This window comes from Pyxidicoccus sp. M6 (assembly GCF_055568925.1).
In genome coordinates, this window is record NZ_CM145714.1 from 9,024,043 (window position 1) to 9,252,565 (window position 228,523).

The following is a 228,523-nucleotide window of genomic DNA, read 5'->3' on the forward strand; positions in this document are numbered from 1 at the left end:
GCGAGGGCGTGCCCTGGGCGGAGATGAATCCGGAGCAGCAGGCGGAGCTGCTGGAGCAGGCCTTCCGTAAGGGATGCTTCGAGACGCCCCCGAAGCCCTTCCTCGTCAACGGGGTGGATTACTCTGCGCAGCTCGCGGCCATTCGGCAGAACGTCCGCGCGGGCTGCGGGGCGCCGTAGTCCTCTCTGGGCGGACGTATCTTCGCCGCTCTCGCCTCAGCAGCACGGCCCCATCTTTGGGTCAGGGCATTGCTACAGCGTCGGCAGCGCCTGCATCTCGTACGGTGCGTCGTTCAACGCCAAGCGCTCCGGCGTCCAGACGCCCGTACTCGAATCGAGGTGCAGGCGCCCTGCGCGTCGAAGCAACAGCACGCTCTCGCCTCCAAAGAGGAGCACTGCATCGCCCGGCACTCGGCGAAGCACGGCCAGCACTCCGCGCAGCAGGGCGGTCACCGCGTAATGCCGCTGGTCCGCGTCCACCCAGAACTGGAGCTCTACCGAGGGCGAGAACCCGAGTTCCTCTTTCATCATCTCCTGGCTTTCGTGGGTAACACGACGGGCAGCGAGAAGAAGCCCAGGTCCTTCAACTAATACCCCTCGCTCGTGTGCGGCACCGGAAGGCCGTGTCAGAACGAGCGCGTCACGGACGACGGAGAGCACCTCGTCGGGCGTCAGCGCAGTGGCGATGCGGAAGTTGTAGTCCAGTGACATGTGCACGCTCCCCAGCTACGGCCAGAAGGGGACGATACTGCCTTCTCGTGTGACGACCAGCACCTCCCTCAGATTCGCCATCGGCCAGTCACGGAACTGACGAAGCAATGCAGAGAGGTCGACTCCGCTGTCCCGGAGATTGAGCACAATCCGGTCCGCCTGCATGGACTTCGCTGGTGGGTCGACCTTCGTGTCCTTGATGACGGTCCAGATGCTCCGTGGATTCGAAGTCTTCGGAGCGTAGTTGTCGAAGATGCGCCCTTCGACGCGGAAGTCCGGCTTGCGCGTGGTGCCCGAAACCTGGGGCCGCTGTTCCACCTTGAAACCAGCCTTCGCGAGCAAGTCGGCGGACTCATTCTCTCGCATCAGTGAGCGGACAGTCTCCTGGTCGTCATTGGGAGAAATTCGCGGACGATGGCCGCTGGGGCTCGCAGCCGGGTTGGGAGGCTGCGACGGTACAGTCGGGCCCTCTGTCCGACTCTGTGGCGTGGTCCCGTTGCTCGCGGAGCTGCCCCCACCAGCGGACTGAGATGCGGACATCGCCACCGCACCAGGCGCGAGCGCAATGGTGAGTGTCCCCTCCGCTGAGATGGCCACGGTTCCCACCTGGCCCACGGCTGCCAGCCGGAAGCCGCCCTGCTGCGCTGCCACCTGCGCGGCCTGGGTGTAGCCCGGCAGCGTCGGTGCCTTGGAGGCCAGTCCCAGCGTGCTGCCAATCGCAGCGGTGGTCAGCATGACGAAGACGCGCGCGGTGTTGACGCCCAGCACCTCGCCGTACCGCTCGCCCGCGGCGCTCACTTCGTCGAAGGTGGTGGCCACCTTCACCTCGTTCGTCAGGCGAATCCATCCCCGGACGAGGCCCACCACCGTGTCCACGCCCAGCCATGCAACGAGGCTGGCCGTCAGGATTGCGGCCGCCCCCTTGGAAATCGGCTCCGGCAACAGCCATAGCGCCAAGTATACCGCCATGGAGGTGACGATGGCGGACTGCACCGCCGCCGGGTCCGCCATGCCCTCGAGCGCCTCGGCCGTCTCGTCCCAGACGGAGTCCAGGGCGATGGACAGGCCCAGGGTGCGCCGCCCCTCCTCGTCCAGCGAGGCGCGTCCTCCGAGCAGGTGCAGGCAGTCGCCGGGCGTGCGCTTCCTCTTGCACCAGCCGCCGTACGCCTTCGCCAGCTCAGCGTCGGCGTTTGAAACCGGAGTGTGGCCCCGCCACTGCGGCGTATCTTCCTCCTCCGCCGACACCAGCCTGAGCCGCCCTCGGGCTGGCTCCTGTGTGCCGTCCCACGCGGTGCTCGTCAGGGCGCGGCGGGCGAAGAGGCGTGGCGAGGAGGCGGGCCGCACGTCCTGAGCCAGCTTCTCCACCGCATCCTCGAAATCGTCGTCATCCACCTCCACGGGCTCCGCGGAACGTGGGATGAACGTGAGAGGCGCGCCCCGGCCGGTTTCAAGACGCACCACCCGGCCGGAGCCACCGCACCCGACGGCAAGGCAGGTGGCCAGCCACAGCATTCCCCAACGCAGCAGACTCGACACGCGTCCCCTCCGGCTTGTCCAATCGAAGCCAGCATCTCGCGAAGCATGCGTATCCATCACATCCGGAAAGCCCACTGGAGTCGATAACGCCGCAGGTCTTCTTGTGGGTACCTGCAGGAGTCGCTCCTATGGAGAGCAGCGCCATACTCGGTGTCGCTCGTTCCGGAGACACCTCGTGCAGTAGAGGAGCTTCGTGCCCCACGACACCAGGAAGACGCGCAGGTCCTCGCCGGAGGCTGCCGCGTCTACCGCTGCGCCACCTGCAACACGTGGCTCGCCAGCGCCCGCAGACCATCGCCCACCAGGACGCGCACCCCGAGCACGAGGTGCAGGGCTTCACTGTGCCGCCCGCCTGAGTGGCGCGCCCCTTTTCCTGCGTGGAGGTGTCCACGTGCGGAGAACCCGTCCCCCAGCCCAGATGCCGGAGCACCTTCGCCGGAAGCGCGTCCGCGAGGACTACGCGCTCGCGCTGCGCCGACTCCAAGGCGTACCCGATGAGCAGCCCCAGCCGCCGCGCCAGCTCGCAGCCGATGGGCGCTGCAGGTGCGGTGGTGCTCTGCTGTTGGTGGGCGGCCGGCGCATCTACGCGGACGGCACGCACGACGATTGAGCCTCAGGAGGTCCCCGGGTCTGAGGTGCGGTGGCAGTCCGGGCGGCTCCGGGTGGTGCAGTTCGGCGCTGAACCACCCCGCATGGAGGTGTTCAACGGGGCCGAGGGTGAGGAGCGCGCGTGGTACGAGCCTGCCCTCCCCTGGACCGCCGAGCCCGAGGTGAGCGCCCTCGTCCAGGAACTCGTCTCCGCCCTGGCGCGAGGGGGCGACCGCACGTAGCAGCCGACTTCCGCAGACGCTGCCGTTCCGCAAGGCCCTAGGATGTCAGTCGTCGTCGCGGGGGCGCCGGGCCAGATCCCACGCGGCCTCGATGATGAGCGCGAGCGGGCTGCGCTGGGTTCCATCCGGCGTCTCCGTGTGGTCCGTTGCAACGAACCGCCCAGTGACGGGGTCGTACGCGATGGGGACGTCGGCAGTGGCCACCTGCTGGGGACTCACGTTCCTATGCATGGAGACCTTGCCACCGTCGTACGAGATGAAGACGCGCAAGAGCGACCCGCTGCCATGCACCTGCATCTGGACCGTCTTCCATGCCTCCTCGACATCACCCGCAACCCCTGGCGTGGTCTCACGCTTCAACTGGATGGGGTTGTGTGCTGCTGGGCTCAAGTCGACCAAGTCATCCATTAGCCGGCGCGCAGCCTTGTCGACCAGCCTCATATCGGGCTTCAGTTCCCACATGAACGTGGTCAGGAGATTCGATGCTTCCGTAGCGTCGTACTTCTCGGGCTTCGTTTCGGACATGTTCAGCTCCGTTGTCTGGGATTGAGTGCCGCGACATGGCACTCACGGCCGCGCTCACCGCGCAGCCGCATCCACGCGTACGACCCGCGAGGGATGCGGTCAAAATCTTGGCGTTGCTACACGAAGTGCCGGCCGCGCTCACGCAAGCATTTGTCATCTCTCGAATGCGCAGCTCGGCCGCGAGGGCAGAAACAAGGCGGCCCGCCTCGGAGCCTCTCCGGAACGGGCCGTATCGCCGCAGGTGCCGCTCAGCGCACCGAGGACACGGGCCCCGGCACGGTGCAGCGCTCCGTGTACCGGCTGGTGAGGCCGTCCTCCGCGTAGGAAGCGCCAACGGTGAGCGCGCCCAGCAGCACGGAGGTGAGCCCAGGGCGAGCAGCGTGCCTCACAAGCTAAACGTCCACCTCGCGCCCGCGGCGGCCATGCGCTCGCGTTGGTTGGCCTCGGCGAAGGCGAAGAGCCCCAGGCTGCTGCGCAGCCGCGCCCCACCCTCCAGGCGCGCGTAGGCGTCGGAGAGCGAGGACACGCCAGCCTGGGCCTCCACGTAGCGGGTCCTCACCGGCACGTCGGATAGCGCTCGGGAGAGCCCTGCGGCGAAGGCTACCCGCGGGGCATCTGAGGGTCCGCCGTCACCGGGCCAACGCTGCGGTGCTGCCGATGCCACCCAGTGAGAGCGCCGCGCCCTTCCGCGTTTCTGCTCACCGTCCGCGCACGTCGAAGCAGAACACGAAGGCGCCGGACGACGGATTGATCACCGTGTTGCTCGCGTCGAACGCGCGGACTTCAAACGAGCTGGCCCCCGTTGCGCGAAAGCACACACTCGGGTTTGCCGTCTCCGACGGCGAGCCGATGAAGTTCCCCACGAGGGTGTAATTGTCGTCGAGCATGGGCGCCGCGAACGTCACCTTCACCACGTTGCCCGCGATGATTTGCGCGCTCGCCACGTTGAACCCGCCGAGCACCGTCACGGCGCCGGATTGCACCTGAACGCGTCCATGCACGCGCGTGACGCTGGACGGCGCCAGCGTGGCAGTCGTGAACGCGGTGGTGCTCGCGGGGTTGAAGCCGGTGAGGGTGATGTTCTCCCCCACCGACAGGGCGCCCAAGAGCTGCCCATTCTGCGCGGACACGTCGCCAGTGAGACTCACATATCCTGTCACGCTGACGTTCCCGCCGAAGCTCCCCGCCCCCGTCGTGGTGACGCTGCCGCAGGACACCGCCCCGCCGTTCATGCTGACGGCTCCGAAGGTCTCGAGCCCCCCACCGATGGACACCGCACCGGTCACGTTCAAGTCACCTTCCACGTCGATGGACTCTTGAACGCTCAGCGTCTCATCCACCGTCACCGCGCCGCTGATGACCTGGTTCCCGTTGAGCGTGTTGTCCCCCTCCAGACGTGCGTACGTGGCCTGAAGCGCGGCGTGAAGCTGCCCGTTGTTCGCCTTGTTGAGCGTGAGCCCGGCCGCCGTGATGGGCGCGACGACTTCCTCCTGGACGGCGTTCAGCCAGCTCGACGCGAGAATGGTTCCCTGTTCAGACTCCGCCGGGTCGACGTCGGCGAACATTCCGCTCACGTTTCCTGCGCTGTCGATTCGATGCATGGCACTCCTCAGAGGTAGTTGAACCGGACGACGGTGTGCGCCGGGGCCACCCGGCGGATGATGCGCTCCAGCTCCGCGTGGCTGAGCGCCGGCCCCGTCGGTGCCGCTATGCTCATCCGCCAGACATGCGCCCACCGCTCGCCATTCAGCGGCTGGCCCGCCCGCCCGCGACCAGCTCGGAAAACCGTCAGTCCATACGCGTCGCTGACCGTGGCACCAGAGTAGCCACACGCCGCGGCGAGCTGGACGTAATACGCGGGCGTCTGGCCCCCCTGCTTCACCAGCTTCTGGGTGATGGCCAGCCGGCGCTGCTCGACGGTGGACGGAATCGCCAGGATGTCCGGGTCGGGCAGGCCGAGCACGCGCCCCCAGTCCTCGAGCGTCTCCGTCGCGGTGCGCGGGTCGCTCTCCTCGATGAGCTGGCCGGCGCGGTCCTCCACGCGCTGGAGCTCGTCGGCGATGGCCTGGCACACGCGCGACAGCCAGCTCCCCGGTGTGAAGTTCCAGAGCCGCCCCGGGGGGAACAGCTTCTTCAGCATCCGGGTGTACTTGCTCTCCGGCGGAGCGGACTCGTCTTCCTCCGCTCCGAGGGCAAAGGGGAACGCGTAGGGGAAGCCCATGGCTCAGCTCTCGTTCTTCACGACCGGGGCCGCGCCGGGCCGCGAGCCGTCGAGCGCGTCACCCGCGCGAAACCCGGAGCGGAGCCCGCCCGACTGCGCGGCGTTCTCACACGTGCAGGGGTTGCCGGTGCAGGTGTTGCCCGTGCGCGCCGCTCCCGTGCGGAACAGCCCAATCCGGCCGCTCGAACACCCAGGCATGCGGCGCCCCGGCGCGTGCTCCGTGCTCGGCTCCTGCGTCGTCTGGTTCGTTTTCGTGTCGCTCATGTTTTTGTTACTCCGCTGCGTGTGCGCCGGGCTCAGTCGACCCGGCAGTGAAGGAAGGAATCGCCCCCGGCAGTGACAGCCATCTCGTGAGCGCGAGCGATGGCCGCTCCGGTCAGCCGCTCGATGGAGGCGCCAGGGTGCGCGGCCTGCAGCTTCGCCACGTGCGCCGGGAAGGCAGCGGCGAAAGCGTCGCGCTGCTCCGGGGTCAGAGGCTTGAGGCCCATCGCCTTGCGGAAGGAAACGGCTTCCCGAGCGGCCAGCTTCCCAAGTGCACGGGACGCAGCGCGAGCAGAGCGCCGCTCTACTCGTGAGGAATTGATATGCGTTTGTCTCATGAGCAAGACACTACGCGCGTTCTGATTTCTGTCTACCCTGCCAGATGGAGCACGTACGGCGCGGTCCAGGCGAGATGAGCGCGGCCGGGACTTCACCAACGGTTGCGGCGGACCGCGCGCCAGAATCGCTCGCCGCGAGCGGGAAGCGCTCCAGCACTTCGGCACTCACACGGGACGGTGCTTCGCCGCGCAGTTCGAGACTTCAGTCCTGGAAAACGATGAGGTGCGGCGCGGTCGGGCGGGGCATGGACGGACACCACGTGGCGAGCGCCAGCGCGAACACCTCGCGCACGTCCTCGACTTCGCCCGCGTGGAGCTCCGGCAGGTGCGCCAGCTTGTCGCGCAGCTTGAGCAGCGCGGCGGACAGTTCCACTTCATCCCCCGCGCAGAGCAGCGGGTCGGAGAGATAGAGGGGCGTCCCGTTCAGGTCGAACGTCCGGTCCTCCTCCGGGGTCGGCCAGCGGCCCAGCGACGCGGGAGGGGCCCGGGGCGGGAGCGCGGCCGGCAAAGGAAGCGGGAGCGCGGGGACGCGATCCTTCCTCGCCTGCGCCGCCGCGTTGCTGATGACGGCTTTCGGCGCGCGGGACAGGTCCGTGTTCGCCTCCCACTCGCGGTCGGCCATCTCGGGGTCAGCGATGAACGGTTGCCCGCGCTCGTTCCGGCCGACGCTGTCCTTCAGGCGCCCGGCCTTCACCGCGTAGGAGACGGCCGCCGTCGAGACGCCCCGGCGCGTCGCGTAGTCGGTCAACGTCAACCGGACGCGGGGCGGGCCGGAAGGCTCGGCGGGGGGAGTGGTGGTGTGGCGTTCGTTCATCCCTCCGCACGTAGCACGCGTTAAGTCAAGCTCAAACGCTGCCACTTAACGCCCTGCTCTCGGGACGGCAATGGGCCCCCGCGCGGTGGGTGCCAGGGGCCGCGCGCAAGGCGCCCTTCCCTCCCTCGGTGTGGCCGGGGTCCCGTTCGTTGAACGGCGGGCCGCTGGCGGCCGTCTGGCGGGCGGTCCGGACATAGCCGGCGCCGTCACCTGGGGATGACGTTAAGACCTGATTTTCGTTGGAGCTGCACGGTTCCTGCGCTCTTCGCACCCTCAACAGGGCAGCCCCTTAGGAAGAACCTAAGGGTAGGAGGGTGTGCCTCTGTGTATGACAACAGCCAGGTGCAGAGGATACAGAGGATGCAGAGGATGCAGAGGATGCCCCGCCCCCTTCCTACGCAAGTCACGTGTTATTCGCAGACACGGTCACGGGAAAGAAATGTGACTTCTCCATGAGCGAATGAAACATCCTCTTCATCCTATGCATCCTCTGCAGGGTGCCGGGAGTCCATCCGCTCCCGTCTCCGGCACGCTTCGCTACCCCCACGCGCCGCTTTCCGCCTGCTTCTGCACGGTCCACATCGCATAGCCCGAGCGGTCCTTCCCGCTGGGCTGCAGGCGCATACGCTGGACGACGGCCCCCTTCCACTTGCGCAGGAAGTAGCCGAGCGACCGGGAGTTGATTTCCCTCTCCCCTCCCAGGGCAACGGACAGGGCTTCCCTGAGCGCGGGATGCTTCACCAGCTCAATCCCGCTCGCTACTTCGGTCGCCGTTTTCGGCTCCGCGCCATAGGTCTCGCGCCACACGCTCAGCAACGCCGCGAGAGAGGCGCTTTCGGGCTCCGCCTCGTTCACGTCGTCCGTCGTCGCGCACGGGTCCGGCATTCCCAGCCAGAGCAACGGCTCGCGGACCATCCGAGACCACTTCGCATAGGAGCCGAGTGGTTTGGCGAGCTGGGGCGGGTTCGCCAGCGCGAACGCCTTCAGGATGGTGAGCGCGGCCGGCGCCAGGGCGTGGCGGGTCGCGCGGATGTGATCGCTCAGGTTCGGGATTCGGAACGTCCGGGTCTCGGGGCGCTCTTGCTGCGGGTCGATGGTGCAGACGATGACGCGGCGGCTGATGTCACCCACGAGCGCGAGGTTGTTCCCGTTGATGACCCAGAGCACGCGCGCATCCAGCACGAGCCGTTCCGTGGCGCCGAGCCGCCTGTCGGCGTACTTCGTTGTCGTGAGCGCGTTGCACAGCTCGGGGCTGCGCAGGGGCCGGTCCACGTTGTCAACCATGATGACGCGGTCGCCAGCCACGAGGCAGGCGGCAATCATCTTCCGGAACTCGTCATCCTGCTTCGCGTAGTTCGCGTGCGGCGGGGGCGTGCCGTGCCAGATCGCGCCCACCGAATCCCCTAACAGGGACTTTCCAGAGCCGCGACGGGGGGCGTCGTACGCGACGGCGGGCGCGGTGTCGATCAGGTGCCGGATGCCCGCGGTGAGGATGGCTGCGATGTGCGCGGCCTCGGACGCGGTCGCGTGCGCCGGGTCCTTATCGCGGCGCACCCACGGGAACTCGGCGAACGGAGCGCGGAGCACGGCCAGAGCGCGGGCGGCGTCATCCATCGTCGGGCGTTCCGGCACCGCGTCGAACGTCGTGGAGGTGGTGAGCAGCAGTCCCGTGCCCGCGTGATAGCCGGGCTTGTCGAGGACGTTCATGTCGGCGTCCAGCGTCGGGGCGCCAATCAACCCGGTGAGCGGGCGCACGTGCTTCCAGCCCGTCGCGGCTACCACTCCGCGCGCGTACTGCGAGGGATAGTCGGTGGTGACGTGCCCCCCGGTGCGACCATCCCGCCGGACCCACGTCTGCCGCGCGAGCACGTTCAACACGTGGTCCGGCGTCATCTGGATGAGCATGAGCGAATCCGGGTCACGCTCCACGAGCTCCCCGTCCTTCACGGCGGCGTCCCGTACCTTCCCCACCATGGCCAACGCTCCGTTGCGCTGGAACACGGCCGGGTCCGCGCCGAGCACTTCGTCCGCGTCGTTGAGCGCGCGTGCGCGCCCGCCGCCGTAGATGATGCGCGCGTCGTCGGGTAGGTCATCGTTGGCGGGCTCCGCGCACGCCTTCGGCAGCGCGAGCGCACGGACTCCAAGCCCCGTCGCTGCCTTCAGCTCGGCTTCGACGATGGCGCGCTTCGCAGGGTCATCCCACTTGAGCAGCCGCACGCGCTCGACCAGCTCAACGGGGTTCCGCGAGCCTTCCATCTGCCACTCGGCAATCATCTTCCGCGCGGCTTCGAGCGCGTCGAGCGTGCGCCGGCAGCCATACTCCGCTTTGCCGTACTTCCGGCCCTTGCCCAACGCCTGGGCGCGCAGCTCGTCAGCGCCCCACGGGGGAGTGCAGGTTCGGTTCCACTCCTCCAGAAGCAGCCACGCTTCGTCATCGGTGAGGGCGTAGTCATGCGTGAGGATGAATCCCGCGCGCACGGTGTGGAGCCCGCCGCCCTGGCCGTCGATGGCGGGGCCGTGCTTCGCGAGCGCCGCAGCGGCCTCGTCCAGCACCGCCCGCGACGCGGCCGGGAAGAAGCCGCGCATTTCCTCGGACGGTGCGGCCGTGTTCCACGCCCCGCCCCTTCGCAGGCGCGCGAGCAGCCAGGCCGGCGCGGGGGCCGGGGGCGTCTCCCAGGGCTCGCGACCCGCGACCCACCGGTATTGCCCCTTGGCCGAGCGCGACGGCGCGACGACGATTTGCCCGCCGTCCCCACGGATGTCGAGACCCTTACCCACGCGTGAAGCGCTGTTCGTCACCGGGAAGTCCGGCAGGCTGAACAGGTAGTGGGCGCCGCCGGAGCCCGTCACGGCTTGCGTGGTGGCCGGCAGCGGTCCGTGCTGCTCCAGGAGCTCGGCCAGCGCGTCGTCGCCGCCGTGCGCGGGGTCGACGTCCAGCACGAAGAAGCCGGACGCCTCGCCCGTGGCCACGCCGACATTGGCGTCCGGCCACTGCGCCCACCAGTCCTGAATGACGTCGACGTCGTCGGTGGCCTCCGAGACCCAGTCCGTCAGACGCGGGTGCTTGCCGGCGGAGGTGCAGGCGGCGCCCTTGGAGCACGTGCACGCGCCGTTGCGCACGGAGTGCAGCGGGACGACGGCCCATCTGCCGAACGGAAACCTTTGCGCGTAGACCCGCGCAACCTTCCCAAGCGTGGAGAGAGTTGCAGCAGTGGCAGGAGATGCATTAATCTGCGATTGCATTCGTTCACCTACAACCAGCGTAACCGTTCACCGACCGATGCTCGACTGGTAGGCCTGCTGAGCATCGGACGGTGGGCAGGCGGGCGCTCGACGGTGGCCGCTCGCGCGTGAGACACCGTGGTGCGTGGCGGCGGTGGACCCCAAGGACGCGCGTATCGCGGAACTGGAAGCGCAAGTGGCCGCGCGCGATGAGGTCATCGCCCGGCTGATGGCGAAGGTGGAGGCGCTGACGGCGCGCGTGGCGGAGCTGGAGGCACGGCTCAACCAGAACTCCAACAACTCCTCAAGACCGCCCTCCTCGGACGCACCTGGCACCCCGCGCCAGCCCAAGAAGCCCACGGGCCGGCGTCCCGGTGGACAGCCCGGCCACAAGAAGCACGAGCGCGCACTGCTGGGGCCCGAGGACGTGCAGCACGTCGTGGAGTTGATGCCCAGCCAGTGCCGGGGCTGCAAGGGCCGGCTGCACGGACGCGACAGCGTGCCCCGGCGTCATCAGGTAGTAGAGGTGCCAGTCCTGTCGGCCATTGTTACCGAGTACCGCTGCCATGCACTGGCGTGCTCGGACTGCGGGCTGGTGACGCGTGCCGAGGTGCCCGCGCACGCGCGCAGCGTCTTCGGTGACAGGCTTGCCGCGCTCGCCTCGCTGCTGGTGGGCAAGTATCGCCTCTCCAAGCGACTGGTGAAGGATGCTCTGTCGGACATGCTGGGCGTCGAGCTGTCGGTGGGCAGCGTCAGCAACCTGGAGGGCGAGATGGCCGACGCGCTCGCCTCACCGACGGCCGAGGCCCTCGCCTACGTGCAGTCCTCGGAGGCGGCCAACGCTGACGAGACGGGGTTCGCAGAAGGGCGTGAGAGCGGCCGGGCCCGCCGCGCCTGGCTATGGGTAGTGGCCACTGCGCTGGTGGTGGTGTTTCACATCGCCAGGAACCGCAGCGGCAAGGTCGCCCTCCAACTGCTCGGCGAGGACTTCGCGGGCTTCCTCACCACCGACAGGTGGAGCGCCTACGAGTGGGTGGACGCGGGGCTGCGGCAACTGTGCTGGGCCCACCTCACACGCGACTTCCAGGGCTTCATCGACAGAGGAGGAAGGGGCGGACGGATTGGCCGCGAGCTCATGCGCGAGCGCAACCGCTTCTTCAAGTGGTACCACCGCGTGCGCGACGGCACCCTGGCGCGCGAGGACTTCGAGAAGCGCATGCGCGGCGTGGAACGCAGAGTCGGCCGGCTGCTGCGCAAGGCGGTGCTGCGGGCAGAGAAGAAGACCGCCGGCATGGCCCGGGAAATCCTCCGGTGGGAGAAGTGCCTCTGGACGTTTGTCGATGTGCCGGGCCTCGAGCCCACCAACAATTTTGGCGAGCGCTGCATCCGGCACGCCGTCATGTACAGGAAGACGTCCTTCGGCACGCAGAGCGAGGCGGGCAGCCGCTTCGTCGAACGCATCTTCACCGCCACCACCACCCTCAAGCTACAGGGCCGTGACGTGCTCGCCTTCCTCACCGATACCCTCGCCGCGCACCGCCGCGGCCTGGGCGGGCCTTCGCTCCTACCCGCCACGCCTGCACATCAGCTCACGCTCTCCGCCTGAGCCGGTGAACGGTTACCAACCAGCAAGTGCATGAGGGCGTCGGTCCTGTCGGGGGCCGGCGCCCTTGGTGTTTTCAGCGGCGCTATCGCCAGGCTTTAGCGACGGCGTCCAAATCAGCAGCGAATCCGCGCCGCGCTGCACGGCGCTCGGCGAGCAGCGCGTCGACGTCCGCTGTCAGTCCCCGGGCTCGTCGGGGCTGTGCTGCTGGCTGCTCCGCAGGGGCCGGAGGCGCGAGTGCGGCCTCGACGGACTCCAGGGTGATGACGGTCCGCTTGCCGTAGCACGGGCCTCGCTGCAGGGTGCCAGCGGCGAGGAGCTGGAACACCCGGCGCCGCGAGCAGCGGAGCCGCTCGGCGACTTCGTCGACGGTGAGAAGGTCGCTCATAGCTTGAGGTCCCTGATGGAGCCGCCCGTGCAACGCGCCCTTGACGGAGCCGGCGCGGCCGTAGTCGCTGCCTCACCGTTCCTGGCCAGCTCGACGAGTTGCTCGCGCGGGATGTATTTCCGACCGGCTACGGTGACGGGGCGGAGCGCACCGCGCGCGACGAGCCCGGGAAGAGTGCTGTTCCGGCCGATGCCAAGCAGCTTCGCGGCCTCGCGGAACGAGCAAAGGAGGGGGGCGTCGCTCACGGCTGGCCCCTACCTGAATCGGGATTCGGGTTGCGCCGGGCGTCCAGGGCGAGCCGGACGAGCGCAACCGTACCGGGGTAGACGCCAAGCCCGCCGAGCGCGCGGGCGAATGCGCTCCGACTCAGCCCCACCCGCTCCCGGGCTTTGGTCTCACCCAGCGAACTCACCAAGTCGGTGAGACCACGCCTGACGTCTTCTGGGAGGGGGGCGGACCCTCGGGCCCGCTCGCGCGTACCGGTCGTTGAATGTTCCATGCGACAGAAGGTCGCATGGCTTTGGTCAACAGGCTCCCCCGCCAAATACTCGCTTTTAGCGGGGCTTGTTCAGCGATCGAGGGTTAGGAGCATCTCCTCTACCTCTGTCTGCGCTGCCTTCATTTTCGAGAGCCGCTCCTCATACCAACGTCGCGCCTGAGACGCCGAGCAGCGGCGGCCACCCTGGGTCGCCCATTTGCTGACGATCTCGAACACGGTTGGGACACCGCGGCTGTTCGATGCTATCGGCCCCTCCTTGGCGCGCACAGCATGGAAGACAGCCCACGCGACCATGTCCTTGAACGCTTCCAATTCCAAGCGGGCGTGCATGTCTCCCGCGTGTTCGGGCGGACGCCTGCGCCCTAGTGACACCCGGAGGAGCTCGCCGGCACGCGCGGGCTCTTCGCTGACCGCTTCGAGCCGCGCAGCAAGCCAAGTGCGGAGAGTCTCTGGAAGGGGTTGATTGTCGCGCATGCACCTCGCAGCCCAACTGACCAGTCGCCGCGCGGCATCAGTATTCCCCTCTTCCGCCAAGCGGATCATCAGAGCGGCGTTCTTCTCGCCGATAGCGGACCAGCGAGCCGGAGCGGAGTTGCGCCATTGAGGCGGCATCTCCTCTTTGCGGTTCGTGCTCATGCTGCACCTCCAGCCTTCCGCGTCAGCTCAGCCGGCTTGAGGTCGCCCGCCAGCGTCGGCACCTTCGCCGGCACCGCATGCGTCGCGTAGAAGCGTTTCGTCGTGGCCTGTGACTTGTGACCCAAGAACGCCGCCACGGCTGCCGGGTCCGCGCCCGCGTTGATGGCCCACGTCGCCACACTATGGCGCATGTAGCCGGGATTGAACGTCGCTCCCACGGCGCGAAGCGCGGTCCGGAACCGGAAGTAATCCAACTCCTCGCACCCGCGCAGACGGGCCGCTGCGTCCGCCACGGCGTCGCCCACCTGTGTTCGGAGCGGTGCGCCGCCTTTCGTCTGAGGGCACGCCAGCACACGGGCGCCATTCAGCGGGTGGCGCTCAACGGCGCCCCCGCGCGCGAAGCGTTGGAGCTCCGTGAAGTGCCAGCCCGTCCCGCCGAGAACCTCGAGCGCGTCCCGTGGCCACCCCGTGAGGGCCGCGAGGGCTCGCTCGTACTCGTCCAGCCCTATCGCTTTGACCTTCGTCTCCTGCTTCGGACGGGCCTGCGGCACCTTGATTTGGCCATAGGTGGGGTCCTCCTCCGTGCGGATGGCATGGCGCTCCGTCCGGAGCCACGCGTAGAACGCCTTCAGCGTGGCGATGAGCTGTTTCCGCCCCGTTGCCCCTTGGAGTTCCGCGAGCACGCGCGCCGTCTTCACCGTGCGCAGGTCCACACCCGCGAGCCGCTCTTGCCACCACGCGAGCGCTCGTTTCTGGTCCCTCACCCACCGCGGCGTGTTGCGCTTCGTGTCCCGGCTCCAGAGCAGGAACGCTTCCCCCAATTCCAGGTTGAGCACGAGCGCACCGCGCGGGGCTTCGCCTTCGGGCTTGTACCCTTCGGGATTCGCCTGGAACCGCGCCAGGTGCTCGTGTGCGGCCCGGCTCGACTTGGCACGCGTGCTGACCTCATAGAGCTTCCCGCGCACCCGCTTGTAGATGACGTAGACGCCAGCGGCCGTGATGTAGCCGCCGTCCCAACGGCGCGACCTATCGGATGGCACTAGGCACGCTCCCGTGGCCTTGAGTGGTCAGTAGGGAGACAGTAGGGGAAGTGGCCGTTTCTGCCAATCCTACCCTCTGAAAAGCAGGCGCTTTTAAGTCCGCTGCGTCTGCCAGTTCCGCCACTCGTGCGCTGATGGACCGCCCGACACCCTACAGGGCCTGTCCCTCTCCCGGCAAAGGTCCCGAGCACCGGCCCGCCCTCCCCCGTGCCAGGACTGCCTGCGACCAGGCTCCACGGCTCCCAGGGGCTTGAGAAGGGCCCCCGCTCCGTGTGGGAGGGCGCGCTCCCGAGCCCCTGAGGGATGCGCCAACCCCCGAAAGGCGTTGATGATTTCAGGCCCTCCGGCTCGTGCCGCCCTCGCGGTGGGGCTCCCGGGGCCCATCTCTCCACTGTTCGACGGCCCGGATGCGCTCCACCGTCGCATCCCGTCTTCCCCTGTTATAAAGCGCCCCCCATGCTTGAGACCGTCACCAAGGGCTTCCGCGCCGCCAAGAACCGCCTCGCCGGCAAGAGCGAGCTGACTCCGGAGCTGGTGGACGAGTCGCTCCGCGACATCCGCGTGTCCCTCCTCGAGGCCGACGTGGCCTTCGACGTGGTGAAGAAGTTCGTCGCCCGCGTCCGCGAGAAGGTCGTGGGTGAAACGGTGCAGACGACCATCACCGACAAGTCGGGCCAGAAGCGCAAGGTCAGCGCGATGGACCACTTCATCAAGATCTGCCACGACGAGCTGGAGTCCCTCATGGGACCGGTGGACACCAGCCTCGCGCTCAAGCCCAAGGGCCAGCTGTCGGGCATCATGATGGTGGGCCTGCAGGGCTCCGGTAAGACGACGACCACCGGCAAGCTCGCCAACCGGCTCCTCAAGGAGGGCCGCAAGCCCCTGCTCGTCGCCGCGGACATCTACCGTCCCGCCGCCGTGGACCAGCTCAAGGTGCTCGGTGAGCGCCTCAAGGTGCCCGTCTACCACGAGCCCGGCCTCCAGCCCCCCGAGCTGGCGAAGCGTGGCTACGCCGCCGCCCGCGAGCAGAAGTGCGACGTGGTGCTCATCGACACCGCCGGCCGCCTCGCCATCGACGAGGCGCTGATGACCGAGCTGGAGTCCATCAAGTCCAACGTCCACCCGGACACCATCCTCCTGGTGTGCGACGCGATGATTGGCCAGGACTCGGTGCGCACCGCCGCCGAGTTCGACCGGCGCCTCGGCCTGGACGGCTTCATCCTCACCAAGCTGGACGGTGACGCGCGTGGTGGCGCGGCGCTCTCCATCAAGGAAGTCACGGGCAAGCCCATCAAGTTCCTCGGCATGGGCGAGTCGATGGACAAGCTGGAGGAGTTCCGTCCGGACGGCCTCGCGGGCCGCATCCTCGGGTTCGGCGACATCGTCGGCCTGATGAAGGACTTCGAGCAGGTCGTCGACGAGAAGAAGGCCGAGGAGGATGCGAAGAAGCTCCTGTCCGGCCAGTTCTCGATGAAGGACTTCGTCGAGCAGATCCGCATGGTCCGCCGCATGGGCCCGCTGAAGGACCTGCTGGAGAAGTTCCCCCTCTTCGGCGACCTCACCGAGCACCTCAATCCGGACGAGAAGGAGCTCACGAAAATCGAGGCGATGTACGACTCGATGACGGCGAAGGAGCGCCTGCGGCCGGACATCATCAACAACAGCCGCATCGGCCGCATCGCCAAGGGCAGCGGTCGCAAGGTGGAAGAGGTCCGCGAGCTGCTCCAGAAGTTCGGGATGATGCAGCAGGTGATGGGGACGATTGGTCAGAACCCGGGCCTGCTGGGCCGCATCCCTGGATTCAAGCAGCTGGGGCAGTTGTCGCAGATGAAGAACATGGACCTCTCCAGCATGTTCGGCGGCGATCCGAAGATGATGGAGAAGATGATGGGCGGAGGCATGCCGGGCATGGGCATGCCGCTGCAGATGCCTCAGGTGGCTCCGGGCTACACGCCGCCCATGGGCCAGGCCGCCATGGCCAAGGCCCGCCTGATGGGCTACGCCCCGCCCTCCGCCAGCGCGAAGTCCGAGGACCGCGACGCCATCAAGGAGCGCCGCAAGAAGGAGAAGGAGAACAAGAAGAAGAGCCGCAAGAAGCGGTAGAGACGGCTGGATTCACGGCCGCTGTGGCTCGCACGCCCACCGTCCCGGTGTGACTCCCGGGGCTGTGGGCGTTCGTGTTTCTGGGGCCTGTGCGTCTGGTGGGGCGGACTCCCGTCCGGGGGTTGGGACACGGTGGGGCTGGATTGCAGGGCCGGGGCTGTGCAAGAGGGGCCGGAGATCGCGAGGGCTGTGGGCCGTGCGGGCCCTGTGCTCCTGGAAGTCAGGGCTTGGAATGCCTCTTGCGATGCGTGCCGGTATGCCCAGACCTCATCTCTTTGTTCCGTTAGCCCTGCTGTTCCTGGCGTCGGCTTGTATCGACGTGCCTGAAGTCGTCGATCCTCCTCCTACTGACGCAGGCTCAGAACCCCTGCCCGATGCGGGCCAGACCGCGGATGCGGGTCAGACCGCGGATGCGGGGCCGACACCGGTTCCCAGCTTCACCTTCACCGTCACTCCGTTCCAGGACTCGGCGTTCCAGGGTGATACCAAGGACTTCCAGGTGGACATCGTCCGCACTGGCGGGTTCGCGGAAAGCGTGAGTCTCAGTCTCGTGGATGCACCGGCTGGCATCTCCGCCTCGTCCGTGACGATTCCTTCAGGCTTCACAACGGCGAATCTCAAGGTGGCCATCTCGACCAGCGCCGAGCCTGGCAGCAGGTCACTGACGGTGCGCGCAGTCGCCGGGAGCCTGACCCGGGATGCCTCCTTCAGTCTGACCATCACAAAGCTGGGAGACCTCCTGGTTCGTTGGGCGTCTCCCTCTGACGCGACGACCTACGCGAATGCGAATCTCTCACTCGAGGCTGTCGTGGAGGGTGGAACGGCCGAGAGTGTGGAGATCAGGGAGGGAACGGTGGTCCTGGCCCGGTTGACCACACCACCCTTCAAGCACTCGTGGAACACAACGGAGGTTCCCGAGGGAGAGCACCACATCACCGCATATGCGATTCGCGGCGCTCAGGGGTTCGCATCCTTCGAGCGCACGGTGATTGTCGACCGAACGGCCCCCAGGACCGAAACACGGACGCCAGTCCAGGCAGAGTCCAACGTGAGCGCGCGGACGGCCATCGAAGTGACGTTCAGCGAACCGCTGAAGGCGTCCACCGTGACGCCGGCCAACGTCACGCTTACGGCCAATGGAAGCACGGTGGTCGCCCAGTCCGCGTCCCTCTCCGAGGATGGCCGCATGCTGACCCTCACGCCGTCAGCACCGCTGCCGGTGCCCAGCACCATGACCGTGAACCTGGGAACTGCAGAGCAGCCCGTCACGGACCTTGCCGGCAACCCCTTGGTCCTCTCCGCTCCCTGGACCTTCACAGTCCCCGTTTGGAAGGAACTGGGCGGAGCCATCTCCGCCTATTCGGGTGCAACTCCTGCTGAGAACGTGGTGATGAAGCTCGGCCTGGATGGAAAGCCTGTCATCGCATGGTCCGAGTCCAATGGCACGACCAAGAACATTCATGTGTCCAGGTGGAATGGATACATCTGGACCTCAATCGGTTCAGCCCTGAGCGCGTTGGCCTCGGATGGAACGAATGCAGAATTCCCAGACCTCTTGATTACTCCATCGAAGGAGATTGTTGTGTCCTGGATCGAGTATACAAATATGGGACCGGCCAGGAACGTTTACGTCCGGAAATGGAATGGCAGCAACTGGTCACCGCTACCTGAAGTGCCATTGCAGTCTTCGGGTTCAGAAACCTGGCACAGCATGTCCAAGCTTGCCATGACTCAGGATGGGACCATCCACCTCTACACGAACTATTTCAACGGCGCAGGAACGGAAATCAAGGCCTTCAGCCTGCACCCTCAAGCTTCTGTTTGGAGTTCAGTCGTCGTTTCCCTGCCGTCGAGTCAGTTCAACTCGGGACTTACCTCGGTGGCAAGCCAAGGCGACAACCTCTACGTGACATATAATGCACACTTTGACTCAATTGGCGTCCGAGCCGTTGGCGTGCTCAAGAACAACCGCGATCAAATCGGAAGCCCGTTGGTTGTAAATGCCGAGGGCTGTTCATACTGCAACGCATCTATCGCAGTCAGTGGCTCGGGTGCGCCACTCGTCGCATGGAGCGAGGACCCGGCTTCTGACTCATCTCAGGCAAAGATCCACTTCACTCAGTGGCTGGGGGCATCATGGCAGGCTGCCCAACATGCAAGCGCAGGACTGACACACAATAGCAGCCCATCACTTGGGCTTGGTGAAGATGGGCGGCCCATATTGGCCTGGAGCGGCTTTCTTTCACCCGAGCAAGTCATTCTTGTCTATCGACTCACTGGCACCGGTTGGGAGCCCATTGGGACACCGCTCAATGCTCGGTCCGGAGCCAGCAGTCCTGGGAGCAGGCCCTCTCTTGCTCTTGATCGGGAAAACCGTCCGATAGTTGCTTGGACAGAAAACGATGGCGTAACAACAAGCGTTTTCGTTCAACAGTTCAACAGGTGAGTCCTCGCACGAGCGTTTGACGATGACTCAAGTGCTCGTGCCCAAAGCCCGAAGAATTGACGTCTATGGCTTCTTGGGAACCACCAACCCCTGGCTGAGGCGCTTTAGCACCCGCTGCTTCTGACGTCGCTTGTAAGCCTCGTGGGCGTTCTCGCCCATCTCGTTGAGGCGCGCAGTCTCCTCGTCGACGATCTGGAACTCCACCAGGGAGATGACGATGCGGCCCTTGCGTGGACGCGTGTCCTGCTCCGGCGGGGGCAGGTACGCGTCCATACGCACCGGGATGTCCACCACGAAGTTGAGCGCCCGGTAGGTGTTGCCTGAGAATGCGTTGCCGTTGCGGTCCTCCCGGTCCTCGTAGTTGCGGTCCAGGTGGAGTTGGGGGATGTGCGCCTCGAAGTGGGGGTTCTCCGCGAGCACCGCCTTGAACGGCAGCAGCGTGTTCTCCGTCTGGCCCGGCACAACGAGGTGGAAGGGAAAGAGCCGCTGCGTGAGGAAGTAGAGCACCGGCAACAGATCCTCGTGCTTCCTCGTCACCACTCGGAAGCGCGTGCGGTCATAGACCTGAGCAGCCACCGTCTCCTTCTTCGCCAGCAACTTGGTGACGAGCGAGTCCCGCGTCTTGATGGAGTGCGCGAACTCCACCACTGGCAGGCCCTTCTCCTGCATCTCTTGAGCAACGTTCAGCACCTTCTCCGTCACCAACTCGGCCAGCTCCGCCTCGGACACGGCCAAGCGGAAGAGCAAGTCCCTCCCCTCGATGTGCTGGATGACGTGCATCACCTTCAGCACCACACAGGCAATGCGGCGGTGGCGCGGTGAGCCCTTCGCGCCCGAAGCGAAAAGGAACAGGTCGTGAACCTCCTCGGGCTGCGCCACCGCGTCCGCGACGCGGTAGTTGAACGTCTTGCGCAGGTACTCCACCGCTTCCGCGAGCACGCCCCGGGCCCAGGCCTCGTCGTAGGGCCGGGAGACATCGAGCTGGTAGAGGCGCAGGAATCGGTCCACCTCGTCCCGTGTCTGGAAGTGCATCCGCCGCCAGTCGATGACCGAGCCACCGCGGAGGATAAGGCGGATGCGCTCCAGCTCACGCAGGCCCATCTCCTTCACCGTGAGGAGGGGCATGTCGGGGAGCACGGGGGTGAGCGAGGGGGGCTTCACATTGGGCTTCCTAGCCGAGCCGCCGCACTGGGAAAAGCCCCCGAAAAGCACGAAAGCCCTTCCCCCGAAGGGAAAGGGCCGTCGTTACAACCCGTCAAGCGGTCGGCTACTCGTTCGCAACCGCGCGGTTATTCTCGTACCGCACCTGGCTGACGACGCGGCCGTCCTCAGCCAGCTCCTTCACCACGCCGTTCTTCTTGCCGTCGCGGTACTCCTCGATGAGGCGGGGCTTGCCGCTGGGGAAGTACATCACCCGCTGGCCATCCCACCCACCGGCCTTGAACTCCGCCGTGCTCCACTTGGTGCCGGCTTCATCGTAGAACGCCCAGGTTCCCACCTTGAGGCCATTCTCGAACTGCCCCTGGGTCTTGAGCTTCCCATTGGGGTGGTACTCGACATACGCGCCGTGCGCGATTTGGGATTCGGCCTTGGTGTTCGCCTTGACGCAGGTGAGGCCCTCCGCCTTTGTACCGGCCTGCGTCGTACCCGCAGGGCAGTTCAGCTTCGCAGCGGTGTCGCCCGCCATCGCCGAGGGAGCAGCAAGGGCCAGCCCCAGGGTCAGCATTCGAATCAGCTTGGTAGACAGCATGGACTCTCCTTTTCGAGACGCCGGGTTTCCCGCGCGCACCGCAAAAGACGCAGGGGTTCAGATGATATTCACCCTCTCGTCCCGGGCGCCTGGAGGCGGCATGCGCGGCGCCAGGGCCGGGTACGCGCGGACTCCCACAACAAGAGAGCCCCGCCCATATTGCCGGGGCGGGGCTCGGTCCCTCATCTGCTCTTGCTAGTAGTTGGACTGCAGGCAGGCGAAGTTGCCACCCTTGAAGTAGTAGCCAGCGGAGTTGGTCGTGCTGGTGGCCGCAACGCACAGGTTGACGATAATCACTGCATTGTCACGGTTGGTGCCCGACACGACGTAGTTGCCCGACGAGCTGCTGATGCTCGCGTTCAGCTTGCCGCCGGTCGTCTGGACGTAGAAGAACTGGCTCACCTCTGCGGAGGTCTGGGGGAACGGCGTGTTGGAGTACGCAGAGACCCGGATGCGCAGGCGCTTGGGATTGCTGGCACCAGTGCAGAAGGCGGTGTCGGTCTGGGCGCTCACGAACTCGATCTTGTAGATGATGGGGCCCGTCGTGCCGAGATCGGACTTGGTGGGGAAATTGGTGTAGTTCTCGCACGTCGGCGTCGGGGGCGCGGAGCAGACGCTGCTGGAGCAGATCTGGCCGTAGGAGCAGGTGGAGAGGCCCTCACCGGAGCAGGTGTCGCCAGTGGTGTCACCCTCCTCGCACTGACCGGAGCCGGTGTTGCAGACGCGGTCGCCGGTGCAGTCAGAGTCCGCCGTGCACTTGGTCACGCAGACGTTGTCCAGGTCGGAGCAGACCTTGTCGGTGCTGGTGGCGTCCGAGCCGCCGTTGCAGAGCTGGTCCGTGGAGCACTGGCAGATCTTCGTGTTGGCCTCGGAGCTCGTGCCGCCCAGCGGCGCGCACGTCTTCGCCGACTCGGGGCAGTCCGTGCTCGCCTCACACGTCGTCACACACACGCCAGCAGTCGGGTGACAGATCTCGGTGCCCGCACAGTCATCGTTGCTGGTGCAGGTGGTCGAGCCCTCATCGTCGTCACCGCAACCAGCCATGAAACCGCCCATCGCGCTCAGCGCCGTGAGCACCAGCATCATCTTGCGAAGCTGCATGTTGAGCCTTCCTCCTAGTGGGAACGTCGCTCGGGGCCTCCGGCCACTGACTCCAGGCCCCAATCGTCCGTAGAAGCGGGCAGGCTTTAGTCCTGCCTGTCCGGACGTGTCAACGAGTGTCGACCGCCGTCTCGACGCCCTCCCACTGAGGAAATTCAGCGCTCACAAAAGCGGACAGTTCCAAACGAAAACGGGCGTGACGCACACGTCACGCCCGTCTCGCACACCACCTTCCCTTCACCTCAGAAAGTGAACGGGAAGTCGATGGGCGCGCCCTGCGTCTTGTGCCGCGGGAAGGTCCAGCTCTTGATGAGCCCGGAGATGCAGGTCGCCATGTACGTCGACTTGTACTCATCCGTGCGGCACGAGACGGCCGTCGTCTTGCCACTCGTCTGGATGGTCCACCGCATCACCAGCTTGCCGCTCAGGCTCGGGTCCTTCTTCTTCTGCTCGTTCACGCACTTGAGGATGGCGGGCTTGTTGGCCAGCACCACCGACATGATGTCTGACTGCTGCAGCCGGTCCGGAGTGGCGCCACCCGGCTCGGGCGGAACGTACGTGGTGGGCCGAGCCTCGGCCTGAGGCTTCGACTCCGCCTTCGGCTTCTTCGTGCCGAACAGCTCGTCGAAGTCGTCGCCCTCCGCTTCGCTCGAAGAAGACGAGGAGGCGCGCTCCACGCGCGCGGGCTTCTCCTCGGCATCATCACGGCGCGCGGACGAGGAGGAAGGCTTGCGAGGCGTCGAGCCACGCTCCACCTTCGCCACCGCGTTGTCCGGCACCTTCGCCGTCTCGGCCGGAGCCGCCGCGGGCGGAGGCGTGGGAGCCGCCGCCGCCACCGCCGGAGTCCCCGTCGCGGGAGGCGTCGCCGCGGGCGCCGGAGTCGCAGTGCCAGCCGCGGGCGCCGCCGCCACCGCGCCAGTCGCGGCCGGAGCCGTCCCTGGAGCCGCAGTGGGGCTCGCGGGAGCCGCGGCCGGAGCCGTCGCGGGTGCCGTCTGCGCCATGCCGGTCGGAGGCGGAGGCATGGGCGGCAGGTTGTTGTTCGCCTGCACCGGCGCGGTCGGCTGGGCCGCCGACGCCTGCGCGCCCGGAGGCGTCTCGGCGCGGCTGTTGCCATTGTTCATCAAGAACACCACCGCGCCGCCCGCCACGAAGAGCAGGCCCGCGGCGGCGCCCACCAGGAGCCCCATCTTGCTCTTGCCCCCGCCCTGCGCGACGCCCGGAGGCGGGTACGCCGGCGGATAGCCCGGCTGCGGATACGGCGCCTGCATGGGCTGCTGCGGATACGGCGCGGGCTGCGCGTAGTGCGGCGGCATGGGCTGCTGCGGATACGGCGCAGGCTGCGGCTGCCCGTACGGCATGGGCGCGGCGACGGGCATCTGCGGGCCCATGGCCACGTCGGCCCCGCGCAGCGACGGCGAGGACACCGGCTCGGGCGGAGGAATGGGCACGTCCAGCAGCCGCGACTGCGACACGGGCTCCTTGCCCAGCGCCGGCGCGGGCGTCGGCGGCGGCTTGGCGAGCGCGTCGTTCTCCTCCTTCACCAGCGACGCCAGCACGCTGGCCGCGGACGGCTTCCAGCCCACCGGCTCCTCGGAAGCGGCGGCCAGCACGCCATCGGAGCGCGACGCCTTGCCCGCGGCGAAGGCGGACTGCACCGGCCCCGAGGAAACCGTGGGCGTGGTGCCGGACACCGGCTCGGGCGCGACGATGACGGGCTTGGACGGACGCGGCGCCAGCACCGAGGCCAGTTCCGCCGTCTCCGACAGCGGAATCCAGTCGCTGAAGCCAGAACGCCAGCAGAGGCTGTCCGGCCCGACTTCACCGCGGTCCCACAGGTCCTTCACCTTCTCCACGGTGAACGGGCCGACCTGCTTCTCGTCGATGGCCACGTACCACTCGTGCGCCGCGGCGTTGGACTTCGCGTCCTCCTTCGCGGGCTCGGCCTCGGCCTCGGCCAGCTTGCGCACGTTCTCCGCGGTGGCGTCACGCGCCGCGGCCTCACCGGCCGCCTCACCCGCGGGAATCTTGTGCGTGCCGGAGCTGAGCACCTGGTCGAAGACGGCGCCAATCTCGTCCTCTTCCCAGTCCGTGAAGAGGCCGCCCTCGGGCGGCGTGCCGAGCGACGCGGGCATGGTGGCAGCGGACGACTCCGCCTCCTTGCCGTTGCCGCTCGCACTCAAGGATGACGCAGGCGCGGACTCAGTCGCCGAGTCCTTCGCGGCCGGTGCGCCCGCGGGGCGCACGGTGATGGTGTGGCCGCACTTCTTGCAACGAACCTTGACCCCCTTGGGGCCCACCTTGTCGTCGCTAATCATGTACTGCGCGCGGCAGCTGTCGCAGACGAAACGCATCTTTTCCGTAAGCCTCGGAAATGACGGGAGAAATCCCGCCTGAATCGTAGAAGTGCCCACCGGAGGGGTCAAGGATCGGCACCACGCCCGCCCGGCTGCTAATCAACGCGTGAACCCTCTTCCGGGTTCTGTCGCTACTTGCGCACCTGTACCTCCACGTGGGTGCCCACGGCGACACGCAGCTCGTGCAGGTCCTCGGAAGTGGCGAACACCAGCAACTCCCGCAGCTTGGTGCGCACGGGCACGCGGAAGGCCGAGCCCGTCTCGCCCTGCACCATACGGCGCACCGGCTCCATCTCCCCGGCGGCGAAGAGGCCCGCGCGCGCGGCTGTCAGCTCCGCGCCCTCGAGGTACTGACGCACCGCCTGCGGGGTGGCCGTGGGCAGCCAGGCACGCGCCGCCTTGGCCAGCGCCGCGCGGTCCGGCTCGCTGAGGCTCTTCTCCAGCAGCCGCCGCTCCGGGTCCACCAGGTGCTGCGCCTCGGCGATGCGCACGTTGCCCACCACGAGGCTCAGCGCCGCCTGGAGGATGGCCTCCAGCCGCTCCACCGCCACGCGCTGGCTGAAGGCCAGCTCCGGACGGGCGAGCGCCAGCGTGCGGCCCAGGAGGTAGTACACCTCCTTCTGGCCCTGCTCCGCGAAGTACTTGCCACCCACGCGCACGCTGGCCGGGTGCGTCTGGAGCAGCTCCGTGTTGATGAGCGGCTCGGGGGCCGGCTCGTTGGAGCGCTTGGCCATGCGCTCGCGCGTGGCCACGAGGAAGGGCGAGTACAGCTCCACCGCGTCCATGCCCAGCATGCGCGCCACGTAGCGGTAGTGGTGCACGTGGTACTCCTGCGCGCTGGCCACGTCGATACGGTGCTTCTTCGGCACCAGCTGGTACTGCTGGAAGGGCACCGCGTACAGGTGGCCCGTCTTCGCGAAGAGCAGCCCCATCAGCTCGGCGAGCGGGCCGCGGGCCTTCGGGTGGAAGAGGTGGTTGTGCCAGAGCTGGTCGTTCAGCGGCCGCGGCTCCAGCGCCTCCTTCTTCTTCGCGTAGGGCCCCAGCTTGGTGAGGATTTCCTGCTCGTCCTCCCCCGCCTCGCCCAACAGGCCCGCGACGGCCTGGGCCGCCAGCCACGCGCCGTCATAATCCTTGCGCATCGCGGACAGGCGCACGAGCTGGCCGCACACCTTGCGCGGGTCCGTGGTGTTGGGCAGCGCGCGGCGGAGCGCGGCGATGGCCTCGTCCTCGCGGCCCGGCAACTGCCCGGCGACTTCCGCGAAGGTCTCCTGCACCGTCGCGTCGTCCGGCAGGCCCTTGGCGGCCACGCCGTACGCGGCCACCGCGCCCTCCGGGTGCTTGAGCACCTGGAGGTACAAATCACCGAGCGCGCGCCACAACGCCATGCGCGCCACGTGCGTCTCCGGCGTCTTGGGCAGCCGGCCCAGCATCTTCGTGTAGTTCTCCTCCAGCGGCTTCCACTGGCGCGCCGCGCCCAGCATCGCCTCCAGCGCGCTGAAGGCCTCCACGAAGCGCGGGTCCAGATCGAGTGCCGCGTTGAAGGCCTGCGTGGCGCCCTCGACGTCCTTCAGGTCATCCCGGCGCAGCTCGCCGAGCGCGAACCACACGCGCTTGGCCTTGTGCGGCTCCATGGCCAGCGAGGGCAGCGACAGCATCCGCGCCAGCACGTCCGCGGCCTTCTGTCCCTGGCGCGTCTCGCGCAGGAGCACGTAGAGCTGGTCCATCACCTCCGGCACGTCCGGCTCCGCCTTCAGCGACGTGGTGAAGGCGTCGATGGCCATGTACGGGTCGTGCAGCTCGTCCCGGGCGATGCGGCCCAGCTCCAGCGCCACCTTCGCCCGGGCCTCGCCCTCCAGCACGCCCACGAGCTGCTGGCGCAGCTCGGCGGACTTCTCGTACTGGCCCGCCTTGTCCATCAGCGCCACCAGCGCGCGCAGCGTCGGCTCGTGGCCCGGGTCGATGGCCAGCGCCTTCTCGAAGTGGTTCTGGGCGCGGTCCACCTGGCCGAGCGCGGCGTGGATGTCGCCAATCTGCCAGTAGACCTCCACCACCTCGAGGTCGGTCAGCTCCTCGCGATGATGGATGAGGATGGTCTGGAAGACCTTGAGCGCGCCCTCGTAGCGGCGCGTCTGCACGAGCAGGTTGCCGTAGCCCTCCAGCGCGGGCAGGTAGGTGGCGTCCAGCTCGTAGGCCTTCTCGTAGCAGCCCAGCGCCTTGTCGCGGCGGCCCAGCTTCTCCGCCACGTAGCCCAGGCGGTAGAGCTGGCGGCAGAGGTCCGCGGCGCTGACGGCGTCCTTCTCCGTCATCGCCTTCTCCGCCATCTTCCGCGTGACGATGTCCAGCATCCGCTCGGCGGACGCCCAGTCCTCGTGGGCGATGTAGATGTCGGCCAGCGGGCGCGCGGCCTCGAGGCTGTCGGGGATGTGCTTGAGGGCCTCCTGCCAGTAGCGGGTGGCCGTGTCGCGGTCCTCGCGCGTCTCCGCGTGGTAGCGCGCGAGGTCCAGCAGGGCGCGGCCCTTGGCGGCCGGCTCCTCCGTCTGCTCCGCCTCCTGACGCAGCGTCTGCTCGTAGCCGCTGTAGTCCTTCTCCTGCTCCTGGATGCCCTTGAGGGCGCGGATGCTGGGCAGGTGGCCCGCGTCAATCGCGAGGGCCTGCTGGTAGGCACTCCGTGCGCTGCCGGAGTCCATCAGCATGTCCTCATTGATTTTGCCGAGCCGGTAGTACAGCTCCACCGCGTCCGGCGTCTGGCCGGCGAGCTCGGCCTCCTTCGACAGCATCTCGAGCGCGAAGGGCCAGTTGCCGCTGCGCTCGTACAGGTTGCCGAGCGCGTGCAGCGCCGGCCGGCACGCGGGGTCCGCCGCGAGCGCCGCGTGGTAGCTGTTCACCGCGCGGTCCAGCGCCTTGAGCTGCTGGTACTGGACGTTGCCGATGTCCACGTAGAGCTCGGCCTGCTCCTGCGGGCTCGTGGCCAGCGCGAGCTGCCGCTCGTACGCGACGATGAGGTCCTCCCAGCGGCCCTGCGTGCGGCGCAGACGGATGAGCGTCTTGATGGCCTGCACGTTCTGCGGGTCGATGGAGAGCACGCCCTCCACGCAGACGTCCGCGTTGGCCGGGTTCTGGTACTTGTCCTCCCAGATGGTGGCGCTGCGGAAGAGGACGCGGACCTTCTCGCGCCAGTCCTCGCTCAGCTCCAGCATCCGCTCGTAGATGGCGAGCAGGTCCGCCGGCTGGTCCAGCTTCGTGTGCAGCCGCTCCAGCGCCTCCAGCGCCGTGCGGTTGACCGGGTCGAACTCCAGCGCCTGCCGGTACGCCGACACCGAGGCCTCGTCGTCGCCGATGTCGCGCTCGTAGACGCCGGCCACCTCCACCTGGATGCGGGCCCGCTCCTCCACCGTGTCGGCCAGGTCGCGTGCACGCAGCAGCGTGGACGCCACGTCCGGCCACGCACGGCCGCGCCGGTACAGCGCGGTGAGCACGCCCAGCGTCTCGGCGTCCGGCTCCAAATCCAACGCGCGCAAGAGGGCGCTCGCGGCCTCGGTCGGGTCCTCCAGCTTCTCGTCCCAGACGCGGGCAATCTCCTTGAGGATGCCCTTGCGCTGCTCAATCGAGCCCGCGGCCTCCAGCTTCTGCTCCAGCGCGACGACGTACTCCTTGTCGCGCCCGCGCCGCTGGAAGACGGCGGCCAGGCCGTCCAGCGCGGTGGCGTTGGTCGGGTCGAACTCGAGAATCTTCCGGAACGCCTTCTCCGCGGCCTGCGGGTCATCCAGCCGCGTGTCATGGACGCGCGCGAGCGTGGCGTAGAGGCGCTCGGCCAGCGCACCGCGAGGCAGCTCGTCGGCCACCTCCTCGTAGACGGCGGCCAGCTCCTCGTGGCTGCCCGTCTCGTCCGCGAGCCGCTCGACTTCCTCCCGCAGCGTGTCGTCCGACGCGTCCAACTGGAGCGCGCGGCACAGCGCGAGGAAGGCCACGTCCTTCTGACCCAGCCGCTCCTCCTGCACCTTCGCCAGCTCGCGCAGCGAGGCCAGCTTCTCCTCGTCGGTGACGAGGTGGGGCATGTAGCGGTCCATCACCGTGGCGTACGCGCGCCAGTCGTTGTGCGTCCGGTACAGCCCGCGCACGCGCTCGTAGGCGGTGCGGTTGGCCGGGTCCAGCTCGAGGACTTTTTCGAGCGCTCCCGCGGCCTGCTCCGGCTTGCCGCCCTGCCCTTCCCACAGGTCCGCCACCGCGAAGTGCGTGGCCACCGCCTGCTCGCGCTCCTCGGCCGCCAGGTGCACCTGCACCTTCAGCTCCAGCGCGCGCACCGCGTCGTTCCACGCGCGCATGGACACGAAGAGCGTGTACACGCGCTCCAGGTCCTGCACCTGGTGCGGCTCCACCTCCAGCGCGCGGCGGGCGGCGTCCAGCGCCTCCTCGCGGCGGCCCATGCCGGCGAGCACTTCCGCCAGCCGCAGGCGCAGCGCCTTCACGCCCTCGCTGCTCTCCTGGAGCGGCACGAGCCGGCGCAGCACGCCCACCAGCTCCTCGCGCTGGCCCGTCTCGTCATACAGCTCGCGCAGCGTATCCAGGACGCCGCGGTGACGCGGGTCGCGGTCCAACGCGGCCTTGAAGTACGGCACCGCGGCTTCCGGCTGCTTCAGCAGGCGGTACACCACGCGGCCGAGACGCTCGTTGAGGCGCACCACCTCGCGCGGGTCCAGCGTGACGGCGAGCCGGCCCTCCAACAGCTCGCGCAAGTCTTGAGGACGGTCCGCGCGCTCGTACAGCGACTCCAGCGCGGCGAAGGCCTGCTCGTTGCGCGAGTTCTTCGCCAGCAGCTCGCGGTACAGGTCGATGGAGCGGCCCAGGTCCGACAGCCCGTCGGCGGACACCTGCGCCATCTTCCCGAGCACCCGGTCCCGCTCAGCGCCCGTCACCTTCTCCGACTGGAGCTTGAGGATGGCGTAGAGCTTCTCCGACGCACCGGCGCTCTCGTAGATGCCCTCCAGCAGGCGCGCCGTCGCGAGGTGCGCCGGCTCCAGCTTGAGGATGGCCTCGTACGCGCCGGCCGCGCGGTCCGGGCTGTCCAGCCGCTCCTGATAGAGCTGGCCGAGGCGGAAGAGGTAGCCCACCTTGTCCGCCGTCTCGGTGGCGCCCGTCACCAGCGCCTCGAGGATGCCGGCCAGCTCCGGCCACGCCTCCAGGTGGAGGTACAGCCGGTCCAACGCCACCAGCGCCTTGTCCTGCACCGCCGGGTGCAGCGTGCGCGCGCGCTCGTAGTAGGAGACGGCCCGGTCCGAGTCGCGCAGCTTCGTCTCCAGCAACTGGCCCAGCTTGAGGCACACCTGCGCGGCGTCCACGGCCTCGGCCACGCGCGGCAGGGCTTCCTCGTACGCCGACACCAGCTCGTCGTAGCTGTCGGAGGCGTCGGTGGCGTTCTCGAGCCGGCGGCGCACCTCGCCGTCGTTGGGGTCCTCCTTGAAGGCGCGGAAGAGGGCCAGGAAGGCCAGCTCCGACTCGCCCTGCGACTCGCGCAGCGTGGCCAGCTCGCCCAGCAGCGCCTTGCGCTCGGAGGCGTCGGTGGACACGCCCACGCGCGTCTCGATGACCTGCGCCAGGCGCGTCACGTCACCGCTGGCGCGCAGGGCGCGCAGCAGCGTCTCCACCGCGAGCAGGTTCTGCGGCTCGCGGTTGACGAGCGCCTCCATGCGGCCCACCGCGCCCGGGTGGTTGGGCTGCACGGCCAGCACCTCGCCGTACAGCGCCAGCGCGCCCGTCTTGTCCATCAGCCGCGACTCGCGCACGGTGGCCAGCCGGAACTTCAGCTCCAGCCCGGCCTCGGGCGGCAGCAGGGCGATGCGCCTGGCGAGCGCGTCGGCCAGCTCGGGCCAGCGCTCCTGCTTCTGGGTGAGCGCCTCCATGCGCTCCAGCGTCGCCATGTCGTCCGGCCTGAGCTCCAGCAGGCGGCGGAAGGTGGCCAGCGCGCTCAGCGAGTCCTTGAGCTGCTCCTCCTGCAGCGTGCCAATCTGGAAGAGCACCGCCGCGCGGCGCACCGGGTCCTCCGCCACGGCGAGCTGCCGGCGCAGCACCTCCAACAGCTCCTGCGGCTTGCCCTGCGAGGCCACCAGGCGCACCGTCGCGTCCAGTGCCTCGATGTCCGTGGGGCGCAGCTCCTGCACGCGCTTCCACGCCGTCAGCGCCTCGGCCTGCTCGCCCAGGTCCGTCTGGATGCGGGCCAGCGCGCGGTACAGCTCGGCGCGGGAGGCGTCCGCGGCCTTCGGCGCCACCTCGGACAGCACCGCGGACAGCTCCTCGGGCGCCTCGGCCTTGTCCACCAGGGACACGCACAGCTCGAGCGAGCGCAGGTCGTCCGGCAGCTCGCGCAGCGCGCGCGTCGCCGACACGAAGCCCATCTCCGGGTTCTCCAGCGGGCCCGCGTAGATTTCCGCGATGCGGCGCAGCAGCGCGGCGCGCTCCTGCGGCACGGCCTCCGCCGAGGCACGCGACTCCAGCATCTCCACCTGCTTCAGGTGGTTGCCCACCGAGGCGAAGATGGGCTCCAGCGCGCTGGCCGCGGCCCCTCGCAGCGGGCTGTCCGAGCGCGCCATCTCCTCCAGCGCGCCCACCGCGCCCGCGTGTCCGGCGCGATGCGCCAGCACGGACTGGTACAGCTCCAGCGCGCCGCGCGGGTCGTCCAGGCGCGACACCTTGAGGCGGCCCAAGCGCACGCGGAGGTCCGACGCCTCTTCCTGTGCACCGCGCGCGTCCGCGAGTTGGATTTCGCGCTCGATGTGCTGCGCCAGCTCCGGCCAGCGCTCCATGTCCGTGAGCACGCGGCCCAGCAGCTTCAGCGCGTTGCCGTTCTCCGGGCGCAGCACGAGGATTTCGCGGTACGCCTGCGCCGCCAGCGACTTGTCCGCCAGCGTCTCCTCCGCGAGGTGGGCCAGCTCGAAGAGCAGGTTCACCTGCGAGGACGGGTTGGGCTCCGCCGCCACCTGCCGGCGCATGGTGAGCGCCAGCTCGCGGTGCGCGCCGGTGCGGCGGTGCACGCGGGCGATGGACTCCAGCACGGCCTTGTTCGTCGGATCTCGCCGGCTCACCTCCTCCAGCGCGCGGACCGCGAGGTCGTAGCGCTTGAGGCGGTTGTCGTAGATGCCCGCGAGCCGACGCCACAAGTCACCGGCCAGCGGCTCCTGCGTGTCGCGCTCGAGCTGGTCCTCGTACGCGCCGGCCACCTCCTCGAAGGAGCCGGAGTCGGCCGCGAGGCGCTCCAGCTCGTCGCGAACGGAGGCCTCCTGGGGGAACTCGTTGAAGGTGCGCAGGCGCGCGACGAAGGCGAGCGACGTCTGGCCCAGCGCCTCGCGCAGGGTGGCAATCTCCTGCAGGTGCTCCAGCCGCCGCTCCGGCGCCACGCCGGGCAGCAGCACCTCCAGCACCTCCACCAGCTTCCGCGTGTCGTTGAGGCTGCGGTAGACGGGCTCCAGCAGGCGCGCGGCTTCCACGCGCGGGCCGTCGTGCGCCATCAGCCGCTCCAGGCCGGCCACCACCTGGCCGTCCCCGGGCGCCAGCTCCAGCAGCCGGCGGTACACCGGCAGCGACTCGGCCGGGCCCACTTCCTTCTCGAGCAACTGCGCGCGCTTCAGCAGCCAGCTCCGGCGCGCGTTGTCGTCCGCAGCGCCGTCCGCGAGCTGGTCCAGCACGTCCGCCTGCTCCGCGAAGCGCCGCGTCTTCGCGTACAGCTTCTCCAACGCGAGCAGCCCTTCGGACACCTTCCGCAGCGCCAATGCCGACCGGTACGTTTCAATCGCCTTCGCATCCTCGCCCGCGTTGGCGTAGGCCTCGCCGGCCTTGAGCAGCAGGCCCACGCGCTCCTCTGGGACGGTGGAGAGCTGCGCCTGGCGCGCATACACCTCGGAGAGGCTCTTGGCGTTCTGCCCCTTCTCATACAGGCGCGAGAGCGCCTCCAGCGCTTGCCGGTCCTGCGGCGCGTCCGCCAGCAGGTTCTTCCACAGGCGCGCGGCCTCTTCCGGCTGGTCCAGCGACTCGCGCAGCTCCGCGGCCCGGCGCAGCATCTCCAGCGCCGCCGGGTCTCCGGAGGTCAGCTCCAGCGCCGCCGTCTCGTAGATTTCCGCCAGCACCTCGTGCGAGTTCGTCTCGCGGGCCAGCCGCTCCAGGTCCGGCCGCACGCCATCGCGGTCCAACCCCTGCGCGAAGGACTTCACCGCGGACATGAAGGCCAGCGAGGGCTGGTGCATGTCGCGCTCGTAGATGCGGCGAATCTCCCCGGCGAGGAGAATCTTCTCCACCGTAAGCGCGGACTCCATCCTCGACTCGCGCAGCGCCACGCGGCGGGCGTGGTCACCCACTTGCGACAGCACGGGGTCCAGCACCTCCAGCGCCGCGCCGCTCGCGGGCACGGCGGCCTTCACCCACGCCTCCAGCGCGGCGCGCGCGCCCGGGTGGCCCGGGTCCTCCGCGAGGATGCGCTTGTAGAGGCCCAGCGCGGCGTTGGCGTCATCCAGCACGGTGCGCTTCAGCTCCGCGAGCCGGAAGGACACCTCGCGCCCCTGCGGGCTCTGCCCCTCCTGGTTGCGGCGCAGCGCGAGCACCCAGGCCAGGTCATCACTCCGCTCGCTCTCGGTGTAGAGCCGGTCCAGCACGGCCGCGGCCTCGCGGTTCGCCGGGTCCCTCTCCGCGATGGCGCGCCACGCGGCGGCGGCGCTCTCCTTGTCGGTGAGCTTCGTCTCGTGCAGCAGCGCGGCCTCGCGCAGGAAGACGAGCTGCTCGGCGGGCTCCGCCGTCACGGCGGCCAGCTTCTCCAGCACCTCCGCCAGCGCGGCCCACTCCTCGCCCGCGCGGTGCAGCCGCTGCAGGGCGCGCAGGCTGTCGAGGTTGCCCGGCTCCAGCGCCAGCAGCGAGCGCAGCGCCTTCACCGCGCCAGCCTTGTCGTCCAGCTTCTTCTCCTGGACCTCCGCCAGCTCGCGCAGCACCGCCACGCGGGCCGGGCCGACATCGCCCTCCTCCGCGAGCTCGCCCAGAATCTCCGCGTAGCTGTCCAGCGAGTCCGCGTCCTCCGCAGCCTGCCGCGCGGTGGAGCGCAGGCCCGCGTCACCCGGGGCGAGCCGCAGCGCGCGCGCCAGGGCCGCGAAGGCCAGCTCCGGCTGCCGCAGATGCGACAAGTGCACCTGGGCCGCGTGCCGCAGCGCCTGCACGCGCGCGGCGTCGTCCTTCGCCACCTCGGCCAGCACGTCCAGCGTGGCCACCAGCTTGCGGTGCTCCTTGGTGCGCTCGAAGGCGGGCACCAGCACGCGCGCCGCCGCCTCGCGCGCGGGGCCCGAGGCGAGCATGGCCTCCAGCGCGGCCAACGCATCCGGGTCCGAGGGGCGCTGGGTGAGGATGTCCGCGTAGCTCTGCACCGCCTCCGCGCTGCCGTCCTGCGAGCCCTGGAGGAGCTGCGCGCGGCGCAGCTTCAGGCGAGCCACCTTGTCCGCCTCACCGGCCGACTCGGCCAGCGCAATCAGCCGCGCCAGCGTGTCGCCCAGCTCGCGCGTGCGGCCGGCCTTCTCGTACAGCTCCGCGAGGCGCGGCAGGTACCGCCCCTCCTCCGCGCCGTGCGACATCGCGGCCTGGAGCGCCTCGGCGGCCTGCGCCGGACGGCCCAGCTCCGTGTTGAGGTCCACGAGCTGGAGCAGCAACTGCAACTTCTCCGGCCCGCGCGCGCCCTGGATGCGCTTGCGCAAGAGGCCTTCCGCGTCCGCCGCCCGGCCCGCGCGCCCGTACAGCTTCACCAGCCGCTGCAGCACCGCGTTGGACTCCGGCGCGCGGCCCACCGCCGCCTCCAGCGCCGCAATCGCCTCGGCGGCCAGGCCGCCCTCCTCCGTCAGCGTCGCGGCCTCGGTGAGCAGCGACACCGCGAGCTGCAAGTCATCCGACTCGGAGGCCAGCGTGCGCAGCACCCGGCCCAGTTCGGCGTGGGCGGACAAATCCCTCGCGAGGCGCAGGGCCTCCGCGCGGCCGCTCTCGTCCTTCGGGTCCTCGCGCAGCGCGCGCACCCGCACATCGAAGGCGGCGCGGCTGTCGGCGAGCTGCTTCTCGTGGATGCTGGCCAGCAGCGCGAAGAGGCGCTTGCGCGAGCCGGCTTCCGTCGTGGCCTCCAACTGCTGCTGGAGCGCCGCCACCTGTCGCTGGTGGTCACCCTGGCGCCCGTAGTGCGCCGCCAGCGCCTGGGTGATTTCCGCCGTGCGCACGCCCGCCGTCGCGAGCCGCTCCAGGCCGCCCACCACCACGCCGGTGGAGACGTTCTCCGAGAGCAGGCCGAGGAACAGGTCGGCCGCGTCCTCCTGCCGGCCCAGCCGCTCCGCGTACAGCTTGGCCTGGCGGGCCGTCCACTCGTTGCGCTCGAGCTGCGTCTCCGCGAGCCCCGCCAGCCGGCCGGCCAGCGCCGCCGCCTCGTCGAACTTCGACAGCGCCACGCACAGCGCCTGGAGCCGCTGCGCCGCCGCCGCGTCCTCCGGGGCGAGCTGCGTCAACTGGCGCACCAGAGGCTCCAGCTCCTCGGGCGCGGCGCCGGCCGCCTCGCGGCGGGACACCTCCGCCTCCAGCTTCGCCTTCGGGTCGTCCGCGAGCGCCGCGGCCGACTGCAGCGACTTCACCGCCTCCGCCGCCGCCGCGTCACCGGGCACGCGCGCCAGCACCTCGCGCCACGCGGCCTCCGCGCGCGCCGGGTCCGCCAGCGGCCCCTGGAGGAGCTGCGCCAGCTGACGCCAGAGCTGCGCCGCGACTTCCGCCACCGGAGCCGCCTGCGCCGCGCGCTGCAGCGCCAGGGCCAGCGCGGGCTGCGCCTGCGCCTTCTCCGCGTGCTCCACCACCGAGCCGAGCAGCAACGGCCGGCCCGGGTCCAGCTCCAGTGCCCGCGCCAGCACCTCGAAGGCGCCGCGCGCGTCGTCCTTCTCCTCGAACATCAGCGCGAGCGCCTCGCAGAAGGCCACCCGCTCCGCGCGCGGACGCGGCGCCAGCAGCGCCAGGTCCAGCAGCGGCACCACCGCCTCCAGCTCGTCGTCCTCGGCCAGCAGCCGCGCCAGCTGGAAGGCCGCCAGGGCCTGCGTGCCGTCCAGCTTCAGCGCCGCCTCCAGGTGCGTGCGCGCCGCCGCGGCGTCCTTGAGCTGCGTCAGGCACAGCTCCGCCAGCCGCAGCCGCATGGCCGCCTGCGCCGCCTTGTCCTTCACCGTGGCGAGGTAGCGCTCCATCACCGCGACGGCATCCGGGGCGCGGCCCTTCTCCAGCAGCAGCTCCGCGGTGAGGCTCGCCGCGTCCGCGCGCGACGGGTCCGCCGCCACGGCCTTCTCGAAGGCGCCGAGCGCCCCGTCGCCGTCGTTCAGCCTGCCCAGCCGCAGCGTGCCCACGCGCAGCCACAGGTCCACCTGCGCGGTGCGGTCCTTCACCTCGCCGGCCATGGCTTCAATCTGCGCAATCGCCGGGGCGAAGTCGCCGCCGGAGCGCTCGGCCAGCTTCTCAATCAGCGCCAGGCCTTCCGGCATGCCCGGCCACAGGAGGAAGCACCGGTCCAACGCCTCCTTCACCTTGCCGGCCGCGCCCGGGTCGTACCAGGCGAACAGCTTCGCCACGAGCAGCGACAGCCGGGCCGCGCTCTTCCTGTCGCGCTCCTCCAGCGACATGCTGCGCAGCATCCGCACGCGGTCGCGCCACGTCTGCTCGAAGCGCTGCAGCGCGCGCGACGCCTTCTCCACGCGCGCGTTCTGCGGCTCCAGCGCCCGCGCCACCTCCACCACCTTCTGCGCCAGCGCGTGCTCGGTGGGGTCGTCCACCAGCCGCTCCGCGAGCGCCGCGTACTCCTCGGCCATGCCCGCGTCGCCCAGCGCCTCGCGCTCGCGCTCCAGCGCCTCGAAGGCCGGCTGGAAGAGCTGCTCCGAGAGGAGCAACTGGCGCACGCGCCGGAAGACGGCGCGGTCCGGCTTCGCGCGCGCCGCCCGCTGCAGGCACAGCACGGCCCTGTCGCGCCGGAAGAGCTTCTGCTCGTAGAGGTCCGCCGCCTTGAGGTAGTGGCCCGAGCCCTCCTCGCCCTGCGTGGCGGCGCCCAGCCGCTCCAGCACGTCCGCCAGCGAGGCCGCGTCCTGCCGCGACTCGTGCAGCCGCTTCAGGCCGCGCAGCGCGGGCAGCGGGTCCTTCGCGACGAGCAGCGCGCGCTTGAAGAGCTCCTCCGCGCGGGGCGCGTTGCGCTGCCGCTCGTGAGCCAGATCCGCCGCGCGGCACAGGAGGCGCACCGCCTCGTCGGCGGGCACGTCCCGAGCGCGCCCCTCGTAGAGGCGGATCAGCTCTTCTACGCGGCCAGCCTTCTCCAGGGAGGCTTCGGCTTCGACGAAGGTCCGGTCATCGGACACACGCAGCGTGGGACGCGGGGGCGTGGGCTGTTGCATGGGGCAGGCGGGCCTTGGGTATGGAATTGGAACGCAGCGGGGGCGCCAGGGACCGGAACTCTACCGGTCGCCAGCGCCCCCGAGCAATCATGCAAAACCCGCCAAGCGGCGGGATTTATTGGCTTTCTTGCTACCCAGCCGAGGGAGCGGACGGAGGCGTCTCACCGCCGCCCTCGCCACCCTCTCCACCTTCCGCGTCGGCGGAGGGTTCCGGAGCCACCGCCGGCGCTTCCGGAAGGGCCTTGGCCCGCTCCACACCGGCGGTGTCATTCAGCTGGGTGAACAGCGCAATGGCCTTGTCACGCTGCTGCAGCTCCTCGGCGAGCTGGGCGGCGCGAGCGAGGTTGCCGAGCTTCTCGTGCAGCGGAAGCGCCTTGTCCTTGCGGCCGGCGCCCTCCCAGGCCTCGGCCGCCGCGGCGACTTCGCCGAGCAGCTCCAGCCACCGGGCGCGGCCCGCCGGCTTCTGCTCCGCCTCGGCGCGAGCCAGCTCCTTCTGGGCCAGCTCCTTCGCCTCGTCGTCCAGCTTCAGGCGCTGCATGAAGTGGAAGGCCTTGGGCGGAGGCAGCGGGCTGAGCACCTCCACCGCCTCGCGGCGCTGGCCCACGGCGGCCAGCAGCGTGGCGGCGCCGAGCCTGTCGCCGCGCTCCACCAGGCTCTTCACCTCGAGCCCGCGGATGCGGTTGGCGCTGGCCATGTCCCGGGAGCGCTCGTACGACTTGCGCGCCAGGGTGAGCTTGCCGGCGCGCTCGTAGGCGAGGGCCGCCTGGTCGAACTGGCGGGCGCGCTCGTACAGCCGGGCCACGTTCTCGAAGTCGCCCTTGCCCACGTAGTGCTCCATGAGGAGCTCGTAGGCGCCGGCCTTCTCCAGCGTGGGAGCGAGCTGATCCGGCGGCAGCGTGCCCACCAGCCGGCGGGCGATGTCGTTGTTGCCGGCGGCCAGGGCGTTGCGCAGGGCGCTCTTGAGGTCCCCGCCCGCCTCGAACAGGCGCGCGGCCTCGGCGAACGAGTTGTTGCGCTCGTGCAGGCGGCCCGCGTCGCGCGTGCGACCCATGGCCTCCAACTGCTTCACCTGCTCCGACCAGTCGCCCGTCAGCTCGGGCAGCGGGCGCTCGCCCCGCTCGGGACGGGGGCCCCGCTCGGGACGCTCGCCGCGGGGCGGACGCTCCGGACGCGGGCCGCGCTCGGGACGCTCACCGCGCTCGCCACGGGCCCCACGCTCGGGACGCTCGCCGCGCTCACGACGCTCGCCCCGCTCGGGACGGGGGCCGCGCTCACGGCGCTCCTCGGACCGGGGCGCCGGCGCGGGCTCCTCGGCCTCCGGGCCCGGCTGGCGGCCGCTGGCGGTGAAGGCCGCTTCTGCCCGCTCGGCGTCACCCGCCGCGCGCCAGACCTGGCCCACCAGGAACATCACGTCCGTCCAGGCGTCGAACTTCTCCTTGGCCGTGTCCACCGCGGGGGCCGCCGGAGCCGCGCCCTCGGCCGGAGCCGCCTCGCCCTCGGCGGGGGCTGCCCCCTCGGCCGGAGCCTCGGCGGGCGCAGCGGCCTCGGCCGGTGCCGCCTCGGCGGGCGCGGCGCCCTCGGCCGCGGCAGTCGGCGCCTCAGGGGCGGGCGGCTTCGGCTGACGCTGCACGCGCAGCATCGTGGTGATGAGACGGCCCTTCGTGTTGAGGTCCAGGTCCTCGAGGGACTTCAGGCGCATGGGCCTCAGCGAGCGGACGATGGCCTGCAGGGGCCCCTTCTCCGCCGTGAAGTCCGTCTTGGAAAGCGCCTTCTCCAGGACGCTCAGCTCGGCGATGACGCGCTGACCGGGGCCAACGGGGCCCTCATCACGGTCCCTGCGGCCACGGCCTTCGCCGCGACCACGGCCGCCATCCCTGCCGCCAGGGCCACCGGGGCCGCCACGGCCACCGAAGCCACCACCAAAACCACCGCCTCCCGGGCCTTCACGGCGCGGGCCCTGGCCCGGCGCACCCCCGTCACGACCACGCCCGCCGGGGCGCGGCCCACCGCTTCCATTCTCCTGAGGCACGTCTATCTCCCGCTAGCTCCCGCTAGAACGCGTAGCGAATGTTCGGCGCCACCGCGAACCCGAAGGAGCCTCCGCTAACGAGATAGTTCCCCGTTACCTCGAGCCCCACGGAAAAGTGGCGCAGCCTTGTGTAGTACTCCACTCCGGGCCCGGCAAACACAAGAATGTCGGAATCGGGGAGCAGACGCTTCGGCGCGAACATCGCGAGGCCTCCGCCGGCGCGGAGGTAGAACCACGTGCGCTTCGTCTCCTGGCTGTCCGCCAGGCCCACCAGGCGCACGCGCAGGGCCGCGCCGGGGACAATCGTGGAGAAGTCACCGGACACCGCGCCGCCCGAGTTGCCGACGTACTCGGCGCTCGTCCGGATGCTGGAGCCCATGACGAACACGCCCAGGGACAGCCGCTCGCCAATGTCCGCGCCGACTTCCACCTGCGCCATGGGGCCCGAGGAGAAGGGCCGGGGCGTGCCCTCGGGGGCGGGCGGGTTGGTGAGGAACAGCGGACCTCCCATCACCGCGAAGTACAGGCCCCGCTCGATTTCATTGAAGGTGACGGCGGGGCGGTCCCCGGTGTTGGCGGGGGTGGGTTGCTGGGCGCTCGCGGCCAGGGGGAGGAGGAACGAAGCGCACAGGGCAAGGGGGGCGAGGGCTTTCATGCGGTCCTGACGTTAGCGCGGCTCCCGTGGGGGATGGGAGCCGATGGAAACAGCGCGGGCGGCCCTGACTGGAGGTCCGCCCGCGCGACAGGGAGGCAGCCCGGCGTTACTCGCCGGCCTGCTTGAAGATGAACGGATAGGTGACGACCACCACGCCGCCACCCTTCGGCTCGGGGAACTTCCAGGTGCGTACGCGGCCCGCCACGCACGTCTCCAGCTCCGCGTTGCCCGCGGTGGACTGCGCCACCGAGGACGACGCCACCGAGCCCGTGGCGGTGATGACGAACTTCACGGACACCTTGCCTCCCAGCTTCGGGAAGCGGTTGAGCAGGCTCTCGTAGCAGTAGCGAATCTGCCCGCGGTTCATCTGGATGACCTTGCGGATGAGCTCCTTGTCCAGCGAGCCCATGACCTCCGGGTCCGACGAGGTGATGCCCACGTCCACGCTCTGCTTGCCGCCCAGCACGCCCACGCCGCTGCCGTACGAGCCGGTGCCGCCGCCGCGGCCCTTGGTGCCGATGCCGCCGATGCCGACGGTGTCACCCGTGCCGCCGCCACCGCCGCCGGAGCCGCGCAGGCCCAGGCCGCCGAAGCCGCCCGAGTCACCCGCCTTGGCGCCGAACATGTTGCCCATGGCGCTCTTCAGGTCGCCGCCGAGGCCGTTCTTGCCGAAGACGGTGGAGATGCCGCCCTTGCCGGAGCCGAAAATCTTGGCCGTCAGCGCGCGGGCCTCGTCCTTCTTGTTCGGGTCGCCCTTGGGCGCGGTGCGGTTGTTCGTCTTGGCCGCGTCCTTCTTGCCCATCTGCCCTTCGTCGCCGCGGCTCTTGGCGGCCATCTCGCCGCTCTTCTTCGCCTCCTTCTGCTGGTTGAGGCGCTCGAGGAACTTGTTCTTCTGGACCTCGGGGGGCTTGATGATGAGCTTGGCGATGCGGGCGTTGTCCGAGGCCAGCTCGTCCGCGAACTCGTCGTCCTCGCCAGTGCGGTTCATGGCGGTGATGACGAACGCGGTGGCCGCGAAGAACATCACCAGGAAGATGTTGAGCGCCGTGTAGTCCAGCGACTCGCCGAGCGGCGCCACCACGCGCTTGGGCACCGGCTGGAAGGCGGCCTCCATCGTCACGCCGCCCAGGTCCACCCAGAGGAAGTCTTCCGCGTCGAGCGTCAGCGCGTACGCCTCACCCTCGTGCGTGGCCTTGCCGGACTCGATGACCTCCTTGAGGTCCATCGTGTTGCCCTTGCGGGTCAGCTCGCCCTTCATCTTGCCGGAGAAGCGCACGGTGAAGGACTGGCCGTCGGAGCGCAGCACCTCGAACTTGGGCGCGCCGAGCTTCGTGTCGCCCATGATGAAGTTCACGTCCGCGGCGCTGCCCACGGTGAACGAGCGCTTCAGCCCCGGGGCGATGAAGAACTCGCCCACGCGCTGGTCGCCCCAGGCGAAGCGCAGTCCCACGCCCATGGGGCCGTTGGACTTCGACTTGCGCACGGTGCGCACCACGCGCGGCGCGGGCTCGGCGGCGGGAGCCGCGGCCTCCACCGGCGCGGGCTCGGCGGCCGGAGCCACCGCGTTCTGCTGCGTGGCGGCGAAGGACGCATCCAGCGCGCCCGAGGCGGCGGGAGCCACGGCGCCGGCGGCCTGCGCCAGGCCCACCGCGGGCGCCGGCGTGGCGGCAACGACGGGGTTCTTCTCCGTCGTCTCGTCCACGCCGGCCACGGCCACGGCCAGGTTGGCGGCGGCCACGGCGGCCGGGTTCTCCAGGCGGATGGTGGTGCCACCCACGCGGATCTCGTCACCAAAGGCGAGCTGCCCCTTGTTGACGCGCTTGCCGTTGACGTACGTGCCCTCGACGCTGCCCATGTCGATGATGGACATGGTGCCGTCGGCGGCGACCTCGATGACGGAGTGGATTCGGCTGACCTTCTCGTCCTCCAGGCACAGGTGCGCGGAAGAGAGACGGCCAATCTTGATGATGTCGCGCTCGTAGTCCTTGGAGGCGACCAACGAATCGCCCTTGAAGACCTTGAGTGTCAGGGGGACGGCCATGAGGGCTCCTACAAAAGGTGGGTGTTGGCTCCAGACAACGCGCGCTCCGACAGGTTCCCGCCGGAGCGTTTGACGTCGCCTACAGCTCCCCCACGGACTGCATCACCTTGTCCTCGAAGTCCTCGCGGATGCGGATGAGGTTCGAGTGCTTCACCTTGCCGCGCGTGTCGATGTACTCGCCGTCCGGCTTCGTGAGGTCGCCTTCGATGGTGTCGTCCTCGAAGTCGATACTGGTGGTCTTGGAGTAGCGCACATTGCCCTCCCCGCCCCCACTCCCTCCGCCCTGGGCCTTGTTGCCCTCGTCCTGGGCGAAGGCCGGGGCCACCGCGAGGACCGCGCACAGCATCAGTGCCTTCCGCATCACTGCCTCCACGAGGGCCCTCGACGGGCCCGTCCTACGGTGCGTCCCCCTTTAAAGGGGACGCTCAAGGTTCGCATCTTCCCCCGAGGCCCCGCCACAGCGAAGGCACCCGGGGACGTCGCACGTTTCACAGCAGGTCGTCTTCGGGCTCCGAAGGATCCGCCGTGCCTGCATTCTTCTTTTCGGTGGCCCCACCGGCCGGGGCAGCCGGGGTCTTGGCCGGAGTCTCGGGCGCCTGCGTGGCGGCGCCACCCGCGGGCGTGGCCTGCGGGGCGTTGCCGGTGCCGGAAGCCGGCGTCACGGCGCCGGGCTGCGGAGCCGGGGCGGCCTGCTTCTCCGCGGCCTGCATCTGGGCCTGCTGCTTCTTCTGCAGCTCCTCCATCTGCTTGGCCTGCTCCTCGGCGTGCTTCGCCTCGCGCTTGGCGTTGACGATGGCTTCCGCCTCGCGCAGCAGCCCGAAGACGGGCGCCTCCGCGGAGAGGGCCACGTCGCCGCCGGCCGTGGCGATGTACTGCTTGTACAGCTCCACGGCGCGCTCGGGCGCGTCCTTCACCTTGTGGAGGATGATGGCGCGGTTGAGGCTCACGGCCGCCAGCTGAGGGTCCAGCTTCTCCGCCTCGTCGTACTCCTGCATGGCCTTGTCGAACTGGCCCTGGCCCTTGTAGGCGATGCCGAGGTTGAGGTGCGCGGTGGCGTTCTTCCCGTCCGCCTGGAGGATGCGGCGCAGGTGCTCCTCGGCGCCGGGGTAGTCCTCCGACTCCAGCGCGAGCTGCGCCAGCGCCACGTGCGAGGGCACGTAGTCGTCACGCACCTCCAGCGCCTTCTGGAAGGACATTCGCGCCTCGTCGTGCTTCCCCTCCTTCTGGAGGATGAGGCCCACGGCGTGGTGCAGCTCCGGGTCCGTCGCGTCCAGCTTCACGCCGCGCAGCGCCACCAGCTTCGCCATGGCGAGCTGCTTGCGGTCCAGATAGCTGCGAATCATCACCTTCAGCGCGGTGGTGGAGGCCGGGTCTCTCATCAGCGCGGCGCGGGACAGCTCCATCGCCTTGTCGTGGTCTCCCTGCTGCCGGTAGATCTCCGCGAGCCGGGCGCGCGACTGGGCATCATCGGGGTAGCGCTGCAGCACCTCCTGGTAGAGGGCCACCGCACCGGCCACGTTGCCCGAGTTCTGCTCCATGATGGCCAGGTTCTCCGAGGCCTGGCGCAGCGAGGGCTTCTTCGACAGGGCCTGCTTGTACTGAGCGCGGGCCTCGTCGTTCTTCCCCTGGCGCTCGGCGATGACGCCGAGGTTGTAGTGGGCCTCCGCGAGGTTGACGTCGGACTCCAGCGCCAGCTTGAACTTGCGCTCGAGCGACGGGTAGTCGAAGGCCTTCGCCTTCTTCTGGGAGTCGAACGCCTTCACGGCGTCCTCGAAGCGGGCCTTGGCCGTGTTGGAGATGGGCGCGGCCTCCGGCTCCTTGCCCGTCGTCTGCGACGTGGAGGGGTTCTTCACCGGCGTGGGGCCGGTGGCCTTGGAGGCCGTGCAGCCGACGGCCACGAGCGATGTAGCGACCAGAAGGGAGAACAGGCGCATGGTGTGAGTCTGGGTCCGGTTCATTAGAGGAAGTCCTCCGGCTCCTCGTCGGCGCCGCCCTGCTTGGCGGGCGCGGCACCGTCCTTGGCGGCGGCGGGCTTGGCGTCCACCTGGGTCTCGGTCTGCGAGCGCAGCTGCTGGGTGAGGTCCGCGAGGTCCTCGTTCAGCTCCGCCGCCTTCGCCTTCTGGTCCTCCGCGGCGGCCTTGGGAGCCGGCGGCGGCACGTCCTGGATGGAGGCCAGCAAATCACCACCGATGATCTGCGACCTGCCCTTCAGCGCCACCTTCTCCTCCGGCATGTCCGGGAAGCGGTCCGGCGCGTAGACGGTGCGCAGCATCTTCAGGCTCTCCGCGGAGCAGTCGTTGTAGACGTCCAGCTCGCGGCTCTTGCTCACCGTGGCGGCGAAGGCCTCCGTGGCCTTGTCCTTCAGCGGCTGGGCCTGGTTGGCGAACTCGTCGCGCAGGGCCTGCTGCGCCTCCTCGTCCAGGCCGCGCGGCATGGGCGCGTTGATGACGCGGTCGGCGAAGTGGTCATACGCGAGGCCGATGCGGTTGAGGGCGCAGATGGCGGACTCGGGCGCGCCCAGGGCCACCGTCTGCACGTACTTCTTCTCCACCACCTGCAGCGCCTTGCTCTTGTCCTGGATGCTGGCGCGGAAGCGGTCCGGCGAGGGCGGCGCACCCCAGTACAGCTTCAGCCGCTTGTACTCCTGCCAGTCCAGGTCCACGGAGAGGAACTGCGCCTGGGCGGCGCTGGCCAGCGCCGGCTTCTCCAGCGACGTCTGCACGCGGCGGGGGAGCTGGTCGAAGTGCTCGAAGACGCGCTTGTACATGCGCGCCACGTCGCGCGACTTCCCCATCTTCTTGTAGAGGTCGATGATGCGCGCCTCGGCCGTGAGGAACTTGCTGGCCGAGCGCATGTTGTCGCGCTCGTACTCCTCCAGCATCTTGATGGCGCGCATGCCGCCGCCCGCCTTGCCCGTCAGGTCGATGATGGACAGGCGGATGTCATCCGCGTCCTTCGCCCGGGGCCACAGCTCCAGGTAGTGCTCGCGGTTCTTCAGCGCCGCCTTCATCTGGCCCAGGCCCTCGCGGTAGGTGGCCGCGTTGAAGAGCGCCACCTGCGCCTTGGACTCCTCCCACTTCTGCGGGACGGCGGGCTTCTCGTCGGCGCCCTTCTTGCCGCGCGCCTTGCCGGCGCCCTTCTCCGCGATGTTGCGCTCGTAGCCGCGCACGTAGGCCTCGTAGGTGCCGGCGGCCTCCTCGAAGTCACCGATGGCCTCCTGCGCCTCCGCGTTGGCGTAGATGGAGTCCGGCACGTACTTGGACCGCGGGTACTGCGCGAAGAGGCGCTTGCGGACCTCGATGGTCTTATCGAGCTGCTTCGCCTTGTAGTAGTCGACGGACGCGTTGTAGAGCGCGAGGTCGGCAAGCTCCGTCTGCGGGAAGTCCTTCACGAAGGCGAGGTACGCCTCGGCCGCCTTCTGGAACTCCTTCTTCTCCTCCAGCTGGCTGACGAGCTTGAACGAGGACTGCTCGATGAGCTTGGCCAGGTCGTCGCGGAACTTGCCCACCGCGAGCTTGTCGTTGGCGTAGAAGCGCCGCGCCCACTCGTTCACCTTCGCGTAGTCCTGCAGCAGGTTGTACGAGTCGAGGATGAGGTTGGCCGCGAACTCCGCCGCGCGGTCGCCGTTCTCGAACTTGTACTCGGGGTAGCCGAGCGCAATCTCGCTGAAGCGCAGCACCGCCTCGTCGAAGTGGTTGTGGCGGTAGTAGATGTTGGCCGCCTTGAAGGCGATCTCCACCCGCTTGTCACCCTTGGGCACGTACTTGAGGTAGCGCTCGCACGCGTCGAGCAGCGCCTTCTTCAGCGGGGGGATGGTGATCTTCTTGGTGATGTCCGTGCCCGCCGCCGCGCTCTTGTCCTCACCGCGCGACTCGGCGGCCTTCACCACCTCGTCGTAGGCGAGCACCGCGTTGTAGGCGGCGTTCTGCAGGAACTTGCCCGGCTTGCCCGGCTTCGGCTTGCCCTTGTCGTCCTTGGCCTCCAGCACCTTCGCGTCCTGGAGGACGACGAGCGTGTAGTTGGCCGCGGCCTTCTCGTAGTTCTGCAGGTTGTCGTTGAGGAGCTCGGCCCAGAAGAAGCGCAGGTCATACGCCTTGGGGTTCTCCGGGAAGAGCGTGAGGTAGTCGCTGTACACGGCGTCCGCGTACTTGAACGTCTCCTCGTTGCGCGTCTTCTTGCCCTCGTTGTGCCAGGTGACGGCGAGGTTGGACAGCGTGCGCTCGGACAGCTCCTTCGCCTCGGCGAGCAGCTTCTTGTCCTTGTCGTCCTTGATGACGCCGGAGGACTCGACCTCCTTCATGATCTTCACGAGCCGGCGCACCTGGGCCACGGTGCGCTCCTTGTTGCCCATGCGCAGGATGCAGTCGACGATCTTCCCCTGGAAGCCCGGCGCCTCGGGCGACAGCGGCTTCTCCTTGATGAGGGAGTTGAACGTAATCGCCGCCTCGCGGTCCTTGCCGTCGCCGTAGTACAGGTTGGCGAGCTGCTTCATCATCGTGAAGCGGTCATCCGGGTTGGAGGCCACCTTGCCGAACTCGGCGCGGGCCTGGGCCACGTCACCCTGGTGCGAGTACGCGCGGACGTAGTCGCCGCGCGCCTCGCGCACCAGCGAGCTCTTGCCGCTCTTGCCGCCGTCCTTCTCCACCGCGGCGGCGCCGGCCAGCTCGCCGTAGAGCACCACCGTCTTGAACTTGTCCTTGGCGCCCTCGTAGTCACCCATGTTGAAGTAGCACCAGCCCTGCTTGTAGAGGGCGAAGGCGTACACCTGACTCTCGGGGAACTCGGCGGCCTTCTTGTAGGCCACCAGCGCCTTCTCCAGCTCCGGGCGCTTGCCCTTGGAGTTGTTGAAGTAGTACTCGCCGAACGCGAAGTACGCGTCGGGGATGTACTTGGACTGCGGGTGCTTCTCCACCAGCCGCTTGAAGGCGACGAGCGCCTTGCGCTCCTGGCCGTCCTCCATGAGGTACTGGCCGAGGAAGAAGAGCACCTCGTCGGTGCGCTCGAACTTCGGGTACTCCTGGACGATCTTCGTGTACTGCTCGACGGCGAGCTTGCCGTACTCCTTCTGCTTCGCGACGAACTCCGCCTTCTCCGCCTTGGCGCGCTGCTGGCCCATGGCGTCGTTGCGGTTCATCGCCTGGATGAGCTCGTCGTCCTTCCGGTTGGCCTCGAAGAAGTAGAACTTCGACTCCTCCCAGTAGAACTCACCGAGCCGGAACAGGAGGCTGGGGACCTCCCTCGGATCCGGCGAGAGGGAGATGATCTTCTTCAGCGACTGGATCTGCTCGCGGCGCTTGGAGGCCACCTGCAGCTCCACGCCCAGCCGGAACTGGTCGTACTGGAGCGCGGGGGCGACCTCCTGCTTGTTTTTTTCACGGGTGATGTCACCGGCGAGGGACTTGTCCACCGTGGTGGCGGACTTCCGGCCGAGATCGGCATCGCGCGTGGCTTTCTTTTCCTGTGCAGCAGACGTCGTGGCCAGGAGCACGAGGCAGACGAGGAGCGAACGGCGCATGGTCTTCCTAGTGAGGGGGGACCGGCGTCCCCGGTAGCTTGCCTGCTCGGCAAGTATCCGGGAATCTTCGGGAATTTCCATTCGGGGGTCGCAACTATGCGCGGTTTTCCCGTAGCGGGTCAACCCTGACTGGCCGGCTGCTTCACGAGCGGAAAGCACGCCGGAAAACTTCCAGAAGCGCTGTGAAAAGGGCGGCTTCGGAGTTGCCTTGTCGGACCCAGCAGGTATGGGAGGGCGGTCGGCCGGCTGCTCGGCTGCCCTGTCCTGGAGTGCGTGTCGGATCATGAGTCTGCTCCCCGAGAGCGCCAGCTTCGAAGAACTGGTGCAGGACTACTTCCTCGCGGTGCGCGGTGCGGGGTTGATGCTGTCCGCACTGGACACGGAGCTTTTGACGACCTGGGCCCAGGAGGGCGTTCCCTTCGAAGTGGTGGCGCGGGGCATTGCCCGCTCGGCGGAGAAGGCGATGTGGGACGCGCGGCCCGGAGAGCCGGTGCTGCGCTCGCTGCGCGCGTGCCGGAGGCAGGTGGACGCGGAGATCAAGAAGTACCGCGCCCTGGCGGCGGGCGCAGGTGCCCCGGAGTCGCAGGCGCGGAAGAAAAAGGCCCGCACGTGGGAGGAGACGCGACACGCGCGGCTGTGCGCGGCCCTGGACGACCTGGCGGGGCGGGAAGAGGCCCTGGCGCCCCGGGTGCGGCGCCTCCTCGTCACGGTGCTGGCGCACGTGCCTTGCGAGCCCGCGGCCATGGACGCGCAGGAGGCGCTGTCCTTCCTGCTGCTGCTGCGCGCCCTGCCCTTTTCGGATCGGCTCGCGGTGTGGCGCGAGGCGACGGAGGTGGGACTGGAGCAGCAGGTGATGTCGGCGCGCGCGCGGCGGGTCTCCCGGCGTTTCCGGGTGCTGGTGGCGGTGCGGCGGCGACTGGGCGTGAAGGAAGTGTGAAGCCAGCGCCCGACTGAACGTCGGTTCAGTTGGCGGGCGGGCGCGGGAAGGGTCTGTTAGGGCCATGCGCGACATGGGTGCGAAGGCGATGGGCGAGGCGTGCGGAGTGTGCGGCGGGCGGACCTGGGTGCTCGAGCGGCGCGGAGACGTGGCCCAGGCGCGCGTGTGCGTGTGCTCGGAGAGCTGCTCCGTGTGCGACGGGCGCGGGCACGTGCTGGTGGAGCGCGAGGCCGAGTTCAGCCAGAAGATGGGCCCCCGGCGTTATGAAGTCATGGAGCCGTGCATCTGCACGCGGCGGCGGCGGCGCGTGGCGCTCTTCAACGACGTGGGGCTGCCCGGCGTCGTGTCCCACGCGAGCTTCGACAACTACCGCGCCTTCAACGAGGCGCAGGACCGCGGCCGCGGCGTGGCCATGCACTTCGCCCACGACTACCGCAAGGGTGGCACGAACTCGAAGGGCGACCCGGCGAAGGGCTTCATCCTCAGCGGCCCGGTGGGCACGGGGAAGACGCACCTCATGGCGGCCACGCTGGCGCACCTGGTGCTGGAGGTGGGCATCCGCGCCCGCTACGTGGAGATTTCCCTGCTGTACGCCACCATCCGGCGCGGCTTCCAGGAGGGCAAGAGCGGCGGCGAAATCATCGGCCCGCTGTCGGACGTGGAGGTGCTGGCCATCGACGAGCTGGGCAAGGGACGCGGCAGCCCGTTCGAGATGGAGACGCTCGATGAGCTGATTGCCCGCCGCTACAACGCGGGCCGCACCACGCTGTTCGCGACGAACTACTCGCTGGAGCCGGAGCGCAAGGCCCTGCGCGCACCGGCGGCTCCTCCGGGCTACCGGACGACGGAGGACTCGCGCAACACCGTGCGCGAGGCGGAATTGCTGCGCGAGCGCGTGGGCGAGCGCATCTACAGCCGCCTCTGCGAGATGTGCACCTTCGTGGAGCTGCCTCGCGACACGCCGGACCGGCGCCGCACACGGCAGGAGATGGACGCGCCCATGCACCACGCGCCGGGCGGCCTGCGCAGCGCGGGGCGCTGAGGTCGCACGCGCAATGAATGACATCATCCTCGTCCTCGTCACCGCACCCTCCACCGACAAGGCCGCCGAGCTGGCGCGCACGCTGGTGGAGGAGGAGCTCGCCGCGTGCGGCAACATCGTCCCTGGCGTGCGCTCCATCTACCGCTGGGAGGGCAAGGTCCACGACGAGGGTGAGGTGCTGCTCATCCTCAAGACGCGGGACGTCCTCTTCGAGGCGCTGCGCGCCCGTGTCGTCACGCTGCACCCGTACGAGGTGCCCGAGGTGCTCCGGCTCGACATCACCGACGGCCACGGCCCCTACCTGGCCTGGGTGCGGGACAACGCGCGCTTCACTCCGTGAGCCGTCCCGGCCGCGTCTACGGCGTCGACTCCGACACGGGTCCGGCGGCGACGTGTGGCGCCGCACGCGCCCCCTTGGCGAACACCGGCAGCGTCACGCGGAACGTGCTGCCCTTCCCCACCTCGCTCTCGACGGTGATTTCTCCGCCGTGTGACGCGACGATGCCCTGGCACACCGCGAGCCCCAGCCCCGTGCCCATGCCCACGGGCCGCGTGGTGAAGAACGGGTCGAAGATGCGGTCGAGGTTCTCCGGCGGAATCCCACAGCCGGTGTCCGATACCTCCACCAGCACGCGCTCCGCGCCCAGCGCCCTCGCGCTCACGCGGATGGTGTGGTGCCGCGCGCCGCCCGGCTCGATGGCGTGCGCCGCGTTGAGCAGCAGGTTCAGTATCACCTGACACAACCGCGCCCCGTTGCCGAGCACCGCGGGCGCGTGGTCCACCTCCAGCACCAGCCGCGCGCGCTGGCGGATGAGGTGGATGGCCATCTTCTCCGCGCTGCGCACCACCGCGCCCAGGTCCACCGGCCCGCTCTCCAGGCTGTCCGGCCGGGCGAGGTCCCTCAGCTCGCGGACGATGAGGCGCACCCGCTCCGCGCCCTCTCGCGCCTCGGACAGCGCCAGCCTCAACTCCCTGCGCTGCCGCTCCGCGCAGCCCTCCATCCGGAGCAACTCCTCCTGCCCCCACTCCAGGTTGCTGATGATGAAGGCCAGCGGGTTGTTGATTTCGTGCCCGATGCCGGCCGCGAGCTGCCCCACCGACGCCAGCCGGTCCGCGAACAGCAACTGCGTCTGCGTGGACTGGAGCTGTTGAAGGCTCTCCGTCAGCCGCGTGTTCGTCTGCTCCAACTCCGCCGTGCGCTCGCGCACCGTGGCTTCCAGCAGGGCGTTGTAGCGGCGCGTCTCGCGCTCGGAGGCCTCGGCCTCCTCTCGGGCCCGGCGCTGCCGCTCCGCGATGAGCTCCCTCACCTGCCGCGCCATGCGGTTGAAGGAGCGCGCCAGCAGGCCGTACTCGTCCTCGCGCGACTCGGGGAGGAGCTGCTCGAAGTCGCCCCGGCCCACCCGCTCCGCGCTCGCGACGAAGTCCTTCAGCGTGCGCCGCAGCGGCACGAGCATCGTCAGCGCCAGCCCGCCCACGAAGAGCATGGAGACCAGCGGAAGGACGATGCCCAGCACCTCACCGGCCCGGAAGGCCTGGCCCGTCTCCCGGAGGATGTCCGCCTTCTCGTTGGCCTCGCCCTCCAGCGCGCTCGACAGCAGCGGCTCCACGTCGTGGGTGAACGTGCGGCGCGCGTCGTCGAGGAAGCGCACGCTCTCCTCCGGCTTCACCTCATGCGCGAGCGTGGCCAGGTCCACCATCCAACGGCGCACCACCTGACGCACATGTTCGAGCAGCGCGTCCTCGGTGTCGGACGGCATGCCTCCCGCCGCTTCCTCCTCCTCCGCCAGCGAGCGCATCCGCTGGAAGGCCTCGTCCACCCGCCGCAGCGCCGCGTCCCTGGCTTCGTCCGGGGACCGCCGCGTCTCGATGGTGTCCAGCAGCGACTGCACGTAGAGCGCCGAGTCCAGGCGCAGCTCGCCCAGAATCATCACCTGCGCATCCGCGGCGAGCGCCCGGTCCTGCGCGCGCCGGCCCTGGGTGGAGCTCCGCACGAGCACAACGCCCATCAGCCCCACGAGACCGACGGCGGCGACAGCGAATAGCAGGAACTTGGCGCGGATCGTCATGAGCGGTCTCCGTCAACTCCTTTCGGGTCAACGCCACACCGAAGGCCGTCGGGCGCCCTCCAGCAGACCACTTCTGATGACTTGATAACAATATGGGGAGACCCGAGGACAAGGCCGGACCTCAAAGGGGTCCGCCCCCAGTCCAGAAAGACCCGGGAACGGACTGGAGGTCGTGCATCACCAGCATGTCCGGGAAGTGCGCTCCAACCCGCGAGTCGCACGGGACGCGCTGCTCACCGAGTCGAAGGTGACGCAGGACGTCCGGTGTCCATCAAGGCCGGCCATGAGCCGCGCGCCCGGCTGGCTGCGCGCCCGCTTCGACGTCCCGCGGGCGTTGCCAACGCACCGCCGTCAGCGTCTCTCGCACTGCGTCACCGCGCCCTGCCGGCTGAGTGCTGTCTTCAAACTCTCGCGAGCGTTGTCAACGCACCGCTGTCAGTGCCGCTCGCATTGCGCCACGGCGCGCAGCAGCCCGTTGCCGGAGTCCGCCACGTAGAGTCGGCCGTCCGGCCCCACCGCCAGGCCCGCCGGGAGGACGAAGCTCGCGTGCTCGCCCGGTCCGTCGGCGTTGCCGTAGCGTCCGCTGCCCGCCATCGTCGTCACCTGCTTCGGCGAGCCGTCGTCATCGAAGAGGATGCGCCGCACGCGGTAGTTGCCCGGGTCCGACACCGCGACGGAGCCATCCGGCAGCACCGCGATGCCCAGGTACGGGAGGAACTGCGCCGTGTCCGGCTTGCCATCGCGGAAGCCCGGCGTGGTGCCCGCCACCACCGACGTCACGCCGTTGCGGATGCGCACCACGCGCGCCATGCCCGTCTCCACCACGTAGAGCGTTGCGCCATCCGCTGACACCGCCACCGCGGACGGCCGGTACATCCAGTCCCCCTGCAGCGTCGTCACCGGGTTGCCGAGCGCCACCAGGTCGATGCGGCGAATCACGCCATTGTTCAGGTCCGCCACCAGCAGCCCGGTACCGTCCGGAGTGAGTGCCAGCCCCGCCGGCTGGTTGAAGGCCGCGCCCCTCGCGGGCCCGTCCTGCATGCCCGGCGTCGTGCCGGCGAAGACCTCGGCCTTGCCTCCGTCCGCGGGGATGCGGCGGATGACGTGCGCGTCCGTGTCCGCGACGTAGATGTTGCCCGCCGCATCCGCCGCGATGCCCATGGGCCCGTCCAGCCCCGTGAGCACCGTACGCACCGTGCCGTCCGGCGCCACGCGCTTCACCGCGTTGCCGAGTCCGTCGGCCACGGCCCACCCGCCATCCGGCAGCGCCGCCACCGCCACCGGTGCGCCGAGCGCGTCCGCGGCCACCGGCGCTCCCGGACGGGGCCGCTTGCCGGACGGGCCCGCAACCGTCTCGACGTGGGGCGAGAAGGGCCCCTGCGCCGGGGTGACGTTCTTCCGCTGGAACTCCACCAGCCCCTCCGGCACCGGCCGGCCCAGTGCCGTGTAGAGCACGTTGGCGAAGATGCGCGCGGCGCGCGGGTCCGCCATGTCCTCGGCGGCCAGCGTGCGCACGAAGTCGATGCCACCCGCGGAGAAGACGTACGCGGGCCCCTGCTTGCGCACCACCATGTGGCCGAACCCGAAGGCCCGCTGGAGCGACAGCGCCGGAGACTCCGCCAGCACGTCCACGCCCCGAGGCGTGGCGCCGTTGTCCGCGAGCTGGTCCAGCTCGTAGCCGTTGGCCATCCACAGCGTGTCACCCGCCTTCAGCCCCGTGCCCTCCAGCGCCCAGTGGTTGGGCGCGGTGATGACAGCGGGGAAGCCGAACTGGTGCCAGCGGCTGGAGAACTGCACGCCGAACAGCGCGTTCTCCGGACGGCCCACCGGCCCGTCGCGGAACTTCACCGTGCGCCGCGAGTCCTTGAACGGGTCATCCTCGTGGCCCTTGTAGCAGGTGACGATGCGGCGCGGCCGCCCGTCCGCCGCGGGCTCCAGGCGCACCTGCCAGTACGCGTTGTTCGCGCCCAGGTTGATGACCGAGCGCCCCTCCGCCAGTGCACGGTCCGCGTGGTCCCTGTCCTTCGCGGACCAGTACTCGTCGTGCCCGGAGATGACGAACGCCTTCGCCCCGGCCAGGAAGTCGTAGCTGGCGTCCAGGTCCTCGTCGGTGAAGTAGCCCACGTCCAGTCCCTGCGCCTCCAGCCACTGCACGAGGCTGATGTCGTCCGTCAGCAGGTGCCCGGTGCCCTGTCCCCGGTGGTACGGCCTGTCGTAGGACGAGCGGAAGGCGCGGCCGACGCCGTGCGGCTTCATCACCTGGTACTTGTCGTCATAGAGGCTGGTGCCGCCCCACGTGTTGTAGGCGGCCCACGTCGCGGTGGGCATCAGCACCGCCACCTCCGCGCGCGGATTGGCGTCGCGCACGAAGAAGGGCACGTAGCGCTGGTAGCGGTCCTCGCGCACCAGCTTCACCACGTACACGCCTCGCACCCAGTCCGCGCCGATGGGAATCTCCAGCGACGGCGCCCACGTGCACGCAATGACGCCCGTGTCCGGGTCCGTGGGGCACTCCGCCTGCTTCACGCCCTTCAGCGGACCGCCGCGCGCCACCTCTCGGCCACCCGCGCCGCCGTAGTGGCCCAGCCGGTACACGAACCAGCGGTAGCTCTTCGCCACGGACAGGGACACCGCGACGCGCAGCGTGTCGCCCTGCTTCACCGTCGCTTCGAGCGCGTAGCCCTCGATTTCGTTCGAGTTGGCGACCCTGTCGCCGACGTCGCGGTTGATGCGCCACGCCGTCGTCCCGGGGCGCTGGTTCTCCTTGCGCACCGCTTCCTCGTCTCGCGGCGGCGGCTCCGGCTGCGGGCCGGCGTCCGTCTCTTCCGGTCCACCGTCGGGGCCGTCAACACCACCATCCGTGCCAGCGTCGACGATGCCGGGGTGGAAGCCGCCATCGCCTCCATCGTGGCCGTCCTCCAGGGGCGGCTCGTCGTGGCGGTCGCCCATGTCCGGGCGCTCGGGTGCGGGCTGCTCATGACAGCCGCCCCAGGCGCACAGCAGGGCCAGTCCACACGCCACCATCCACCACCGGGTTCCCCGTGCCATCCCGTCCTCCACCCCACGGTGTTCAGGACACGAGGGTAGGCACGAACCCACCGATGGGAAGCGGGGGGCCCATACCGGGGGCGGGAAGAGCAACACTCCACCCCCGGCACACCCCATGTGGGCAACAGGCTACCCGCCGAGGAGCTCCCGGTGCACCCGGGCCGTCAGCGGCTTCAGGTGGTTCTTGTCCACCAGCAACGTGAGCTGCAGCGGCGAGGTGTGGACGGCGTACACCCGCGCCCCCAGCTCCTCCGCAGCCGTCAGCGCCCGGCGCAGCGGCACCCAGTCCGCGTTCAGCCCCACGCCCACGGCGGTGACGGTGCCCAAATCCTCCCGCCAGGACACCGCCTCGCCGAAGCGCGTGGTCAAATCCTTGCGCAGCGCATCCACCCCGTGGATGTCCGCCAGCGGCACGGCGATGGCCGTGTGCTTCGCCCCCTGCGCCGGCCCGTCGAAGCCGAGCGTCCGGCCGCGCACCCCGCGCGCGTCGAGGAACTCCAGCAGCTCCGCCAGCCGCACCTGTTCGGAGGCGGACAGCACCGCCATCTCTGGCTCGGCGGTGACGCCCTTCACCCGGTTGTCGGCGGGGCCGGCCAGCTCCTGCACCACCGTGCCCGTGCCCTGCCCGTGGGCCGTGCGGGCCAGAATCGCGATGCCGCGCGACTTGGCCCACTCCACCGCCTGCGCGTTGAGCACCTTGGCGCCCGCGCTCGCCAGCTCCTGCATCTCGTCGTAGCTCAGCGACTCCAGCTTGCGCGCGTCCGGCACCACGCGCGGGTCCGCGCTGAAGATGCCGTCCACGTCCGAGTAGATTTCACACGCCTCCGCGTCCAGCGCGGCCGCCAGCGCCACCGCCGTCGTGTCCGAGCCGCCGCGCCCCAGCGTCGTCACTTCCTTCTTGTGGGACACGCCCTGGTAACCCGCGACGATGACCACCCTGCCCCGCGCCAGCTCGTCGTGGATGCGGTACGGCCGCACCTCGACGATGCGGGCCTGCGCGTGCGCGTCGGTGGTGATGATGCCGCTCTGACTGCCGGTGAAGCTGATGGCCGGCACCCCCATCTCCTGGAGGGCCATGGACAACAGCGCCATGGAGATGCGCTCCCCACACGTCAGCAGCATGTCCAGCTCGCGCCGGGGCGGGTCCTCGGACACGCTCTTGGCCAGGGACAGCAACTCGTCCGTGGTGTCGCCCATGGCGCTCACCACCACCACCACCTGATAGCCCGCGTCGCGCTTCTCCCGCACGCGCCCCGCCACCTTGCGAATCTTCTCCACGTCGGCGACCGAGGAGCCGCCGTACTTCTGAACCACGATTGGCATAAACGCCTCACTACCCCTGTTCGGCGTGTCCGGAAAACCGCACCGGAGGCCCCTGATGCAGGAGTCCGGCCAGCAGGGCAAGCCCACTCGCCGGGTATGGGGGCTCGCCTTGACACGGGGAAGTCGGCTTTTATATTCGCGCGCCTTTTTCCGAGACCGTCAGGCGAACACGCTCAACGGCCGGCGGCCCTGGGCTTGTCGCTTCTTCACGGGAGCCTTCCCATGCCGATGATCGAGGTACAGCACCTCACCAAGCGCTACCGCGACCGGGTTGCCGTGGAGGACCTCACCTTCAGTGTCGAAGAGGGTGAGATTCTCGGCTTCCTCGGGCCCAACGGCGCGGGCAAGTCCACCACCATGAAGATTCTCACCGGCTTCCTGCCGCCCTCGGCGGGCACGGCGCGGGTGGGAGGCTTCGACGTCTTCGAGCAGCCGCTGGAGGTGAAGCGGCGCATCGGCTACCTGCCGGAGACTCCGCCGCTCTACCCGGAGATGACGGTGCGCGGGTACCTCAAGTTCGTGGCGTCCCTGAAGGGGCTGCCCGGGCGCGGCATCAAGGCGGAAGTGGAGCGGGTGGCCGGCCTCACCGGCGTGACGCACGTCCTGGACCGCGTCATCCAGAACCTCTCCAAGGGCTACAAGCAGCGCGTCGGCATCGCCCAGGCGCTGCTCGGCTCGCCGCCGGTGCTCATCCTCGACGAGCCCACCGAGGGCCTGGACCCCGCGCAGCGCGCCGAGGTCCGCGCCCTCATCAAGGGGCTGGCCGGCAAGCACACCGTCATCCTCTCCACGCACATCCTCCCGGAGGTGACGATGACCTGCGAGAAGGTCCTCATCATCAACCAGGGGAAGATTGTCGCCTACGACGAGATCCGCAAGCTGGCCAGCCTCCACGGCCCCGCGGACAGCACGTCGCTGGAAGAGGTCTTCATCAAGCTGACCGCCGCCTGAGCCGGCGCCCCTTCCTCATAGGAAACCATCCATGCGAACCGCCCTGGCGATTGCCCGCAAGGAGCTGTCCATCTACTTCACCACCCCGTGGGCCTACGTGGTCTTCACGGCGATGGTGGCGCTGTCGTCGTTCTTCTTCGTGAACCTGCTGCAGACCTTCAAGCAGGCGCAGGACATGGCGCGGCTGGCGGGCTGGGAGGCGATGGGCCCGGACGCCGCCGTGTACCGCAACCTCACCGACGGCGTGGTGGTGCAGCTGTGGGGCACCATCCTCATCATCACCCTCTTCGTGGCGCCCTTCCTCTCCATGCGGCTGTTCGCCGAGGAGAAGCGCAACAAGACCTTCGAATTGCTGATGACGGCGCCGGTGCGGCCCATCGAAATCGTGGTGGGCAAGTACCTCGGCGGGCTGGGCGTCATCTCCGCCACGCTGGGGCTCACCATCGTCTTCCCGCTGCTCCTGGCCGCCTTCGGCAAGGCCGAGTCCGGCACCGCGCTGGAGTGGTCCACGGTGCTGCTGGGCTACGGCGGGCTGCTGGTGTGGGGCGCGACGTGCATGGCGGTGGGGCTGTTCATCTCCGCGCTGACGGAGAGCCAGATGCTGGCGGCCCTCCTCACGTTCGTGGTGCTCCTGCCGTGGATGCTCCTGTCCGGCGTGGCGCAGGCGACGGAGGAGCCGCTGCGCTCGGTGCTGAACTACCTGTCCTTCGACTCGCAGCTCCAGAACATGCTCAAGGGGGTGATGGACGTGCAATCACTGGTGTTCTTCGCCTCGGTCATCGTCTTCTCTCTGCTGCTCACCCACCGCACGGTGGAAGCGCAGCGCTGGGCCTGAACCGTCATGAAAGCGTCCAACATCGGAAAGGTGCTGGGAGCCTTCGGACTCCTGCTGTTCCTGTCGACTCCCGTCACGCTGTTCATCACCTCGGGCAGCCTCTGGGCCAGCGCGGTGAAGGCGGGCCTCGGCGTGTTGCTGCTCGGCGCGTACTTCGCCACCAACTTCAAGCAGTTCGGCCAGTTCGCCTCGCGCCGCTCCAGCTTCTTCTTCGCCACCACCGTGCTCACCGCGCTGGTGGTGCTGGGCGGCCTGGTGGCGGTGAACTACATCGCCCACAAGAAGAACCAGCGCTGGGATTTGACGAAGGAGAAGATCTACACGCTGGCGCCGCAGACGACGTCGGCCCTGGCCTCGCTGCCGGACAAGGTGCGCGCCATCGGCTTCATCCCGCCCACGCACCCGTACTACGGCCGGCTGGATGAGCTCTTCCAGCGCTACCGCGACCAGGCGCCAGAGAAGTTCGAGTACTCGTTCAAGGACCCGAACCGCAACCCGGACCTGGCCGCGAAGTACCAGCTCAAGGCGGGCCAGACGACGGTGGTGCTGGTGCGCGGCGAGGGCGCGAGCGAGTCGCACACCACGCTCAACGCCGTGTCCGAGCAGGACCTGACCAACGCCCTCGTGAAGCTGTCCGCGGTGGGGACGCAGAAGGTCTACTTCGTCACCGGCCACGGCGAGTGGCCGTTGGAGAAGGAGCTGGCGCCGCCCACGGACCCGGGCGGGAGCCTGTCCGAGCTGGTGCGGCAACTGAAGCAGGAGGGCTACACGCCGGAGGCGCTCAACCTCGTGGGCAAGACGGAGGTGCCGAAGGACGCCTCGGTGCTCGTCATCGCGGGGGCGCGCACGCCGTACACGAAGCCGGAGGTGGAGGTGCTCCAGAAGTACCTCGCCTCGGGCGGGCGGATGCTCTACTTCGCGGACGCGGGGCTGGAGGACGACCTGGACTCGCTGCTGGCCGAGTACGGCGTGCAGGTGGATGACGGCATCGCCGCGGACGCGCAGTTCAACAGCGGCAACCCGTACGTGATTCTGTCGCTGTTCTACGGCGAACACGACATCGTCAAGCCGCTGAAGTCGCGCGGGCTGAACATCGAGTTCCCCACCGCGCGCAGCCTCACCACGCTGCGCTTCGGACTCGTCCCCGGCGTGAAGGTGGACCCGGTGGTGCTCACCTCGCAGTACGGCTGGGTGGAGACGAAGCCGGATGAAAACGCAGTGCCGTCCGACGGCGAGAAGACGGGCCAGCTCACGCTGGTGGCGGCCGCCACGCGCGACACGAGTGACGCGCAGGACAAGCGCTTCGACGAGGCGCGGCTGGTGGTGGTGGGTGACTCGGAAATCCTCCTGGACCCGAACTGGGGGCACGAGCCCAACCGCAACCTGGTGATGAACGCGCTGGGCTGGGCGTCCAACCAGGTGCAACGCATCACCATCCGCCCGCCGGACCGCGCGGTGTCCACGATAGAGCTGGACGCGGCGTCGATGGACGGCCTCCGCCTGGTCTCCACGGACCTGCTGCCCCTGTCCCTGCTGGGCATGGGGCTGGCCATCTGGCTCTCGAGGCGCAACAAGTGAGCCCGGCACAGAAGAACCTGGTGACGCTGCTGGCCTTCACCGTCGTGGCGGGCGGCCTGGGGTTCTACGCGTGGTACGGCGTGAAGGAGCCCGAGGAACGCGAGGCCGAGCGCAAGCAGGTGTCGGAGCAGCTCTTCGCCGCGAACGAGCCCGGCGCGAAGGGTGAGGACGGCGGCGCTACGCCTCCGCCCGTCTTCACGAAGCTCACGGTGAAGTCCAGCGGCGGCACCACGGAGCTGGTGCGCGAGCAGAACGGCACGTGGCGCGTCACCGCCCCCGTGTCCACCGGCGCGGAGGCCGCGGCGGTGGAGGCGCTGACGAGCACGCTGAGCTCGTCACGGCTCACCACCACCGTGGAGGAGTCACCCACCGACGCGGACCTGGAGAAGTACGGGCTGAAGACGCCCGTCTTCTCGGTGACGGCCACGGGGTACGTGGGAGACGCGAAGAACGAGCGCACGGTGACGCTGTACGGCGGCATCGAGAACACCTTCGACGGCTCCGTCTACGTGCGCCGCGAGGGGGACCCGAAGGTGTACGCCGCGCCAGGCTCGGTGCGCTGGTCGCTGGACAAGGACACCTTCGCGCTGCGCTCGAAGGAGTTCCTCGGGCCTTTGGAAGAACCCTCGTTCCAGGGCATCGAGGTGAAGGCGAAGTCGAACGCGTACCTGCTGACGCGCGACGCGGGTGGGACGGGGTGGCGGCTGGTGAAGCCGGTGTCGGTGTCCGCGGACGAGGTGAAGGTTGCGGACCTGCTGACGGCGCTGAAGGAGCAGCGGGCGCTGTCCTTCCCGGTGGACTCGGCGGAGACGCGCCGGAAGCTGGGACTGGAGACGCCGGTGGTGGACGCGCGCTTCACGCCGGCAACCGGCGAGCCGGTGCGCCTGCGGCTGTCACAGGTGACGGAGGACGGGGCGACGAAGGTCTACGCGCTGCGCGAGCAGGGACCGCGGGCGCTGCTGGGCGAGGTGCCGGAGAACGCGCTGTCCATCCTGGACGTGGGCGTGCCTGACTTGAAGGACAAGCGCGTGCTGGCCTTCAAGCGTGAGGACGTGAAGCGGATGGTGTTCCATCCGGGCGGCGGCGCGGAGCCGATTACCGTGGTGAGCGTGGCGGGCGCGGACGGCGGCGCCGGAGTGTGGGAGGTGGAGTCGCCGAAGAAGGGCAAGGCGAAGCACTTCCGGGTGCTGTCGGTGCTGGGCGCGCTGGACATGTTCAAGGCCTCGGGCTTCGGCGAGGCGAAGCCGAAGAACTGGGCGAAGTACGGCATCACCGACGCGTCGCGAGGCGTGGTGCTCCAGGGCTCGGACGGGAAGGAGCTGGCGCGCCTGTGGCTGGGCAACGAGGTGAAGGACAAGGCCGGCACGGTGTATGCGCGCGGCTCCGGGCCCGAGGTGCTGGAGGTGTCAGCAACCTACGTGGAGCTGCCCAACAAGCTGGAGGACGTGCTGGAGGCGCCACCCTCCCCCGCTGCCGTGGACGGCGGGCCCGACGCCACCGCGACGCCCACGCCCTGAGCGTCGCTACGGGAGCGCGTGAGGCCACACGCGCTCCGCCGCTCACATCCGCTCGGGCTCGATGATGCCGGCGAACGGCTCCCAGCTGTCTTCCATGGTGGCGTAGTTGTCGGTCAATTCCTCGCCCTCGGCGATGTCCCGGAGGGCCAGGGTGTACTGGCGCGTGGGGTCATTGCCGCAGTTCGGCTGGGGCGAGTGGTTCATGAACCGCGCATGGTCACCGCACAACACCAGCGTGCCCCGGTCGCTGTACGCGTAGCGGGACAGGAAGGCCTTCATCATCGGCGGCATCGACTTCACGTCCTCGGGCGTGAAGCGCTGGTCCACAGGCGGGTCGAAGCCCCAGATGACCGTACCCTTCGCAATGGGAGCGCCCGCGAACAGACCGATGCCGTGGATGCCTGATTGAGCGATGTACGTCTTCACACGCAGCATGGGGATGTGTGCCCTCGGCGCGCGGGACTCCGATGCCCCTGCATCGTCCGGTCCGCGTCTCCGTCCGCAAAGCTATCCATGCAGGCCTCACGGATGAAGGGCAATTCAGCAGCACCGTCTCCGAGGCGTGGGTGGCCGGATACCTCGTCAGCGAGTCCTTTCATTAACCAACGGTGGAGTCATGCAACGTCAGAGGGGCTTCGGGCGCGTCAGTGCAGCGTCCTGCCCTCGGGCGAGTCGGTGAAGCGGCCGTAGTCTTCGTCCACCTGGTCCGCGTAGGCGCAGGCGAAGTCGGCGATGGCCTCGTCGAAGCAGGTGCCGCCGCCCAGGTAGCCGGCGATGGCGGCGGCGTCTCCCGTGCGCGCGTGGGCGCGGGCCAGCGTGGCGCCGCAGGACTCCGCGTATTCGAGAAGCACGTCCGGCTCCATCTTCTCCACGTCCAGTGAGCCCTTCATGTCGCGAAGCTGCCGGACGTAGAAGGCGCCCATCCCCTCCACCTCCGTCCACCCGAGGAACAGGTCCGACACGGCCTGCATCCGCTTCTGCCCCACCACCACACGCTCGCCGTGGCTGTGGAAGCCGCTCGGCCCGAGGTGCGGCTCCAGCACGGAGGCCTGTGCCTCCTTCACCTGGAGCACCAGTGGGTCATCGGCGCCATTGCCCTCGCAGAACACCACGTAGGCCTGGAGCCCCACGCTGCCCACGCCCACCACCTTGAAGCCCCACTCGCGCTGCCGGTACCGCAGGCAGAGGTCCCGCATGGCGCCGTCCAGCGAGGACAGGTAGCCCACTGCCAGCCGCTTCATCCGCCGTCGCAGCTCCGTCGCGGAGATGCCCATCTTCACCGTGGCCAGCGGGAAGAGCAGCGGCGGCTGGAAGGCGAGGTGCCGCTGGCCGTCACGCTCCTCGGTGAGCTTCTCCACCGCGTGCGCGCTGGTGTGGCGGAGGGCCTTCTCCACGGCCTGCTGAGCGAGCCCGTCCGGACTGGCGCAGTCGCGGATGAGCTGCTTCGCGTCCACGCCCTGGGACCAGACCTCCAAGAGTCCCTGCGGCGCCAGCTCCCGCATCATCCGCCGGTAGGCCTTCACCGCGTGCCGGGCCGCCTTGCGTCCGCAGCCGAGCCCGTTGCGCCGCGACGCCACCACACAGCTCGCCGCCAGTCGCTTCACGTCCCACTCGAAGGGGCCGGGCAGCGTCTCGTCGAAGTCGTTGAGGTCGAAGATGAGGCGCCGCTCCGGCGTGCCGAAGAGGCCGAAGTTGGCCAGGTGCGCGTCCCCGCAGAGCTGGCTGCGCAGGCCGCTCACCGGAGTGCGGGACAGGTCTCTCGCCATGACGAAGGGCGTGCCCCGGAGGAACGCGAAGCTCGACTCCGCCATGCGCTCGTGGCGCACGGGCACGAGCCACGGCAGTCGCGTTGCGTCCGAGCGGCGGAGCTGCTCCAGCGGGTCTCTTCCCCGAAAGGGCTTCCACGTCGCGTGCGCGCTCCGGGGACAGCGCTTGCGCAGGGCACGCCCCGCGGCCATGCGCTCGTCGACGCTCCGGAAGTCGCCCCGGGACAGCAGCGAGGGCCTTCGGCCACGGGGGCCGCGGCGGACCTGCTGCTGCTCGGCGGATACCAGGGGGACCTTCGCGTCCCCCAGCTCTGCGGATGGGTCGTCCTCCATGGCGCGCGTTCCCCTTCGAGGAAGGTGGGCTCGGTGCAGGAGAACAGGAAGCTCCCGGCCTGGGGAGCGCTGCCTGCCTGCCCGCTCCGCGCGGCGCTTACTGTGTGGAGGGCGGCAGTTGCGGCGGAGGCGGCACCTCGCGGATGTGCGCCCGCGCGGAGCGCTTCTCCATGACACCGAGCGCGACATCCATCGTCTTGCCGGCCACGCGGTTCACCAGGCGGAACATCCCGTACGAGGTGGACAGGGCCAGGTCATGCAGCTCCTGGAGGCGGCGCACGGGGGCATCCAGCGGACGAATCCTGCGCAGCATCCGGAAGGGCACCGCCGCCATGCGCCGGTGGACGCCCTCGACGGCCGTGGCGCCCTTGTCCACCACGTCCTGCACCCGGAACTTCAGCCCACGCCAGCGCTTCATCATGGGGATGCCTCTTCGAACCGGGACTGGAACAGCGCAGCACCTCGTGGAGCCACCCTGACACAGCACAATATGAATCACAATTCATGTTGCGGCAGCCATCCGCGTGACGTCCTAAGCTGCGCGCTGGATGACCTTTCGAACCTGCGCGTTGTGGGCCGTCGTGCTGACCACCGCCTGTGCGACGTCGCGCCCCGCCGTCCCACCTGTTGCGAAGCAGGTCCCCCACTCCGTCACCGTGCACGGTGACACGCGCCAGGACGAGTACGCCTGGCTGCGGAACCGGAGCGACCCGGACGTGCTCGCGTACCTCGAAGCCGAGACGGCCTACGCGAAGTCCTTCATGCGCTCCGAGGCTCGCCTCCAGGAGCGCATCTACCAGGAGCTCCTCGGACGGATTCAGCAGACGGACGCCAGCGTGCCGTACCGCAAGGGAGGCCACGTCTACTACTCGCGCACCGAGGAGGGCCGGCCCTACGCCATCCACTGCCGCAAGCGCGTGGAGCCCGAGGGGCCCGAGGAGGTGCTGCTCGACTTGAACGCGCTTGCCGAGGGGCACCGCTTCTTGCGCCTCAAGGCCTTCGCGGTGAGCGACGACGGTAACCTGCTGGCGTACTCCGTCGACACGTCCGGCGCGCGTGACTACACGCTGTTCCTCAAGGACCTGCGCACCGGCGCGCTGCTGCCCGAGCGTCGCGAGCACGTCGACGACGTGGCCTGGGCCGCCGACAACCGCACCCTCCTCTACGTCACCGAGGACGCGGCGAAGCGCAGCCATCGCGTCTGGCGTCACGAGCTCGGCGCGACGCAGGACACGCTCGTCTACGAGGACGCGGATGAGCGCTTCAACGTGTACGTGTGGCGCTCGCGTTCCGGCGAGTACCTCTTCATCAAGAGCCGCAGCCGCGACACCGGCGAGGTGCGGGTGCTACCAGCCGATGCGCCTCGCTCGGAGCCTCGCGTCATCCTTCCCCGCGAGGAGGGCCACCAGTACAGCGTGGACCACGGGGGCGGGCTCTTCTACATCCGCACCAACTCCGGGGCGCCGCACTTCCGCCTCGTCGCCACGCCAGTGGACGCCACCGGGCGTGAGCACTGGATGGCGCTGTTGCCACATCGCGAGTCGGTGATGCTCGAAGACGTGCAGCTCTTCGCCCGCCACCTCGTCATGACCGAGCGCGAAGGGGGCCTGCAGGTCTTCACGGTGATGGACCTCACCACGGGCCAGCGCCACCGCATCACCTTCCCCGAGGACGTCTACGAGGTGGACCTGGACCGCAACGAGCAATGGGACACGCCCCGGCTGCGCTTCCGCTACGAGTCCCCCGTCACGCCCGCCTCCACCTTCGACTACGACATGACGACGCGCGAGCGGGTGCTGCTCCGGCAGCAGCGGGTGCCCGGCTACGAGCCCTCGCGCTACACGACGGAGCGGCTGTTCGTGACGGCGGCGGACGGAGCGCGCATCCCCGTCAGCCTCGTCTACCGCAAGGACCTGCGCAAAGACGGCAGCGCGCCCATGTACCTCAAGGGCTACGGCGCGTATGGCAGCACGCCGTCCCTGGGGTTCTTCTCCAATGACGTGTCCATGCTGGAGCGCGGCATCGTCGTGGCCACGGCCCACGTGCGCGGCGGTGGCGACCTGGGCGAGACGTGGCACGACGCGGGCCGGCGGCACCGGAAGATGAACACCTTCACGGACTTCATCTCCGTGGCCGAGGCGCTCATCGCGCAGGGGTACACGTCGAAGGAGCGGCTGGCCATCTGGGGTGGCAGCGCGGGCGGGTTGCTGGTGGGCACCGTGCTGAACCAGCGCCCGGATTTGTTCCGCGTGGCCCTGCTGCACTTCCCGTTCGTGGACGTGCTGAACACGATGCTCGACCCGTCCCTGGCCCTCACCGTCCCCGAGTACGAGGAGTGGGGCAACCCGACGAAGCCGGAGGACTACGCGGTCATCAAGCAGTACTGCCCCTATACGAATGTGAAGGCACAGCCCTACCCGGCCGTGTTGGTGATGGCGGCGCTCAATGACAGCCAGGTGATGTACTGGCAGCCGGCGAAGTGGGTGGCACGGCTGCGGTCGATGAAGACGGACACCCGCCCCCTGCTCCTGCACATGGACCTGGACGCAGGGCACTCCGGCCCTTCGGACCGCTACGCCTTCCTGCGCGAGGTGGCCTTCACCTTCGCGTTCGTCTTCACCGAGCTGGGACTGGAGCAGTGACGAGCTTCAGGAGATTGTCCGTCTTCTCCAACTCCACGCGCCGGAGGAACGGGTCCACGGCAACGGAGTCGGGCCGCTCCTTCACGACGACCGACACCTCGGTGTGCGCGCCGGTGAAGCGGTGCTTCGCCGCGTACAGCGCTTCATCCGAGGCCCGGGAGTACACGGCGACATCCAATTCCTCGTCCAGCTCCAGCGGGACGTCCTCGCCACCGCGCCGGGCCTTCTTGTCCGCGGCAATCCTGGCCGTGACGCGATAGCGGCCGTCCGCCAGCGGCTCGTACGTCGCGGACTCCACCTTCAGGTCATAGAGCACGACCTCCGTCATCCACTGGTCGATGAGCGCGTGGTGTGCCTCGAACGCTTCCGCGTGGAGCGCGGCCACGAGGTCTCGCGCCGTCGGCTGCGGGTTCGGGTACGCGCGCTCCTTCACGAGCCTTCTCAGCGCACGGTTCACCGCCGCCTCGCCCATCAGGTCCGACAGGGCATTCATCACCACCGCGCCCTTGCCGTAATACAGATACGACTGGTCCTTCACTCCGGTGAGCGGCGGCTCCACGGTGGCCTCGGAAGCCCGTCCGCGCAGGTAGCGGTCCAGGTCGAAGGCCAGCACCCGGCGCACATGTGGCTCGCCGTATGTGGCCTTCAGCACGAGCTGCTCGGAGTACTTCGCCAGCGACTCGGTGATGGTCGACGCGCCCGGTTGGCTCGCGGCGTCCACCTGGTGCCCCCACCACTGGTGGGCCACCTCGTGCGCGATGCGCCGCGTGACGAGGTCCACGCCCTCCGTGTCGCGCAGGTCCGACAGGAAGCCCCGGTGCTCCGGGTAGTAGATGGTGTTCGACAGCGCGAGCGCACCGAAGCCCCACGAGGACGGCACCTCCACGATGCGGAGCTGCGCGTGCGGATACGGACCAAACTGCTCGCCGAAGACATCCAGCGAGCGCGTCGCGGCGGCTGTGATGCGCGCCACATTGTACGCATGCGCGGGGTGGTAATAGACCTCCACGTCGACGCCCCGGTGCTTCACCTTCTCCACCGCGTAGCGGGCGGACACGAAGGCGAACCAGTTCAGCATCGGGCGGTCCATGACGTAGTGGAAGTAGCGGCGACCGCCGTCCCGCCACTCGCGACGCAGCACACCGGGCGCCACCGCGAGCTGGTCCTCCGACGTGGACAGCGTCGTGTCCAGCGTGGTCCACGCGCGCTGTCCGCTTCCTCCTTCGAGCCCCAGTTCATCCTCGGGGTCGGCTTCGACGGCGGGCACTTCGGGAAGGCCCCGCTTGCGCCGCTCGCGCTCGTCCTTGAGCTCGTAGCCCTTGCGGTAGCCGATGGTGGGAAACGCCTCGAAGTTCGAGATGAACGAGCCGTTCTCCACGATGGAGGCCTCGGGCTCCAGGGTCTCGATGCCCCGCCGCGCCACGTCGAGCGCGAAGGTCAGCTCGGCCCGCGCACCGGGGACCAGCGGGCGCTCCAGCTTGAACTCATACATGCCGAAGCGCGCGTCGTGGCTGAGCAGCTTCGCATCCGCCAGCGTCAGCGAGGCCACGCTCACGTCGCGCTGCACGGAGACCCAGACCGTCTGCACGGGCTCCGAGGTGCGGTTCTCCAACTGATACGTGCCGGCCACCTGGTAGCGCCGCTCTCGTGGGAAGAGGTCGACATTGCACTTCACGGCGACGACGCCAGGCTGGGGCAGCGTCTCGTAGCGCTGATAGGCCTTCTCGTAGTCCGCCTTCCAGTCGGCGAGCTGTGAGCGCGTCTCGTAGCGGTTGAGCACGTTGGTGCCGTGGAAGATGAAACCGCCCGTCACCACGAACACGCCGAGGCACGCCACTGCCGCCACGGTGCCGCGCCGGCCCCACACGCGAGGCAGGGCCGCGAGGCGCTCTCGAAGCGGAGGACTCACGCCGCGCCTCCACAGGCCGCAGGTGACGAGCCCCACCAGGCCGGCGAACGCGCTCCAGTACAGCATGAACGCGGAAAAGGACGCGGCGGCCGCGCCGAAGCCATCCATGTCCGAGTAGCGCACCGGAGGCCCGCTCGCGTAGCGCAGCAGGCCGTGCTCCAGTCCCACGCGCCCACCCTGACGCAGGGCCAGGGCCACGAGCAGCGCCAGGAACATGCCGACGTAGCGGTTGGGGCTCAGCGTCTGGAGCCACAGCACCACCACCGCGAACAGCAGCAACGGCAGCCCCGTGAAGTACAGCACGGAGAGGTACAGCCCCGGCTCCAGGTGCGTGTAGCCACGCGAGAGCTGGAACAGCATGGAGACGCCCACACCGGTGATGGCCAGCACGCTCAGCAACACGGCCAGCACCACCAGCTTGGACAGGTAGAACACCGCGCTGCTCGTGGGCGTCGCGTCGAGGAGCGCGCTCATGCGGACGACACGCTCACGCCAGACCAACTCCGCGCCGAAGTAGACGACGGTGAGGGTGCCGATGAGGGCCAGCACGTCGCGGAGGTTCGGAAGCACCAGTCCCGTCGTGGGGAACAACTGCGTGCCGTACTCCGCGCGAGTGGTTCCCGCGACGACCTCCATGCCCACCACGAAGAGCCACAGCGCGAGCAGCGACAGGAAGGCTCCGCTCTTCAGCACGTACCGCGACTCCAGCCCCACCGCGGACTTCAAAGCAGCCCACGCGCTGACCTGGCCATCCACGGGCCGGTACGCGGAGGTAACGGAGGCGACTTCCTCCGAGACGTTCCTCCCCGTCTTCGACCCCGACGCCACACGGAAGGCAAACACCTTGTAGACGAGCCCCAGCACGCCGGCCGAGACACCCAGCCACAGCACGCGGTTGAGCAGGAACGGCCCTTCCAGCACGAGCAACTGGGTGTTGCGCTCGGCCTCCGTCCAGTACCGCGTCTGCGCGAAGAACGCCGACAGTCCGAACGGGTCCAGCAGCGCGGCCCGAGCCAGGGCCTCGGGCGTCTGCGGCGCGGCCCCCGCCATCAACGGCGAGTCCCCCAGCAGCGAGCCCACGAAATACAGCGCATAGAGGAAGACGGCCCCGATGTAGCTGGCCAGCGCGCTGCGCGTGAGCACAGAGATGGCGAACAGCAGCGACGCCGCGAACAACAGGTTGGGCAGCACCATCACCGCCAGCGCCCACACGTACCCCAGCACCTCCGTGTCCCCCACCCGCTCCGGGTCCACGGTGAGAATGTGTGGCGCCACCATCAATCCCAGCGCCGTCACCGTGAACACCGTGAGCGCCGCGAGCAGCGCACCGGTGAATCTCGCGGACAGGTACGTGAGCTTGCCGACGGACGTCGCGAAGACGAGCTCCTCCATCTTGTGCTCGCTGTCGCGCAGGGCCGCATTCGCACAGAAGAGGCCGAGCACGAAGATGGAGAACAGCGACAGCAGCCCCATGGACTGCATGACGGAGTACGGCGAGTTGATGTGGACGTTGTCCGGTCCGTAGCCCGTACCGACGAAGACGCAGGCCAGCCCCAGGAAGGCGGCGATGGCCACGAAGAAGCCGACCTGGCGCGTCTGGTAGCGCCACTCGAAGCGAAGCACCTCGCCGAGCATGTCGTCTCCTCAGGCCACGGCGCGCCCGGACAGGGCGGAGAAGTAGACGTCTTCCAAATCCGGCGGCACCGACTCGAACCCCGGTCCCGGCGACGCCTCCGCCAGCACGCGCAGCACGGTCCGCCCACCGGAGAGCTGATTGGAGAGCACGTTCAGCGACGCGCGAAAGCCGGCGACCTCGTGCTTCTCCACCGTCCTCCGCCACACGCGGCCCTTCAGTTCCGCGACGAGCGTCTCGGGCGCCCCCTCCCGCAGCACCCGGCCTCCGGACAGGATGGCCATGCGGGGACAGAGCTGGCGCACGTCCTCGACGATGTGCGTGGACAGCAGCACCACGACGTTCTCCCCTACCTCGCTCAGCAGGTTGTGGAACCGGTTGCGCTCCTCCGGGTCCAGCCCGGCGGTGGGCTCGTCGACGATGAGCATGCGCGGGTTGCCCAGCAGCGCCTGCGCGATTCCGAAGCGCTGCCGCATGCCTCCGGAGAATCCGCTGACGGCCTTCTTGCGGTGCGCGTACAGGTTCGTCTGCTGCAGCAGCGCATCCACCTGCTCGCGCCGCGCGCGGCGGTCCGTCAGGCCCTTGAGCACGCCCAGGTGGTCCAGCAGCTCGGAGGCTGACACGCCGGGGTACACGCCGAAGTCCTGCGGCAAATAGCCCAGGCGCCGACGGTGGCCCTGCGGGTCCGCGAGCACATCCGCCTCGTCGAAGGTGAGCTGCCCCGCGTCCGGCGTCTGGAGCGTAGCGAGGATGCGCATGAGCGTGGACTTCCCCGCGCCATTCGGCCCGAGGAGCCCGAAGAGGCCTCGCTCAATCGTCAGGTCGATGCCCTGGAGGGCACGCACGCCATTCGGATAGGTCTTCGAGACGGCCGAGATGCGCAGCATGGGGGACTCTACGTCCGCCTCCTCCCCCCATTGCATCCGTGGCTACACTTCCAGCAGCACGTACCGCTGGTCCGGCGTGTGCTTCGCCAGGAGAGGCATCGCCACGTTGTAGACAGGGATGCCGCTCTTCGTCTTCCCGGTGCGCGTGCCGTGGTGCGCGTGTCCGTGGAAGACGGCCTCGGCACCGTAGTGGTCAATCGGCATCGACAGGCGGCTCGTCCCGAGGAACGGGCGGATTTCGATGTTCTCCCCGTCCAACGTCTCCGGCACCGGGGAGTAGTGCATGATGACCACCTTCTTCTCCGTATCGAGGTGGCTCAGCGCGGCCTCCAGCTTGAGCGACTCGTGCACCGCCTCCTGCACGAAGGACTTCGTCTGCCCTTCACCGAAGGCCTGCAACGTCGCGTTGCCGAAGCCGCCGCCGAAGCCCTTCACGCCCGCCACGCCCAGCACCTTCTCGAAGATGAAGTGGTCCCCGTCGAGCAGGTGCACACCGGCCTTGGCCAGCTCGGTGCAGAGTTCCTTGGCCTGGTTGTGCTCGTAGTCGTGGTTGCCCAGCACCGCCGCGCAGGGCACTCGCAGCGCGGACAATTCCTCCGCGAGCACCTTCCCCTCTTCAATCATCCCCCTGTCCGTGAGGTCCCCACACAGCACGAGCAGGTCCGCCGTGGCGTTCACCTGTTTGACGAGCTGTCGGAAGCGTCCGTGTTGGTCCTCGCGGCAGTGAAGGTCACCGACTGCCGCCAACCGAATTTTCGAGCTCGGATCGCGCGCCACGCTCGTCTCCCTGCTGTCGTTCGTTCTCGTCCCAGACCCGCCCGTCGCGGAAGCCCCAGTGGTGGATGTCCACGTGGTAGTTCACCCGCGAGATGAGGTTCCCGCGGCACAGCTTGTCCTCCCAGCATCCCTCGCGGATGGTGTGCAGCGTGCGGCTCATCAGCTCCGCCATCACCCAGTCGGGGACGAGGTCTCGCTCGGACGGATAGGCGAACCGGAACATCATCAGGTGGCTGAGCAGCACCTCCCAGTACCGGTCGAAGCGGCGCATCAGCCGCTCCCAGTCCATGTCACGTCCCGCCTTCAGGATGAGGTGATTCACATCCGAGCCGTCATACCGCTCGCGCTCGTTCACGAAGGCCTTGGACCAGATCATCTCCTCCGCGGGAGCCACCAGACACTGGTGCCCGAAGATGGAGCAGGACCTGGCGTAGGTGAACCACTCGTCATCCACCACCGCCACGCCGTTGCCGGACGAGAAGATGAAGTCGACGAAGTACTCGCCTTTGTAGGCCTTGTAGATCCACACCTCGTCCGCGCGCTCGGTGCGCCAGCCGTCCTTCTCCAGCACCTCGAGCGCCTTGAGCGCGTCGCGCTTGCGCGGGAAGAGGTCCAAATCCTTCGTGTCGCGGTAGATGCCGGTGTACGTCGCGTATGCGTACGCACCGCCCACGACGAAGGGCACCCCCGCGTCGACCAGGAGGCCAATCGCCCGGGCTCGCGCATTGATTTCATCCGGAGCGCGGTCTCTCTCGGCCAGCGAGGCGTCCGTGCCCATCTCCCCGGGATGGTTGGGGTGTCTCTGTTCCATGCGCGAAAGGTAGGGACGGCGGAATTCCGCCGTGCGAAGGCCGGGTGAAAATGCCTGGGGAGCGGACAGCCAACCGCCAACCTGTTGAATTTCCGAACCTTTTCAGGGCCAGACGGGCGCCTTTTCTGTTTTCCGGCGGGGCTGTGTCCATTGGGGCGAACTCGCTGCTGAACGGCCCTCCAGGGGCCGCCCGAAAGGACGAAGAACCATGCTTCGCAAGAGCCTGCTGTGCGCCGCCCTCCTGTTCGCCGGCTGTGACTCCTCCTCGGACAAGAACGACGCGGACTCGTTCCGTGAGGGCCTGCCCTCCAAGGAGATGGTGGAGGTGAAGTCGCCGCAGAAGAGCGGCCAGGGTCTGAGCTCGGCGTTCTACGGGCAGGGGCAGACGGCGGAGTACTTCCAGCTCACCGTGGGCGCGGCGGCGACCATCAATGGCGGCACGCTCTGGGTGCTGGACCTCATCTCGCACATCGTCGCGAACACGCCGTCCTCCATCGAGGGCGACGTGGCGGTGTGGGGCCCGTATACGGAGTCGCTCAGCGCCGTCACCTGGAAGCTGACCGTCACGCGCACGGGTGAGGACTCGTACTCGTGGGTGCTGGAGGGCAAGGCGAAGACGGCGGCCGACTCGACCTACGTGGCGGTGCTGTCCGGCTCGCACACGGCCGCGGTGGATGGGAATGGCGAGCGCGTGAAGGGCTTCGGCTCCGGCGAGTTCCTCATCGACTGGGAGAAGAACCGCACGCTGCCCGGCACCAACCAGAACGAGATGGGCACGGCGGACATCCAGTACTCGCGCACGTCCGCGACGGCGGTGGCGTCGGTGGAGGCGGAGTTCCAGCAGATTCGCGATAATGATACCAGCGCGCGCGTGGACGCGAGCTACAGCTTCAAGCAGGCCGCGGGCGCGGGCGGTGAGCTGGACTTCGTCATCAAGAAGGACATCGACACCAACCCGCAGCGCTCGGCGAAGGAGACCCTGGCCATCAAGAGCCGCTGGGAGTCCACCGGGGCCGGCCGCTCGGACATCAAGCTGTCGGGCGGCGACCTGTCCGGTGACGTCATCAAGGAGGCCACGCTGAGCGAGTGCTGGGACAGCAACTTCATCAGCGTCTACTTCCTCTTCAGCGTCACCCCCGCCTTCGGGTACGGCAACGTGAGCGCGTGCGGCAACTTCAGCACCGCTGTGTACTCCACGCTGTGAGGCGGGTCGCGGTAGGCTGCGCCGCGTGACGGGAACGAGCCAGCCGGTCCTCAAGGTGATTCCAGGTGGCCAACACCAGGACCGGCGTGCCCTCATGCGCGAGCTGTATTCGAAGTATGGCGGCAGCGTGCTGGGCCGCTGCCGCTATCTGCTGAAGGACGCGACGAAGGCGGAGGACGCGATGCACGACGTCTTCGCCCGCGCCCTCACCCACGGCGACGACTTCCGGGCGGAGGCGTCGCCGCTGACGTGGTTGATGAAGATTGCGACCAACCACTGCCTCAACCAGCTCCGCTCGGAGCGGGCGAGCTGGAGACAGTGGTTCGAGCGGGACGCGGCGGCGCGTCCCGAGGGGCACGGCGGCGCGGGCGAGCTGGAGACGCGGGATTTGATACGCCGGTTGCTGTCGAAGGTGGACCTGGAGACGCAGGCGGCGGTGGTGCACTACCACGTGGACGGGATGACGCTGGAAGAGGTGGCGGCGGCGCTGGGGCGCTCGGTGCCCACCATCCGCAAGAGGCTGGAGCGCTTCGCCGAGCTGGGCGGAGAGGAGCTGAAGGTTCGATGAGCGCGCACGAGTCGGAGTGGACATTGCGCCGCCTGAGCGCCGGGGAATTGGCCGCCGCCGAGGCCACCCGAGTCCGCGCCCACGCGGCCGCCTGCGCGACTTGCGGCGCCACGCTGCGCGGACTCGAGAACGAGCAGGCCCGCTTCGAGGCGGAAGTCCCCTTCGAGCGCTTCGAGGCCGGCGTGGAGCGCGCGGAGCAGCGGCAGCGGCGCGGTGAGTCCTTCCGCACGCCGCCCCGCCGCTGGGTGGCCACGACGATGGCCATGGCCGCCTCGGTGCTGGTGGTGCTCCTGGCCCGGCCCCTGCTGAGCGGCGGTTCCGAGCACGGGCGCAACAACATCAAGGGCGGCGGCGCGGTGGCGGAGCTGCGCATCGGCGGCGGCACGGGCCCGCAGCGAGAGGCGCGCATGGATGCGCCCGAGGCGCTGGATGAAGGCGAGCGGGTGCGGCTGGGCTACGAGGCCCGCGAGCACCGCTATGTCGCGGCGCTGTCGGTGGACGCCATCGGCGAGGTGACGCCGCTGCATCCCGAGTCGGGCGAGAGCCTGCCGGTGGAGCCCGGCCCGGACATGCACTGGCTGCCGGACAGTTGGGAGCTGACGGGCTCCGGCGCCGAGCGCGTGGTGCTGGTGCTGACGGACACGCCGCTCCAGATGGATGCGCTGGTGGACGCGGCGCGGCGGGCCTTCGAGGCGGCGAACGGCGACGTGGAGCACATGAAGCCGCTCGACGTGCCGGGTGAACAGGCGACCTGGGTGCTGCTCAAGCCATGAGTCCCCTCCCCTCTCCCATCCGAGCGCTGGCTGTCGCGCTGGCCCTCGTGGCCACGGCCGCGCACGCGGACGCGCTGCGCCGCTTCGCGCTGGTGGCCGGCAACGACGAGGGCGGCGACGACACGCGCCCCCTGCGCTTCGCCCGCGACGATGCGCGGAAGATGTACGCGCTGCTGCAGCGCCTGGGCGGCGTGGCGCCCGGCGACGCGAAGCTGCTGCTCGACGAGGACTCGCGCGACTTCCTCTCCGCGCTGACGGACCTCGAAGCACGCGCGCGCGCGGCCCGCGCCCGCGGAGAGCGCACTGCGCTGATGGTCTACTACTCGGGCCATGCGAAGGACGGCGCGCTGCGGCTGGGTGACTCGCGGCTGGCCTATGAGGACCTGAAGCGCCGGCTCGCGGATGCGCCCGTGGACATCCGCATCGCCATCCTGGACTCGTGCCGCTCCGGCGCGCTGACGCGCACCAAGGGCGCGCGACGGGCACCGGCCTTCGAGATTGAATCCGGCGCGGCGCGTGATGCTCGCGGCCTCGTCATCCTCACGTCGAGCTCGGCGGACGAGGACTCGCAGGAGTCGGACGCGCTGGGCGGCAGCTACTTCTCGCACCACCTGGCCAGCGGCCTGCTGGGTGACGCGGACCGCAGCGGCGACGGGCGGGTGACGCTGTTCGAGGCGTACTCGCATGCGTACGCGCGCACGGTGGCGGACACGGCGGCCAGCAGCGCGGGCCCGCAGCACCCCACGTTCAGCTACGACCTCGCGGGCAATGGCGACCTGGTGCTGACGGATTTGCGCGCCAGCGGCGAGGGGCTGCTGGTGCCGGGCGGCGCGCCCGCGGGCACGTACTACTTCGTGGACCCGGGCGGCATGGTGGTGGCGGAGCTGGACAAGACGGCGGACGTGGAGCGCCGCGTGGCGCTGGCGCCGGGCACGTATCGCGTGAAGCGCCGTCTGCCGGACCGGCTGCGCATCGGCGAGGTGGAGGTGTCGCGCGGGCGGGCGGCGGTGCTGGAGGAGACACGGCTTCGCGACGCGCCCTTCTCCGACGACCCGGTGAAGGGCGAGGCGCGCGACGGTGGCGCGTGGTGGACGGTGGGCCTGTCGGGCGGCGTGCAGTCCTTCTTCGACGCGCCCACGCGCGACTCGCTGTTCCTGTCCGTGGGCCTGCTGGGCGCGGAGGCGCAGCTCCACGACTACTTCCGGCGCGACTGGGTGTGGGGCGTGGACGTGGCGGTGGGCGGGAAGCAGGCGGTGCTGGCGCTGCCCACGCTGTCGGGGCCGGCCTACCGCTACTCGGTGACGAGCCTGGGCACGACGCTCACCGCCGAGTGGCCCCATGGCCGAATCGCCCCCTTCGTGGGCGGACGACTCGCGTACCTGATGCTGCGCCGCGACTTCGAGGACGAGGGCTTCCCGGACCAGAAGTACGCCATGTTCTCCCCGGGCATCGTGGGCGGCCTGCGCTGGCGTCCGCTGCCGCGCCTGCACGTCAGCGGACAGGCCCGACTCCACTATCTCCAATACACCGTCGATGAGCAGCGCTCGCTGGGATACTGGGAGCTGGGCGCGTTCCTCGCCTATCAGCCATGAAGGGGCACGCGATGCGACACCTGGCGATGGCCTGTCTGTGTTTGGCGGCGGCCGCGTGTGGCGGCGACTTCTCCAACGATGACCTCGAGTTCCTCAACGCGCTGCCGCAGCGCGAGGACCTGGCCGCGAAGCTGCCCGCGAGCAGTGAAGGCCGCTCGGCGGGTGGACTGACGACGCGCAAGGACGGGCTCCTCGTCAACCTGGGCGAGGTGTCCGAACTCGCCACGGACACGGACGACACGGGACTCAACTTCAACACCGCGGTGGATGGACTGCTGACGCTGCTGGAGAACATCCGCTCCACGTCGCCCACCACGCGCGAGCCGGACCGGCGCGTGTGGGGCCCCTTCCGCGACAAGGAGCACCCGGGCTTCGACGTGCGCTTCGTCATGGAGCGTGCGGAGCTGCGCTTCGACTACCGGCTGGAGTACCGCCGCACCGGCCAGGGCGATGCCGGCTGGTGGGTCTTCCTGTCGGGCGCCTTCGAGGCGGACGCGGGCATCCGCAAGGGCGTGGGTGAGATTCACCTGGACGTGAAGCGGGCCGTGGCGGAGCCGGGCTTCACCACGGACCTGGTCGTGCTGGACCGGCTGGACATCGACTACCAGACGAAGGCCCTGCCCACCTGGGTGGAGATGGTCTTCACACCCGTGGGCGGGCTGGTGAGTCCCACGCGCTACACCTACCGCGAGGCCGAGGGCCGGCTGGGGGAGATGAAGTTCCGGCTGCCCGCCACGGACCTGGTCCTCGGAGGCAAGCTGGAGGACGTGGAATTGACCACGCGCTGGGCGCCCGACGGCCGGGGCATGGGCGTGCTGCTGGTGCTCGACGGCGACATCAAGGGCGCGAAGTACACCGAGTGCTGGAATGCGCTGGGCCGCGTCACCTTCATCGCGAAGAGCTGGGACTTCTTCAACCCGACGCTCGGAGACCGGGCCACCTGCCCTGACTTCTCGGCGCTGGACGAGTAGGCCGTCGCGAGCGTGCCCGGCCGCATGCTGGCCGGGTGTGTCACGCAGCGGACGGGCGGCCGCGGCATGTCGTCGGGCTGGCAGCCCGTCAGGCGGGGGTGAACACGAAACCCATTGCCTGAGACATGAGCCGGTATAGTGCGCGCCCATGAGTGACGGGCAGAAGAACGAAGCACGCGCGCAGCGTCCGGGGACACTGAAGAGCCTGGCGATGGCCATGGCCTCCTGGCGCACGGCCGCGGTGACGCTGCTCTCGTTCTCCTCGGGTCTGCCCCTGGGCCTCGTCTGGATTGCGATTCCCGACTGGCTGCGCAGCGCCGGCGTGGACATCCGCGTGGTGGGCCTCGTCACGCTGGCGCAGGCGCCCTGGTCCTTCAAGTTCCTCTGGTCGCCGCTGATGGACCGCTACGTGCCGCCCTTCTGGGGCCGGCGGCGGGGCTGGATGGCGGTGGCGCAGGTGGCGCTGTTCGCCACCACGCTGGCGATGGCGGGCGTGGCCAATCACCCCGAAGCAGCGTGGGTGGTGGGGGCGCTGGCCCTGGCGGTGGCGTTCTCCGCGGCCACGCAGGACATCGCCATCGACGCGTACTCGGTGGAGGTGCTGCGCAAGGAGGAGCAGGGCATCGCGGTGGGCGCGAAGGTGGCGCTGTACCGGGCCGCCATGTTCATCGCCGGCTCGGCGGCCATCACCCTGGCCGGGCGCATCTCCTGGAGCATCGTCGTCATCGGGCTGGCGCTGCTCTATCTGCCGATTCTCATCATCACCCGCTTCGCCCCGGAGCCCGAGGAGCGCCTCCCGCCGCCGCGCTCGCTCAAGGAGGCCGCCTGGTACCCCTTCGTGGGCTTCCTGCAGCGGCACCGCGCGCTGGAAATCCTGGCGTTCGTCTTCGCGTACAAGCTGGCGGACAACCTGGGCAGCTCGCTGATGCGGCCCTTCCTGGTGGACATGGGCTACAGCGCCACGGACCGCGGCGTGGCGCTGGGCACCCTCGGTTTGTTCGGAACCATCGCCGGCACGCTGATTGGCGGCGCGTGGACGACGGTGCTGGGGCTGGGCCGGGCGCTGTGGCTGTTCGGCGTCGTGCAGATTGTCTCCAACGTGGGCTACGTCCTCGTGGCACGCGCCGGGGCGCCGAATGAAGTGCTCATGTATTCGGCCATCGGCTTCGAGCAGGTGACGCAGGGCCTGGGCACGGGCGCCTTCTCCGTGCTGCTCATGCGGCTGACGCAGAAGCGCTTCTCCGCCACGCAGTTCGCGCTGCTCTCCAGCCTCTTCTCCATTCCGCGCGTGTTGGCGGGCCCCATCAGCGGCTTCGCCGTCCATGCCATGGGCTGGGAGAACTTCTTCTGGCTCACCATGGTGGCGGGCATCCCCGGCCTGCTGCTGCTCGCGCGCTTCGTGCCGCCGGGCGTGAAGGACCCCAACTTCGACGTGGAGGCCCAGGTCCGTCCGGCCACCCGGGCCCTGAGCCGGGGCGCGCTCACGACGGCTGCCGTGCTGTCGGGCGTGGTGGGCATCGTGCTGGGCGGGCTGACGACGGCGCTGCTCGGCGCGATGCAGGCGGTGCGGACGAACCCGGCGGGTGGTTTCGACTTCGGCGCGGCGTTGACCGCGATGTTCCAGCCCGCGTCCGTCGGAGACTGGGTGACGCTGGCCGGCATCATCATCTTCGGGGTGATGGTGGGCCTGCTCACCACGGCCACGCTCGCCGCGCGCTCCGGGGCCTTCTACCTCCCGGAGGAGGAGGCTCCGCCCTCCCCCACGGGTGCGGCCGAAGCGCGCTGACTGCTCGCGAGTCCACAGTGGGTGTCGCGTGACACGGCCCTGAAGGCCCGCGTCACGGTGTACCGGCGTACAGGTTTCACAACATGGGGGATCCATCCGGCGCGCGCCCTGCCTATCGTGGCGCGCCTATGGCCCACCCTCTCGCTGGCAAGCCCCCACCGGTAGAGCTCCTCATCGACCCCGAGAAGCTGCGCGCCCAGTACTACTCCGAGCGCCCGGACGTGAATGTCCCGGAGCAGCGCGTCGCCTTCGGTACCTCCGGACACCGCGGCTCCTCCGCGCGCCGCAGCTTCAACGAGGCCCACATCGTCGCGGTGACGCAGGCCGTCTGCGAGTACCGCAAGCAGCAGGGCATCGACGGGCCGTTGTTCCTGGGCATGGACACGCACGCCCTCTCCGACCCGGCGCAGCGCACCGCGCTGGAGGTGCTCGCCGCCAACGGCGTGCAGGTGCGCTTCAGCGACATCGCCACGCCCACGCCCGTCATCTCCCACGCCATCCTCACCCACAACAAGGGCCGCACCTCCGGGCTCTCGGACGGCATCGTCATCACCCCGTCCCACAACCCGCCCGAGGACGGCGGCATCAAGTACAACCCGCCCAACGGCGGCCCCGCGGACACCAACGTCACCGCGGGCGTCGAGCGCCGCGCCAATGAGTTGCTCGGCAGTGGCAACGCGGGCGTGCAGCGCATCCCCTACGAGCGGGCGCGCACCTCGCCCACGGTGAAGCCGTATGACTTCATCACGCCTTACGTGGAGGACCTGGGCAGCGTGGTGGACATGGAGGCGCTGCGCGGCGCGAAGCTGAAGATTGGCGCGGACCCGCTCGGTGGCTCCAACGTGGCGTACTGGGAGCCCATCGCCACGCGGTACGGGTTGAATCTGCACGTGGTCAATCCCACGGTGGACCCGACGTTCCGCTTCATGCCGCTGGACCATGACGGGAAGATCCGCATGGACTGCTCGTCGCCGTACGCCATGGCGAACCTGGTGCGGCTGAAGGACCAGTACGACATCGCCTTCGGCAATGACGCGGACTCGGACCGGCACGGCATCGTCACGCGCAGCATGGGGTTGATGAATCCCAATCACTACCTCGCGGTAGCCATCGCATACCTCTTCCGCAGCCGGCCCGGCTGGAAGCCCGGGACGGCCGTGGGCAAGACGTTGGTGAGCAGTGCCCTCATCGATCGCGTGGCGGCGAGCCTCGGCCTCCGCGTCGTCGAGGTGCCGGTGGGCTTCAAGTGGTTCGTGGACGGACTGGTGGACGGCTCGCTCGGCTTCGGCGGCGAGGAGAGCGCCGGCGCGTCCTTCCTCCGCCGCGACGGCACGGTGTGGACCACGGACAAGGACGGCATCATCATGGACCTGCTGTCCGTGGAGATTCTCGCCGCCACCGGCAAGGACCCGGGCCAGCACTACCAGGAACAGGCCGCGAGGTTCGGCGCGCCGCGCTACACGCGCATCGACCAGCCGGCCACGCCCGCGCAGAAGGCGGCGCTGAAGAAGCTGTCGCCAGAGTCGGTGAAGGCCTCCACGCTCGCGGGCGAGCCCATCACCCAGCGCCTCACCCGTGCGCCCGGAAACAACGCGGACATCGGCGGCCTCAAGGTCGTGACGGAGAACGGCTGGTTCGCCGCGCGGCCCTCCGGCACCGAGGACGTGTACAAGATCTACGCGGAGAGCTTCCGCGACGAGGCGCACCTCCAGTCCATCGTCCAGGAGGCGCGCGCCATCGTCAACGCGGCCTTCGCGGGCAAGTAGCCGCGCGGGGTACCAGACCGGAGGAGTCACCGCCCCGCATGGACACCGTGAAGCCTGCCCTGATGTACCTGCTCGCCCTGCTGATGGTGGCGGCGGGGCTGAACCACTTCCGCGACCCGCGCTTCTACCTGCGCATGATGCCGCCGTACCTCCCGTGGCATGGGCCGCTCGTGTTCTGGAGTGGCGTCGCGGAGGCGCTGCTGGGCGTGGGCCTCGTGGTGCCGCAGACGCGCCAGCTCGCGGCGTGGGGGCTCATCGCGCTCTTCGTGGCCGTGTTCCCCGCCAACCTCTACATGGCGATGAACCCGGAGAAGTTCCGGAAGGTACCGCCCGCGCTGCTCTGGCTGCGCATCCCCCTCCAGGGCGTGCTCATCCTCTGGGCGTGGTGGTACACCTGAGGCGCACCCGCCTCAGCCGCGCGCAATCATCACCGTGCGGGCCACCAGGTCGACGGTGGCCAGGATGACGGCGCGCTTGGGCTGGATGCGCTGCTCCTCGAACTTGAGCCGGAAGGCCAGCGTGCCGGGCCTCTGCCCATCCTGGAAGTCGAGCTGGAACAGCAGCCGCCCGGGGAACTGCGCCACGCGGGTGGCGTTGGCCAGGTTCACGTAGCGCCCCGGCAGGAGCTGCGCGTCGTCCGGGCTGATGACGCACAGCTGCGGCGCCGCGCCGGGGTTGAAGGTCACCTTCGAGCCGAGCCGCAGGTCGAGCACCGCCGTCCGCGTGCCCTGCACCGTGAGGAGCTTGCTGCTGATGATGTCGGGCTCCGCCGCCAGCGCGCTGCCCGTGCGGCAGGTGATCTTCGCCTCCTCCAGGTCGTCGTCGAACGGCACGAGGCCTCTCGCCTCCTCGCGCGCCTCCGTCTCCCCGCCCGACTCCTGGCCCATGAATTCGTCGTGATGGCTGCTCATCGTCGTGTGTCCCTTCTCGTGTCACGCGCCCCGCGCCTCGCGGAGCGTGTCTGTGTTTCGAAAGGGACTACGGGGCATGTCCGGAGGTGGATGGGCAGGCGCGCGAAGCGGAAGGAAGGCCCGGCACGCCCGGTCCGGACACCGGGCGGCGTGAGAGGCGGCCCGCGTCCGCCCTACCTCGGGCCCCGAGAGGCGCTGATCAGCGCGGGGGGCGCCTGTCCGCCCGGCGGCCCTGCCGGTGCGTCCTTCCTTGACTCGACGGGTGGTGCTCTTTAGGTTCCATCGCTTCCTGTAGCTTCAAGCCCCACCGAATTCGAAGGACGTTCCATGGCTCGCGTAACCGTCGAAGACTGCCTTCCCCTCGTCGACAACCGCTTCGCTCTGGTGCTGCTCGCCGCCAAGCGCGCGCGTCAGCTCATGGCGGGCGCCCGCCCCATCATCGAGACGTCCAAGAACAAGCCCCCCGTGCTCTCCCTGCGCGAGGTGGCCACCGGCCGCGTGAAGTTCGACCGGGACGTGCGCGAGGCGCTGTCCGGCAAGTACGCCGCCAACGCCGAGAAGCCCTGAGCCTCCCGGGCATCCCGTAGTCTTCAGCCGCCCTCCTTCTCCGGTGTCCTGACCGGAGCGGGGGCGGCCTCCGGGAGCAGGCCCTGCGAGCGCAGCCACCGCATCGCGCGCGACGCCACGGCCTTCTCCCCCTTGTAGCCGAGCATCGGCACCAACTGTGCCACCGGCACCCAGCGCACCTCGTCCACCTCCACGCGCGGCCCCGGCAGCGGCCCCAGCGCACCCGCCTGGTAGCGGAAGAGGAAGAAGTGGACGCGCTTGAAGATGCGCTGCCCGCGGAACTGGTAGACGTAGCGAATCTCGCCCAGCGGCGCGAGCAGCGTCGCGGTGAGCCCCGTCTCCTCGTGCACCTCGCGGCTCGCCGTCTGCTCCGGAGTCTCCCCCGGGTCCACGTGCCCCTTGGGCAGCGCCCACAAGGGTCGCCCGTGGGGACGAATGACGGCCACCTCCCAGGTGCCGGCACTCTCCCGGATGACGACCCCTCCTGCGGACGCCTCGCGTGGCATACCCACCCACCCTACCCGAAGCGGGCGGGCGGGTGCTCAACCACCGTGCGCGAAATGGCGCAGCTTGGCCTCCGCCCCCAGCCGGTAGGCGTAGCGCAGGTCCCCCAGCAGCCTGTCCAGCCGGCGCCCGGTGACGTGCCCCATCAGCCGGTTGCAGAAGCGCCGGGACAGCCGGTTGGCCTCCTCGTAGCGCCATCGCTCCTGGGGTGACAGGCGCTCCCGGTAGGAGACGCGCTCGAAGAGGCGCTCGAGCAGCTCCTCCGCCCAGGCGCCCACGCCCTCGCCCCACCGGTGCAGCAGGCAGATGGCGAACTTGTCCACCTCCGCCTGCGCCTCCAGCTCCAGCAGCGACACCGTCCGTCCGTGGGCGGCGGTGTGCGCCATGTAGAGGAAGTGGCTGACGCCCTCGGCCACCTGGCAGTAGCCGTCCAAATCCCCGTCCAGCATGTGGCCCAGCGGGCCGGACGCGTAGGGCTTCAGCCTGTCCAGCAGCGCGGGGGACAGGTACAGGGCCAGCTCCAGCGAGTCCCCGTCCTCGTGGACCAGGAGCTCCTCCTCGGTCCGCCCCGTGCCGCCCAGCTGCACCGCGGCCTCGGTGTCCACGACGAAGACCTCCGCCCGGGCCTCGCAGGTGAAGCCGTAGATGGCCTCCAGGTGGTCCTGCACGTGACCAATCATGCCGCCTCCCGAAGTCCGCGCTAATTGGGAAGGCCCTTGGGAGACGGCACCATGCCGGCGTCCACCAGCACCCGCTCCAGCTTGTCGCTACCGGTGCGCGACCAGGACTCGTAGACCTTCAGCGCCCCCGAGGGGCCGGCCTTCACCATGCCGCGCGCGGCAATCTCCTCCAGCACCTCCACCAGGGCGCGGAACTTGTCGCGCAGCTCGCGGTACACCTGCGCCGCCGGGGACAATTCCGCCACCTGGCCGTACGCCGTGCCACCCATCTGGATGTAGTAGTCCGGGCCCACCACGCCGGACTGCAGCGAGCCGGAGAAGAAGCCCGCCGTGTACAGCGAGACGTCCCCCAGCCGCCGCAGCGTGCGGATGCGCTCGTTGCGCTCCTGTTGCAGCGCCTGGTGGTAGAGCAGCGCCAGCGGCTCGTGGTCCTTCCGGCCTTCCTCGTCCCGGGTGAACAGCTTGTCGCTGAGCGCGAACTCCGAGAGCAGGTTCACCAGGTAGAACTCCGTTACCTCGGCGATTACGACCCGCTGCCGCCCGATGACCTCGTCCAGGAGCGACTTGAAGAACTCCTTCAGCGACAGGGACGCCACCAGTTCACTCATTGACACCTCCCGTCAGTCCGGAGCGGTTTCCAGCCCCGGGGACACCTGGAAAGGTACCAACGGGCTCCCACGCTGGCAAAAGCGACCTTCAATGATTCCGGGCACTTGCGCTGGCACTCGCCCCCTGCGAGTGCTAATCCGGGGCCAATCCGTGTGCGCCCGGCCGGACTCCCGGCGCGGAGGCCCGGAATGGGAAAAGCCCAGGAATGACGCGAAGTTGGCAACGCATCGGACGCCGGTCCGGCATCGCTTGACGGGTCGAAGTCCCTGGTTATTATCCGCCGCGCCTAGGCGTTAGCACTCGCGAGGTGCGAGTGCTAAATGCCGCGGGTCGTCACGACCCTTTTTCAACCCCCAAGCGGCGTCCCGGCCGGGAAGGTTCCGTAGGACGGGCGCCACCCAAAGGAGCAGATCATGAAGATTCGTCCCCTGCAGGATCGGCTCATCGTGAAGCGCGTCGCCGAGGAGACCAAGACCAAGGGCGGTCTCTTCATCCCCGACACGGCGAAGGAGAAGCCCCTCGAGGGCAAGGTCGTTGCCGTGGGCAATGGCAAGGTGCTCGAGGACGGCAAGGTCCGCGCCATGGACATCAAGGCCGGCGACACCATCCTGTTCAGCAAGTACGCGGGCACGGAGATCAAGCTCGACGGCGAGGAGCACCTCATCCTTCGTGAGGAGGATGTGCTCGGCGTGATCGAGAAGTAGTCCGTCTCCCTTCCCACCCCATCCAAGGAATCACAGATATGGCGAAGGACATTCTGTTCGACGTGCGCGCCCGCGAGGCCATCCTCCGTGGCGTGAACATCCTGGCCGACGCGGTGAAGGTCACCCTCGGTCCCAAGGGCCGCAACGTCGTCATCGAGAAGAGCTTTGGCTCGCCCACCATCACCAAGGACGGTGTGACGGTCGCCAAGGAAATCGAGCTGGAGAACAAGTTCGAGAACATGGGCGCGCAGATGGTCAAGGAGGTTGCCTCCAAGACGTCTGACGTCGCCGGTGACGGCACCACCACGGCCACCGTGCTGGCGCAGGCCATCTTCCGCGAGGGCGCGAAGCTGGTCGCCGCGGGCCACAACCCGATGGAGATCAAGCGCGGCATCGACAAGGCCGTGGGCATCATCGTCGGCGAGCTGAAGAAGCTGGCGAAGCCCACCAAGGGTCAGAAGGAAGTGGCCCAGGTCGGCACCATCTCCGCCAACGGCGACTCCACCATCGGCCAGATCATCGCGGACGCGATGGAGAAGGTCGGCAAGGAGGGCGTCATCACGGTGGAGGAGGCCAAGGGCCTCGAGACGACGCTGGACGTGGTCGAGGGCATGCAGTTCGACCGCGGCTACCTGTCTCCGTACTTCGTGACGGACCCGGAGCGCATGGAGGCCGTCCTCAACGACGCCCTCATCCTCATCCACGAGAAGAAGATCTCGTCGATGAAGGACCTGCTGCCCATCCTGGAGCAGGTGGCTCGCGCCGGTAAGCCGCTGCTCATCATCGCCGAGGAGGTCGAGGGCGAGGCCCTGGCCACCCTGGTGGTGAACAAGATCCGCGGCGTGCTGAACGTCTGCGCGGTGAAGGCGCCGGGCTTCGGTGACCGCCGCAAGGCCATGCTCGAGGACATCGCCACCCTGACGGGCGGCAAGATGATCGCCGAGGACCTGGGCATCAAGCTGGACACGCTGTCGCTCCAGGACCTGGGCCGCGCCAAGCGCATCACGGTGGACAAGGACAACACCACCGTCGTCGACGGCGCCGGCAGCCAGCAGGAGATCGAGGCGCGCGTGAAGCAGATCCGCGCCACCATCGAGAACACCACCAGCGACTACGACCGCGAGAAGCTGCAGGAGCGGCTGGCGAAGCTGGTGGGCGGCGTGGCCGTCATCAACGTCGGCGCGGCCACCGAGACGGAGATGAAGGAGAAGAAGGCCCGCGTGGAGGACGCGCTCAACGCGACCCGCGCGGCCGTCGAGGAGGGCGTGGTGCCCGGCGGCGGCGTGGCCTTCATCCGCTGCCTCAAGGCGCTGGACGGCGTGGAGTTCACGGTCGGCGAGAAGTTCGGCGTGGACATCATCCGCCGCTCGCTCGAGGAGCCCCTGCGCCAGATCGTCGGCAACGGCGGCCTGGAGGGCAGCGTGGTGGTGAACAAGGTCAAGGAGGGCACGGGTCCGTTCGGCTTCAACGCCGCCACCGGCGCCTACGAGGACCTGCTCGCCGCGGGCGTCATCGACCCGGCCAAGGTGAGCCGCACCGCGCTGCAGAACGCGGCGTCCGTGGCGTCCCTGATGCTCACCACCGAGGCCATGGTGGCGGACCGCCCGAAGGAGGAGAAGGAGGCCCCCGCCGGCGGTGGCATGGGCGGCATGGGCGGTATGGGCGGCATGGGCATGTAGTCGCCCCCCACCCCGGCTCCCATGCCGGGGTGACGGCCTGACGTCGGCCTCCGGTTCCTTTCAGGAGCCGGGGGCCGTTGTCTTTTGCGGGCAAGGTGGCGGCGAGCCACCGAGGCCCTTAATTTGGTGGGACGTGAGGAGGAGCTGCCTGTGAAGCCCGTGAAGATCTACACGACGACCTACTGCGGGTACTGCGTCCGCGCGAAGGACCTGCTCAAGCGCAAGGGCGTGGACTACGAGGAGGTGGACGTCACCGGAAATGACACCATGCGCTCGAAGCTGGTGGAGATGAGCGGCGGCCAGCGCACCGTGCCCCAGGTTTTCATCGGCGACACGCACGTGGGTGGCTACTCGGACCTGTCCCGGCTGGACTCCGAGGGCAAGCTGGACCCGATGCTGGCCTGAGCCGGCGGCCAGGCAGGCGGGCGCCCCGCTCCGGCTGCCCCCGGCCCCGTGCATAGCTTCCCTCCCGTGGCACACCACCCTTTCGCGGGAGGCGGCAATGGCAGGCCAGGAAGCGCAGACGGGCACCCGTGACGAGCACTACAACCTCATCAGCGCCCTGTATCACCTGTTGAAGGGCGCTTCGAACGCGGAGCAGTACATCGCCGACGCCGAGGAGTCGGGCGACCAGGAGCTCGCCCAGTTCTTCCGCGACTGGCAGGACGAGCAGCGCAATCTGGCGGAGCGGGCCAAGAACCTGCTCGGCGGCAGGATTGTGGGTGGCGCGAAGGCCGGCACCGGCCGCAAGCGCGGCGCGAGCGCGGGCGGCAAGAGCGTCCCCACCCGCTCGCTGAAGACGCAGAGCAACGCGAGCGTCAACTCCGGCGGCAACGCGAAGGACGACATCGTGGACGAGGAGTCCAAGGAGTCCTTCCCGGCGAGCGACTCGCCCGCGCGCTACTGAGCGCGGCGCGTCACGCGGCTCCATGCACGTGGAGCCGCGCTGGTTTCTGGCCTCCACGCGCACGTTCGTCTTGGATGGCGGGCCGTGAAGCGCTCCGGCCCGTCCCTCCTCGCGTGCGGCGCCCTGCTGCTGGTGGCCCTGACGGCCCTGGCGTGCCGGGGCCCGTCCACCCAGGTGAAGCGCTCCGTCCCCGAGGACCTCCGCGCGTCCGCCGTGGTGGTGTACCCCTGCGTCTTCCGCTGGGAGACGCCCCCGTGGCGCGCGGTAGAGCTCTCACAGCGCCTGGTGGACGTGGCGCTCGCCGAGGCCGGCGACAGCGCCCTCTTCTTCGGCCCCACGGAGGTGCGCGTGTACCAGCCCGAGGCCGACGACGCCTGGGCGGCCAGCGACGCGGTGGCGGTGCTGGCCCCGTACCGCGTGCGCCCGGAAGCGGCGCTGGTGCTGCGGCCCCGCGCCGAGCGGCGCGTCCAGAGCGGGCAACGTGAGCTGGTGGACAGTCGTGGCCACACGGTGGGACGCGGCACGCAGGAAGCCATGCTCTACCTGGGCACGGTGGAGGTGCTCCACCCCGCCACCCGGCAGGTGGTGCTGGAGGTGTCCGGCGAGGCCCCGGCGGACCCCTTCGCGGAAGTCACCGACGACGGCGCGGACCCGACCCCGGAGCTGACGGTGCTCATGGAATCCCTCACCCGCGAGGCATTGAAGGCCCTCTCCGGCGCGCTGAAGCCGCCGCACGCGCCCGCGCCGCCCCTGGCCACCTCCGTGGCCTGGCTGTCCTGGGAGACGCTGCCCCTGGAGACGGAGGGCGCCACCCGGGACATCCTCGACGCGGAGGTGCTGCGCCAGCAGCGGCTGCGCTTCGCCAACCCGCGCCTGGCCCCCGCGGAGCTGGACGCGCTGGCCCGCCTTCCCGGAGGCCTCTACGTGCGCGAGGCCCCGCCGGGCTCGAAGCTGTCCCCGGGCGACGAGGTGCTGTCCATTGGCGGCCGCCCCGCCCCACCCCAGGCCCTCGCCCGGACGCGGCTGGGCCCCCTGCCAGTCGAGGCTCGCGTGAGGCAACCCTCCGGGAGGATTGTTTCACTATCGCTGCCCTGATGCCCTCGGACGTGACTCAGTAGGGGCGGAGGTGCGAGTCGTGCTTGCCCCCCTGGTCCCCTCCACCTAAAGAGGACCCATGATGGAACCCAGGCCCGAGACCACCCAGACCGCCCAGACGGACCAGGAAGGCCGTACCACCCGCATCCCCATCCACGAGTGGACGGTGGAGGTGGTCGGCGGCCCGGACAAAGGCAAGAAGGTGACCACCCAGGACGGACTCGTGCGCGTGGGCTCGGACCCCGCCAGCGACCTGGTGCTTACCGACGCCACGGTGAGCCGCCGCCACCTGGAAATCGAGCGCACCGCGCGCGGCCTGCTCTTGCGCGACGCCGGCAGCCGCAACGGCACCTTCCTCGACGGGCGCCAGGTGCTGCAGGCCTACCTGTCCAGCGGGGACAAGCTGGAGCTGGGCAAGACGAAGCTCGCCGTGAAGCTGGCCCCCCGCCCCACCGAGGTGGAGGTGGCCGGCGCCGAGTCCTTCGGCGCGCTGGTGGGCGCCTCGGAGAAGATGCGCTGGGTCTTCACGGAGCTGCGCCGCGTGGCCCGCGAGGACATGAGCCTGCTCATCGAGGGTGAGACGGGCACCGGCAAGGAGCTGGCGGCACGCGCGGTGCATCAGCACTCGGCGCGGCGGCATGGCCCCTTCAAGGTCGTGGACTGCAACCTCATCTCCGAGGAGAAGGCCGAGCGCGAGCTCTTCGGCGGCCTGCGCGCGGGCGACAACGAGGACCGCGAGGCGCGCGGCGTCTTCGAGGCGGCCCGCGGCGGCACCCTCTTCCTGGACGAGGTGGGCGAGCTGCCCCTCCAGGTCCAGGGCAAGCTGTTGCGCGTGCTGGAGACGCGCGAGGTGCCCTCGCTGGACGGCCAGCCGGTGGCGGTGGACGTGCGCGTCATCGCCTCCACGCACCGCAACCTGGAGGAGGACGTGCGCCAGGGCCGCTTCCGCGCGGACCTCTACTTCCGCCTCGCGGTGGCGCGCGTGCGCCTGCCGCCCCTGCGCACCCGCCGGGAGGACCTGCCCGTGCTGGCCCAGGCCCTCTCGCAGTCGCTGCGCTCCAGCGTGACGCTCACCCCGCAGACGCTGGCCCTCTTCGAGGGCTACGACTGGCCGGGCAACGTGCGCGAATTGCGCAACGTGCTCGAGCGTGGCGCCCTCATGGAAGAGACGGGCAACACCAGCTGGCTGGACTTCCTCGCGCAGCCCTCGCGCCGCACGGAGGGCCAGACTCCGGTCACCAACGTGGCCGAGCTCGTCACCAACATGGCGTACCACGAGGCCAAGGACCGCGTGCTCGCGGACTTCGAGCGCTTGTACTTCGCCGAGGTGATGCGCACGGTGGGCTTCGACATGAAGGCCGCCGAGCAGCGCACCGGCCTGTCGATGCAGAGCCTCTACCGACTCTTGAAGAAGAACGGGCTTCGTCTCAAGGACCTCAAGAACGCCGAGGGCCTGGAGAAGTAGATGCCCGGACGCAGTCCCACCCCCAGGGAGAACAACCGCATGTTGCGTCGTCTTGCCGTAGCCTCCTTCGCACTCACCGCCGCCTGTGCCGGCCAGCAGAAGACCGATGCTGCCGCTGGTGGCAAGTCCGTGCCCACCGAGGAGCGGGTCCGCATCACCAACCAGCCTCCGTTCGACCTGATTTCGTGCTTCCCGCGCGAAGTGAAGATGCCGGAGCAGAACAGCCAGGGCGTCGTGCTCGGCGCGCTGCTGGCCGTCCGCCCGCAGGTGCTGGAGTGCCTGGTGGACCCCAAGAACCGGGGCCCCGCGGAGGCGACGAAGGTGTCGGTGAAGACCACCGTCACGGACCAGGGCGCCACGCACGCGGTGACGGGGGAGAACCTCACCCCCGAGGGCACCGCCTGTATCCAGAAGGTGCTGGACACCCAGGTGCAACCCGCGGCGCTGGCCAAGGGCGCGCAGCCCGTGGAGGCCACGATTCCCTTCGAGCACACCGCCACCGGCCTGAACTCCGTGAAGTTCGGCATCAACGAGGGCTCGGACTTCACCGGCTCCGTGCGCCTGGCGCAGCCCTCCTGGTGTGACTGCTACGCCAACTTCAAGGACAAGGTGCCCCCGGCGCTGACGGCCAAGGTGAAGCTGCTGAAGACGCAGCAGACGCCGGCCGAGGTGACGTTCGAGGCCTCCGGCAGCACCGAGGGCGACCAGCTCGCCGCGTGCCTCCAGCCGAAGATTGCCGCGCTGCCGGCGAAGCTGTCCTCGGACGAGCTCGGCTTCAGCTACCGCTTCGTCCACTTCAACTCCGCGGCCCCCGAGGCGGCCGCGGCCACCCTGCCCCCGGAGCTGCGCTTCCTCCAGCTGGACCTGGTGCGCACGCAGCGCGCCGCGGACCAGGCCATCGCCGACGGCGCCCGCACCCCCGCCGCCCAGGCCTTCGCCGAGGTGGTGGACCGCTACCAGAAGACGAAGAACTACAAGCTCTTCGACGAGCTGGAGAGCAAGTGCAACGCCCTGGTGGCCGCGGACACCCGCGTCACCGAGGCCCTCACGGGCCGCCAGGCCACGGAGCAGGCCGCGCTCTCCATCGCCCAGGAGATGAAGGTGAAGGACGCCGAGGGCTGGACGGAGGCCGAGGCCGCCACCCAGAAGAACCTGGACGAGACGGTCAAGGAGCTCGCCGAGGCGCAGAAGATTGCCACCCAGGACAAGAACGCCTGCCCGAAGAAGACCTACAAGAAGTAGGCACGGGCGGTAGCTGAAAGCACGAAGGCGCGGGACCCGAAGATGGGGCCCGCGCCTTCTGTGTTTCAGGGGGCCCGGGAAGCAGGGCCCCTCATGCGGGACTTCAGGCCGCGGTCACCTTGTCGTCGTTGGCCGCGCCGGCCTCGCGGATGCGGACGCTGACGAGCTTGGAGATGCCCGGCTCCTCCATGGTGACGCCGTAGAGGGTGTTGGAGACCTCCATGGTGCGCTTGTTGTGGGTGATGAGGATGAACTGCGACTGCTTGCTCATCTCCTTCACCATGTCGTTGTAGCGGCCCACGTTGCCCTCATCCAGCGGCGCGTCGACCTCGTCCAGGAGGCAGAAGGGCGTGGGCTTGATGAGGAAGATGCCGAAGATGAGGCCCACGGCGGTGAGGGCCTTCTCGCCACCGGACAGCAGGTTGACGCTCTGAAGCTTCTTGCCCGGCGGCTGGGCGACGATTTCCACGCCCGGCTCCGCGTTGGGGCCCTCGCTGGTGAGCACGAGGCTGGCCCGGCCGCCGCCGAACAGGCGCGGGAAGATGGCCTGGAACTTCTCGTTCACCACGTCGAACGTCTGCTTGAAGCGCTCGCGGCTCGCCGCGTCGATGCGCTGGATGGCCTCCTTGAGCTGCTCGATGGAGGCCTGCAGGTCCTTCTTCTGCGCGGCGAGGAAGTCGTAGCGCTTGGTCAGCTCCGCGTGCTCGTCGATGGCGGTGAGGTTGATTTCCCCCATCTTCTCCACCTGCGCGCGCAAATCCTTCAGCTCGGCCTCCGTCTCCGGGGTGAGCGGCGCCAGCATGTGGTAGCGGTGCAGCTCCGTCGCCAGCTCCACCTGGTGGCGCTCGCGGATGCCCGCCGCGAGGTGCTCCAGCTCCAGGGCAATCTCGCGCTCGCGCAGCGAAATCTGGGACAGGCCCTGCATCAGCTCGTCCACCCGGCTGCGCAGCTCGCGGAACTCCGTGTCCTGCTCGCGCACCTCGGCGGACGCCACGGTGTGCGCGGCGCGGCGGGACTCCAGCTTCTCCGCGGCCGCCTTGTGCTCCTCGACGCGCTGGGAGAGGCCGCCCTCGGTGTCGGTGATGCGGCGCTCCAGCTCCTCCGTGCGCGCGCCGCCCTCAATCACCGTGGCCTGGAGGCGGGTGACACGCGCCTCCATGTCCTTGCGCTGGGTGACGAGGCTGTCCAGCTCCTTGCGCGCGGACTCGCCACGCTCGCTGCCGGCGGCCACCTTGATGCGCAGGCCCGTCAGCTCGCCGTTGGCCGTCTCCGCCCGCAGGCGCAGGGACTCCTGCTCCGCCGCGAGCTGCTTCACGCGCTCCTCGCGGCCCTCGCGGTCCGCCTGGCCGTGCGCCACCTCGCCGCGGCTCGTCTCCTCCTCGTGGGCCAGCGCGCTGTGGCTCTGCGCGAGCTGCGCATCCTCGGACTCCAGCGCCCGCACCCGCTCGCGCACCCGGGCCAGGTCTTCGCCCGCCTTGTGCAGGTCCTTCTCCTGGCTGGCGAGATTCACTTCCTCGGCGTGCTGATTCTTGGCCAGCCCCTTGAGGACGCTCTCCGCGTGCCCCATCTGCTTCTGGAGCGTGTAGTGCCGGGTGAGGATTTCGTTGTAGCGCTCCTCCACCCGGGCCACCTCGGCGGCCAGCTCGGCGATTTCGCGCTTCTTCTGGAGCGCGCCCACCGCCGCGCCCTCGCGCTCACCACCGACGATGGTGCCGTCCGGACGGAACACCTCGCCGTCCTGCGTGACGAGCGTGCACGTGGGGCCATTGGCCTCCGCGTACGCCCGCGCCGCGGGGATGTCCTGGACGATGACCACATCGCCCAGCAGGAGCTGCACGAGCGGCCGCAGCGCCTCCTCGCACGTCACCTCGCGCGCCGCGTGGGCCAGCACGCCCGGGCGGCTGAAGTCCGGCTCCTGCATGAGCGGCAGCGCGTCCAGCGCGGGCACCGGCAGGAAGCTGCCCCGGCCCTCCGCGTGGCCCTTGAGGTACTCCACCAGCTCCACGCCCTTGTCGCGGCTCTCGACGATGACGTGCTGGAGGCGCTCGCCCAGGGCCGCCTCCACCGCGCGCTCGTAGCGGGCGTTGACGTTGAGCACGTCGGCCACGAGGCCGAAGATGCCCTGCTCGCGGGCCACCGTGCCGGCGCGCATCATGACGGCGCGCACGCCCCGGTCGAAGCCGTCGTAGTTCTTCTGGATGTCCTCCAGGGACGACAGGCGGCTGCGCTTGTCGCTCAGCTCCTCGCGCAGGGCGATGACCTGGATTTCGTTCTCCGTGAAGTCCGCGCGGGTGCGGCTGAGGGACTCCTCCTCCTGGCCCTTGCGCTCGGCCAGCTCCGCCGCGAGGTGCCGGGTGTCCTCCACCCGCTTCGCCACGTCGCCGCGCACCGCTTCCAGCTGCGACTCCTGCTCGCGCAGGGACTGCAGCTCACCCTGGAGCTTCGCCCGGCGGGCCTCCAAGTCGGTGCGCTGGCGGGCGAGGTTGACGAGGTTGCTCTCGTGGTTGGCCAGGCGCCCGGCCACCGCGACGAGGCCCGCGCGCTCCTGCTCGAGGCGCAGCGCCACCTCCGTCTGGAGCTGGGACACGCGGCGCAGCTCCTCCTGCGCCACCTGCATGGCGACTTCGTCTTCCTTCCACGAGCCGGCGATGCCGGACAGCTCCGCCTCGCGCGCGGCCATGGCCTCGGCCATCTCCGCCTGGCGCGCCAGCAAGCCCTCCAGCTCCACCTTCGCGGAGGCCACGCGGGCGCGCGTCTCCTCGAGGTCGCGCTTCGCGTAGGACAGCTCCTGCGTGTCGCGCTGCACGCTGCTCTCCATCGCGTGCACGTCCACGGCGAGCGTCTGCAGGGCGGCGGCCTCGGCGTCCAGCTCGGCGCGGCGCTTCGTAATCGCCTCTTCCAGGTTCTTCACCCGGTCCAGGCTGTCGCGCTCCTCGGTGCCCAGGTTCTCCAGGCGCGACTTGAGGACCTGCTTCTCCGCCAGCAGCTCCAGGTGGCGGTGGCTGGCGGCGTGCAGGTCGATGTCCCGCATGCGCGCCTTGAGCTTCTTGTACTTCTCCGCCTTCTTCGCCTGACGCGACAGCACGTCGAGCCGCTTCTCCAGCTCGTTGGTGATGTCCGTGACGCGCAGGAGGTTGGCGTCGGTCGCCTCCATCTTGCGCTCGGCGGCCTTGCGGCGGGCCTTGTACTTGGTGACGCCCGCGGCCTCCTCCAGCAGGTGGCGCCGGTCCTCCGGCTTGCTGGAGACGATGAGGCCCACGCGGCCCTGCTCGATGATGGAGTAGGCCTTGGTGCCCACGCCGGTGCCGAGGAACAGCTCGGTGATGTCCAGCAGGCGGCACTGCGTCTTGTTGATGAGGTACTCGGAGTCGCCGTTGCGGAACAGGCGCCGCGTGACTGTCACCTCGGAGTAGCCCTGGTACTGCGGGGAGAGCTGGTCCGTGTCGTCCACGAGGAAGGTGAGCGACACCTCCGCCATGGACAGGGGCGGCTTGTTCTCCGAGCCGTTGAAGATGACGTCCTCCATGCCGCGGCCACGGAGGTTCTTCGCGCTCTGCTCACCCATCACCCAGCGGATGGCATCCACGACGTTGGATTTTCCGCACCCGTTGGGACCGACGATGCCGGTGACGCCTTCATCGAACGTGAAGACGCTCCGCTCCATGAAGGATTTGAAACCGGTGATGTCCAACCGCTTGATTCGCATGCCAGCGGGCTCCTGGGGGACGCGCGGAGTACGGGGGAGAAAGCGAGCGCGAGGCCGAAAAATCGGCCCCGGAACGATCGGCAGGAGTACCAGTCGCCCCCCGGCCGATCAAGCGTGACCATGCCTCAGGTGGCCATACGTTCGGCTGCTTGCCCTTCAACAAGGCGACTTCAGCGCACGCATGGATGTCCTGTGGGGTTGCAAAGTGGGAGCCCCACCCTACCTTCCAATTGATTTTTCTGGAGGATGCCTACGTTCCAGCCCTTTCTTGCCGTGTCGCTCCTCTTGGGAGCGTCCCCTACGCCGGACGTAGCACCCCGGTCTGACACTCCGGCGGTTGCCTCTCCGGCTGCCTGTCCCAACCCGTACTTCCCGCTGGAGGACGGCCTCAAGCTGACCTACCGGGCAGGCAAGTCCTCGGAGATGGTGCTCTCCACGAGGGACGTGACGCCGGTGCCGGAGGGCCTCAAGGGCACCGTCGCGGTGAAATTGAAGAACCGTGAGGGTCAGACGGAGGCCACGTGTACGCCCGAGGGCATCCGCACCGGCCTGGGCGGCCTGGAGGGGACGTTACTCTCCGCGTCGGGCATGGACGTGCAGGTGGTGAACGCCGAGGGCGTCGCCGTGCCCTCTCCGGCCACGATGGTGCCGGGCGGTACGTGGAAGAACAGCCTCTCCGTGAAGCTCCAGCCGCCGGCAAGCAAGACGGGCGGCATCCGTCCCACCATCGCCACCACGTTCGACAAGGAGGCCACGGTGGTGGGCGAGGAGGAAGTCACGGTCGCCGCCGGGACGTTCAAGGCGCTCAAGGTGAAGAACATCACCACGGCGCGCTCCAGCCGGCCCGGTGCCCAGGGACGCTCCATGGAGAGCTTCATCTGGTTCGCGCCCGGCGTGGGCATCATCAAGCTGGAGACGGCCGGCAGCACGGACCTGGAATTGCTCAAGGTGGAGCGCCCGGAGCCGCCCAAGGCCGCAACCAACAAGGCGAAGACGATGAAGAAGGCCGTGGCGGCGAAGAAGGACCCGAAGCCGGAGTAGCTACGCCGACTCGCCCGAGGACGACGGCGGCGTCTCTCCGGAAGGCGGCGCCGCGGGCTCCGAGGACGGCACGGCCGGGGTCTCCGACGACGGGCGCGGCGCCGTGGCGGCCTTGGACTGGGGCTCCACCACCACCCGCACCACGCGCGGCCCGTCGACCTCCTCCACGAGGATGCGCCACATGTCGAGCTTGAGCGAGTCCCCCTTCTCCGGGACGCGCCCCAGCCGCGCCATCAGGTAGCCGGCAATCGTCGTCACCTCGCCCTGCTCGTCCTCGTCGAGGTCGAAGTTGACGTCCAGCCGCTCCTCCAAATCATCGAGCTGCGTGGTGCCCGGCAGCTCGAAGCGGCCGCCCGGCAGCGAGCGCACCTCCTCCACGCGGCGGCCCAGCTCCGCCACGTCGCCCACCACTTCGGCCACCACGTCCGCAATCGTCACGAGGCCGGACGTGCCGCCGTGCTCGTCCACCACCAGCGCCGTCTGACGGCGGCGGCGGCGGAACTCGGCCAGCAACTGCTCCAGCGTCGCGTTCTCCGGGATGAAGAGCACCGGCCGCTGCACCTGCGCCAGGCTGCGCAGCTCTCCGCGCGACAGCAGGAAGAAGAGGTCCTTCGCGTTGACCAGGCCCTCCACCTCGTCGAGGTTGCCGCGGCACACCGGCAGCCACGTGTGGCCCGCCGCGCGCGCGTCGGCGATGCACTTGTCCAGCGGCTCCTCCACGTCGAGGAACTTCACCTGGTTGCGCGGCACCATCACCTGCCGCGCCGTCTTCTGCGCCATCTCCAGCGCGCGCTCCAGGAGCTCCGCGCGCGCCGTCGTAATCGCCCCCGCCTGCGCCGAGCTGTGCAGGATGACGCGCAGCTCATCCTCGCTGTGCGCGTCGTGCGACTCCTCCCCCACCGAGTGCAGGCCGAACAGGCGCAGCACCCATGCGGCCAGCCCGTTGAGCAGGACGATGGCCGGGTAGAAGAGGAAGTAGAACGCCCGCATCGGCAGCGCGACGGCGAGCGTCGTGGCCTCGGCGCGCTGAATCGCCAGGCTCTTGGGCGCCAGCTCTCCGACGACGATGTGCAGGAAGGTGATGATGCTGAAGCCGATGACCACCGCCGCGGTGTGGGCCACCGTCGGCGCGGCGCTGTCCGGCACCAGCTTCTCCAACAGCGGCTCCAGCAGCTTCGCGAAGGCCGGCTCACCCAGCCAGCCCAGCCCCAGCGACGCCAACGTGATTCCGAACTGCGTCGCGGAGAGGTACGCGTCCAGGTGCCCCACCATCTTCAGGGCGGTGGCAGCGCCGGGCTGGCCCTCGTCCACCAGCGCCTGCAGGCGCGTGGCGCGAATCTTCACGATGGCGAACTCGGTCGCCACGAAGAAGCCGTTGGCGAAGACCAGGAGGATCGCCAGCCCGAGGAACACCCATTCCATTCCCATGGCCGTGGCTCAGAACAGGGCTTCGAAGTCGGGGTCGCCCTTGAGGGAGTCGAACATGGGGTCCGTGGACAGCCACCCCATGACCTTGGGCCGATCCGCCGTGAGCGACTTCTGGAGATACAGCACGGCGTCCTTCGGCCGACCCCACAGCGCGAACAGCGCGGCCAGGTTGTAGTTGAGCAGCAGGTCCTCGGGGTTCAGCGCCCGGGCCCGCTCATAGGCGCGCTCCGCTTCCGCGTAGAAGCCCTTCTGCGCGTAGCAGATGCCCAAATCGAGCTGCGCCTCGAAGTTGTCCGGCTCCAGCCGCACCACTTCCTTCAGCTGCGTAATCGCGGAGCGGTAGTCGCCCTCATCCATCATCAGCGCGGCCAGCTCATGACGCGGGAAGGCATCCTGAGGGTCCAGCTCGATGGCCGTCTGGAGCTCGCGCATCGCCTCCTCCACCCGGCCCTGGTCCGCGTAGGTGAGGCCGAGGTTGAGGTGCGCGTCCGGGTACTCCGGATCCAACTCGATGGCCTCCTTGTATTCCTCGACGGCCATCTCCCCCGCGTGGGTGGAGAGGAAGCAGGCCAGGTTGTAGTGCGCCGTGGCGCTGTCCGGCTCCAGCTTGAGGGCGGTGAGGTACTCGGTGAGGGCCTCGCGGAAGAGCTTCTTCTCCGCGTAGACGGTGGCGAGGTTGTCGTGCGCGTGGGCCGAGCTGGGGTCCAGGTCGATGGCCTTCTTGAACTCCTTGATGGCCTCGTCGAGCCACCCCCGGTCCGCCAGCTCGATTCCGCGAGTGTTGTGCTCGTCGGAGAGCGCGATGTTGTCCTTTTCCCGGGCCATGAGCGCGCGGGCAATCTACGCGCCGCACAATCACGGGTGCAAGGTAGAGTTTCCCCCCGCCCATGCGCCACGCCGCCCTCCTGCTACTCCTGTTCGCCGCCTGTCATCCGCGCCCCGTTCCCCCTCCCGAGTCGCCTCCCGCGCCGGGGCCCGCCCAGCCCGCTCCGTCGGACGCGGGCGTCGTCACGCTCCCCACCCCGCAGGGCACGCTCGCCGGGGCACCGGATGCCGGCCCGCCTGTCCAGCCGCTGACGCTGGTGGTGGGCGGCGACGTGACGCTGGGCCACAACCACCAGACGTACTTCGACGACCAGCTTGCCAAGGGCCGCACGCGCGAGGAGATGCTCGCGTACGGCTTCAAGGAGGTGAAGCCGCTGGGCGACGCGGCCGACATCTTCGCCGTCAACCTGGAGTGCCCCTTCACCGAGGGCGGAGAGAAGCTGCCCAAGAACTTCAACTTCCGCGCGCGGCCGGAGTTGGTGGGCGCGCTGCTCGCGGGCGGCGTGGACGTGGTGAGCCTCGCCAACAACCACATGATGGACTTCGGCGCGCAGGGGCTGGTGGACACGCTGGTGACGCTGGAGACGGCGCGCATCCCCTACTTCGGCGCGGGCCGAAACCTCGCCGAGGCGCGCAGGCCCGCCATCCTCACCGTGGGCGGCCTGCGCGTGGCCTTCCTCGGCTACTTCTTCCTCGGCGAGCGCAACATCGAGCCCCCGCAGGTCTACGCGACGGAGACTACTCCGGGCGTCGCCGGGCACTTCTCCGACGTGGACGTCATGGAGCGCATGCTCCGCGAGGACATCCTCGCCGCGAAGCAGCAGGCGGACATCGTCCTGCCCTTCTTCCACTGGGGCCGCGAGGGCACCTACTCGCCGGAGCCGTACCAGGTGCGCCTGGCCCACGCGGCCATTGATGCCGGAGCCAGCGGCGTGCTCGGCAGCCACCCGCACGTGCTCCAGTCCATGGAGCTGTTCCAGGGCGCGCCCGTCGTCTACTCGCTGGGCAACTTCGTCTTCGGTGGGAACTGGAACCCGCGCGACAAGCGCAGCGCGCTGTGGAAGGCCCGCTTCGGGCCCGGCGGTTACCTCTCCAGCGAGGTGCTGCCCCTGCGCTCCGACCGCTACCCGGAGCTCCCCTTCCAGCCCGTGCCCGTGACGGGCGCCGAGGCGGAGGATGTCATGCGACTGCTGGCCAACTCGTCCGGCGCCGTGGAGCACATGCTGCCCGAGTTGGAGCCGTGGGCCCGACCGCCCCCCTCCCCCGAGGCACAGGGGAGGGAGTAACCGGCCAACTACACCTTGTTGTTGCGCTGGCCCTTCTTGGCGCGGGCGCGGCGGCGCTTGAGCTGGGACTTCCGCCCCTTGGCGCGGTTGGCGAGCTTCTTCTTGGAACGATTTCCCTTCTGGGCGGGCATGTGGAAGGACTCCGTGTAGGTGATGTGAGACCGACCGCCTGATGGCGGTGAAGGCGGCCCTTCTTTCATGCGACCGCCCGAGCAGCCAAGGATTTTCTTGACTCCGCCCACCCTTGCCAGAGGGCGGACAAAGGGGCAATACCCCCCGGAACGACGATGATTGACAAACTCGAAGACGTCGAGCGCCGGTTCGAGCGCCTCACCGCCGACCTGTCGAACCCCGACGTACTCGCCGACTCGGCGAGGCTCCAGAAGGTCTCCAAGGAACGCGCCAGCCTCGAGAAGCTGGTGGACACCTTCCGCAGCTACCGCAAGGTGCTGGCCGACCTGAACGAGGTCGAAGCCTGGCTGGGCAGCAGTGACGCGGACGAGAAGGCCTATGCCCGCGAGGCCCTGCCCGGCCTCAAGGAGCAGCGCGAGGAGCTGGAGGCCCAGCTCAAGGTTCTCCTGCTGCCCAAGGACCCCAACGACGAGAAGAACGTCATCCTCGAGATTCGCGCCGGCGCGGGCGGAGACGAGGCGGCCCTCTTCGCGGAGGAGGTCATGCAGATGTACCTCCGCTATGCCGACAAGAAGGGTTGGAAGGCGGACATCCTCGACATGAGCCCGGGCAACGCGGGCGGCGTGAAGGACGCCACGGTGACGCTGTCCGGTGACGCCGTCTTCAGCCACATGAAGTACGAGTCCGGCGTGCACCGCGTGCAGCGCGTGCCGGCCACCGAGACTCAAGGCCGCATCCACACCTCCACGATTACGGTCTCCGTGATGCCGGAGGCCGAGGACGTGGACATCCAAATCAACCCGGCCGACATCGAGATGCAGGTGATGCGCTCGACGGGCTCGGGCGGCCAGAGCGTCAACACCACGGACTCCGCGGTGCGCCTCATCCACCACCCGACGGGCATCGTGGTGAAGTGCCAGCAGGAGAAGAGCCAGCTGAAGAACCGCAACATGGCGCTGCGCATGCTGCGGGCGAAGCTCTACGAAATCGAGCAGGAGCGCATCCGCAACGAGCGCGACTCCACGCGGCGCGCCCAGGTGGGCTCCGGCGACCGCAGCGAGAAGATTCGCACGTACAACTTCCCGCAGGACCGGCTGACGGACCACCGCATCGGCCTCACCGTGCACAACCTGCCGGGCATCATGGCGGGCGGCATCGAGGACGTGATGACGGCCTGCCGCACCCACTACCAGGCCGAAGCGCTCAAGGCCCAGACGGGCGGCGGCCCGAAGCCCCCCACTGCCGAAGCATGACCAGCGAGACCTGGACCATCCGCAAGGTCCTCACCTGGACGACGCAGCACTTCGAGAAGCGACAGGTGGACAGCCCCCGGCTCACCGCCGAGGTGCTCCTGTCGCACGTCCTGAAGATGGGCCGCGTGCGCCTCTACGTGGACCTGGACCGGCCCCTCTCCAAGGAGGAGCTGGGCACCTTCCGCGGGCTGATTGAGCGGCGCCTGAATGGTGAGCCCACGCAGTACCTCACCGGCGTGCGCGAGTTCTACAACCGCACCTTCAAGGTGGACGCGCGCGTACTCATTCCACGCCCGGAGACGGAGCTGCTCGTGGAGGCGGCGCTGCGCATGCTGCCCAGGGACGCGCCGTCGCGGGCCCTGGACGTGTGCACGGGCTCGGGCTGCATCGCCATCAGCCTCGCGGCCGAGCGCCCGCAGGCCACGGTGGTGGCCACCGACCTGTCCCCGGACGCGTGCGCGCTGGCGAGGGAGAACGCGGAAGGCCTCAAGGTCGCGGACCGGGTGACGGTGCTGCAGGGGGACCTCTTCTCCCCGCTGCCGCCGGACACGCGCTTCCGGGTGGTGGTCTCCAACCCGCCCTACATCGACACCGCCGAAATCGCCACGCTGTCCCCCGAGGTGCGGCGCGAGCCGAAGCTGGCGCTGGACGGCGGGCCGGACGGGCTCGTCATCCTCCGCAAGGTGGTGACGGGTGCGCGACGGTGGCTGGAGCCTGGCGGGCTCCTTGCAATGGAGATTGGCGAGACACAGGGCCCCGCCGTCCTGGAGCTCCTCAAGGCCGCGGGTTACGTGGACGCGCGCGTGGAGAAGGACCTGGAGCGGCGGGAGCGCATGGCTTTTGGGACACAGCCCGTGGCTGACGGGCCACAGGGCTGAAGACGCAGGGAACCATGGACAAGATTGTGATGAAGGGTGGCCCGGAGCTGCACGGTGAGGTGCAGGCCTCGGGCGCGAAGAACGCGGCGCTGCCCATCCTCGCCTCCGCGCTGCTGGCGGATGGTACCTCCACCTACCGGAACGTGCCGGACCTCGCGGACGTCAGCACCATGCTCAAGGTGCTCAACACCATGGGCTGCGACGCCGAGCGGCTCACCGCCCGCAAGAAGGACGTCTGCCAGGTGGGCGTCAACGGCCACATCCACCCGGAGGCCCCGTACGATTTGGTGAAGACGATGCGCGCCAGCGTGCTGGTGCTGGGCCCCCTGGTGGCTCGCTTCGGCCGCGCTCGCGTGTCCATGCCCGGCGGGTGCGCCATCGGCGCGCGGCCCATCGACCAGCACCTCAAGGGGCTCAAGGCCCTGGGCGCGGACATCCACCTGACGGAAGGCTACGTGGAGGCCCGCGCGAAGCAGCTCAAGGGCGGCACGGTCAACTTCGACGTCATCACCGTCACCGGCACGGAGAACGTGCTGATGGCCGCGGTGCTCGCCAAGGGCCGCACCATCATGGAGAACTGCGCCCGCGAGCCCGAGATTGAAGAGCTGGCCCGCGTGCTCAACAAGATGGGCGCGCGAATCGAAGGCGCCGGGACGTCCGTCATCACCGTCGACGGCGTGGACGGCCTCAAGCCGGTGGAGCACGCCATCCTCCCGGACCGGATTGAAGCGGGCACCCTGCTCGTCGCGGCGGCCATCTCCGGCGGCAACGTGCTGGTGAAGCACGCGGTGCCCGAGCACCTGGAGGCCGTGGTGGACAAGCTGCGCGAGGCGGGCTGCACCATTACCGCCGAGGGCGGTGGCCTGCGCTGCAAGGCGCCCCGCACGCTCAACGCGGTGAACATCACCACCACCGAGCACCCGGGCTTCCCCACCGACATGCAGGCCCAGCTCATGGCGCTGATGTCCGTCAGCCACGGGACGTCTGTCATCAGTGAAAACATCTTCGAGAACCGCTTCATGCACGTGCCCGAGCTGCACCGGCTGGGGGCGGACATCACCATCCAGGGGCACACGGCGGTGGTGAAGGGTGTGAAGGGGCTGAGCGGGGCGCCGGTCATGGCCACCGACTTGCGGGCGAGCGCGTCGCTCATCCTCGCGGGCCTGCGGGCGGAGGGGCGCACGGAGGTCAGCCGCGTGTACCACCTGGACCGCGGCTACGAGCGCCTGGAGCGCAAGCTGCGGAGCCTGGGCGCGGACATCCGCCGGGTGAAGGCGAAGGCGTAAAGGACTGAGGGGAGGGGCGAAGAGACGGCGCGTTGCCAACAGAAGCGGCAACGTGGGTTGCATCCGAATTTTCGCACGACCTATCATTCTCCGAACCACTGGGGAGCATCCCTCCCCCACTGCAGGAGAATGAACCGCCCCATGGATTGCCCCAGCTGCAACGTCGAGATGGCAGATCTCGAGGGGGATGACTTGACGTTGCGAAAGTGTGGAGAGTGCGGCGGCCTCTGGATCGACGTCGCGGACCTGAACCGGGTCCTCCTCCACAACAACCTCCCCGGGCTGGAGAGCCAGGGCGGCAAGGTAGACGCGGAGGCGTTGACGGGCCAATGCCCCGAGTGTCAGGTGGACCTCGTCCGGGTGGACGGCGGCGACCGCCAGCACCCACTCCACTACGACACGTGTGAGTCCTGCGGTGGCATCTTCCTGGAGTCGGAGTTCCAGGACGCCACCGACGTGAAGGTCGCGGTGGAGGAAATCATCGCCTTCTTCCGCCACTTCAGCGCGAAGAAGAAGCTGGCGGCCCTGTAGGCCCCTGGCTGCTCCCCGGGGCCCCTGGCCGGGTGGCGCTCGGCGCCGCCCTGGCCGGCCTCAGGGCCTGCCGCGAAACTCGCGGCCCCATTCCTCCGCCACGGGCCCCTCCACCTCGAGGGAGGCCTCCGGCATCCGTACGCCCTCGTCGCCGCCCTTCTGGAGGCGTGCGGTCACCTTCCCGCGCTTCGGCACGTCCAGGGACAGTCGGGTTCCGGACAGCGTGTACGTACCCGTGACGGAGGTGGGCCCGCCGCCCTCCAGGGGCTCGCGGGTGTAGCGGAAGGTGCCGTCCATGTAGAAGGACAGGAAGCTCTCGGGGGCGCCCTCCAGGCCGCCGAACCAGGTGCCCAGCAGCGGCGCCAGGCGCGCGTCGTACTTCAGGCGCGGGGCCAGCCAGGTGCCGTTGAGGGCCTTGCCGCCCGAGTAGAAGACGAGGTCGGTGACGCAGACGGGGGCCGCGTCGTCGGCGCCGGGGAAGCGGTCCACCACCTCGAGGATGAAGCGCGCGCCGCTCAGGGGCTGGCTCAGCGCCACCTTCTGGAGGCCGCGCTTGTCCTCCACCTTGAGGCTGCGGGCGGCGTCCACGCTGGTGAGGGTGAGCTTCTTCGCGCGGGCGCGGGCCTTGAATGCGGCCCGGTCCGTGCCGTCTCCCGTGTAGATGTGGACCTCGTCCACGGTGACGGCGTCCTTGAAGCCGATGGTGATGGGAGCCGGGGACTCACCGGAGGAGCACCACGCGGTGGTGTCCCGGCCGTCGAGCAGGTTCAGGGGGCCGTAGCGCTCGGGCTGGGCCTTGCGCTCCATCCAGTCGGAGGTCTCCACGTAGCCGGGGGGGACGGTGGAGGCGGCGGAAGCGCTGGCGGCCGCGAGCAGTAGGGCGAGGAGGGGGCTTCGCATGGGGTGCATCTTTGATCGCCGGCCGAGGGGCCTCCAATCGCGGATGAAAGCAGCGGCGCGGATGTTGGGGCGCTTGACACCGGGTCGCCGCGAGGAAGGATGACGGCCCGTTTGCCGAGGAGAACGTGATGCGACGTTGGGGGTGGGGCTGTGTGCTGGCGGCGATGCTGGTCGCCTGCAAGGAGGACAAGACACCGGCGGTCCAGGACGCGGGCCCGGTGGAGACGGGGCCCTCCGCCCTCACGGAGAAGGAGCCGAATGAGCGGCCGGACCAGGCGCTCGCGGTGACTCGTGACAGCACGGTGACGGCGGAGCTCACCGCGCAGCCGAACAAGGCGGACGAGGACTGGTACCGGCTGGCGCCCCCGGCCCCGCGAATTGCCGACGTCACCGTGTCCGGGCTGCCCGGCGGCGACATCACCCTGGAGGTGTATGACAGGGACAGGAACCGGCTGGCCGCCATCAACAGCGAGGGCGAGGGCAAGCCGGAGCGCTTCCCCAACCTCTACGTGGAGGGCGAGCGCTGGGTGCGCGTGGTGCCCGCGCGCAAGGGCGTGGGCGGCGCGTACACCCTCGACGTGCGCATGCGCGCCCCCAACGACGGCGAGGAGCGCGAGCCCAATGACCGCGCCGTGGACGCGGCCCCGCTGCCGCTGGGCCAGGCGGTGACGGCCTATCTCGGCCACGCCGGGGACGAGGACTGGTACCGCATCGAATTGCCCGAGCCCGCCGCGCCCGGAGGTACCGCGCCTGGTGGCGCCACCCCGGGCTCCGAGGGCACCGCGCCCACCGGCACGGAGGGCGCCCCCGCCCAGGGCACCGGCAGCGCCACGCCGCCTCCGGGTGGCGAAGCCGCCGCCCCACAGCAGGGCACCGCGCAGGAAGGCGCCCCACCCTCCTCCGCGCCCGAGGGCACCTTCGCCGGGGGCGAGCCGCCTCCGCCGGCCCCCGCCCCCGCGGAGGGTCAGGGCACGCCGGGCGAAATCGGCGGTGCGGCGGCGGCTCAGGCCGTGACGCAGGCCCAGGACGCCGGCACTGCGCCGGCGGTGCCGCCCGAGCCTCCGTCGGTGGCGTTGAAGATTGAACTGTCCGGAGTGGAGGGCGTGCGGCCGGAGCTCTCCGTGCTGTCGGCCGCGGAGGCGCCGCTGTTCTCCCTGCGCGGCAAGGACGGCGAGCCGCTGTCCCTGCGCAACATCGGCGTGCGAGCCACGGACCGCGTCGTCTACGTGGTGGTGAAGGGGGGATGGACGGGCACGGGCAAGGACGCCCGCCGCACCTTCAGCGCCACCGCGCCGTACACGCTCACCGTGTCGCAGGAGGAGGCCGGGGCCAATGCGGAGCTGGAGCCCAACGACGAGCTCTACAAGGCCACGCCGCTGACGGCGGGCGGCTACCGCGAGGGCTTCCTGTCGCCCAAGGGGGACATCGACAACTTCGTGCTCAAGACGGCCGAGCCGGTGCTGGCCAAGGTGGAGCTGTCCGGCGTGGAGCGGCTGGACCTGGTGCTCTTCATGGTGGAGCCGCCGCAGGGCGACACCGAGAAGGAGACGGTGCTCCTGCGCGTCAACGACGGCGAAATCAAGGAGCCCGAGCGCCTCAACAACGTGGCGTGCAACGGCAGCTGCTACTTCCGCGTGGAGGGCGCGTCGCGCAAGGTGGACGGCAAGTGGGTGAAGGACTTCGAGAACGCGGAGCAGCCCTACCGCATCTCCATCACCACGGTGCCGGACAACGGCGGCGAGGAGCGCGAGCCCAACAACACCTCGGACCGGGGCCAGGAGCTCACCCTGGGCAAGGCCGTGCGCGGCACGGTGTTCCCGGTGAAGGACACGGACTTCTACCGGCTGGACTTGTCGGACCGGCCGGTGCGCACGTCCATCAAGGCCACGCTGCTGGGCATCCTCAAGGTGGACGTGGGGCTGTACCTGCACCGCGTGCAGCCGGATGGGAAGCTGACGCTCGTGCAGACGGCTGACCGTGCCAAGGGCGACCAGCCGGAGGTCATCCGCTACAGCGCGGAGCCCGGCGTCTACGTCCTCGAGGTGCGCGACGCGAAGAACCGCGAGGCCAACTTCCAGGACGCCTATCAGCTCACTGTCGAAGAGGGGGAGTAGCCCGACACTTCCCGTTGACAAGGCAAGGAGAGCCCCCTACTTTGGTTCTCGCTTCGCCCTGCGGTGGTAGCTCAGTTGGTAGAGCACGAGCTTCCCAAGCTCGGGGTCGAGGGTTCGAATCCCTTCCGCCGCTCACTCATAAAGGCCGGTAGTTCTTGAGGAAACTCGGGACTACCGGCCTTCGTGTTTTCGGGCCTCGGGCCGCCTTGCAGCACGGGTGCAGCAAACGGAGCGAAGCTGGTCCTGCCGCTCCCCTCCCCGGCTCGCGCCTGCGGCACCTCCGGCGGCTGCTGCTGGGGGACAGGAGCGAAGGACAGCTTGTTGATTTCCTGGCGCAGATAGGCCGGGTCCATGTGGGCGTAGCGCCGCATGGTGAGGTTCGGGTCCGAGTGCCGCAGGACGCTCGCCACGGCCGCCGAGCTTGCCCCGGACTGGATGAGCAACGAGGCGCAGGTGCCGCGCAGGTCGTGGAAGCGCAGTCGGCGCGGCTTCGGCTTCGTCCAGAGGCGCATGGCGCAGCGGGGGCAGCGCTTCGCCTCGGCCTCGTCCGCCTCCTCCTGGAAGCCACACCCCTTGCGGCGGCAGATGAGCTTCCAGCCACTGACGATGCCGGCCCGGCCTAGAGCGCCGAACAGGTTAGGTCACGCCGCGCGCTGGTAGCGCGCGGCGACCTCAAGGTTTTGGACAACCGCGAGTCGCCTGAGGTCAAAGAGGTTGCGGCGCGTGCCTCGGTAACGAGCCTTCGGGCCCTGGCGGTTGGCGAGATGTGCCAGGCGATGCTCGACGCCGACACGTTCCCGGAGTTCTGCGCGGCCCGCGCGCGACTGCAGACGTGAGCGAAGGCGCTTCTGAAGCCGCTCGTCGTCGCCCATCGTGACGCTGCGACCCTTGCCGGATGCGGCCTGGGTACAACTTGAGCGCAGCTCGCACGGCCCGCAGGCTTCCGGGTCAAATTGCACGACGGCGCCGGGCTCGAAGGGCTCCACCTCGCCAGCAGGGCATTGGATTGTGCCGTCGCGGATGTTCACTTTGAAGTCGCGCTTGCCGAAGAGTCCGGCCTTCGCGCTGGCTCCTCGCCACGGCCGGCAGACGACGTCGCCGCCGCTCTCCAGCACGTCTTCGGTCATTGAGCTGTTGAGGTACGCCCTGTCGATGAGGAGGACGTCGGGGAAGAGCTCCTGGTGGGCCATGTCTTCCTGCAGTGCGCCCGTCGCCTCCTCTTCGGGTCGGTTGGCCGGCGTCACGGCGCAGGCCACCACCAGCTCGGTGTCGAGGTCGGTGCCGACGTGCTGCTTGTAGCCATTGAAGCGTTTGCTCTTGCGCCCGTGACGCATGTCCGGGTCTTCGATGGAGATGCGCCTGTCGGCCGCCACGCCTTGTCGAATCTGCACGCCGCCCTCGGGGCGCGGCTCGAGGTCCTGTTCGCGCACCTGCGCGAGCGCTTCGATGTAGCGAGTCAGCGGAGCCGCGACGCACGACTTCGACTGCTTCGCCACCCAGGCCATGAGGCGGTCGAGCTGTCGGCAGAGTCGATTGAGTGCGTCGACCTTCGCGTCGGGCGCGCTCCAGTCGGTGTCGAGGCCGGCCTTGATGCTGCTGGCCATCAGCAACGGCGCATCGGCCTGCTGACACACCTCCTCGACGTCGGTGCCGAGCGCGAGCGCCATGCTCTCGGCCACCTTGCGGCCTGCGTGGCCGAGAAGGTTGATGGTGTCCTCAACCCGCCCGGCCCCTTCCAGAGGGCGGCTGTCGACCCCCACTCGCAGCGTCTTCGGCGTCTTCTTCGGGTCGAAGCCCTTCGCCCGCTTCGCCACCTCGACGGTGCGCTCCAGCAGTCGGCGGTCCATCTCGGTCGCGATGAGGCGCTCCCTGAATTGCTGCAGCCCGCCCTGGGAGAAGGCTGGCTCGTCCTCTTCCGCGCCGAGTCGGTCCAACACCATCCGCCACCGGCTGTCAGTGCCCGACAGGCACACGGCTTCAGCATCCGAGGCCTGTGTGTAGGCCTGCACCAGCAGCGCCATGCACATCATCGCGGGCGGCTGCGGCTCTTGTCCCTGGCCCGTCTGTCGGTACATCGCTTCGAGCTCGTCCTGAAAGGCTTCGTCGAACAACTCGTGCCGATGCTCGCGCAGGAAGACAAAGAGCTTCCTGCTCTTCCCCGCCAGCTTCAGCAGGCGCTGCTCCCGTGCGCTCTGCTCCACAGCCGGCTTCCAGCGCTCCATGAGCCACCTCCGTGAGGTGGCGACCTGAGCACGCGGCGACAGCCCGCGTCGATCCCCTGCCGCTTGCCTGCTCCCTCGCCGTAACCTGATCGGCGCTCTAGAGCTAGGCACTCTGGCCACTGCGATTCAGGGCGCACGCATGCTGGCGGACCTCCATGCGCGGCGCGATCTCCCGGATGCGGAGATGGAGCGGAACGCCCCTGCCTGCATTGTGTCCGTGCTTGCCCTGGCTACGGAGCGCCTCGGGCAACTGCGGCGCGTGGTGCGCAACGAGGAGGACCCAGCCAACTTGTGGACCCCGCACAACGGGGTGGAGGCCCCAGAGACGCTCGGCGAGTTCCCCGGGGATATCGTCCTGTTCTCCTGGGGTTCCCACCGGCTTCCCCTGGTCATGTGGGGGGACCGTGGAATGGAGGCCCAAGAGACCCCGGAGAAGCGCGCGCGCAAGGGGCGCAAGGGCACGAGCAAGCGGGCGCGCAGCCCCGCTCCCGAGTCCTCCGAGGCCTCCCAGGGTGAGAGCCCGAGGGACTCCGCGCCGTCTGCTCCTGCGTCCTAAATCTAGGGGCAGCGGCACCGCTGACGCGGGGACCGCTGGGCGCGGATGCTCCAGCGGTCTCTGCTCCAGGGGCTTGAAACGACGCGAGCCGACCAGCCTTCAGGAAGCGCCGTGCTGAGCCGACTGGACCACAGCGAGAGCGCTTTAGCTCTACGGCAACAGCGTCTTGATGGTCTCGCAGTTCATCAGGGCGCGCCGCATGTAGCGGTGGTGAGAGTGCGCAGTGATCTTGGGCGTGAACTCTTTGCATGTCGCGTCATCGGAGGTGACAACGCGCGTCTGGGTGTACGTCCAATCCTCTTCCTTGGGGTCGTATGTGAGGACGAGCGTCAGAACAATGCCGCACAGCCCCCCCGGCCCGGAGACGCTCACCCACTTGTTCTTCGATTCCCGCTTGAACACGCGCTCAAACCGCGTGTGGGTGACCGAGCAGGCGTTTCGCGGCTCAAGGAGCAGATCACGCATCGCCGAGACAACGCAGTCGGAGGTACTGCACTCGCACACCCTCGTGAACGAGGCCCGCTCGCGCTCAAGGTAGGCTAGCTTGGACGGCTCTGTGGTGACGGTCTGCACCTCATCGAGATACGCAAGCGCGCTGCGGCACGACGCATGTGCCTTCTTGACACCCTCATCTCCAGTATAGCGCTTGCGAAGTTCGGCCTCCCCTTCGGCGATCTCCTGGGGCGTTGGGGACGCCGCCTTTGTCACCAGCATGTGGGAGAAGACGCAGTCGACCTCACGAAGTGAGTTCCGTGCTGCGGCAGTAGGTCGACACTCCATCGACATCGTGTCGACCGAGTCTGGTGAATAGAGCAGTGCCGACATGTACGCGAGTTCAGTCTTCCCGCCCTCACTGGGCGGATGCGTGGCCTCAGCAGCACCAGTTACCATCAGGACTAGGAACGGGAGAGAACGCATCCCTCCATCCTCCCCAACACCGGGGCACGGGTCCACTGAGCGGGGGGTTCAGAGGGACTGCAATGCCTGAGGCCCATTGCCCCAATCTCCGTGGCCCACCTAGCCTCGGTGGTCATGCGCCCCGTTCTCCTCCTGCTTTTCCTTCCGGCTGCCGCTGTTCACGCTGACCCGAGCGCGACAACACCACAGGCGCACAGGTTCCTGATGTCAGCGCCCGACAAGGAAGGCGATGACGGAACAAAGATGGTCGACAGCACATCGGTTACGTGCGTGCCCGAGCAGAGCGACCGGGCGCCCACTGAAGTGCTTACATGCCACTTCCGGCAACTGCGCGTAATACGGTTTCGTGAGAAGAAGACCGCTCCCGGGTCGTGCACTGTTGCCGAGTCGGAGTGGACAGTCACGTTCCACAAGGTTGGTGCGCACCGCTGGCGGGGATTGTGGGAACCCGCTGGGACATGTGCGGTCGCACGCGTCCACACTCTTGAGCACGATGCCGAGAAGAGAGTGTGGACATACTCACGCGAGTCGATTGTTGGGGTTTCTGACCGAGCGATGTGCGGGGCGGGTGGTACTGAGTACACCGGCACGTCGTACAACACGGCCTTGGACGGAGCGCACGTTACGTTTCCCGCCAAGGACATCGGCTGCGCGCGGATCGTGGGGATTAGCCCCACCCCTTTCAAGGTGTTGGGAGCATACCGCTCCCTGGGGCATGTCGGGCTCCACGCGAGCCCGCGCCCGCGGTTCTCTGCGTCCCACGAGCAGGCTTTTCGTGTCTTGGTTTCGTGAAAGACGCCTCGTCCCATGAAATCACGTTGCGACAGACAGCGCCCGGACAGTCTTTTCGCCTTGGCGCCGCTCGTCAGAGTCGCGACTGTCTCCCGTCAGGCTTTCAGGTCTTCTCGTCTCCGCGCAGCACCCGCGCCGTCGAGACATGCCGGTCTACTTCTCGCCTCGACGCGTACCCCTTCTTCTCCTTCTTCTTCGGCCCTCGGGGATGCTTGCGCAACTTCGAGGGCTTGACGTGGCTGGCCAGCCTCAGCAACTCCTTGCTCAACTCTTCATCCGTCTGAGACTCGAATCCGCGCCAGAGTGGCTCTGGAATGGCTATCATCATCCCGCCATAGGTGGCCTTCACTTCGTCCGCCACGTAATAGCTGGACACCTCCGCCGCCTTCAACCGGTGTTCGGTCTCCACTGCCGCCAGCATCACCGCCAGCACGTTGTACGCCATCACCGCCATGCCGAAGGCCAGCAGCGCCGCTCGCGGGTAGCCCAGCGTCTTCACCTCGCTCTTCAACACAGACTCCAGCCGGCCGAACATCCCTTCGATGCTCCAGCGCCGCCGGTAGAGCCCCGCCACCTCCTTGGCCCCCATGCGCTCCGGGGGCACGTTCGTCAGCACGCGAATGCGGGTTTCGCCGTCCGCGGTCGGCGCCTCCAACTGCAACTCAATCCGTCGCAGCCGCAGGCGCCGCCCCTGCTCATCCTCAATCTCGACGGCCTGCTCGAAGACGACTCCCGTTTCGACGCGTCCCACCTTCCTCACCGGCCCCACCTCCGTCGGCGAGGGCGAAACGCCATGCTCGCGGATGACGAAGGCGGCGTGCTTGTCCTCCACGGCGAAGAGTATCCGCCGCGTCGAGAAGTTCCGGTCCGCCAACCACAACTCCCCCGCCTGCACTCGCTCCAGCACCGGCCCCATCAACGCCCGCTCCTGCGCGTGCGCATCCTCCGCTGGCACCATGTCCACCACCAGGTCCCACTCCGGCGCGTACACCACCAGCGCCTGGCCCGGAAGCGCCGCGCCTCGAAAGCCCCGCAGCGGCTTGAGCCTCTTCTGGCTGGCTGCCAGATGGTTCCCATCCAGCACTCGCACCCGGTAGCCCGAGGCCCAGGACGGCTGCTGCAGCTTCAGCTGCTCCAGCACCGGCAGTAGCCGCTCCCCGCTGCATTGCACCAACTCCCGTACCACCCGCGGCTCGGCGTGGTGCACCTTCTCGTACAGCGCCTGCATCGACACCTTCAGTCCCTCGCTGGACTGGGCCGCCGCATGGAGCGACGGCCGCAGGCCCAGGGCCACCAGCGCCATCAGGTCCACCTCGGTGGAGAAGAGCAGCTCACGCGTGTACTGCCGCTGGCGGTGCTGCTCGAACAGGCTGTCGAGCCACTCGGCACTCAGCGCCCGCTGCATGAGCAGTCGCGCCATGACGGGCAATGGGCTGTGCTGCACGAAGCGCTCGAAGACGGCGTCCAGGGCCATGACTCTTCCTCCGGCCATACCTCCCTGGAAGGTGCTCTCGACGCTCCCTTCAAGCGCCGTTGCCCGAAGCAACCGCTACCTCTGCCGCCACCCCTCCCGCCAGGGGAGCCCCTCCATCACCTTGAAAGGGGTGGGGATTAGCCCCTGAGCGCCCCCACCGCTGCGGGCCAGCGCGGGGGCTCGCGCTAAGAGACACGGCACGCAACCGGTTCCGGTTCCCGCCATAGGGCCGGGAACCGGGAACCACCGGGTCAGCCCTGGCCCCGGGCGAGGAAGGCGTCCACGTCCGCTGGCCGGACGCGGATGGCGTTGCTCACCCGGACGTGGGGCAGCTCGCCCCGCTCGCACAGCCGGTAGACGGTGGCGGTGCAGATGGCCAACCGCTCTGCCACCTCACGCACGGTGAGCAGGCGCTCCGCCCCGCTCGGCAGCGCGCGGAGCCGCGCAGGAGCCGGACCTTGCAGCAAGGATGCAGCAAACTCCTTGCGATTCCCTGCTACTGGCTGGGATGGTTGGACGGACCCCGGCCGCGAATCCCCAACGGTTCTGAGGGCTTGTGAATGACTGATAACGCCTGGACGGGTCGAGGCCGCGCTTCCCAAGCTCGGGGTCGAGGGTTCGAATCCCTTCCGCCGCTCACTCATAAAGGCCGGTAGTTCTTGAGGAAACTCGGGACTACCGGCCTTCGTGTTTCCGGGCCTCGGGACGTCTTGCGGCAAGGATGCGGCAAACGGCGCGAAGCCGGTCCCGCCTCTCCCCTCCCCGGCTCGCGCTTGCAGCACCTCCGGCCCCGGCGGAAGGAGTCTGCTCCTTCTTCCAGGGCCTCGCCGTCTCCGCGTGCTGGCGTGTGGCCTGAAACGACGAAGCGGGACGCCCGGAGCCCCGAGCGTCCCGCCTCTTCACGCGGCTTCAGCCGGTGTGACGGGGACTACCCGCCAATCGCGCCGTTGATGAGCGGCGCGACAATCTGCATGCCCGGGTCCTCATCGTTGTACCCGTTGGCGGGCTCGTAGATGCGGACGCGCTGGTTGTCGTTGATCCACCGCGAGAGGAACTTGTCCATGCCGACGAACTCGCTGTAGCACTTGTACGTCTGGCCCCACGGGAACTCGAGGTACTCCCACCAGTGCCGCTTCTTCTCCATCTGCTGGCAGGCGTGCGAGCCGATGAAGGTGATGATGGTGCTGCAGTGGCTGGAGTTGATGGCGCGGTTGTGGGGGATGAAGTAGCTGAAGTTGTTGTAGAGATTCAGCTCCTGCACCAGCCGGTCCTGGTCCTGCTTCCAGTATCCGAGGACGGACTCCTTGTCATTGGGCGTCTGGAAGCGGTCATAGGAGAAGCGCGAGTAATTGTAGTCCCGCGTGTAGCCCGTGTACGCGAGTTGGTCGTTGGGGAACTCCTGCGCCACCATCTTGTTGATGCTGCCGAAGTCATTCATGTTGAACGAGGCCGGCAGCAGGCCGAACACGGAGTCCAGGTTCCACGACGAGCGAATCTTGTCGTGCAGCGGGCGCGAGCGGTACGAGAGGTCCGGCGCCATGAAGATGGGGCCCGAGTCGTTGAGCATGTAGCCGCGCGCGGGATTGATGGCCTTGCGCAGAAAGTAGAAGGCGGCCGACGTCGCGGTGCCGCCCGCGCTGTAGCCCGTCATCAGGAGCTTCTGGACGTTGGGGAACTGCGTCTTCGTCCAGTTCGCCACCGTCGTCGTGTTGATGTAGCCGTTGTGGTACCAGGTCAGCGGCGGGTTCTGCCCCGTCGGGTCCGCGTACGTCTTCACGTTGTTGCCGATGTGCACGTCACCGGTGCAGTACGGCAGGTAGACGATGTTCCAGTTCTTGGTGACCAGGTCCGTGCGGCTGCGCAGCGGCAGGCCCGGGTCGGCGCCGTTGACGATGGGCGACACGTACTTCGCGGTGAACTGGGTGATGTAGTCGTCGCTGATGCCGTTGGGGTTGGCCGCGCCCAGCACGCCCGCGCGCCCGCTGCACGTCTCGAAGTCCCAACACGCGCCGCCACCTTCGAGCAGGAACAGCAGGTTGGGCGAGTTGGTGCGGTGGACGAAGAATTTGTACTGCGAGCCGTTGCCACACTTCGTCCCGGGCAGCTCCACCTTCTGCCAGTTGTAGTTGTTACCTCCGTCCACGAGCATGCTGACGATGGTGGAGACGATGACCTCAGCGCGGGCCATGCCAGGCACCAGCGCGACGGCCATGAGGCTGGCCAGGAGTAGGCGCTTCATTCATGAACCTCCGGTTTTTGTGGGAATTCCATTCTATACAATGGAATTGCAACTGTGCCAGGGCCTCTTGCGTGTGGCATGTTTCATCCGCGACGGCAGCTGTGATGCGTTGCGGAGAAGCAGCCGGGGTGAGTCATTGCGCGGTGCGTTGTCCGGCCGGGTAGCCTTGTGCGCGCGGCGCGCGGTATTCGGGTCGGAATGGTCGTGAATGCTCGGTGGACGGGGCTCCCGTGGCTGGTGGCGGCGGGTGTCCTCGTGGGGCTCTTCGTCGTGGTGCTCGTGCTCCTGAGTCGCCCGGAGCCCCCCGGCCCCCCGGAGGTGGCGGCGCCGGCTTCCGTCGCGGCCCCCACCGCCCCCGAGCTGTTGATGGTCACCAGGAAGCGCGGAAATCTGGACCGGGCCGGCAGCAGCCCTCAGCGTGCGCGGAGGGTGCGCCCCTCCATGGGCAGCGTGGGAGACGCCCATGACAACGCGATGTGCGCGAGCTTCTTCGCCACGCTCGAATGCGAGCTGCTCGACCGTCGCAGTCTTCGCTCGCAGGCTGAGGGGCGGATGGCCGTCTTCGAATTCATCGAGGGCTGGTACAACCCGCACCGCCGCCACTCCGCCCTCGACCACGAGTCGCCCACCAACTCCGAAAAGAAGTACCGGGCTGCTGCCTGACGGTGAAAGCCCGATGCTCAAACGTCAGATGTACGGTCGAGCCAACTTCGACTTGCTGCGTCGCCGGAGGCTCAAACACATCCACCGCGAATGTCCTGCGCAGCAGCCCGGCCCAATCCAGTCGCTGCCTCCGCTCCTTCTTCCGTTCCGCCTTCGCCGCTGCCTCTGGCGGAGGGCTCGCCTCTTCCAGCTTCAGCCCTGCCCCCACTTGAGGGAACCTCGTGGAGAGGTTCTTCCATGGCCTCAAGCGCTTCCGCCGCCTCGCGACGCGATATGAAAAGACGGCTCGTAACTACCTCGCCCTCAGCCACATCGCCTGCACGCGGATGTGGCTCAACTAGGGACACCCCTAGAGCGCCGATCAGGTTACGGCGAGGGAGCAGGCAAGCGGCAGGGGATCGACGCGGGCTGTCGCCGCGTGCTCAGGTCGCCACCTCACGGAGGTGGCTCATGGAGCGCTGGAAGCCGGCTGTGGAGCAGAGCGCACGGGAGCAGCGCCTGCTGAAGCTGGCGGGGAAGAGCAGGAAGCTCTTTGTCTTCCTGCGCGAGCATCGGCACGAGTTGTTCGACGAAGCCTTTCAGGACGAGCTCGAAGCGATGTACCGACAGACGGGCCAGGGACAAGAGCCGCAGCCGCCCGCGATGATGTGCATGGCGCTGCTGGTGCAGGCCTACACACAGGCCTCGGATGCTGAAGCCGTGTGCCTGTCGGGCACTGACAGCCGGTGGCGGATGGTGTTGGACCGACTCGGCGCGGAAGAGGACGAGCCAGCCTTCTCCCAGGGCGGGCTGCAGCAATTCAGGGAGCGCCTCATCGCGACCGAGATGGACCGCCGACTGTTGGAGCGCACCGTCGAGGTGGCGAAGCGGGCGAAGGGCTTCGACCCGAAGAAGACGCCGAAGACGCTGCGAGTGGGGGTCGACAGCCGCCCTCTGGAAGGGGCCGGGCGGGTTGAGGACACCATCAACCTTCTCGGCCACGCAGGCCGCAAGGTGGCCGAGAGCATGGCGCTCGCGCTCGGCACCGACGTCGAGGAGGTGTGTCAGCAGGCCGATGCGCCGTTGCTGATGGCCAGCAGCATCAAGGCCGGCCTCGACACCGACTGGAGCGCGCCCGACGCGAAGGTCGACGCACTCAATCGACTCTGCCGACAGCTCGACCGCCTCATGGCCTGGGTGGCGAAGCAGTCGAAGTCGTGCGTCGCGGCTCCGCTGACTCGCTACATCGAAGCGCTCGCGCAGGTGCGCGAACAGGACCTCGAGCCGCGCCCCGAGGGCGGCGTGCAGATTCGACAAGGCGTGGCGGCCGACAGGCGCATCTCCATCGAAGACCCGGACATGCGTCACGGGCGCAAGAGCAAACGCTTCAATGGCTACAAGCAGCACGTCGGCACCGACCTCGACACCGAGCTGGTGGTGGCCTGCGCCGTGACGCCGGCCAACCGACCCGAAGAGGAGGCGACGGGCGCACTGCAGGAAGACATGGCCCACCAGGAGCTCTTCCCCGACGTCCTCCTCATCGACAGGGCGTACCTCAACAGCTCAATGACCGAAGACGTGCTGGAGAGCGGCGGCGACGTCGTCTGCCGGCCGTGGCGAGGAGCCAGCGCGAAGGCCGGACTCTTCGGCAAGCGCGACTTCAAAGTGAACATCCGCGACGGCACAATCCAATGCCCTGCTGGCGAGGTGGAGCCCTTCGAGCCCGGCGCCGTCGTGCAATTTGACCCGGAAGCCTGCGGGCCGTGCGAGCTGCGCTCAAGTTGTACCCAGGCCGCATCCGGCAAGGGTCGCAGCGTCACGATGGGCGACGACGAGCGGCTTCAGAAGCGCCTTCGCTCACGTCTGCAGTCGCGCGCGGGCCGCGCAGAACTCCGGGAACGTGTCGGCGTCGAGCATCGCCTGGCACATCTCGCCAACCGCCAGGGCCCGAAGGCTCGTTACCGAGGCACGCGCCGCAACCTCTTTGACCTCAGGCGACTCGCGGTTGTCCAAAACCTTGAGGTCGCCGCGCGCTACCAGCGCGCGGCGTGACCTAACCTGTTCGGCGCTCTAGTTCCGTCGTAGCTCGAAGGTGGAGGTGACGAAGCCAGCGTCGGTCTGGACGTAGGACAGGTTCGCCCCGTTCTTCGTGACGAAGAAGTCGAAGTGCGAAGTGCCCCCGAGGTTGTCGGTGAGCGTCGCGGTGCCGCTACAGTCGGGCGCGAGGGTGTAGGTGCCAGAGTAGACGATGCGCGTTATCACACCATCGGTACTGACGGTCGCCGAACCGGTAAAGGTCCCGTCCCCGTTGAAGAGATCATGACCGGCCTGGGCGAAGGGGACCCGATCAGACCCGCTCACGATGTACCCATCGTTCGCATAGATGTAGCTGCCCGTCAGGATGCTCGGCTTGCATTGGGAATTCGTCGAAGTCTCCGCCGGGAGAGTCTCGCCAAATGCCTCGTGCGCAAGGCCCAGGAGACCGGCCGTGAGGACACTTCCCACAACGTACCATTGGAATCGCTTCATGCTCCCCTCCATTATTTCGGGCCATCACGGCCTGATTGCCCACTGCAGGACGGAGAGTGGCACGGCCCGGGTTTTCTCAAATCGGACCAGGGTAGGTCTCGCCCGTGCAGTAATGGATTGCCGAGTACTGGCCCCTCCCCGGCCATTGGCACACATCGGCCGTATCGTGGGAGCTCCTTCAAGACATCTCGGGTGCCCACGGAACCGCGGTCGTGCTCAAGCACGTCTCGGGGTAGCCGCGGACGAAGGACATCCCCACGCTCCCGTCTTCGCTCCACCCCTGAATCAGTCAAGCAACCCCTTGTCCAAGATGCAGCGTCCCCTTGTCTGAGGGGTAGGCGCTACAACTTCTGGGCAAGGGCCCTTCAATGACAGGAAAGGTATACCCCTCCAGACCCTCATCCTCATCTGCCTCTGCCCATGAACGAGCCAGGCCGAAAAACGGAAGTGTCTGGTTCACCCCCAAAGTCCATCGACGATGCGATCGCGCGCGGGCGGGCGGCGATCTTGCGCACGCAGAAGGCGAACGGCGCGTGGGACGGTGCGTGCGAGCTCGGCCCGTCGTGCACGGCGCAGGCGTTGATCGCGCTCGCCTACATGCAGCAGCTCTCCTCGGAAGACGCCGCCGAAGGAGCACGCTGGCTGAAGAACCAACAACGCAAGGACGGCTCCTTCGGCGGGTGGCCGTACGCGACGCGCGGCGATCTCGGCGCCACCGCCTGCGCATGGGCCGCGCTGCAGCTCTCGAGCGGTCCAAAAGCGCAGGCCGCCGCCGCGCAGGCCCGCACGTACATCGACGCGCACGGCGGCTTCGATGCGGTGGTGGAGCTCGCGAGCTCGGGCGACGTGTCCGCATTCTACCTGGCGATGGCCGACCGCCTCGATGCGAAGCGTCTGCCTCAGCCCCCGCTCGTGTGGGTGCTCTCGCGGCACACCGTCGACTTCGCCTTCAGCAAGCTCACCTACAGCGTGGTTCTCGGCGCGATGAGCATGGCGATCCTGTCGCGGCGGCTCCGTGGCGAGTGGGACGTGCTCACGCGCCTCTCCTGTCCGCGCGCGTCCTCGATCATCAAGACCTTTCAGAACGACAACGGCAGCTTCAACGGCGTGACGATCTTCACCGCGCTCTTCGGCGCCACCTTGCACGCGACCGGTCGCTCCGAGGATCGGGACGGGGCCGCGCGCGCCGCGGCGTTCCTCCTGAGCCGCCGCATCCGCGACGCGAGCGGCATGCACTTCGATATCTTCCCGAGCGATGTCTGGACCACCGCCTATCACGCGCGCGTGCTGACCGAGGCCGGGGTGCCGCGTGATGCGCCGGAGCTCCAGCGCGCGGTCGAGTACCTCTTGGCGACGCAGGCGCGTGTGCCGCAACCGCGGTGGAACAACCGCAAGTCCGGCGCGGTGCGCACCGGTGGCTGGGCGTTCGAAGACGGCAACCCGATCATGCCGGATCCGGACGACACCGCGGTGGTGCTCTCCGCGCTCGGTCGCATCGTCGAGGGTCTTCCACCGGCGCTCGTCGCAAGAGTGCGCACCGCGATCGCCGACGGCCGGCGGTGGATGCTGGACATGCAGAACCCGGACGGCGGATGGGGCAGCTTCGCGTGGGGGCTTCCGAGCAAGGCGCCGGGCCCGGCGATGCAGCAGCCGTTCTCGCTTCCGCCGATCACGAAGCCGCGCGAGCTCATCGACGCCTTCCTGCATCCACCGGTGGTGCTCGGCGACCCTTCGACCGAAATTCTCAGCGCGCGCGTGCTCGATGCGCTGCTGTCGACGGGCGACGCGCCGAGCGCGCCAGCCGTGCAGAAGGCCATCGGCTTTCTGCGCGAGCAGCAGTGCGACTTCGGGCCGTGGTGGGGCCGCTGGGCGGTGAACTTCCTCGCCGGCTCGTCGTACGTGCTCTCGGCGCTGACGAAGGCAGGCCACCAGCCGAGCGATGCGTTCTTGAAGCGCGCGATAGATTGGACGCTCGCGCACCAGAACGAGGACGGCGGCTTTGGTGAGAGCGTGCTCAGCTACGCCGATCCGAAGCTCGCTGGCATTGGCCCGAGCACCGCGCCGTTGACCGGGCTCGTGCTGCTCGGATTGATCGACGCGGGCTTGCGCGACTCCGCGGCGGTGCAGAAGGCGATCTCCTACTTGCTCGCGCGGCAACGGCCCGATGGCACCTGGCCGAATGGCACCTACCTGGCCACCGCGCTCCCGCCGAACGCGTTCTATGCTTACGCGCCCGCAGCGAACTACCTGCCGCTCCAAGCGCTCGCTCACTACGCGCACCTGGACGACGCGCTGGCGCATTCGGTGAGGCCGTCGCGCTGGACCGACGCCGTGCTCGATCCGATGCGGCAGAAGACCGATCCGCTCGCCGACGAGTTGGTCGCGGAGATCTACGCCGCCGACGCCGAACGCTCGGTCACGAATCTCCTCGCGCAGCTCTTCCGCAACGACGCGCCGATCCCCGAGGGCATGTCGCCGGAGCTCCGCGATTACTTCGAGAGCACCGCGGCGCTGCCATCGTGGGCGGACGCGAAGAAGATCGCCAAGGCGCAGCAGCTCTTCGCCAACCATCCCGTGCAGATCACGATGGGCCTCTTCTGCTCCTCGCTCCCGCAGGCCTATGCGGCGGCGGACGGCGCAGCGGTGTTGATGCAGACGCAGGCGATGCAGCGCAACACCCGGCAGCGGGTCTTCGAGACGGCGCAGTTCGTCTTCGACGTGGTCGACGAAGGCGCGTTCTCGCCGGCCGGCAAAGGCATCCGCGCGGCGCAGCGAGTGCGGCTCATGCATGCGGCGATCCGACACTTGATCCTCAGCCGCAAGGACGTGCCGTGGAACTCCGCGGTGCGCGGCAAGCCGATCAACCAAGAAGACATGGCCGGCACGCTGATGACGTTCTCGGCGCTGACCTTCGACGCGCTTCGCCGCTACGGGATTGACGCGAGCGACGCGGACGGGGAAGCGTGGATCCACGCCTGGACCGTGGTCGGCCACTTCATGGGCATCGATCCGTCACTGATGCCCACGTCGCTCGCGGATGCCAAGGCACTCATGGAGGCGATCCGCGACCGGCAGTGGGCGCCATCACCCGAGGGCCGCGCGCTCACCGAAGCGTTGCTCGAGATGATGAACCAGTTCTTCGCCTTCGATCTCACCGCGCTCAGAGGCATCATGCCCACGCAGATCCGCTTCCTCGCCGGCGATCACTGCGCGAACCTGCTCAACGTGCCGCAGAGCAACCTGACCGACCTTCTCGAGCTGTCGACAGATCTGATGCGCGAGCTGGACGTGACGAACCACGACGCGACGGTGGCGAAGCTCCTCGGCAAATTCGCGGACGACGCCATGAAGCGCATCGTGCTCGCCGAGCGGGAGGGGAAGCAGGCCTCGTTCCGGCTGCCGTCGTCGCTGAAACAGTCGGTGGTACCGGGGACCTGAGCGACGGCGCGGCCCCCCGTGATTTCACGCGCCAGCGTCCGCGCGGACAAACGGGGGGCTCACCTCATGCGTCGATGCCGCGCGCGGCCCTCCGCCGGCGCACCGTCCACCCCAGCGCCAGCAGCACCCACAGCGGACCTGTGACACCGGTGGCCCCCGTGGAGCAGCCACCGCCGGAGTCGTCGTCCGCGGTGTTGCCCACGGCGGTGACGTTCGTGGGCCCTTCGGTGATGGACAGCAGGCCCGGCGCCAGGTCCTGGAGCAGCGAGGTGCCCACGACGGTGCCGTCGGTGCGCCACAGCTCCCCCCGACCTCCGGAGCGAGGAGACGACCGTCAGAAACCGGCCGCCGCGCTGACCTGCTCCGGTGTGCCCTCCAGCGCGCCGCAGTCCACGGGGAGCAGCAGGTAGGCGCGGTTGCTCGACTTCAGCCGCGTCGGGAGATCCTTGACGGTGAGCCAGGTGGTGCTGGGCAGCTCGAAGGGTGTCCCGCCCGCGTAGCGCTCCTTCAGCACGGGAGGCTGCTGCTCGGCAGAGCCCTTCTGCTCATACAGGGTCTTCGAGACATCGAAGCGTGCGAAGCATTGCTGGTCATTGACTGGCAGCACCATCTCCTTGAAGCCGTTGCTCAGGGAGACCTGGTGCTTGAAGTTCTGGCCCGAGACCGTGTCCTTGATGTCCACCAGGTGCGCGCCCTGCGGCACCTCGAAGGTGAGATGGTCCTCGGTGGTATTCGTGGGCGCCAGGAGCTGGCCATCCACGCTCACCTCGAGACTGGAGCCCTCCGGCGCGACCAGATGGAGACTGGGCTTCCCGAAGAAGTGTTTGGCTCCGGCGTAGACGCTGCCCACTGCAATGGCTCCCCCCACAAGAATGAGACGGATATTCGTGGCCATGATTCCCCCCCCAACGCCTCCGGAGCGAGGCGGATGAGCGCAGCATCCCATAAACGACGTGCGACAGGAAAGGCAAGCTCCGCCTGACGCTGCTGGAGCTGCTCGGCGCGGCGGGAGGCGAGTTGGAGGCCGGGGACGTCGACGCGTAGCTGCTGGCGGTGAGTGAGCGCGGTGCTTGCGCTCACCCCGGACGGCCCGCTCAGGCCGCGATGCTCACGCGAGGCTCAAGGTGTTTGCTCGGCGAGCACCTCACTGTCCCGGACCCAGGTGCCACGAACCGAGACATAGGTCGTTCGCCTCCCACATCCCTTGACGCCGACCTTCGAACCCTCCGTGCCGAGGCCGTCGTTTCGATTGAGAACGATCGTCTCGACCTTCTCTTCAGGACAGCCGAGGTCGAATGACGCCGTCTTGAGGCCATCCCTCTGCCAACGGCCTTCGACGGTGACGCACCCGGCAAACACAAACAACGCGGCAACGGCAATGATTCTCGACATCGGACACATTTCCTTTCTTCGAACAGGCTCACTGGATGGATTGAAGAAGCGCTCGAGCCACTCCGTCATGGAGCCCCATCCCCCAAAGACGTAGTTATCACACGCCCGGCGTCCAGGTAACCCGGTTGCAGTTGATCGCCATGGCCGTACTGCGAGCCGGCGCTGCGTTCCTGCTCGAAGAGCGGGTCACCCTGATGCTTCGCCACCCGCGGCGGCGGTGAAGCACGCGCGTTCCCCGGTGGCTCTCCGGGCTCCCCACGTCAGTCCGGTGTGGATGGCCGTCGTCCACCTGCCGGATGGCGTTGGAGCCCGACTACCTCGCGAGTAGTCTCCTCGTACGCGGTGCGGACCGCCTCACGAGGTAACTCATGGAGTCTGAAGTCCTCAATCCGGCAAGCCTTCCCCCCGGGACGCGAATCGGCCCGTGGCGTCTGCTGGAGCAGCGTGGCCGGGGCACCTACGGCGTCGTCTACCGCGCCGTGCACTCCGAGCCACACGCCTCGGACGCCGTGGCCCTCAAGCTGGCCATGCACCGAAAGGATGCGCGCTTCGCGCGTGAGGCCGAGCTGCTCTTCCGCATCCGCCACCCCGCCGTCCCCCGCCTGCTGGACCAGGGCCTCTGGCAGCCCCGCGAGGGAGTCGCCTATGCATGGCTCGTCATGGACTGGGTCGAGGGCGTGCCCCTTTATGACTGGGCCGTGGCCCAGCGCCCGTCGTCACGGAAGGTGCTTCAGCTTCTGGCCCGGCTCGCCCGAGCCCTGGAGGCCACGCATTCGGCAGGAGGCGTCCACCGCGATGTGAAGGGCGAAAACGTGCTCGTCGGGCGCGAAGACGGCCAGCCCTTCCTCATGGACTTCGGCGCCGGCCACCACCTGGGAGCCGCTACGCTGACGTCGCACCTCTTTCCTCCCGGTACCCCGTCCTACCGCGCGCCCGAGGCGTGGCACTTCGTGCTTGGCGCCCCAAAGCCCCCGGATGTCGCCTATCCCCCGGGGCCCGCGGATGACCTCTTCGCCCTGGGCGTCACGGCCTATCGGCTCGTCACCGGGAAGTACCCACCCTCACCGCACCCGAGGGGTGAAGAGGTCTGTCTTTGGAAGCCCGAGGAGCTGGAGCACTGGACGGCGCGAGTCAGAAACCCCCGCTGCACTCCGGAATTGAGCGCGCTGGTGTCTCGGATGCTCTCACTCCAGCCCGAGGCGCGAGGAAGCGCGTGGGAGGTGGCCGAAGCGCTGGAGCAGGCGGCACGCAGCGCGGGACGTGAGGCGGATGTGCCTCTCTTCACCGGAGAAGAGCCGCGGCCCGCGGGACTCTTTCCCCTCCCCCAGCGCGTCAAGGTACGGCCTCCTCCTCGCCCCAGCAGATGGCCCTGGTTCGCGGCCGCCGGCCTCGGAGGCGCACTGGCACTGAGCGCCGGAGGGCTGTCGAGCGTGAGTCGCTCCGAGGAGCCCGCAACGCCTCAACTCGCGGAACAGGAAGAGTCGAGGGATGGCGGTACCGTGGCCGTCGGGGACACCGCGCTGACGGCGCGGGTGGCGCCCGAGCGAGCTGCCTCCGTGTGGCAACCCATCGCGGTAGACCAGCCACCGAAACCCTTCCCAGGGCAGCGGCGCCCGGATGGCAACGGCCGCTGTCCCAGCAAGGTGCAGGTCGCCATCAACGGCGGTTGTTGGACGAAGCTGCCCGTGGACCTGAAGGACTGTGATGAATGGGACGGCGTTGAATACAAGGGCGCGTGCTACCAACCCGCCATGACTCGGCAACGCCCTGCCACCTCGGGCCCCGCGGAGCGAGACGGCGGTCCATAGCCATTCGCTCCAGAGCCCGACTCGTGCGCACGGGGCGAAGAGGAGGCATGGCTGTCCTCCCAGGAGGAGATGGCAGAGGGTCACGTGCCGATGGGGGCGTGTTTCCAGACGGCAGAGCCGACTCGCACTGGAAGGGCCCGGAGGATTTCGCGCAAGGCTTCGAGCTCGCTCGTGACGCGCTTGCACACATAGGCCTGCAGTGACGCGGGAACCGACGGGGTTTCTCCCCAAAGGAGGGCGATGATGGCGAAGTGGTCGCCTTTCCTCCGCTTGCAGTCGACCGCATGGGCGATTTCCTGGCCAATATACCCCTCGTCGGTGAACTCGGGAGTTACGAAGAACACCGCCGCGCAAGAGGACTCGATGCCCTCGATGATTGATGGGCTGAGCTCTGCACCCGCGGGCATCGCGTCGTCGTCCAGCCATGCAGCAAAGCCCAGTTCATCGAGCGCCGTCTTGAATTGTCGCACATGGGGTTTGTTGACGCTCTTGTGACTCAAGAAGATGCGTGGAGGTTGGGCATTCATGTTCAGCTTTGCTTCGAGTCCTGCCAGGTAGTCGTCATTGGACTGGGCGAAGTGGTGACCGCTCTTCGCATAATTGGCGGTGCTCTCCTTCAGGGCCAGACGGGCTTCCTTCCACAGCCTGGCGGCCTGCTGCCGGTCTGCATTGAAGAGGTGGTCGCCCTGGGCATCGAGCAGGGCTGCCTGGACGTACTGAAAGAATGCCTTGCAGGGGTCACAGTCGTGAGCATCCAGCGCGCGGTGGGCCTTTTCGGCGATGGTTTGCGCTTCCGTGGCATCGGGAAGCAGCCCGTCCTTGAAGAGGGACGTCCATTCCCGCGCCCACTCAATCTGGGTATTGACCCGCCGATGGTCCACATTGCGGGCGACACGAACTGCCTCCGTGTAGAGGCTCCGGGCCTGTTCGATGTGAGGCTGTCGCTGTTCGGGCGGTGCGTTCCTGGCATTTGCGAGTTGGAGCTGGGCCCGAATCGCAGCGAACCTGGAGCGGAGCTCGATGAGCTGATTCGATTCGAGCTCTTCAGGTGAACAGCTACCGAGCGCCAGTTCGATGGGCCGTTGGAGGGCTCTCGCGCCTTCCAGGTCCTTTCGCTCCAGAAGGGCCGACATCCAGTTACAACTGAGGACGACCTCGGCGCGTCGATTGCCCAGGCGTTGCGCGAGCTCGATTGCCGTCTTCCGGTGCGCGTCATTCTGCGCATGCGTAAACCGGGGATTGTTGAACGTCAGACGGGCAACTTCGTTGGCTGCCTGGAGTGCGACGAAATCCAGGGGGACGTCCGCGTCCCGAAGTCGCATGTACCGCTCGATGGCTGCATCGGTGGAGATGCTCCTTCGTGAGAGCTCGAGCTGAATGCGGACATACTCCGCCGCTCGCACCCCACCCTCAACTTCGAGTCGTGGAAGGCGGGCCTCGACGAGCGCATGACGCTCGGCGTTGTCATAGGGCGTCGCTTCCGCGAGGAGGCTCAGCAGTTCGCCCTGGAGGCCGCCGGTCCGCGGCTCCCGGGTGGGCTTCTCGTCCATGGATGGCTCCCTACGTCCATCCTACGCCGCCGCCGCACGCCGAGCAGGACGCAGAGCCCCCTCGGTGCGATGGGGCCCCTTCTCCTTTCCGAGCCCCGCCTCCCCCTGCCCGTGGCGCTCGCCTGCTCGTGGGGCTTGATCCGCGCTCCACTCTCCGATATTGAAATTGATAGTGAGTATCAAAATCATCTTCGCTCGAATCATCGAGTAGGACGGAGGAACGAGACGTGGCGCGAGAACTGGGACCGAGGGGAAGGATGTGCCGGCGGCTGGGCATTCCGCTGTCGCGAATCAGCGGGAAGGACCCGGACAAGGACCCGGTGCTGAGGAGGCCCTATCCCCCGGGGCAGCACGGCGCCACCGCGCGCATGGGCAACAGCGACTTCTCGCGGCGTCTTCGGGAGAAGCAGAAGCTGAAGCTGTACTACGGGCTGTTGGAGAAGCAGTGCCGGCGCGCGTTCCAGGAGGCGCGCCGCTCGCCGGGCAACACGGGCACGGTGCTGCTGCAGTTGCTGGAGAGCCGGCTGGACTCGCTGGTGCTGCGCGCGGGGCTGGCCACGAGCATCCGCCAGGCGCGGCAGTTCGTGCGCCATGGCTACCTCCAGGTCGATGGCACCCGCACGGACATCCCCAGCTTCTCCGTGAGGCCGGGCAGCGAGGTGCGCTTCCATGCCTCGCACCTGAAGCTCACCGTCGTGCGTGAGTCCTACGAGCGCATGAAGGGCCGCACCGTGCCTCCCTATGTCCAGGTGCTCGGAGAGGGCGAGGGCATGAAGTACGTGCGCCTGCCGGAGCGCGAGGAAATCCCCGTCGACGTGAACGAGCCGTTCATCGTCGAGTTCTACGCGCAGCGTGGCTAGCGTATCGGGGATGTCCAGACGAGGCCGACCCCATCGCCAGACGTCCCCCGGTCGTCAGGAATTGCCTCCGGAGACAGACCTGCCGCACTACAAGGGGCTCCTCCTCCTGTTCGCGAGCCTCTGTATCGGCCCGTCAGTCTTTGGCTACGTCCTGGATGCGATGGACTCCAGCGGCGTGGGGCTCGACCTCCGGCACAGAGCGCTGCTCGTGGGGAGCCTGGTTCTCGCGGGCTGGGGGCTCGCCCGTCTGCGGGATTCGCTCCGGAAACGCGAGCTCGCGCGGAAGCACCTGCGCGAGCCCTGGCTCTGGGATCGTGACTGGCGGCTCGAGACCGAAGCCGCCGCCTATCGAACGCACGCATTGCTGGGGGCGTGCCTGCTGTTCGTTCCCGCCGCGCTCGTCGCCGTGAGCTTCATGGCCGCGGGGGTCGCGTCGGCTTTCGACACGCGCCGAGGGGGCACGAGGTTCCTGTTCCTGGCCTTCGCGCTCGGCGCCGGCGGGGTCGCCCTGCACTGGCTCTGGAAGACCCTCGGCAAGCCGACCCTGCGGCGCTGGAGGGGCCGGCGTCATTTCGGCGTGGTGCGTCTGAGGCTCCCCCAGGTCCCCCTGGTCCTGGGCACGACCGAGCGGCTCGAGGTCGTCTTTCCCCGAGACGTGTCCGAGATGTCCGCCATGTCGGTCACCCTCGAGCGCATCCGCGCGAAGACGAAGACCCGGGGTAGCGGCAAGAACGCGAGGGCCGTCACGCGGAGAACCCTCGAGTACGACCACACCCGGCGGCTCGACGTGCGACGCCTGGGACCCGAACATCCCCTGGAGCTTGTCCTCTCCCTCCCCGCCCACGGCGCGGAGGCGTCCACCTGGAAGCAGGGCAAGACCGAGGTCTATTGGGAGCTGCACCTCGAGGGAGCATCCCTCGGGAACGAGCTGGACCTCCGGTTTCCCCTGCCGGTGTATCTCGTGCCGGAGGGCGAAGAGCCTGTCGAGGAACCGCGGGTGTTCTCCCAGGTGCGCTGAGACGCGGAGCGCCCGCTCGATTTCGAACCCGCGCCGCCCAGAAGAGGTGCGCGTCACGCCCGCAAGTGCTTTTCCGGTTAAACTAGGAAATCACACTCGTGGAAAGGATTGGCGCATGCACCTCTCGCGACGCGACCTGCTGAAGCTCGGAGCCCTGGGAGCCATGACTGGCAGCGGCTCCTCCCTCCTCGGTACAGGACTGGCGCATGCAGCCGAGGCGCCGCCACCCGTGGGCACGCTCAACGAGCTCAAGTACCGGCTCGCGGTGCCGGAAATCTTCGAGGCGCTGCCCACCGCGCCCTCGCACTCCCAGGCGCTCGTCATTGGCACGGGCTTCGGCGCGGCCGTGGCGGCACTGCGGCTCGGACAGGCGGGAGTGCAGGTCACCATGCTGGAGCGTGGCTCGCGCTGGCCGCGTGATTCGTGGCGGCAGATCTTCTCCTCCGATTCGCTGCTCGACGGGCGGGCCCTGTGGTTCAGGACGAACTTCACGGGACCCGACGGCATCACCCGGCTGCTCGACTCCTTCGGTGGAGTGCTCGACGTCACCGACTACGAGCACATCAAGGTCTGGCGCGGAGCCGCCGTCGGCGGTGGCTCGGTCGTCTTCACCGGAGCCATGGTGCAGCCCGAGCAGCGCTTCTTCGACCAGGTCTTCCAGGGCGTCGTGAGCTACGAGGAGATGGACCAGCGCTACTACCCGCTCGCGCGCCAGATGCTCGCCGTCTCGCCCATGCCGCAGGACGTGTACCAGAGCGCGCCCTTCGGGCACTCCCGCGTCTGGGACGACCACGTCACCCAGGCGGGCTACACGCCACAGCGTATCGACTCCATCTTCCAGTGGGACATCGTCCGGCGCGAGCTGACGCTGGGAGCGCGCGCCTCCGCCATCATCGGAGAGAGCAACTTCGGCAACGCGAACGGCGCCAAGTACGACCTCGGGCAGAACTATCTCCCCCAGGCCGAGGCCACCGGCAAGGTGAGCATCCACCCCGGCCACAAGGTGACAGCCATTGGCCGCGAGCCGGACGGCCGCTACTGGGTGCAGGTCGACGTCGTCGCACCGAACGGCACCGTCCTCCGCAAGCGCACCCTGACGGCCGACAGCCTCTTCCTGGGCGCGGGCTCCATCGGCACCAGTGAGCTGCTCGTCGCGGCCCGCGCCACCGGCGCACTGCCGAACCTGAACGAGCACATCGGCGCCGGCTGGGGCACCAACGGGGACGCGGCCGTGGCGCGCGCGTTCTCCGGCCTCCAGGGCTTCAACCAGGGCGCGCCGTGCGCCTCGCGCATCATCGACGAGGGCGGCATGCCGGTGACGTTCGAGAGCTGGTACGTGCCCCACCTGCCCGCCAATCCGGGGTTCATCGCCACGCTCGGCATGGCCCTCGACTCCCACCGCGCGAGCTTCCGCTACGACAGCAACCGCCGGAAGGTCGTGCTCGACTGGCCGAGCGATGGCAATGACGACGTCGTGGCCGCGCTCCGCGTCGTCAACAACCGCATCGCCGACGCCACCTGCACCCAGGTCGGCGTCCCGCTCATCGCCCCTGACGTCAACGCCACCTTCACGGCCCACCCGCTCGGCGGCGCGGTGCTCGGCAAGGCCACGGACCTCTACGGGCGCGTGAAGGGCTATGACCGCCTCTACGTCGTCGATGGCGCGGCGATTCCCGGCAGCACCGCCACCGTGAACCCGTCGCTGACCATCACCGCGCTGGCGGAGCGCTCCATCGCCGAAATCATCCGCGCCGGAGGCTAGCCGCGGCGAGGGCCCCGAGGCCTCGCACGCCGACGGCTCCACGCCGGGATGGAGCCCCGGAGGCGCGGCTCACGGGCCGTGAGGTGCTGGCCCTGCCCGCCATTCCTCCGCCCGCTGCGCCGTCGGAATCGTGAAGAAGAAGGTGCTCCCCCGGGCCGGCAGGCTCTCGACCCAGATGCGGCCGCGGTGGGCCTCGATGACGCCCTTGACGATGGGGAGGCCCAGGCCGGCGCCGCGCCGCTCCGCCTTCCGGGACTGCCAGAAGCGCTCGAACAGGTGCGGCAGGTCCTCCTCGGCAATCCCACTGCCCGTATCGGTCACCCGGAAGAGCACCTCGCCCTCTTCCGGTGCCGCCCCGACGGTGATGCGGCCGCCGGGCTTCGTGAACTTGAACGCGTTGCCAATCAGGTTCTCGAAGACCTGGAGGAGCCGGTCCCGGTCGGCCCAGAGCTCGGGGAGGTCCGGCGCGGCCTCGAGCCTGAGCTCGATGGAGGCAGACGTGGCGAGCGGCTTCTGGGCCTCGACGGCATCCGAGACGACCTGGTGTGCGGAGACGCGCGCCGGTTCTACGGACAGCCGGCCCGCCTCCATGCGCGTCACGTCGAGGAGGTCCTGGATGAGGCGATTCATCCGGGTCGCGGCGCGCTCAATCACCTCGGCGGGCTTCCGGGCGCTCCGCTCCGGCTCCGCTTCACGGCCCCGGAGAAGGCTCGCTTGCAGGAGGATGCTGTTGAGCGGGTTGCGGAGGTCATGCGCCACGATTCCCAGGACATCGTCCCGTGCCTGCGTGGCCCGACGGGCTTCGCGATAGAGCCGCGCGTTCTCCAGGGACAGCGCCACCCGCCGGGCGAGCTCTTCCGCGAGCCGGACATCGGAGGGGCCGTACACCCGGGATGCCGTCGAGGACACGAAGGCGAGTGCCCCCAGGAGCCTCTCATGTAACAGGAGCGGCACCGCCACCATGGAGTGGATCTCCGCGGCACGAAGGGCCCGCGCGTGCTCCTCGCTTTGCGCAAGCGATGCGACCTCCTCCGCCGACGGGCGTTGCAGGAGGAAGGGTTGTTTCGTCTCCAGGACCGGCCGCATCAGGTGCGGGCGGCTCCGGTCGAGCGGAATCCGCGTGAGCACCTCGCACAGCCAGGCCCTGGACGGCTCCCGGCATGCAACCTCGAGCCGCCGGACCTCCTGGTCGTCCTCGACGACGTCCACGATGCAGAGGTCCGCTACGTCCCGCACCGCGAGCGCGACGATTCGCGACAGCGTCTCCCTGGCGTCGAGCGTGGTGGTCAGCACCAGCCCGACTTCGGCCAGGAACCGCTGCTCGCTCTCGGTCTGCTTCTGGTCCGTGATGTCGCGAAGCGCCACCGTGAGAATCGTCTTCCCACCGACGTCCAGCTTCGAAATCGCCGCGTCCGCGGGGAACTCCTCTCCATTCTTGCGCAGGCCGAAAATCATCGAGCCGCGCTCGCCCATCATGCGAGCGACGGTCCTCCCCGCCGCGAACCTGGCCACGTGCTGACGGTGGAGGGCTCGCAGTCGCTCGGGAATCAGGATGTCGAGGGGTGCCCCGAGCGCCTCCGCCTGGGAGTAACCGAAGATACGCTCGGCCCCCTCGTTGAACAGGGTGATGCGCTGGTCCTCGTCGATGGTGATGATTGCGTCCGCGGAGATGGAGAGGATTCCGGAGGACTTCGCCTCGGCCATCCGCAGCCGGTCCTCCAGCCGCTTCCGCTCGGTGATGTCTTCAATCTGCGCGACATAGTGGAGGGGCGCGCCGTCCCGGCCCCGGAGGACGGAGCAACTGAGCATGACGTCGACGGCCGTCCCGTCCTTGCGGATGTATCGCTTCCCGAGCTGGTAGCGCGGAATCTCGCCGCGAGTGAGCTGTCCCAGGAGCGTGAGGTCTGAATTCAGGTCCTCGGGATGAGTGATTGCCTGGAAGGACAGTCCCCTCAGCTCGTCCTGCGTGTAGCCGACGATTTCGCAGAGCACGCGATTGACGCGGGTAAAGCGGCCGTCGAGCGCGACCAGGGCCATCCCGATGGGCGCCTCGTCGATGGTGAGACTGAACCGTTCCTCGGACTCCCGAAGCGCCCGCTGTGCCTCCTTGATCGCCGAGATGTCGGTGACCAGGACGAAGAAGCCGCGGACGGCACCCTCGACGACGTCTGGAATATAGTTTGCCAGACTGTGGCGCGAGGGCCCCCCGGCCGGGTTGGGGATGTCACGCTCGAACTCCTGCGGCTCGCCGCGCAACGCGCCTTCGATGTACGGCAGATTGAGCTTGTACAGCGGCCCCAACAGCTCGCTGATGTGCTTGCCGATCAGCGTCTCGGGTGAAACACCAAACCACCGTTTGTAGGCCTGGTTGGCGAACCGGCAACGCAGCGTGGAATCCCAGTAGGCCAGCATCGCGGGGAGCTTGTCGACGAGCTTTCGGAGCAGCTCGCCTTCCAAGGGCACGGCACTGGGGCTCTCGCTCTGCACAGACACCTCCACCCCGCTTTGTCCACAGGATACGCGTCACCGGCGAGTGGGGCGAGGGCCCCGCCCCCCTCCGTAGGGTGCGGCGAAGCTCGCGAACATCCGGTTGTGGACAGGACGCTGGCGTTTATTCCCGCGCCGCGCGCGTCCAGCGGCCCCTTTCTGTAGCCCCTCACGTCACGGAGCAGGCCCGCGTTGTAGCGGCGCGTGTCACAGGACCTGACGCTCCGCGGACCCATGAGAGGAGCGTCTCCCATGGCATGAGCATCGCAATGGCGGCGGGCCGCCATCGCCTGAAGCGGCGCATGGCAGTTCCCTACCATCTCAGAGAGTGTGTCTTGAACGGTCGAAACCTGGCTCTTGCCGTCATCCCCTCCATTGCCCTGTTCCTCGGTGCCCTGGCGCCCACGTCCGCGGAGGCGGCGTGCAGCTGTAGCGTCAGTTGCAACAACGGCTCGAGCTGCAAGGCGAGCAGCGCCGAGGGAAACAGCTGCAGCTGTTCCTGCAACTGGTTCTCGGGGAACGCGCGGTGCAGGGGCGACAGTGTGATTGGCATCACCAAGCAGCAGATGAAGGAGATCCTGCGCTGGGACAAGGCCATCGCCATGTCCGAGCGGGTTGGGGGCGAGCTGGGGGGCACGCCCACGGCCCGGGTGATTCAGGGCGCCATCTTCAACGCCTCGGCGGCGATGGAGAAGGACGAGCAGGCCTTCGAGGAGGCGGTGGACGCGCTCGACGAGGCGGTCCTCACCCTCAGCGCGGAGGACCAGCAGAAGGTCAAGGAGATCGCCCTCAGCCTCGCCGGCGAGTGAGGAGGTGGCCCGGGTGCGGGTCGAAGTACGGAGGGTTGTTGCGCGGCATCGGGTGGCTGCACGCCGCGCCCTTCAGCTTGCGGACCAGCACCGGGGCTCCCTTCTGAAGGGAGGAGGCAGGGCGGCGGTGACAGCCGCCCTGCCCGGGATGCGCTAATGGTATGACGCGTTGAGGAGGACGCTGGCGCTATTGCCGGTGAAGTTCGCGGTGACGATGTCGCGCTTGCCGTCGCCGTTGAGGTCCGCCACCGCGGCAACCTGCACGAACCTGCCCAGCGAGTTTGTCACTGCCGACTGGAACGTACCGTCGCCGTTGCCGAGCAGCACGGAATCGTCGGATCCCACGGGGCACCCGCAGGCAGGCAGCCGCCGCCCTGGCAGACGGGATCGTCAATGCCCACATAGTCGCCGTCGTGCTACGAGTGGTCGCTGGAGCACGCCGCTACGCTGATCAGCGAGTCAGTTCTTTGCTCACTCGCCGTGAAACAATCTGCAGCGCCAGTCGGCAGGCTATCCATTGCCAATTCATGGCTGCGGTCGGATTCCTGTCGATTCGGCACAATGGCTGCATTTCTTGCATAGCGAATTTCGCGCATGTGTTGGCGCAAACCCATCACATCCGACGTGGGTCGGACGCGCTCCGGCGGCGACAAATGATTTATAAATGAAACAAATGGAGCGGTGGGCTCAACGCGCTCTGGGGGAGCGCTTCGTCGTCGGCCCCGCGGGCCCGCGCGAGGCCGCGAGGGTCTCCGAGGGGCTCTCTTTGAAGAGCTTCTTGTACTCGACGCTGAATCGCCCTCCAGACACGAAGCCGAGCGACGCCACGACGTCGGCGACGGTCGTCCCCGGCGCGCCCGCGAGCAGCGTTTGTCGCGCAATCTCGAAGCGACGGCGGCGGAGGAACGCACCCGGCGGCATCCCCCGAGCCGCGATGAATGCAGCGCGAAGCGAGCGCTCCGGCACCCCGGCGGCAGCCACGATATCGGCCAGGGAGATGGGCTCACCTGCGTGCGCCTCGATGAACTCCTCCGCGCGACGTACGGAAGCAGGCGCCACGCGGTGCGGGGGAGCCATGAGGAGACCCGATGCGCTGTGGCGCGTGCCCGTGAGGAGCGCTGTCAGGAGCGCGTCCCGCAGCGAGGCCACGAGGAACGACGAGATGGAAGGCAGCTCCAGGAGCTCCGCGAACAACTTCAGGATCGGACCGACCCCGGCGGCTGACGTGAGCTCCAACGCGACGTCGAAGACGAGCGGCCCGCGGAGCTCGCGGCTCGTGAGCGCCGCGAAATGGGACTCGAGTGTGGTGCGCTCGATTGCCACGGAGCGCCCCTGGTAGCCCGGAGGGCACTCCAGCGTGACGAGACGCTCCGGCGAGAACACCGCGCCACGCCGCTCGGGCTCCAGCTCGTAGGGCTCGTTCGCGTGGCGCCCGTGGGCCTTGCCGCGCAATGCGCTCGAGATGATGTAGCGCTCGAGGATCTGAGGAATCGTGCACCGGCCGCCGGTAGGCCAGGTCCCGTGGACGATACGCATCGCCCCGCAGGTGATGACCTTCAGCTCGCACGAGAAGGCAAGTCCCCGTGAAGGCTCCAGCTCCGACTCAGAGTAGAGGCCACTGAATACGGCGCGCGCCTCCTCCAGATCCGCCATGCGGTAGAAGCGGCGCTCAGGGACCAGCCACACGTCCGTCGTGCGTCTGCGCCCCGGAGACGAAGCCGCTCGTTTGTTCGGCGGCTCCGATGCAGGTGGTCTCAGCATATTCATCCAGGACCGCCCTCATCCACCGCTCATCGCCGCCGGCCATGACTCACCCACCCCGCCGGCCTTGCGGAAACCACTACGAACTTTTGAGTGACTGGACCAGGCTCGATAAATGTATTTCTTCACGCTCAAGAGAGCGCGTTCACAATACGTTTCGATCCTGACGTCTCCCAGTAAAATATGACTAAGTGGAATTACTGAGTAGCGGTGGGTCTCAGGCGCGCAACAATCGCTGTCAATCGAGGTCGAGAGGCGAGCCGCTCCCCCACCCGGGCCGCCCCACTGAAGCTGAGCGCTCAGTCGTCGAGCGCGCCCGCGAGGACCCAGGAGCGCACCCGCACGAGGAGGCCCGGGTGCTGGTCGAAGTACGTCGGGTTGTTGCGCGGCATCCGGTTGCTGCACGCCGTGCCTTCCAGCTTGCGGACCAGCACCGAGTCGCCGGGCTTGCCCGCGCTCACCCGCGTGAGGGTGTTGCACTCGGCCACATTCGCGCGGGCGCCCACCAGGCTGCTGTAACTGCGGGTCGTCAGGTTGAGGCCGCCGCTCCTGGGGTGGCAGCGCGTACAGCCCGCGTCGCGCCACACGGGCTGGATGTCGGCGTCGTAGCGCGGCACCGTCACGCGAACAGCCACACTGCGGACCACGGGAGCACTCCGCCCATCCGTGACGCTGACCTTCAGGGTGAAGGAGGTCTGCATCCCGATGGCCGGCGAATACCACTGGACGCTGCCGCCGGTGCGCGAGCCCACCCACGTGCCCTTCGCCGCGGGCGCATGCTGCGCCCACGCATAGGTGAGTGTGTCGCCGTCCGGGTCGCTCGCGGCGATGGAGAAGGTGCCGGTGGTGCCCGCCAGCAGTGTGTCCGGTCCGTCGATTGTCGCGGCCACGGTGGGAGGCCGGTTCCCCGCCCGCGCGGTGAGTCCCGTGAGGCAGACACCGAGAAACACGAGCGATGCGAGATGCCTCTGCGACCGAGGGAGCATGACGCCGTCCTTGGGAGGGAGCGTTGGACGCTGGCCGTTATCCGTTACTGCGATACGCTATCCCGAAACCTCGCGGGTGGGGCCGGCCTCCTCCTTCTCAAACCATCCATGCGACTCCCCTTCCCCATGCGCACAGCACTCCTCTGTCTCCTCTCGCTCACCGCCTGCGTGCCCAGCGCCCCCCAGATCGTTGTGTCGCCGGCACGGGAGCCCGTGGCGGCACCGCCCCTCACCGCGAACCGCCTGGGGCCGGATGAAAACCGGCGGCCCGGGGACGAAGCAGCACTGAAGGAGCGCGCGGAGTTCCTCTGCCGGCACCATCAGGTCGACGCCCCGGCGCTGTCGCGCCTGCCGGAAGGTACTCGCCCCCAAACGTTGATTCGCGAGGCGGACCTCTTCCACGTCCGGGACTTCCCCAACGTGGTGACGCGCACGCCGCTGGACCAGCCCGCCGTCTTCGCCGAGGTGGCGAACCAGATCCGCTGCGAGGTGGAGTCGATTGAGGTCCGCTCCTGCACGGCGGCCGTCACCCTCTCGCAGACCCGGCCCCGCTGGGAGGACCCGGCCTTTCCCATCACGGCCCTGAGCGAGTCCGAGTCCCTGGACTCGCGGCGGGCCATCCTGCGGCACTGGATGGAGCCGTCGTCAGCACCGGTGACGAAGACGTACCGGTGGGTTTTCTCGCGGACGTCGGCGGACGACTGGCGCGCGGACTTCGAGCTCCCGGAGCGGGCACGCGGCTTCGGCGATCCCTTCTTCGGACCGGACGTGCCGAAGACGCTCCCTGCCATCCGGCAGTTCGCGCGGGAGGAGATGACAGGCCCTTATCGGCTGTGCAGCGGCACGCCGGGTTACACCGAGGAGGCCCTGGCCGCGCGCGTCCAGGGCGAGATGTTCACCAAGTGCGTCCTGACCCGTGAGGGCTCGGTGAAGAGCTGCCGCGTCCTGAAGTCGCTCCCGCACATGGAGGAGGCGCTGTTGAGGTTCCTCTACAGCACTCGCTTCAAGCCCGTCACGGTCCACGGCGAACCCATCGACGTGGACTATTCGTTCACCACCAACTTCATGCTCCCCCGGAACATGCTCCCCCAGTAGCCGCGGGGTCGGCATGACGTGAAGCCTCCGCCGCCACGTGTTGCTCCACTCGCGGACCTCGAACCGTGACGTGGCCGACCACCGCGCAACACACGTTGCGGCAGCCCTGGAGGCCGGTGCGCCGCCCGTCAGGGTCTGGGGGCCTTCGTCCGGGGTGAGGACTTCCGGGCGCGCGCCGCCGGGGCGGCGGCGTCCGTGCCCGAGGTGAGGGTCCTGAGCTCATCGAGCGCGATGCGGATGTGTCGCGAGAGGTCCTGCGCCTCGGGGTCTTCGACCCAGCGCATGAATGCGACCTTGAAGATCGCGATGCCCGCTTCGGCGGTCAGGCTCGCCGCGGGCTCGGTGACGCCGCGTCCCCGCAGGGTCTCCGCGAGGGACGACGCGAGGGTGGCGAGCTTGATGAGCTCGCGCTCCCGCAGCTCCGCGTGGGCGGCGATGAGCGCCTGGCGCTCCCGGGCATGCTCCCGGCGCTCCTGGAGCATGGAGGCCGCGGCGTCGAGCGCGGCGGCGACCACGTCGAGCGGCGCGGACGGCTCGGGCGCGTCCGCGATGGCGGACACCATGAGCTTCCGCAGGTTCTCCGCCCCCCAGAACAGGACCTCTCGCTTGTCGGCGAAGTAGCGGAAGAACGTCCGCTCGGTGAGCCCCGCGCGCGCGGCGATCTCCTCCACCGTCGTCCGGTCGTAGCCACGCTCCTGGAACAGAGCCATCGCGGCTTCTTCGAGCCGTCCTCGTGCATTGGGTTCCCAGCGGCCCATGGGCGCCAGCCTACCTGATTGCAGTCACTGACATCACATGTTAGGACTGATGTCAGCTTCTGACATGAGGAGGTTTCCATGCGCGTATTCGTCACGGGTGCATCCGGCTTCATTGGTTCGGCGGTGGTCCCTGAGCTCCTGGGGGCGGGGCATCAGGTGGTAGGGCTTGCCCGCTCGGACGCCTCGGCCCGGGCCCTGGAGGCCGCGGGGGCCGAGGTGCATCGGGGGGCGCTGGACGACCTCGACAGCCTGCGGGCCGGCGCGGCGAAGGCGGACGGGGTCATCCACCTGGCGTTCATCCACGACTTCTCGCAGTACGAGGCCGCGACACGCACCGACACGCGCGCCATCGAGACCCTGGGCGCGACGCTCGAAGGCTCGCATCGGCCCCTGGTCATCGCCTCGGGGCTGTTGGGGCTCGTGCAGGGGCGCACCGCCGTGGAGACCGACCCGCCCTCTCGCTCGCCGCGCGGCCTTTCGGAAGAGGTGATGCTCGCGCTGGCCGCGCGTGGCGTGCGCACGTCCATCGTGCGGCTCCCGCCGTCGGTGCACGGCAGGGGTGACCATGGCTTCGTGCCGAGCCTCATCGGCTTCGCGCGCGAGAAGGGCGTCGCCGCCTACGTCGGGGACGGAGCGAATCGTTGGCCCGCCGTGCACCGGCTCGACGCGGCCCGCCTCTTCCGGCTCGCGCTCGAGCGCGGCTCCGCGGGCTCGCGGTTCCATGCCGTCGCGGACGAGGGCGTGCCCACGCGGGACATCGCCCAGGTCATCGGCCGGAGACTGGGCCTTCCGGTCGTCTCGAAATCACCGGACGAGGCAGGCGAATACCTCGGCTTCCTGGCGCGACTCTTCGCGCTCGATGCGTCCGCGTCGGGAGCGCACACGCGAGAGCAGCTTGGCTGGACGCCCGTCGAGCCCGGGCTCATCGCCGATCTCGACAGCGACCACTACTTCAGCAGGCCGTAGGGCTTCCACTCGAGGGTCTTCAGTTCGAACCCGGCCTTCCTCCTCTCGGCGAGCCACTCCTCGAGGGCCTGTTGCGCGGAGGCCTCGTCGTCGAAGCGCTGCATGCCACCTTCTCGTGTCACGAGCGTCGTGCCCCGGATGATGGCCGAGGTGTATTCGGGCTTGCCGCCATATCTGGCGAGCTCTCGCTCGAGGGGGCCGCGGCCTGGAATCGTGGTCGTCACGCGGAGGAAGTCCCCCTCATAACGGGCCGCGAGGCGTTGCACCTCACGCGCGGCGGCCTCGGGACTGTCGAAGCCGAAGCGCAGCGTCGTCTTGGTTCCATTGTTGGTGCCCGCGTGCACCTGCACGAGGGCATCAAAGCGTTCAATCTCCAGGAACAGGTCGCCCCGCTTGCGCCAGAAGGTGACGCGCTCCGAGGCCTTCGTGGCCTCGAGGGCCGGCATGGGGGCCTGCCCGAGGAATTTCTCCCCGTCGTAGATGAAGTGGAAGTAACCGAGACGCACCAGCCACACCTCGCCGGTCTTCCGCTGCGCATAGGCGACGTGCGCTCGGACCGCCTGCGCTGGCGCACGCGCGAGGATGCTCTCGACGTCGATGCCCTCGAGCTCCTCGTCCGTGGGCTCGCTCGGCTCGCGATGCTGTCGCGGTTGCGGCGTCTCGGTGAACACGGGCTCATTCCGAGCGAGCCGCTTGAAAATCTGCGGGTGCTCGACCTCGCCGAGGTCGACATCGTAGAGCCCGGGAGCGAGAAAGACGGAGGCCCGGGACGCCCGCTCTTCCCCGGAGCAGCCAATCTTGAAGTGATGCTCCGTGCGCATTTCGCCGAAGCACGCGACATCGTGGTTGTCCTCGTCGAGCCAGCGCGTCGTGAGGTTCCCAGCGACCACGAGGCTGCCGTCGTTGTAGACGCCGTGAATCACGTCGCGCACCGCGAGGTCGCCGAGGACCAGGAGGTTTCCCTCGGTCCGCAGTCCACGTGCGGTGCAGTTGCCGACGACGACGACCGTCGACTCCTCTGTGTTTTCGAGGACCCCGTCGACCTCGAGATTGCCCAGGACGATGAGGGGACAGCTGACCTCCAGCGAGCCGGAGACCCGCGCGTTACCCGTGACGACGGTCGTGTCGGACACTGACGAATCGAGCACTTCATCTCCGGGAGAGAGAAGCGCGCGCATCACCACGGCCGCCAGGCCGATGTCGGTGAGAGGCCCGGGGCATAGCGCCTCCGCGATTTCCGTGGGGGAGCGCGACTCGCCGTCCTTGAACGCCGGGGCCACCGACGAGACGTCGGGTTCGCCGTGATAGGAGAGCGCTTCGAGGACCGCGCCCTCGATTGCGGCAAGCGTGGCTTGGGCCTGGGAGAGGAAGGCGCTTCGGTCAAGTTCCATGGGGTGGGTCATCGCGGTTCAATGAGGGATGTACAGAGCCCGCCGTGGAAACGGGCTCCAATCTCAAGTGACGCACATGGCCGCTCCGGCTTGCATATGAGAGGGGCACTACCCGCGGTGGCGGTGAAGCATGCGCTTTCACCTGTGGCGCTCCGGACGCTTCAGTCAGTCCGGTGTGGAGGGCTGTTGTCCACCTGCCGGATGACGTTGGAGTCCGACTACCTCGCGAGTAGTCTCCCAGAGCGCGGTGCGCACTGCCTCACGAGGTAGCTCATGGAGCCTGAAGTCCTCAATCCGGCAAGCCTTCCCCCCGGGACGCGAATCGGCCCGTGGCGTCTGCTGGAGCAGCGCGGCCGGGGTTCCTACGGCGTCGTCTACCGCGCCGTGCATGCCGAGTCGCAGGCCTCGGACGCCGTCGCCCTCAAGCTGGCCATGCACCGAAAGGATGCGCGCTTCGCGCGTGAGGCCGAGCTGCTCTTCCGCATCCGCCACCCCGCCGTCCCCCGCCTGCTCGACCAGGGCCTCTGGCAGCCCCGTGAGGGCGTCTCCTACGCATGGCTCGTCATGGAGTGGGTCGACGGAGTGCCACTCTATGAGTGGGCCCAGGCCCAGCGCCCGTCTTCACGGCAGGTGCTTCAGCTTCTGGCCCGGCTCGCCCGAGCCCTGGACGCCACGCATTCAGCAGGAGGCGTCCACCGCGATGTGAAGGGCGAAAACGTGCTCGTCGGGCGCGAAGACGGCCAGCCCTTCCTCATGGACTTCGGCTCCGGCCACTACCTGGGTGCCTCCACGCTGACCTCGCAGCACTTTCCTCCCGGCACCCCGTCCTACCGCGCTCCCGAGGCGTGGAGCTTCGTCCTCCGCTCGAAAAAGCCCCCTGACGTCCCATATCCCCCGGGGCCCGCGGATGACCTCTTCGCCCTGGGCGTCACGGCCTACCGGCTCGTCACCGAGAAGTACCCACCCTCGCCGCACCCGAGGGGTGAGGAGGTCTGGCTTTGGAAGCCCGAGGAGCTGGAGCACTGGACGGCGCGAGTCTGCAACCGCCGCTGCACTCCGGAATTGAGCGCGCTGGTGTCTCGGATGCTCTCACTCCAGCCCGAGGCGCGAGGAAGCGCGTGGGAGGTGGCCGAAGCGCTGGAGCAGGCGGCACGCAGCGCGGGACGTGAGGCGGATGTGCCTCTCTTCACGGGCGACGAGCCGAGGCCCGCGGGCCTCTTTCCCCTTCCCCAGCGCGTCAAGGTGCAACCTCCTCCTCGCCCGCGCAGGTGGCCCTGGGTCGCCGCAGCAGGCCTCGGAGGTGCGCTGGCGCTGAGCGCCGGGGGGCTGTTGAGCGCCAGTCGCTCCGAGGAGCCCGCGACGCCTCAACTCGCGGAGCAGGAAGAGTCGAGGGATGGCGGCACCGTGGCCCTGGGGGACTCCGCGCTGACGGCGCGGGTGGCGCCCGAGCGAGCCCCCTCCGGGTGGTCACCCATCTCGGTGGACGTGCCACCGAAGCCCCTCCCAGGACAGCGGCGCCCGGACGGCAACGGTCGCTGTCCCGGCAAGGTGCAGGTCGCGATCAACGGTGGTTGCTGGACGAAGCTGCCCGTGGACCTGAAGGACTGCGATGGTGAGGATGGCTTTGAATACAGGGGCGCGTGCTACACCCCCGCCATGGCTCGGCCGCGCCCTGCCACATCTGGCGCCGCGGATCGAGACGGCGGTCCATAACCATCTGCTCCAGAGCGCGGAAGAGCGGACTCTTGATGGCAAAGCGGCCCGGTATCACGGTGAAGCTTCCGAGCTGCCGGGGCGCGTCCGCTTGCGCTGGGGCGCAGCCGCGACTCGCGCCTCGGGCTCCAGCAGCCCCGGCTTCATGTCGACCCTGAGCAGTTCGACCCGGAACTTGGAACGATTGAGCATGCGGATGTGCTTCAGGAGCATGATCTTGCTGAAGACCGGCAGCGCATCCAACAGCTCCTCCTGCCGCTCGGTGCCCACCGCATAGACGAACGTCAGCTCGTCGATGTCGGAATCCGTCATCCCCTTGCCTGGCCAGCGTTCAAGCACCTGCTGCTGGAAGGCCTTCTTGTATTTGGGGAACTGCCGGAAGAGCTCCGCGGAAACCGTAGCCTGCGAGAACAGGTGGCTGAGCGTGGCTGATGCAGTGAGCCGCTTGACGCAAAACAGCTTTCGAGACGCCCGGTGGAAGAGGTCCGCGACCTCCACACGGCTGGCCCCGTATCCTGGCCCGAAGCTATACAGATTCTTGTCCAGCAAGAGGAAGTTCGGGTCGTTCGTGTACTGCTCGTTGTACTGTCCTTCGTGGTAGCTGAGTTGGTTCTTCGTGTTGTGCGTCTGCCGCCAAGACTGGAGAACAGGACTCTTGCACTCGACGATCTGCGCCTTCAGGTCCTGATGAACGCGGGCCAGGTAGTCGTCGTTGATGTGGTACCACTTGCGGTTGCAGAGGACGAACGTCGTGTCGTCGAGCTTCGTCTCGAAGGTGAGATAGGCAAACAGCGGCTCGACATCTGTTTGGATTCCATGGTCCGTGAAGCCGGCGATCTTGATGCTCTTGAGGTCCTCGGGCGTGATGACTTTCTTGCCCATGTATTCGTAGATGACCTGGAGCGTCACTTCGTTGACCTCTCTCGACTCCCCAAAGCCGCTGATGCGGAAGTAATCACAGGCCGCGTATTCAATCTGGTCCGGATAGGCCACGGAGAGCTTGGCGCCAGAGACGCGCTGGTTGATTGCCTCGACGAGCCTTGCCGTCAGCTTCGCCGTCCTCGCAGCGCTCTTCTCGAGCTTGACATGGTCGATGAAGCTGAAGTGTTGCTTGTACTTGTCGGATCGGAAGGCTTCGTAGATCTTCCGGCACGTCTCCGGCAGCGCTTCAAAGTCCACCTTGCTGGTGAGGTGCAGGCTGTCCGAGCCACTCATCCTCGTCCCCAGGTTTTCGTCCGCACAGGCTCCCGAGACGACGTGGAGAATCTCCGCGTCGAACTCGAAGTCGAAATCGGCGAGCTTCGTCTCCAGATTCGAGGCCTCGCGCTTCTGGAGCGTTTGGACTCCAATCTTCTTGGAGTCGACCAGCTTCAGCCGCTCCGGATGAATGCCGTTGAGCGTGGTGAGCAGCCCGAACTGGGGCTCGATGACGTCCTTGTTGAGAAGGTGGTGACCGTGCCCGGTGCAGACAGCGAAAATCCTGTAGCCGTCCGGCATCTTGAGCTTGAGCAGGATGACGGCGGAGTTGACGGTGTTCCTGAGGTTGCTGACCTCGTCAGGGTCCACGTGGGGCTTGATGAAGGGCAGCCACTTGGGTTCGTTGGGCCGGCCCTTCGCCAGCAGGATGTCGTACTCGAAGGGGGGCTTTCTCTTGTTCTTGGGCGTGATGGATTTGTGGTTGCCGCGCCCCGTGGGATGGCGGGTGCAGTCCTTGAAGTCCTGGATGTCTCTCTTGAACAGGCTGATATTGAGTTTCATGGCGAGCGCATGACACCGGCGAGTGTCGGCGCTGAGCCCGGTGGCAGAAGAATGAAAGGGCGCCAACGGCGGGCAGACTTTCATTCCGGGTGTCACGTCTGAAATACCACCGCGGAGGTAGGCCACGGCGGAGCCAGGGAGTTCCTGCCCGGCTCCTGCTCACGCTACCGTCGATTCAGCGAGCCCACGCGTTCGTCAACCCGTCGAATCCCTCGACGTCCTCGACCAGACTGCCGGCCTTCGTGCTTCCGGGCTCAGGAAGCCCGGAGCGCGGGCGCGCTGAAGTCCTCGGCTCCGGTCGCGTCCTGCTGCCACGGGCAGGCCGACAGCGGGAGCACCACGGTGAAGACGGAGCCCTGACCCATGCGGCTCTCCACGCGAATCTCCCCGCCCATGGCGTGCGCGAGCTGCTGGGCGATGTAGAGCCCCAGGCCCAGGCCGCCGTAGTGCCGCTCCGGCATCGCGCGCTCGAACTTGCCGAAGATGCGGCCCAGGTTCTCCGGGGCGATGCCGATGCCCTCGTCCCGCACGAGCAGCCACGCCTGGTTCCCCACCGCCCTTGCCGTCAATGAAACGGGGTGGCCCGCGCCGTACTTCAGCGCATTGGTCAGCAGATTCGTGACGATCTGCTCCAGCCGCTGCCGGTCCCACGAGCCCACCACGCCCGCGGGCACGTCCAAGAGGAGCGGGCACTTCATCCTCGCGGCCTCCTGCTCGAAGCGGCCCGCGACCTCGCCGAGCAACCGCGAGACCTCCACCTTCTCCGGCGCGAGTGACAACCGGCCCTCCGTCAGCCAGGCGACATCCAGCAGCTCGTTCACCAGCACGGCCAGCTTGCGCACCTGCTGCTCGGCGCCTTCCACGGCGCGCACCACGTGCGGGCTCGGCATGTGCCCTTCCGGGCTTCGCTCGGCCTCGCGTTTGATTCCCTGGAGCTCGAGGTGCAGCCGGTGGAGCTGCTGGCGGAGGCCGCCCACCGTCGCGCCCGCCGCCCGGAGTGCCTCGGGCGCGCTCTGGTCCGGCAGGCAGGAGTTCGGAGCGGGGTTCCGGAGCGCGGCGGAGAGAACGTTCATGGGGATTCTGGGCCGTGGGTGGAGTGGGCAGGCGCCGTGGGGCCTCGGCTCACCACAACCGAGCGGCAGCCGCTGAACATGCCCCTGGCTGTCCCCTGGCTCCTGGAAGCAGGCGGGCCGCCAGGGCCATGGCCGCCTCTCCTCACGCGGGACGAAGGGCCCCGGACGAGCAAACAGGCCCTTGACTGAACGTGCTTTCAGGCTCACTTTGAGCGGGTGAAGGCGCGCCCCATCGACAATCCGCCCAACCCGTGGGCGAGCACCGCGGTGGAGTACCTGGACGAGATTCCGCCCTCGAAGCTGGAGGTGTTCGAGGACCACAGCCGGCAGGTGGTGTCCCGCAACGACAGCCCGGACGTCTGCTTCACCTGGAGCGTCAACCCGTACCGGGGCTGCCTCCACGCGTGCGCGTACTGCTACGCGCGGCCCACGCATCAGTACCTCGACATGGGCGCGGGCACGGACTTCGAGACGAAGCTGGTGGTGAAGCCGCGCGCTCCGGAGCTCTTGCGAGAGGCCTTCGACAAGCCGTCGTGGAAGGGCGAGACGGTGGTCTTCAGCGGCGTCACCGACTGCTACCAGCCGCTGGAGGCGTCCATGCGGCTGACGCGCGGGTGCCTCGAGGTCTGCGCCGAGTACCGCAACCCGGTGGGCATCATCACCAAGGGCGTGCTCATCGAGCGCGACATCGACGTGCTCCAGCGGCTCGCGCGGGACGCGCGGCTGTGGGTGAGCATCAGCCTGCCCTTCCACAACGCGGAGCTGGCGCGTGCCATGGAGCCGTACGCGGCGTCACCCAGCCGGCGGCTGCTCGCGATTCGGCGGCTCACCGAGGCCGGCATCGACGTGGCGGTGTCCGTGTCCCCCATCATCCCGGGGCTCAACGACGAGGACATCCACCGGGTGCTGGCCGCGGCGCGCGAGGCCGGCGCCACCCGCGCGCACCACACGCTGGTGCGCCTGCCCGGCCCGGTGCAGCAGGTGTTCGAGGAGCGCCTGCGCGCGAAGCTGCCGCTGCGCGCCGAGCGCGTGCTGCACCGCATCCGCGAGACGCGCGGCGGGGAGCTCACCGACTCGCGCTTCAAGAGCCGCATGCGCGGCGAGGGGCTCTACGCGGAGACCATCCACCGCCTCTTCCACACGGCGGCGAGGAAGGCCGGCATCCGCACCTCCTCCGTCACCGAGCCCGACGCCCCGGACACCTTCCGGCGCCCGGAGCGCAGGCCGCCGCCCACGCCCCAGCTCAGCCTGTTCTGAGCGGACGGAGCACGAACCCGCGACTCCGAGCTTGGGAAACCCGGGGCCCTACTTTCGTATGGCCTGGACGATGCTGATGAGGATGACGGAGCCCACCGTCGCCACGATGAGCGAGTAGAGGTTGAGGCCCGTCACCCCCCGTCCGCCAATCAGGTTGAACAGCCAGCCGCCAATCATCGAGCCCACGATGCCGGTGGCGATGTTCGCGAACATCCCCATGCGGGCATTGGTGCCCTTGATGATGCTGGCCAGCCAGCCCGCGATACCGCCCAGCACCAGCCACGTGCAGATACTGATACCCATGACGTCCTCCTTGCCCACCGGTTGCTATCAGAACCCGCCACCGCCGTGCAGCCGGACCTGCCCTTCCCTACGCATGAAGCGCCCGGGAATTGCACAGGCCCACACGTAGGGCCCCGAAACACCGACGCCCCGTGCCTCACCAGGAGGGACACGGGGCGCCGGAGCCGCGGCCCGAAAAGGCGCTCAGTCCTTGCCGAGCATCCCCTTCTTCAGGCCGTCGTCCACGGGGTTCTTCCCCACGAAGACGGAGAAGAGCGCGTCCGCGAAGTCCTTGCCCTCCACGGTGATTTGCTGACCGCCCTTGGCGCTCTGCACCCGGGTGCCCTGGCCGGGCACGTAGGTGAGGATGATTTCATCCCCCTTCTTCACGTCGGTGAGGGCCGCGGTGAAGGTGTCCAGCTTGGGCTGCAGCTCCGCCATCTTCGAGCCGGCGTTCTTCTTGAAGCCGTCGGCCATGGCCTCGGAGATGGTCTTCTTGTCGAGGTCCCTCAGCATGTACATGCGCACGCGCCTCAGCTCGTCGGCGTTGATGATCTTCGCGCCGTCATCCGACGTGTTCTCCACGTACAGCCCCGCGGTGTAGACCTTGAAGACGAACTTGGTGCGGACGCCCACCCCGTTGAGCTTCAGCTCCTTGCCCTCCACCGTGGCCGTCTCCGGGTACTTCACCCCCTGGACCTCCTTGGCGAACGCGGGAGCGGCGAGCAGCAGGGTCAACGCGACGGCAGTCAACGTGGCTTTCATGAGACCTCCGGGTAGGGAATCCGTTCGGTTGGACGCAGCCTAGCCGCGCGTCTTCACGAAGTGGTCCATGAAGGTGGCCAGCGTGCGCACATTGTCCACCGTCACGGCATTGTACGTGGAGACGCGGATGCCGCCCGCGGTGCGGTGCCCCTTCAGGCCAACCATTCCGGCCTTCTTCGCCTCGGCGACGAAGGCGGCGTCGAGCTCCTCGGTGGGCAGGTGGAAGACGACGTTCATCACCGAACGGGACTCGCGCTCCACCGGCGGGCGGTAGAACCCGGCGTTGCGGTCGATGGCGCCATAGAGAATGGCCGCCTTCTCGCGGTTCCACTTCTCCAACTGAGTCAGGCCGCCCACGTCCTTCACCCACGCCAGCACGTTGCGCACCAGGTAGATGGCCAGGGTGGGAGGCGTGTTGTAGAGCGAGTTGTTCTCCGCGTGGATGCTGTAGCGGAAGAACTTGGGGATGTCCTTGCGCCCCCTGGCGATGAAGGCCTTGTCCGCCACCACCAGCGTCACGCCGGAGGGGCCCAGGTTCTTCTGCGCGCCCGCGTAGATGAGGCCGAAGCGGCTCACGTCCATGGGCTTCCAGATGAAGTCCGAGCTCATGTCCGCGACGAGCGGCACCTGGCCCACGTCCGGGAAGGTGTGCCACTGGGTGCCGTAGATGGTGTTGTTGCTGGTGATGTGGACGTAGGCCGCCTTCGGGTCCAGCTTCAGCTCGTCCTGGCGGGGCACTCGCGTGTAGTGCTTGTCGGGCTGGACGGTGGTGGCGGCGATGCGGGGCTTGCCGTAGTACTTCGCCTCGTCGAAGGCCTTCTCGCTCCACACCCCCGTCATCAGGTAGTCCGCGCTGGTGTCCGGGGTGAGGAAGTTCATCGGCACCTGGGCGAACTGCTGCGACGCGCCACCGGTGAGGAAGAGGACCTGGTGGGTGGCGGGAATGCCGAGCAACTCCGTGAGCAGGGCGATGGCCTCGTTGTGGACGGCCTCGTATTCCTTGCCCCGGTGGCTGTGCTCCATGATGGACATGCCGGAGCCCTGGAACTCGAGCAGCTCGTCCCGGGCGCGCTCCAGCGCGGGGAGGGGCAGTCCAGCAGGTCCGGGGTTGAAGTTGATGACGCGCATGGCAGTGTCCTTTTGAAGATGAACGGCCGTGGCGGCATTCTTCTCCCTGGAGGCCCCCTGGGGGCCAGCACGAAGGTGCCCGTCCGCCCGCTCCCCGGTGCGTGCGGCGGCTTTTTCCAGGGTAGGTGCGTGGCCGACGGATGATTCAGCGGGTCTGGAGGTCAGGTGGGTTCCTCGGAGGGGTTGACGGAATGGGTGCTGCGGGCGTCGCGAGGGGATGCGTCCGCCTACAGTGAGCTGTACCGGCGCTCGCGCCCCATGGTGGCGAGGCTGGTGGCGGGGTTCGCCCCGTTGGACCCGGATGAGGTGGAGGACGTCATCCAGGAAACCTTCGTCCGGGCCTTCCGGGCGCTGCCGCGCTTGAAGGAGGTGGGGGCCTTCGAGGCATGGCTCTTGTCCATTGCCCGAAACCGCGCGCGAACGCGGCTGGAGCGTAAGTCCAGCACGCGGCGGCTGGAGGACGATGTCGCGGACCCGGAGCCGGAGTCGGTTCCGCATATTCCTGAGGCGCTCCAGTTGGAGCGCGACATCGAGGTGGTGCGGCGGCTCATCGCGGAGCTGCCGGAGGGCGAGGAGAAGCGGACGGTGCAGCTCTTCTACATTGAAGGAGAGCTGTCCGCGCGTGAGATTGCCGAGAAGCTCGGCGTGGGAAAGAGCGCGGTGACGATGCGGCTGGAGCGGTTCCGCTCCCGCATCAAGCGCGAGTTGCTCCGGCGGGTGCTCGCCGGTCGGTGGGAGTGAGACGTGATGAGACACCTGAATGCCGACGCGCTGAGCGCCCTGGAACGCCGGGAGCCGGAGGCCGTCGCGTACTTCCGCGAGCACCTGGCCAACGCCTGTGACACCTGTGAGGAGTTCCTCGCCACGCACTCCAGCCCGGACGTGCTCGACGGGCGGGTGGACGCGCTGCTCCTGGGCATGGGCCCCACGGCGACGGAGGAGGCCCCGCTGGACGAGGTGGGCTTCGCGCGCGTGCGCCGCGGCCTGCGTCAGGGCCGGCCGGACGCCCGCCGCTGGGGAGTCATCGCGGGCGCCATCGCCGCCAGCGTCCTCGCGGTGGTGCTGGTGCCCCGCCTGCGCGCGCCCACGCCCATTGAGGACACCGGCCCGGCGTCGGACGGCATCAAGGGTCCGGGCGGCAACATCGCGCTGGAGCTGGCCGTGGTGGCGCGCGCCGCGGACGGCGGACTGAGGCGGTTGGACCCGGAGTCTCCGGTGGAGGAGGCGGACGTGCTGCTGCTCCGCTACCACGCCACCGAGGCCGGCACCGCCCTGCTCTTCCAGCAGCGGGACGGCCAGGAGCCCGAGCTGCTCGGCCGCTTCCCGCTCGAGGCGGGGACGCATGACCTGGAGGGGCCGCAGGGGCTGGCCGGCGTGAGCCTGGAGGGCGAGTCCGGCCCGGTGACGCTCTGGCTGGTGGGGGCGGCGGGAAATCAAGAGCCGGCGGCCGACGCGGTGCGGGATGTGTTGGTGAGTGGAAGCCCTGCCTGGGAACAGAACAGGCTCGCCGTGACTCGGTTCGACGTCAGCGTGGGAAGCAGTCAGAATCCCCGCTGACACATGACTGTGAAGCACCTCCTTCCCATCCTGCTGGCGGGCCTCGCCGCGTGTGCTGGCTCCACTTCCATGGAGAAGGGCGGCGTCGTGCCGCTGCGGCTGGATGAGGAAGCGCTGTCCAGTGCCTACACCCCCCGGCGCATGGCGCTGCTGGTAGGCATCTCCGAGTTCGACGACCCGCACTGGCGGGGCCTGCGCTACACGACGAAGGACGCCTCGGACCTGGCGGACGCGCTGAGAGACCCGGCGCGCGGCCGGTTCGACCAGGTGCGCGTGCTCACCCGCCCGGAGGAGACGACGCGCGCCTCCATCCTCGCGGCGCTGCGCCAACTGCGGAAGGAGGCACACCGCCCCGACGACGTCGTGGTGGTCTACTTCTCCGCGCACGGCACGCTGGCACGCGACAACCAGGGCGAGCTGCGCCGCTACCTCGTGACGCGCGACGCGTCCTACCGCGCCATTCCGCAGACGGCGCTGTCCATGGACGCACTGAAGGCGGAGTTCGACTCGCTGGCCAGCCGGCGCCGGTTGCTGGTGCTGGCCACCTGCCACAGCGGCAGCGGCAAGTCGCTGCTGCCCAAGGAGCTGGAGGCGGAGCTCGCCGGCATCAAGTCCGGCTTCTACGCGCGGCCGTTGGAGGAGTCGTCGCGCGCCTCGCTGGTGTTCGCCGCCTGCGACTGGGGCGAGACGGCGCGCGAGGACGAGGGGCTGCGCAACGACATCTACACCCACTTCCTCATCGACGGCCTGGGCGGCTCCGCGGACCGCAACGTGGACGGCGCCGTCACCGCCACCGAGGCGCATGACTACGCGCGCCGCCGCACCTTCGCCTTCACGGAGGGACGCCAGCGCCCGTCGGCGGAAATCCTGGAAGTGGGCGCGGACCCCGTCGTCCTGTCCGGCAGCATCTCCCGGGCGGGGCGGCCGGAGCTGTTCTCCTACAACCCGCGCCTGGACGGCTTCACCCTCAAGGTGGACGGGGAGACCCGCACGGACCTTCCCGGCGGCGCGGCGGTGGTGCCGGGCAAGCGCACGGTGGAGCTGACCAAGGGCGACTCGGTGCTGGTGCGGCGCGAGGTGCAGGTCAACGCCGGTGAGCGCCTCCCACTGGAGCGCCTGCTGTCGGAGGCCTTCCCGCAGCGCTCGCTGTCGCTGCTGGGCGGCATGTTCACCTTCGCGGATGCTCGCAGCCGCAACGAGTTGCTGCCCCGGGCGCCGGAAGTCGCGCTGTCGCTGCGGCTGGAGGACAAGCCGCTCCAGGACTGGGCGCTGCTCTTCGACGTGGCCTTCAGCACCGGGAAGCAGAAGCTGCAGGTGGCACCGGGCAGCGAGGTGCCCTTCGGCTACACCACCTTCACCGGCGGCGTCGCCCTGCCCTACCTGTGGCGCTGGGAGCGGGTGACGCTGTTCGCCGGCCCGCGTGTGGCCGCTCTGTACCTGGGGCGGTCTTTCGACGTGGAGGCCTTCGCGGGGAGCCAGAGTTTCTTCACGGCGAGCCCCGGCGTGGTGGGTGGCGTGGTGTGGCGGGTCGGTGAGCGGCTGGAGCTGATGTCGCAGGCCCAGCTCATGCTGACGTACGTGGTGGTGGATGGGCAGGGACAGGCCGTGGGCTTCACCGGCGGATGGGCCGGCGCGGGGTATCGGTTCTGATGCGCTCGACTTTCCACATCGCGATGGCCACGGTGCTCGCCCTGACGACGGGCGCGTGCGGCAACATCCGGAACGACCCGTTCCGCGTGGGCACCGTGCGCGGCCAGCTCACGGAGTTCGACGCCACCGTGGCGCTGGTGACCCTGGTGGGCCAGCCCGGTGTGCGCAGCGATGTGGATGAAGAGGGGCGCTTCGAGCTCAAGGGCGTTCCGGCGGGTCCGGCGGAGTTGTTCATCGTCGCCACGGCGGAGAAGGCCATCCGCGTCGGTGTCACGGTGCAGGGCGGCCAGTCGATTGAAGTGAAGGGCGTGGCGCCCAACGCCGCGGGCTTCCTCGACATGAAGGTGAAGGCCTCGCAGGGCGAGCGCGTGACGGGCGCGCAGGTGTCCGTGGTGGGCACGCCCTTCCAGCGGCTGACCCTGGACAACTCGGGGCAGCTGCGGGTGGGGCCGCTTCCGGACGGGTGCTACGACGTGACGGTCTCCGCCACGGGCTTCCCGCTGGCGCAGGCCCGAGGGTGCGTGGGGCCCGGGGAGAAGAAGGAGCTCAAAATCACGCTCGAGGCGGACCCGGAGTACGTCAACCGCGGCTGCGCGGTGACGGGCTGCGCGGACGGCCTGGTGTGCGCGCCCACCAACAACAAGTGCGTGGAGTGCTACGAGGACTCGCAGTGTGGCGCGGGCCTCTCCTGCAAGGGCTTCCGCTGCGAGGGCGCGGGCCCGCAGTGCGCCGTGTGCGACGGGGACTGGAAGTGCCAGGCGGGCACGAGCTGCCAGGACCTGCCCGAGGGCGGCGCGGCGTGCGTGGCGATGTGCGGCGAGGGTGTCGGCTCCACGGACGGCTGTGAGGCGGGCTTCACGTGCCAGGCCGGCCGGTGCCTGCCGGACGCGGCGCGCTTCGAGGGCTGCCATGCGCTGCTGGGGCTGAACACGCCCTGCGGCAGCGACGGCGCATGCCGGGAGCTGGGGCTGACGGACGGGCTCTGTGTGGACGGGGCATGCACCGTCCCCTGCACGTCGAACCGCGAGTGCCCGGGCTCGCTGCAGTGCCTGGACTCCGTTTCCGGCCGTGTCTGCCGGCCGAAGCACTGAACCGTGAATCCGCTGCCCCATCTCCGCGCCCGGCTGGTCCTGGCCCTCGTCGCCGCCGGCCTCTGGGCCTGCGACACGACGCCGGGCCCATCGCAGCCCGCGCCCAACGCCGCTCCCGTGCTGCGCATCCTCCGTCCGGAGGGGACGACGGCGGCGCTGCGCGTGGGCCAGCGCGTGGAGCTCGAGGCGGCCGTCGAGGACGCGGAGGACGGCGAGACGCTGGGCGAGGGCGTGCTGTGGGTGTCCTCTCGCCAGGGGCAGCTCGCCCGGGGCCGCAGCGCCACCGCCACCTTCCGCGTAGAAGGTGACACGACGCTGACGGCCACGGTGGTGGACTCGGGCGGCCAGGTGACGAGCGCGTCGCTGCACCTGAGCGTGCTGGGCCCGGGCGCCCCCGTCGCCACGGTGGTTCGCCCCGCGGCCGGCGGTGCCTTCAACCTGGGCGAGCCCCTCGACCTGGAATGCGAGGCCGTCACCATCGGTGGCGACAAGCTGACGGGCGGCGCGGTGCAGTGGACGTCCGCGCTGACGGGCCCGCTGCCCCAGGGAGAGACGGCGCGGACGACGCTGCGGGTGGCGGGCGAGGACACCCTCACCTGCACCGCGACGGACCCGGCCACCGGCGCCAGCACCTCCGCCACGGTGCGCGTCACGGTGCGCGCCACGCGGGCGCCCTCGGTGCTCATCACCCGCCCGGAGCAGGAATTGGTTTTCGTGAAGACGGGCGAGCCCGTGCCCTTCGCGTCCACCCTCCTCTTCCGCGCCACGGCGCAGGACTTCAACGCGGACAGTGGCGCGGGCAACCTGGACGGCGCCATCCGGTGGGGGCTGGAGCCGGGCGGCGTGGAGCTCGGCACGGGCGCCTCCGTGGAGCACACCTTCACCGAGCCCGGCGACTACACCGTGACGGCGCGCGTGGTGGATGGCCTGGGCAACACGGCGACGGACAGCGTCCGCATCAGGCTGGTCACCAACCTGCCCCCGTGGTGTGAAATCGAGGCACCGCTGGACAGCGCGCGCCTGCTGCGGGGTGCCACCAGCCTGCTGCACGGCCACTGCACGGACCCGGAGACGGGCGTGGCGCTGACGCCCACCTGGGCCTCCAGCACGTCCTCCACCCCGCTGGGCACCGGTGAAACCGTGGAGGCCGTCCTCACCGTGTCGGGCACGCAGACGCTCTCCCTGTGCGCGGTGGACCCGGAGGACGAGACGCTGCGGGGCTGCGCGGAGCAGCAGGTGCGCGTCATCGTCAACTCGGCGCCCACGGGCTGCACCATCCAGGCGCCGCGTCCGGCCGCCGTGGTGAATGCCGGGCGGCCGCTGACGCTGACGGGCTCGGCCACGGACGTGGAGGACCCGCAGGGCGATTTGCGCTTCGAGTGGACGTCTTCTCGCGACGGCGCGCTGGGAAGCGGCGCGAGCACCACCAGCAGCCGCCTGATGACGCCCGGCGAGCACGTGCTGACGCTCACCGTGACGGACCCCTGGGGCCTGGCCTGCAACGCCACCGTCACCGTGACGGTGAATGGGGCGCCGAAGGTGAGCGTGGATACCCTGCGCCAGGGCGCGACGAATTGCCTCGAGGAGCCGTGCCGCGAGGGCCAGTCGATTGTCGCCACCGGCGCCATCAAGGACGTGGAGTCGCCGGGCGCGCTCGCGAGGCTGGCGTGGCTGGACAGCCAGGGCAACAACGTGGAGATGGGCGCCGGCAACAACCCCATCGCCACCCTCACCGCGCCCGCCATGGGGCGGCACACGGTGGTGCTGCTCGCCGAGAATCGCGACGGCGCGGTGGGCCGGGCCGCGGCCTCCTTCACGGTGCTTCCCACCGGGCGCCCCCGACTGATGGACGTGGTGGCGGGCGACTCCGCCGTGGCGCTGGCGCTCTCCGGTGACTCGCTGCGCTTCGTGGACGGAGAGGCGTCCTCGGTGTTCAGCACGCAGCCTCCCGTGGGAACGCTGGGCGTGAGCGCGCCGGCCCGGGCGCTGTTCTCCCTGCGTGCCACGAGCGGCGAGGTGCTCTTCGTGGGCACGCACGGCGGCGGCGTGCACCGCTGCGTCGAGGGCACCTGCACGCGCTTCACGGGCGGGCCCCTGAGCGCCGGGGAGGACCAGGTGACGGCGGTGGCCGCGCTGGAGGCTCCGGACCTGCTGCTGCTGGGCACCCCGTGCGGCCTCGTGCTGACGCGCGCGAGCAACCCCTCCCTGGGCGGACGCGCCGGCACCGTCGTCGGACAGCGGCTGCTGGAGGGTCGCGAGGTGCGGCAGGTGGCCGTGGCGCCCATGTCCACGCCCTCGCGCGTGAAGGTCTGGGCGGCGACGTCCACGGGCCTGGCCGAGCTGACGGTGCAGGTGGGTGAAGGCTTCGAACCGGCGCTGGCCGAAGTCACGGTGGCGCTCCACGTGCCGCCCGAGGTACCGGACACGGACGTGCTGTCCCTGGCGGTGGGCCCGGAGGGACAGGTCTTCGCGGGCACGCGCCGGGGCTTCAGCGCGCTGGGCAGCCCCGGCCCCGCGCTCCGCGCCACGCCGTGGTCCCTGGCGGACGAGCAGGTGTCCGCGCTCCTCTTCGAGCGGCGCACCACGAGCAGCGGCTCACGCGACGTGGTGTGGGCCGGCACGAAGGGCGGGCTGGTGCGCTACGACGTGGCGTCGGACATCGTCACGCTGTTCGGCACCAACGAGGGCCTGCCGGACGCGGACGTGCGCGCGCTGCTCATGACGCCCGAGGGCGTCCGCTACATCGCCACCGCGAAGGGCGTGGCGAGCTACTCGGCACCGTAGAAGGCCGCCTCCGGCCCCTTGCGTCGGGCTTTCGGTGCGCCCGGAGCCTCCGCGCAAAATATGCATTTAAAATACATCTTCAAAGCGGGGCCGCGCGTCCACCGGGCCTGAGCCCCCGTGAAGCGGCGCAACTCCCAGTCAGTAGAAACGCGGCACCGCTGAAGGTGGCGGCGCCGAATCCAGGGCCCTTCTTCACCGGGCCTCCCTGTGCCGATGCCAAGGCGGGGAGATGGCATCCACGCGGAACGCGAATACAGCGCCGCCGCCTCGCCAAGAGCCCCTGTCCCCTTCCCACGTGCGAGGACGCCACGCTCGCGCAAGAAGCCGCGCGGAGGTCCTCTCCGGGCGCAGCACTTACGCCGCTGCGGCCGCGGGCCCGCAGGCCTTCCGAGCGAAGGGCCGCCACGCGTGAGGTGGCACGTGGTTCGCAGCCACTCCCGCCAATCCCACCCGGCAGGGCGCTCCCCGCCTCACGCCCCGTCCCCTTGCGTCCGCGCAAAGGAGTTGCACATGCACACCCGTCCCCTCTGGTGCATCGCCGCCTGCCTGCTGGTAGGCGGGGCCGTGGGGTGTACGCAGGCCGATGGCGCTCCTGGCGCCACGCCCCGCGCCGCCTCACAGTCCGCCACGGCCCGCTTGCCGGCGGACACGGGCGGCTCGGCGCAAGGCGACCTGGGCCCGCCGCAAGGCCCCCCGGTGCAGGCCGAGCTCACCTTCGCCCCCTCGGTTCCCGCTCCGCCGCGTCGGACGACTCCCGCGCGCGTCGTCGTGTCGTTGGAGGTCCTGGAGAAGGTGATGCGGATGTCGGACGGCGTCGACTACACCTTCTGGACGTTCGGCGGACAGGTACCGGGCCGCTTCATCCGCGTGCGCCAGGGCGACACGGTGGAGTTCCACCTGCGGAATCACCCCAGCAGCAAGATGCCGCACAACATCGACCTGCATGCCGTCACCGGCCCCGGCGGTGGGGCGACGAGCAGCTTCACCGCGCCGGGACATGAATCCCAGTTCACCTTCAAGGCGCTCAACCAGGGGCTCTACATCTACCACTGCGCCACGGCTCCGGTGGGCATGCACATCGCCAATGGCATGTACGGCCTCATCTTCGTGGAGCCGCCCGAGGGGCTTCCGCCGGTGGACCGCGAGTTCTACGTGGTGCAGGGCGACTTCTACACGGTGGGCAAGTACCGCGAGAAGGGCGTGCAGCCCTTCGACATGCAGAAGGCCATCGAGGAGAACGCGACCTACGTCCTCTTCAACGGCTCCGAGGGCGCGCTGGTGGGCGACAACGCGCTGAAGGCCCGGGTGGGAGAACGCGTGCGCATCTTCTTCGGCAACGGCGGCCCCAACCTCGTGAGCAGCTTCCACGTCATCGGCGAGGTGTTCGACCGCGTCTACACGGAGGGCGGCACGCGCTACCAGGAGAACGTCCAGACGACGCTGGTGCCCGCGGGCGGCTCGGCCATCGTCGAGTTCACGCTCGAGGCGCCCGGCACCTACGTGCTGGTGGACCACTCCATCTTCCGCGCGTTCAACAAGGGCGCGCTGGGAATGCTCAAGGTGGAGGGGCCGGAGCGCAAGGACGTCTACTCCGGCAAGGAGGTGGACTCGGTGTACCTCGCGGACAAGGCGGAGCCGTCGACCGCCGTCGAGGAGGTCACCCAGAAGCGCAGCCAGGGGAAGGTGTCCCTGGAGGAGCAGGTCGCGGCCGGAAAGAACCTCTTCGCGGGCACCTGCTCCGTCTGTCACCAGAACGAGGGCCAGGGACTGGCCAACGTCTTCCCGCCACTGGCCCAGTCGGACTTCCTGATGGCGGACAAGCGCCGCTCCATCGGCATCGTCCTCAACGGGCTGAGCGGCCCGGTGCAGGTCAAAGGCGCTACCTTCAACTCGGTGATGCCGCCCATGAGCCAGCTCAACGACGACGAGGTGGCCGACATCCTCACCTACGTCCGCAACGCGTGGGGGAACCGGGGCGACGCCGTCACGGCGGCGGAGGTGGCGGAGGTTCGCGCCACGACGCAGCGTCCCGCCGGAGCGGCGCATTGAGCCGGGGCAGGCGCGCGAGCGTGCTCGTGGCGGGGCTGCTGGGGCTCACCAGCCTCTCCGCCCACGCCGTACCCGCGCCTCGCGGCATGGTGAAGGTCGGCCCCGGAACGCTGCGTCCCGTCTATGTCCCCAGCCCCGCTGAGCAACGGGTACCGGTGGCGGCCTTCTGGCTGGACCGGGTGCCGGTGACGAACGGGCAGTTCCTCGCCTTCGTGCGCGCGGCCCCCGCCTGGCAACGCGGGGCAGTCCCCCGGCTCTTCGCGGACGAGGGCTACCTGCGCCACTGGGCGGGAGCGCTGCGGCTCGGGCCGGACGCCCCTCCGGACGCCCCGGTGGTGAGCGTGAGCTGGTTCGCCGCGCGGGCCTACTGCGAGGCGCGGGGGGCCCGGCTGCCCACGGAGGTGGAATGGGAGCTCGCCGCCGCGGCGAGCAGCACCGAGGTGGATGCACGAGACACGGAAGCCTTCCGTGAGCAGTTGCTGCGCTGGTACTCACGGCCCACGCCTCGCGTGCTTCCCCCCGTCGGCCAGACGGACGCCAATGTCTGGGGCGTGAGGGATTTGCACGGGCTCGTCTGGGAGTGGGTGCTGGACTTCGGCAACACGCTCGTCAGCGAGGACAGTCGGGAGGGCACGCCCCAGGGCAACTCCCGCTTCTGCGGCGCCGGGGCACTCTCCTCCGGGGAGAAGGGCGACTACGCGAGCTTCATGCGGCTCGCGTTCCGAGGCTCTCTGCAGGCGCGCTACACGACAGGCAACCTCGGGTTCCGCTGTGCGAGGGACCTGACGGAGGGAGCACCATGAGAAGACACATCCTCGCGGCCCTGATGACGCTCGCCACCGGAAGCGCAGCGGCGCCTCCGCCCCAGCAGCCGGGAGCCACCGCCGCCGGGCCCGTCACGGACCGCGCGCTGCCCGACTTGTCGCTGTACCTGCTGCCGACGGACTTCACGGACCAGGATGGCCAGGCCGCGCGACTGAAGGACTTCAGGGGGCAGCCGGTGCTGCTCAGCATGTTCTACGGCACCTGCCCCCTGGCCTGCCCGCTGCTCTTCGCGCGCCTCAAGCGGATCGAGGCCGCGATGGCGCCCGAGACGCGGGCGCGCGTCCGCATCGTGCTCGTCAGCCTGGACCCCGCGCATGACACCCCGGAGGCCATGAAGCGACTGGCCCGGACGCACGGGGTGGACTCGCGACGGTGGCGCCTGCTGCGCACGGACGACGCGGGCGTGCGGGACGTGGCCGCGGTGCTGGGCATCCGCTACCGCACCGTCCCTGGAGGGGGCATGAATCACGAGTCCGTCATCACCCTGCTCGACGCGGAGGGAGTCGTCGACACGCGGCTGTCCGGGCCCGACGTGCCGCTGGACGGACTTCAGGAAAGGCTCACCGCGCTCACCGGCGCCAGCACCAGCCCGTCGCGGGAGTAGCGCTCCACCGCGCCGCGCAGCTCCGCCTCGGGCATGCCGGTGGCCGCGGCCACGTCGGCGATGGCCAGGCCCTCCACCGCCATCTTCAGCACCAGCAGCGCGGGCGGCGTGGCCTCCACGTAGTACGTCACCAGCAGCTCCGGATGGCGCCACAAGAGCGCCAGCTCCTCCCCCGCTTCAGGCTCCGCTCTCGCGCCCTTCGCGCGCACGTACGCGCAGAGCCTGAAGGGGTGCTCCAGCACCGCCAGCGTGGGGTTCGGCGTCAGCCGGTCCACGCGCTCCGGAATGGCCGCATCGGAGGCGAACACCGCGAAGTCCGTCCATTCGAAGCGGGCCAGCGCGGGCACGAAGGCCGCCAGCCCTCGCGCCGCCGCCGCGTCCGCGACGAAGGCCGGGAAGCCCTCGGCCAGGTGGTTCAGCTCGTGGTGCCGCGCGGGCCGCGTCAGCGTGTAGCCCTCCACCAGCGCGCTCCACGCCTCCGGCCCCACCGTCCCGCGCACCAGGGGGAAGATCTTCTCCAGCACGCCGCGCACGTGTCCGCGCACGAAGTCGCCATAGACGGCCACGCGGCCGCGCTGCGCGTCCCAGCCGGGGTGCTCCGAGAACAACCGCTCCAGCGACTCCGCGCCGGGACGGGCGAAGTACGCGCCCATGCTGTCGAAGAAGTGCTTCAGCCCAGGCTTCATCGCTCCGCCACCTCCCGCAGCGCCGCGCGCGCCACGTCCGCCTCGTCCAGCACCGCGTCCATCGACGGGATGTCCTGGTCCCACTCGATGAGCGTCGCCACCGGGCCGGTGCGCTCCAACACGTACCGGTATAGAGCCCACACGTCGTCACAGACGCGGTCGCCGTGCGTGTCGATGATGACGTCCGGATAGCGCGTGTGCCCCGCGAGGTGCACCTGCACCACCCGCTCCAGCGGCAGCGCGTCCACGAAGGCACGCGCGTCGTACCCGTGGTTGAGCGCGTTGACGTAGACGTTGTTCACGTCCAGCAGCAGGCCGCAGTCCGCCTCCTCCACCACGTGCCGCAGGAAGTCCGCCTCGGACAGCGTGCCTCCCGGCATGCGCGCGTAGTAGCTCGGGTTCTCCAGCAGGAAGGGCTTCCCGACACGCGCCATGACTTCACGCACGCGAGGCACCACGTGCTCCACCACGGCCTCGCTGAAGGGCAGCGGCAGCAGGTCGTGCAGGTACACACCGTCCAGCCGCGAGTAGCAGAGGTGGTCAGAGAAGAATGGCGCGTCCACGCGCTTCACCAGCGCCGCCAGCCGCGTGACGTAGTCCACGTCCAGCGCGTCCGGCCCGCCGATGTCCAGGCCCACGCCGTGCGGCAGCACCGGCCACCGCTCCGCGCACGCGTCGAGGGTGCGCTGCGGACGTCCTCCCAGCGTGAGGAAGTTCTCCGGGATGATTTCCACCCAGTCGAGCGGGCGCTCGGTGCGGGGCAGCTCCTCGTAGAAGCTCCGCCGCAGGCCGATTCCCGCGCCCAGCGGCTTCAGCCCGTGTCTCTGCGCGTAGGTGGCAACCACCGGGACTCCTCCTCGGGAGGCAGGAACGACACGGGCGGCGGGAGCATTCCTCCCACCGCCCGGTGAGCACGAGGGCCGGTCTTCACCGGCCCCGGACTCGAGCGCGATTACTGCTTCTTCGCGCCGCCACACGAGCCGGCGCCGCAGCTGCCCTCGGAGCCCTTCTCCTGGGTCGCGGCCGGAGCGGCCTCCTGCTTCTGGCCAGAGCAGCCGCCCTCGGCGCCCTTGCCTTCGGTGGCCTTCGCGCCACAGCTGCCCTCGGCGCCCTTCTCGGCGGTGGCCGGCTGGGCCTCCGCGGACTTGGTGGACGCACAGCCGGTGGCCAGCGCGGACAGGGAGAGGGTGCCGACGATCGCCGCGAGGGTCTTGACGTTCATGGTGTTGCTTCCTTTCGACTGCTTTGGGGGGTGAACGACGGACTGCTTGCTACAGCTTGAACTGCGTGGAGCCCCAGGCGTCGACGGAGACCTCGGCGGTCTCCCCCACCTTGAGCACCAGCGCTTCCGTCCGCTTGATGCCGTAGGCCTCGAGCGGAATCTGGAACTTCGCGCGCACGCGCAGCAAATCACCGGCGGCGCGATTCTTCGTCTCGGCGGACTCCTTGAAGTACGTGGCCGTCACCTCCACCGGCTCCTCGCGGGTGACACCGTGCACGGTGAAGCGGCCCTTGCCCTGCACCTTCAGCGGCTTGCCCGGCTCCAGCGCGGCGGGCAGCGCCAGGTCGGCGAACTCGAAGACGATGTCCGGATTCTTCGCCGCGTCCAGCCAGCGATCATTCTGCAGGTGGCCGTCGCGCGTCTCGTTGCCCGTCTTGAGAGACTTCACGGGCACCTGGAACTTCCCGCTGGCCTTGTTGCCCTTCACCTCGATGCGGCCGCGGAGCTGATTGGACAGGCCGTTGATGACCTCCAGCGGCGCGTCCAGCATGAAGGCCACGGTGTCGCGGCTGTTCGGGTCGTTGAAGACGAAGGCCTGCGTCGTGGAGGCGGGCGTGGGCTCTGCGGCGAGCGCGGGAAGGGACAGCAGCGCGGCGAGCGAGAGGAGGCGGAGTCGCATTTCGGACCTCATTTACGGGTGTCGGAAGTTCGCGGATGCATCCGGTACGCAGCTCCCGTCCGCCGGTTACAGCCCCCGTCCCGCCTTTTTTCGTTCAGAACCCGGCGCCGCGGATGCGCCGGCCGTCCATCGCCTCACGCAACGGACTGTCCCGGGCCGGCACCAGCTTGACCGAGCCGCCCGAGTCAGCCCTGACACCGAGAGCTTCTAGCAGACCTTCCACTTCAGCAAAAGACGGCCTCCGGAGATGGCGCTCGAGCAGCGAGTCGAAGAGCGGTTGTCCCGCGACGGAGTCCACCGCCGCGCCGAATGCACCGAAGGTGGATGTGGGCCCGCGCTCCGCGAGCAGCTCGAGCACGTCCTCCAACTGGCGCTTGTTTCCAGTGACACGGCGCAATTCCACATCGAGATGCAACGCGAAGAGGGCACCCGTCCAATAGACGCCGAGCGAGTGGGGCCTGCCCGCCACGACTTCCTCCATCGTGCGCCCGCCTGACTGCGCGCGTCCGCGCGAGAAGCCGTCCACGAGCTCCTCCCACGCGCGCTCCGCGCTCTGCCGTCCCGAGCGAGCGCGCGCCACCTCCGTGAAGTACGTGGCCAGTCCCTCCGAGAGCCACGGCACGCGAGGAATGAGGACGGGGTGCGTGAGGTGCAGCATCTCGTGGACGGCGACCCAGTCGCGCGCGAAGGCGGAGACCTCCGTGTCGCGGCCGACGAGGATGGAGATGCTGGGTGGAGAGCTCCACTGCACCATGCCGAAGAGGCTGGAGCCGCGGCGCGCGGCCACGGGGATGACGCGCACGGAGATGCGCGGATACGGGAAGGCACGGCGCACGGTGCGCACTTCTTCCGCGGCCTGACGGAGCCACGCGCAGAGGTCCGCGTCGGTGAGGTGCGTGAAGGTTCCCATGATGCCGACGTCGAGCACGGCGTCGGGCAGCCGCGCCTGGCACCGGCGTCCTCCGAAGCCATGGAAGCCGGAGTCCACCAGGTCCTCGCCGCGCAGCCGATAGAGCCCGCCCTCCCCTGGTGTCCATGGGAGCAGTGCGTCCACGCCCTCGACGTAGAGCTCCACGCGCAGGTCCGGCGACACCACGCGCGGGCGGATGAGGTACTCGCGTCCGGCCACGTGGCGCGCGTCACCGTCGCCAATGCCGCCGAAGAAGTCCGGCCCGTGCTCGCGGATGCGCGCGTCGATGGCGTAGCGGTAGCGGAGGAAGCGCGTGCCGGACGGGAGGCTCACCGCGCCGTCGTGGACGGGCAGTGAGCGCAGGTCACCGTCGTCGCTCCAGACCTGTACGGTGTCCACACCGCCGGGCTCGCTGAAGAGGAACTCGCGAGGCGCGCCCCGCACGAGAACGACTTCGACATCGAGCGAGTGCTCGGGCTCGCGCACGTAGGTGATGTTGTAGCGGAGCGCCGCCGGGTCTCCCACGGGACGTGGGCGCGCGGACGTCTGACAGGACAGCGCGGTGAGCGCGAGGAAGAGCAACGCGGCTGTTCGCGCACGTACGAGCCACGCGTGTACCGAAGCCGTGGTGCCATCCCGTCTGCGTCCCACGCGTCACCTCGAAGCGCTTCGCCAGCGCACGCGAGAATACGCGAACGTGTCCGGCGACTCGTGACTGTGTCCGCCTCCACCGTCCGGACTACAGTCGCGCCCCATGCCCGTTCAAATCCGGACGCCCGATGGCGAGGCCACCTATCGCAACCTGGAAGATGTCCGTCAGGCCCTGTCGACCGGCATGGTGGAGCCCACGGACCAGATTCGTCTCTCGGAGACGGAGCCATGGCGTCCCGTGAGCGAAGTCGCGGGCAAACCCAAGCGGAGCGGCTGGAAGGACCACTATCACTGGTACGTCCTCGCATCCCTGGTGGTGGTCATGTTCCTGCTCGGCGCCGGCATGCTCCCGATACTGCTCGTCTCGGGCGCGTACGCGTCATGGCGGTACAGGAAGGGGCGAAGTACGCCACGCGGTGGCGCCATCCGGTGGTGGTGAGCCCCACCGCGACTTCAGGGTGACTTCTTCCCGGGTGCCGGAGCCGCCGCCTCCTCCGCGCCCTTCGCGTGCGCGATGAGGAACTCCCGCGCCGCCTCCAGGATTTCGTCCGACAGCGGCAGTCCCTTCGTCGCCCGGGCCAGCGTCATCGAGCCGATGAGGAACGTCACCGTCGCCAGCGCCCGCTTGCGCGCGGTGACGCCGTCCATGCCCGGCACGTGCTCCGCCATCTGCTTCGCCAGCCCGTCGATTCCCTCGGCGAAGACCTCGCGTGCCTCCGGCGTCCCGCGCGACAGGTCCGAGACAATCGCCGGCATCACACAGCCCGTCTCCATGTTGTCGCGGATGTTCCGGCTGAGGTACCGGTGCGCGAAGTGGCTCAGCCACTCCGCGCCGCGCAGCTCCTCCAGCCCGCCCAGCCACCGCTCGCCGTTGCGCTGGAAGAAGGCGCGCACGGCCTCCGCGAGGAGCGAGTCCTTCGACGCGAAGTGGGCATAGAAGCCGCCCACCGTCAGCCCCGCCGCGCGCATGACGCGCTCCACGCTCGCGCCCTCGAAGCCCTGCCTGCGGAAGAGGTTCTCCGCCGCCGTCAGGATTCGCTCGCGCGTGGCCTGCTTGTGCTCGGGTCCGTACCGCATCGGCTGGCGTCTCCTACTCGCGGCCTCCCGCCGCGGGGGGCCGGAACAGCATGCACGTGGTGGTGCCGTGGGCATACAGCTTCCCGGAGGCATCCGTCAGCTTCGCCTGCGCCGTGGCCACCCGCCCGCCCACGTGCACGACTTCCCCCGTGCACGTCAGCCGGCCCGTGTCATGGGCAATCGCCCGCACCATGTTCACGTGCAGCTCCAGCGTCGTGTACCCCGCGCCCACCGGAAGCGTGGAGTGCACCGCGCACCCCAGCGCCGAGTCCAGCACCGTGGCCGCCAGCCCGCCGTGCACCGTACCAATCGGGTTGTAGTGGTACTCCCCCGGCTCCACCACGAACACCGCCCGCCCCTCCGAGACCTCCACCGGCCTGAAGCCCATCAACTCCGCGATGGGCGCCCCGGGCACCTCGCCCCGGACGATGGCGCGCAGGTACTCCAGGCCCGACAGCGTCTTCGCCTTCGCCACGCCCTCTCGCGGGTCCCTCCACGTCACCGTCCGAGTCCGGCTCCCATCGCTCATCGGCACGACCTCCCAGATTGAATGATGGACGTCATTCCATAAGCCCCAGAAAGCGCTGGCTGTGACGTCACACGTGCTTGCACTGATTGGATGATGGTCATAATACAAAGCCCCATTGCGCGCACGTGCGAAACTGGGGTTTGGGTGGCCGGCCCGTTCAGTGCCCCACCCGTGCGGGGAGAACAAGGACATGCAGAAGCGCCGAGTCGCGGTGACGGGAATGGGGCTCATCAGCCCGGTGGGCACGGACATGGAGAAGAGCTGGGACGCCCTGGTGAACGGGCGCAGCGGCGTGGGCCCCATCACCCTCTTCGACGCGAGCAATCTCGACACCCGCTTCGCCGGTGAGGTGAAGGGCTTCGACCCGGAGGCCTACATCGAGCGGCGCGAGGCGCGTCGAATGGACCGCTTCGCGCAGTTCGCGGTGGTGGCGTCGGACATGGCCCTGAAGGACTCGGGGCTGAAGATCACCCCGGAGAACGCCGAGCGCGTGGCCACCGTCATCGGCTCGGGCATCGGCGGCATCTCCAGCCTGGAGGAGACGCACCGCAAGGCGCTGGAGAAGGGGCCGGACCGCATCAGCCCCTTCTTCATCCTGCAGATGCTCATCAACCTGGCGCCCGGCTACGTCACCATGCGCCACGGAATCAAGGGCCCGTCCTGGTCCACCAACTCCGCGTGCTCCACCGGCGCCCACGCCATCGGCGAGGCGATGCGCGGAATCCAGCGCGGCGAGTTCGACGCCGCGCTGGCCGGCGGCGCGGAGGCGCCCATCTCCATGTTGGGCATTGGCGGCTTCTCGGCGATGAAGGCCCTGTCCACGCGCAACGATGCGCCGCAGGAAGCCAGCCGTCCGTTCGACGTGGACCGCGACGGCTTCGTGCTCGCCGAGGGTGCCGGCATGCTCGTGCTCGAGGAGTGGGAGCACGCCCGCGCGCGCGGCGCGCGCATCTACGCGGAGCTGTCCGGCTATGGCGCCAGCTCCGACGCGCACCACGTCACCTCGCCCCTCCCCGAGCACGAGGGCGCCCAGCGCAGCATGCGCGCGGCGATGAAGGACGCGGGCCTTTCGCCCTCGGACATCGGCTACCTCAACGCGCACGGCACCTCGACGGACATCGGCGATGCGCTGGAGATGCAGGGCGTCGCCCGCGTCTTCGGCGATGCCGCGCGCAAGCTGGCCGTCTCGTCCACCAAGTCCATGACGGGCCACATGAATGGCGCGGCCGGCGCCGCCGAGGCCGTCATCTGCGTGCTCGCCCTCACGCGCGGCGTGCTCCCGCCCACCATCAACCTCCAGCGCAAGGACCCGCGAATCCTCGTCGACTGCGTGCCCAACATCGCCCGCGAGGCCCGCGTCGACGCCGTCATGAGCAACTCGTTCGGCTTCGGCGGCACCAACGTGACACTCGTCTTCCAGCGCGCGGACCGGTGAGCGCCACCTCGCCGCATCACCAGCTCTATCTTTGTAAACCTTGAAATCCTGTTTACTGACGCGCTGTGGACCGCATGTCGCAGTGCGCCAGTAAACCTTTGACAAAGTGCGGCAAAGGCCTGCTGGAGCCCACACGCCCATAGCCCGAAAGCATCGTGATTACATATGCTTACGGCCATTTCTACAGGGCTGTGGCGCTGGCGGGCACCTGTTCCGTCGCCCGCCCGACAGGGGTCCCCCCGGCCCAAAACGTTCATTGCAAATCGGTAAATCGATTTGCAAAGTGGACCCATGGCTCGGGAGCGTGAGGTCCAGCGCGATCCACGGGCCGTTGAATCGGCCATGAACGACAACGCACTGAACGCCAACGTGGGCCTGAAGCTCCGTGGGCTGCGCCTTGCACGCAACATCAAGCAGGCGGACGCGGCCAAGGACCTGGGGGTGTCCCCCGCGTACCTGAACCTCATCGAGAAGGGGAAGCGGGTGATGCCCTTCCCGCTGCTCTGGAAGGCCCTGCGCTATTTCGACCAGGACCCCGAGCAGTTCATGTCCACGCTGGGCGAGGGCCGCGTGGACGAGGCACTGGCAAAGCTGCTCGACGAGCCGCTGCTCAAGAGCCTCGACATCGACCCCGAGTCCCTCCAGTCGCTGTCCGCCGAGCCGAAGCTGGCCGGCACGGTGGCCGCGCTCTTCAACCTCTACAAGAACACGCGCACGCAGCTGGAGAACGTGCTGGCGCAGCTCAACGTGGAGGAGCGCACGCGGGCGCAGGGCGGCGCGCAGAACGGCACGGTGCCGGGCGTCCGCTTCGACTACTCGCCCTTCGACGAGGTCAGCGACTTCCTGGAGAAGCACCGCAACTACTTCCCGGAGCTGGAGGAGCAGGCGGAGGCGCTGCGCCGCGACGTGCGCCTGGAGCGGCAGCTCACCAGCGGCCAGCTCATCCGGCTGCTGGAGGAGCGCTTCGGCTACCGCGTCTTCTTCGACGACCCGGCGCCCAGCGGCTCGTCGGTGGTGCGGCGGTTGGACGCGGAGGAGAAGACGCTCACCCTCTCGCCCTTCCTCACCGAGCAGCCGCTGAAGTTCCAGATTGCGGCGTCCATTGGCCTGCTGGTCATGGACCGCGAGAAGCTGGTGGAGCGCATCCTCGGCGCGGGCCGCATGCGCCACGCGGAGACGGCGCGGCTCATCAAGGTCAACCTGGCCAACTACTTCGCCGGCGCGCTGATGCTGCCCTACGGGGACTTCTTCAAGGAGGTGCAGCGCACGCGCTACGACGTGGAGCTGCTCTCCAGCATCTTCGGCTCCACCTACGAGACGGTGGCCCACCGGCTCTGCAACCTGTCAGACCCGAAGCGCCCGGGCATCCCGTTCCACTTCCTGCGCGCGGACATCGCCGGCAACATCTCCAAGCGATACAGCGGCACCGGCATCCGCTTCGCCACCGGCGGCGGAAGCTGCGCGAAGTGGGCCGTGCACCTGGCCTTCCTCAACCCGTCCCAGATTACGCGGCAGTATTCCATCATGCCGGACGGCACGACGTACTTCTGCTTCGCGAAGGTGCAGCTGCAGCCCATTGAAGGCTCCATCGTGAAGGGCACGGCGTACTCCATCGGCCTGGGGACGCACGCGGAGAACGCGAAGTACCTCGCGTACGGCCTGCCCACCACGGACCTGCGCAAGGACGCGATTCCGTCCGGCATCTCCTGCCGCTTCTGCGAGCGCACGGACTGCAACCAGCGCGCGGCCGCCAGCTACCGCTTCGCCTTCGCCTTCGACGAGTACACGAAGAAGGACTGCTTCTTCTCGCCGCTGCTCGTCCACGAGCAGGGCGACAAGGAGCGCAACGGCCACCACGCCTCGGACCACGGCCATGCGCCTCCGCCGGGCGCGGCCGTGAATGGCTCCCATGACGCGCACGCGGCTCCCGTGAACGGGACTCACATGAGCGAGAAGGACGATTCGTTGGACAAGGCGTCCCGTCGCCGCAAGGGTGGCGACGCCTGAGGCCCGCATGCACCCGACCGACGAATCCCAACGCGCCCACATCCTCGACGCCCTCCAGAAGCAGAAGAACGCGCTGGCCTCGCTGCGCATCACCGGCTCGCCCACCGAGGTGGGCCAGGGGCTGGTGAACCTGGCGGAGCTGCACGGCCTCCTGGAGGACCACGCCGCGAGCCGCGAGTGCTACCAGGAGGCGCTCGGCCTCTTCCAGCAGGCGAAGTACAAGCCCGGCCAGGCGCAGGCGCTGCTCGGCCTGGGAATCGTGAAGGCGCACTTCGAGGATCACCGCGGCGCGGTGGAGCACATCGCCAAGGCCGCCATGCTCTTCAACGAGGCGAAGGACCGCGAGGGCGAGTCCCTGGCCCGCGCCTGCATCGGCGAGTCCCTGCGCTCCATGGGCCAGCCCGAGGCCGCCGAGGAGAAGTACCAGGAGGCGCTCATCCTCCTGCGCCAGACGCGCAACCCCGATCGCATCGCCCGGCTGCTGCTCGACATCGGCGACATCCGCATGGAGAAGGGCGAGTACGAGCCCGCCCGCAAGCGCTTCCTGGAGGCCATTCCCCTGCTGGAGCAGGGCGAGGACCCGGAGGCGCTCGCGCAGGGCCACCTGCTGCTCGGTGAGTCCGAGGGACTCCTCGGCAACCATGACGGCGCCCGCCCCCACCTGCTGCGCGCGGTGGAGCTCTACGAGGAGCTGCACGACCACGTGTACGAGGCCCGCGCCCGGTGGGACCTCGGCCTGTCCTGCTACTATCAGCAGGACTATGCCGCCGCCCGCGCGCAGTTCGAGGCGGTGCTGCCGCTCTACGAGGAGCAGGGCCGCGCGGACGAGGTCGCCAAGGTCCGCAACGTGCTGGCCCACTTCACCGCTCGCGGCGTCTGAAACGAAACAGCGCTCCTCCCCTGTTTCCGGGAAGAGCGCTTCGCCTGCTTCGAGTCACGTCAGGCCTGGATGCCCGCGCCCACGGCGATGGCCAGCAGGCCCAGCACGCCCGCGGCGATGACGGTGTAGCGCCACTCACCCTTGAGGCCGAGCAACGTGCCCGCCACCGCGAGGCGCGCCACCGGCGTCACCAGCAGCAGCGACGCCGCGCCCTTGCGCAAGAGGTCGATGGTGACGTGCACGTCTTCCGAGCGCGGCAGGGCCTCCAGTCCCAGCGACACCACGAACATGCCGCCGCTGAGCACCGCGCCGCCGCGCAGCACGCGGGCAATCCACCGGTCCCCCGCCACGGCCAGGTCCCGGCGACGCGTGCGCGTCTCCGGGACCGTATCGAGCCCGGGTTGTGTCACGGGCTCCGCATCCACCTCCGGCGCGAGGCCTTCCGCCTGCGCCGTGGGGACCACCACGTTGTGGGCGACATGCGCGTCCGCCAGCACCGCGGACACCACCGGCCCTTCTGCTCCGGCTGATTCCGGCTCGCTCACTTCACCATGCTCGGCCACAGTCCCGCCCCTCCCTTCCACAACATCTGTCCCGCCACCACCAGCAGAACCAGTGCGAAGAGCTTCTTGAGCACCGCGGTGGGCACCTTCGGCATCAGCCGGCTGCCCACGTACGCGCCGCACAAGACGCCCACCACCAATGGGGAGACCAGCGCCAGCTTCAAGTGGCCACGCAGCGCATAGGCGGCGACGCTCGCGGCGCCCGTCACGCCCACCATCATGTTGCTGGTGGCACTGGCCACCTTGAACGGCACGCGCATGCCGTAGCTCATCAGCGGCACCTTCAGCGGCCCGCCGCCAACGCCCAGCAGCGAGGACAACCCGCCCGCGATGAACGAGCCGGAGATGCCCAGCGGGTAGTTCACCGGGGTGTAGTCATCCAGCGTCGCGGGCTCCCGCCGTGGCGAGCGCAGCAGCAGCATCTGCAGGGACACGTAGAGGGTGAACAAGCCGAACACCACGGCCACCATCGCCGGGGCCACCATCGCCGCGACGAGCCCGCCGCTGACGGCGCCCAGCACCGTGGCCAGCTCCAGCGTGAGGCCGAGGCGGATGTCGCTGAGGTGGTTGTGCACGTAGCCCGCGGCCGCCGCGCACGAGTTGGCCACCACGCACATGAGGCTCGCCGGCACCGCCTCCTCGAGAGGAATGCCGAAGAGCAACACCAGCCCTGGGACGAGGACGATGCCTCCTCCAATGCCAAGCATCGCCCCGAGAGAGCCCGCGAGGCCGCCCGCCACCATGAGGAGTAGGACCGTCATTCCTCCACGAGGATAGGAGCGGTTCTCCGGTTCGGACAGCGGCATTCCCCCATGGGGAAAATGCTCGCCAGGATGCCTGCCCTGCGCGCGAGGAACTGTGTGTTGTCAGCCAGCGTTCATGGACGCTACGCGGCACACGCGCCGAGTGTGCCCTCGGGCAGCACCTCGAGGAAACGCGCGCGCGTGCGAGGCGTGAAGGTGCCCCGTGCCATGTAGACGTGCAACCTGCGCAACACTCCACGCGCCGACTCCAGCGCGCCCTCCACCTCCGAGGCGAAGTCGAAGGAGTCGTTGCGGTACAGCTCCTGGAAGGACAGGTGCTTGTACGCGGGCAGCGAGCGCATGCGCCCCATGGGGCTGGAGAGGAAGAGACCGGAGACGTACAGCCCGCGCACCCAACCGTCCACGTCCGCCTTGGACGGCGCCTGGCCCACGCGCTCCTGCGAGGACAGGCGCACCAGCTCGTAGATGCCGCGGCCGATGCCCCGCCACGGGAAGCCCGGGCTCTTCACCACCTGACACTTCTCGCGGATGCGCGGCGTGCCGAGCAACTCCACGCCGTGCAGCTCACGCAGGTAGAAGAGCGTCTGCGCCCACTCGATGTCGTGGTGGGCGTCGCGCGCCTGCTCGCCGCGGCGGCGGTGGCGGGCCACCAGCCGGTCCACCACCGGGTACAGCCGCCGGTCCAGGCACAGGTGCGTGAAGTAGCCCGCCAGGAGCGCGAGCCCCGCCTCGTTGCCCACCAGCGCACCGGCGGCCACGAGCTCCGCCATCTTCAGGCCGAAGCCCACCGGCGCGCGCTCGTGGTACAGGCGGGCCCAGGGAGGCGCCTCCCGCTCCGGCAGGAAGGCGGACAGTCCCCCTCGCACGCCTTCACACAGCGGCAGGTCCGGCAACGCCGCGCCGAAGCGCGCATACGGAAGGTCCTCCGCGAGCGCGCGCACCCAGTCCGCCGGCAGGTCGCCGGGATTGGCGGACATCCGTTCGATGGCGGTCAGATGCATCAGCAACGTGGGCATGCCCCACACGGTTATCCAGTGGCCGAAAGCATTGCAATGCTCGAATGAAATCGAGCGCTTTGCGCTCGACAGGGCGGGCGTTACAGTCCGCGACCTCCAGTATCCCCTTCCATCCGTTCAGGAGCTCATCGGCCCATGAATTTCAGCTTCGTCTCCGGCGACGCAACGAAGGCGAGCGGCGAGTTGCTCGTCATTGCCCTCTTCGAGGGAGAGCTGGGAGACACCGCCCCGTCCTCGCTGGCCGCGGCCGACTCCTCCCTGGAGGGACGCCTGCGCGGCGCCGCCGCCCAGGAGGGCTTCAAGGCCAAGGCAGAGCAGTCCTTCCTCATGCACACGCATGGCCGCGCCACCGCGGAGCGCGTGCTGCTCCTGGGCCTGGGCAACCGCGCCCGCTTCAACCCCGAGGTGCTGCGCCTGGCCGCCGGCCGTGCGGTGAAGACGGCGCTGCGGCTGAAGGTGGGCTCGGTGGCCTTCGCGCTGCCGGCCACGGACTCGGCGGAGAACGCCGTGCGCGCGGTGGTGGAGGGCCTGGGGCTGGGCGCCTACAAGTTCGACAAGTACAAGTCCTCCGCCCGCGAGGAGAAGAACCCCGCCCGGGTGGCCAAGGTCGCCCTGGTGCTGCCCGACGGCACCGAGAAGTCGAAGGGCCTGGACGAAGCGCTGGCGCTCGGCAGGCGCGTGGCCGAGGCCACCAACTGGGCGCGAGACCTCGTCAATGAGCCCCCCAACGCGGTGACGCCGACGGTGCTGGCCGAGGCCGCGCGGCAGGCGGCGAAGGAAGGCGGCCTGCAGGTCACCATCGGCGGGCGCAAGGACATCGAGAAGCTCGACATGGGCATGTTCCTGGGCGTCACCGCCGGGAGCGCCGAGGAGCCGCGCCTCATCCACGTCGTCTACACGCCGAAGAACGCGCGCGACGCGAAGCGCCCGCCGCTGGCGCTGGTGGGCAAGGCGATTACGTTCGACTCGGGCGGCCTGTCGCTGAAGCCCACCGAGGGCATGGTGGAGATGAAGACGGACATGGCGGGCTCGGCCGCGGTGCTGGGCGCGATGAAGGTCATCGCCGCGCTCAAGCCGCCCTTCCCCGTGCACGCCTTCATCGGCGCCTGCGAGAACATGCCGTCCGGCACCGCGTACAAGCCGGGTGACATCCTCACCTCGCGCCTGGGCAAGACGGTGGAAATCACCAACACCGACGCGGAAGGCCGCCTCGTGCTGGGGGACATCCTCACCTGGGCCGTGGAGCACAAGCCGTCCGCCGTCATCGACCTGGCCACGCTGACGGGCGCGTGTGTCATCGCGCTGGGCAACTACATCGTCGGCGCCTTCGGCGAGCACGACGGCGCGGTGAACGAGGTGCTCCAGGCCGCGCGCACCGCGGGCGAGGAGATGTGGCGCATGCCGGTGAGCGAGCTGCAGAAGGACGCGCTGCGCTCCGAGGTGGCGGACATGAAGAACTCCGGCGAGCGCTGGGGTGGCTCCATCAACGCGGCGCTGTTCCTCAAGGAGTTCGTCGGCGACACGCCGTGGGTGCACCTGGACATCGCCGGCCCGTCCAACAGCCCCAAGGAGCGCGGCTACCTGAGCAAGGGCGGCACGGGCGTGGGCGTGCGCACGCTGGTGGAGTGGGTGCGGCTGCGCACGGAGACGCAGGCGGCCAACCCCGACGCCTACGAGCTCCCCGCAGCGCCCGCCGCGAAGGCTCCGAAGGCCGCCAAGGGCGCGCGCAAGTCGGCGCGCTCGTAACACGGTTGTGGAGTCCGGGTGCGCCAGCACGGGCGCCCGGGCAGGAATGCGCGACTACCGGCGCGACGCCTGGGGCATGGTGGCCGGAGCCACACCGGGCCCGGGCAGCGGACGGATGCCTTCGATGATGGCATCCACGTTCTGGGTGACGTCCGCGGACGCCTCCGCCGGCCACGTGGCCAGCATCATCAGCACGCGGCCCGGCCGGCCCTCGCGCACGGCGACGCGGCCCAGCACCGAGTCCCCCACGGAGAAGCTGAAGCCCACCGCGTTCTCCGACAGCGGAATGGGCACCGGGTCCGTGGTGGTGAAGCCGGGCTGCTGGCGCAGTCCCTCCGTCAGCCGCTCGGCGAACTGCGTGGGCGTCGCCACCGCCGGAGCCACCTGCAGCACCACCTGCGCGCCGGACGTGTTGTGCCGGAGGATGACGGGAATGGAGAGCCCCTCCGGAGTGCGCTCGTTCGTCTCGTCGAGCTGCCAGTCCGCCGTGGGCCGGATGATTTCGAAGCCCAGGTCCTCGTCCACGTAGCGGCGAGTGGTGGAGTGGCCAGCGCTGCCCGAGCCGCCCACGCCCCGCGCCTCGCCCACGGCCTCCTTCCGGGAGTCCTTCACCGCCGCGCGCGAGCCGCCACAGGCCGAGCTCAGCACCAGCAGTCCCCACGCCAGCTTCCGCATCGCGCCCATGTCGCTCGTCCCCCGCCGCAAAGGCCGTGGACGCCAACGTGGACACGGGGCTCCCCCTAGGCCAGCCCCCCCTGGAGTGTGCGGTAGGTGTTGGACAACCGCTCCGCCACGTCCGGAGGCAGCACGTTGCGCGCCGAAAACAACGCGTACGAGACAATCGCGTCCATCGCCTCCAGCGTGAGGGCGCGGCCCACGGCCTCATCACCGCCCCCCGCGAGGTTGGCGCGCAGCCGCGCCACGTCCACCCGCCCGTCCGGCCCCGGCGTCACCCCGGCGAAGGCGTCCTCCAGCCCCGAGGGCGGCGCGTCCAGGAAGCCCTTCAAGAGGTCCACCTCCTTGCCCGCGTCGCGCAGCGCCCGGTGGATGAGGAACAGCAGGAGGTTGTAGCGCTCCTCGGCGGACAGCAGCTCCCAGGCCATGCCCTCCACGGAGGGGCCCGGCACCGGAGGCGGCTCGGCGGGCTTCACCACCAGGTGGCCGCCGCGCACCGCCTCGTCCAGCCACGTGAAGAAGGCGTAGGCCCCGCCCTCGTAGGCCGCGCGCAGCTCGGCCAGCGTGGCACCGGTGCCCAGGCGCGTGAAGAGGCGCTCCTCGCCGGACGGCACACCCGCGGGCCCGGGCTCCACGCGCATGTCCTCCGGGAAGCGGCGGCGCAGGCGAGACACCTCCTCCGAGCGCTTGATGCCCGTCAGCACCAGCTCGCGCGTGCGCTCCGGCAGCTTCACCACGTCCGCCATGGGCGCGGGGCCTTCCACGAACAGGAAGCCGCCCTCCGTCAATTCGAAGAGGCTGAGCACCACCTCTCGCACCACGTACGTCATGGCGCCGTAGAGGCTGGCCTCGGACACCAGGCCCTCGGACGTGAGCACCTGGCCAATGCGCCGCGACGGCGTCACGCGCGACAGCGCCTGCGTGAGCTGCACCTGCGTCAACATGCCCAGCCGCACCAGCACCGCGCCCAGCCGCTCCCAGCGCTCCGTGGACGTGGCGAACACCACCTGCCCGTCCCGGAAGGACACCGTGCGGCGCACCGTGCCGTGCTGCACGGCCAGCAGGCCACTGCGGATGCCGGAGAGGACGTGGGCGAACACCTCCTCGACAGAGAGCGTCCCGAGGCTGCCGGCGAGGAAGCCGGCGAAGCCGGACGGCTCCTGGAGGAGGACCATCCCCTCGGGCCCGTGGAACTGGGCCGCGAGAGGACGGGAGGGAGACAGGCCGGCGGAGAGCGGCCGCTCCAAATCGAGCGACGTCTGCTCTCCGCTGACACGGGGCGTGGCCTTGGGTTTCGTTGCCACCGCCCGTGCCTCCCGACGACCGACGACGCGCGCGACTACTTCTGCGCGGTCTTCAGCTCCTCGTCGATGATGCTCTTGAACTCCTCGAAGGGCTGCGCGCCCGACAGGAGGATGCCGTTGATGAAGAACGCCGGGGTGCCCGTCACGCCGGCCTTCTTGCCGTCCGCCAGGTCCGCCTGCACGACGGAGGCCTTCTCACCCGAGTCCAGGCACTTGTTGAACTTCGCGGTGTCCAGCTTCAGGTCCGCGGCGTGCTTCTTCAGGTCCTCCACGCCCAGCTTCTGCTGGTTGGCGAACAGCGCGTCGTGCATCTCCCAGAACTTGCCCTGGTCCCCGGCGCACAGCGCGGCCTCGGAGGCCTTCGGCGCCTGCTGGTGGAAGTCGAGCGGGAAGTGACGGAACACCAGGCGGACCTTGTCGCCGTACTCCTTCATGACCTGGTCCACGGACGCGTTGGCGCGGCTGCAGAACGGGCACTGGAAGTCGCTGAACTCGACGATGGTGATGGGCGCGCCCTCCTTGGCACCCTTGGCGGCGCCGGTGGCGGCCACCTGCTTGCGCTCGGCGGGCGGGCGCGGGGGCTCAGGGAGCGTAATCTGCACGTTGGCGTTCTTCCGCAGCTCCGCGAACAACGCCTGCGCGCGCTCCTGCTTCGGCTGCTGCGTGAGGAAGTCCACGATCTGCGGCTTCATCTGCTCGTAGGTGGAGCCGGGCGGCAGCTGGCCCTTCGCGCCGTCGAAGACCTCCTTGATCTTCTCCTCGGGCGGGGCCGGAACCTTGTCGTCAATTTCCGCCTTGAGGTACTGCTCCTGCGTCATCTGGCGCTTCTTCGCCTCGGCATCGACCAGCTTCTCGGTCACCATGCCCTCGAGGCCGCGCTTGCGCAGCTGGTGCTTCTGCTTCTCCAGGTTGGAGAGCGGCTCCGCGATCTTCTCGTTGAGCTCCTTGTAGGTGATCTTCTGCCCGTCGCCGAAGGTGGCGATGACAGTGTCCGGAGCGGGCTCACCCGAGGTGGCCTGCTGCGCCGTGGAGGCCGGCCCCTGCGCGGTGACCGGAGCCTTCTCCTTGTTACAGCCGGCGGTGAGGGAAGCCGCCACGAGAGCGGCGAGGATGATACGGGTGGGCTTGAGCATAAGCCCGCGTCCTAGTCGAGGTAAGCCGGACCTGCAAGGAAATGGCTTCAGGCGACGAGGGGCTCGAGCTCCAGCGCCCCGGCCAGTCCGGTGAAGCCCAGGTCCAGCCCTTCCAGCTCGCGGCGGCGCGCCGGAACGATTTCGTAGCAGCTCGGGTCGGAGAGGACCTTGCGCACCAGCTTGTGGTTGAGCGCGTGGCCCGTCTTGTACGCCGTCATGTGCCCGATGACGGGGCGGCCGAAGAGGGACACGTCGCCAATGGCGTCCAGAATCTTGTGACGCACGAACTCGTCCGGGAAGCGCAGGCCGTCCGGGTTGAGGATGGAGACCTCGTCCACGACGATGGCGTTCTCCAGCGAGCCGCCGCGCGCAAGGCCCAGCTTCTTCAGCTTCTCCACGTCGCGCAGGAAGCCGAAGGTGCGGGCGCGGGAGATTTCGCGCGAGAAGTCCCGGTCGCTGAAGTCCAGGTCGAAGGACTGGCCCTGGATGACGGGGTGCTCGAAGTCGATGGTGCAGCTGATGCGGAACTGCTTGGACGGGGTGAGCGAGGCCTGCTTGTCACCGTCCACCACGGACACCGCCTTGCGGATGACGAGCAGCTCCTTGGGCGCGTCCAGCTCGCGGATGCCGGCCTCCTGGATGAGGGCGGCGAAGGGCGCCGCGCTGCCGTCCATGATGGGCACCTCCGGCCCGTCCAGCTCCACGCGCACGTTGTCGATGCCCAGGCCGGCCAGCGCCGACATGAAGTGCTCCACCGTGCCCACGCGCACGCCGTCACGGCCGAGCGTGGTGGCCAGCGACGTGTCCACCACGAAGTCCGCCAGCGCGGGGATGCTCACCGGCCGGGGCAGGTCCGTGCGCACGAAGACGATGCCGTGACCCACAGGCGCGGGACGCAGGGTGAGCGTCACCTTGGCGCCCGAGTGCAGCCCCACGCCCTGGAGCGAGGCAGTCTTGGAAACGGTGCGCTGGTTGTAGGAGGACGGTCGCATGTCGGTGTCGCCTCGTGGCTGCTCGTGCTGCCGGACTTCGGTGTCCAAGGCCCGCCGGAGGGCCCCGGAATCGTTCATCAGTGATCTGACGCGACGCGCTGATTCTGCAATCGGCACGCCACGGCTGCGTGACATCCGGGGCCGTGGCACTCGGGGTGAAAACTACTTCAACCCCTTGAATACGCTCGCCTTTTGCCTGCGTCGTGGTGGGTGCTGCTTCCGGCCTGACACCCTCCCCCCGAAGTGAAGCCTGCTGGAATCGACTGAGACCGCGACACCGATGTCCGGGATTCGTCAGAGCCGGACCCTCGTTCCACCGACCCCCTGCCCCGCCATGCCGCAGCGTGTCTTCCATGCAACAGGCCGCGTCCATAGCGCAAGGAACGGGCTGGACGCAAACGCGCCTCCGTGAGCCCCCCGCGTCAAGGGGCGCACACGTGGCGAGAGGCGGCAGGTAGGGCGCCGGTGTCCTGCCCTCTAGCGGGCGGCCACGGAGAGGAAGCGGTCCCGGAGGGCCTCCGCCTCCTGCCGGTCGAAGCCGCGGCCCTGCAGGAGGGTGCGCCGGCTGACGGCGTGGAAGGTGGTCTCCAGCGTCTGCACGAAGCGGCGCAAATCCTCCGCGAGGCGGGCGCGGATGCCGGGGCCTTCCGGCGGCCAGGGCAGCTCCACCAGCAGCGCGGTGAAGCGGTCGAAGGCGTCGTAGTCCGCGTAGCGCAGGAGCTGGTAGCCGCCGGCGTGGAAGTACTCGAGGAAGGCCTTGAGGGCGTCCAGCGCGCGCTCGGCGGCGGGCACGTCCTCGTTGCGCAGGTGCGTCTCCGCCGTGCGGCACAGCTGCGCGTAGACCCAGAGGTCCTTGCGCAGGCGGAGCGCCGCGTCCTGCGGGCTCATCAGCTCGTCGAAGACGCCGTCCGCGAGGCCGCCGTTGGGGGCGAGCGTCTCCACCAGAATCACCACCTGCGTGCGCAGGAGCGTGGTGAAGGCGGCGGCGGCGCGCGCGGGGGCCTCCACGTCGCGGTCCAGGTTGACGAGCACCTCGCGGGCCACGCGCTCCGTCTCGCGGGCGATGTCGCGCGCGGCGCGCAGCGTGGCGGCCTGGAGCGACTTGGAGCCCGCCTTGGGCGACAGCTCCGCGTGCATCCACGACGCCAGCGAGTTGGCCTCGCTGCGCACCAGCGCCAGCAGCACGCGCACGCGGCGCGGGTATGGCGGCTGCCCCTCCGCGTCCACGTAGGCCAGGTAGTGCAGGAGGCGGAAGAGGCCGAGGAAGCAGGTGGCGAAGAGGGTGCGCTGGTCGTCCGGCAGCGTGGCCAGCGTGTCCAGCAGCCGCACCGAGCGGAGCCGGTCGTACTCGACGCGGAACTCCAACGGGCGGAAGGGACGGAAGTAGCGGTTGAGGACGATTTCGCGCAGGGCCAGCTTGCCCACGTCCTGGAAGAGGCCGAGGTTGGCCACCGGCAGCTTGAGCAGGTGGTCCAGCAGGTTCTTCAGCGCGTCGAAGGCCTCGCGCAGGACGAAGAGGCTCTCCGGGGGCGTCTCCTGGTCCAGCTCCTCCTCGATGAGGGCGCGCCGGATGCGGTCGTCCGCGAGCTGCGTCTCCACGTACTTGCGGAAGACCATCTTCTGGTCGCTGTCCGGGTCCTGGAGGTGCCGCGCGACGCGGATGGCGCGGTCCATGGCGTCGCGGACGTCCGCCAGCTCCTCGTGGAAGTCGCGCGTGACGAGCGGCCTGTCGCGCGCGTCCACCACGGTGTTGAGGTTGAGGTAGCGCTCCACCGCGCGCAGGAGCATCTCGAACTCGAAGAGCAGCTCCTCGCGGCCCTCCACGGGCACGCCGCGCAGCCAGCGCTCGCGCTCGGCGAGGAAGCCCGCGCGCGACGTCTGCGACGCGCGCATCAGGTCCGCGTAGAAGTCACGTCCGGTGGCGGGTGCGGCGGGAGGCGTGTCCTGGCTCATGGCGCGGAACAGCTTAGTCTCAGAAGAGGTTGCCCTGGGGCGTGGCCGGTGGCTGCTTCTTGAAGTACTGATAGGCCCGATGCGTCGCGGTGCGTCCCCGGGGGGTGCGCTGGAGGAAGCCCTGCTGCATCAGGAAGGGCTCGTAGACGTCCTCAATCGTGTCGCGCTGCTCGCCCACGCTGGCGGCGATGGTCTCCACGCCCACCGGGCCGCCGCCGAACTTGTCGATGATGGTGAGCAAAATCTTCCGGTCCATGGCGTCCAGGCCGCTGGCGTCCACGCCCAGCCGGTCCAACGACTTCTTCGCCAGCTCGAGGGTGATTCTCCCGTTGCCTTCCACCTCCGCGAAGTCGCGCAGGCGGCGCAGGAGGCGGTTGGTGATGCGGGGCGTGCCGCGCGAGCGGGTGGCGATTTCGTGCGCGGCGTCCTTCGCCATGGGGATGCCGAGGATGCGCGCGGAGCGGTGGATGATGAGCTCCAGCGCCTCGGAGTCGTAGTACTCCAGCCGGTCCTGAATCTGGAACCTGTCCCGCAGCGGAGAGGTGAGCAGGCCCGTGCGCGTGGTGGCGCCGATGAGGGTGAAGGGCGGCAAATCAATCTTCATCGCCCGGGCGGCGGGCCCGGTGTCGATGGTGATGTCCAGCCGGAAGTCCTCCATGGCCGGGTAGAGGTACTCCTCCACGGCGGCGTTGAGGCGGTGGATTTCGTCGATGAAGAGGACGTCGCGCGCGTTGAGGTTGGTGAGCAGGCCCGCCAGGTCGCCCTTGCGCTCCAGGGCGGGGCCGCTGGTGACGTGGAGGCCCACGCCCAGCTCGTTCGCGATGATGTGCGCCAGGGACGTCTTGCCCAGGCCCGGGGGCCCGGAGAAGAGGCAGTGGTCCAGGGCGTCGCCGCGGGTGCGGGCCGCCTGCACGTAGACCTTGAGCTTCTCGACGACGGGCCCCTGCCCCACGTACTCGTCGAAGGAGCGCGGACGCAGGGAGGTCTCGACCTGGACCTCGTCGGGCATGATTTCTTCCGAGAGTGCTTCGGACTTCCGAGTGTCGGAGGACTTCCTCGCCATGGCCATCCAGCACCCTATACAGGAAGGCGGGGCGTGTCGCCGCACATCTGGCGGGGCTAGAGTCGCAACGGCCGCAGGCCGAGCAACCAGGGAGCGACCCACCGAATGAAGGGCCTCGTCTTCGACCTCTCCATCCCGAAGTACATGGTGGCCCGCGGCCTGGGCGGCCTGTACCCGAAGCTTCACTACGGGGCCGGGAGCTGTCTCTCCCTGCGCGAGCTTCCCCGCCCCACCCCGCCCGGCCCCGAGTGGGTGCGCCTCAAGCCGCTGCTCACGGGCCTGTGCGGCTCGGACATGGCCACGCTCTTCTTCAAGGCCAGCCCGCAGCTCGAGCCCTTCAACAGCTTCCCCGCCGTGCTGGGCCACGAAATCCTCGCCGAGGTGACGGAGCTGGGGCCGGAGACGCGCGGCATCGACGTGGGCCAGCGCGTGGTGGTGGACCCGCTGCTCCCCTGCCGGCTTCGCGGAATCCATCCGCCGTGCAAGCCGTGCGCGTCCGGCCAGGAGAACGGCTGCGAGCGCACCGCGGACGGCTGCCTGGCGGCCGGACAGATGCTCGGCTACCAGCGCGAGCTGCCGGGAGGCATGGGCACGGAGATGGTGGCGCACCCGTCGCAGCTCCACCCGGTGCCGGAGGGCGTGAGCGACAAGGCGGCCGTGCTGGTGGAGCCGCTGGCGGTGAGCCTGCACGCGGTGCTGAAGGCGCCGCCCCGGGACGAAGACAGGGTGCTCGTCATCGGCGGAGGGCCGGTGGCCTTCGCGACGCTGTGGGCGCTGCGCGCGCTGGGGCACCGCTGCCACGTGACGCTGCTGGCGGCGGAGGACTACCAGCTGGAGCTGGCGAAGCAGCTGGGCGCGGACGATGCCTTCCGCGTGCGCGGAGACACGGACGAAGCCCAGGAGGTCGCGCGGCGCACGGGCGCGAAGGTGTACCGCCCGGTGCTGGGGCCCCCGGCGATGACGGGCGGCTTCGAGCTGACCATCGACTGCATCGGCAGCGCGGCCTCGGTACAGGACGCCCTGCGCTACACGCGCGCGCTGGGGAGGGTGGTGCTGGTGGGCGCGGCGGGAATCCTGGAGCGGGTGGATTGGACGACGGTGTGGCGCAACGAGCTGACGCTGCTCGGCTCCTACGTGTACGGCCCGGAGAGCTTCCGGGGTGAGCGCAAGCACACCTTCGACGTGGTGTTGGAGTTGCTGGCCCGGAAGGAAGGGCCGGACTGTTCCGTTCTCGTCACGCACACCTTCCCCCTGGCTCGCTACCAGGAGGCGATTGAGGCGAATCTGGCACGCGCGAAGTACCGGTCCGTCAAGACGGTCTTCGACCTGACCCGGTGGTGACCGCCATGCACACGAGCCCTGTGTTCCGTCCCCTCCCCTCTCTCGCCGGCGCCCGCGCCGAGTCGGTGCCCGGCGTGAAGTTGCAGAAGCTGCGCCGCGCTGCGCTGGATGCGCGTGAGGTCTTCGTGAAGGAAGGCCCGGTGGCCGCGGTGGCCACGTGCGACCTCATCACCTTCCCGTACCCAGCGCAGTTCGCCTTCAGCGGCGCGGCGCTGTCCCCGGCGCCGTACGTGATGATGACCAACCGCATGCAGGTGGTGCAGTTCGTGGACCGCGAGGGCGAGCGGCGCACGCTGCTCTTCAACCCGTCCGACTACGAGCGGAGCCAGGCGGCGCCCTTCTTCCGCGCGCTGCGCGAGCGCTACGGCGCCTTCCTGTCCGACAAGGTGATGTCCACGCGTCACGGCACGGTGCAGAGCCACCTCGCATCGCTGGGGCTGACGCCCGCGGACGTGGACTACATCGCCTTCGACCACCTGCACGTCCAGGACCTGCGCGGCTGGCTGGGCGGGGACGGCCTGCCCGCGTACTTCCCGCGCGCGCGGCTGCTGGTGCAGCGCGCCGAGTGGGAGATGGTGAAGGACCTGCACCCCATGCAGACGGTGTGGTTCGTGGCGGGCGGCGCGGAGATTCCGCAGGAGCGCGTGGTGCTGCTGGACGGCGACGTGTGGCTGGGCCAGGGCGCGGCCATCCTCAGCACGCCAGGGCACACGCAGGGGAACATGTCGCTGGCGGTGGCCACGTCTCGCGAGGTGTTCGTCGTCAGCGAGAACGGCGTGGCCACCGAGTGCTACACGCCGCTGCAGTCCGCCATCCCCGGCGTGCGCCGCTACGCGGAGCACATGGGCTGGGAGGTGGTGCTCAACGGCAACACGCGCGAGGACTCGCTGGACCAGTACTCCTCCATGGTGGTGGAGAAGCTCTTCGCCGGCACGTCCGCGGTGGAGGGCGCGTTCGTCAACTTCCACCCGTCCTCGCTGCTCACCTCGCACCTGATGGCGCCGGCGCTGTCGCCCACCATCGTCCTGCCCGCGCCCAACTTCGGCGACGTGCGCCCCACGCCCGCGGCCCGGCGCGCGGCGTAGGTCTCAGTACGCGCTCAGCCCGCAGGCCAGCACCGGACGGAACGGCACGGACCAGAGCTCCTGGTCCCCCATGGCATCCGTGGCGGAGAAGAACAGGTTGAAGCCCGAGCTCACGAAGTCCCTCGGGTTCGAGGACGCGAGCCCCTGCGCGACGTCCGCCAGCGGCCGCGTGTTCCAGGGCCGCCCGCCGCTGTACCAGGTCTCCGTCCCGTGCCCGGACGTCGTCGCGGAGAAGAACAGCGTGCCGCTCTCCGCCTTCAGGAACGACGGGCTGCTGTCGCCCGCGCCGGGCTCCAGATCACGCACCATCCACGTGCCCCACGGCGTCCCGTCGCTGCGCCACAGCTCGCGGCCGTGCGCCACTCCGGCGGGCTCGGCTCCGTCGGACGCCGCGAAGTAGAGCGTTCGGTCCACCACCGTGAAGAACGGGTCCTGCCCCGGAATGAAGGCGCTCTGCGCGCCGGGCGCGATGTCGCGCACCATCCGCGTGCCGCACACCGTGCCGTCGCTCGTCCACAGCTCGCTGCCGTGCTTCGGGTCTCCGCTGTCGCCCCATTCCCCCTCGCCGCCCGCGGCGAAGTACACCGCGTCCCCCATGGCCTTGAGCGACATCGGCGGCTGCCCCGCGAAGTGCCGCAGCCACGTCGCCGTGTCCGGCACCTCCCGCGTCACCCACAGGTCCGTCTCGTCCGTGCCCGGGTTCACCGTGAAGAAGAGCTGACGGCCCGCGGCCTCCAGGTCGAGGAACTCACCGTGGTCCATCTTGAAGAGCGGGCGGGCCTGCCCGCGCCGGTCCACGCTCCAGAGCACCACCTCGTAGACGTCGTCGCGAGAGAGCACCACCGCGAGCCCGTCGCCCCAGGCCGTCAGCTTCTCGAGCCCCAGCCGCCAGTCCGCGGAAGGGTGCGGCCCCTTCACGAAGTCGTACACCAGCCACGTGCCCCGCTCCGTCCCGTCGGTGCGCCACAGCTCGCGGCCGTGCAGCTCCTCGTAGGCCGTGAAGTAGAGCGTGCCGTCCACCACCGTGAGCTGCTCCGGCGCCGAGCTCGACTTCCCCCGCCGGATGTCCTTCACCAGCGCCGTCCCCTTCTCCGTGCCGTCGGTGCGCCACAGCTCCGCGCCGTGCTCGCCATCGTCCGCGACGAAGTACGCCCACCGGCCCGCCGACGTCAGCCGACGTGGTACCGAATCACCGTCGGGATTCACGTCCTTCACCAGCGTCGTGGGTCGCCCCGGCCCCTGGCTCATCCACAGCTCGCGGCCGTGCTCCGGCTCCGTGGCCGCGAAGAGCAACCGCCCGTTGGCGGCGATCAGCCCCTCCGGCTTCGAGCTGCCCAGCGGGTTGATGTCCCACACCCGCTGCGCGTCGTCCTCGCACACTTCCCAACGGCCCACCGGGACCAGCCCGGCCTCGGTCACCGTGTCGACAGGAGCGTCCGACTCGCGGACGAGCCGCGCTTCCTCCGCCTCCACGGTGTCCTCGGGAACCGGCCCACACGCCACCACCCACCCGGAGAGCACGAACATCAGCACCGGAACGCCACGCCAAGACTTCATGTGAGCAGCCCCTTGTCCTCGATGGCGCGGGGGCACCATCGGCGGAGCTGAAAACTGATACTCATGTCGTAAGAGTCTACTCAGACCAGGGTCGGAAAGGGCTCAGGTTGTCCGCCATCTCGCGAGCCCGGACGACCCGTGGCGACAGCAGGACACCGGGTCCGTCAGACCGCGGACCGATTCGGATTGTTGTGAGAAGGAAGCTTCGGCGGCTTGCGCTGGGAACTCCCGGCTGCTGGTCACACCGCCGTCACACCGGCTTCCGGTAGTCCGTGGATCAGCCTCCGGAGCGAAGCGCCTTGAGCGCCTCGCGGAACAGGGCCTGGAAGGAGGCCTCCGCGCCCAGGCGTTCGGAGGCCACCTCCGCCGCCTTCTCCGCCTGGGGCTGCTTGTACCCGAGGTTGAGGAGCGCGGAGACGAGGTCGGAGCGGGTGCCGCTGGCGGCGGCGGGCGCCGTGCCCCGGGCCACCGCCTCCAGGTGGATGTTCTTCACCTTGTCCTTCATCTCCAGCACGAGCCGCTCGGCGGTCTTCTTCCCCACGCCGTGAATCTTCGCCAGCCGCGCCACCTCGCCGCGAGACAGCGCCGCCACCAGCTCCGGCACCTCCATGCCGGACAGCACGGTGAGCGCCAACCGGGGCCCCACGCGCGTGACGGAGGTGAGGAGCTGGAAGAGGTCCTCCTCCGCCTTGGTGAGGAAGCCGAACAGCTCGAAGGCGTCCTCGCGCACCACGGTGCGCACGCGCACGTCCACCGGCTGTCCGTCCGCCGGCAGCTTCCCCAGCGTCAGCGTGGAGAAGTTCACCCGGTAGCCCACGCCGGCCACGTCGATGGTGGCGTCCTCCAGGTCCTTCTCCAGCACCGTCCCGCGCAACCGCGAAATCATCTCGCCTCCGGTCTGCGATATGCGGGCGTCAGCCGGTCCGCCAACAGCCCCGCCGCGCCCTTGCGCTTCTTCCCCGCGGCCGCCACGGACACCGACGCCCGGCCATGGTTGAGGTGGCACAGCGCCACCGCCAGCGCGTCACTGGCGTCCGCGCGCTCGAACCGCGACGCCTCCAGCGAGAGGAACGTGCGCACCATGCGCGCCACCGCGTCCTTGCCGTCCGCGCCACCCGCGCCCACCGACTTCTTCACCTTGGCCGGCGCGTACTCGTGCACCTCCAGCCCCGCCTGCGCCGCCGCCAGCAGCGCCACGCCGCGCGCATGGCCCAGCACCAGCGCGCTGCGCGCGTTGCGGAAGGTGAACAGCCCCTCCACCGCCACCGCGTCCGGCAGGTAGCGCTTCAGCGCCTCCGTCAGCGCGGCGTGCAAATCCTTCAGGCGCGAGGCCAGTGGCGCGGACTCGTCCACCTTGATGACGCCGTGGCCCACATGCACCAGCCGGCCCCGCTTCTCCTCCACCACGCCGTAGCCCATGAACCGGCTGCCGGGGTCCACGCCGAGCACGCGCACGTTGCCTCTCCCTCTGCTGCCGCCGCTACTGCGACAGGGAATCCATCACCGAGTCTTCCAGCTCGAAGTTCGCGTACACGTTCTGCACGTCGTCGTTGTCCTCGAGCACGTCCATCAGCTTCAGCAGGGCGCGCGCGTTGTCGCCCTCCACCTGCACCGTGTTCTGCGGCAGGTACGTCCACTTCTGCTCGCCCAGCGCCAGCCCCGCGGACTCCAGACGCGTGGCCACCGTGTGCAAATCCACCGGCGCGGTGCGCACCTCGAAGCCGTCGGCGCCCTGGTTGAGGACGTCCTCCGCGCCCGCGTCGATGGCCTTCTCCATCACCGCGTCCTCGGTGGGGCCCGGCTTGACGGTAATCGAGCCCTTCTTCTGGAACATCCAGGCCACCGCGCCCTCGGCGCCCAGGTTGCCGCCGTGGCGGCCGAAAATCGAGCGCACGTCCGCGGAGGTGCGGTTGCGGTTGTCGGTGAGGCACTCGACGAGCATGGCGACGCCGCCGGGGCCGTAGCCCTCGTACGTCACCTCCTCGTAGCTCGCCCCTTCGAGCTCGCCGGTGCCCTTCTTGATGGCGCGCTCGATGGTGTCCTTGGGGATGTTCGCCTCGCGGGCCAAGGCCAGCGCCACGCGCAGCCGGGCATTGCCCGCCGGGTCTCCACCGCCGAGCCTCGCCGAGACGGTGATTTCCTTGATGACCTTGGAGTACAGCTTCCCCTTGGTCGCGCCCATGGCTGCCTTCTGGCGCTTTATCTTCGACCACCGATTGTGACCGGACATGGGTGTGGCCTCTCGCGGGCCTTGTCGCCCACCCCGGCCCGCCGAGTCAAACCCTTCACATGCCCGCGTCGTCCGGCATGGCGCCGGAGCCACCCACGTCCGCTCCACCCACGGTATGCGTGGGCTTCTTGGGGAACGTGAGGATGACCGGGGGCTGGGCCCCACCGCCCACCAGCGTGAGCGGCTCGGAGGGCCCGTCCACCGCGAAGTCCAGCGAGGCCTCGCAGGCGTCCGGCGCCGCGGCGTCCACCGCGATGGCGGCCGGATGGACTTCCGGTTCCACGGAGGGCGCGGGCTCGAAGAAGCCGGGCACCGTGGCGCCACAGCGGGCGCGCTCGCGCTCCTCGAAGAGGCAGGCCGGCACCAGCACGCCGAGCGCGAACAGCCGCGTGGAGGCCTCGTAGGCCACGGCCTCCGGGAAGGAACACTCCAGCAGCATGGCGCGCAGCGTGCGGCGGCCGTCGAAGAGGCGCACCACCTCGCCCACGTCCTCGGGCAGCGTGGACAGCACCTCCGCCAGCCGCGAGAAGTCCACCGTCAGCCGCGACGCCAGCGGCAGGCCGCGCGCGCGCAGCGCGTCGAAGCGCTCCAGGCCCGGCAGCACCGTCTCGCAGAAGTACGCGCGGTCCATGGTGAACGAGCCCTTGTGGAGCTCCGGCCCGAAGGCCACCGCGTACGCGCCGCTGCCGAAGCACAGCATGCGGCGGAAGGCGAGGCTGCCGCGCTCGCCGTGGAAGACGGCGTCCACCACCAGCCCGTGGCGGAAGGCGAACCAGCCCTCGCCCTCGGCGAGCACCACGCGGCCGGAGCGCACGCCCGCGAGCAGCGCCCGCGCCACGTGCGCCAGCGGCAGCCGCGCGGTGTGCGACTCGTACGTCGCGTCGCCCGTGCGCCGGCCCGCCTTCAGCCGCGCGAGCGCCACCACGTCCTGCACCAGCACCGGCTGCGGCAGGTAGTCATCCGCGCCCACGCCGCCGGCGAGGTCCTTGTGGAAGTCCTCCTGCCGCCGCGCGAGCAGCACCACCGGCACCTGCGCCATGCGCGCGTCCGCGCGGACCTGGCCGCAGAAGCTGAAGCCGTCGCCGTCCGGCAACTCCACCTCGCAGACGATGAGGTGCGGGAGCCGGCCGTCCTGCGTCAGCGCCTCCAGCGCCGCGTGGGCGCCGCCCACCAGCAGCACCTCGAAGCCCGCCTCGGCCAGCCCCGCCGCGAGCCGCGCCTGCGCATTCACGTCCGAGTCCACCACCAGCACGCGCGAGCGCCCGCGTGACGCGCGACGGCGCGTCCCCCTTCCCGTCACGGAGGCGGCTTCGACAAGCGTGAAAGCTTTTGAGAGCGCGGCAGCCATGGATTCCGATTTCTTCCCGGCAAGCCTGACAGATCATCTACTGCCCTACAAGCCCCCGGAATCGTTGGGTTTCGGGCAGCGAGTCCCCGAGGTAGGGTGCGCGGCCATGACGCGCCCCACTCCGTTCCGACTGCTCGTGTCCGCGCTGCTGCTGGCCTCCCTGAAAGGTTTTGCTCAGGAGGGGCCGCGAGTTACAGCCTCCGAAGGTGCGCGGAGCGAGGGAGGCGAAGTGGACCCACTGGGCGCGGTGATAGCGCCCGCGACGCTTCCGGACGGCACCACGGCGCTCTACGGCTACGTGGGCGCGCCGGAGTTGGGCGTGGGCTTCCGCCAGGGCATCTCCGGCTTCGAGTTGGAGGCGCGAGGGAAGCTGCAGTGGTTCCAGCTGTCCGCGGCCTTCGAGCTGGCGGCGCGGCGCAAGGTGTACGAGCAGGGCGCGCTGTCGCTGGCGCCGACGCTGGCGCTGGGAATCGTCCTCAACTCCGGGGCCACGTACATGGACGAGGACAACTACTCCGGCGCGCTGCTGCGGGTGTCACCGGGGCTGGTGACCAGCTACCGCGTGGCGGACACCGTGGCGCTGCTGGGGCTGGTGGACCTGCCGCTGGACATCGGCCTGTCGGAGGACAAGGCGCGGCGCTTCCAGGCGCTCGGCGGGGGCGGCGTGGAGGTGTACCTGGGCTCCAACCTGTCCGTGCTGTTGGCGGGACAGGTGGGAATCGAGACGTTCCGCGAGCGCCCCGGCGAGGGCGAGACGCGGCTGGGATGGGCCGGGAAGATGGGGCTGGGCGCGCGCCTCTTCTGACTCACGTCAGGCCGAAGCGCTCCAGCTTCTTGAGCAGGCCCTGGCGCGACAGGCCGAGCGCCTCGGCCGTGTGCGTGCGGTTGCCGCCGCAGCGCTTCAGCGCCTCCTCGATTTCGCGCCGCTCCAGCGCCTCCACCTTCTGCGCCAGCGTGCGGGCGCCGGGCGCGCTGGCGCGGGGCCGCTCGCTGCCGGTGAAGGACAAGTCCTCGGGCTGGATTTCGCGGCGCTCTCCGGCGAGCACGGTGGCGCGCTGCATCTCGTGCCGCAGCTCGCGCAGGTTGCCGGGCCATGCATGGGCCGCGAGCGCCTCGGCCGCCGCGTCCGAGAGCAGCCGCGCGCGTCCGTCCGGGCACAGGTGGGCGCACTGGTTGAGGAAGTGCTTCGCCAGCAGCGGCAGGTCCGACGCGCGCTCGCGCAGCGGGGGCAGGCGGATCTCCACGCCCTTCACGCGCCAGTAGAGGTCCTCGCGGAAGGCGCCCTCCTGGAGCATGCGGCCGAGGTCCCGGTGCGTGGCGGAGATGAGCCGCACGTCCACCTTCACCGGCAGGTCCGCGCCCACCGGGAGGATGTCGCCCGTCTCCAGCGCGCGCAGCACCTTGACCTGGAGCGACGGCGTCATGTCGCCCAATTCATCGAGGAAGAGCGTGCCGCCGTCGGCCTCCGCGAAGAGGCCCCGGTGGTCCTTCGTCGCGCCGGTGAAGCTGCCCTTCACGTGGCCGAAGAGCGCGCTCTCCAGCAGCGACTCCGGCAGGGCGCCGCAGTTGATGGGGACGAAGGGGCCGGCGTGGCGGCGGCTCTTGAGGTGCACCATGCGCGCGAGCAATTCCTTGCCGGTGCCGTTCTCCCCGGTGACGAGGACGGGGAGGTCGCTCGCGGCCACGCGCTCGGCCATGGAGACGGCGGCGAGGAACGACGGGCTCTGTCCCACGAGCGCGGTGTCTCCACCGGCACGCGCCAGGGACGTGCGCAGCGACTCCACCTGCCGCTCCAGCGTCACGCGCGCGAGGGCGCGCTGCACGACGACGAGCAGCACGTCCGGGTCCACCGGCTTGGTGAGGAAGTCGTACGCGCCCAGGCGCACGGCCTCCAGCGTGTGGCGCGTGTCCCCTGCCCCGGAGATGACGATGACCTTGGTGCCGGGCCGGGCGCTCAGGAGCGCGGCGAGCCCTTCGAGCCCCGCGGACACGCTGCCGTCGGGCGGGAGCATCAGGTCCAGCAGGACGAGCGGGAAGTCGCGCGCCTCGAAGGTGGCGCGGGCGGAGGGACGGTCCGCGGCCTCAACCACCTCGTAGCCCGCCTCGCGCAGCAGGCCGCCGTATACCTTGCGGAAGGCGGCATCGTCGTCCACGAGCAGCAGCGGGTGCGGTGCGGGCATGAAGGCGGCTCCTGATTCAGTCCGGAAGCGGGGCCTGGCGCGGCGTGCCCATCAGCTCCAGGGCGCGCATCGCGACCCTGTGAAGCGTCTGGGCGCAGGGCTCACAGCCTCCGCCGCAGCAGCGAGGCCAGCGCCCCTCCGGATTGCGCAGCAGCGGTCGCACGGTGGACTGGTAGTAGCTGGGGAAGCCCAGCTCCTCGCTGGCGCGGGCCAGCGCGGCGTCGAGAGGGAGAGGCTCGGTGACGTCGGACACGCCGGCTTCATAACAGCGGTCCGGCCCGGCGCACACCCGGCGCGGTGTGTCTCAGCGTCCGGGCTGATGGCTCACAACAGTGACGCCTGGGACTCCGCGAGACGGAGCGTCCGCCGCTACCTCTCCGGTGCGGTCTGCTCGCTCACAACAGCGACGCCTGCGCGGGCGGCTCGGCCTTCGTGCCCGACTCGGGCTGGCAGGTGGCGCACCAGTGCGTGTTGCGCCCGCCGATGCGCAGGTGCGAGACGGGCGTGGCGCAGCGCGGACATGGCGCCCCGGTGCGGCCGAAGACGTTGCGCCGGTGCTTCGCCTGTCCCTGCACGCCGAACAGGTCCTTCTGCGTACCACGCAGGCTCAGCCCCTCCTCCAGCACGGCGCGGATGGCGCGCTGCAGGCGGGCCACCTCCTCGGACGTGAGCGACGACGCGAGCCGCCGTGGGTCCAGGCCCGCCTGCCACAGGCTCTCGTCCGCGTCGCGATTGCCCAGGCCCGCGACGACGCGCTGGTTGAGGAGCACCGTCTTCAGCGGGCTCCTGCGCCTGCGGAGCTGCCGCGCGAGGACGTCGGGCGTGAAGGTGTCATCGAGCGCCTCGGGACCCAGCTCGTCGAGCTTCAGGCGCAACGTCACCTCGGCGGCCGTGCCCACCGCCACGCGCGCATAGCCGAGGGTGTCGGTGAGGTGCAGCTCCTCCCCACCCTCGAGCGTGAAGACGACGAGCGTCGCGGGAGCGCGCTCGCTCCCCTGGGGGCGCAGCTTCAAGTCGCCCCACAGCATGAAGTGGATGGCGAGCGTCCGCCCGTCGTCGAGCGGCAGGAGGATGAACTTCGCCCGCCGGTGGGCCTCCGTGATTCGTCTCCCGCGCAGGGCCTCGACGAAGTCCGGCGGCGAGGGGAAGCGCACGGCGACCGGAGCCACCACCTCCGCATCCGTGATGCGGCGGCCCACGACGGCCTGCCTCAAATCCCTGACGATGATTTCGACTTCGGGAACTTCGGCCACGCGAGCTCCTCCTCGCGTGGATACATGCTGCGTAGGCCCCACTTCGCGCTACTCATGAGGTTGCGTGACCGCGGGCCTGCCTGCTTCTCGGGCGAGGCCCCATTCAGGGTTGGCACGGATTCACGCGCGAGGGAGCGGGGCCCTCACCGCCCGGTTTCCGGGCGGGCAACCTCGAGCGGTGGGTGCCCCCTCGACGATGAGCAAGCACGCGATGGACGACGGGCTCGCTGAGCTGGCCTTCCAGCAGGATGGGCACGTCCGTGAGCGTGCCCGCGGAGACGTTCATGGTCGCGGCCGGCTCACCACCTCGACGACTGCATGCACTGGTGCGTCAGTTCAAACCCTGCGGCTTCACCCTACTTGTATGCACTGACGTAGCAGCTCGGCCCTGACGTATCAGCTTTGACCCTCCGTTCATCTCGGACCCTGGGGCTTTCCCATACACATAAGCATTTGACGTGTCACCCCAAGCCTCGGCCCGCGCGTTGACGTGTCCGCGCCTCGCGCGACGGAAGATCCAGGAATCGAGCCGCACGACAACACCCTGGGACTGCGCTGCATTCACGCAAAGCGAAGTCTGGCCCGGAACTTGGAAGAGCTCCCGGCCGCAACACAGACCCAAAAGGGGGACACACATGTCGTTGAACTCGAGTCGTCTGGCGCAGCGTCTGTTATTGGGACTGCTGCTCGCCACCAGTGTCAGTGCACAACCACGAAACGGCCGCCCGAATTCAGTCCCCGCAATCGAGCGGCCGGAGAATCCCATCGAAGGTCAGTACATCTTCACCTTCGACGAAACCCAGGTGGCGCCGGAGGAAGCCCAGGCCGCGGCGCAGGAGTTGACCGAGCACCTCCACGCAACGCTGCTGTACGTATTTGACGGCAGCCTGCTGGGCTTCGCCGCCAGCGGTCTGAATGACGGCCGCGCCGTCGCCATCGGCACGGACCGGCGCGTGAAGTCGGTGAGTCAGGACGGAACCATCGAGCCCATCGCCGTGCAGAACAACGCCCAATGGGACCTGGACCGTCTCGACACGCACCCGCGCGTGTATGACACGCGCTACGTGCAGTCCACCACGGGCCAGGGCGTGAATGCCTATGTCATCGACACGGGCATCCGCACCTCGCATGTGGAGTTTGGTGGGCGAGCCACCCTGGACTTCACGGCCATCAACGACGGACTCGGCGCGAGCGACTGCAACGGCCACGGCACGCACGTGGCCGGCACCATCGGAGGCACCATCTCCGGTGTCGCCAAGGGCGTGCGGCTCCATGCCGTACGCGTGCTCGGCTGCAACGGAAGCGGAAGCTACAGCGGCGTCATCGCCGGCATCGACTGGGTGACCAAGAACCACCAGAAGCCCGCGGTGGCCAACATGAGCCTGGGCGGCGGTGCGTACTCGCCCATCGACGACGCCGTGCGTGCCTCCATCGCGGCCGGGGTGACGTACGTCGTCGCGGCGGGCAACGAAAACGTGGACGCGTGCACCAGGAGCCCCGCGCGCACCGGCGAGGCGCTGACCGTGGCCGCGTCGGACATCAATGACACACGTGCCGGGTTCTCCAACTGGGGGACCTGCGTGGACCTCTTCGCGCCGGGCGTGGACATCCTCTCCGCCTGGTACACCTCGGACACCGCCACCGCCAACTTGAACGGCACCTCCATGGCCTCGCCCCACGTGGCAGGTGTGGCCGCGCTCTACCTCCAGAAGAACCCCACCGCCACTCCGGCCGCCGTGACGCAGGCAATCCTGGGCGCCAGCACGGCGAACGTCATCCAGGACCCGAATGGCTCGCCCAACCGGTTCCTCTACTCGCTGGTCGTCCCGCTCGATACGGCGTTCGAGGTGGTGCCCCCGCCGCCGGGAGTCACTCCGAAGCAGGTCGCCGTCGGCAGCGCGAGCAACATCTGGCTGCTCGACACGGTGGGGCGGCACTACAAGTGGAACGGCTCCGGCTGGACCTCCCTGTCCTGCTGCGTGAGCGAGCTCGCCGCGTCGTCGGATGGCGCGCTGTGGGCCACCAACCCGCCGGACAGCATGCGCGTGCTGCGGTGGACCGGCACCAACTGGGCCTTCAACATCCCCACCGGCATGAAGCAGGTCACCATCGCCAATGCGAGCACCATCTGGGGCCTGGACACCACCGGCTACCTGTACCGCTACACGGGCTCGGCCTGGGAGCAGAAGATCTGCTGCGTGGACCGCATCTCCATGGGCGAGGACGGCGTGATGTGGGCCACCAACCCGGCGGATAGCCTGCGCGTCCTCGAGTGGAATGGCACCTCGTGGAACGCATTCACCCGGCCGGCCGGCATGATCTACGTGTCCGTCGGCAATGCCTCCAACATCTGGGGCCTCGACCCGAGCAATCACGTGTTCAAGTTCAACGGCTCGAGCTGGGCGCCCGTGCTCGGCTCGCTCAACCAGATATCCGCCGCGGCGGATGGGACGGTATGGGGCATCGGAGGCGGCCAGATCCAACGCTTCGTCGGACCGTGACGTAGCCACGCGGTGAGCCCCATGGCCGGCCAGTGGTGCCCGGCCATGGGGTCCTTCTTTCAGTGCGCGTTGGGCATGCGCTCGAAAGGCCAGGGCAGCGCACCGGGCGTGCCGAGCCACAGGTCCGCGACCTTCTGCGCGATTCGCCACGGCTCCCCGCCCGCGCGGTTCGTCAGAACGATGACCGTGAGGCGTTGCTCCGGGTACTTCACGATGGCGTTGGTGAAGCCACACGTCTCTCCGTGGTGGGACAGGCGCTTGCGGCCACCGTCATCATCGACGAACCAGCCGAAGCCATAGGTGCTGAGCGTCCCATCCGGAAGCACCGGCGACGTCCATGCGAGCCGCTGGTTCTCCGCGCTCACGAGTCCATGCGAGTCCAACGCCTTGTCCCACGCCACGAGGTCCACCACGGACGTGTAGATGCCGCCGTCGCCGAGCACGGCGCTGGTGGGGCTCTGGTCCCTGGGAATGAAGCCGCCCTGGCCGGCGGCGTAGCCATACGCGCGCCTCGGCACCGTGGAGACGCCCTCTTCATGTGCCACCGTGCGAGGCATGCCACTGGGAACGAAGACGCGCTCGTGGAGGAACCGCGCGAAGGACATTCCGCTGACCTTCTCCACGACGAGCGCCAGCACTGCATAGGCGGAGTTGCTATAACGCACCGCCGTGCCCGGCGCGAAGTACGTCCGGTCCGCGCGCGACAACAACGCCAGCACGTCGCGGTCCTTCACCTGCACCGCCTGCGTGGACGGAACGAAGTCCTCGTAGTCCCAGATGCCCGACGTGTGCTGGAGCAGGTGCTGGATGCGGACCTCGCGCAGGTAGGACGGGAAGCCCGGGAGGACATCGACCACGCGGTCGTCGAGTCTCAGCTTGCCGTCCTGCACCAACAGGAGGATGGCCGTGGCGGTGAACTGCTTGGTGAGTGACGCGAGCCGGTAGCTGCTCTCGGGCGTGGCGAGCGCTCGCTGCTCCAGGTTGGCCAGGCCGTACGCCCGGCGCAGCGCGACCTGTCCATCATGAATCACCACGACGCTGGCGCCAGGGCTGTCCGGCGCGGCGTAGTCACGGAAGAGTGCGTCCACGGTGCTCACCTCCGGAGCGGGGAGCGCTCGGGTGCTCGCGGTGGTGCCGGCACAACCGATGACCAGTGAAAAGAGGACAACGGCAAGCATGCGGGCGCTCATGGTTCCTGGCGGCATGCGGTGATTATGCAGAGAGGGAGCCCGGCCAAGGAGCGGAGAGATGAAGCAGCCAGCCCATGAGCGCATCACCCTCGTGGAGGTGTTCGAGCTGTTGGCGCCCTTCGACGTGTTCGCCGCCACCATCCGGGCCGCGGTGCGGCGCCTGGAAATCGAGGGCGTGAGCACCCTCATCGGCGTGCGGTTCTACGGGAGCCCGGGTGAGACGGAAGCGGGCGCGGTCATCACCTTCGCGGACTCCAGCCAGGTCATGGACCACATCCACATGATTTCCGGATGGCCCGAGTTCAAGGCGCTCCTGGACGTCGTGAAGCCCGTCGACGTGCGTGTCTATGGACGGCTCGGAGAAGCGGCGCACGCGTGGATTCGGACGATGGCGGGCGTGAGCAAGGTCTTCGAGAATCCCGTGGCGGGCTTCGTACGCTGAGACACCGGTTCAGTGCTTGAGCGGGCGTTTGTTGATTTCGGCCACGATGGCCGCGACGCGGTCCAGCTTCGCGGAGACCTCGGCCCGAGCGGAGCTCGCCTCCGGTGCGGACCAGCCTTCACCGACGCGCTTGCCCTGCGCGGCCTCCGGGGCCCGGGCGTTGATTTCGTCGAGGAGGACGGACAGCTCCTGGGTCAGCGCCACCAATTCCTTCTGTCCTTCCGAGCGGACCCGGGCACACCAGCTCGCCTCACCGTAGAACTTCGTGAGCAGGCCACCCGACAGCTCGCCGCCGAGGTGCGGGAGGTCATTGAGTCCCTGCCGGTAGCCGAGTGCCATCATCTGGGCGTTGCGCTGCAGCTCCGAGCAGTGCGCCGCGACGTCCGCCTGGAGCCCACCTGTGCCGCCACCTCCACGCGAGCAGCCAGTCACGAGCAGCAGGGAGGACAGCACCAGGGAGAGACGTGTGAAGTGGAGTCGCATGGGCGCGCGACTCTATGCCATGCGTGGGCTCCCGGCGCGGGCTCAGCCGCGCACCTCCACCTCGCGCACCTTGCGAGATACTTCGCGGACTTCGACCTTCACGTCCAGGAAGTGCGCCATGGTGTGCAGCTGCGTCTCCGCGTGCCCGTCCAGCGGCAGCGTGCGGAACGTTCCACCCTTCGCCAGCGCGAGCAGCAGCAGCAACTGGTCACACAGGTGCTCGCCCACCGGCACCTCGGCGTCGAGGTAGCGCTTCACCTCCTCCGCCACCTCCTCGCCCACCGTCTCCGCCGGCTTCCCGCGCTCACCGAAGGCCGTGAAGACCTCCGTCACGTGCTCGCTCTCCACCTCCGCCATGAGCACGTTGCCCGGCCCCGGAGCGCGCTTCAGCTCCTCCGTGCGCAGCTCGTCCGGCCGCCACTTCAGCGCTCCCGCCACCGTGTCCAGCTCGCGCTTCGCCACGTCGAACGGAATCATCGCTACCACCGCCTTCACGTCGCGGCGCAGCACCCGTCCGCGCTCCATCAGGCTCAGCGGCTTCAGCGGCGCGGGGTGCACGTCGACGCGGAACTTTCCTCCGCCCGCCGGGAAGAAGCCCGGCCGCTCCAGCGTCGCCTCCACCTCCGGACCCATCCGCTTCAGCAGCGGCAGGTACGCCCGCTGCAGGAAGTCGAACGGCGGCGCCGCCGGGTTGTGCGTCCCGCCCTCCAGCATCAGCGTGGACGGCGTCTGCGCCATGAGCAGCGCCGGCAGCACCGTCTGCAGCACCAGCGTCGCGCTGCCCGCCGTGCCCACCGAGAAGTGGTAGTTGCCCGCCGCCAGCGCCCGCGGACGGAACGTCAGCTCCTTCGAGTGCAGCTCCGCGCCGGACACCTCCGCCGCGCCCACCGCCTCCGCGGCCTTCACCGCCGTCAGGTGCTGGCGCAGCAGGCCCGGCTTCGCCCGGCCCGCGCGGATGTTCGTCATGGTGAACGGCGTCCCCGTCACCAGCGACAGCGCCAGCGACGTGCGCAGCACCTGGCCGCCCCCCTCTCCCTTGGAACCATCGATGCGGACCATGTCTTGAATCCTCCTCGCTCCCCGCGACCCACGCGCCACCCGGGACAGTCTGACACCTACCCAAAAATAGCGGCGCCCGCTCCCCCCATTCCTGGCGACCTCTCGGTCTCTCAGGGGGAAGCGGGCGCCTCGGTGTCTTCATCCCGGCATGGCCACCTCGTGGGCTGTCTGGGGTTGTCTTTGACTTCGAGCGCCCTACCCCTTCACGCACACCACCTGCTTCAGGGTGTGGACGACCTCCACCAGGTCCGCCTGCGCCGCCATCACCGCATCGATGGGCTTGTACGCAGCCGGCGTCTCGTCGATGACGTCCACGTCCTTGCGGCACTCCACCCCCGCCGTCGCCTTCGCGTGGTCCTCCAGCGTGAAGCGCTTCTTCGCCGCCTCACGCGACATCACCCGGCCCGCGCCGTGGCTGCACGAATCGAAAGCCTCCGCGTTCCCCTTCCCGCGGACGATGTACGAACGCGCCCCCATGCTGCCGGGGATGATGCCGAGGTCACCCTCGCGCGCCCGCACCGCGCCCTTGCGCGTCACGAAGCAGTTCTTCCCGAAGTGATGCTCACGGGAGATGTAGTTGTGGTGGCAGTTCACCGCCTCCTCCGCCAGCTCGAAGGGCGGCAGCTCACCACTGAGCTTCAGCGCGTCCACCGCCGACTGCAGCATCAGCGCCCGGTTCGTCGCCGCGTAGTCCTGCGCCCAGCTCACCGCGAAGACGTAGTCGTCGAAGTGCTCCGTACCCTCGGGCAGGTACGCCAGGTCCGCGTCGGGCAGGTGGATGAAGAACCGGCGCATGTCCTCCTTCGCCAGCTCGATGAAGTGGCTCCCGATGCGGTTACCCACCCCGCGCGAACCCGAGTGCAGCATCAGCCACACGCCGTCCGACTCATCCAGGCACAGCTCGATGAAGTGGTTACCCGTCCCGAGCGTACCGAGGTGCGCCAGGTCCGGCCCACGGCCGATGCGCGGGTGCTTCCCGACGATGGTGTCGTACCCCACCATCAGCCGCGACCACGCCTCCTGGTGAGCCTTCGGCGCCGAGCGCCACGCACCCGCGTCGTTACGGCCGCCGTTGTCGGTACGGCCGTGCGGAATCGCGCGCTCAATCGCCGAGCGCACCCCGCGCAGCGAGTCCGGAAGCTGGTCCGCGCGCAGCGTCGTGCGCACCGCAATCATCCCGCAACCGATATCCACGCCCACCGCCGCAGGCACCACCGCGCCCACCGTCGGGACGACGCTCCCCACCGTCGCGCCGTAGCCGCGGTGCACGTCCGGCATCACCGCGACCCACTTGTGGATGAAGGGGAGGCCCCGGAGGTTCTTCAGCTGCTGCTTCGCCTCGTCCTCGAACGGCACACCCACCGTCCACGCCTTGATGGGGCGGCCCGCCTCGTCCGACAGCACCTCGTAGTTCGCGTTGTTGCGGTTCATGGCCTTCATACCTTTCGGTCGTCCGCCCGGGCTCTGCGTCCCGGGCACGTCGCGAGGTAGAGCAGCCGGCGTGCCAACCCTTCTTCCGAGGGAAGGCCCTCCGGACAGGGTGCCTTCTCCTATCCCATGGGATAAAGTCCTATCTGCATGGCGAAGACACGGGCGCGAAAGACGGTGGTCCTCGGGATGCTGGGGACGACGCTGGACAACGGGCAGGGGCCGCACCGGTGGACGCGGTGGCGGCCCACGGTGGCGCTGTGCCAGCAGGAGGACCTGGTGGTGCACCGGCTGGAGTTGCTCCACCCGCCCAACGCGGTGTCGCTCGCGGGCACGGTGCGGGCGGACATCGGCCAGGTGTCACCGGAGACGGAGGTGCGGCTCACGTCGCTGGACATCCACAACCCGTGGGACTTGGAGGAGACGTACGGCGCGCTGCTCGACTACGTGCGCGGCTACACCTTCAACCCCGAGGAGGAGGACTATCTCGTCCACATCACCACGGGCACGCACATCGCGCAGATCTGCATGTTCCTCCTGGTGGAGAGCCGGTTCATCCCCGGGAGGCTGGTGCAGGTGTCGCCCGGAGGCACCGGCAGGGAGCGCTCCGGGCCGGGCTCGCACACGCTCATCGACCTGGACCTGTCGCGGTACGACACGCTGGCCGCGCGCTTCCGGCAGGAGCAGCGCGAGGGCCTGTCCTTCCTCAAGGCCGGCATCGACACGCGCAACGCCGCCTTCAACCGGCTCATCGAGCGGATTGAGCAGGTGGCCGTGCACTCCAAGGCGCCGCTCTTGATTACGGGCCCCACCGGCGCGGGCAAGTCGCAGCTCGCGCGCCGCATCTACGCGCTGAAGAAGACGCGGCGCGGAGTGGCCGGCCCCTTCGTGGACCTCAACTGCGCCACGCTGCGCGGCGACGGTGCCATGTCCGCGCTCTTCGGCCACGTGAAGGGCGCCTTCACCGGAGCGCTGCAGGACAGGCCCGGCCTGCTGCGGCAGGCGAATGGCGGCGTGTTGTTCCTCGACGAGATTGGCGAATTGGGCGCGGACGAGCAGGCCATGCTGCTGCGCGCGCTGGAGGACAAGCGCTTCCTGCCGGTGGGCTCCGACAAGGAGGTGGAGAGCGACTTCCAGCTCATCGCCGGCACCAACCGCGACCTCCAGGTGGAGGTGGAGCGCGGGCGCTTCCGTGAGGATTTGCTCGCGCGCATCAACCTGTGGACCTTCCGGCTGCCCGCGCTGCGCGAGCGCCCCGAGGACATTCCGCCCAACCTCCTCTACGAGCTGGACCAGGCCTCCGAGGCCATGGGCGAGCGCGTCACCATGAACAAGGAGGCGCAGGAGCGGTTCCTCGGGTTCGCCACGTCGCCGGACGCGCGGTGGTCCGGCAACTTCCGGGACTTGAATGCCGCGGTGCTGCGCATGGCCACGCTCGCCGCCGGAGGACGGATTACCCGCGAGGTGGTGGACGAGGAGATTGCCCGGCTGCGCGAGCAGTGGCGTCCGGCCGGGGCGCGCGGTGCCGAGGCTCGCGCCGGAGCGGCGGACCAGGTGGCGGAAATCCTGGGTGAGGACCTGGCGCGGGAGCTGGACCGGTTCGACCGGGTGCAGCTCGCGGACGTGCTGAGCGTGTGCCGGGCCTCGCGCACGCTGTCGGATGCCGGACGCGTGCTGTTCGCTCAGTCACGCGCGCAGAAGAAGAGCGTCAACGACGCGGACCGGTTGAAGAAGTACCTCGCGCGCTTCGGCCTCACCTGGGCGGACGTGAGCGGGCGCGGGGCCACCGAGGCGGCCTGAGGGAGGGCGACGTCTTCAGGCGGCCGGATGCGAGGCGCCCTTGCGAGGGAGGAACGACGCCTCGTACTCGGCGAGCAGCTCCGGGAAGACGATGCACTTCTGCTGCGGCGGGTAGAAGCCCGTCGTGTAGCGGATGGCCGCGTAGCCGAAGATTTCAGTGAACAGCGCCAGCTTCGCCTCGGGCGGGGCCCAGCGGAGATGGTCATGGTAGGCCAGGACCTCTCCCTCCAGGGTGAAGGTCCGCTGGAACAGCACGTGCGGCAGGACGTCATGCACGACGCGGAAGAGGCAGTTCTCCTCCGGCGTCCAGAGCGGGTGCTCGCAGTGCTCGGTGTTGATTTCGAGCCGCCCGCGCGCGACATCGGCGGTGATGTCCTCGGGGCCGGAGTAGAGGGTCCGCGTCGAGAACTCGATGTTCAGCAGGGGCTTCACGAGCGCGTGGACCTCGCGGGTGTGGTCCATCAACGCTCGCCAGGACCCGGCGAATGCGGGGTCCAACAGCCGGGAGTCCGCCGCGTAGGCGTCCCTCACGCGGGCCGCGAACGCCTCGAGCGGAGCCGGCTGAAAGGCGACGGGGTCGGGATGGGGCGCATCCGACGGCGGAAGGCGATGGGTGAACAGCTCTCGCAATGCGCTCACGACAGGTGTCATCGGGTTGCCCTCGGATGGCGGGAACATAACAGCCCGCGCCGGTGCATGAATTCCCTCGTGAGGGGGCAGATGTGTGTCCACCCTGATGCGCTTGCCGAAGCCCCTCTTTCGAACGCGCGCTCTCGGACTGTCGCAGGATGAGACGCGGCGCTGTCGGGTCCGCCCGAGCACGGACGGCGAAAAATCAGCCGAAGTGTTGAAGGACGGGTGACCGTCTTCGTCATTACCGGTGTTCCAGGAAGTACAGGGGGCCGTGAGCCGGACAGGCCTCACGGGAACACCGTATGCAGACATCTCTCCGCCGTCGCGCCCCGCACCGCCGGGCCGCCGCGTGGCTCCTCGCCACCTGCCTCGCGCTCGCGAGCACCGCCGCCACGGCGCAGGTCCGCGAGCCGGACAACTTCATCGCCACCACCCTGCTCTTCTCGTCGGCGCCGAAGCTGAACGACGTGTCCACCCGGCACTTCTCGCCCACGCTCTCCGCTGGCTTCAAGGTGTCCGAGCACGGCCAGCTCCGCCTGGACTGGGGACTGCCCTACACCACGCTCGCGTCGGGAAGCAGCCGCGAGTGGAGCCATGTCGGCCCGTCCAACCTCCTCGTCGGCCTGCACCACACCCGCACCTTCGCGGACGACGTCCTCTTCGCCCGCGTGGGCGCCGCCGTGGCCCTGCCCATCGCCCTGCGCCACGACGCGCGCGAGGCCGGCGAGGCCACCACCGCCGCCGAGGGCGCCAACTACGCCACCGCCTCCGCCGTGCGCGGACTGGCGGACCCGTGGCTGTGGGCGCTCGACACCACCTCCGTGGTGCTACCCCTCGCCGTGGGCATGGACCTGCCCGGCTTCCAGCTCCGCGCCGACGTGGCCATCGGCATGCTGGTGCCCGTCTCGCACTCGTCGGACGACACCCACTTCGTCGCGCAGGCCAGCGCGGAGGCATCCCTCGGATTGGGCCTGCTGGAGCCCGGCCTGCGCGCCCAAGTCGTGTCGCCGCACCTCACCGACGCGACGTGGGACGGGCGGGACTCGCTGCTCTCCCTCGAGCCCTTCGTCCGCGCCCGCCTCGGCTCCGGCTTCGCGCGCGCGGGCGTGCGCATCGACGTGGACACACCGGACGGCATCCGCGCGCCCGGCGCCTCGCGCATGTGGGCCCTCGGCGTGGGCGCCGGCATCGGCTTCTGACGGCCGTCAGTGCATCTCCGCGCCGCGCGTGGTGAAGACGCCGCTGCCGACGAGGTAGAAGGCCTCCTGCCTCGGCACGAAGAACTTCCAGCCCTCCGCCGTGAGGTACGCGGGGTCCTCCATCATCACGAACACCTTCTGCCCGTTCCACTCGGGCACCGCGGTGGCCGTGTTGAGCTCGATGGCGGCGTACGAGCCCTCGCGCAAGAGCCGGGGCTCCTCCTTCCGGCTGGCGGAGCGGAAGTCGATGCTCGCCCCCAGCGCGTGGCCCTGGTTGCCCAGCGGGTGGCTGTACACCATCGCCTCGATTCCCTTCTCCTTCATCTCCGCCATCGTCTGCTCGTACACGTCCGCCGACGAGCGGCCCGGGCGCGAGGCGCGCAGCATCAGCGCGTCCTGCAGCGCATGCGTGTTCGCGAGCGCCTTCTTCAAGCCGGCCGGCACGTCCGACTCGCCCTCGAGCGGCACGTACGCCATCTTCTGCCAGTCCGTATTCAGCCCCATGTATGTGATTCCGAAGTCCACGTGGAGCAGGTCGCCGCGCTGGATGACGACGTCCTCCGTCGCGGGCGCGAGGAAGCCGCGCGTCGAGGAGGCCGCCATGCCCTTGCGCTGCACGCGCAGGTCGGGCTGGAACCACGTGCTCACGCCCAGCTCCCACAGCCTGTCGAAGAGCCAGCGGCGCACGTCGCCCACCGTCGTCTTCCCGGGAGTAATCACCGACGTCGACAGGGCCTCCTTCACCACCGCGTCCGTGAGCTGCACGAGGCCGTGGTACGTCTCCCACTCCTCCGGAAGCCGCGTGTCCAGGTACTCCTCGATGAGCGGCGCCGCGCTCACGAAGCGCGACTCCGCCTCCGTGCCCAGCGCCTCCACCAGGAAGGCGTAGCCGTCACGCGTCAGGCTGCGCGTCACGCCGCGCCTGCCGCCGATGCCCAGCGCAATCGTCTTCGGGTGGTAGCGCGCGTCCAGTTCGCCCAGCACCTCGCGCGGCGTGCGCCCCTCGGCGGCCAGTTCGAAGAAGCGCGTGAGCACGGCCTCCGTGTAGCCCGTCAGCGCCACGCGCTTGAGCCCCTCGGCGCCCGCGTCGACGAAGATGAAGATGTCCCGGTTGCCCGCGTACGGCCGCGGCGGCGCCACGAACTGCGTCAGCGGGTCGTCGTGGAACTCCTCGTTGACGACAATCCACATGCCCACGCCATGGCGGCGCATCATGTCCAAGAGCAGCCCATGGCGCTTCTGCAGCCAGGCCTCGCGCACGGCAATCTGCTCGGACCACTTCAGCAGGGGCGGTGAGTCGTCACCGCTTCCCCTCCGGGCCGGCGTGGCACAGGCGGCCAGCAGCACGCACGAGAGGATGGCCCAGCTTCCACCACGCATTCGAGGTCTCCCTGTCGAGAAGGAGCCCCGCACCCTACTACCTCATGAAACCGGAGGCCCCCCGCCCCTGGAGTCCCTTGGTGACTCCAGGAGGCGGAGGACCTGGGGCGCGAACTTCCGCGCCTGCTTCAGAAGCTGGCGATCTGGAACTCCAGGTCGTCTTCGTAGATCAGCTCCATTTCCAGTCCCCCCCGGTCCTCATCGGTACCACTGGCCCCCATCGAATACCGCGCGTCCCCCCGCTCGTCCGGCGCCACCACCCCCACGCCTGCCTCCGACCTCGCCGCCCACGGCCCCCCGACCGCCCCGCGTCCCTCCTCGGGCGCCCACAATCCACTGGCCTCCCCATGGCCACGCGCGTCACAACGAAACATCACTCCCCCCTTGCGATGCTGGCGGCGCTGCCCCCCGGCCGCGCCCGCCTTTCACTTCCAAATACGTACACAGCCCTTTTTCTTGTGCGTTTTGCTCAAAAAAGTTCCGGGGCACCTCCCCGAGGGGAAATGCCCCGTGAAACAACCCGGAAGACAGGGAACACGAAACAATAACCAGAGTCTTTTGAAACCCTGGCTCAGCGCGCCGCGGCGAGGCCGGTGTTCCACGTCACCCCGCGTGCCTGTGTTTCATGACGGAGCGCGCGGGCGCGGATCAGCGCCTCCTCGCTCCAGCCGGGCTCGCCCAGCCTCGCCACGGCCTCGAAGGCCTCGGCGGCGGGGAGGGTCAGCCCCAACTCCCGCAGCGCCAGCGCCCGGTTCCAATGCGCCTGCGGGTGCATGGGGACCTGGCGCAGCACGCCCTCCAGCAGCGAGAGCGCGTCCCGGGGGCGGCCCTGGTCCAGGAGGATGATGGCCCTGTCACAGTCGCGGTCCGGCGACGGGGGCGTGCGCTGGAGGAAGTCCGACGCCTGCCGCCAGTCCTTGCGCACGAGGTACGCGGCGGCGATGCCGTGGAAGTCCCCCGCCTCCTCCAGGTCCGCCAGGTCGCGCAGCGGTGGCGGCCGGAGCGCCTCGGGCATCCCCGTGGCGCTGCGCAGGGGCGCGAAGGGGCGGTGCCCGTCCGCGGGGGCGTACGCCACCCGGGCCTCCAGCAGGCGCGTGGACGCGTGGGCGAGCCATACCTCGCGCGGCACCACGCGCGGAGACGAGGAGACGACGGAGAACGTCGCGTACCCCCCGGCCAGCAGCAACACCAGCAGCGCGCCCGCCGTCACGCGCCCTCCGGGCAGCACCGTCAGCAGGGGCCGGCGCTTCTTCAACGCGGGCTCGGGCTTCACCGGCGCCGTGTGGAGCCTCGCCGCGGCGTCGGCGTCACCCAGCGAGTAGAGGCTGAGCAACTCCAGTTGCATCGCCTCGTGCAGCCCCGTGGCGCACGGCTCGCAGCGGGCGAGGTGGTGGCGGAACTTCTCCTCGTCCACCGGGCCCAGCTCACCGTCCAGGAAGAGGTACAACTTGTCGCACTGGGAGCTCATGTGGCCTCCCCTCTGCCAGCAGGCGTCGGCAGCATCCGTGTGAGCGACTCCTGGATATAGGCCCCGGTATGAGGGAGGACCGTGACCTTGCGCTGAACCCTCATCGACCACCCCGCTCCTTGCACGCATTCTTCGGAACGCGCTCGGAGGGAATCCTTGGGTGGTCGTCCGGAAAGCGACGCGGCGGCGCGGAGTTACGCCACCCGGCCGACAGCGCTCCCCGACTTCCAGGGGGAGCAGGCAGGCTCACTCGAAGAGGAGGACGTGCGTGAGCCAGCCCGCGTCGGCGGGGTGCTCCTTCAGCCACCGCGCGCGCGCGTCGCGCAGCGCCACGGACGGGCGCAGCTTGCAGCGGATGAGCTCGCGCACCTCCTCGAAGAAGGCGCCCGCCGTGTCGGGGATGTCCGTCGTGGAGGCCAGCACCACGCTCGCCCCCGCCTGGATGAAGGCCACCGGCAGGCTGAAGGGCTCGAACACGTAGGGCGCCGTCCGCGCCGCGCTGCACGTGGCGAGCAGCACCACCGGCGCGCGGGTGAGCCGGACCTGGCGCACGCGGTCCGCGGTGAGCGCGTAGCGGCCGTCCGCGTCCGGCGCCAGCACCACCAGCGACGCGTCCGACACCGAGGAGCTGAACAGTCCGTGCGCGTGCAGCTCCACCTCGCTGGCGTCCTCCATCTGATTCAGGACGTATTTCGGCGTGGCCTGACTCCCGCGCACCTCCACGCGCCACGGGTCCGGCACGCGGGGCGGCTGGAGCGGCGGAAGCCTTGGCAGCTTCAGCGACGGCGGGTCCGCCACGTCCGTCACCACGAGGTGGCGCGCGGCGCCGAAGGCCGGAGGCGGCCCCAGCGGCACGCGCCGGCCCACGCGGTAGCTCCAGGCCATGTCCACCGGCAGCAGCCCGGTGAGGCCGTGCACGGGCGGCAGGGCCAGCACGTCCACGTGCCCGCACGCGCGCAGCTCCTCCACGAGGTGCGCGGGCACCAGCGACTCCGCCGCGCTCGGCGGCCCGGGGCGCGACGCGTCGTAGTGCCCGTGCAGCCGGCCTGCCGGCCCGCGGGCCACCACCACCGTGCGCTCGTGGTGGAGGGAGACGGACAGCATGCAGCGCTCCGGCACCTCCGCCAGCCGGAGCTGGCGGCCCTGCAGCGCGAGCACCTCGCTCCAGCTTCCCGCCCGCGCCGCCTCGGCGATGAGGGCCCCGTACGCGTGCGCCCGGGCCTCGCGCGCGTCCACGTCATCCGGCCACTGCTCCGCCAGCTCCACCGCGCGCCAGAGCTGCCCCTGCCCCGAGGCGAGCGAGCGCGCCAGCTCGAACTGCCCTTCGATGAAGAGCAGCAGCGCCTCGCGGCCGGGCGACACGCCTTCACGGCGAAGCTCGGCGAGGGCGCGGCGCAGCGCGGCCCCGTCTCCGGGCTCGGGCAGGGCGCGCGCCAGGTTCGACAGCACCATGGCGCCCGTCAGCCCCAGCGGCCGCTCGCACGCGAGCGCGCGGTCGATGGCGCGGCGGGCATCATCCGGGTGGAAGCGCTCCCACTCCACCGAGGCCAGGGTGCGGTGCACGCGCGTGCGGGCCCCGCAGTCCTCCGGCATGCGCGCCAGGGACTCGCCCAGGTACGCGCGCGCGCTGGAGAAGGCGTGCTGGTAGCGCGTGACGTCCGCCAGCTCCTGGAGGAACTCCTGCTCGAAGCTCCACTCCCGCGCCGCCTTCGCGCGCTCCCAGCCGCGCCACGCGTACTGGAAGGCCTCCGCCGGGCGGTGCAGGCCCAGGTAGAGGCGCGTCAGCTCGCGCTCCAGGGCGAGGCAGCGGTCCATCAGCACCGGGCCCTGGCACGCGTCCAGCGCCGTCCTCAGCCGCTGCTCGGCCTTCCACCAGGCCTTGTTGTCGCGTGCGTCCTGCATCGCCCACACCTGCTCGGCCTGGAGCGTCAGCCACGGGTCTGCCTGCGCCCCGGCGAGCCGCGCCAGCAGCTCCCCGTCCACCGCCTGCCCCGCCTCGCTGACGCGCACGAGCGCCCCCAGCAGGAGGTCCTCCTCGCCCGAGCGCCGCAGCTCCTCCACCCACTCTCCACCTGCCGGAACCTCCCCGCGCGCGAGCCGTCCGTAGCGCCGCGCCGCGGGCCCCCGGCGCGTGAAGTCCCGCTCCGCCACGCGCTGCACGTAGCTCGCGAGGACGGGGGCCTCGCCTTCCTGCAGCGCATCCAGGGCCTGCGCCAGTGGCAACAGCCGCTGCACGGCGTCACGCGAGGGCGCCGAGCGCACGGCGTCGTAGAAGGCCCGGCGCACGAGGCCGGGATGCACGCGGACCTCGTCCAGCGGCAGCCGCGCGTCCGACTCCGCCAGCAGGTCCTTCATCAGCGCGGAGGCGTCCGTCCACTCCCGCCCTCGCGCCTGGGTGTCGTCGCGCAGCCTGCGCGCGTGGCCCCACGCCTCCTCGCTCCAACCGGGCTCGCCCAGCTTCGCCACCTCCTCGAAGTCCTCCGCCGCCAGCAGCGTCAGCCCCAGCTCGCGCAGCACCAGCGCGCGGTTCCACAGCGCCTGCGGGTGCACGGGCTCCCCACGCAGCACCCCGTTCAGCAGTTGGAGGGCCTCCTCCAGGTACGCCTGCTTCTGCTGGATGCCCTCGAAGTCCGCGGGCCGTGCCTCCCTCGCGCGCTCCAGGGCAATCACCGCGAGGTCACAGTCCCTGGAGGCGGAGGGCGGCATCCGCTCCAGGAAGGCGCGGGCCTGCAGCGGCGCGCCGTACAGCAGGTACGCGGTGGCGATGCCGTGCACGTCCTTGCGCGCCTCCAGGCGGGACAACTCGTGCAACGGCAGCGCCGTCACGGGCGCGGGCTCCCCTGCCCCGCTCCGCTCCGGCACGTAGCGACGGTAGTGCGGGTCCACCACCGCGTACGTCAGCCGGGCCTCCAGGGGCCGGCCGTCCGCCGCGACGAGCCAGGCCAAGTCCTCGGCGCCGCCCTGCCGGAAGCACAGCACCAGCAGCAGCGCCAGCAGCGAGGACGCCAGCGCGACTCCGCCGGACAGCCACACCCGCCGGTGGCGCCACCACGGCGGCTTCACCGCGCTCGCCACGCGCACGGGCGGCGGCGAGCGCACCGGCCCCTCCTCCAGCGTCACCTGTCCCAGCAGCTCCAGATGCAGCGTCTCGGCAAGCTCGTCGGAGCACACATCGCATCCCGCCAGATGCTCGCGAAAGCGCACCTGCTCCTCGGGTGGCATCTCGCCATCGAGGAAGCGCGGTAACGCATCACATCCGTCCGCGTTCATCGCCTCCGCTCCCTCCGGCGCCGCTCCGCGGGCTCACGCAGCAGCTCGCGCAGCTCCCGGCGCGCCCGCGTCAGCCGCGCGCCCACCGTGCCGGGCTTCTCTCCCGTGTCCTTTCCAATCTCCGCGTACGAGTGTCCCTGGAGGAACAGCTCGAAGGTGCGCCGCAGCTTCGGGCTGCTGAGCCGCTCCACGGCCTGGAGCAGGTCCTCCGGCCCGACGAACTCCCACAGCTCCGGCTCCCACGTGTCGTCCACCTGCTCGGACTGCTGCTGCAGGCGCAGCAGCGCATCCATGCGGCTCGACTCGCTTCCCTTCCGGCGGCACCGGTCCAGGAAGCAGTTGTGGGCCACGCGCCCCGTCCACGCTCGCTGCGCGTCCTCGTCCAAATCCCTCAGCTGCTCCCACCGCAGCAGCGCCCGGAGCAGGACGTCATGCACCAGGTCTTCGAGCTCGTGCTCAATCCCCCCGCAGTACCGACCCAGGATGGCGAACAAGGTGGGTTGCACGCGCCACGCGAAAGCCTCGAACTCCCCCCCAGATGGCGCCTTCACCACCCACAGTCTCGTATTCGCTCTCACGGACCCCCTCCGTTTCAACCAAGAGACGCGGAGGGCTGGTTTTCTTATCCAAAATTCATCCAACCCCCCGTACCCCTGTCCTAGACGAAGATGCGTGACGGCGCTGTGACCGGGCTCACTGGGAAATCAATTCCTTGCACCGACGCCATGAGTCAGGACATGGCGGCAGTGAGCGAAACCGGCTGGGTGAAAGGCAAATCTACCTCGAAACACGCGCCGCCCAGGGAATCCGAGCGAGCCGCCCGAATGTTGCCTCCATGACGTTCGATGATTCCGCGAGCAATCGCGAGGCCCAGGCCCGTCCCCGGCCGCGGCCCCTCGCGCTTTCGCCCCGTCACGAAAGGCTGGAAGAGGCGCGGCAGCAACTCCGTGGGAATACCGGGGCCGCTGTCCTCCACCCGCACACGCACGCCCCTCTCCCCGCGCTCGCAGCGCACCCGCAGCCTGGGTGTAGGCATCTCTCGCAGCGCGAGCAGGGCGTTCTCGACAAGAATCACAAACACCTGTGAAAGCTGCGCCTGGTCCGCCTCGATTTCCAATGACTCGCTTCCCGGCGGGTCGAAGTCCACCTCCGGCGCCAGCGCGCCCAATCCCTGACGCGCGGTGGACCAGGCCAGGGCGAGCGTCGCGGGCACGTCCACGCGTCTCAAATCCAACGGACGCGGCCGGCCGTAGCGGAGCAGCTCGTCGACGAAGTGGCTGGCGCGCTCAATCTGCTCGCGCATCGCGGCCACCGACTCCGAGTCGACACCCCGGCGCTCCAGCAGCTTGAGGTGCGCGGAGAGCACGCCCAGCGGGTTGCGCACCTCGTGGGCCACGGCGGAGGTGAACTGTCCCAATTCCGCCAGTCGCGCCGCCTGGTCCGCGCGCGCCTCCTGCACGGCGAGCGCGGCGGCCAGCTCGCTGCCCGTGGCGCGGCCCTTCAACAGGCGGCGGCCCAGCCACTCCTGCATGCCCTGGCGCACGGGCTCGAAGGCGAGCGCGGCCAGGGCGAGCAGGAAGAAGGCACCCAGGCGGTACTCGGCGAGGAAGGGCTGGCCGCTGCCCGCCATCAGCGTCAGCACGCCGAAGAGGAAGCCCGCGGACAGCACCGCCGCCAGCGCCGAGTAGAGAAGACTGCGCTCCAGCAGGCGCCGGTCTCCCGGTGCCTGGTGCGCGTTGATGACGTGCACCAGCACCAGCAGCGCGGCCAGCACCGAGTACATGCCGAAGGGCAGCGCATAGCCGCTCGACAGGAGCAGCGCGTTGCCGATGCTGCCCGAGTACGCCAGCGCACCGGCGATGCCCAGGCTGCGCAACACCGACCTCCGCTCGGGGGCCTCGTGCCGGTACGCGCGCGCCACGTGCACCAGCGGCACCACCGCCGCGGACACCGCCAGCACCATGGAGGGCCAGAAGAGGGGCCCGCGTCCCAGCGCCACCGGGCCGTAGAGGATGTTGGGAGCGAAGATGCCCAGGACCGCCACCACCACCGCCACCGCGTAGGCCAGCGCCACCAGCCGGTACGAGCGCTGCCGTGTCACTTCATACGCGGCATGCAGGTACGTGGCGGAGATGAAAGCGCCGATGGTGACGAGGCGCGCGCCCACCTCGAAGGTGCTGGGGATGCAGAGCAGCAGCAAGGAGCCGCTCCACATCGCCGTGGCCAGACAGTAGAGCGCGAGGCCCCGGGCATTGCGGCCCCGGAGCGCGGCGGTGAAGCACAGCAGCAGCGCCACGGACAGCACGGGCACGAGGCTGTAGGCGAACAAGGGCCCCATGCCCGCACTGTGACAGAGCCCGCGCCGGGGCGCTCAGCGGATGCTCGCCAGGAAGCCATCCAGGAGTGCATTCACCGTGTCCGGCGCGTCGAGCTGCACCCAGTGGCCGGTGCCGTCCACCTTCTTGAACGGCAGCTCCGGCAGGAGGCGCTGGTACGAGCCCGGCTCCTCGTTGAAGGCGGTGATGACGGACAGGCTCGGCCCCGGGTAGCGCCGAAGCGCGGCGACGGGGTCGAACGACAGCAGCGCTCCCAGCCCCGCGCGTGCGCCCACTTGCGATGTGGCCCGCATCTGCGAGAGCACGCGCTCGCGCACCTCGGGCCGCGAGGCCGCGAGCATCGGCGCCCAGAACTCCGCGATGACGTGGCTCCACGCGTCCGTCGCCAGCACCTGCATCAGCCCCGCGGCCTGCTCCGCCGGAATCGCGCGCCCGTCCGAGGCCGGGTCCAACAGGAACAGGCCCGCGACGCGCTCCGGGTGCAGCCCCGCGTAGGCCGCGCACACCGCGCCGCCCATGCTGTGCCCCACGAGCACGAAGCGCTGGAGCCCCAGCGCGTCCACCACCGCGTGGATGTCGCTGGCGAAGTCCTCGATGGAGATGTCCTCCTTCGGCGGCGGCGCTGAACGCCCGTGCCCCCTCAAGTCGAGCGCCACCGCGCGCCGCTGCCCTCGCAGGTGCGCGAGCTGCGCGTCCCAATGCGTGGTGTTCCCACAGCTCGAGTGGACGAACACCACGGGCACCCCGCCCTTCCCTCCGTCGTCCACGTACAGCGCTCCAGCAGGTCCCTTCACCATGGCGTTCTCCCTTCAGGCTTGAACGTGCGCTCGCTCGCGCACCATGGCTCGAGGAGTACGGCCCATCCCTGTCAGGAACTGGCAGCAATGGTGCGGTGGGTGGGCAAAGCCCTGCGATTTCCAGCGGTTGAGGGGACTCGGATTCCGGGCGCACGGCGTGTCGATTTCCGGAGCCCATTTTCGACGTGTGGATGAGGCCGGAATGCACCGGCCTCCCAAACGGAGGAGGACGACATGCGTTTCATGATCCTGATGAAGGCCACGAAGGACAGCGAGGCGGGGGTACCGCCGAACGACAAGCTCATGACGGAGATGATGAAGTTCCACGAGGAGCTGGCGAAGGCGGGCGTGTTGCTCGCGGCCGAGGGGCTGCACCCCAGCTCGAAGGGCGCGCGGGTGCGCTTCTCCGGGACGAAGCGCACCGTCATCGACGGGCCCTTCGCGGAGACGAAGGAGCTCATCGGCGGCTTCTGGCTGTGGGAGGTGAAGTCGCGGGAGGAGGCGATTGAATGGGTGAAGCGCATCCCCAACCCGATGCCGGGCGAGTCGGAAATCGAAATCCGCCAGGTGATCGAGATGACGGACATGGGCGACGCGCTGACGCCCGAGCTGAAGCAGCAGGAGGAGCACCTCCGCGCCGTCGTGGAGTCGCGGCGCAGCTGAGCGCTCAGCGCCCTGGAGCCCGTGCCACGCCTGTCGGAGACTGGCGGCCATGGCACGAGTCGACCGGGTGATGCGGCTGCACGACTACCTTCGGGCCCACGAGGTCACCACCGTCGCGGAGATTGCTTCGGCGCTGGAGGTGAGCGCGCGCACGGTGCACCGGGACCTCGCCACCCTGAGGGAGCAGGGCGTGCCCATCAGCAGCGACTCGGGGCCGGGCGGCGGCGTGCGCCTGGAGGGTGCGCGCGGGCTGACGGCCGTCCACCTGTCGCTGGAGGAGGTGGTGGCGCTGTGGCTGGCCGCGAACCTGTCGGCCACGGCCACGTCGCTGCCGTGGGGCCGCGCCGCGCGCTCGGGGCTGGAGAAGCTCTTCGCCAGCGTCCCGCGCGAGCGGGCCCGGAGCATGCGCGAGCTCTGCCGCCGCGTGGTGGTGGGGCGCCCGGCCAGTGTGCGCATCCTGGCGGAGCTCGGCACGCCGCCGGAGGAATTGCTCGCCGTCTTCGAGCAGGCCTTCGCGCGCAAGGTGTGCCTGTCCTTCGAGTACAGGGACCGCCACGGCCAGGCGAGCCGCAGACTGGTGGAGCCGCACGGGCTGTTGGTGGAGGCGCCGGCCTGGTACGTGCTCGCGAGGGACGTGGAGAAGTCCGCCGCGCGCATGTTCCGCATGGACCGCATCCGCCGGGCCCGCCTCGTTCCCGAGCGCTCCTTCGTCCCCGACATGGAGGGACTGAAGGCCCAGGCCATTGCCCAGAGAAAGGAAGCAGGCCGCGAGCTCCGCCAGGGCGACGGGCGCGGAAGCACCGCGAAATTGAATATCCCGCCGGACGTCACGTAGATGGGGGCGGTGCGGAGCCATCTCCGGCCCGCCTTTCACAGGGGAACCGACGAATGAACAGGAAGCTGGGCACGGCAGTGTTCATGATGGTGGCGTGTGCTTTCGGGCCCATGACGGCAGCCGCGGAGGACGACTCGGACACGTTTGAAGTCACCGGCATGGGCGAGACGGCGACGCATGCGTGCACGCCGGACACCCAGGTGGACATCACCGGCGCGAACAACAACGTGACGCTGACCGGCGAGTGCAAGCGCGTCGAGGTGAGCGGCTCCGGCAACACCGTGAAGGTGGAGGCCACCAGCGCCATCGACGTCACGGGCACCGGCAACAACGTCACCTGGAAGCGCGGCCACGGCAAGTCGAAGCCGAAGATTTCGCGCACCGGCACGGGCAACAAGGTGACGCAGGAGAAGTAGCCGCGTGACGAGGCCGCGCGTCCGCTTCGCCATGGAAGCGGACGCGTGCAGCCGAGCCCTCAGAAGGACTCGAACATGAAGCACCCGCGCAGCTCGCCCGAGCGCGCGGCGCCTCCCGCCACTGGCACGTACGCGAGCGGGAAGAGTGTCGACGGCAGGTGTCACGTGTACCCGAAGATGGCACCCGCGGGCCTGTGGACGACGGCGTCGGACCTCGCGCGCTTCGCGCTGGAGGTGGCGCAGGCCAGGGCGGGCCAGTCGGCGCGCGGGGTGTCGCAGGCCATGGCGAAGCAGATGCTCTCCATGCAGTCCGAGGGCTTCGGGCTCGGGTTCCAGTTCGAGCAGGGCAATGACCGCTTCGGCCACGGCGGTGTGAACGAGGGCTTCACGTCCACGCGGATTGCCTTCGCGAACTCGGGCAGCGGCGTGGGGATGACGAGCGAGGACGGCGTTGCTCTCCGCGCCCAGCATCTCAGCCAGCCAGTGAGCATCGTCCATGGAGGTCCGAGCCGGGAGGCCAGCATCGGAGTCACCACCGCAAGGAGCCCGGCGAGCAGGGGCAGGACGGCTCCCGCCAGCATCATCCCGAACGCGATTCCGTAGACCTTCCAGCGCGGGCGGCCCTCCGCCACACCGTACGCCGTGTTGAGGGCCGTCATGAGGCTCACCACGCCAGCGGTCGCCGACCCCACCGAGGCCAGCGCGCTGAACGTGAGCGCAGCCGCCGCGTCGCTCAGCGTCTTGCGCCGCCACGCCTCGCTCAGCCTCCTGACGGAGTCCAGCCACTCCGTCACCCTGCCGGGCGCTGCGCCGCTGCCCTGGCGATGATGGACGCCTTCCATGGTTCCCCCAGGCGAAAGGTAGCCCTGCTCCACTCCCGGCTCGGAGTCTTCGCCCGCGGTTCCGCGAAGCAGCAGGGCAGCCGGGCCGGAGCTTCGCGCGCGCGCTAGGTTGTGCTGGGCGCAGGCGGCTCGAGCAGGACCTCGAGCCACGCCGAGCCGAGGGGACGAGCCATGGAACGAGCGGATGCTGACCGTCTGAAGGCCGTGCTGGCCAAGGTGATGGCCGTGCTGGTCATTGTTGGCGCCATCAACTGGGGCCTCATCGGATTCTTCAACTGGAACCTCGTGGACGCCATCTTCGGTGGCGGCACGCGGGAGGAGACCAACGCGGCGGGCCGCCTCATCTACTCCGTCGTGGGGCTGGCAGGCCTGGCTCTCGCGCTCGTCTTCCCATGGGGCCGGCCGACGGAAACGACGACCACGACCACGACGACCCGTATGACGGGGCGGGGAGCCAACCGGCGAATCGACGTGCGCCCCTAGTCCGGGCTTCGTCGAGCGCAGGCGGGCCTGGCGCCGCCTGCATGCTCGATGTCGCCAGCACACGACGAGGCAGGGATGTCCGAGCCGCGAGATGGAGCGCCTTCGCCCCCGGAACCGTCGCGGGAACGCGAGCCTCCAGCACGTTGGCGGGAGGAGCCTGGATTCGTCTCGCTCGTCTTCCGGTCGCCTATCGCCATCGTCATCTTCTGTGCCCTGTCCTTCCTGGCCACGCTGCTCCTCATGGATCTCCTCGAGCGGCCGGGGGAGTCCTTCTGGCGCTTGCGAGGTGCATGGCTGTGGCACTTCCTCTTCGCGCTCCAGCCCGCGCTCTATCTGGCCTCCATCCTCACGGTCCTGGGAGACCTCAGGAGTCGTGACCCTCCCCTCTGGCCACGCACGTCCGGAGAGCGGATGGCCATCGTGCTCGGCGTCACCTCCGTGGGAGTGACCGGGGCGCTCCCCAACCTGCTCTTCCTCATCACCTCCTCGGCGCGGCCCACGGACCTGGCCGCCCTCAACACGCAGTTCGACCTCCAGATGCAAATGCCCCTCCTCGCCATTCTCGGAGTGGGGGTGACGATGGTGCATGCCTCCGGCCTCCTCGCCGTGCACGTGCAGCTCATCGGCTGGCTGCGGGAGCTGCATCGCGAGGATGAAGTCTCCGAGCCCCAGCGCCTCACGGAGGACGTGCGCCGGTATCAATGGCTCCGCTCGAGGCTGCGCCGGTTCCTGGGCTTCATGGCCACCATCATCGGCACCGCGCTCGTCCTGATGGCGGTGTTCCGCGACATGCACAACGAAGCCCTTCCCTCCCGGGCGGAGACCCTCCCGGCTTCATGGGTGATGGCCTACGGCCTGTATTGCACCGGGCTGCTCGCTTGCGGCTATCTGCCGGCGCACAAGACGCTGACGGACGTGGGACGGGTGCTCGCCGGACGGCTCGTCCGGAGCTCCGCCGGAGCGCGCACCAGTTGGAAGGTGTGGACCGAGGAGCAGCAGGCCATCCACACCTACCTGGGCCTGCGGGGCTCCGCGCTCCAGGAGCTTCAGCAGGGCCTCATCCTCCTGTCACCCTTTCTCGCCAGCCTCTCGACCCTCCTGCTCGGAACCTGAGCCGGCGGCGGGATTCGGACGCGCCGCTGGCTGGGGAGCAGGCACGCTCGCGCTGGGCGCGTCGTACGGCGCGTGGTGTACGCTGCGCGCCCGCCGGAGCCGTGGGGTGCTCCGGTGTCACCAGGAGTCACGCGGTGCGGTACTTCGCCATGGTCGCGGCCGGGGCCACCCTGTGGGGTTGCTGGGCCCTCTTCCTCCGGCCCGCGGGGCTGTCCGGGCCGCAGAACGCGCTGCTCGTGGTCACCGCCATGTCGCTCCCCGCCCCCTTCCTCCTGCGGCGTGAGGCGCTGCGGGACAGACGCGCCACCGCGGCGCTCGTCACCGTCGGGCTGGCGGACGCGGCCAACACGGCCTTCTTCTTCGCGGCCATGCGCAACGGGCCCGTGTCCGTCGCGGTGCTGACGCACTACCTCGCCCCGCTGCTCGTGGCCGTGCTCGCACCGTGGGTGCTGCGCGAGCGCCCTTCCGTGCGAGCCCGGGTGGGCGTGCCCGTCACCCTCTTCGGGCTGGCCCTGCTCATCATCCAGCCTGGAACCGCCTTCTCCGGGCTGACGGCGGCGCTGGGCGCGGCGAGCGCCATCTTCTACGCCATCATCGTCCTGGGCACGAAGGCGGCCGTGCGCGCCTACTCCCCACTCGCCGTCGCCTCGCTGCACGCGCCCATCTCCGTGGCGGCCCTGCTGCTGTACTTCGGAGCGGCGGCCCTACCCCCGGCGTTGGACGGAGCCACACTCCGAGTCCTCGCGGGGGGCGTGGTGTGCGGCCTCACGGGAACCCTCCTCTTCAACGCCGGCCTCCGGCGCGTCCCCACCGCGGCGGCGGGGGCCCTCACCTACCTGGAACCCCTTACGGCCTCCGTCGTCGGATGGGCCGTCTTCTCGGAGGCGCTGGCGCCGGCGGGCGTGGCGGGAGGCGTGCTGGTGTTGGTGGCGGGGGCCTGGGTGGCCGCCGAACGCCGGGAGCCGGCGCCCGTCATTCCGACACCATCCGCCACACCTTGAACCCTCGTTCCAAATCCCCCCTTGCATGCGCGGGGAGTCCTTTGGTCCTCTTGGGGCGCCGCACACCCGCGGACACCTTCCTTCAGTTCCTGGCGACGCCGTATGCCTATGGAAACCGCAGCTGACAGCCGTGAGTACCGCGTCGTCTTCTTCTGCCCCGCGTCGAGCGCCCGGCTCGAGCGGCTGGAAGCGCCCGTGCGTCGGCTGCTCTCGCGCATCCAGGCCCCTCCCGCGGAACTGGCCCCCTTGCAGGAGGCCGGGCCCCTCACCGAGGCGGGGTGGCAGGTGTTCCTCGTCCGCTCGCTGACCGAGCGCTCCGCTGCCCAGGCCATGGCCGCCTACGTCAGCGAGGCCACCTGCGCGCTGGCCGCGGAGTTGGACGCGGAGGTGCTGGGCCTCTACGTGGACGTGTCGGGTGACTCGGCCCGCATCTGCCGCTGCGGCCCAGAGGATGGGCCGGAGACGTTCGCCGGCCGCCGCCAGGCCGCGCTCAACCGCACGGCGGAGTGGCTGGAGGTGACACCCACGAGCCTGTCCGCCCTCTTCCACCTCGACCTGCCGGACGCGGACTACGAGCCGGACGCGGACGACCGCTTCGTCGAGGAGAAACTGCGCGAGGCGCGCACCCTGATGGAGCGCTACCGTCAGGGGAAATGAGGTCGAGAACTCCGGAGGACCTCGCGGGCCGCTGTTCGCGCTGCTTCCTCCCCACGTCCCTGTGTCTCTGCGCGGAAGTCCCGAGCGTCTCCACTCGCACGGAGCTGCTCATCATCCGCCACCACAAGGAGACGCTGAAGTCCACCAACACCGCGCGCATGGCGGCGCTCGCCCTGCCCCGCTGCCGCATCCTCTCGTACGGCTCGCCGGGCCAGCCGCCCTTCGACGCGTCCGTACTGGAGGGACCGGACACGTGGCTGCTCTTCCCGGACGCGCAGCAGTCGCCCGCGCCGGATGCGCCTTTGCCAGCGCGGCTCATCATCCTGGATGGAAGTTGGGGACAAGCACGCCGCATGGTGCAGCGGGTGCCCGCGCTGCGAAGGCTGCCGGGGCTGAAGCTGCCACCGCCCGCGCCGGACACGCGCCGCCTGCGCAGGCCTCCGCACCCGGACGGCATGTCCACGTTGGAGGCCATCGCCGGAGCGCTGGCGCACCTGGAGGGCGAGCCCGTGGCCCGCCCCCTCTACGCGCTGCACGAGGTGATGATCGACCGGGTGATGATGAGCCGTGGCCGGCTCGCCATGCCCGGCTGTGACGAGGACGTCGGTGACTAGCAGGCGTTGCCGCCGTCGCAGCGCGCCTTCTTCATCTCTGCGGCGAAGGGGCTGGGCTCCAGGAAGCCGGTGACGCGCGGCTTCTTCAGCACCTCGCCCTGCGGCGACACGAAGGCCACCGTGGGCAGGCCCTCCACGCCGAAGCGTTCCATCAGCGCGTCCAGGTTGTCCTCGCTGTTCGTCGCGTCAATCTTGACGGTGAGGAAGTGCCCCTCGTCCGACTGGGAGATGACCTCCTGCGCCGGGTACGTCTCGCGGTCCAGCTCCTTGCAGGCCGCGCACCAGTCCGCGAAGAAGTCGATGAGCACCGGACGCCCCTCGGCCTTCGCCTGCGCGAGCACCTTCTCGAACTCGTCCGGGGAGAAGGTCGCCTGCTTCGCGGGCATGACGTGGTGCCACTTCCAGGAGGGCGCCCGCGGCGGCTCGGCCAGGCCCATGCGCACCCACAGCGCGCCCACCGGGCCCGCGTCCAGCGCGCCGCCGCGCAGCACCAGCGCCACCACCACCAGGGCCACGCCCAGCGCCTTCAGCGAGAAGTCGCGCGTGCCCTCCTTGAACGAGCGGTGCACCGCGCCCAGCGCCACGCCCGCCACCACCAGCACGGAGGCGATGAGCGCGCCCGGCAACTGCCCGACCTGCATGCCCAGCCCCTTCACCGCGTCGCGAGCCCAGGACATGGCGTCCTTCAGGTAGCTGAAGGCCAGCGCCACCAGCATGATGCCCAGCACGCTCTTCACCCACTCCATCCACACGCCGCCGCGCGGCAGGCGCACGGTGAAGACGCCGATGAGGAAGAACGGCACGCCGATGCCCAGCGCGTAGATGAACAGCAGCGTCGCGCCCAGCGTGGTGTTGGCGGACTTCGCCACGAAGGCCAACAGGCCCGTCAGCACCGGCCCGGTGCACGGCGCCGCGAGGAAGCCGGACACGCTGCCCATGAGGAACGCACCCGCGAAGCCCGCGCCGCCCACCGAGTTCAGCTTCGTCTGCCACGTGTACGGCAGCGTCAGCTCGAAGGCGCCGAACATGGACGTGGCCAGGAGCAGCAGGAACACCGCCAGCCCCGTCACCACCGCCGGGTGCCCCAGCAGCGCGCCGAAGGCCTGCCCCGTCTTCGCCGCCAGAATCCCCAGCGCGCTGAACACCACGCCCATGCCCACGATGTAGGCCGACGTGAGGAGCAGCGCGCGGCCCCGCCCCTCCGCCTTCCGCGCGCCGAAGACGGAGACGGTAATCGGAATCAGCGGGTAGACACAGGGCGTCAACGCGGTGAGCAACCCACCTGCGAACACCACCGCGGCGCCCACCGCCAGGCTGCCCGACTCGAGGAACCGGGCCGCATCCAGGCCGGAGGTAGGGCCGGTGGGCAGCAGCCAGGGCACCACGGCCACCGCCACACCCGCCAGCACCGCCACGACTCCCAGCTTCTTCGCATCCATGCGCGCTCGACTCCGTTTGCCCCGGGGCTCCCCCTCTATACGCAGGCCCGGGGCAACCGGCTACTGCGCCGTGGCGCCAGCCGAGGAGGCAGGCACCTTGAGGCCCGCGGAGCGCGCCAGCCCCATGACGCCCTCCACCGCGGCGGCGATGTAGCCAAACGGGTTCGCTCCATCCACCGCGGTGACGTGCACCTCGCCCATCTTCTGCTGGAAGGCCGCGGCCACCTGCGGCAGCTGCTGCGCCAGCGTCATCTGGATGACCTCCGCGCTCACGCTGTTCTCGATGGCGCGCAGCGCCTTCGCCTTGCTCAGCTCCAGCTCCTGCTGCGCCTGGTCCTTGCGCACGCGCAGCTCGGCGATGGCCACCTCCGTCTCGACAATCGCCCTGCGCGCCTGCACCACCTGGAGCTCCGCGTGCAGCCGCTCCGCCTCCTGCTGGTGCTCGGCGAGCAGCGCCTCGTGACGCGCCGTGGTCTGCTCCTGCTCGCGGCGCATGCGCTCCAGCACCATGTGGCCCTTCTCGACTTCCGCCTCCTGCTCCTGGCGCAGCTTCGCGAGCTCCACCTCCTGCTCGCGCTTCTGCTTCTGCAGCGCCAGCTCCTGCTCGTACTGCTGCGCCGCCAGCTCGATTTCCTGCTCACGCTGCTGCCGCGCCAGCTCCATGCGCGCCTTGGTGGACTCCGCCTCCTGCTCGCGCTGCAGCCGCGCCAGCTCCAATTGCTGCTCGCGCTCCTGCCGCGCCAGCTCCAGCTCCGCCTCGCGCTGCTGGCGGGCCAGCTCCATCTGCGACCTGGCGGCGTCCGCCTCCTGCGCGCGCTGCAGGCGCACCAGCTCCACCTTGGCCTGCGCGGCCTCGGCCTCCTGCACCAGCTTGAGCTTCTCCAGCTCCAGCTTCGCGCGGTGCACGTCCGCGTCCTGCTCGCGCTTGAGCTTCTCCAGCGCCATGCGCTGGCGGGCGACCTCCGCCTCCTGCTCGCGCTGCAGCTTCTCCATCTCCACCTGCGCGCGGCTCGTGGACAGCGCGCGCTCGGAGACAATCTTCGCCTCGGCGAGGCGCGAGTCCGCGGACAGTGCCTCCAGCTTGGCCTGCTCGTCGGAGACCTGCTTCTTCTGGCGGACCTCCTGCTCCGCGGCCATCTTCGTGAGCGCGACTTCACGCTCCACCGTGGCCTGCTCCTGCTTCAGCGTGCGCTCCTGCGCGAGCTTTGCCTCGGCGACGCGCGCCTCCACCGCCAGCGCCTCCAGCCGGGCCTGCTCGTCCGCCACCTGCCGCTTCTGGCGCACCTCCTCCTCGGCCGCCAGGCGCTGGAGGCTCAACTGCCGCTCGGCCTCGGTCTCCTCGCGGTGGACGAAGCGCTCCTTGGCCAGCTCCGCCTCGCGCGCCTGCCGCTCCTGCTCGCGGCGGAAGCGCGCCTGCATGTTCTCGAAGACGGTGGAGCTCAGGACGCGCACGTCCTGGATTTCAATCGTGTCGATGATGACGCCCCAGCCCGCGTCGGACTGGTCTTCCAGCTTGCCCTTGCCCGCCACCACCGGGGCGATTTCGCGCATCAGCTCCGCGGCGATGCCTTCCTTCCGCTTGGAGAGGCACTCCTCCACGGACATGTTCGCCACGAGGCGCCGCGCCGCGCCCACGAACATCTCGCGGAGCAGCTCCGCCAGCTTCTCCTGCGCCCGCTCGGGGAAGGAGAAGTTCAGCATCCGGAAGGCCACCAGCGGGTCGGCGATTCGGTACACCGCGAGGCCCGTCACCGCCACGCCCACCTTTTCGTTCGTCACCTGGTCCGCGGTGAACTGGAGGCGCTGGATGCTGGTGGGGACGATGGCCACCGAGTCACCCGGCCACTTGAAGCAGCTCGCGCCCTGGCCGCTGACCTCGCGCACCCGGCCGCGCCGCATGTGCACGAGGAACTCGCTCGGCCGCGCGGTGATGAGGCCCCAGCGCTTCATCTTCTCCGGGTCCTCCACGGGCTTGCCGGCGCGCCACCCCTCGATGTGCCGGGGCGGACGTCCCTCGCCTCCACCGCCGTCCATGCGGACGAGCTGCGTCCGGGACATCGGCTCACCGGACTCGAAGGACTCCTTCACCTTGGCCGCCTGCTTCGTGTTCCCGCTCATGCCTGCCTCCTCTTGCTTGCGACAGGGCCGCAGAGCAGGCGGCGGGCCAGGGCATGGGCTGCCGGGAAATCAGGCCTTTGGGCGAAGGGGCCGCGCCATTCCGGCGCACCCCGCTCCAGGACGGCGCGCCCGGACTGATCCACGACGGCGCGGCGTTCTTCTCCGACGCATCGATTCGGAGCGCTCCCGCACCCCACGGAAGCCCTCCTCCCGAGTCACACGCCCGCCTTATGTTCGCTTGACCCGGGGGCACGCCTTTTTATATTTGACCAGTCCGGTCCACATTCATGTGGGCCGGTGTACGACTCCCCTGCGGCGCGCCTTCCGAAGGCGCCGGGGCGCGGGGGCGGTGGAAGCCCCCTCAAGAGAAGGTGCTGGAGCCAATGGTGAAGCTGCCGATCTACATGGACAACCACGCCACCACGCCGCTGGACCCGCGGGTGCTGGAGGCCATGCTCCCCTACCTGCGCGAGGACTTCGGCAACGCGGCCAGCCGCAACCACGTGTTCGGCTGGAAGGCCGAGGCGGCGGTGAAGAAGGCCCGCCAGCAGGTGGCCGAGCTCATCGGCGCGTCCGAGCAGGAAATCGTCTTCACCTCCGGCGCCACCGAGTCCGACAACCTCGCCATCAAGGGCGTCATCGAGTTCTACAAGTCGAAGGGTGACCACATCATCACCCTGAAGACGGAGCACAAGGCCGTCCTCGACACCTGCAAGCGCCTGGAGCGCATCCGCCAGGAGCGCCTGGACGAGCTCAAGGCGCTGCGCCTCTCCGAGCTGTCCGGCCAGGACGTCACCGAGGACAATCTCGCCGAGTTCGCCGCGAAGTACGACATCGAGAACGACGCCACGTACCAGAAGTGGGCGGAGCGCCCCACCGGCGGCGCGCGCGTCACCTACCTGGACGTGGAGCAGGACGGCCGCGTCAGCCTGGAGAAGCTCGCCGCGGCGATGACGCCGAAGACGGTGCTGGTCTCCATCATGTTCGCCAACAACGAGATTGGCACCGTGCAGCCCGTCGCGGAGATTGGCGCCCTCTGCCGTTCCAAGGGCGTGCTCTTCCACTGCGACGCGGTGCAGGGCATCGGCAAGGTGCCCTTCGACGTGGAGGCCATGAAGGTGGACCTCGCGTCCGTCACCGCGCACAAGATGTACGGGCCCAAGGGCATCGGCGCCCTCTACGTGCGCCGCAAGCCGCGCGTGCGCATCGCCCCCATCATCGACGGCGGCGGCCATGAGCGCGGCATGCGCTCCGGCACGCTGAATGTCGCGGCCATCGTCGGCTTCGGCGCGGCGGCGGAGCTGGCGCGCAAGGAGCTGCCCGAGGAGTCCGCCCGCATCCTCCGCCTGCGCGAGAAGCTGCGGAAGGGCCTCACCGACGCGCTGGACATGACGGTCATCAACGGCTCGCTGGAGCACCGGCTGCCGGGCAACCTCAACATCTCCTTCGCCCACGCCGAGGGCGAGTCCCTGATGATGGGCATCAAGGACGTGGCGGTGTCCTCCGGCTCGGCCTGCACCTCCGCGTCGCTGGAGCCGTCCTACGTGCTGCGCGCGCTGGGTGTGGACGAAGAGCTGGCGCACAGCTCCATCCGCTTCGGCCTGGGCCGCTTCACCACGGAGGAGGAGGTCGACTACGTGGTGAAGCTGGTGGTGGACAAGGTCCGCAAGCTGCGCGAGATGAGCCCGCTCTACGAGATGGCGAAGGAAGGCATCGACCTGAAGTCGATTGCGTGGACGGCGCACTGACGCCGCCTCACGAGTGAACGGCCCATTAGCCCGTCTTTCCAGGCATACAGCGGAGCGCACGTCCCCTCACACGGGGGGCATTGCCCTCCGGAACCTTTGGTGCGAAGCATTCGTTGAAGGAGTCGATATGGCTTACAGCGACAAGGTCATCGACCACTACGAGAACCCCCGCAACGTCGGGACGATGGACAAGGAAGACCCGAACGTCGGCACCGGTCTGGTGGGCGCGCCCGCTTGCGGTGACGTGATGCGTCTGCAGCTCAAGATTACGGACGACGGCCGCATCGAGGATGCGCGCTTCAAGACGTTCGGCTGCGGCTCGGCGATTGCCTCCTCGTCGCTCGTCACCGAGTGGGTGAAGGGCAAGACGGTGGACGAGGCGATGACCATCTCCAACAAGGACGTGGCCCGCGAGCTGTCGCTGCCGCCGGTGAAGATTCACTGCTCGGTGCTGGCCGAGGACGCCATCAAGGCGGCCATCGAGGACTTCAAGAAGAAGCGCGCCGCGCGCCAGGCCAAGGCGTCCTGACGTAGGGCGACGGGAGAGAGGCGAACCATGAGTGAGCAGGCGACCCAGGAGACGATGCAGAGCCCCACGCCTGCCACCGCGCCCGCGGCGAAGCCCGCCCCCAAGGGCATTGTCATCGCGGACAGCGCGGTGCGCCGGCTGAAGGAGCTGCTGGAGCAGCGCCAGACGCCCGAGGCCGGCCTGCGGCTGGCCGTGCGCGGCGGCGGGTGCTCGGGCCTCCAGTACTCCATGGAGTGGTCCGAGAAGGCCCGCGAGCGCGACAAGATTTTCGAGAAGGACGGCGTGCGCGTCTTCGTGGACCCGAAGAGCTACCTGTACCTCATCGGCACGGAGCTGGTGTTCGAGCAGACGCTGATGGCCTCGGGGTTCAAGCTGAACAACCCCAACGTGAAGGCCGCCTGCGGCTGCGGCGAGAGCTTCGCCGTCTGACTTCCGGCTCCCCACCCGGGAGCCACCGTCACCCGGGCCCGGCCAGTCGCCGGGCCCTTTTCGTTTGTCACCCCCTTGTGGAGAGAGAGCCCGCTGTGAGGACCCACTTCGACGTCTTCGGCCTGCCGCGCGCCTACGACGTGGACGTGCCAGCGCTGGAGAAGCAGTACCGCGAGCTGTCGCTGCAGCTCCACCCGGACCGCGTGGCCCAGGCCGACGCGCGCGAGCGGCTCAAGGCACTGGAGGGCACCACCGCCCTCAACGAGGCCTTCAAGACGCTGAAGGACCCGGTGCGCCGCGCCTTCTACCTCCTCAAGCTGCACGGCATCGATTTGGACCGCGAGGACGCGGGCGCCCAGAAGGACATGCCGCTGGAGTTCCTCGAGGAGGTCATGGAGCTGCGCGAGGCGCTGGACACGGCCATGGAGAAGAAGGACCTGGCCCGCGCGCGCGGCATGGCCACCGACGTGGAGGCCCGGCGCAAGGCGGCGCTCGGGGAGGCGGCCGGTGTCCTGCGTACCCTCGAAGGGGGGAGCGGGGGAGCGGACCTGGTGAAAAAGGCATCGCACGCGCTGGGGCGGGTGCGCTACTTCACGCGCTTCCTCGAGCAGGTCGACGCGTTCGAGGAGGAGAGTCTGTCGTGAGCAAGAATGGCTACCTGCAGATCCACGACCCGCTGAAGCCCAAGGGGCAGGCGGTGGGCATCGACCTGGGCACCACCAACTCGCTCGTCGCGGCGGTGGTGCAGGGCAAGGCCCGCTGCGTCCCGGTGGACGAGGGCGACGCGCTGCTGCTCCCCTCCGTGGTGCACTACGCGAAGGACGGGGGCGTGGTGGTCGGAGCGCGGGCCCGCCGCCTGGCGGCCGAGTTCCCCACCGACACCATCTCCTCCGTGAAGCGCTTCATGGGCCGCAGCCCGGACGACGCGGAGACGCGCAAGCTGGGGCACTACCGCTTCGTCCCCGGCGCGAAGGTGGTCCGCTTCGACGTGGCGGGCGGTACGCCGGTGACGCCGATTGAAGTCTCCGGCGAGGTGCTGCGCGCCCTCAAGCGCCGCGCGGAAGCGCACTTCTCCACCAAGGTGGAGCAGGCGGTCATCACCGTGCCCGCCTACTTCGACGACGCGCAGCGGCAGGCCACCAAGGACGCGGGCCGGCTCGCGGGGCTGGAGGTGCTGCGGTTGCTCAACGAGCCCACCGCCGCGGCGCTGGCCTACGGCCTGGACAAGGGCAGCCAGGGCACCTACGCCGTCTATGACCTCGGCGGCGGCACCTTCGACATCTCCATCCTCAAGCTGGAGGACGGCGTGTTCGAGGTGAAGTCCACCGGCGGCGACTCCGCGCTGGGCGGCGACGACTTCGACCGGGCCATTGCCCAGCAGGTGCTCCAGTCCATGGGCGCCACGGACCCCTCCCCTGCCCTGGTGGCCGAGGTGCTGGCCGCCTCGCGCAAGGCGAAGGAGGCCCTCACCGACGCGCCCGAGGTGCAGCTCACCGTGGGCGCCCACACGCAGACGGTGAAGCGCGCGGACTTCGAGGCGTGGATTCAGCCCTTCGTCCAGAAGACGGGCGTGGTGTGCCGGCGCGCGCTGAAGGACGCGGGCGTGACGGCGGCGGAGCTGGACGGCGTCGTCCTCGTGGGCGGTGCCACGCGCGTGCCGGCGGTGCGCCGCTTCGTGGCGGAGGTGTTCGGCCGCGAGCCGCTGGGCGACATCGACCCGGACCAGGTGGTGGCGCTGGGCGCGGCGGTGCTGGCCAACCTGCTCACCACGACGGACCGCGATGACGAGGTGCTGCTGCTGGACGTGATTCCGCTGTCGCTCGGACTGGAGACGATGGGCGGCATCACCGAGAAGCTCATCCCCCGCAACTCCACCATCCCCACCGCGGCCGCGCAGGTCTTCACGACGTTCAAGGACGGCCAGACGGGCCTGGACGTGCACGTGGTGCAGGGCGAGCGCGAGCTGGTGGACGACAACCGCAGCCTCGCGCGCTTCACGCTGTCCGGCATTCCGCCGATGGCAGCGGGCATTGCACGGGTGGAGGTGCGCTTCAGCGTGGACGCGGACGGCATCCTCTCCGTGAGCGCGAAGGAGCAGAGCACCGGCGCCACGCAGGCCATCACCGTGAAGCCGAGCCACGGCCTCACCGACGAGGAAATCGAGCAGATGCTGCTCGACTCCATCGACCACGCCGAGGACGACATCCAGGCCCGCCAGGTGCGCGAGCAGCGCGTGGACGCCGAGCGCGTCCTCGCCGAGGCGGACCGCCAGCTTGGCGAGCATGGCTCGCTATTGCAGGACGGGGAGCGCGCGGCCATCGACGCGGCCATCGCCCGCGTGCGTGAGCTGATGAAGGGCGAGGACCACCTGAAGCTGAAGGAGGCCGTGCACGCGCTGGACGAGGCGTCGCGCCCGTTCATCGAGCGGGTGATGAACCAGGCCATCACCCAGGTGGTGGCGGGCCACTCCGTGGAGGAGTTCTGACGTGCCGAAGGTGACCTTCAAGAGCCCCCTGGCCGAGGTCAGCGCCGACGTGCCCACGGGCACCACCCTGCTGGACGCCGCCGAACAGTGCGGCGCCCAGGTGGGCCATAGCTGTGGCGGCGTCTGCGCCTGCTCCACCTGCCATATCTGGGTGCGCAAGGGCCTCGACTCGCTGAGCGAGCAGACGGACGCGGAAGCCGACCGCCTGGACATGGGGTTCGACGTCCGCCCGTACTCCCGGTTGAGCTGCCAGACGGAGCTGGGCGCCGAGGACATCCTGGTGGAGATCACCGAGGAGTCCCTCACCGCATTCATGGACGAGAACCCCGCCCTGCGCCGCGCGCTCGAGGCCGAGGGGAAATGGCCGCTGAAGAAGTAGCGTTGTTACGTAGTGCTTGACGGAGCGGGGCAGGGCCTCTATACGTCTCGCCCATCGCAGCACGGCGGTACCCGCAGCACCGCAGCAACAGCACCACCTGCCCAGGTGGTGGAATTGGTAGACACACTAGATTCAGGGTCTAGCGCCTGCAAGGGCATGGAGGTTCGAGTCCTCTCCTGGGCATGAAGTTGATAAGGGGTCCCGGTTTCAAACCGGGGCCCCTTTTCGCTTTTCTGGGGTCTGCTTCGCCGCCTTCGCTCAGGGCGGCGCGGGCTCCACGGCTTCGTGGGCCACGTGGTGCGCGGCCTCGCGCGCCAGGCTGCCTCCCCTTCGCAAATCCCGGACGCGAATCTTCCGCACGTGCAGGGAGTACGCACCCACGGACACCTGGCTGATGACGACGCCCAGGTGGGTGAGCGTGGAGAAGGCCGCCGCGTCCTCCGGCGAAGCGCCCAGGCTGCGGGCCGCCCAGCTGGTAACGAAGTAATAGATGCCCATGCCCGCGGGCACGCCGGGGAGCGACTGGCCCAGGGAGATGGCGCCCAGGACGACGGCCCCCGCGAAGAGCCCCCCGCTGATGCCAATGCCATTCAGGGCCAGGCCATAGCCCAGCGCGGAGGCCAGCACCGGCCCCACGGAGAAGACGAAGACGCGCGCCATACCGGTGAAGGAGCGCGCGGTGCCCAGGCCCTCGCTCACGTGGTGGAGGAAGCCCTCCAGCCGGGGCAGCTTGTGGCGCCGGTGCAGCGCATGCGCGAGTGGAGCGGCCCAGTGGGCCAGCAGCACCACCAGCGCCACCAGGCCGATGCAGAGGTAGACGGCCACCTTCAGCTCATTCCTGAAGCGCGACAGCGTCGCGCCGAAGGGGCCCAGTAGCGACGCCGAGACGAGCAACATCAGCGCGGCGAACTCCATCAGCTTGCACACGCCCACCGAGCCCAGGCAGCGCAGGAAGGGAATGCGCTGCGTGCGCGACAGGAGGAACGAGCGCATGACGTCGCCCAGCTTCCCGGGCAGCGCGTTGTGGACGAAGGCGCCAATGGCCACCAGGTGGTAGCGCTCCTTCAGTGGCACCGGCCGGCGCAGGGTGCGCTGCCACTGCACCGCGCGCAGCGGGATGATGGAGGCCTGCAGAAGCATGAAGGGCACCAGCCACACGAGGTGGCCGGGCAAATCCCTCACGAACTTGCCGAGCGCGAAGCGCGGCTCGAGCAGGGGCTCCGCGCCGCGCAGATGCCACTTGAAGAAGGCCGTGGACAGCAGCAGGAAAGACAACACGAGGCCGAGCACCGCCAGCAGGGCCTTGATGAGGGTGCGGCCACCGGGTCCGTGCGTGCGCCTCATTCCCCTCCCCTTCTCACAGCACCAGCCTCAGGGGCGGCGCCGGGTCCAGGTACGCCTCCGCCAGCCGCTCGTGGAGCTGCACGCAGTGGCCCAGGCCGGACAGGTCCACCGGGGCGTTGGCCGGCCACGCCACCAGGCTGTTCGCCTCCGTGCGCGTGACGCCGCCGTGCGAGCCGAACTCCCAGGCGAAGCCCACGGTGCCGCCGCGCTGCACCGCCTCGCCGAAGAGGACGAGGTCTCCCGCCGTCGTCATCGACGGCAGCACGCGGAGGAAGTCCGCCACCGCGCGCCTGCTGAACTCCGGGGACAGTGGCGCCCGCTCCAGCTCGTCCGGGCCGTACACGCCGCCCTTCACCACCGCCACCGCGGAGCTGCCCCGCCGCAGCGCGACGATGCCAATCTCCGGGCTGCGCGTGACGCGCGCGAGCACTTCCGGGAAGCGCGCGAGCAGCTCCCGCGCCTCCAGCGGCTGGCGCTCGCCGGTGAGGTACACGTGCGCGAAGTTGCCGCACTCCATGGCCACCGGCGTGAAGGCCGCGCGCGGAGTGGTGTCCCGCACCGGGCGCGCTCGGCCGTCGCAGAGGCCCCGCACCACGTCCTCCGACAGCGGGCAGGGCGCCTCCGCCTCCAACAGCCACTGCTCCAGCCGCCGGCCCTGGCGCTTCTCCAGCGGCAGGCTGTCCACGTGCCCGTGGTCGGAGAGGATGACGACGTCGTACGGCCGCTCCACGGTGCGCGCCACGGCGTACAGCTCCGCGAGATACGCGTCCACGCGGTGCAATTCGTCGAGCGCGAGCTGCGAGCGGGGCCCGCGCCGGTGCGCCACCTCGTCGTAGTTGCCATAGACGAGGTAGATGGCGGGCACGCCGCGCACCATGTCCACCAGCGCCTTGGTGTGCGCGAAGCTCCAGCCCAGCCGCTGCAGGAGGACGCGGCTCATGAGGAAGCCCTGCTCATGGCGCCAGTCGCGGACGGAGCGCGCCCAGTGCCGCACCTCGCGCGCCGCGTGCCACGTGTCCATGCCCAGCGAGCGCAGATAGGAGAACGTGCTCCGCGTGCGCGCGGCGGACAGGCCCATGAACTCGTAGGAGAACGAGCGCGCCATCCCCTTGAAGCTGGCCAGCGTGCTCATGCTGAGCGCGTTGCTCGCCCCCGCGCGGAACAGCGAGAAGTACCCGTGTCCGCCGCCGTCGAGCAGGCTGGTGCGCCCCGCCCCGCGCAGCCGCTGGTCGATTTCCAGCGCGTCCGCCGGCGTGTTCATCTGCACCTTGCGTCCGAGCTCCCGGTCGTACCAGGAGTACGCCGGCAGATTGGAGTGCCGCATCCCGTACAGGAGGCCCGCCTGGAAATAGGGCGTCGACGTCGGCGCGCCCCAGAACGCGTCTTCCAGGTGAAAGGTGCCAGAGCGGACGAGGCTCGAGAAAAACGGCATCCGCCCGGCGACAATCGCCTCGTCCAGGAGGGTCTTCGGCACACCGTCAAGGTGGACGATGACCAGATTCCTCGGCCTCCGTTGTGACGAGGGCGGAACCTTCGAGCCAATACGGCGGACGAGGCCGTTGGCCCACATGTGCATGGCTGGGGTAATGACACCGCTCACGTTGACGCCTCCCCTCCCCCGCGAGGCAAAATGAGCACCCGGGGGGCTGCTCGCCTTCGCCAGCAGGTCGCTCTGCTGGTGGGTAGGCA

190 protein-coding genes, 2 tRNA genes and 4 pseudogenes (1 of these 196 cut by a window edge) are annotated in these 228,523 nt (G+C 69.2%); 89 read left to right on the top strand and 107 right to left on the bottom strand.

The genetic code is table 11. From position 1 onward, the window contains the following. Positions 1 to 179, top strand: partial view of a hypothetical protein gene (locus ACVTJA_RS35310; protein WP_465826312.1) — the 3' portion only. It extends 61 nt beyond the left edge of the window; the window shows 179 of its 240 coding nt (coding positions 62-240); the start codon falls outside the window, past its left edge; its stop codon occupies positions 177 to 179. A 72-nt stretch (positions 180 to 251) separates the two neighbouring features. On the opposite strand, the gene ACVTJA_RS35315 is transcribed toward ACVTJA_RS35310, so the two are convergent. Both ACVTJA_RS35315 and sitA5 read right to left on the bottom strand, forming a co-directional pair. Continuing rightward, positions 252 to 710, bottom strand: coding sequence for a SitI3 family protein (locus ACVTJA_RS35315; protein ID WP_465826314.1), 459 nt, complete (start codon positions 708 to 710; stop codon positions 252 to 254). Positions 711 to 725: 15 nt separating this feature from the next. Beyond that, positions 726 to 2,246: a SitA5 family polymorphic toxin gene (sitA5, locus tag ACVTJA_RS35320; protein WP_465826316.1), complete on the bottom strand. Its 1,521-nt coding sequence runs from the start codon at positions 2,244 to 2,246 to the stop codon at positions 726 to 728. Positions 2,247 to 2,637: 391 nt separating this feature from the next. On the opposite strand from sitA5, the gene ACVTJA_RS35325 reads away from it, so the two are divergent. Both ACVTJA_RS35325 and ACVTJA_RS35330 read left to right on the top strand, forming a co-directional pair. Beyond that, entirely contained in the window at positions 2,638 to 2,856 is a 219-nt protein-coding gene (locus ACVTJA_RS35325) for a hypothetical protein (protein WP_465826318.1), read from the top strand. A gap of 25 nt (positions 2,857 to 2,881) precedes the next feature. Continuing rightward, a complete protein-coding gene (locus ACVTJA_RS35330) occupies positions 2,882 to 3,076 on the top strand; it encodes a hypothetical protein (protein WP_465826319.1) in 195 nt (64 codons plus the stop codon). 45 nt (positions 3,077 to 3,121) lie between these two features. Here the strand turns inward: ACVTJA_RS35330 and ACVTJA_RS35335 are convergent, their stop codons facing one another. The 8 genes from ACVTJA_RS35335 to ACVTJA_RS35370 form a co-directional block, all read right to left on the bottom strand. Further along, entirely contained in the window at positions 3,122 to 3,601 is a 480-nt protein-coding gene (locus ACVTJA_RS35335) for a hypothetical protein (RefSeq protein ID WP_465826321.1), read from the bottom strand. A gap of 248 nt (positions 3,602 to 3,849) precedes the next feature. Further along, positions 3,850 to 3,990: a hypothetical protein gene (locus tag ACVTJA_RS35340; RefSeq protein ID WP_465826323.1), complete on the bottom strand. Its 141-nt coding sequence runs from the start codon at positions 3,988 to 3,990 to the stop codon at positions 3,850 to 3,852. Further along, positions 3,987 to 4,166 (bottom strand): hypothetical protein, encoded by a 180-nt coding sequence (locus ACVTJA_RS35345; RefSeq protein WP_465826324.1) that lies wholly within the window; start codon positions 4,164 to 4,166, stop codon positions 3,987 to 3,989. Before ACVTJA_RS35345 ends, ACVTJA_RS35340 begins: the two co-directional genes overlap by 4 nt. 133 nt (positions 4,167 to 4,299) lie before the next feature. Then, positions 4,300 to 5,166: a hypothetical protein gene (locus tag ACVTJA_RS35350; protein ID WP_465826326.1), complete on the bottom strand. Its 867-nt coding sequence runs from the start codon at positions 5,164 to 5,166 to the stop codon at positions 4,300 to 4,302. A 44-nt stretch (positions 5,167 to 5,210) separates the two neighbouring features. After that, the gene (locus tag ACVTJA_RS35355) at positions 5,211 to 5,822 is read right to left on the bottom strand and encodes a YmfQ family protein (protein ID WP_465826327.1); all 612 of its coding nucleotides are present in this window, start codon (positions 5,820 to 5,822) and stop codon (positions 5,211 to 5,213) included. A gap of 3 nt (positions 5,823 to 5,825) precedes the next feature. Next, complete coding sequence (locus ACVTJA_RS35360) at positions 5,826 to 6,086, bottom strand: hypothetical protein (protein WP_465826328.1); 261 nt, start codon at positions 6,084 to 6,086, stop codon at positions 5,826 to 5,828. Between the two features lie 537 nt (positions 6,087 to 6,623). Then, a complete protein-coding gene (locus ACVTJA_RS35365) occupies positions 6,624 to 7,235 on the bottom strand; it encodes a hypothetical protein (RefSeq protein WP_465826330.1) in 612 nt (203 codons plus the stop codon). A 537-nt stretch (positions 7,236 to 7,772) separates the two neighbouring features. Then, entirely contained in the window at positions 7,773 to 10,478 is a 2,706-nt protein-coding gene (locus ACVTJA_RS35370; protein ID WP_465826332.1) for a bifunctional DNA primase/polymerase, read from the bottom strand. A 124-nt stretch (positions 10,479 to 10,602) separates the two neighbouring features. Here ACVTJA_RS35370 and tnpC point away from each other — a divergent pair, with 124 nt between their 5' ends. Continuing rightward, positions 10,603 to 12,063, top strand: coding sequence for an IS66 family transposase (gene tnpC / locus ACVTJA_RS35375; RefSeq protein ID WP_465826334.1), 1,461 nt, complete (start codon positions 10,603 to 10,605; stop codon positions 12,061 to 12,063). 82 nt (positions 12,064 to 12,145) lie between these two features. Here the strand turns inward: tnpC and ACVTJA_RS35380 are convergent, their stop codons facing one another. From ACVTJA_RS35380 to ACVTJA_RS35395, 4 genes are all read right to left on the bottom strand, one after another. After that, positions 12,146 to 12,448, bottom strand: a complete 303-nt coding sequence (locus tag ACVTJA_RS35380) for a helix-turn-helix domain-containing protein (protein ID WP_465826336.1) — start codon at positions 12,446 to 12,448, stop codon at positions 12,146 to 12,148. Next, positions 12,445 to 12,693, bottom strand: coding sequence for a helix-turn-helix domain-containing protein (locus tag ACVTJA_RS35385; protein ID WP_465826339.1), 249 nt, complete (start codon positions 12,691 to 12,693; stop codon positions 12,445 to 12,447). The genes ACVTJA_RS35380 and ACVTJA_RS35385 overlap by 4 nt, the downstream gene beginning before the upstream one ends. Positions 12,694 to 13,016: 323 nt before the next feature. After that, positions 13,017 to 13,583 carry a hypothetical protein gene (locus tag ACVTJA_RS35390; protein WP_465826341.1) on the bottom strand — a complete coding sequence of 189 codons (567 nt, stop codon included), beginning with the start codon at positions 13,581 to 13,583 and terminating at the stop codon, positions 13,017 to 13,019. Further along, a complete protein-coding gene (locus ACVTJA_RS35395) occupies positions 13,580 to 14,623 on the bottom strand; it encodes a tyrosine-type recombinase/integrase (protein WP_465826343.1) in 1,044 nt (347 codons plus the stop codon). Before ACVTJA_RS35395 ends, ACVTJA_RS35390 begins: the two co-directional genes overlap by 4 nt. Before the next feature lie 456 nt (positions 14,624 to 15,079). On the opposite strand from ACVTJA_RS35395, the gene ffh reads away from it, so the two are divergent. Continuing rightward, entirely contained in the window at positions 15,080 to 16,726 is a 1,647-nt protein-coding gene (gene ffh, locus ACVTJA_RS35400; RefSeq protein WP_465826345.1) for a signal recognition particle protein, read from the top strand. Between the two features lie 232 nt (positions 16,727 to 16,958). Further along, positions 16,959 to 19,172, top strand: coding sequence for an Ig-like domain-containing protein (locus ACVTJA_RS35405; protein WP_465826348.1), 2,214 nt, complete (start codon positions 16,959 to 16,961; stop codon positions 19,170 to 19,172). Positions 19,173 to 19,235: 63 nt separating this feature from the next. On the opposite strand, the gene ACVTJA_RS35410 is transcribed toward ACVTJA_RS35405, so the two are convergent. The 11 genes from ACVTJA_RS35410 to ACVTJA_RS35460 all read right to left on the bottom strand — a co-directional run bounded on the left by ACVTJA_RS35410 (position 19,236) and on the right by ACVTJA_RS35460 (position 47,027). Further along, on the bottom strand, positions 19,236 to 20,333 hold the full coding sequence (locus tag ACVTJA_RS35410; RefSeq protein ID WP_465826350.1) for a TIGR04552 family protein: 1,098 nt from the start codon (positions 20,331 to 20,333) through the stop codon (positions 19,236 to 19,238). Between the two features lie 106 nt (positions 20,334 to 20,439). Further along, a complete protein-coding gene (locus tag ACVTJA_RS35415; RefSeq protein WP_465826353.1) occupies positions 20,440 to 20,922 on the bottom strand; it encodes a toxin-antitoxin system YwqK family antitoxin in 483 nt (160 codons plus the stop codon). Positions 20,923 to 21,117: 195 nt separating this feature from the next. Then, positions 21,118 to 22,023 (bottom strand): hypothetical protein, encoded by a 906-nt coding sequence (locus ACVTJA_RS35420; RefSeq protein ID WP_465826356.1) that lies wholly within the window; start codon positions 22,021 to 22,023, stop codon positions 21,118 to 21,120. A gap of 242 nt (positions 22,024 to 22,265) precedes the next feature. Then, positions 22,266 to 24,374: an adventurous gliding motility protein GltJ gene (gene gltJ / locus ACVTJA_RS35425; protein ID WP_465826358.1), complete on the bottom strand. Its 2,109-nt coding sequence runs from the start codon at positions 24,372 to 24,374 to the stop codon at positions 22,266 to 22,268. 134 nt (positions 24,375 to 24,508) lie between these two features. Beyond that, a complete protein-coding gene (locus tag ACVTJA_RS35430) occupies positions 24,509 to 36,787 on the bottom strand; it encodes a tetratricopeptide repeat protein (protein ID WP_465826360.1) in 12,279 nt (4,092 codons plus the stop codon). Positions 36,788 to 36,917: 130 nt separating this feature from the next. Beyond that, entirely contained in the window at positions 36,918 to 38,816 is a 1,899-nt protein-coding gene (locus ACVTJA_RS35435; protein WP_465826363.1) for a DEAD/DEAH box helicase, read from the bottom strand. A gap of 22 nt (positions 38,817 to 38,838) precedes the next feature. Then, complete coding sequence (cglE, locus tag ACVTJA_RS35440) at positions 38,839 to 39,471, bottom strand: adventurous gliding motility protein CglE (RefSeq protein ID WP_465826364.1); 633 nt, start codon at positions 39,469 to 39,471, stop codon at positions 38,839 to 38,841. 106 nt (positions 39,472 to 39,577) lie between these two features. Next, positions 39,578 to 41,512, bottom strand: a complete 1,935-nt coding sequence (gene gltG, locus ACVTJA_RS35445; RefSeq protein WP_465826368.1) for an adventurous gliding motility protein GltG — start codon at positions 41,510 to 41,512, stop codon at positions 39,578 to 39,580. Between the two features lie 79 nt (positions 41,513 to 41,591). Beyond that, positions 41,592 to 41,873 carry an adventurous gliding motility protein CglF gene (gene cglF / locus ACVTJA_RS35450; protein WP_465826370.1) on the bottom strand — a complete coding sequence of 94 codons (282 nt, stop codon included), beginning with the start codon at positions 41,871 to 41,873 and terminating at the stop codon, positions 41,592 to 41,594. A gap of 127 nt (positions 41,874 to 42,000) precedes the next feature. Next, positions 42,001 to 43,470 (bottom strand): adventurous gliding motility TPR repeat lipoprotein GltE, encoded by a 1,470-nt coding sequence (gene gltE, locus ACVTJA_RS35455; protein WP_465826373.1) that lies wholly within the window; start codon positions 43,468 to 43,470, stop codon positions 42,001 to 42,003. After that, a complete protein-coding gene (locus ACVTJA_RS35460; protein ID WP_465826374.1) occupies positions 43,470 to 47,027 on the bottom strand; it encodes a tetratricopeptide repeat protein in 3,558 nt (1,185 codons plus the stop codon). Before ACVTJA_RS35460 ends, gltE begins: the two co-directional genes overlap by 1 nt. 283 nt (positions 47,028 to 47,310) lie before the next feature. On the opposite strand from ACVTJA_RS35460, the gene ACVTJA_RS35465 reads away from it, so the two are divergent. The 3 genes from ACVTJA_RS35465 to cutA all read left to right on the top strand — a co-directional run bounded on the left by ACVTJA_RS35465 (position 47,311) and on the right by cutA (position 49,346). Next, entirely contained in the window at positions 47,311 to 47,964 is a 654-nt protein-coding gene (locus ACVTJA_RS35465; protein WP_465826376.1) for a hypothetical protein, read from the top strand. Positions 47,965 to 48,037: 73 nt separating this feature from the next. Beyond that, positions 48,038 to 49,006 (top strand): ATP-binding protein, encoded by a 969-nt coding sequence (locus ACVTJA_RS35470; RefSeq protein WP_465840596.1) that lies wholly within the window; start codon positions 48,038 to 48,040, stop codon positions 49,004 to 49,006. Between the two features lie 13 nt (positions 49,007 to 49,019). Then, a complete protein-coding gene (gene cutA / locus ACVTJA_RS35475; protein WP_465826378.1) occupies positions 49,020 to 49,346 on the top strand; it encodes a divalent-cation tolerance protein CutA in 327 nt (108 codons plus the stop codon). 16 nt (positions 49,347 to 49,362) lie between these two features. On the opposite strand, the gene ACVTJA_RS35480 is transcribed toward cutA, so the two are convergent. The 3 genes from ACVTJA_RS35480 to ACVTJA_RS35490 all read right to left on the bottom strand — a co-directional run bounded on the left by ACVTJA_RS35480 (position 49,363) and on the right by ACVTJA_RS35490 (position 55,443). Next, complete coding sequence (locus ACVTJA_RS35480; protein ID WP_465826381.1) at positions 49,363 to 51,072, bottom strand: sensor histidine kinase; 1,710 nt, start codon at positions 51,070 to 51,072, stop codon at positions 49,363 to 49,365. Between the two features lie 435 nt (positions 51,073 to 51,507). Continuing rightward, the gene (locus ACVTJA_RS35485) at positions 51,508 to 54,120 is read right to left on the bottom strand and encodes a N,N-dimethylformamidase beta subunit family domain-containing protein (protein ID WP_465826384.1); all 2,613 of its coding nucleotides are present in this window, start codon (positions 54,118 to 54,120) and stop codon (positions 51,508 to 51,510) included. A 129-nt stretch (positions 54,121 to 54,249) separates the two neighbouring features. After that, positions 54,250 to 55,443 (bottom strand): aspartate kinase, encoded by a 1,194-nt coding sequence (locus tag ACVTJA_RS35490; RefSeq protein WP_465826387.1) that lies wholly within the window; start codon positions 55,441 to 55,443, stop codon positions 54,250 to 54,252. A gap of 228 nt (positions 55,444 to 55,671) precedes the next feature. Between ACVTJA_RS35490 and ACVTJA_RS35495 the strand changes: the two genes are divergently transcribed. The 4 genes from ACVTJA_RS35495 to ACVTJA_RS35510 are packed head-to-tail and all read left to right on the top strand — an operon-like array spanning position 55,672 to position 60,324. Further along, positions 55,672 to 56,394 (top strand): ABC transporter ATP-binding protein, encoded by a 723-nt coding sequence (locus ACVTJA_RS35495; RefSeq protein ID WP_465840597.1) that lies wholly within the window; start codon positions 55,672 to 55,674, stop codon positions 56,392 to 56,394. 31 nt (positions 56,395 to 56,425) lie between these two features. Beyond that, positions 56,426 to 57,229 (top strand): ABC transporter permease, encoded by an 804-nt coding sequence (locus ACVTJA_RS35500; protein ID WP_465826389.1) that lies wholly within the window; start codon positions 56,426 to 56,428, stop codon positions 57,227 to 57,229. A 6-nt stretch (positions 57,230 to 57,235) separates the two neighbouring features. Further along, positions 57,236 to 58,807: a GldG family protein gene (locus tag ACVTJA_RS35505; protein ID WP_465826392.1), complete on the top strand. Its 1,572-nt coding sequence runs from the start codon at positions 57,236 to 57,238 to the stop codon at positions 58,805 to 58,807. Then, positions 58,804 to 60,324, top strand: coding sequence for a DUF4340 domain-containing protein (locus tag ACVTJA_RS35510; protein WP_465826394.1), 1,521 nt, complete (start codon positions 58,804 to 58,806; stop codon positions 60,322 to 60,324). Before ACVTJA_RS35505 ends, ACVTJA_RS35510 begins: the two co-directional genes overlap by 4 nt. Before the next feature lie 42 nt (positions 60,325 to 60,366). Here ACVTJA_RS35510 and ACVTJA_RS35515 read toward each other — a convergent pair whose 3' ends face one another. From ACVTJA_RS35515 to ACVTJA_RS35525, 3 genes are all read right to left on the bottom strand, one after another. Further along, positions 60,367 to 60,759, bottom strand: a complete 393-nt coding sequence (locus ACVTJA_RS35515; RefSeq protein WP_465826398.1) for an SET domain-containing protein — start codon at positions 60,757 to 60,759, stop codon at positions 60,367 to 60,369. A 209-nt stretch (positions 60,760 to 60,968) separates the two neighbouring features. Beyond that, entirely contained in the window at positions 60,969 to 62,423 is a 1,455-nt protein-coding gene (locus tag ACVTJA_RS35520; protein WP_465826402.1) for a DUF2252 domain-containing protein, read from the bottom strand. Positions 62,424 to 62,520: 97 nt separating this feature from the next. Beyond that, a complete protein-coding gene (locus ACVTJA_RS35525) occupies positions 62,521 to 62,844 on the bottom strand; it encodes a hypothetical protein (protein WP_465826404.1) in 324 nt (107 codons plus the stop codon). Positions 62,845 to 62,971: 127 nt separating this feature from the next. On the opposite strand from ACVTJA_RS35525, the gene ACVTJA_RS35530 reads away from it, so the two are divergent. Beyond that, on the top strand, positions 62,972 to 65,065 hold the full coding sequence (locus ACVTJA_RS35530; protein WP_465826407.1) for a S9 family peptidase: 2,094 nt from the start codon (positions 62,972 to 62,974) through the stop codon (positions 65,063 to 65,065). Here the strand turns inward: ACVTJA_RS35530 and ACVTJA_RS35535 are convergent. From ACVTJA_RS35535 to ACVTJA_RS35550, 4 genes are read right to left on the bottom strand one after another with little or no spacing between them, the layout of a single operon-like run. Then, positions 65,040 to 68,609, bottom strand: a complete 3,570-nt coding sequence (locus ACVTJA_RS35535) for an ABC transporter permease/M1 family aminopeptidase (protein WP_465826409.1) — start codon at positions 68,607 to 68,609, stop codon at positions 65,040 to 65,042. The two genes, ACVTJA_RS35530 and ACVTJA_RS35535, sit on opposite strands and share 26 nt — an antisense overlap. Positions 68,610 to 68,618: 9 nt before the next feature. Next, entirely contained in the window at positions 68,619 to 69,494 is an 876-nt protein-coding gene (locus ACVTJA_RS35540) for an ABC transporter ATP-binding protein (RefSeq protein ID WP_465826412.1), read from the bottom strand. Positions 69,495 to 69,536: 42 nt separating this feature from the next. Next, complete coding sequence (locus tag ACVTJA_RS35545; protein WP_465826415.1) at positions 69,537 to 70,241, bottom strand: metallophosphoesterase family protein; 705 nt, start codon at positions 70,239 to 70,241, stop codon at positions 69,537 to 69,539. Next, on the bottom strand, positions 70,225 to 71,049 hold the full coding sequence (locus ACVTJA_RS35550) for a nucleotidyltransferase (RefSeq protein WP_465840599.1): 825 nt from the start codon (positions 71,047 to 71,049) through the stop codon (positions 70,225 to 70,227). The genes ACVTJA_RS35545 and ACVTJA_RS35550 overlap by 17 nt, the downstream gene beginning before the upstream one ends. Positions 71,050 to 71,290: 241 nt before the next feature. On the opposite strand from ACVTJA_RS35550, the gene ACVTJA_RS35555 reads away from it, so the two are divergent. From ACVTJA_RS35555 to ACVTJA_RS35590, 8 genes are all read left to right on the top strand, one after another. After that, the gene (locus ACVTJA_RS35555; protein WP_465826419.1) at positions 71,291 to 72,286 is read left to right on the top strand and encodes a hypothetical protein; all 996 of its coding nucleotides are present in this window, start codon (positions 71,291 to 71,293) and stop codon (positions 72,284 to 72,286) included. A 94-nt stretch (positions 72,287 to 72,380) separates the two neighbouring features. After that, positions 72,381 to 72,854, top strand: coding sequence for an RNA polymerase sigma factor (locus ACVTJA_RS35560; protein WP_465826421.1), 474 nt, complete (start codon positions 72,381 to 72,383; stop codon positions 72,852 to 72,854). Beyond that, positions 72,851 to 73,627 carry an ACP synthase gene (locus ACVTJA_RS35565; RefSeq protein WP_465826423.1) on the top strand — a complete coding sequence of 259 codons (777 nt, stop codon included), beginning with the start codon at positions 72,851 to 72,853 and terminating at the stop codon, positions 73,625 to 73,627. Before ACVTJA_RS35560 ends, ACVTJA_RS35565 begins: the two co-directional genes overlap by 4 nt. Then, positions 73,624 to 75,219, top strand: a complete 1,596-nt coding sequence (locus ACVTJA_RS35570; protein WP_465826425.1) for a caspase family protein — start codon at positions 73,624 to 73,626, stop codon at positions 75,217 to 75,219. The genes ACVTJA_RS35565 and ACVTJA_RS35570 overlap by 4 nt, the downstream gene beginning before the upstream one ends. 11 nt (positions 75,220 to 75,230) lie before the next feature. After that, positions 75,231 to 76,190, top strand: a complete 960-nt coding sequence (locus ACVTJA_RS35575; protein WP_465826427.1) for a hypothetical protein — start codon at positions 75,231 to 75,233, stop codon at positions 76,188 to 76,190. Between the two features lie 148 nt (positions 76,191 to 76,338). Then, positions 76,339 to 77,976 carry an AmpG family muropeptide MFS transporter gene (locus ACVTJA_RS35580; protein WP_465826430.1) on the top strand — a complete coding sequence of 546 codons (1,638 nt, stop codon included), beginning with the start codon at positions 76,339 to 76,341 and terminating at the stop codon, positions 77,974 to 77,976. A 128-nt stretch (positions 77,977 to 78,104) separates the two neighbouring features. Next, the gene (pgm, locus tag ACVTJA_RS35585; RefSeq protein ID WP_465826432.1) at positions 78,105 to 79,742 is read left to right on the top strand and encodes a phosphoglucomutase (alpha-D-glucose-1,6-bisphosphate-dependent); all 1,638 of its coding nucleotides are present in this window, start codon (positions 78,105 to 78,107) and stop codon (positions 79,740 to 79,742) included. 38 nt (positions 79,743 to 79,780) lie between these two features. Beyond that, a complete protein-coding gene (locus ACVTJA_RS35590; protein ID WP_465826434.1) occupies positions 79,781 to 80,140 on the top strand; it encodes a DoxX family protein in 360 nt (119 codons plus the stop codon). A 12-nt stretch (positions 80,141 to 80,152) separates the two neighbouring features. Here the strand turns inward: ACVTJA_RS35590 and ACVTJA_RS35595 are convergent, their stop codons facing one another. Continuing rightward, the gene (locus tag ACVTJA_RS35595; protein ID WP_465826437.1) at positions 80,153 to 80,653 is read right to left on the bottom strand and encodes a hypothetical protein; all 501 of its coding nucleotides are present in this window, start codon (positions 80,651 to 80,653) and stop codon (positions 80,153 to 80,155) included. Positions 80,654 to 80,980: 327 nt separating this feature from the next. On the opposite strand from ACVTJA_RS35595, the gene rpoZ reads away from it, so the two are divergent. Beyond that, complete coding sequence (gene rpoZ / locus ACVTJA_RS35600; protein ID WP_465826441.1) at positions 80,981 to 81,220, top strand: DNA-directed RNA polymerase subunit omega; 240 nt, start codon at positions 80,981 to 80,983, stop codon at positions 81,218 to 81,220. Between the two features lie 23 nt (positions 81,221 to 81,243). Here rpoZ and ACVTJA_RS35605 read toward each other — a convergent pair whose 3' ends face one another. Genes ACVTJA_RS35605 through ACVTJA_RS35615 form a run of 3 tightly spaced genes read right to left on the bottom strand, consistent with a single transcriptional unit; the run spans position 81,244 to position 83,012 of the window. Beyond that, entirely contained in the window at positions 81,244 to 81,726 is a 483-nt protein-coding gene (locus ACVTJA_RS35605) for an NUDIX hydrolase (protein WP_206726284.1), read from the bottom strand. A gap of 36 nt (positions 81,727 to 81,762) precedes the next feature. Further along, positions 81,763 to 82,404 carry a hypothetical protein gene (locus tag ACVTJA_RS35610; RefSeq protein WP_465826443.1) on the bottom strand — a complete coding sequence of 214 codons (642 nt, stop codon included), beginning with the start codon at positions 82,402 to 82,404 and terminating at the stop codon, positions 81,763 to 81,765. Positions 82,405 to 82,424: 20 nt separating this feature from the next. Then, positions 82,425 to 83,012 (bottom strand): hypothetical protein, encoded by a 588-nt coding sequence (locus ACVTJA_RS35615; RefSeq protein WP_465826445.1) that lies wholly within the window; start codon positions 83,010 to 83,012, stop codon positions 82,425 to 82,427. Between the two features lie 414 nt (positions 83,013 to 83,426). Between ACVTJA_RS35615 and groES the strand changes: the two genes are divergently transcribed. The 7 genes from groES (at position 83,427) to ACVTJA_RS35650 (ending at position 90,105) form a co-directional block, all read left to right on the top strand. Continuing rightward, positions 83,427 to 83,717 carry a co-chaperone GroES gene (groES, locus tag ACVTJA_RS35620; RefSeq protein WP_206726281.1) on the top strand — a complete coding sequence of 97 codons (291 nt, stop codon included), beginning with the start codon at positions 83,427 to 83,429 and terminating at the stop codon, positions 83,715 to 83,717. Between the two features lie 38 nt (positions 83,718 to 83,755). Further along, complete coding sequence (groL, locus tag ACVTJA_RS35625) at positions 83,756 to 85,396, top strand: chaperonin GroEL (RefSeq protein ID WP_465826447.1); 1,641 nt, start codon at positions 83,756 to 83,758, stop codon at positions 85,394 to 85,396. A gap of 150 nt (positions 85,397 to 85,546) precedes the next feature. Next, entirely contained in the window at positions 85,547 to 85,801 is a 255-nt protein-coding gene (gene grxC, locus ACVTJA_RS35630) for a glutaredoxin 3 (RefSeq protein ID WP_465826450.1), read from the top strand. A 97-nt stretch (positions 85,802 to 85,898) separates the two neighbouring features. Continuing rightward, positions 85,899 to 86,303 (top strand): hypothetical protein, encoded by a 405-nt coding sequence (locus tag ACVTJA_RS35635; protein ID WP_465826452.1) that lies wholly within the window; start codon positions 85,899 to 85,901, stop codon positions 86,301 to 86,303. 84 nt (positions 86,304 to 86,387) lie between these two features. Further along, positions 86,388 to 87,398, top strand: a complete 1,011-nt coding sequence (locus tag ACVTJA_RS35640; protein ID WP_465826454.1) for a hypothetical protein — start codon at positions 86,388 to 86,390, stop codon at positions 87,396 to 87,398. Between the two features lie 82 nt (positions 87,399 to 87,480). Further along, positions 87,481 to 88,863 (top strand): sigma 54-interacting transcriptional regulator, encoded by a 1,383-nt coding sequence (locus ACVTJA_RS35645; protein ID WP_465840600.1) that lies wholly within the window; start codon positions 87,481 to 87,483, stop codon positions 88,861 to 88,863. Positions 88,864 to 88,902: 39 nt separating this feature from the next. Then, a complete protein-coding gene (locus ACVTJA_RS35650) occupies positions 88,903 to 90,105 on the top strand; it encodes a hypothetical protein (RefSeq protein WP_465826456.1) in 1,203 nt (400 codons plus the stop codon). Between the two features lie 103 nt (positions 90,106 to 90,208). Here the strand turns inward: ACVTJA_RS35650 and smc are convergent, their stop codons facing one another. Further along, a complete protein-coding gene (gene smc, locus ACVTJA_RS35655; protein ID WP_465826458.1) occupies positions 90,209 to 93,811 on the bottom strand; it encodes a chromosome segregation protein SMC in 3,603 nt (1,200 codons plus the stop codon). Positions 93,812 to 94,057: 246 nt separating this feature from the next. Between smc and ACVTJA_RS35660 the strand changes: the two genes are divergently transcribed. Further along, entirely contained in the window at positions 94,058 to 94,852 is a 795-nt protein-coding gene (locus tag ACVTJA_RS35660) for a TapB family protein (protein WP_465826459.1), read from the top strand. On the opposite strand, the gene ACVTJA_RS35665 is transcribed toward ACVTJA_RS35660, so the two are convergent. Then, complete coding sequence (locus ACVTJA_RS35665) at positions 94,853 to 96,280, bottom strand: hemolysin family protein (RefSeq protein ID WP_465826461.1); 1,428 nt, start codon at positions 96,278 to 96,280, stop codon at positions 94,853 to 94,855. It lies immediately after the preceding gene. Between the two features lie 9 nt (positions 96,281 to 96,289). Further along, positions 96,290 to 97,105, bottom strand: a complete 816-nt coding sequence (locus ACVTJA_RS35670) for a tetratricopeptide repeat protein (RefSeq protein WP_465826463.1) — start codon at positions 97,103 to 97,105, stop codon at positions 96,290 to 96,292. A gap of 62 nt (positions 97,106 to 97,167) precedes the next feature. On the opposite strand from ACVTJA_RS35670, the gene ACVTJA_RS35675 reads away from it, so the two are divergent. Further along, positions 97,168 to 98,391: a CapA family protein gene (locus tag ACVTJA_RS35675; RefSeq protein WP_465826465.1), complete on the top strand. Its 1,224-nt coding sequence runs from the start codon at positions 97,168 to 97,170 to the stop codon at positions 98,389 to 98,391. Positions 98,392 to 98,399: 8 nt separating this feature from the next. On the opposite strand, the gene ACVTJA_RS35680 is transcribed toward ACVTJA_RS35675, so the two are convergent. Further along, the gene (locus tag ACVTJA_RS35680) at positions 98,400 to 98,522 is read right to left on the bottom strand and encodes a hypothetical protein (protein ID WP_256445445.1); all 123 of its coding nucleotides are present in this window, start codon (positions 98,520 to 98,522) and stop codon (positions 98,400 to 98,402) included. 156 nt (positions 98,523 to 98,678) lie between these two features. Here ACVTJA_RS35680 and prfA point away from each other — a divergent pair, with 156 nt between their 5' ends. The 4 genes from prfA to ACVTJA_RS35700 all read left to right on the top strand — a co-directional run bounded on the left by prfA (position 98,679) and on the right by ACVTJA_RS35700 (position 102,471). Then, complete coding sequence (gene prfA / locus ACVTJA_RS35685; protein WP_465826467.1) at positions 98,679 to 99,776, top strand: peptide chain release factor 1; 1,098 nt, start codon at positions 98,679 to 98,681, stop codon at positions 99,774 to 99,776. Then, positions 99,773 to 100,654, top strand: a complete 882-nt coding sequence (gene prmC / locus ACVTJA_RS35690) for a peptide chain release factor N(5)-glutamine methyltransferase (protein WP_465826468.1) — start codon at positions 99,773 to 99,775, stop codon at positions 100,652 to 100,654. The genes prfA and prmC overlap by 4 nt, the downstream gene beginning before the upstream one ends. A gap of 14 nt (positions 100,655 to 100,668) precedes the next feature. Next, positions 100,669 to 101,940 (top strand): UDP-N-acetylglucosamine 1-carboxyvinyltransferase, encoded by a 1,272-nt coding sequence (gene murA, locus ACVTJA_RS35695; protein WP_465826469.1) that lies wholly within the window; start codon positions 100,669 to 100,671, stop codon positions 101,938 to 101,940. 141 nt (positions 101,941 to 102,081) lie between these two features. Beyond that, complete coding sequence (locus tag ACVTJA_RS35700; RefSeq protein ID WP_465826472.1) at positions 102,082 to 102,471, top strand: zf-TFIIB domain-containing protein; 390 nt, start codon at positions 102,082 to 102,084, stop codon at positions 102,469 to 102,471. Positions 102,472 to 102,531: 60 nt separating this feature from the next. Here the strand turns inward: ACVTJA_RS35700 and ACVTJA_RS35705 are convergent, their stop codons facing one another. Then, complete coding sequence (locus ACVTJA_RS35705) at positions 102,532 to 103,371, bottom strand: discoidin domain-containing protein (protein ID WP_465826475.1); 840 nt, start codon at positions 103,369 to 103,371, stop codon at positions 102,532 to 102,534. Between the two features lie 128 nt (positions 103,372 to 103,499). Here ACVTJA_RS35705 and ACVTJA_RS35710 point away from each other — a divergent pair, with 128 nt between their 5' ends. After that, a complete protein-coding gene (locus ACVTJA_RS35710) occupies positions 103,500 to 105,485 on the top strand; it encodes an ABC transporter substrate-binding protein (RefSeq protein ID WP_465826477.1) in 1,986 nt (661 codons plus the stop codon). Positions 105,486 to 105,545: 60 nt separating this feature from the next. Next, a tRNA-Gly gene (locus ACVTJA_RS35715) sits at positions 105,546 to 105,618 on the top strand. 274 nt (positions 105,619 to 105,892) lie between these two features. On the opposite strand, the pseudogene ACVTJA_RS35720 reads toward ACVTJA_RS35715, so the two are convergent. Next, a pseudogene (locus ACVTJA_RS35720) lies at positions 105,893 to 105,997 on the bottom strand (hypothetical protein); the annotation flags it as partial. A 129-nt stretch (positions 105,998 to 106,126) separates the two neighbouring features. Continuing rightward, complete coding sequence (locus tag ACVTJA_RS35725; protein WP_465826479.1) at positions 106,127 to 107,707, bottom strand: IS1182 family transposase; 1,581 nt, start codon at positions 107,705 to 107,707, stop codon at positions 106,127 to 106,129. Positions 107,708 to 108,116: 409 nt separating this feature from the next. Here ACVTJA_RS35725 and ACVTJA_RS35730 point away from each other — a divergent pair, with 409 nt between their 5' ends. Continuing rightward, positions 108,117 to 108,263 (top strand): hypothetical protein, encoded by a 147-nt coding sequence (locus ACVTJA_RS35730; protein ID WP_465826481.1) that lies wholly within the window; start codon positions 108,117 to 108,119, stop codon positions 108,261 to 108,263. Positions 108,264 to 108,413: 150 nt separating this feature from the next. On the opposite strand, the gene ACVTJA_RS35735 is transcribed toward ACVTJA_RS35730, so the two are convergent. The 4 genes from ACVTJA_RS35735 to ACVTJA_RS35750 form a co-directional block, all read right to left on the bottom strand. Then, on the bottom strand, positions 108,414 to 109,181 hold the full coding sequence (locus ACVTJA_RS35735; RefSeq protein ID WP_465826483.1) for a hypothetical protein: 768 nt from the start codon (positions 109,179 to 109,181) through the stop codon (positions 108,414 to 108,416). Positions 109,182 to 110,076: 895 nt separating this feature from the next. Then, positions 110,077 to 111,447 carry an IS4 family transposase gene (locus tag ACVTJA_RS35740; RefSeq protein WP_465826485.1) on the bottom strand — a complete coding sequence of 457 codons (1,371 nt, stop codon included), beginning with the start codon at positions 111,445 to 111,447 and terminating at the stop codon, positions 110,077 to 110,079. A 251-nt stretch (positions 111,448 to 111,698) separates the two neighbouring features. Then, the gene (locus ACVTJA_RS35745) at positions 111,699 to 111,914 is read right to left on the bottom strand and encodes a helix-turn-helix domain-containing protein (RefSeq protein ID WP_465826487.1); all 216 of its coding nucleotides are present in this window, start codon (positions 111,912 to 111,914) and stop codon (positions 111,699 to 111,701) included. Positions 111,915 to 112,375: 461 nt separating this feature from the next. Further along, complete coding sequence (locus ACVTJA_RS35750) at positions 112,376 to 113,686, bottom strand: pectin acetylesterase-family hydrolase (protein ID WP_465826489.1); 1,311 nt, start codon at positions 113,684 to 113,686, stop codon at positions 112,376 to 112,378. A gap of 429 nt (positions 113,687 to 114,115) precedes the next feature. Here ACVTJA_RS35750 and ACVTJA_RS35755 point away from each other — a divergent pair. From ACVTJA_RS35755 to ACVTJA_RS35765, 3 genes and pseudogenes are all read left to right on the top strand, one after another. After that, positions 114,116 to 114,349, top strand: a pseudogene (locus ACVTJA_RS35755) (integrase core domain-containing protein); the annotation flags it as partial. 215 nt (positions 114,350 to 114,564) lie between these two features. Beyond that, positions 114,565 to 114,690 (top strand): annotated as a pseudogene (locus tag ACVTJA_RS35760) (transposase); the annotation flags it as partial. A gap of 109 nt (positions 114,691 to 114,799) precedes the next feature. Further along, positions 114,800 to 116,380, top strand: a complete 1,581-nt coding sequence (locus ACVTJA_RS35765) for an IS1182 family transposase (protein ID WP_465826479.1) — start codon at positions 114,800 to 114,802, stop codon at positions 116,378 to 116,380. 18 nt (positions 116,381 to 116,398) lie between these two features. Here ACVTJA_RS35765 and ACVTJA_RS35770 read toward each other — a convergent pair whose 3' ends face one another. Beyond that, positions 116,399 to 116,857: a hypothetical protein gene (locus tag ACVTJA_RS35770; protein ID WP_465826492.1), complete on the bottom strand. Its 459-nt coding sequence runs from the start codon at positions 116,855 to 116,857 to the stop codon at positions 116,399 to 116,401. A 507-nt stretch (positions 116,858 to 117,364) separates the two neighbouring features. Between ACVTJA_RS35770 and ACVTJA_RS35775 the strand changes: the two genes are divergently transcribed. After that, positions 117,365 to 120,295, top strand: coding sequence for an oxygenase MpaB family protein (locus tag ACVTJA_RS35775; protein WP_465826495.1), 2,931 nt, complete (start codon positions 117,365 to 117,367; stop codon positions 120,293 to 120,295). A gap of 64 nt (positions 120,296 to 120,359) precedes the next feature. Here ACVTJA_RS35775 and ACVTJA_RS35780 read toward each other — a convergent pair whose 3' ends face one another. From ACVTJA_RS35780 to ACVTJA_RS35790, 3 genes are all read right to left on the bottom strand, one after another. Next, a complete protein-coding gene (locus ACVTJA_RS35780; RefSeq protein WP_465826499.1) occupies positions 120,360 to 120,572 on the bottom strand; it encodes an MYXO-CTERM sorting domain-containing protein in 213 nt (70 codons plus the stop codon). A 57-nt stretch (positions 120,573 to 120,629) separates the two neighbouring features. Then, positions 120,630 to 121,145: a hypothetical protein gene (locus ACVTJA_RS35785; RefSeq protein WP_465826501.1), complete on the bottom strand. Its 516-nt coding sequence runs from the start codon at positions 121,143 to 121,145 to the stop codon at positions 120,630 to 120,632. A gap of 269 nt (positions 121,146 to 121,414) precedes the next feature. Further along, positions 121,415 to 121,756 (bottom strand): hypothetical protein, encoded by a 342-nt coding sequence (locus ACVTJA_RS35790; RefSeq protein WP_465826505.1) that lies wholly within the window; start codon positions 121,754 to 121,756, stop codon positions 121,415 to 121,417. A 299-nt stretch (positions 121,757 to 122,055) separates the two neighbouring features. On the opposite strand from ACVTJA_RS35790, the gene ACVTJA_RS35795 reads away from it, so the two are divergent. Next, on the top strand, positions 122,056 to 123,495 hold the full coding sequence (locus ACVTJA_RS35795) for a serine/threonine-protein kinase (RefSeq protein WP_465826507.1): 1,440 nt from the start codon (positions 122,056 to 122,058) through the stop codon (positions 123,493 to 123,495). Positions 123,496 to 123,575: 80 nt separating this feature from the next. Here the strand turns inward: ACVTJA_RS35795 and ACVTJA_RS35800 are convergent, their stop codons facing one another. After that, positions 123,576 to 125,045 (bottom strand): toll/interleukin-1 receptor domain-containing protein, encoded by a 1,470-nt coding sequence (locus tag ACVTJA_RS35800; protein WP_465826509.1) that lies wholly within the window; start codon positions 125,043 to 125,045, stop codon positions 123,576 to 123,578. A gap of 227 nt (positions 125,046 to 125,272) precedes the next feature. Between ACVTJA_RS35800 and rpsD the strand changes: the two genes are divergently transcribed. From rpsD to ACVTJA_RS35815, 3 genes are all read left to right on the top strand, one after another. Further along, positions 125,273 to 125,905 carry a 30S ribosomal protein S4 gene (rpsD, locus tag ACVTJA_RS35805; RefSeq protein WP_465826511.1) on the top strand — a complete coding sequence of 211 codons (633 nt, stop codon included), beginning with the start codon at positions 125,273 to 125,275 and terminating at the stop codon, positions 125,903 to 125,905. Positions 125,906 to 126,065: 160 nt separating this feature from the next. Then, positions 126,066 to 126,923, top strand: a complete 858-nt coding sequence (locus tag ACVTJA_RS35810; RefSeq protein WP_465826514.1) for a hypothetical protein — start codon at positions 126,066 to 126,068, stop codon at positions 126,921 to 126,923. Between the two features lie 115 nt (positions 126,924 to 127,038). After that, a complete protein-coding gene (locus tag ACVTJA_RS35815) occupies positions 127,039 to 128,685 on the top strand; it encodes a GMC oxidoreductase (RefSeq protein ID WP_465826516.1) in 1,647 nt (548 codons plus the stop codon). A gap of 69 nt (positions 128,686 to 128,754) precedes the next feature. Here the strand turns inward: ACVTJA_RS35815 and ACVTJA_RS35820 are convergent, their stop codons facing one another. Continuing rightward, complete coding sequence (locus tag ACVTJA_RS35820; RefSeq protein ID WP_465826519.1) at positions 128,755 to 131,148, bottom strand: PAS domain S-box protein; 2,394 nt, start codon at positions 131,146 to 131,148, stop codon at positions 128,755 to 128,757. Positions 131,149 to 131,507: 359 nt separating this feature from the next. Between ACVTJA_RS35820 and ACVTJA_RS35825 the strand changes: the two genes are divergently transcribed. Continuing rightward, entirely contained in the window at positions 131,508 to 131,981 is a 474-nt protein-coding gene (locus ACVTJA_RS35825) for a hypothetical protein (protein WP_465826521.1), read from the top strand. Positions 131,982 to 132,134: 153 nt separating this feature from the next. Here the strand turns inward: ACVTJA_RS35825 and ACVTJA_RS35830 are convergent, their stop codons facing one another. The 3 genes from ACVTJA_RS35830 to ACVTJA_RS35840 all read right to left on the bottom strand — a co-directional run bounded on the left by ACVTJA_RS35830 (position 132,135) and on the right by ACVTJA_RS35840 (position 134,728). Continuing rightward, complete coding sequence (locus tag ACVTJA_RS35830; protein ID WP_465826523.1) at positions 132,135 to 132,326, bottom strand: FG-GAP repeat domain-containing protein; 192 nt, start codon at positions 132,324 to 132,326, stop codon at positions 132,135 to 132,137. Positions 132,327 to 132,668: 342 nt separating this feature from the next. Further along, a complete protein-coding gene (locus tag ACVTJA_RS35835; RefSeq protein ID WP_465826526.1) occupies positions 132,669 to 133,667 on the bottom strand; it encodes an AraC family transcriptional regulator in 999 nt (332 codons plus the stop codon). Positions 133,668 to 134,041: 374 nt separating this feature from the next. Next, on the bottom strand, positions 134,042 to 134,728 hold the full coding sequence (locus ACVTJA_RS35840; RefSeq protein ID WP_465826528.1) for an Ig-like domain-containing protein: 687 nt from the start codon (positions 134,726 to 134,728) through the stop codon (positions 134,042 to 134,044). Positions 134,729 to 134,941: 213 nt separating this feature from the next. Between ACVTJA_RS35840 and ACVTJA_RS35845 the strand changes: the two genes are divergently transcribed. Then, positions 134,942 to 135,823 (top strand): energy transducer TonB, encoded by an 882-nt coding sequence (locus tag ACVTJA_RS35845; protein ID WP_465826531.1) that lies wholly within the window; start codon positions 134,942 to 134,944, stop codon positions 135,821 to 135,823. A gap of 128 nt (positions 135,824 to 135,951) precedes the next feature. Here the strand turns inward: ACVTJA_RS35845 and ACVTJA_RS35850 are convergent, their stop codons facing one another. After that, positions 135,952 to 136,533, bottom strand: a complete 582-nt coding sequence (locus tag ACVTJA_RS35850; RefSeq protein WP_465826533.1) for a TetR/AcrR family transcriptional regulator — start codon at positions 136,531 to 136,533, stop codon at positions 135,952 to 135,954. A 126-nt stretch (positions 136,534 to 136,659) separates the two neighbouring features. Between ACVTJA_RS35850 and ACVTJA_RS35855 the strand changes: the two genes are divergently transcribed. Beyond that, positions 136,660 to 137,547 carry an SDR family oxidoreductase gene (locus ACVTJA_RS35855; RefSeq protein ID WP_465826535.1) on the top strand — a complete coding sequence of 296 codons (888 nt, stop codon included), beginning with the start codon at positions 136,660 to 136,662 and terminating at the stop codon, positions 137,545 to 137,547. Here the strand turns inward: ACVTJA_RS35855 and ACVTJA_RS35860 are convergent. Then, positions 137,529 to 138,938: a hypothetical protein gene (locus ACVTJA_RS35860; RefSeq protein WP_465826539.1), complete on the bottom strand. Its 1,410-nt coding sequence runs from the start codon at positions 138,936 to 138,938 to the stop codon at positions 137,529 to 137,531. The two genes, ACVTJA_RS35855 and ACVTJA_RS35860, sit on opposite strands and share 19 nt — an antisense overlap. A gap of 273 nt (positions 138,939 to 139,211) precedes the next feature. On the opposite strand from ACVTJA_RS35860, the gene ACVTJA_RS35865 reads away from it, so the two are divergent. Then, on the top strand, positions 139,212 to 140,651 hold the full coding sequence (locus ACVTJA_RS35865) for a serine/threonine protein kinase (protein WP_465826543.1): 1,440 nt from the start codon (positions 139,212 to 139,214) through the stop codon (positions 140,649 to 140,651). Between the two features lie 54 nt (positions 140,652 to 140,705). Here ACVTJA_RS35865 and ACVTJA_RS35870 read toward each other — a convergent pair whose 3' ends face one another. Beyond that, entirely contained in the window at positions 140,706 to 142,535 is a 1,830-nt protein-coding gene (locus tag ACVTJA_RS35870) for a DUF6119 family protein (protein WP_465826547.1), read from the bottom strand. Between the two features lie 128 nt (positions 142,536 to 142,663). Then, positions 142,664 to 143,482: a sensor histidine kinase gene (locus tag ACVTJA_RS35875; protein ID WP_465826550.1), complete on the bottom strand. Its 819-nt coding sequence runs from the start codon at positions 143,480 to 143,482 to the stop codon at positions 142,664 to 142,666. A 216-nt stretch (positions 143,483 to 143,698) separates the two neighbouring features. On the opposite strand from ACVTJA_RS35875, the gene ACVTJA_RS35880 reads away from it, so the two are divergent. Further along, positions 143,699 to 144,739: a PA0069 family radical SAM protein gene (locus ACVTJA_RS35880; RefSeq protein ID WP_465826552.1), complete on the top strand. Its 1,041-nt coding sequence runs from the start codon at positions 143,699 to 143,701 to the stop codon at positions 144,737 to 144,739. 48 nt (positions 144,740 to 144,787) lie between these two features. On the opposite strand, the gene ACVTJA_RS35885 is transcribed toward ACVTJA_RS35880, so the two are convergent. From ACVTJA_RS35885 to serC, 3 genes are all read right to left on the bottom strand, one after another. Further along, complete coding sequence (locus tag ACVTJA_RS35885) at positions 144,788 to 145,042, bottom strand: GlsB/YeaQ/YmgE family stress response membrane protein (protein WP_465826555.1); 255 nt, start codon at positions 145,040 to 145,042, stop codon at positions 144,788 to 144,790. Between the two features lie 183 nt (positions 145,043 to 145,225). Continuing rightward, complete coding sequence (locus tag ACVTJA_RS35890; protein ID WP_465826557.1) at positions 145,226 to 145,786, bottom strand: chalcone isomerase family protein; 561 nt, start codon at positions 145,784 to 145,786, stop codon at positions 145,226 to 145,228. Between the two features lie 39 nt (positions 145,787 to 145,825). Next, a complete protein-coding gene (gene serC, locus ACVTJA_RS35895; protein ID WP_465826559.1) occupies positions 145,826 to 146,914 on the bottom strand; it encodes a 3-phosphoserine/phosphohydroxythreonine transaminase in 1,089 nt (362 codons plus the stop codon). 165 nt (positions 146,915 to 147,079) lie between these two features. On the opposite strand from serC, the gene ACVTJA_RS35900 reads away from it, so the two are divergent. The 8 genes from ACVTJA_RS35900 (at position 147,080) to ACVTJA_RS35935 (ending at position 157,474) form a co-directional block, all read left to right on the top strand. After that, positions 147,080 to 147,655 carry an RNA polymerase sigma factor gene (locus ACVTJA_RS35900; RefSeq protein ID WP_465826562.1) on the top strand — a complete coding sequence of 192 codons (576 nt, stop codon included), beginning with the start codon at positions 147,080 to 147,082 and terminating at the stop codon, positions 147,653 to 147,655. A gap of 6 nt (positions 147,656 to 147,661) precedes the next feature. Beyond that, positions 147,662 to 148,471 carry a hypothetical protein gene (locus tag ACVTJA_RS35905; RefSeq protein ID WP_465826565.1) on the top strand — a complete coding sequence of 270 codons (810 nt, stop codon included), beginning with the start codon at positions 147,662 to 147,664 and terminating at the stop codon, positions 148,469 to 148,471. Positions 148,472 to 148,480: 9 nt separating this feature from the next. Next, positions 148,481 to 150,121, top strand: coding sequence for a caspase family protein (locus ACVTJA_RS35910; RefSeq protein ID WP_465840602.1), 1,641 nt, complete (start codon positions 148,481 to 148,483; stop codon positions 150,119 to 150,121). Then, positions 150,121 to 151,212 (top strand): carboxypeptidase-like regulatory domain-containing protein, encoded by a 1,092-nt coding sequence (locus ACVTJA_RS35915; protein ID WP_465826569.1) that lies wholly within the window; start codon positions 150,121 to 150,123, stop codon positions 151,210 to 151,212. Before ACVTJA_RS35910 ends, ACVTJA_RS35915 begins: the two co-directional genes overlap by 1 nt. Positions 151,213 to 151,215: 3 nt before the next feature. Beyond that, complete coding sequence (locus ACVTJA_RS35920) at positions 151,216 to 153,996, top strand: PKD domain-containing protein (RefSeq protein WP_465826571.1); 2,781 nt, start codon at positions 151,216 to 151,218, stop codon at positions 153,994 to 153,996. Between the two features lie 510 nt (positions 153,997 to 154,506). Further along, a complete protein-coding gene (nirK, locus tag ACVTJA_RS35925) occupies positions 154,507 to 156,045 on the top strand; it encodes a copper-containing nitrite reductase (protein ID WP_465826575.1) in 1,539 nt (512 codons plus the stop codon). Beyond that, entirely contained in the window at positions 156,042 to 156,848 is an 807-nt protein-coding gene (locus tag ACVTJA_RS35930) for a formylglycine-generating enzyme family protein (RefSeq protein ID WP_465826578.1), read from the top strand. The genes nirK and ACVTJA_RS35930 overlap by 4 nt, the downstream gene beginning before the upstream one ends. After that, positions 156,845 to 157,474: an SCO family protein gene (locus tag ACVTJA_RS35935; RefSeq protein ID WP_465826581.1), complete on the top strand. Its 630-nt coding sequence runs from the start codon at positions 156,845 to 156,847 to the stop codon at positions 157,472 to 157,474. The genes ACVTJA_RS35930 and ACVTJA_RS35935 overlap by 4 nt, the downstream gene beginning before the upstream one ends. Here the strand turns inward: ACVTJA_RS35935 and ACVTJA_RS35940 are convergent. The 5 genes from ACVTJA_RS35940 to ACVTJA_RS35960 form a co-directional block, all read right to left on the bottom strand. Next, positions 157,420 to 158,160 (bottom strand): HvfC/BufC family peptide modification chaperone, encoded by a 741-nt coding sequence (locus ACVTJA_RS35940; protein WP_465826583.1) that lies wholly within the window; start codon positions 158,158 to 158,160, stop codon positions 157,420 to 157,422. The two genes, ACVTJA_RS35935 and ACVTJA_RS35940, sit on opposite strands and share 55 nt — an antisense overlap. Then, positions 158,157 to 159,005, bottom strand: coding sequence for an MNIO family bufferin maturase (bufB, locus tag ACVTJA_RS35945; protein WP_465826585.1), 849 nt, complete (start codon positions 159,003 to 159,005; stop codon positions 158,157 to 158,159). Before bufB ends, ACVTJA_RS35940 begins: the two co-directional genes overlap by 4 nt. Positions 159,006 to 159,112: 107 nt before the next feature. Continuing rightward, on the bottom strand, positions 159,113 to 159,382 hold the full coding sequence (locus ACVTJA_RS35950) for a hypothetical protein (protein WP_465826588.1): 270 nt from the start codon (positions 159,380 to 159,382) through the stop codon (positions 159,113 to 159,115). A gap of 49 nt (positions 159,383 to 159,431) precedes the next feature. Next, a complete protein-coding gene (locus tag ACVTJA_RS35955) occupies positions 159,432 to 160,061 on the bottom strand; it encodes a YceI family protein (RefSeq protein ID WP_465826590.1) in 630 nt (209 codons plus the stop codon). A 94-nt stretch (positions 160,062 to 160,155) separates the two neighbouring features. Then, a complete protein-coding gene (locus ACVTJA_RS35960) occupies positions 160,156 to 161,622 on the bottom strand; it encodes a M61 metallopeptidase family protein (RefSeq protein ID WP_465826593.1) in 1,467 nt (488 codons plus the stop codon). 103 nt (positions 161,623 to 161,725) lie between these two features. Between ACVTJA_RS35960 and ACVTJA_RS35965 the strand changes: the two genes are divergently transcribed. Then, positions 161,726 to 162,061 carry a hypothetical protein gene (locus tag ACVTJA_RS35965; RefSeq protein ID WP_465826595.1) on the top strand — a complete coding sequence of 112 codons (336 nt, stop codon included), beginning with the start codon at positions 161,726 to 161,728 and terminating at the stop codon, positions 162,059 to 162,061. A 14-nt stretch (positions 162,062 to 162,075) separates the two neighbouring features. On the opposite strand, the gene ACVTJA_RS35970 is transcribed toward ACVTJA_RS35965, so the two are convergent. Further along, positions 162,076 to 162,699, bottom strand: coding sequence for a TetR/AcrR family transcriptional regulator (locus tag ACVTJA_RS35970; RefSeq protein WP_465826597.1), 624 nt, complete (start codon positions 162,697 to 162,699; stop codon positions 162,076 to 162,078). Positions 162,700 to 162,712: 13 nt separating this feature from the next. Beyond that, on the bottom strand, positions 162,713 to 163,228 hold the full coding sequence (locus ACVTJA_RS35975; protein WP_465826600.1) for a PaaI family thioesterase: 516 nt from the start codon (positions 163,226 to 163,228) through the stop codon (positions 162,713 to 162,715). A 190-nt stretch (positions 163,229 to 163,418) separates the two neighbouring features. On the opposite strand from ACVTJA_RS35975, the gene fabF reads away from it, so the two are divergent. From fabF to ACVTJA_RS35990, 3 genes are all read left to right on the top strand, one after another. Beyond that, positions 163,419 to 164,663 carry a beta-ketoacyl-ACP synthase II gene (gene fabF / locus ACVTJA_RS35980; protein WP_465826603.1) on the top strand — a complete coding sequence of 415 codons (1,245 nt, stop codon included), beginning with the start codon at positions 163,419 to 163,421 and terminating at the stop codon, positions 164,661 to 164,663. Between the two features lie 342 nt (positions 164,664 to 165,005). Beyond that, a complete protein-coding gene (locus ACVTJA_RS35985; protein ID WP_465826605.1) occupies positions 165,006 to 166,670 on the top strand; it encodes a helix-turn-helix domain-containing protein in 1,665 nt (554 codons plus the stop codon). Positions 166,671 to 166,677: 7 nt separating this feature from the next. Then, the gene (locus ACVTJA_RS35990) at positions 166,678 to 167,550 is read left to right on the top strand and encodes a tetratricopeptide repeat protein (RefSeq protein WP_465826608.1); all 873 of its coding nucleotides are present in this window, start codon (positions 166,678 to 166,680) and stop codon (positions 167,548 to 167,550) included. A 59-nt stretch (positions 167,551 to 167,609) separates the two neighbouring features. Here ACVTJA_RS35990 and ACVTJA_RS35995 read toward each other — a convergent pair whose 3' ends face one another. The 3 genes from ACVTJA_RS35995 to ACVTJA_RS36005 form a co-directional block, all read right to left on the bottom strand. Next, entirely contained in the window at positions 167,610 to 168,056 is a 447-nt protein-coding gene (locus ACVTJA_RS35995; RefSeq protein ID WP_465826612.1) for a hypothetical protein, read from the bottom strand. A 35-nt stretch (positions 168,057 to 168,091) separates the two neighbouring features. Then, positions 168,092 to 168,874, bottom strand: coding sequence for a sulfite exporter TauE/SafE family protein (locus ACVTJA_RS36000; protein ID WP_465826615.1), 783 nt, complete (start codon positions 168,872 to 168,874; stop codon positions 168,092 to 168,094). Positions 168,875 to 168,999: 125 nt separating this feature from the next. Continuing rightward, positions 169,000 to 169,893, bottom strand: coding sequence for a hypothetical protein (locus ACVTJA_RS36005; RefSeq protein WP_465826617.1), 894 nt, complete (start codon positions 169,891 to 169,893; stop codon positions 169,000 to 169,002). Between the two features lie 135 nt (positions 169,894 to 170,028). On the opposite strand from ACVTJA_RS36005, the gene ACVTJA_RS36010 reads away from it, so the two are divergent. Beyond that, positions 170,029 to 171,639 (top strand): leucyl aminopeptidase, encoded by a 1,611-nt coding sequence (locus ACVTJA_RS36010; RefSeq protein ID WP_465826620.1) that lies wholly within the window; start codon positions 170,029 to 170,031, stop codon positions 171,637 to 171,639. 54 nt (positions 171,640 to 171,693) lie between these two features. On the opposite strand, the gene ACVTJA_RS36015 is transcribed toward ACVTJA_RS36010, so the two are convergent. From ACVTJA_RS36015 to ruvB, 6 genes are all read right to left on the bottom strand, one after another. Then, a complete protein-coding gene (locus tag ACVTJA_RS36015; protein WP_465826623.1) occupies positions 171,694 to 172,323 on the bottom strand; it encodes a hypothetical protein in 630 nt (209 codons plus the stop codon). A gap of 56 nt (positions 172,324 to 172,379) precedes the next feature. After that, positions 172,380 to 173,618, bottom strand: a complete 1,239-nt coding sequence (locus tag ACVTJA_RS36020; RefSeq protein WP_465826625.1) for a DUF4388 domain-containing protein — start codon at positions 173,616 to 173,618, stop codon at positions 172,380 to 172,382. A 35-nt stretch (positions 173,619 to 173,653) separates the two neighbouring features. Next, positions 173,654 to 174,751, bottom strand: a complete 1,098-nt coding sequence (locus ACVTJA_RS36025) for a thioredoxin domain-containing protein (RefSeq protein ID WP_465826628.1) — start codon at positions 174,749 to 174,751, stop codon at positions 173,654 to 173,656. 47 nt (positions 174,752 to 174,798) lie between these two features. Next, positions 174,799 to 175,743: a UDP-3-O-acyl-N-acetylglucosamine deacetylase gene (gene lpxC, locus ACVTJA_RS36030; RefSeq protein ID WP_465826632.1), complete on the bottom strand. Its 945-nt coding sequence runs from the start codon at positions 175,741 to 175,743 to the stop codon at positions 174,799 to 174,801. Positions 175,744 to 176,220: 477 nt separating this feature from the next. Beyond that, the gene (locus ACVTJA_RS36035) at positions 176,221 to 177,696 is read right to left on the bottom strand and encodes a hypothetical protein (RefSeq protein ID WP_465826635.1); all 1,476 of its coding nucleotides are present in this window, start codon (positions 177,694 to 177,696) and stop codon (positions 176,221 to 176,223) included. A gap of 19 nt (positions 177,697 to 177,715) precedes the next feature. Further along, positions 177,716 to 178,705, bottom strand: coding sequence for a Holliday junction branch migration DNA helicase RuvB (gene ruvB, locus ACVTJA_RS36040; RefSeq protein WP_465826638.1), 990 nt, complete (start codon positions 178,703 to 178,705; stop codon positions 177,716 to 177,718). A gap of 159 nt (positions 178,706 to 178,864) precedes the next feature. Between ruvB and ACVTJA_RS36045 the strand changes: the two genes are divergently transcribed. Continuing rightward, positions 178,865 to 180,100: a zinc-dependent alcohol dehydrogenase gene (locus tag ACVTJA_RS36045; protein WP_465826642.1), complete on the top strand. Its 1,236-nt coding sequence runs from the start codon at positions 178,865 to 178,867 to the stop codon at positions 180,098 to 180,100. A 5-nt stretch (positions 180,101 to 180,105) separates the two neighbouring features. Next, positions 180,106 to 181,185 (top strand): MBL fold metallo-hydrolase, encoded by a 1,080-nt coding sequence (locus ACVTJA_RS36050; protein WP_465826645.1) that lies wholly within the window; start codon positions 180,106 to 180,108, stop codon positions 181,183 to 181,185. 3 nt (positions 181,186 to 181,188) lie between these two features. Here the strand turns inward: ACVTJA_RS36050 and ACVTJA_RS36055 are convergent, their stop codons facing one another. The 5 genes from ACVTJA_RS36055 to ACVTJA_RS36075 all read right to left on the bottom strand — a co-directional run bounded on the left by ACVTJA_RS36055 (position 181,189) and on the right by ACVTJA_RS36075 (position 186,272). Next, a complete protein-coding gene (locus ACVTJA_RS36055; protein WP_465826646.1) occupies positions 181,189 to 182,742 on the bottom strand; it encodes an ELWxxDGT repeat protein in 1,554 nt (517 codons plus the stop codon). 277 nt (positions 182,743 to 183,019) lie between these two features. Continuing rightward, a complete protein-coding gene (gene ruvA, locus ACVTJA_RS36060) occupies positions 183,020 to 183,628 on the bottom strand; it encodes a Holliday junction branch migration protein RuvA (RefSeq protein ID WP_465826647.1) in 609 nt (202 codons plus the stop codon). Continuing rightward, positions 183,625 to 184,197 (bottom strand): crossover junction endodeoxyribonuclease RuvC, encoded by a 573-nt coding sequence (gene ruvC / locus ACVTJA_RS36065; protein WP_465826648.1) that lies wholly within the window; start codon positions 184,195 to 184,197, stop codon positions 183,625 to 183,627. Before ruvC ends, ruvA begins: the two co-directional genes overlap by 4 nt. A 25-nt stretch (positions 184,198 to 184,222) precedes the next feature. Beyond that, complete coding sequence (locus ACVTJA_RS36070) at positions 184,223 to 184,972, bottom strand: YebC/PmpR family DNA-binding transcriptional regulator (protein WP_465826650.1); 750 nt, start codon at positions 184,970 to 184,972, stop codon at positions 184,223 to 184,225. A gap of 55 nt (positions 184,973 to 185,027) precedes the next feature. Further along, positions 185,028 to 186,272, bottom strand: a complete 1,245-nt coding sequence (locus ACVTJA_RS36075) for a response regulator (RefSeq protein WP_465826653.1) — start codon at positions 186,270 to 186,272, stop codon at positions 185,028 to 185,030. A gap of 277 nt (positions 186,273 to 186,549) precedes the next feature. Here ACVTJA_RS36075 and ACVTJA_RS36080 point away from each other — a divergent pair, with 277 nt between their 5' ends. Then, on the top strand, positions 186,550 to 187,125 hold the full coding sequence (locus ACVTJA_RS36080) for a hypothetical protein (protein ID WP_465826655.1): 576 nt from the start codon (positions 186,550 to 186,552) through the stop codon (positions 187,123 to 187,125). 1 nt (position 187,126) lies between these two features. Here ACVTJA_RS36080 and ACVTJA_RS36085 read toward each other — a convergent pair whose 3' ends face one another. From ACVTJA_RS36085 to mutM, 3 genes are all read right to left on the bottom strand, one after another. Continuing rightward, positions 187,127 to 188,500 (bottom strand): sigma-54-dependent transcriptional regulator, encoded by a 1,374-nt coding sequence (locus ACVTJA_RS36085; protein WP_465826657.1) that lies wholly within the window; start codon positions 188,498 to 188,500, stop codon positions 187,127 to 187,129. A gap of 16 nt (positions 188,501 to 188,516) precedes the next feature. Then, positions 188,517 to 188,753: a hypothetical protein gene (locus tag ACVTJA_RS36090; protein ID WP_465826661.1), complete on the bottom strand. Its 237-nt coding sequence runs from the start codon at positions 188,751 to 188,753 to the stop codon at positions 188,517 to 188,519. Positions 188,754 to 188,895: 142 nt separating this feature from the next. Further along, a complete protein-coding gene (mutM, locus tag ACVTJA_RS36095; RefSeq protein WP_465826664.1) occupies positions 188,896 to 189,753 on the bottom strand; it encodes a bifunctional DNA-formamidopyrimidine glycosylase/DNA-(apurinic or apyrimidinic site) lyase in 858 nt (285 codons plus the stop codon). A 635-nt stretch (positions 189,754 to 190,388) separates the two neighbouring features. On the opposite strand from mutM, the gene ACVTJA_RS36100 reads away from it, so the two are divergent. After that, positions 190,389 to 192,254 (top strand): S8 family serine peptidase, encoded by a 1,866-nt coding sequence (locus tag ACVTJA_RS36100; protein ID WP_465826667.1) that lies wholly within the window; start codon positions 190,389 to 190,391, stop codon positions 192,252 to 192,254. A gap of 59 nt (positions 192,255 to 192,313) precedes the next feature. Here ACVTJA_RS36100 and ACVTJA_RS36105 read toward each other — a convergent pair whose 3' ends face one another. Next, on the bottom strand, positions 192,314 to 193,444 hold the full coding sequence (locus ACVTJA_RS36105) for a serine hydrolase domain-containing protein (protein WP_465826668.1): 1,131 nt from the start codon (positions 193,442 to 193,444) through the stop codon (positions 192,314 to 192,316). Between the two features lie 58 nt (positions 193,445 to 193,502). Between ACVTJA_RS36105 and ACVTJA_RS36110 the strand changes: the two genes are divergently transcribed. Next, a complete protein-coding gene (locus ACVTJA_RS36110; protein WP_465826671.1) occupies positions 193,503 to 193,886 on the top strand; it encodes a hypothetical protein in 384 nt (127 codons plus the stop codon). A 9-nt stretch (positions 193,887 to 193,895) separates the two neighbouring features. Here ACVTJA_RS36110 and ACVTJA_RS36115 read toward each other — a convergent pair whose 3' ends face one another. From ACVTJA_RS36115 to ACVTJA_RS36125, 3 genes are all read right to left on the bottom strand, one after another. Continuing rightward, entirely contained in the window at positions 193,896 to 194,369 is a 474-nt protein-coding gene (locus ACVTJA_RS36115) for a hypothetical protein (protein ID WP_465826672.1), read from the bottom strand. Between the two features lie 42 nt (positions 194,370 to 194,411). Next, positions 194,412 to 195,428, bottom strand: coding sequence for an RNA 3'-terminal phosphate cyclase (gene rtcA, locus ACVTJA_RS36120; protein WP_465826675.1), 1,017 nt, complete (start codon positions 195,426 to 195,428; stop codon positions 194,412 to 194,414). A 195-nt stretch (positions 195,429 to 195,623) separates the two neighbouring features. Further along, positions 195,624 to 196,859, bottom strand: a complete 1,236-nt coding sequence (locus tag ACVTJA_RS36125; RefSeq protein ID WP_465826679.1) for an RtcB family protein — start codon at positions 196,857 to 196,859, stop codon at positions 195,624 to 195,626. Positions 196,860 to 197,006: 147 nt separating this feature from the next. On the opposite strand from ACVTJA_RS36125, the gene rtcR reads away from it, so the two are divergent. Next, positions 197,007 to 198,656 (top strand): RNA repair transcriptional activator RtcR, encoded by a 1,650-nt coding sequence (gene rtcR, locus ACVTJA_RS36130; RefSeq protein WP_465826682.1) that lies wholly within the window; start codon positions 197,007 to 197,009, stop codon positions 198,654 to 198,656. Positions 198,657 to 198,671: 15 nt separating this feature from the next. Here rtcR and ACVTJA_RS36135 read toward each other — a convergent pair whose 3' ends face one another. Beyond that, positions 198,672 to 199,295, bottom strand: coding sequence for a hypothetical protein (locus ACVTJA_RS36135; protein WP_465826683.1), 624 nt, complete (start codon positions 199,293 to 199,295; stop codon positions 198,672 to 198,674). 296 nt (positions 199,296 to 199,591) lie between these two features. On the opposite strand from ACVTJA_RS36135, the gene ACVTJA_RS36140 reads away from it, so the two are divergent. Beyond that, positions 199,592 to 200,488 (top strand): hypothetical protein, encoded by an 897-nt coding sequence (locus tag ACVTJA_RS36140; RefSeq protein WP_465826685.1) that lies wholly within the window; start codon positions 199,592 to 199,594, stop codon positions 200,486 to 200,488. Between the two features lie 6 nt (positions 200,489 to 200,494). Here ACVTJA_RS36140 and ACVTJA_RS36145 read toward each other — a convergent pair whose 3' ends face one another. From ACVTJA_RS36145 to ACVTJA_RS36175, 7 genes are all read right to left on the bottom strand, one after another. After that, a complete protein-coding gene (locus tag ACVTJA_RS36145) occupies positions 200,495 to 201,868 on the bottom strand; it encodes a M24 family metallopeptidase (protein ID WP_465826688.1) in 1,374 nt (457 codons plus the stop codon). A gap of 128 nt (positions 201,869 to 201,996) precedes the next feature. Then, positions 201,997 to 202,134, bottom strand: a complete 138-nt coding sequence (locus tag ACVTJA_RS36150; protein ID WP_465826690.1) for a hypothetical protein — start codon at positions 202,132 to 202,134, stop codon at positions 201,997 to 201,999. 305 nt (positions 202,135 to 202,439) lie between these two features. Beyond that, positions 202,440 to 203,336, bottom strand: a complete 897-nt coding sequence (locus ACVTJA_RS36155; RefSeq protein WP_465826691.1) for a tetratricopeptide repeat protein — start codon at positions 203,334 to 203,336, stop codon at positions 202,440 to 202,442. Positions 203,337 to 203,582: 246 nt separating this feature from the next. After that, positions 203,583 to 206,606 carry a zf-HC2 domain-containing protein gene (locus ACVTJA_RS36160; RefSeq protein WP_465826693.1) on the bottom strand — a complete coding sequence of 1,008 codons (3,024 nt, stop codon included), beginning with the start codon at positions 206,604 to 206,606 and terminating at the stop codon, positions 203,583 to 203,585. Beyond that, positions 206,603 to 207,112 (bottom strand): RNA polymerase sigma factor, encoded by a 510-nt coding sequence (locus ACVTJA_RS36165; RefSeq protein ID WP_465826696.1) that lies wholly within the window; start codon positions 207,110 to 207,112, stop codon positions 206,603 to 206,605. The genes ACVTJA_RS36160 and ACVTJA_RS36165 overlap by 4 nt, the downstream gene beginning before the upstream one ends. 224 nt (positions 207,113 to 207,336) lie before the next feature. Continuing rightward, entirely contained in the window at positions 207,337 to 208,944 is a 1,608-nt protein-coding gene (locus tag ACVTJA_RS36170) for a sensor histidine kinase (RefSeq protein WP_465826699.1), read from the bottom strand. A 33-nt stretch (positions 208,945 to 208,977) separates the two neighbouring features. Next, positions 208,978 to 209,739, bottom strand: a complete 762-nt coding sequence (locus ACVTJA_RS36175) for an alpha/beta fold hydrolase (protein WP_465826702.1) — start codon at positions 209,737 to 209,739, stop codon at positions 208,978 to 208,980. Between the two features lie 234 nt (positions 209,740 to 209,973). Here ACVTJA_RS36175 and ACVTJA_RS36180 point away from each other — a divergent pair, with 234 nt between their 5' ends. The 4 genes from ACVTJA_RS36180 to ACVTJA_RS36195 all read left to right on the top strand — a co-directional run bounded on the left by ACVTJA_RS36180 (position 209,974) and on the right by ACVTJA_RS36195 (position 212,256). Continuing rightward, positions 209,974 to 210,402, top strand: coding sequence for a YciI family protein (locus ACVTJA_RS36180; RefSeq protein ID WP_465826704.1), 429 nt, complete (start codon positions 209,974 to 209,976; stop codon positions 210,400 to 210,402). A gap of 49 nt (positions 210,403 to 210,451) precedes the next feature. Then, positions 210,452 to 211,237, top strand: coding sequence for a helix-turn-helix transcriptional regulator (locus ACVTJA_RS36185; protein ID WP_465826707.1), 786 nt, complete (start codon positions 210,452 to 210,454; stop codon positions 211,235 to 211,237). A 53-nt stretch (positions 211,238 to 211,290) separates the two neighbouring features. After that, positions 211,291 to 211,653 carry a DUF3060 domain-containing protein gene (locus tag ACVTJA_RS36190; protein ID WP_465826710.1) on the top strand — a complete coding sequence of 121 codons (363 nt, stop codon included), beginning with the start codon at positions 211,291 to 211,293 and terminating at the stop codon, positions 211,651 to 211,653. A gap of 75 nt (positions 211,654 to 211,728) precedes the next feature. After that, positions 211,729 to 212,256: a serine hydrolase gene (locus ACVTJA_RS36195; protein ID WP_465826713.1), complete on the top strand. Its 528-nt coding sequence runs from the start codon at positions 211,729 to 211,731 to the stop codon at positions 212,254 to 212,256. Here ACVTJA_RS36195 and ACVTJA_RS36200 read toward each other — a convergent pair. Beyond that, positions 212,220 to 212,345 (bottom strand): annotated as a pseudogene (locus tag ACVTJA_RS36200) (YihY/virulence factor BrkB family protein); the annotation flags it as partial. The gene ACVTJA_RS36195 and the pseudogene ACVTJA_RS36200 overlap by 37 nt on opposite strands. Here ACVTJA_RS36200 and ACVTJA_RS36205 point away from each other — a divergent pair. The 6 genes from ACVTJA_RS36205 (at position 212,311) to ACVTJA_RS36230 (ending at position 216,363) form a co-directional block, all read left to right on the top strand. Next, positions 212,311 to 212,481: a hypothetical protein gene (locus tag ACVTJA_RS36205; protein ID WP_465826715.1), complete on the top strand. Its 171-nt coding sequence runs from the start codon at positions 212,311 to 212,313 to the stop codon at positions 212,479 to 212,481. The pseudogene ACVTJA_RS36200 and the gene ACVTJA_RS36205 overlap by 35 nt on opposite strands. A gap of 185 nt (positions 212,482 to 212,666) precedes the next feature. Then, entirely contained in the window at positions 212,667 to 212,978 is a 312-nt protein-coding gene (locus ACVTJA_RS36210; RefSeq protein ID WP_465826718.1) for a DUF378 domain-containing protein, read from the top strand. Positions 212,979 to 213,053: 75 nt separating this feature from the next. Beyond that, positions 213,054 to 214,091, top strand: a complete 1,038-nt coding sequence (locus tag ACVTJA_RS36215) for a hypothetical protein (protein ID WP_465826722.1) — start codon at positions 213,054 to 213,056, stop codon at positions 214,089 to 214,091. Positions 214,092 to 214,225: 134 nt separating this feature from the next. Further along, positions 214,226 to 215,092 carry a DMT family transporter gene (locus ACVTJA_RS36220; protein WP_465826726.1) on the top strand — a complete coding sequence of 289 codons (867 nt, stop codon included), beginning with the start codon at positions 214,226 to 214,228 and terminating at the stop codon, positions 215,090 to 215,092. A gap of 108 nt (positions 215,093 to 215,200) precedes the next feature. Next, positions 215,201 to 215,749, top strand: a complete 549-nt coding sequence (locus ACVTJA_RS36225) for a hypothetical protein (protein WP_164020594.1) — start codon at positions 215,201 to 215,203, stop codon at positions 215,747 to 215,749. Further along, complete coding sequence (locus ACVTJA_RS36230) at positions 215,746 to 216,363, top strand: tRNA-uridine aminocarboxypropyltransferase (RefSeq protein WP_465826729.1); 618 nt, start codon at positions 215,746 to 215,748, stop codon at positions 216,361 to 216,363. The genes ACVTJA_RS36225 and ACVTJA_RS36230 overlap by 4 nt, the downstream gene beginning before the upstream one ends. Here ACVTJA_RS36230 and ACVTJA_RS36235 read toward each other — a convergent pair. Both ACVTJA_RS36235 and ACVTJA_RS36240 read right to left on the bottom strand, forming a co-directional pair. Continuing rightward, a complete protein-coding gene (locus ACVTJA_RS36235) occupies positions 216,360 to 217,802 on the bottom strand; it encodes a protein-disulfide reductase DsbD family protein (RefSeq protein ID WP_465826734.1) in 1,443 nt (480 codons plus the stop codon). The two genes, ACVTJA_RS36230 and ACVTJA_RS36235, sit on opposite strands and share 4 nt — an antisense overlap. A gap of 60 nt (positions 217,803 to 217,862) precedes the next feature. Beyond that, positions 217,863 to 219,920 (bottom strand): SPFH domain-containing protein, encoded by a 2,058-nt coding sequence (locus tag ACVTJA_RS36240; protein WP_465826738.1) that lies wholly within the window; start codon positions 219,918 to 219,920, stop codon positions 217,863 to 217,865. Between the two features lie 386 nt (positions 219,921 to 220,306). Here ACVTJA_RS36240 and ACVTJA_RS36245 point away from each other — a divergent pair, with 386 nt between their 5' ends. From ACVTJA_RS36245 to ACVTJA_RS36275, 7 genes are all read left to right on the top strand, one after another. Beyond that, positions 220,307 to 221,668: an IscS subfamily cysteine desulfurase gene (locus ACVTJA_RS36245; RefSeq protein WP_465840603.1), complete on the top strand. Its 1,362-nt coding sequence runs from the start codon at positions 220,307 to 220,309 to the stop codon at positions 221,666 to 221,668. Positions 221,669 to 221,795: 127 nt separating this feature from the next. Further along, on the top strand, positions 221,796 to 222,197 hold the full coding sequence (gene iscU / locus ACVTJA_RS36250; protein ID WP_163998403.1) for a Fe-S cluster assembly scaffold IscU: 402 nt from the start codon (positions 221,796 to 221,798) through the stop codon (positions 222,195 to 222,197). 27 nt (positions 222,198 to 222,224) lie between these two features. Next, a complete protein-coding gene (locus ACVTJA_RS36255) occupies positions 222,225 to 222,626 on the top strand; it encodes a HesB/IscA family protein (protein WP_465826741.1) in 402 nt (133 codons plus the stop codon). A 95-nt stretch (positions 222,627 to 222,721) separates the two neighbouring features. Next, the gene (gene hscB / locus ACVTJA_RS36260) at positions 222,722 to 223,270 is read left to right on the top strand and encodes a Fe-S protein assembly co-chaperone HscB (protein WP_465826743.1); all 549 of its coding nucleotides are present in this window, start codon (positions 222,722 to 222,724) and stop codon (positions 223,268 to 223,270) included. Then, complete coding sequence (gene hscA, locus ACVTJA_RS36265) at positions 223,267 to 225,111, top strand: Fe-S protein assembly chaperone HscA (RefSeq protein WP_465826747.1); 1,845 nt, start codon at positions 223,267 to 223,269, stop codon at positions 225,109 to 225,111. The genes hscB and hscA overlap by 4 nt, the downstream gene beginning before the upstream one ends. A 1-nt stretch (position 225,112) precedes the next feature. Beyond that, positions 225,113 to 225,490: a 2Fe-2S iron-sulfur cluster-binding protein gene (locus ACVTJA_RS36270; protein WP_465826750.1), complete on the top strand. Its 378-nt coding sequence runs from the start codon at positions 225,113 to 225,115 to the stop codon at positions 225,488 to 225,490. A gap of 99 nt (positions 225,491 to 225,589) precedes the next feature. Beyond that, a tRNA-Leu gene (locus tag ACVTJA_RS36275) sits at positions 225,590 to 225,673 on the top strand. 75 nt (positions 225,674 to 225,748) lie between these two features. On the opposite strand, the gene ACVTJA_RS36280 is transcribed toward ACVTJA_RS36275, so the two are convergent. Continuing rightward, on the bottom strand, positions 225,749 to 226,834 hold the full coding sequence (locus ACVTJA_RS36280) for a lysylphosphatidylglycerol synthase transmembrane domain-containing protein (RefSeq protein ID WP_465826751.1): 1,086 nt from the start codon (positions 226,832 to 226,834) through the stop codon (positions 225,749 to 225,751). Positions 226,835 to 226,847: 13 nt separating this feature from the next. Continuing rightward, positions 226,848 to 228,410: an alkaline phosphatase family protein gene (locus ACVTJA_RS36285; RefSeq protein ID WP_465840605.1), complete on the bottom strand. Its 1,563-nt coding sequence runs from the start codon at positions 228,408 to 228,410 to the stop codon at positions 226,848 to 226,850. Positions 228,411 to 228,523 lie beyond the last annotated feature (113 nt).

Coding starts and splice junctions, on each gene's coding strand:
- ACVTJA_RS35315 (WP_465826314.1), bottom strand. CDS start 710: ATGTCACTGGACTACAACTTCCGCATCGCCACTGCGCTGACGCCCGAC.
- ACVTJA_RS35335 (WP_465826321.1), bottom strand. CDS start 3,601: ATGTCCGAAACGAAGCCCGAGAAGTACGACGCTACGGAAGCATCGAAT.
- ACVTJA_RS35350 (WP_465826326.1), bottom strand. CDS start 5,166: ATGTTCGCCGACGTCGACCCGGCGGAGTCTGAACAGGGAACCATTCTC.
- ACVTJA_RS35355 (WP_465826327.1), bottom strand. CDS start 5,822: ATGGGCTTCCCCTACGCGTTCCCCTTTGCCCTCGGAGCGGAGGAAGAC.
- ACVTJA_RS35360 (WP_465826328.1), bottom strand. CDS start 6,086: ATGAGCGACACGAAAACGAACCAGACGACGCAGGAGCCGAGCACGGAG.
- ACVTJA_RS35365 (WP_465826330.1), bottom strand. CDS start 7,235: ATGAACGAACGCCACACCACCACTCCCCCCGCCGAGCCTTCCGGCCCG.
- ACVTJA_RS35370 (WP_465826332.1), bottom strand. CDS start 10,478: ATGCAATCGCAGATTAATGCATCTCCTGCCACTGCTGCAACTCTCTCC.
- ACVTJA_RS35380 (WP_465826336.1), bottom strand. CDS start 12,448: ATGAGCGACCTTCTCACCGTCGACGAAGTCGCCGAGCGGCTCCGCTGC.
- ACVTJA_RS35390 (WP_465826341.1), bottom strand. CDS start 13,583: ATGAGCACGAACCGCAAAGAGGAGATGCCGCCTCAATGGCGCAACTCC.
- ffh (WP_465826345.1), top strand. CDS start 15,080: ATGCTTGAGACCGTCACCAAGGGCTTCCGCGCCGCCAAGAACCGCCTC.
- ACVTJA_RS35405 (WP_465826348.1), top strand. CDS start 16,959: ATGCCTCTTGCGATGCGTGCCGGTATGCCCAGACCTCATCTCTTTGTT.
- ACVTJA_RS35415 (WP_465826353.1), bottom strand. CDS start 20,922: ATGCTGTCTACCAAGCTGATTCGAATGCTGACCCTGGGGCTGGCCCTT.
- ACVTJA_RS35420 (WP_465826356.1), bottom strand. CDS start 22,023: ATGCAGCTTCGCAAGATGATGCTGGTGCTCACGGCGCTGAGCGCGATG.
- gltJ (WP_465826358.1), bottom strand. CDS start 24,374: ATGCGTTTCGTCTGCGACAGCTGCCGCGCGCAGTACATGATTAGCGAC.
- ACVTJA_RS35430 (WP_465826360.1), bottom strand. CDS start 36,787: ATGCAACAGCCCACGCCCCCGCGTCCCACGCTGCGTGTGTCCGATGAC.
- cglE (WP_465826364.1), bottom strand. CDS start 39,471: ATGAAAGCCCTCGCCCCCCTTGCCCTGTGCGCTTCGTTCCTCCTCCCC.
- gltG (WP_465826368.1), bottom strand. CDS start 41,512: ATGGCCGTCCCCCTGACACTCAAGGTCTTCAAGGGCGATTCGTTGGTC.
- cglF (WP_465826370.1), bottom strand. CDS start 41,873: ATGCGGAAGGCACTGATGCTGTGCGCGGTCCTCGCGGTGGCCCCGGCC.
- gltE (WP_465826373.1), bottom strand. CDS start 43,470: ATGAACCGGACCCAGACTCACACCATGCGCCTGTTCTCCCTTCTGGTC.
- ACVTJA_RS35460 (WP_465826374.1), bottom strand. CDS start 47,027: ATGCGCCGTTCGCTCCTCGTCTGCCTCGTGCTCCTGGCCACGACGTCT.
- ACVTJA_RS35465 (WP_465826376.1), top strand. CDS start 47,311: ATGAGTCTGCTCCCCGAGAGCGCCAGCTTCGAAGAACTGGTGCAGGAC.
- ACVTJA_RS35470 (WP_465840596.1), top strand. CDS start 48,038: ATGGGTGCGAAGGCGATGGGCGAGGCGTGCGGAGTGTGCGGCGGGCGG.
- cutA (WP_465826378.1), top strand. CDS start 49,020: ATGAATGACATCATCCTCGTCCTCGTCACCGCACCCTCCACCGACAAG.
- ACVTJA_RS35480 (WP_465826381.1), bottom strand. CDS start 51,072: ATGACGATCCGCGCCAAGTTCCTGCTATTCGCTGTCGCCGCCGTCGGT.
- ACVTJA_RS35485 (WP_465826384.1), bottom strand. CDS start 54,120: ATGGCACGGGGAACCCGGTGGTGGATGGTGGCGTGTGGACTGGCCCTG.
- ACVTJA_RS35490 (WP_465826387.1), bottom strand. CDS start 55,443: ATGCCAATCGTGGTTCAGAAGTACGGCGGCTCCTCGGTCGCCGACGTG.
- ACVTJA_RS35495 (WP_465840597.1), top strand. CDS start 55,672: ATGATCGAGGTACAGCACCTCACCAAGCGCTACCGCGACCGGGTTGCC.
- ACVTJA_RS35500 (WP_465826389.1), top strand. CDS start 56,426: ATGCGAACCGCCCTGGCGATTGCCCGCAAGGAGCTGTCCATCTACTTC.
- ACVTJA_RS35505 (WP_465826392.1), top strand. CDS start 57,236: ATGAAAGCGTCCAACATCGGAAAGGTGCTGGGAGCCTTCGGACTCCTG.
- ACVTJA_RS35515 (WP_465826398.1), bottom strand. CDS start 60,759: ATGCTGCGTGTGAAGACGTACATCGCTCAATCAGGCATCCACGGCATC.
- ACVTJA_RS35520 (WP_465826402.1), bottom strand. CDS start 62,423: ATGGAGGACGACCCATCCGCAGAGCTGGGGGACGCGAAGGTCCCCCTG.
- ACVTJA_RS35525 (WP_465826404.1), bottom strand. CDS start 62,844: ATGATGAAGCGCTGGCGTGGGCTGAAGTTCCGGGTGCAGGACGTGGTG.
- ACVTJA_RS35530 (WP_465826407.1), top strand. CDS start 62,972: ATGACCTTTCGAACCTGCGCGTTGTGGGCCGTCGTGCTGACCACCGCC.
- ACVTJA_RS35535 (WP_465826409.1), bottom strand. CDS start 68,609: ATGCTCGGCGAGGTGCTTCGCTTCGAGTGGCGCTACCAGACGCGCCAG.
- ACVTJA_RS35540 (WP_465826412.1), bottom strand. CDS start 69,494: ATGCTGCGCATCTCGGCCGTCTCGAAGACCTATCCGAATGGCGTGCGT.
- ACVTJA_RS35550 (WP_465840599.1), bottom strand. CDS start 71,049: ATGGGCACGGACGCCTCGCTGGCCGAGAGAGACCGCGCTCCGGATGAA.
- ACVTJA_RS35555 (WP_465826419.1), top strand. CDS start 71,291: ATGCTTCGCAAGAGCCTGCTGTGCGCCGCCCTCCTGTTCGCCGGCTGT.
- ACVTJA_RS35560 (WP_465826421.1), top strand. CDS start 72,381: ATGCGCGAGCTGTATTCGAAGTATGGCGGCAGCGTGCTGGGCCGCTGC.
- ACVTJA_RS35565 (WP_465826423.1), top strand. CDS start 72,851: ATGAGCGCGCACGAGTCGGAGTGGACATTGCGCCGCCTGAGCGCCGGG.
- ACVTJA_RS35570 (WP_465826425.1), top strand. CDS start 73,624: ATGAGTCCCCTCCCCTCTCCCATCCGAGCGCTGGCTGTCGCGCTGGCC.
- ACVTJA_RS35575 (WP_465826427.1), top strand. CDS start 75,231: ATGCGACACCTGGCGATGGCCTGTCTGTGTTTGGCGGCGGCCGCGTGT.
- ACVTJA_RS35580 (WP_465826430.1), top strand. CDS start 76,339: ATGAGTGACGGGCAGAAGAACGAAGCACGCGCGCAGCGTCCGGGGACA.
- pgm (WP_465826432.1), top strand. CDS start 78,105: ATGGCCCACCCTCTCGCTGGCAAGCCCCCACCGGTAGAGCTCCTCATC.
- ACVTJA_RS35590 (WP_465826434.1), top strand. CDS start 79,781: ATGGACACCGTGAAGCCTGCCCTGATGTACCTGCTCGCCCTGCTGATG.
- ACVTJA_RS35595 (WP_465826437.1), bottom strand. CDS start 80,653: ATGAGCAGCCATCACGACGAATTCATGGGCCAGGAGTCGGGCGGGGAG.
- rpoZ (WP_465826441.1), top strand. CDS start 80,981: ATGGCTCGCGTAACCGTCGAAGACTGCCTTCCCCTCGTCGACAACCGC.
- ACVTJA_RS35605 (WP_206726284.1), bottom strand. CDS start 81,726: ATGCCACGCGAGGCGTCCGCAGGAGGGGTCGTCATCCGGGAGAGTGCC.
- ACVTJA_RS35610 (WP_465826443.1), bottom strand. CDS start 82,404: ATGATTGGTCACGTGCAGGACCACCTGGAGGCCATCTACGGCTTCACC.
- ACVTJA_RS35615 (WP_465826445.1), bottom strand. CDS start 83,012: ATGAGTGAACTGGTGGCGTCCCTGTCGCTGAAGGAGTTCTTCAAGTCG.
- groES (WP_206726281.1), top strand. CDS start 83,427: ATGAAGATTCGTCCCCTGCAGGATCGGCTCATCGTGAAGCGCGTCGCC.
- groL (WP_465826447.1), top strand. CDS start 83,756: ATGGCGAAGGACATTCTGTTCGACGTGCGCGCCCGCGAGGCCATCCTC.
- ACVTJA_RS35635 (WP_465826452.1), top strand. CDS start 85,899: ATGGCAGGCCAGGAAGCGCAGACGGGCACCCGTGACGAGCACTACAAC.
- ACVTJA_RS35645 (WP_465840600.1), top strand. CDS start 87,481: ATGGAACCCAGGCCCGAGACCACCCAGACCGCCCAGACGGACCAGGAA.
- ACVTJA_RS35650 (WP_465826456.1), top strand. CDS start 88,903: ATGTTGCGTCGTCTTGCCGTAGCCTCCTTCGCACTCACCGCCGCCTGT.
- smc (WP_465826458.1), bottom strand. CDS start 93,811: ATGCGAATCAAGCGGTTGGACATCACCGGTTTCAAATCCTTCATGGAG.
- ACVTJA_RS35660 (WP_465826459.1), top strand. CDS start 94,058: ATGCCTACGTTCCAGCCCTTTCTTGCCGTGTCGCTCCTCTTGGGAGCG.
- ACVTJA_RS35665 (WP_465826461.1), bottom strand. CDS start 96,280: ATGGGAATGGAATGGGTGTTCCTCGGGCTGGCGATCCTCCTGGTCTTC.
- ACVTJA_RS35670 (WP_465826463.1), bottom strand. CDS start 97,105: ATGGCCCGGGAAAAGGACAACATCGCGCTCTCCGACGAGCACAACACT.
- ACVTJA_RS35675 (WP_465826465.1), top strand. CDS start 97,168: ATGCGCCACGCCGCCCTCCTGCTACTCCTGTTCGCCGCCTGTCATCCG.
- ACVTJA_RS35680 (WP_256445445.1), bottom strand. CDS start 98,522: ATGCCCGCCCAGAAGGGAAATCGTTCCAAGAAGAAGCTCGCCAACCGC.
- prfA (WP_465826467.1), top strand. CDS start 98,679: ATGATTGACAAACTCGAAGACGTCGAGCGCCGGTTCGAGCGCCTCACC.
- prmC (WP_465826468.1), top strand. CDS start 99,773: ATGACCAGCGAGACCTGGACCATCCGCAAGGTCCTCACCTGGACGACG.
- murA (WP_465826469.1), top strand. CDS start 100,669: ATGGACAAGATTGTGATGAAGGGTGGCCCGGAGCTGCACGGTGAGGTG.
- ACVTJA_RS35700 (WP_465826472.1), top strand. CDS start 102,082: ATGGATTGCCCCAGCTGCAACGTCGAGATGGCAGATCTCGAGGGGGAT.
- ACVTJA_RS35705 (WP_465826475.1), bottom strand. CDS start 103,371: ATGCGAAGCCCCCTCCTCGCCCTACTGCTCGCGGCCGCCAGCGCTTCC.
- ACVTJA_RS35710 (WP_465826477.1), top strand. CDS start 103,500: ATGCGACGTTGGGGGTGGGGCTGTGTGCTGGCGGCGATGCTGGTCGCC.
- ACVTJA_RS35725 (WP_465826479.1), bottom strand. CDS start 107,707: ATGGAGCGCTGGAAGCCGGCTGTGGAGCAGAGCGCACGGGAGCAGCGC.
- ACVTJA_RS35730 (WP_465826481.1), top strand. CDS start 108,117: ATGGAGGCCCAAGAGACCCCGGAGAAGCGCGCGCGCAAGGGGCGCAAG.
- ACVTJA_RS35735 (WP_465826483.1), bottom strand. CDS start 109,181: ATGCGTTCTCTCCCGTTCCTAGTCCTGATGGTAACTGGTGCTGCTGAG.
- ACVTJA_RS35740 (WP_465826485.1), bottom strand. CDS start 111,447: ATGGCCCTGGACGCCGTCTTCGAGCGCTTCGTGCAGCACAGCCCATTG.
- ACVTJA_RS35750 (WP_465826489.1), bottom strand. CDS start 113,686: ATGAAGCGCCTACTCCTGGCCAGCCTCATGGCCGTCGCGCTGGTGCCT.
- ACVTJA_RS35765 (WP_465826479.1), top strand. CDS start 114,800: ATGGAGCGCTGGAAGCCGGCTGTGGAGCAGAGCGCACGGGAGCAGCGC.
- ACVTJA_RS35770 (WP_465826492.1), bottom strand. CDS start 116,857: ATGAAGCGATTCCAATGGTACGTTGTGGGAAGTGTCCTCACGGCCGGT.
- ACVTJA_RS35790 (WP_465826505.1), bottom strand. CDS start 121,756: ATGACGGAGTGGCTCGAGCGCTTCTTCAATCCATCCAGTGAGCCTGTT.
- ACVTJA_RS35795 (WP_465826507.1), top strand. CDS start 122,056: ATGGAGTCTGAAGTCCTCAATCCGGCAAGCCTTCCCCCCGGGACGCGA.
- ACVTJA_RS35800 (WP_465826509.1), bottom strand. CDS start 125,045: ATGGACGAGAAGCCCACCCGGGAGCCGCGGACCGGCGGCCTCCAGGGC.
- ACVTJA_RS35810 (WP_465826514.1), top strand. CDS start 126,066: ATGGACTCCAGCGGCGTGGGGCTCGACCTCCGGCACAGAGCGCTGCTC.
- ACVTJA_RS35815 (WP_465826516.1), top strand. CDS start 127,039: ATGCACCTCTCGCGACGCGACCTGCTGAAGCTCGGAGCCCTGGGAGCC.
- ACVTJA_RS35840 (WP_465826528.1), bottom strand. CDS start 134,728: ATGCTCCCTCGGTCGCAGAGGCATCTCGCATCGCTCGTGTTTCTCGGT.
- ACVTJA_RS35850 (WP_465826533.1), bottom strand. CDS start 136,533: ATGGCTCTGTTCCAGGAGCGTGGCTACGACCGGACGACGGTGGAGGAG.
- ACVTJA_RS35855 (WP_465826535.1), top strand. CDS start 136,660: ATGCGCGTATTCGTCACGGGTGCATCCGGCTTCATTGGTTCGGCGGTG.
- ACVTJA_RS35860 (WP_465826539.1), bottom strand. CDS start 138,938: ATGGAACTTGACCGAAGCGCCTTCCTCTCCCAGGCCCAAGCCACGCTT.
- ACVTJA_RS35865 (WP_465826543.1), top strand. CDS start 139,212: ATGGAGCCTGAAGTCCTCAATCCGGCAAGCCTTCCCCCCGGGACGCGA.
- ACVTJA_RS35875 (WP_465826550.1), bottom strand. CDS start 143,482: ATGAACGTTCTCTCCGCCGCGCTCCGGAACCCCGCTCCGAACTCCTGC.
- ACVTJA_RS35885 (WP_465826555.1), bottom strand. CDS start 145,042: ATGGGTATCAGTATCTGCACGTGGCTGGTGCTGGGCGGTATCGCGGGC.
- ACVTJA_RS35890 (WP_465826557.1), bottom strand. CDS start 145,786: ATGAAAGCCACGTTGACTGCCGTCGCGTTGACCCTGCTGCTCGCCGCT.
- serC (WP_465826559.1), bottom strand. CDS start 146,914: ATGCGCGTCATCAACTTCAACCCCGGACCTGCTGGACTGCCCCTCCCC.
- ACVTJA_RS35905 (WP_465826565.1), top strand. CDS start 147,662: ATGAGACACCTGAATGCCGACGCGCTGAGCGCCCTGGAACGCCGGGAG.
- ACVTJA_RS35915 (WP_465826569.1), top strand. CDS start 150,121: ATGCGCTCGACTTTCCACATCGCGATGGCCACGGTGCTCGCCCTGACG.
- nirK (WP_465826575.1), top strand. CDS start 154,507: ATGCACACCCGTCCCCTCTGGTGCATCGCCGCCTGCCTGCTGGTAGGC.
- ACVTJA_RS35935 (WP_465826581.1), top strand. CDS start 156,845: ATGAGAAGACACATCCTCGCGGCCCTGATGACGCTCGCCACCGGAAGC.
- ACVTJA_RS35940 (WP_465826583.1), bottom strand. CDS start 158,160: ATGAAGCCTGGGCTGAAGCACTTCTTCGACAGCATGGGCGCGTACTTC.
- ACVTJA_RS35950 (WP_465826588.1), bottom strand. CDS start 159,382: ATGAACGTCAAGACCCTCGCGGCGATCGTCGGCACCCTCTCCCTGTCC.
- ACVTJA_RS35955 (WP_465826590.1), bottom strand. CDS start 160,061: ATGCGACTCCGCCTCCTCTCGCTCGCCGCGCTGCTGTCCCTTCCCGCG.
- ACVTJA_RS35965 (WP_465826595.1), top strand. CDS start 161,726: ATGCCCGTTCAAATCCGGACGCCCGATGGCGAGGCCACCTATCGCAAC.
- ACVTJA_RS35970 (WP_465826597.1), bottom strand. CDS start 162,699: ATGCGGTACGGACCCGAGCACAAGCAGGCCACGCGCGAGCGAATCCTG.
- ACVTJA_RS35975 (WP_465826600.1), bottom strand. CDS start 163,228: ATGAGCGATGGGAGCCGGACTCGGACGGTGACGTGGAGGGACCCGCGA.
- fabF (WP_465826603.1), top strand. CDS start 163,419: ATGCAGAAGCGCCGAGTCGCGGTGACGGGAATGGGGCTCATCAGCCCG.
- ACVTJA_RS35985 (WP_465826605.1), top strand. CDS start 165,006: ATGAACGACAACGCACTGAACGCCAACGTGGGCCTGAAGCTCCGTGGG.
- ACVTJA_RS35990 (WP_465826608.1), top strand. CDS start 166,678: ATGCACCCGACCGACGAATCCCAACGCGCCCACATCCTCGACGCCCTC.
- ACVTJA_RS36000 (WP_465826615.1), bottom strand. CDS start 168,874: ATGACGGTCCTACTCCTCATGGTGGCGGGCGGCCTCGCGGGCTCTCTC.
- ACVTJA_RS36005 (WP_465826617.1), bottom strand. CDS start 169,893: ATGCCCACGTTGCTGATGCATCTGACCGCCATCGAACGGATGTCCGCC.
- ACVTJA_RS36010 (WP_465826620.1), top strand. CDS start 170,029: ATGAATTTCAGCTTCGTCTCCGGCGACGCAACGAAGGCGAGCGGCGAG.
- ACVTJA_RS36015 (WP_465826623.1), bottom strand. CDS start 172,323: ATGGGCGCGATGCGGAAGCTGGCGTGGGGACTGCTGGTGCTGAGCTCG.
- ACVTJA_RS36025 (WP_465826628.1), bottom strand. CDS start 174,751: ATGCTCAAGCCCACCCGTATCATCCTCGCCGCTCTCGTGGCGGCTTCC.
- lpxC (WP_465826632.1), bottom strand. CDS start 175,743: ATGCGACCGTCCTCCTACAACCAGCGCACCGTTTCCAAGACTGCCTCG.
- ACVTJA_RS36035 (WP_465826635.1), bottom strand. CDS start 177,696: ATGAGCCAGGACACGCCTCCCGCCGCACCCGCCACCGGACGTGACTTC.
- ruvB (WP_465826638.1), bottom strand. CDS start 178,705: ATGCCCGACGAGGTCCAGGTCGAGACCTCCCTGCGTCCGCGCTCCTTC.
- ACVTJA_RS36045 (WP_465826642.1), top strand. CDS start 178,865: ATGAAGGGCCTCGTCTTCGACCTCTCCATCCCGAAGTACATGGTGGCC.
- ACVTJA_RS36050 (WP_465826645.1), top strand. CDS start 180,106: ATGCACACGAGCCCTGTGTTCCGTCCCCTCCCCTCTCTCGCCGGCGCC.
- ACVTJA_RS36055 (WP_465826646.1), bottom strand. CDS start 182,742: ATGAAGTCTTGGCGTGGCGTTCCGGTGCTGATGTTCGTGCTCTCCGGG.
- ruvA (WP_465826647.1), bottom strand. CDS start 183,628: ATGATTTCGCGGTTGCGCGGGACGGTGCTGGAGAAGGACCTGGAGGAC.
- ACVTJA_RS36070 (WP_465826650.1), bottom strand. CDS start 184,972: ATGTCCGGTCACAATCGGTGGTCGAAGATAAAGCGCCAGAAGGCAGCC.
- ACVTJA_RS36085 (WP_465826657.1), bottom strand. CDS start 188,500: ATGCCCGCACCGCACCCGCTGCTGCTCGTGGACGACGATGCCGCCTTC.
- ACVTJA_RS36100 (WP_465826667.1), top strand. CDS start 190,389: ATGTCGTTGAACTCGAGTCGTCTGGCGCAGCGTCTGTTATTGGGACTG.
- ACVTJA_RS36105 (WP_465826668.1), bottom strand. CDS start 193,444: ATGAGCGCCCGCATGCTTGCCGTTGTCCTCTTTTCACTGGTCATCGGT.
- ACVTJA_RS36110 (WP_465826671.1), top strand. CDS start 193,503: ATGAAGCAGCCAGCCCATGAGCGCATCACCCTCGTGGAGGTGTTCGAG.
- ACVTJA_RS36115 (WP_465826672.1), bottom strand. CDS start 194,369: ATGCGACTCCACTTCACACGTCTCTCCCTGGTGCTGTCCTCCCTGCTG.
- rtcA (WP_465826675.1), bottom strand. CDS start 195,428: ATGGTCCGCATCGATGGTTCCAAGGGAGAGGGGGGCGGCCAGGTGCTG.
- ACVTJA_RS36125 (WP_465826679.1), bottom strand. CDS start 196,859: ATGAACCGCAACAACGCGAACTACGAGGTGCTGTCGGACGAGGCGGGC.
- rtcR (WP_465826682.1), top strand. CDS start 197,007: ATGGCGAAGACACGGGCGCGAAAGACGGTGGTCCTCGGGATGCTGGGG.
- ACVTJA_RS36140 (WP_465826685.1), top strand. CDS start 199,592: ATGCAGACATCTCTCCGCCGTCGCGCCCCGCACCGCCGGGCCGCCGCG.
- ACVTJA_RS36145 (WP_465826688.1), bottom strand. CDS start 201,868: ATGCGTGGTGGAAGCTGGGCCATCCTCTCGTGCGTGCTGCTGGCCGCC.
- ACVTJA_RS36155 (WP_465826691.1), bottom strand. CDS start 203,336: ATGAGCTCCCAGTGCGACAAGTTGTACCTCTTCCTGGACGGTGAGCTG.
- ACVTJA_RS36160 (WP_465826693.1), bottom strand. CDS start 206,606: ATGAACGCGGACGGATGTGATGCGTTACCGCGCTTCCTCGATGGCGAG.
- ACVTJA_RS36170 (WP_465826699.1), bottom strand. CDS start 208,944: ATGGGGCCCTTGTTCGCCTACAGCCTCGTGCCCGTGCTGTCCGTGGCG.
- ACVTJA_RS36175 (WP_465826702.1), bottom strand. CDS start 209,739: ATGGTGAAGGGACCTGCTGGAGCGCTGTACGTGGACGACGGAGGGAAG.
- ACVTJA_RS36180 (WP_465826704.1), top strand. CDS start 209,974: ATGCGTTTCATGATCCTGATGAAGGCCACGAAGGACAGCGAGGCGGGG.
- ACVTJA_RS36185 (WP_465826707.1), top strand. CDS start 210,452: ATGGCACGAGTCGACCGGGTGATGCGGCTGCACGACTACCTTCGGGCC.
- ACVTJA_RS36190 (WP_465826710.1), top strand. CDS start 211,291: ATGAACAGGAAGCTGGGCACGGCAGTGTTCATGATGGTGGCGTGTGCT.
- ACVTJA_RS36195 (WP_465826713.1), top strand. CDS start 211,729: ATGAAGCACCCGCGCAGCTCGCCCGAGCGCGCGGCGCCTCCCGCCACT.
- ACVTJA_RS36205 (WP_465826715.1), top strand. CDS start 212,311: ATGAGGCTCACCACGCCAGCGGTCGCCGACCCCACCGAGGCCAGCGCG.
- ACVTJA_RS36210 (WP_465826718.1), top strand. CDS start 212,667: ATGGAACGAGCGGATGCTGACCGTCTGAAGGCCGTGCTGGCCAAGGTG.
- ACVTJA_RS36215 (WP_465826722.1), top strand. CDS start 213,054: ATGTCCGAGCCGCGAGATGGAGCGCCTTCGCCCCCGGAACCGTCGCGG.
- ACVTJA_RS36225 (WP_164020594.1), top strand. CDS start 215,201: ATGGAAACCGCAGCTGACAGCCGTGAGTACCGCGTCGTCTTCTTCTGC.
- ACVTJA_RS36230 (WP_465826729.1), top strand. CDS start 215,746: ATGAGGTCGAGAACTCCGGAGGACCTCGCGGGCCGCTGTTCGCGCTGC.
- ACVTJA_RS36235 (WP_465826734.1), bottom strand. CDS start 217,802: ATGGATGCGAAGAAGCTGGGAGTCGTGGCGGTGCTGGCGGGTGTGGCG.
- ACVTJA_RS36240 (WP_465826738.1), bottom strand. CDS start 219,920: ATGAGCGGGAACACGAAGCAGGCGGCCAAGGTGAAGGAGTCCTTCGAG.
- iscU (WP_163998403.1), top strand. CDS start 221,796: ATGGCTTACAGCGACAAGGTCATCGACCACTACGAGAACCCCCGCAAC.
- ACVTJA_RS36255 (WP_465826741.1), top strand. CDS start 222,225: ATGAGTGAGCAGGCGACCCAGGAGACGATGCAGAGCCCCACGCCTGCC.
- ACVTJA_RS36280 (WP_465826751.1), bottom strand. CDS start 226,834: ATGAGGCGCACGCACGGACCCGGTGGCCGCACCCTCATCAAGGCCCTG.
- ACVTJA_RS36285 (WP_465840605.1), bottom strand. CDS start 228,410: ATGCACATGTGGGCCAACGGCCTCGTCCGCCGTATTGGCTCGAAGGTT.